We start from the raw sequence: 227,774 nt of genomic DNA on the forward strand, positions 1-227,774 counted from the left end.
CGCGATGATCGCGTTCGCCTATCCGATCGTCACGGTGATCGCCGGGTACGGCTCCGGCAAGAACAACCTGACACTGATGTCGTACACGCTGATGACGCTGGCGCTAGGGATCGTGCCGTTCACCATCCAGTACTTCCAGCTGCGGACGTTCTACGCCTTCGAGGACACCCGGACGCCGTTCTTCATGCAGTGCGCGATCGCGGCGACGAACATCGCCGCGGCGGTGATCGGGGTCCGGGTGCTGCTGGATGCGGAGCACCTGCGGTTCAGCGGCGTGATCCTCGGAGCGGCGTACGCGCTGGCTTATCTGGTCGCCGTACTGATCTCCCGGCCGGTGCTGCGGCGCCGGGTCCCCCGGGTCCCGGGCGCCGGGATCGGGCTGCCGCTGCTCGCGATGGTGATCGCCGCCGTCCTCGGAGCGGCCGCCGGTCGCGTCGTCCTGTGGCTCCTCGACCTGGCCGTCGACTGGTCCGGACCGCTCGGCGCCATCGTCCAGCTGATCGTCGCGGCCGCCGCCATGCTGCCCGTGTACGCCGGGGTCGCAAGGGTGCTGCGGATCCACGAAGTCAACGACGTCGTGTCCATGGTCACATCCAAACTGCCCGGTCGCCGGTGATCCGGAGAGCTTGTGCACTTGTGGACCACTAGCTGAGTGATCAGGGCACTAGCATGGGGGCTGCTATCGGACTCCCGCCGACCGGGTCCGGAGCGCCAGACGCAGGCCGACCAGTGCATCGAGGAGGGCGAGAGACACCGTGTCGAACCAGACTGTCAGTCCTGGTGCCCTGCTTGCCGGCCGCTACCGGATCGCCGAGTTACTCGCGGAGATCGACGGTGCGCGGGTGTGGCGAGCAGTGGACGAGGTACTCAGCCGGGCCGTCGTCGTGGATGTCCTGCCGGTCGGCGATCCACGGACCAACCTGCTCTTCGACGCCGCGCGGCGAGCCGCCGCCGCGGCCGACCCGCGGTTCCTGCGGGTGCTCGACTGCGACATGCATGACGGCGTCACGTACTGCGTCCGTGAGTGGGCAGGCGGGCGGCCGCTCGAGCGGATGCTCGGGACCGGCCCGCTGACCGGGCAGCAGGCAGGCTGGCTGGCCCGCGAGGTGTCCGAAGCGCTGGAGAACCTGCACCGCACCGGTCTCGCGCATGGATCCATCAGCCCGTCGACCGTGGTGGTCACGGACGCGGGCGCGATCAAGGTCGTCGGCCTGGCCACCGAGGCTGCGCTGCGGTCGTTCGGCCCGGGTTCGCCCGAGGAGGACGTCCACGCGCTCGGTGAACTGCTCTACGCCTCACTCACCGGCCGCTGGCCCGGCCCGGCACCGGCCTGGAGCCTGCAGCCCGCGCCGGTCGAGCACGGCCGACTGCTGAGTCCCCGTCAGGTGCGCGCGGGTGTGCCGCGCTCGCTGGACGACATCTGCGACCGGCTGCTGAGCGACCCGCCGCGGCACCACGCGCCCCCGATCACCAGCGCCGCCGGCCTGTCCGCGGCCCTGTCCGGAGTCGTCGGCAGCTCACACGAGCCGCCGAACCAGATGGACGAGACGGTTCAGGTCGCCCGGCAGAACGGCAGCATCGACGACGCCACCCAGGTGGTCCCGCAGGCCGGACCGCCCGCACTCGACCCGACCCCGCCGCCACCGGCCTACCAGTCGGAGAACGGTCATCAGCAGCACTCGGCGTACCAGACCGCCGCTGAGACCCGGCCGGTCCGGCGGCAGACGCCGCCGCCCTCCAACGGGAACGGCCGGCGTCGCGCAGATGAGCCGAAGCCGAAGGGCTCCTGGGGTGGCCGGATCCTGATCCTGCTTGCCGTACTGGCGCTGCTCTCGGTGGTCGCGATGGCCCAGTTCCTGCTCAAGGGCGCGATGAACAACGACCAGGACAGCGGCGACGGCGGCACGAAGACCAGCAACGCGCCGCAGACCAGCAGCACCCCGTCGGCGACCGGTGGCAAGGCGACGATCAACGGTGCCAAGGACTTCGACCCGAAGGCCGACGGCGGGAACGGCGAAGAGCACAGCGACGACGTCCCGAACACGTACGACGGCAAGGTCAGCACCACCTGGGAGACGCAGACCTACCACAACAAGCCGAACCTGGGCGGCACGAAGCCCGGTGTGGGCATCGTCTACGACCTGGGCTCGAAGATCCCGATCTCGAGCGTCGCGGTCGCGGTGCAGGGTGACGACACGAGCATCCAGTTGATGGTGCCGAAGGGTGACACCACCAAGTCCCCGACCGCGGTGAGCGGCTGGACGGCGGTGGACACCAAGGCGGACCAGCCCGAAGGTACGGTGACTCTCAAACCGCAGTCGCCGACCGAGACGCAGTACGTCCTGGTGTACCTGACCAAGCTGCCGAAAGCGGACGGCGGTTTCCGGGGCATCATCTCGGAGGTCACAATCCAGAAATGACGGCTCACCTGGACTCCGGCCCGACGCCGGCACGGACGGACGTACCCCGGATCGGCACCGCCGACCCGGTCGGTCAGCCTGCCACACCGGGTACGCCGACCAGCTACGACCAGCTGGACGACCACGAACTGCTCCGGTTGCACGTGGCCGGCAACCCGGACTCGTTCGGGTTCCTGGTCAAGCGGCACCGGGACCGGATGTGGGCGGTCGCGATCCGTACCCTCGGCGAGCCCGAGGAGGCGGCCGACGCGCTGCAGGAGGCGTTCATCTCGGCGTTCCGCCGGGCCGACTCGTTCCGCGGCGACGCGAAGGTGACCACCTGGCTGCACCGGATCGTGGTGAACGCGTGCCTGGACCGGATCCGCCGCCGCCAGGTCCGCCAGGCCGACCCGCTGCCCGAGGACGAGGACCGCGCCGCCGAGCTGGCCGGACCGACCGAGCAGGACCCGGCCGAGGTCCGGGAGCGGCGGATCGACGTACTGAACGCGCTCAAGCAGATCAACGAGGACCAGCGCAGTGCGCTGGTCCTGGTCGACATGGAGGGGTACTCGATCGAGGAGGCGGCCGCGATCCTCGACTGCGCCCCCGGCACGGTCAAGTCCCGGTGTGCCCGCGGCCGGGCCCGGCTGCTGCCGCTGCTCAAGCACTGGCAGACCACCCGGGCCGGCGCCCCAGAGGCCGGTGCACCGGCCAAGCCCGCCGAATCGACGGGAACCGAATGACCGGGACTGCCGTCGAAGCGAAGTCGCCGACCTGTCCGGACGGCGACGTGACCTCCATGCCTCGACCCGGAGCACTTCGATGACCACAATGCGCGCCTCCGTGCGCACCTCCCGCGAGGGGGCGAGTTCCCGATGACCGATTCCGGTCTGCCGACCAGTGAGCACCTTGAGCACCTGGATACGGACACGATCGCCGACCTGATCGAGAACCTGCTGCCCGCGCCCGAGGCGCACCGCGCTCGTGAGCATGTGAAGGCCTGCCCCGACTGTCAGCAGACGTACGACGCCCTCGTGGAGCTGTCCGAGGACCTCGCCGACGAGGGCCGGATGGACATCCCGATGCCGACCGACGTCGCCGAGCACCTGGACGCGGTCATCGTCTCGGAGTCCGTGCTGCGTGCGTCGACCGTCGGCGTCCACTCGCTGGCCCAGATCCGTGAGGAGCCGCGCCGGCACCTGCCCAAGCTGCTGGGTGCCGCCGCGGCCGTCGTCGTGGTCGCCGCGATCGGGGTCGGCGTGGTCTTCGCGACCAAGGACCAGGCCGGCGAGGGCGCGGCCAACGCGAACCCGACCGAGGTGCCGACCGGTGCGGTCGTGACGATGACCACCAAGGACCTCGGCCCGGAGGCCCAGCGCTGGCTCGAGCACAGCCCCAGCCCGATCCTGAATGCCCCTGACGCCGAGATCGCCTGCGCCCGGACGTTCGCGTCCGGCCGGCCGAACCCGCAGCTCCAGCTGGTCCAGCCGGTGAAGCTCGACGGCAAGCGCGCGACTCTGATCGGGCTGCAGGGTGGTTCACCCCGCGATATCCAGCTCTTCGCAGTCACTGGATGTAGCGATCCTGGCGGCGTCGCCAGCCCGTTCTACGACACCACGGTGACGCTCCGCAACCGCTAGGACACCAGTTCGGCGCAGCCGCGTCCAGGTGGGTACCGTGGGAATGGTCGGCCTCTAGGATCCGTTGAGTACGACGTATCAAAGTTCTCGACGACAGAGGAACGCCTGCATGAGCGACTCGGTAGTTCGCAACGTCATCATCGTCGGCTCCGGCCCGGCCGGTTACACGGCCGCCGTGTACGCCGCGCGCGCCAACCTGGAACCGCTGGTCTTCGAGGGTTCGGTGACCGCCGGCGGCGCGCTGATGAACACCACCGAGGTGGAGAACTTCCCCGGTTTCTCGACCGGCATCATGGGCCCCGCGCTGATGGACGAGATGCGCACCCAGGCCGAGCGCTTCGGCGCCGAACTGGTGCCCGACGACATCATCGCGGTCGACTTGACCGGTGACATCAAGGTCGTCACCGACTCCGCGGGCACCGAGCACCGGGCCAAGGCCGTCATCCTCGCGATGGGTTCGAGCTACCGCAAGCTCGGCCTGTCCGACGAGGACCGGATGTCCGGCCACGGTGTGTCCTGGTGTGCGACCTGTGACGGCTTCTTCTTCCGCGACCACGAGATCGCGGTCGTCGGCGGCGGCGACTCGGCCGTCGAGGAGGCCACCTTCTTGACCAAGTTCGCGAAGAAGGTGCACCTGGTGCACCGCCGCGGCGAGCTGCGCGCGTCGAAGATCATGGCCGACCGGGCCAAGGCGAACGACAAGATCGAGTTCGCCTGGAACTCCGAGGTCGACAAGATCCACGGCGACGACAAGCTGACCGGCATCACGCTGAAGGACACCGTCACCGGTGAGACCCGGCACCTGCCGACCACCGGACTGTTCATCGCGATCGGGCACGACCCGCGCTCGGAACTGGTCAAGGGTCAGGTCGACCTGGACCCCGAGGGCTACGTGCTGGTCAAGGCCGACAGCACTGAGACCAACCTGAAGGGCGTCTTCGCTTCCGGCGACCTGGTCGACCACACCTACCGGCAGGCGATCACCGCGGCCGGCACCGGCTGTGCCGCCGCCCTGGACGCCGAGCGCTACCTGGCCGCGTTGGAAGACGCCGACGTGGCCGCGGCCGCCGAGCCTGTCTCTGTCTGAACCTCACAACCACTGAAGGAGTTACGCCCGTGGGCGAGAAGATGAACGCCGTCACCGACGCCGAGTTCGACCAGACCGTACTGAAGAGCGACAAGCCTGTGCTGGTCGACTTCTGGGCCGAGTGGTGCGGACCGTGCCGCCAGGTTTCCCCGATCCTCGAGGAGCTGGCGCAGGACCACAGCGAGAAGCTGACGTTCCTGAAGATGAACGTGGACGAGAACCCGGTCACCCCGAGCAACTACCGCGTCACCGGTATCCCTACCATCAACGTCTACGTGAACGGCGAACTGGCCAAGTCCATCGTCGGCGCCAAGCCGAAGGCAGCGCTGCTGAAGGAGCTTGCCGCCTTCACGGAGTGACGTAGTACGTGTAGACCGGTAGGACCCCCGCCACACGCAAGGAGCAGTTGCCTGATGGAAGCCCCCCACGGCGTGTACCGGATCGGCGACAGCGGTGAAGCCGTCGCCGAGATCGTCGGCAAACTTCAGCGGCTCGGGCTGCTGACCGGCGGCCACGACGTCTACGACGAAGTGACCGCACACGCTGTCCGGGGCTTCCAGCAGCAACGCGGGCTGATGGTCGACGGAGTCGTCGGCCCGCAGACCTACCGGGCGATCGACGACGCACGCTGGGCACTGGGCGACCGGCTGCTCACGTACGTCGTCTCGCATCCGCTGACGGGTGACGACGTACTGGCGTTGCAGGCGAAACTGCAGGAGCTCGGGTTCGCCGTGGCCCGGATCGACGGGATCTTCGGCGCGGACACCCAGCGGGCGGTGACCGAGTTCCAGCGGAACATGGGTCTGCCGGGCGACGGCACCTGTGGTCCGTCGACGTTCAAGGCGCTGCAGCGGATCCGGCCGATGGCGACCGGTGGACGTCCGGACGCGCTGCGCGCCTCGGAGGCTGTCCGTGCCGCCGGACCGCGACTGTCCGGCAAGACCGTGGTGATCGACGCCGGCCACGGTGGTTTCGACTACGGCTGGGAAGGCTTCGGCCTGCGCGAGTCCGATGTCGCCTACGACCTCGCCGCCCGGATCGAGGGTCGCCTGGGTGCGACCGGCGTACGGGCGTATTTGTCGCGTGGGCGTGATCAGGGGCCGGACGAGCTGGCCCGGGCCGCGTTCGCGAACGAGACGGACGCGAACCTGTGTGTCTCCCTGCACACCGACGGGTCGATGAACCCGGAGGCGCAGGGCGTCGCCACGTACTTCTACGGCAACGATCTGCACGGCGCCTCGTCGAGCGTCGGTGAGCAGTTCGCCGGTCTGGTGCAGCGCGAGATCGTCGCGCGGACCGATCTGCTGAACTGCCGGACGCACGCCAAGACCTGGGACCTGCTGCGGCGGACGAAGATGCCCGCGGTCCGGCTCGAGATCGGCTACGTCACCAACCCGCACGACTCCGCTCGGCTGGCCGACCCGGCCTTCCGTGACGTGATCGCCGAGGCGATCGTCGTCGCCATCCAGCGCGTCTACCTGCCGCCGGACCAGGACGCCGCCACCGGCATGCTCCGCTTCGGCCAGCTGACCGTCTAGGTCGTCGATTCCCGGGTGAGCCGTTCGTCAACTGAGTGAGAAGCATTCAGGCAGTTGACCAAGGAGGGGCTCATGGCACACCCAGTCGTCCATGCCGAGATTCGATAGGCGGACCCGACAAGACCCGGCAGTTCTTCGCGGACCTGTTCGGATGGAAGATCCAGTCCGAGGGTGCGTTCCCGGGCTACACGTTCATCGACACCGGGACACCGGACGGGACGTACGTCGCGATCAGTCCGCGGCAGAGCGCCGAGGACGAGGTCCTGTTCTTCGTGGCCGTCGAGGACGTAGCGGCGACGCTCGCGCACGCCGAGAAGCTCGGCGGAAGCATCGTCCAGCCGGCCCAGAAGGTCCCGGGCACGAGCTTCGGTGTCTTCGCCGATGCCCAGGGCCACAAGATCGGAGTCGCTAGTACCGAGGGAGCGTGATCGCTCGGGCGGCGTCGTGGATGGGCTGGGTGACCTTGGCGATCATCGCGTTCCTGCCCGGCATCTTCGGTAGGACCCGCAACATCATCGCGCCGAACCAGCTCTGCAGCGCACTCTTCGACACCATCCGCCCGAGGTTGTCGCGGCCGAGTTTCAGATTGCGTGCGACGTAGGGGCGCATCAGGCGTTCGTAGTGGGTGAATGCTGTCCGGTGGTTGGATCTGGACAGCTCACCGGCAAGTACATACGCACCGACCAGGGCGAGGCTGGTGCCCTGGCCGGACGTGAAGGCCGGGCAATACGCCGCATCGCCGACCAAGCTCACGCGATCGACCGAGTACCGCGTCAGTTGCACCTGGCTGACCGTGTCGAAGTAGAAGTCGTCCGAGCGCACGATCGCGTCCAGCAGGCGGTCACTCTCCCAGCCGGCACCGTGGAACGTGTCGTTCAGGATCTTCTGCTGCTGCTCGACATCGCGGCGGTCGTAGCTGAGGTTCGGCGCGGTGAAGAGGAACAGCACCTTGGCATCCTCGGACCGGCCGGTGCTGTAGAGGTTCATGGTCCGGCCCGGAACGGAGTAGACCAGCTCCCACCGATCGAGCGCGAGGTGATTCGGGACAGTCCCGATCGACACGATGTGGCCGAGATCGTGGACAACGTCGTCGGAGCCGAAGGCCAGCTCGCGTACGGCGGAGTGCAGCCCGTCGGCGCCGATCACGAGGTCGAAGGTCCGCGACTCCGCGTGCTGGAAGCTGACCGCACCGGTTGCCGGGTCGAGCTCGGTGATCGTGTCGCCGAAGAGGTACTCGACGTCTGCCCGGGTTTCGTCGTACAGGATCTGGCTGAGGTCGCCGCGCATCACCTCGAGGTCCGCTTCACCGCGACCCATGAAGAGGTCCGCGGGCACGCTGACCAGTCGTTTGCCGGCGCTGTTGACGAAGGACATGAACTGCATGTCCGTCCCGAGGCCTTCGAGTCGATCCTTCAGGCCCATCTGTTCCACCACGTCGATCGCGGCGCCCCGGATGTCGATCTTGTAGCCACCAGGGCGCACCGCCGGCGCCCGCTCGACCACGGTGACGGCGAAACCGTACCGATGCAGCCACCAGGCCAGCGCGGGGCCGGCGATACTCGCGCCGACGATCAATACCCGTCGAGTGCTCATACTCCGAGCACATCACAAGGCACCTTTCACCGATCTGACGCGCTACTCCTTCTCGAGCGCGATCTTCGGCAGGAGGCGATCGAGCCACCGCGGCAGCCACCAGGCCCGGTCACCGAACAACCGCAGTACGGCGGGAACGATCACACACCGGATCAGCAACGCGTCCAGCAGCACCGCCGTCGCCAGCCCGAGCCCGAACTGCTTCAGCATCCGGTCGGGACTGAGCAGGAAGGCCGCGAACACCACGACCATGATCGCGGCCGCCGCGGTGATCACACTTCCCGTGGTAGCGAGTCCTTCCCGCACGGCCTCCCCGGCATCCTTCGTACGACGCCACTCCTCATGCACCCGGGAGATCAGGAACACCTCGTAGTCCATCGACAGCCCGAACACGATCGCGAAGATCATCACCGGGACGAACGCCTCGATCGGACCCGGTTGCGCACCGAACCAGCCCTGCTGGAACACCAGCGTGATCACCCCGAGCGAAGCGCCGATGCTGAGCAGGTTGAGCACGGCCGCCTTCAGCGGGATCAGGATCGAGCGGAAGACCGCCATCAGCAGCAGCGCAGACAACCCGACCACCACGAGCACGAAGATCGGCAGACGCTTGCTTACCGCAGACGCGAAGTCATCGGCTGCCGCCGTCGCACCACCGACCAGGTACGTCGCTCTGGTCTGCGACTCGAGGGCCGGCAACGTCGTCTCCCGCAGTCGGTCCACGAGCTGACTCGTGCCTGCGTCTTGCGGTGCCGACTTGGGAAACGCCAGTACGGTCGAGATCTTGCCGTCCGGGCTCGGTTGTGGCGGTGTCACCGCGGCGATGCCTGGATCGGCGGCAAGCGTCTGGTTGAGGGCCTGTGCCGCCGCCTGGTCGCCTTCGGAGACGATCACCAGCGGACCGTTGAAGCCCGGTCCGAACCCGTCGGCCAGCAGGTCGTATGCCTTCCGGCTGGTCTTGGCCGGGTCGTCCGTGCCCGCGTCCGCGAACCCAAGCCGCATGTTCAGTGCCGGCAACGACAACGCGACCAGCGCGACCGTCCCGAGCAGCAACGGCACCCACGGTCCGCGCTGCACCCTCGCGGCCAGCTTCCGCCACCCTTCACCAGGCGTACGGCGCCTCTTGGCCGCGTGCTTGCGGACACTCCGCTCGATCCGCTTCCCGAACAGGGTCAACAGAGCCGGCAACAGACTGACTGCGGCGAGCATCGTCGTCAGCACGGTCAGCGTGACCCCGAGCGCGATGCCTTGCAGCGAACCGAGTCCCAACGCGAGCAGACCGAGCAGCGCTATCACCACGGTGCAGCCCGCGAACATTACCGACCGGCCGGCGGTGTCCAAGGCAATGGTCGACGCGGTGGCTCGATCGGTCCCGTCCTTCAGCAGCTCATGCCGGAACCGCGAGAAGATCAGCAACGCATAGTCGATCCCGACGCCCAGCCCGACCAGGATCATCACCGGTGCTGTGTACGACGGCAATGTGAAGAAGTGCGACGCGAGGACCAGCAGGCCGAGTGTGCTTCCGACCGCGAACACGGCGGTCAGCAGGGGAAGCGTTGCCGCGAGCAACGATCCGAACAGCAGCACCAGGATCACCAGTGCGGCCAGCAGGCCGGCGCCCTCGGACGCGCCCCCGGCGCTCTCCTGCGCGGACCGGGCCAGATCCCCGCCGACCTCGACCTGCAGGCCGGGCACCCGGAACTGCTGAGCCTTGTCGACGATCGCCCGCACGCCCTCGGCGGGCATGTCCGCCTGGGCGACATCCAGGTTCACCGTGGAGTACGCCGTACGACGGTCTGGTGCGAGTGAGCCGGGCGCGGTGAACGGATCGGCGACCGACGCGACATGTGGAAGGGTCCGGAGCGCGGCGAGCATCGATAGGACGCGTGGCTTCTCCGCCTCGAGTCCCCCGCCGGCCTGCAGGACGATCTGCACCGAAGCGGTGTCGCCCTGCGGCTGGTGCTGGCTGAAGAGGTCGGTCACCCGCTGGGAGTCGGTGCCCGGGAGCGAGTTGTCGTTCTTGTAGGCGCTGCCGACCACTGTCGAGGCCGCGGTCACGGCGACCAGCGCGACCACCCAGAGCAGCAAGGCCAGGCCGGCGTGCCGCATCGACCAGCCGGACACCCGGTGCAGCAGCCCGGATCGGCCGCCCTCCTTCCCGGGCGGTCGTCGTACGGGGGTCTCCACGGTCATCGCCGTGCCTCCTCACTGGGTCGATCCAGCGTCGATACTGTGTCGATATGTAGGTTGGCTACATGTCGTCTCTCGACACTAACAGATCTATGAGTAGACTGGCTACATGAAGGCGGATGCGCTGCGTGGACACCTGGACCCGATGATCCTGGCGGTCGTCGAGCACGAGCCGCTGCACGGCTACGCGATCATGGAGGCGTTGCTGGAGCGCAGCGGCGGCGAGCTCGATCTACCGACCGGGACGCTGTATCCGGCACTGCGGCGGCTCGAGCGGGCCGGCTACCTGGCCAGCGAGTGGAGCACGGTCAGCGGGCGGAAGCGCCGTACCTATCAGCTCACCAGCGCCGGGCAGAAGATGCTTGCCACCGGCAAAGAAGAGTGGGTGACCTTCCGGGCGGTGGTGGAAGGGGTGCTACGCCCGGGCCAGGCGTAGGCCGCGGGCGGCCTGCAGGCTGACGAAGACCAGCGGCAGGACGACGAAGCTCCCGACGATGCTGAAGGCGGGCAGACCCATCGGGTGCGGGGTCGTCGCCGCCATCAGGACGCCGATCGCGGCAATGACGATCGCGCTGACCAGCGCGAAGATCGCGGTGACCCGGCTGACGTGGTCACGGACGAGCGGATGGCGCAGGCCGACACCGGCCGCGAGCACGGCCAGCACGGATCCGGCGATGGCGACCCCACCGATGCCACGGACGATCACCTGGAGGTAGTCGTTCAGCGCGCCCGATTCCGGCTCCTGGGTCCAGCTCCACGCGCCCGCCTGCCACACGATCGGCTGGATGATCAGCGCGAGGAACAGGTACATCGCCGTACGTCGGCTCTGGCTGACCGCGAGCTCTGCCCGGTAGCCGGGCACGACCTCGGCAAGCTCCCCGAAGTCAGCGACAGCCTCGCGCTCGGCGTCCTCGTGATCGAGACCGTCCGCCTCGAAAGCCTCGGTCGCGTCGGTGAGGTGATCCCGCGCTTCGGTCAGCAGGTCAGCCCTGCGGCGACGCGGACCACCGAGCGACTTGCTCAGTGCCGTCAGGTACTCGTCGACCGGCGTACGGGTGCTGGACACGCCTACCAGTATGCGACGGCCCTGGTGGGATCACGTCCGGGGTCCCACTGACTCTTCCCTGACCTTGGACCGGCGACGTCGCCGTACGACGAAGAACCCGACGTACGACGCGACCACGATGACGAAGCCGATCCTCTCCACCGTCGGGGTCGAGCCCTCCGGCCAGAGCCGGCCGTCGAGGTAGTGCTCGATGTACCCGGCCGCGTACGGCGTCTCTCCGCCCCGGCGCCGGAAGTACTTCTCGGTCGCGGTGACCGGGCAACCGAAGTCGACCAGGACGATGACGAGGTTCCACGCGACGATGCCGAGGTGGACCCAGATCAGCTTGGCCCAGCGCCAGGCGAGGTAGCCGCCGATCAGGAAGAACAGCAACAGGGCGCCGTGCACCACCATCACGACGTCCGCTAGGAACCGCCAGATCATGGCTGCGGCGAGGATTCGCGGGTCAGTCCGTCCCGGACCGTCACCGGTGCGGGCGGCGAGTGCTCGGGCCGGATCGCGCCCATCAGGCGCTCCACCGCGGCCTCCATCTCACTGCGCCACGTGATCGTCGAACGCAGGTCGAGCCGGAGCCGGGGATTACGCGGGTGCTCACGGACCACGCCGAAGCCGACGGCCTGGAGGAACTCCGTCGGCCAGACACACCCCGGCCCGTACCAGCGCGAGTCACCGAACGCCTCCACGGCCCGGAACCCACGCTTCAGTACGTCCTTCGCGACCGCCTGGACCAGGATCTTCCCCAGCCCGAGCCCCAGGTAGCGCGGCAGGATCCGTCCGGTCGCCAGTACGACGGCATCCGGACTGACCGGCGCGGTCGGGAACGCCTGGATCCTCGGCAGGTACGCCGCGGGCGCATAGACCGCGAACCCGGCCGGCTCCTCGTCGACGGAAAGCACGACACCCGCCGTACCCCAGTCGAGCAGGAGCTGGGAGAGCCAGGCCTCCTTCTCCAGGCCGGTCCCGCCGTTGCGCTCGGCCTGCCGGGCGGCGACAGGGTCGAGCTCCCAGAACACGCAGTCACGGCACGACACCGGGAGCTCGTCGAGGTTGTCGAGCGTCAGTGGTTCGAGCCGCCGGGCCATCAGCGCATCCGGTCCGGTGGCGGTGTACTCGCTGTGTCCTTGGTCACGGTGGCTGTCACTCCACGGTCATCGACGAGCCGGTTCCGGCGCGGGCGCCGGGGTCCTTGCGTCGGGCGTCACCGTCGCCTCGGGAGCGACGTACCGCTGTTGCACCTTCGCGGCCGGTTGCCGCCGTAGCAGCTCACCGGCGAAACCGGCCAGCACGCCCAGCAGCAGTCCGCCGAACGTCCAGCCGGCTGCCTTGCTCACGCTCATCCGATCATGCCCTTCGGTTGCACCTCCAGGTCGCACCACACCCGCCGGCCGTCTCAGCAGCCAGATCACGGCATGGTCGAACCTGCCCCTATAAGGCATGGTAGTGAGAGGTCGCGCCGATCCACAGCCCGGACACAATTCGAGTCTGTCGACGTAACCTGGTGTCTTCCCCCTCGAGCGCCGTTGGAGTGGCCCCGTGAGTTCTGACGTACCTGATGTCCGGCAGACCCGCCTCGACAACTACGTCGACCGGTACGCAGCCCGGACCAAGGGTATGACCGCATCGGAGATCCGGGCTCTCTTCTCGGTCGCCAGCAGGCCCGAGGTGGTCTCCCTCGCCGGCGGGATGCCGAACATCGCCGGCCTGCCGCTGGACGTGGTCGGCGGCGCGGTCCGGGACCTGGTGATCGACAACGGCGCGGTCGCGATGCAGTACGGCTCCGGCCAGGGCGATCCGACGTTGCGCGACCAGATCTGCGACGTGATGCGGCTGGAGGGGATCGACGCCCACCCGGACGACGTCGTGGTCACGGTGGGCAGCCAGCAGGCGGTCGACCTGGTGACCCGGGTGTTCTGCGACCCCGGGGACGTGGTGATCTGTGAGGCTCCGTCGTACGTCGGTGCTCTCGGGGTGTTCCGTGCGTACCAATGTGAGGTCGTCCATGTCGCGATGGATGACAACGGCGTCGTACCGGAGGCGCTGGAGCAGGCGATCGCCTCGGTGCGGGCAGCCGGTAAGCGGATCAAGTTCTTCTACACGATCCCGAACTTCCACAATCCGGCCGGGGTTTCGCTGTCGGACGAGCGGCGGGCCCGGGTGCTGGAGATCTGTCAGCGCGCGGACCTGCTGATCCTCGAGGACAACCCGTACGGGCTGCTCGGCTTCGACGGTGAGCCGCAGAAGGCGTTGCGGGCGGCCGATCGGGAAGGGGTCATCTACCTCGGCTCGTTCTCGAAGACGTTCGCGCCGGGGTTCCGGGTCGGCTGGGCGGTCGCGCCGCACGCGGTCCGGGAAAAGCTTGTGCTGGCACAGGAATCGGCGACCCTCTGTCCCCCGGTGTTCAGCCAGCTCGCGATCTCGTCGTACCTGATCCGGCACGACTGGCTCGGGCAGGTGAAGCAGTTCCGGGAGATGTACCGGGAACGCCGCGACGCGATGTTGGCGGCCTTGACGGAAAAGATGCCCGCGGCAACGACCTGGACCAGGCCGGGCGGCGGGTTCTACGTGTGGCTCACCTTGCCGGACGGCCTGGACGCGAAGGCGATGCTGCCGCGGGCGGTCACCGCGAGGGTGGCGTACGTACCCGGGACCGCCTTCTTCTCCGACGGTTTCGGCTCGCAATGCATGCGGCTGTCGTACTGCCATCCGACGCCCGAGCGGATCACCGAAGGAGTCGGCCGGCTGGCCGGGGTGATCAACGAGGAGCTCGAGCTGCGGCAGACGTTCGGTCCGCTGACGCCGGGTCCGGGACGCGACTACGACGCTCCGGGACCGGAGCTCAGCTAGGCGACTTTCAGTAATTGCTGGGTCGACAACCGGGGTAACCACGGCGCCGCTGCGGGGCTGCTGCGCAAAGGTTGCGCAATGGATTCGCTGGGTACTCGGGGGTCCTTGACGCGGTAGCGGTACCGTTCCAGTGGGCCTCGGGACCGGCGCCCGTGCCGGAGTCGCCCACGAGTGATCGGGATATTAGTGATGAGTGATCTGGGTCGAGTGCTGGTACTGGCAGGCGGACTGTCACACGAGCGGGACGTCTCGCTCCGGTCCGGGCGGCGGGTCGCTGACGCCCTGCGCAGCGTCGGTGTGGAGGTCGAGCAGCGGGACGTCGACACCGATCTGGTCGAGCGTCTCCGCAACGATCCGCCGGACGCGGTCTTCCCCGTCCTGCACGGCGTCACCGGTGAGGACGGCGCCCTGCGCCAGGTCCTGGACCTTTACGGCGTTCCGTACGTCGGAGCCGACGCGGCTGCCTGCCGGACTGCGTTCGACAAGCCGGTCGCGGCGACCATGGTCGGATCGGCCGGACTCCACACGCCCGCCTCAGTCGTGCTCGGACACGACACGTTCCGCGAACTCGGGGCCGCGGCGCTGATGGAGGCCGTCATCGGCCAGGTTGGCCTGCCGCTGGTGGTCAAGCCTGCTCGCGGCGGTTCCGCGCTGGGTGCGTCGATCGTGCGGTCGGCCGAGGAACTGCCGACGGCGATGGTGAACTGCTACGCGTACGGGCCGGTTGCGTTGATCGAGCAGTACATCGACGGGACCGAGGTCGCGGTCACCGTGGTCGATGTCGGGGACGGGCCGCGCGCCCTGCCTGCGGTGGAGATCCGGCCGGACTCGGGCTTCTACGACTACGAGGCGCGGTACACGGCGGGGGCGACGCAGTTCATCGTTCCCGCGCGGCTTGAACCTGAGGTGGCTGGTGCGTGTGCGGCCGCGGCTGTGTGCGCGCATCAGGCGCTGGGGCTGCGGGATCTGTCCCGGTCGGACCTGGTCGTCGATGCGGCCGGCGTGCCGTGGTTCCTCGAGGTGAACGTGGCGCCTGGGATGACGGAGACGTCGCTGGTGCCGCTCGCCGCGGAGGCCGCGGGGATCGAGCTGGGTGTGCTCTGCCGCGACTTGCTGGCCGCAGCCGCAGCCCGTTGAGCCACTGATGCCAGAGCGGCCTTTGGGTTCGGAGGAGCCGCGGTCGGTGTGGCGGACTGTGCTGACGCCGCGGTGGTCCGGTTTGCTCCTGCTCGCGTTGGCGATCGCCGGCGTGATGACGGCGATGGGCGTCTGGCAACTGGACGTCTACCAATCGAAGACCGCCGCCGCGACCGCCAAACGCGCAGAGGGCTCGCCGGTGGCGCTGCAGTCGCTGTTCTCCATCGACGAGGGCCTGCCGTCAAAGGCTGTCGGTCGCCGCGTGACAGTCGCGGGTACGTGGGGACCGGCCGCGGACCAGGTCCTCATCACCGATCGCCGGCAGGGCTCGGCCGACGGCCTCTGGGTGGTGAGTCCGGTGATGCTTCCCGGCGGTGGCGCCATCATGGTCATTCGTGGATGGGTGCCCTCGGCAACTGATCCTGCAGTCGCAGCGCCCAAAGGCCCTGTACAGCTGAGTGGTTCGATCGTTGCCTCCGAGGCAGAGGACTCCTCCGACGACGCAGCCAAGGGCCGGACGCTGTCGTCACTCCGCATCCCCACGATCGTCCACCTGGTCAACTACCGCGTGTACGACGCCTTCGTCATCCAGTCGTCGCTCGACTCCGGCGTCGTACCGTCACCCGTCCCGGCCGTCGTACCGCCACCGTCTCCACCCACCGATCACGCCGGCCTGCGGAACATCGCCTACGCCTTCCAGTGGTGGGTCTTCGCCGCCTTCACGCTCTGGATGTGGGCCAAGATGGTCCTCGACGCCCGCCGCACCCCCGACGACCCGGAAGACTCCAGTGACGAGCCAGGAACGAGTCCTGGCACCGGACCTGCTGCCGAGCAGGTTGGGTCGGGAGTTGCCGGCGGGCGTGGTGCTGGGGAGGACCAGGCCGGGGAGTCGGTGGAGTCGAGCGGTACCGTTTCAGCGTGACCTCCTCAGCCGATCCCGCCACCTCCGCCACCCCGCAGCCCCTCACTCCCGCCATCCGCGGCGCCCTCACCCGCTACCGCGTGATCGCCTACGTGGTCGGCGTGATGCTCCTGCTGCTGGTGTTCCTGGCGATGCCGCTCAAGTACTTCGCCGACAACCCCGGCGCCATGGACGTGATCGGCCCCCTCCACGGCTTCCTCTACATGGTCTACCTGTTGGCGACCTTCGACCTCTTCCGTCGGGTCCGCTGGTCCCTCCCCCGCCTGGTCCTGATGGCGCTGGCCGGCACCATCCCCTTCTTGTCGTTCTACGCAGAGCGCAAAACCACCCACGAACTCCAGGGCTGACCCCACCCGATGTTTCACATGAAACATCGGCCATGAGTCACTTAATGGTTTTGTCGACAAATCATACGTTTGACAAGTCAGCCACCTCTCACCCCACTAGCTGACCGTCACGCGCCTCCACAGCCCGCGGCACACCAACCGCCCCCGGCACCCGCGACCCCATCCACCGGAGAATCGCGCTCTCAGAGGAATTCCGGCCTTCGCCGATCCCAGAATTCCTCTGTGTACGCGATCCTCAGCCAGCGCGGGCGATGGGGCGGCTTGGGGAGGATCCTCCTCCCGATTCGCGCCAGGATCCTCCCGACATTGGCGCGGCCGCCAGACGTCGAGATTCCTCCCTGAGAACGATTCTCCGGGCCAAGTGACCCGATCGACGGTCACCTTTATGATCACGCCGACGCCCAGGATGCTGCACGAGCGCAGAAGATCCACACCCAACCCGTGCGACCCGGCGAACTACGATTCGCGGGACGACGGTGTAGTTGAGGAAGCGCGACGGCGCGCACCTCAAGGATGGCCGGAGCAGGCGCGACAGAGGAGTGGTCGCGTAGACGTGTGGGCGCGAGCCCGGCCTTCTACTGCTCGTTCTGCTTGTTGGGGTCCATCAGGGTGACGATTCGTTCGAGGTCGTCCAGCGAGGCGAACTCGACGGTGATCTTGCCCTTGGATTTGCCGAGGTCGACCTTTACCCGCGTCTCGAAGCGGTCTGACAGGCGGTCGGCCAGGTCGACCAAGCGCGGCGCGACCGGCTTGTTGCGCCGGCGGGCCGGGGTGGGGTCGTCGCCGTTCATGTCGCCCAGGGCAACGATCTCTTCAACTGTCCGCACCGACAGGCCTTCAGCGACGATCCGCTGCGCCAGCCGCTCGATCGCATCCCCACTGGGAAGACCCAGGAGCGCGCGAGCGTGCCCAGCTGACAACACTCCAGCGGCAACTCGACGCTGCACGGACGCAGGCAGCTTCAGGAGGCGGAGCGTGTTGGAGATCTGCGGCCGCGACCGACCGATCCGGTTCGCGAGCACTTCCTGCGTGCAGCCGAAGTCGTCAAGCATCTGTTGGTACGCCGCCGCCTCTTCCAGCGGGTTCAGCTGGCTGCGGTGCAGGTTCTCCAGGAGCGCGTCCCGGAGCATCACGTCGTCCTGCGTGTCCCGAACGATCGCGGGGATCGTACTCAGGCCGGCCTGCTGGGTCGCACGCCAGCGGCGCTCCCCCATCACCAGCTCGTACTTGTCCTCGGCCAACCGGCGTACGACGATCGGCTGCAGCAGCCCGATCTCCTTCACCGAGTGAACGAGCTCCTCCATCGCCTCCTCATCGAAGACGGTGCGCGGCTGCTTCGGGTTCGGGGAGATCTTGTCGACGTCGATCTCCGCGAACTGAGCCCCAGGTACGGCGGCCAGCTCCGGACCATCGGTCCTCGGCGGTGCACCCGGGATCGAGTGCGACTTGCTGCCGAGCGTCGTCGTACCGGGAGCGGGTGTGCTGGGAATCAACGCACCAAGTCCGCGTCCGAGTCGGGTGTTCATCGCGCTCCCTCGTGTTCGACAGCCTGCTGACCTACTACTGACCGGCCACTCCAACGAGCGGCCACCACTGCTCGCCGTTTCACGTGAAACACCGTGCGACGGCGGATCCGCCGATCAGGCGTTGTTCCGCATCGCGATCTCGCGGGAGGCCTCGAGATATGACAACGCGCCGGCCGAAGCGGGGTCGTACGCGAGCACGGTCTGCCCGTGGCTCGGAGCCTCGGAGATCCGCACCGATCGCGGTACGGCGGTCCGCAGTACGGCGTCCCGGAAGTGACCCCGTACTTCGGCCGCGACCTCGCCGGCCAGCTTGGTCCGGGCGTCGTACATGGTCAGCAGGATGGTGGAGACGTCGAGCCCGGGGTTCAGGTGCGACTTCACCATGTCGATGTGGCGGAGGAGCTGGGACAGACCCTCGAGCGCGTAGTACTCGCTCTGGATCGGGACCAGGACCTCGCGGGCCGCTGTCAGTGCGTTCACCGTCAGCAGGCCCAGCGACGGCGGGCAGTCGATGAAGACGTAGTCGTACTTCTCGCCGGCGGCCTCGGTCTCGGCGAGGTGCGCGTCGAGCGCACGCTTCAGCCGGCTCTCCCGGGCCACGATGCTGACGAGCTCGATCTCGGCACCGGCCAGGTCGATGGTCGCCGGGATGACGACAATGCCCGGGTGCTCGGCGCACGGCTGGATCAGCTTGCCCAGCGACTCGCCCTCGATGATCGCCTCGTAGACACCCGGGGTCCCCTCGGAGTGATCGATGCCGAGTGCCGTCGATGCGTTGCCCTGCGGGTCGAGGTCGATCACCAGGATCCGCGCGCCGTACAGCGCGAGACCGGCGGCGACGTTCACCGTCGTCGTGGTCTTGCCGACGCCACCCTTCTGATTGGCGACGACGAAGACTCGGGTCTCAGCAGGCAGCGGGAACTCGCGGCCCATAGTGCGTCCTTCATTCACCAGCAGGGTCCGTTCGGTGGCGGCGGCGATCGGTGTCTCGAGAAGTCGTCGCTGAAGCTCGTCCGACGTGGCCCGCGCGGCGATCTGTGCGGCAGTCATGGCGCCCATTCCAATAGGTGCGGGACTTGGCCCGAAGAGGATGTCGGTAGGGGTCGGGGCAGCTCTGCCCCCAGCTTCATCCACAGGCCTCTGTGGATGAATCCCCGCGTGGGAAGGCTGTTTCGTACGGTCGTCATCCACAGGCGGTGGAGACTCGGAGAAGTCTGGTTCGGCGTCCACCAGTGACGCCGATTCGGCTGCGGCACCATCATCTCGCAACTCCTCCGTTTCACGTGAAACGGGAGTTCGGTCGAGTACCGGTGATGCGTCGAGACCGCTCGCGGCCACTGCCCGGAGCCCCGAGGTGTCCAGCGGCGGGGCCTCGTCAACTCGCGCCGGGGGTGCCGTCTGAACCGGCGATGGAGTGGCGGCGCGGGCCGGCTTGGGAGAGTCCTGGGTGATCAACAGGACCGCGGAGTCCGGGTCGGTGGGCCAGCCAATGCCTTGGGACGATCTCGGCTCACCCGTGCTCTTCTCGGGCCACCCGAGGGCACGACTCACCAACCCGCTCACCTCCCGCGTCTTCCGTGCCGGGATCCCCCTGCAGCACGTCCGGCCACAATACTCACGACGGTCGTCGGCTGGGCCAGTTCATCCGTGCCGAGTTCATGAATGTGCCACAACTCTGCTCCGAGCGACGTCAGTTCACGTTCTGAGGCGTCCAATTCCTCCTCAGCGGAGGATCCCTTCATCGCGAGCATCAGCCCCCCTTCGACACACAGTGGCAAGCACCACCCGGCAAGTTTGCCCAATGGAGCCACCGCCCGCGAAGTCACCACGTCGTACGACGCCCGCGGAAGTTCTTCGGCCCTGGCCCGGACAACGGTCGCGTTGTCCAGACCGAGGGACTCGACCGCCTCTTCGAGGAAAGTCGTGCGTCGGAGCAGTGGCTCGACGAGCGCGATCTCGAGGTCGGGGCGAACGAGCGCGAGCACGATCCCGGGCAGGCCGGCCCCGGTGCCGATGTCGGCGACCGAAGCCTCCGCCGGGATCAGGCGCTCGAGGACGGCACAGTTCAAGAGGTGGCGATCCCAGAGTCGCGGAACCTCGCGTGGACCGATCAGTCCGCGCAGAGTCCCCTCGGTCGCCAGTAGATCGGCGTACGCCGAAAGCCGGACCGCCGCCCGTGGATACAGCTTCTCCACGAGCGGCGGTGTTTCACGTGAAACGGATCCGGTCACGGGGCCCCCGGCCTGGACTGAGGAACGTAGGGAGCGAAGCGACCGGAGAGACGAGGGAAGGCCGGGGACCAAGGCCCCGTGACCCGCCGCGCCGGAGGCGTGGCATTCAGCGTCGTCACAAGCCACCGGTCATGCTGGTTGCACCACGACGCGGCGGCGGGGCTCCTCGCCCTCGGACTCGCTGGTCAGGCCGGCGGCCGCGACGACGTCGTGCACGACCTTGCGCTCGAACGGCGTCATCGGGTCCAGCTTGACCGGAGCTCCGGACGCGGTGGCCTCCTCGACCGCCTTGCGTCCGACCTCTTCCAGTTCGGCCTTTCGGTTCGCCCGGTAGTTCGACACGTCCAGCATCAGCCGGGACCGCTCACCGGTCTCCCGGTAGACCGCCAGCCGGGTCAGCTCCTGGAGCGCCTCCAGCACCTTCCCGTTCTCACCGACGAGGTTGTTCAGCTCCGCGCCGACGATCGAGACCGCGGCCCGATCGCCGTCGATGTCCATGTCGATGTCGCCGTCGAGGTCGGCGATGTCCAGCAACTCCTCGAGGTAGTCGGCGGCGATGTCGCTCTCCGCCTCCAGCGCCTTCAGCCGATCTCCGGCGGTGCTGGTCGTACCGGCGGACTGCTCCGCCGCCTCTGTGTTCTGCATGCCGTCGCTCACGGCCACTCCTTCACAATGTCGAGATCCGCCCCACGGGGACCCAGGTCGTACGCAAGCAGGGAGAGCAACCGGTGCACGCCAATCAGCGCGAGCCGCCGGGCTTCTTCTGCGCCGCCTTCTTCTGCGCGGCTGACTTCGCCGCGGGCTGGCGCTTCGGTGTCCCCTTCTTGCCGGCCGGCTGCTTCTTGGCAGCACCGGCCTGAGTCTTCTTGGCCGCACTCGGCTGGGCGTTCGAGTTCGTCTGCCCATTGCTCGCCGCGGTCGGGGTGTCCTCCGCAGCAGGCGTCGTCGCGGGTCCGGTCTTGCGGTCGCTGCGCGACTGGCGCTTCGGCTGCTGACGCTGCGCCGGGCGACGGTCCTGCACGGTCTCCGTCGCGGTCTCGGCGCCCTTCAGACCCTCGTCCTCCGGGCGGCCGGCGCGACGGTTGTGCTCGCGCTTGCGGGCCTCCATCGCGTCGTACGCCGGGGTGCCCGGGGCCGGGTTGCGGCGGATCACATAGAACTGCTGACCCATCGTCCACACGTTGGAGACGAACCAGTAGATCAGCACACCGATCGGGAAGTTGAAGCCACCGATCAGGAAGAACACCGGGAAGACGTACAGCATGATCTTCTGCATCTGAGCGGCCTGGCCGGTCAGCGCTTCCTTCGGCATGTTCTTGCGCATCAGCTGCAGCTGCGTGGTGAACATCGTCGCGGTCATCAGGATGATCAGCACGATCGCGACGACCTTGACGTTGCCGGCGCCGTCGCCGTTCGCCTTCAGGAAGGTCTGCGAGATCTCCGCACCGAAGATCTTCGCGTGCTGCAGCGAGCCGACGTGCGGCTTCATGATCTCGCTGTGCCACTGCCCCTTGGCGGCATAGTCGAGCACGCGGAACAGGGCCAGGAAGATCGGGGACTGCAGCAGCAGCGGCAGGCACGAGGAGAGCGGGTTGGTCCCGGTCTCCTTGTACAGCTTCATCATTTCCTGACCGAGCTTCTCCCGGTCATGGCCGTACTTCTTCTGCAGCTCCTTCATCTTCGGCTGAAGCAGCTGCATGTTCCGGCTGGAACGGATCTGCCGGACGAAGAGCGGGATCAGCAGGGTCCGGATCACGATCGTCAGGCCGGCGATCGACAACGCCCAGGCCCAGCCGCCGTTCGGATCCAGGACCTGGCCGAGCAGCCAGTGCCAGCCGACGAGCAGCGCCGAAACGGCCCAGTACAGCGGCGTCATGACAGTGTTGAACAGGTCTACGATCCCGTCCCACACCGCGAGCCCGGGGATGGCCAGAAGAGTCACTCATGCACCTCGCTGCGCAGGCCCGGCGTCGGCTGACGGTTCGGGCTGGTTGGCGGAGATCGAGTCTCCGCGCTGGTCGACATCTTTGGGTGGAACGGGGTCGTAGCCGCCGGGGTTCCACGGGTGGCAGCGAAGGAGTCTCCTCATCGCCAGCCAGCAACCGCGCACCGCACCGTGGCGCTCGACCGCCTCCAGGGCGTACGCCGAACAACTCGGGTAGAACCGGCACACCTGGCCATACATCGGGCTGATGATGAGCCGGTACGCCTTCAGGAAAAGGATGATCCCGCTCTTCACGGGATTGAACTTCATGACTGCCCCAGCAGCCGGCGCAGTGCGCCGTCCACGTCCGCCGCGAGTTCGTCGTACGACGCGGTCGACGACGACGGCAGCGCCCGGACGACGGTCAGGCTGCCGGCCGGGAGATCGGGGAGTCGCGCTGCCAGGACAGCACGCAGACGGCGGTGGACCCGGTTCCGCAGAACCGCGTTGCCCACCGCCTTGTTCACCACGAATCCGACGCGAGCGGGCTCGGCCTCGACGTGGTTCGCGGCGTCGTCTCCCTGACTGCCCCGAACGAGCAGGTGCAGCACCACCGCGCGCCGGCCCGCGCGCCGTCCAGACCGAACGGCGCGGCGGAAGTCGTCGGACCGACGGAGCCGGTTCGACGCGGGCAACACGAGGTGGTCACCGTCGAAGAGGTCGCTCAGGCCGCGAGGCGCTGGCGACCCTTGCCACGGCGGGCGGCGATGATGGCGCGACCCGCACGGGTGCGCATACGAAGACGGAAGCCGTGCTTCTTGTGCCGACGACGGTTGTTCGGCTGGAACGTCCGCTTGCTCACTGGAATGACTCCGGTTACTCGAGAACACAGAATTGTCGACAAATCCACTGGTAGATCTGCCGATGGTGCAAAGTCCCGCACACCGTCGGTGAACCAGGAGTGGTCCCGCAGGGAGCGCAGCACGAAACGGCCGGCTCAACACCGACTGATCCACGGTACGTGGCCGCCTGTGGACAGGTCAAACCAGTCGTCCCCAGAGTTGTCCACAGGCCTGTGGAAAGAATAGTGGACAGCCGATCGGTGGACTGTTCGTCACTGTCTGGAGGCGGCCGCCACCGAAAGCGATCGCAAACCACGACTACGCTCCGCCGTCTACCCGACACGCCGGAGGTTGCCCCCAATTTGGACTTCATAGCCTGTGGATGACGGCTTGAAGCAGGCTGGGGAGACTTGTTAGCGTCAGCCCCTCACACCAGAGGTCCCATACCCCGCGATCGGTAACCAACCTGCTCCACCCGTCGTTCACAACTGTGGACAACCGTGTGGACAGTGCGGCGATCGGCAGCGGAACCAGCTACCGCGCTGAGCCGAACAGCACCACGACTCACCGGCCGCACGGTGTTTGGGTCGAACGGTCGCGCATCCCGGGTCCGCCTGGAACGCGCCGGCCACCGCAGCGATGGATTCGGGGAGCAACGCGTGGTCGAGGACCATTCCGCCAGTGCGGAATACACACCGGCGGAATACACACCGGCGCGGTACGGACCGGTCTACACCGGCCCGCAGTACACCGGCGACGGCGGACAGGACCTCCGGCCCGACCCGGTCGCCGACTTCCGCACCGAGGTCGCCCCACCAGAATTCCCCACCGAGCCCCGAGCAGAGTTCCCGGCCGATCCCGAGCCTGAGCCACCAACTGAGCCGCGGGCCGAGGTTCCGCCGGCCCCGGAACCTGAGCCGGAGCCCGAGCAGCTCGCGCAGCCGGAGCTGTTTCCCCATCCAGAACCCGAGCCACAGCCTGAGCTGTTCCCGCATCCGGAGCCGGAGCAGCCACAGCTGGATCTGTCCGGGCACCTCAGCCCGTCGCTCCCGATCCCGATGCCCCCGGAGTACGACGGCTACCGCCCACCCACCTACCCGGAGCCGGTCCAGCCGGCGCAGGGGTATCCGGAACCGGCCCGCCCCGCGCAGGGGTACCCGGACCCGGTTCGTCCCGAGCCGGTGCACCCTGCACAGGGGTATCCCGAGCCTGTGCAGACCCGTCCGGAGTACGACGGTTATCGCTACCGCTCCGACCTCGAGCGGGCCGCGACCGATCTTCCCGCCGGTACGGCGTACTTCGGTACGGCGCCGGCCGTGAGCAATCTCGGATACCCGAGCAGCAGCAATACCTGGAGTCGTGAGCAGTACCCCGCGGCCAGCACTGACAGTGGGGACGCAGTGGCACGGAACGAGGGTGATGCACGTGCGCACGGTGACCACGGAACTCCCGACGAACCACAACCAGTTGTCGAGACGCCGGTCGAACCACACCCGGCCGAACCCGCACCCCAGCAACAACCGCACGCCCAGACCGCACCCCAGCAACAGCCCCACGCCCAGACGGCACCCCAGCACCAGCCTCAGGTCCAGGCCCAGCCGGCGCCCCAGCCCCAGCAGCCCACGCAGCCGGAACCTCAGCCACAGCAGGCACCTCAGCCTCAGCCGGAACCGGTGGCGCCGGTGATGGACCTCGGCGATGCCTGGAGCCGCGTCCTGGCCGGCCTCCCGCCGAACCAGCGCGCCTGGCTGACGAACTCGCGCCCGGTCACGCTGCACGAGAGCACAGCAATCGTCGCCGTACCCGACGACTTCACCCGCGGTCAGTTGGAGACACGGCTGCGCCCGGACCTCGAGCGGATCCTGACCGAGAGCTTCGGCCGCGACATCCGGATAGCCGTCACCGTCGACCCGACGCTCGACCCCGAGGTGCGCGAACAGCCCGCGCCGCCGGCTCCCGTCGTACGCGAGCCGCTGAGGACCGAAGGCGCGTACCAGCCGACGATCCAGTCCGCGCTGAGCGATCCGGACCAGGGGCCGCAGTTCAGTCCGCCACGTCCGGAGCCGACCCAACCGCAGCACTACGAGCAGCCGGCACCTCAGCAGTACGCCCCGCCGGTGCAGCAGCCGCAGCAGCAGTTCGGACAGCAACAGCCGATGCCGAACGGCGCGCCTCCGCCCCACCAGCCCACCGAGGGACAAGGTGAGGCGCGGCTGAATCCGAAGTACACCTTCGAGACCTTCGTCATCGGCAGCTCGAACCGGTTCGCGCACGCGGCCGCGGTCGCCGTCGCCGAGGCACCGGGCAAGGCGTACAACCCACAGCTGATCTACGGCGACTCCGGTCTGGGCAAGACCCACCTGCTGCACGCGATCGGCCACTACGTACGCAGCCTCTACACCGGGGCCCGGGTCCGGTACGTGTCGAGCGAAGAGTTCACCAACGACTTCATCAACGCGATCCGCGACGACAAGGCGTCCCAGTTCCAGCGCCGGTACCGCGATGTCGACGTACTACTGATCGACGACATCCAGTTCCTCGAGGGCAAGATCCAGACCCAGGAAGAGTTCTTCCACACCTTCAACACCCTCCACAACGCGAACAAGCAGATCGTGATCAGCTCCGACCGGGCGCCGAAACGCCTGGAAGCGTTGGAGGATCGGCTGCGCAACCGGTTCGAGTGGGGTCTGATCACCGACATCCAGCCGCCCGACCTCGAGACCCGGATCGCGATCCTGCGGAAGAAGGCAGCGACCGAGCGACTGACCGCGCCGCCGGAGGTGCTGGAGTTCATCGCGTCGAAGGTGCAGACGAACATCCGTGAGCTCGAGGGCGCACTGATCCGCGTCACCGCGTTCGCCAGCCTGAACCGTCAGCCGGTCGACCTGAGCCTGGCCGAGATCGTGCTGAAGGACCTGATTCCCGAAGGCAGCAAGCCCGAGGTGACGGCCAGCATGATCATGGGCCAGACCGCGTCGTACTTCGGACTGTCGATCGACGACCTGTGTGGCTCGAGCCGCAGCCGGGTCCTGGTCACCGCACGCCAGATCGCCATGTATCTGTGCCGCGAGCTCACCGACCTCTCACTGCCGAAGATCGGTCAGCAGTTCGGCGGCCGCGACCACACCACGGTGATGCACGCCGAACGGAAGATCCGGCAGCTGATGTCCGAGCGACGCAGCGTTTTCAACCAGGTCACCGAGCTCACGAACCGGATCAAGCACCAGGCGAAGCAGCAATGAGTGGCCGCGTCGAATCGCTTGTACGCCGAGCGCTACGACGCGGTCACCGAACCACACAGGGTGGGGATACAGCTGTGGATAACTGTGGGTATTGCCGTGGACACTTCGGCCTTTGTTGTGGATTGGCTGTGGGGACAGAATCCGTCGTACCCAGCCGTCCCCAACACAGCGAGAGCTCGTCCACACGCAGTGCACAGGCCGATTCGGGGTCTGACCTGCGAAGTCGCCGCTTTTCCACACTATCCACCGGTGCGAAGAACACTATGGAATCTGTAGAGGAATCCCAGTCCACAAAACGATGGAGCGGCCCAACCTGGGGAAAACCCCGGACTCGCTTCGAGTTGACGCACCTGTCAGGCTGTCCTCAACAGCACCGGAACGACGCCGACGCGACCCGCCCGAAGCGCCACGTCACGCCCAGTTGGCGCACAGCACACTTGTCCGTGGCAGGATCTGCCTGGCACACAGCCGAATCAGGAGGCACCCAGCGGTGAAGTTTCGCGTCGAGCGCGACGTACTGGCCGAGTCGGTGGCCTGGGCCGCGCGCAGCTTGCCCAGTCGTCCCAGCGTTCCGATCCTTGCCGGCCTTCTGGTCGAGGCCGAGGACGGGCAGATCACTCTGTCCGGTTTCGACTACGAGACCTCGGTCCGGGTCACCGTGCCCGCACAGGTCGCGGACGCCGGTAAGTGCCTGATCTCCGGCCGGCTCGTGGCCGACATCTCGAAGAGTCTTCCGAACCAGCCCGTGGACATCGCGGTGGACGGCGCCAAGGCTCAAGTGACCTGTGGCAGTTCGCGGTTCACGCTCCAAACGCTTCCTACAGAGGAATATCCGGCTTTGCCGGAGCTTCCGGCGGCCAGCGGGACGGTCAAGGCCGATGTCTTCGCCCAGGCGGTCTCCCAGGTCGTGACCGCGGCCGGGCGTGAGGACACGCTGCCGGTGCTGACCGGTGTCCGGGTCGAGATCGAGGGCTCCACGATCTCCCTGCTGGCCACCGACCGCTACCGGCTCGCGATCCGCGAGCTCGAGTGGAACCCGCAGTCCCCCGATGCGTCCGCAGCTGCTCTCGTGCCGGCCCGGGTGCTGTCCGAGACCGCGAAGGCGATGACCGGGTCGGACGTGATCGTCTCCCTGGCCGCGCCCGGTACCGGCGACGGCATCGTCGGCTTCGAGGGCGAGGTGTCCGGCGGCAACCGTCGCGCCACCACCCGGCTGCTCGACGGCGAGTTCCCGAAGGTCCGCGGCATCATCCCGACCGACGCAGCGATCGCGACCCGGGTCCGGATCGAGACGGCGACGCTGGTCGAGGCGGTCAAGCGCGTCGCGTTGGTCGCCGAGCGCAATGCACCGGTCCGGCTGACGTTCAGCGACGAGGGTGTGACGCTCGACGCCGGCAGCGGTGACGAGGCGCAGGCGTCCGAGTCGATCGAGGCGCGGGTCGTCGGTGACCCGGTGACCGTAGGCTTCAATCCGACGTACCTGCTCGACGGTCTGAACGCGATCGGTACGCCGGTCGCGCACCTGGCCTTCACGCAGGCGACGAAGCCGGCCGAACTGACCGGTGTGCGGGACTTCGACGGTGAACCGATCAGCGAGTTCAGGTACGTGCTGATGCCGGTCCGCCTGAACAGCTGAACGCCAACAGAACAAGGGGAAATCGCCATGGAGCTCGGCCTTGTCGGTCTCGGCAAGATGGGCGGCAATATGCGCCAGCGGATTCGCAACGCTGGTCACACCGTGGTCGGGTTCGACCACAACCAGGACATCTCCGATGCCAAGGACCTGGCCGACCTGGTCGGGAAGCTCACCGCCACCGACCAGCCGAAGGTGGTCTGGATCATGGTGCCGGTGCAGGCCATCGATCCGGTCGTCACCGAGCTGGCCGAGCTGCTCTCGCCCGGCGACATCGTCATCGACGGCGGCAACAGCCGTTGGACCGATGACACCCGGCGGGCCGCGCAGCTCGCCGAGAAGGGCATCAAGTTCGCCGACTGCGGTGTCTCCGGCGGCGTCTGGGGCCTGGAGAACGGCTACGCCCTGATGTGCGGCGGCGAGCAGGACACCATCGCGACCGCGATGCCGATCTTCGAAGCGCTCAAGCCCGAGGGCGAGTTCGGCTTCGTGCACGCCGGCAAGGTCGGCGCCGGCCACTTCACCAAGATGGTCCACAACGGCATCGAGTACGGCATCATGCAGGCGTACGCCGAGGGCTTCGAGCTGCTCGAGGCCGCGGACATCGTGGACAACGTGCCGGCCGCGTTCGACTCCTGGCGCGAGGGCACCGTGATCCGGTCCTGGCTGCTGGACCTGATGGTGATCGCGCTCAAGGAAGACACCCACCTGGACAAGATCCGCGGGTATGCCGACGACTCCGGTGAAGGCCGGTGGACCGTCGAGGCCGCGATCGACAACGCCGTACCGGTGCCGGCCATTGCGGCGGCGCTGTTCGCCCGGTTCGCGTCCCGGCAGGACGACTCGCCGGCGATGAAGGCGATCGCGGCGATGCGCAACCAGTTCGGCGGCCACGCGGTGAAGGGTGCCGAGTCCGCCGACCCGTCGTACGCGACGCCCCCGATCAAGCACTGAGGTGTTCGTCACCGCCCTGGGTCTGCTCGACTTCCGGTCCTACCAGCAGGCGGAGGTCCAGCTCGCCCCGGGCGTGACGGCCTTCGTCGGGCCGAACGGCCACGGCAAGACCAACCTGGTCGAGGCGATCCACTACACCGCGACACTCGGTTCGCACCGGGTGGCGAACGACGCACCGCTGGTGCGGGCCGGCGCCACCCGGGCGATCGTGCGGACCGAGGTCCGCAGTCAGTACGACCGCGATGTGGTGATCGAGCTTGAAATCAATCCTGGGAGGGCAAATCGGGCTCGCGTGAACCGTTCGCCGGTGCCGCGGCCACGGGAAGTCCTCGGTCTGCTCCGGACGGTACTGTTCGCGCCCGAGGATCTCGCCCTGGTGAAAGGCGATCCGTCCGAGCGGCGCCGGTTCATGGACGAGTTGCTCACGCTGCGGTCGCCACGGATGGCCGGAGTCCGGCAGGACTACGACCGGGTGCTCAAGCAACGGAACTCGTTGCTCCGCAGCGCCTCGATGGCCCGCCGGCAGAACCGGTCGAGCGCAGCCGAAGGACAGTTGCGCACGCTGGAAGTCTGGGATTCGAACCTGGCCCGGACCGGCTCGGAACTACTCGCCACCCGGTTGGAGTTGCTGGAATCCCTGCGCCCGTTGGTCTCCAGCTCGTACGACGCTGTTGCCCGAGGCAAGGGTGATGCCCGGCTCGAGTACAAGTCGTCGGTCCCGCTCGAGCCCGGAGTCACGTCACGGGAGCAGCTGGCCGAGGTATTGATGGAGGCGGTCCGGGACAAGCGGCAGGACGAGCTCGATCGGGGCGTGTCGCTGGTCGGTCCGCACCGCGATGACGTCGTACTCGGGCTCGGGGACTTGCCTGCGAAGGGGTATGCGAGTCACGGTGAGTCCTGGTCGTTCGCGCTGGCGTTGCGGCTGGCGTCGTACGAACTGCTGCGAGCGGACGGGGGTGAGCCGGTGCTGATCCTGGACGACGTGTTCGCCGAGCTCGACACCCAGCGCCGGGACCGGCTGGCCGAGCTGGTGGCGCCGGCGGAGCAGGTGCTGGTGACCGCCGCGGTCGGCGCGGACGTGCCCGCTGAGCTCAGTGGTGCGCGGTTCGACGTCGGTGACGGGGTCGTTCAACGTGCCTGAACCCCGGAATTCCTCTGAGAGCGGCCCTGAGAACGAGGCTGGGAACGACGCCGCTCCGGATCCGGCGGTAGAACCCGAGCACGACAAGCAAGGCCTGGACCTGGCGAAATCGCTCGCGGGCCGGTTGAAGGGCATGAGCCCGGTCAAACCGATGAAGCGGCGCCGGCGGCCGCGGATCGACGGCGCGCAGATCAGCAGCGCGCGCCCCGACGACCGCGATCCGCAGAAGCTGACCAACACCCTCGGCCGGCTGATGCGTGACCAGGGCTGGGAGGTCGACGTCGCTGTACACGGCGTGATGGCTCGCTGGCCGTCGATCGTCGGGCCTGAAATGGCGGAGCACTGCACGCCGGAGTCGTACCAGGACACCGAGCTCACCGTGCGTACGTCGTCCACCGCGTGGGCCACCCAGCTCAAGCTGCTCGCTCCCGACCTGGTCCGCCGCCTGAACGCCGAACTCGGCGACGGCACGGTCACCCGCGTCAACGTTCAGGGCCCCCACACGCCCAGCTGGCGCAAGGGCCCCCGCACCATCCGCGGCGGCCGCGGCCCCCGCGACACCTACGGCTAACCACCTGCCGAGAGCGAGTTGCCGCAGCGACCCGACGCTCCCTTAGGATCGGGCGCGATGCGCACGATCGTCGATGGTTTCCGCGAGATGGTCCACCTGATCGGAGATACGTTCCGGCTCTGGTGGCGCAACCTGCTGCCCATGACGACCTGGTGGATCGGCGGTTTCGTCGTCTTCAAGGTCTGCATCGACAGCGCGATCTGGCTGTCCGAGCACGCGCACTCCAGTCTCGGCACCGGGGTGTTCGCGATCGGCGTGCTGGCGCAGATCATCGCGGCCGTCGGCATGATCCGGACGTGTGCGAACTCGCTCTACCGCTGGCGGGACGCGGCCAGCAGTGAGAGTGAGGAGACCTCCGACCCGACCGAGCGCGGCCTGCTCGAACTGCTCGCGCTGACGCTGCTCCCCCTGGTGGCGGTGTGGTCGGCGTGGGGCTTCTTCGACGACCAGGTCAGCGATCTCACGTCGACCAACCTGGTTCGGCGCGGCGTCCAGGGTGGATCCGCGTTCTTCACGCTCGGCATCCACGAGTGGCACAAGTACCTGCCGGCGCTGGTCACGCTGCTGGTCCTCCGCCGGGTGCTCCAGGCGGTCGACGACCGCTGGCCGAGCCGCCCGGTCAAGTTCGCCCAGGTCTGGGCCGAGTCCTTCTTCATCCTCCTCACCGTCGTCGTCACGCCGTACGCGATCGACGAAGGCAAGGAGTGGTTCAAGGAGCGGAGCTTCTGGTACTGGTCGCTGGACTGGTGGGACGGCCTGAAGGACTTCTTCGCGAACATCAAGATCCCGCTGCCGGCCGGTATCGAGTTCCTCTGGGGCTTCTTCTGGGAGTCGCTCTGGCCGTTGTTCAAGCTCGGTGTCGCCGAGCCGCTGACCTGGCTGGCGATCACCACGGTCGTCTTCGGCCACCGGGTGCTGTCCAGCGGCGGTGTTCTCAAGGGCACCAGGCTGGAGCGCCGGCTCGGCGGCCAGGTCGACCCGGAGGCTCCGCAGCGGAACCGCATCGCCGCGCTGACCTACAAGGCTCCCGACCTGCTGCTCGGTGGTCTGCGGGAGAAGTTCTACCCGGCCCTGAACGCGTTCCGGCTGCTGGTCCGGGTCGGACCGGTCTTCCTCGGCGTCGTCTGCATGGTCTACACGTTCTGGCTGCTCGGTGACGAGTGGGCCTTCGTCGGGATCCAGCGGCTGCTCGGGATCCACGGCCAGCACTGGGGCCTGATGAACCACGAGATCGCGCGGCTGATCAAGGACATCATCTTCGAGCCGCTCCGGATCGCCTTGCTGGCAGCCGCATTCGACCTGTGCATCTCGGTCGGCACCGAGGTCCGCGCCGAGGCTGCCGAGGCGGCCCAGAAGAAGTCCGAGAAGAAGAAGGCGGCCGAGCAGCAGCCGGCCACCGCCTGATCACCTCGGGTACGGCGTACTACCGCGTGATCATCACGCGGCGGTACCCGTCCAGGTCCTCGACGATCACACCGCTCAAATGCGGGACCGCGGTCTCGGGTACGACGTACACCTGCGCGATCTGACCCGGCTTGTTCAGGGTGAACGGGTGATCGGCGTCCGAGCAGGACGTCGGCAACTTGTAGTCGTAGGCGCCTTGACCCTGCCAGGTGTTGCCCCGGTCGTCCCGCAGTACGGCCGAGCAGGTGAACCCACCGTCCTTGATGTACTCGCCCTCGTGTGCCGTCACCGTGAGCAGGGCCACGATGACCACGCTCCCGGCCGGCTGGCTCAGGCTGACCTTCTCGCCGTCCTTGTCGACCAGCGCCGTGTAGGCCTCGATCGAGTCCAGCTTCCACTCGAGGTTCGCGACCCGGACAGGTCCCTTGCTGATGACCTCGTTGACGCGGCCGTTCTGGTACAGCTCCTCGTCGTTGTCCAGGTAGGTGCGCAGCACCATGTAGGACGCCGACGCCAGCAGTGCGACCAGCAACGCGATCTGTACGGCCAACCGGGACGCCCGGCTCGCTGTCCTCACGACGCCACCCGGGTCACCGGCTTCGGCACCACGTACTGCGGCGCCGCGTCGTCGATGAGCTTCTGGGCGATCGCGTCGGTCGGGATGCCGAGGTCGACATGGATCTCGGAGCCCAGCACGTTGAAGAGCATGGTCGGCTCCAGTTTCAGAGTCAGGTTTTTCACGTCCGCGGGATTGACCTCGAACACGAGCGTGCCGGTCCGGGCAAAGCCGGCATCGGGCATGTCCAGGCTGCTGTTGCTCATCCCGCCGACCGGCTCGTACACGCTGCCGCCGTCGGCGAGCAGGGTCGGTTTGATGTTGTCCGGCTTCTTCACGCCGCGGACCACGTCCCACTCGAGCGCGACGTACACACCGTTGGTCTCGATCGCCTTGTCGTCGTCGTTCGCATCGTCGTCGACGATCGACTGGGCGAACCTCACCCGGGTGATCTTCACCGTCGAGCCGCTGCCGCCGTAGTCGAGTGCCTCGCCGATCGTGCCGCCCACGACCTCCATGTTCTGCTTGTCGTAGACATGGTCGGGGGTGGCGAGGCGGGTCAGGCCGCCGATCAGCACGAACAGGATGCCGACGACGATCGTCGCGGGGCGGTACAGCTTCACTTGTCCTCCCCCGTGTCGATGACGACGGTGGGCTTCAGCTGGACGACCGCGATCGGCTCGTCGTTGTGCCAGTACGGATCCTCACTCGCGCCGAGTACGCCGTTGTCGGACTCGTACCGCTCGCCGATGACACCGACCTCGATCTGGTCGGCGGCGAAGTCCGCGGGAATCTTGAACTCGGTGGTGCAGCTCTCGGGGGGAAGACCGTAGACGATCTGCCAGTTGAGGACGCCTCGGCAGGTGCCGCCGTTGGACTCGATGTTGTCCTGGCCACCGCCGGGGACGAGCCGGAGCAGGCCGCCCTCGACGCTATTCGTGGTGTGTTCCTCGGAGTCGATGTTCTTCGCCTCGAAGGAGACCTTCAGCACCGCCTTCGCCGCCGAGTACTCGTCCTTCGGCGTGCGGACGATCTGGGCCTTGGTGAAGGTGAACTCCCAGCGGCCGGCAGTCACGGTCACCGGAGCGGACACGGCCGACAGAGTCGGCACCGTGCGGCCCTGCTTCTCCTTCCAGCCACCGGTGAACAGGACGACCAGGATGGCGACGAGGACGACCGCGAGCGCGATCAGCCACTTGCGCCGGTGCCGGTGGATCACCCGCTCGGCGATCATGGCGTCGATGACGTCGTCCAGACTTTCCACGGCAGCGATCCTAAAGGGCCGCGGGTGCGTCGCGCCCTTCCCGTCCGCCCTGGAGCGACCCGGATTACCGGTCTGGACCGGCAGGTCGCGTCTCGTCACCCAGACCGTCAGTGGTGAAGACCCCGGAGGCCACTGAGTGCCCGTGAGCGCTTTCAGGCCCCCCGCCCGTGAGTGGGGACATGGCGAGGAGGGAGAAAAGACGCCCTGCCCTGAGTTTCGGGCGCCTGGTGGCCGGTTCTGCTTCGCTCGACAGGTAAGATGGACGGTGTAGAGCAGGCCGTACCCCTACCAACACTGTAGAGGGCGGTTTCCACTGTGCACGATGCCTCGCGTACGCGGGGTCCGAGGAGGACAACAGCCGGTGACCGACGAGCCGACCGAGATCGACGCCAACCAGTCCGCCGACCCCACCGGCACCACCGCACCCCCCGAGGAACTCCCCGCGATGCTCGACGCGATCCCGTCGAACGTCGTCGAGCGTGAGTACGACGCGAGTGCCATCCAGGTCCTGGAAGGTCTGGACGCGGTCCGGAAGCGACCGGGTATGTACATCGGGTCCACCGGTGAGCGTGGTCTGCACCACCTCGTCACGGAGGTGGTCGACAACGCAGTCGACGAGGCGATGGCTGGGTACGGCGACCGCATCGTCGTGACGATGCTGCCCGACGGCGCCATCCGCGTCGAGGACAACGGCCGTGGCATCCCGGTCGACATCGTCGAGTCCGAGGGCAAGCCGGCCGTGACCGTCGTGCTGACGGTCCTGCACGCCGGCGGCAAGTTCGGCGGCGGTGGATACAAGGTGTCCGGCGGTCTGCACGGCGTCGGTGTCTCCGTGGTGAACGCGCTGTCCAGCAAGCTCCGCGTCGACGTGAAGCTCAAGGGCAAGCTGTACACCCAGACCTTCACGCACGGCGTCCCGGACGAGGACCTCGCCGAGATCGGTACGTCGGAGGCGAACGGGACCACCGTGACCTTCTGGGCGGACCCGGACGTCTTCGAGACCACGACGTACTCCTACGAGACGCTGGCCACCCGGTTCCGCGAGATGGCCTTCCTGAACAAGGGCCTCGAGATCGTGATCCGGGACGAGCGTCCGGACCACACCGAGGACGGTCACCCGGTCGAGCAGGCGTTCAAGGCCGACAACGGCCTGGTCGACTACGTGAAGTACCTGACCGGCATCCGCGAGACCGTGCACCGCGACGTGATCTCGTTCGAGGCCGCGGCCAACGGCGAGAACAGCATGAGTCTCGAGGTGGCCCTGCAGTGGAGCGGCTCGTTCCAGGAGTCCGTGCACACCTTCGCGAACGCAATCAACACCCACGAGGGTGGCACCCACGAGGAAGGCTTCCGGGCCGCGCTCACCTCACTGGTCAACTCGTTCGGCGAGGACCAGGGCATGATCAAGAAGAAGGAGGACCGGCTCACCGGTGACGACATCCGGGAGGGCCTGACCGCGATCCTCTCGGTCAAGCTCGCCGAGCCGCAGTTCGAGGGCCAGACCAAGACCAAGCTCGGCAACACCGAGGTGAAGGGCTTCGTCCAGCGGGTCGTGAACGACCGGCTCGGCGCCTGGTTCGAGCAGAACCCGGCCGAGGGTCGCGAGATCATCCGCAAGGCGACCGCCGCGGCGAGCGCGCGGATCGCGGCCCGCAAGGCGCGCGACCTGGCCCGCAACCGCAAGGGTCTGCTCGGTGGTGGCGGTCTTCCGGGCAAGCTGGCCGACTGCCAGTCGACCAACCCGGAGGAGTGCGAGGTCTACATCGTCGAGGGTGACTCGGCCGGTGGCTCCGCGAAGGGCGGCCGGGACCCGAAGTTCCAGGCCATCCTGCCGATCCGCGGCAAGATCCTGAACGTCGAGAAGGCCCGGATCGACAAGGTCCTGCAGAACAACGAGGTCCAGGCGATCATCTCCGCGCTCGGCACCGGCATCCACGAGGACTTCGACGAGGACAAGCTCCGGTACCACAAGATCGTGATCATGGCCGACGCCGACGTCGACGGCCAGCACATCCGGACCCTGCTGCTGACGCTGCTGTTCCGGTTCATGCGCCCGCTGATCGAGCGTGGCCGCGTGTACGCCGCGCAGCCACCGCTGTACAAGATCCGCTGGAGCAACCACGCCGACGAGCTCGCGTACACCGACCGGGAGCGGGACGGCCTGCTCGAGGCCGGTGCCGAGGCCGGCCGCAAGCTGCCCAAGGAGAACCCGATCCAGCGCTACAAGGGTCTGGGCGAGATGAACGCGAACGAGCTGTGGGACACCACGATGGATCCGGCCAGCCGGGTGCTGCTGCAGATCACCCTGGACGACGCGATCCGCGCCGACGAGACGTTCCAGACGCTGATGGGCGACGACATCGAGGCGCGGCGCAACTTCATCCAGCGCAACGCCAAGGACGTTCGTTTCCTCGACATCTGACGGGTCGTGGTCCGTTGCCCCGGGCCACGATCCCTTGCGCCACTCACCGACGTACTGACTTGAACGGGACGAGTTTTTCATGACGGAGACCCCCACCTCCCCGGGCCACGACCGGGTCGAGCCCCTCGACCTGCAGACCGAGATGCAGCAGTCGTACCTCGACTACGCGATGGCCGTGATCGTCGGCCGCGCCCTCCCCGAGGTCCGCGACGGCCTCAAGCCGGTGCACCGCCGCATCCTCTACGCGATGTACGACGGCGGCTACCGGCCGGACCGTGGTTTCAACAAGTGTTCCCGCATCGTCGGTGACGTGATGGGTCAGTACCACCCGCACGGCGACTCGGCGATCTACGACACCCTGGTCCGGTTGGCGCAGCCGTGGGTGATGCGGGCGCCGCTGATCCAGGGCCAGGGCAACTTCGGTTCCCCGGGCAACGACCCGGCGGCCGCGATGCGGTACACCGAGTGCCGGATGGCGCCGCTGGCGATGGAGATGGTCCGCGACATCGACCAGGACACGGTCGACTTCCGGCCCAACTACGACGGCAAGTCGCAGGAGCCGGTGATCCTGCCGGCCCGCTTCCCGAACCTGTTGGTGAACGGCTCGTCCGGGATCGCGGTCGGGATGGCGACGAACATCCCGCCGCACAACCTGCGCGAGGTCGCCGCCGCGGTCAACTGGGCGCTGGAGCACCCGGACGCGACCCCCGAGGAGTTGCTCGACGCCTGCCTGCAGTCCATCAAGGGCCCGGACTTCCCGAACGGCGCCTTGATCGTCGGCTACAAGGGCATCGACGACGCCTACCGCACCGGCCGTGGTTCGGTCACGATGCGGGCGGTCGTCAACATCGAGGAAGACGCCAAGGGCCGGACCAGTCTGGTCGTCACCGAGCTGCCGTACATGGTCAACCCGGACAACCTGGCGCTGAAGATCGCCGAGCTGGTGAACACCGGCAAGATGAGCGGGATCGCCGACATCCGCGATGACAGCTCGTCCCGGACCGGCCAGCGGCTGGTCGTCGTACTGAAGCGGGACGCGCAGCCACGCGTCGTACTGAACAACCTCTACAAGCACACCCAGCTGCAGGACACCTTCGGGTGCAACATGCTGGCGCTGGTTGACGGCGTACCGCGCACTCTGAGCGTGAACCTGTTCATCAGCCACTGGATCGACCACCAGATCGAGGTCATCCAGCGGCGGACCCGCTTCCGGTTGCGCGAGGCAGAGAAGAACGCGCACATCTACCGCGGTTACGTGAAGGCGCTGGATGCCCTCGACGAGGTGATCGCGCTGATCCGGCGTAGCCCGGACGTGGACGAGGCGCGCACCGGCCTGATCCAGCTGCTCGACATCGACGAGATCCAGGCGCAGGCGATCCTGGACATGCAGCTGCGCCGGCTGGCCGCACTGGAGCGGCAGAAGATCATCGAGCGGTTGCAGGAGCTCGAGGCGATCATCGCCGACCTCGAGGACATCCTGGCCAGCCCCGAGCGGCAGCGGACCATCGTCAAGGACGAGCTCGCCGAGATCGTCGACAAGTACGGCGACGAGCGGCGGACCGAGATCATCGCGGCCGACGGCGACCTGTCCGTCCAGGACCTGGTGCCGGACGAGGACGTCGTCGTCACCATCACCCGCGGCGGCTACGCGAAGCGGACCAAGACCGACCTGTACCGGACGCAGAACCGTGGCGGGAAGGGCGTCCGGGGTGCGCAGTTGCGGGCCGAGGACGAGATCAGCCACTTCTTCGCGACCACGAACCACCACTGGATGCTGTTCTTCACCACCAAGGGCCGGGTCTACCGGGCCAAGGTGTGGCAGCTGCCCGAGTCCGCGCGGGACGCGAAGGGCTCGCACGTCGCCGGCCTGCTCTCGTTCCAGCCGGACGAGGACATCGCGCAGGTGCTGACGCTGCGCGACTACGAGCAGGCCGACTACCTGGTCCTCGCGACCAAGCGTGGTCTGGTCAAGAAGACGGCGCTGACCGACTACGACTCGGCCCGGCAGAGCGGCATCATCGCGGTCAACTTCCGCGAGGACGACGACGAGCTGATCGGCGCCGACCTGGCCACCGCCGAGGACGACCTGCTGCTGGTGTCCCGCAAGGGCCAGTCGATCCGCTTCACCGCGAACGACGACCAGCTCCGCCCGATGGGCCGGGCCACCTCCGGCGTCACCGGGATGAAGTTCCGTTCCGGCGACGAGTTGCTGTCGATGTCGGTGATCCGGGCCGGCGCGGACGAGGACACGCAGTTCGTCTTCACCGTGACCGATGCCGGGTACGCGAAGCGCTCGAAGGTCTCGGAGTACCGGCAGCAGGGCCGCGGCGGTCTCGGCATCAAGGCGGTCAAGCTGAACGACGAGCGTGGCTCGCTGGTCGGCGCGCTGATCGTGGTCGACGAGGACCAGGTTCTCGCGATCAAGACGAGCGGCCAGGTGGTCCGCAGCCGGGTCGACAGCGTGCCGGTCAAGGGCCGGGACACGATGGGGGTCCGGTTCGCCGGGGTCGGCGAGTCCGACGCGGTGGTCGCGATCGCCCGGAACACGGATCTGACCGTGGTCGGCGAGCTCGCCGGGGAGGAGTCCGAGGACCCGGAAGCGGGTACAGAGGCTGGTGCGGAGAGCGCTGGTGTTCAGGATGTGGACGGATCGACAACCGAAACCACCCCTGAGAGCGTCCAGAAAGATGACCAGCGTTCGACGGACGTCGACGGCGCGGCTACCGTCGAAGGCGACGAAGCCGGCCAGGAGGGGTAACTGATGACCAACCGCGCGAGGCCGACCTGGCCCGAAGGTGCGGCGGACAATTCCAAGGCCCAGCGAACAGCTCAGGGCGGGAAGCAGTCCACCGGACCGGCCACACCGGCCTCCAACGGTCGTTCCGGAGCCGCCACCAGCGGCAACGGCCAGCCCAGAACCGGTACACCGAACGGCCAACGGCCGGATGTCCGCCCGCAGCAGCGGCCCAGCTCAGCGGGTACGGCGGGTGCCGGTGCGGCTCCCGTGCGTCCGCAGCAGCCGGTTCGCCCCGGGACGACGCCGAGTACGCCTGGCCGACCGGAGCCCTGGTCCCCCACCCACACGCCGGCCCCGCCGGCGGGCGGTCCGTCCGCGGCTTCGTCGTACGGACAGACCGAGGCGAAGACGGAGTCGTTCGGCGACCGGGTGAGCGCGGCGCGTCAGGCGGTGCTCGACAAGGCCGCCTCGGTGAAGGCGGCGAAGCCGGACAAGGCCGACAGGACCGAGGCCCGGCTCGCGGCGAAGGCCGAGCGGGAGCCGAAGGCCTCGAGCCGGCCGCAGACCCGCAAGGCGCGGCTGCGGATGTCCCGGGTCGACCCGTGGTCGGTGATGAAGACGTCGTTCCTGCTCGCGATCGCCTTCGGCATCGTGACCTGGGTCGCGGTCTTCATCATCTGGTCCGCGATCGGTGCGGCCGGGGTGTTCGACAACATCAACAGCACCGTCCAGGAGGTGCTCGGCACACCGACGGCCGAGCCGTTCCGGATCGAGAACTACATCAACACCGGCAAGGTGATGGGCTTCACCACCCTGCTCGCGTGCGCGGATGTGCTCATCATCACCGCGCTGGCGACGCTCGGATCCTTCCTCTACAACATCGCCGCCACGCTGCTCGGCGGCCTCGAAGTCACGCTGGCGTCGGAGGACTGATCGGATCCGGCCGGGCTCCGTCGAGCCCGGCCGTAACCGGTTTGGGAGTAGAGCACTTGGTGCGGTAATCTCTCCCGGGTTCGAAACCCGCAGTGCGGGCCTATAGCTCAGACGGTTAGAGCGCTGCCCTGATAAGGCAGAGGTCACTGGTTCAAGTCCAGTTAGGCCCACCCCCACCACGATGTGAACCCGATTCCGAGGAGTCCCAGTGCTGAGAAAGCTCCTGCTGGTGCTACTGGCCGGCATCGGTGGATACTTCGTCTTCAAGAAGACCCAGCAGTCCCGCGCCGAGAAGGACCTCTGGGCCGAGGCCGTCGACCCGGTCACCCCGGGCCGCTGACCACCACCCCGTTCCCGGGGGCGTAGCTCAACTGGCAGAGCACTGCCTTTGCAAGGCAGGGGTTAGGGGTTCAAGTCCCCTCGTCTCCACCAAAGCGTTCATGCAGGTCAGAGCGCGATTCTCGGCTCACGCCACCGTCCTCCCTTGCCTCGTTCAGAGGCGGCGTGCCCTCCGCGTGCCCTAGCTCATCGTCCCCAGTCTTCGGACGAGCCTCCCGCAGCCGGGCGCTGAGCCTGTCGGCGATGTGCCGGGAGCGGCCCTTCGAGACGTGCAGGTAGATCATGGCCGCACGCGGGCTGGCGTGCCCCATCCGCTCCATCAGCTCCCGCAGGCTGGCACCGTCATCGGCGGCGAACTGGTTCCCGGTGTGCCGGAGATCGTGGAAGTGCACCGGCTGGACCTTCGAGTCCGCGAGCGCCTTGATCCAGATCTTCCGGAAGTTCTGACGCCGGAGCTTGCCACCCTTCGGGCCGATGAACACACGGCCGCCGTCTCCCGGTTCGGCGTACTCGGCCAGGTGCTGCTTCAGCTCGTCCAGCAGATCATCCGGGACGGGCACAGCTCGCCGACCGGCTGCCGATTTCGGGTCCTTCAAGAACAGCTCGCCGTTGCTCAGTTGGGCTTGGTTCTCCACGACTGTGACAAACCCTGTGGACACATCGACGTTGCGGCGGGCGAGTGCGGCCAGCTCGCCAAATCGCAGGCTCGTGAAGGTGGCCAGCAGCGCCATCATCCGCAGGCGTGGCGGCATGGCGTCGACCACCCGGAGGACCTCGCGGCCGTCTGACTCCAGAGTCGGTGACGATCCGGCTGATGCTGTCGGACATGTCCCAGCCGGTGGCGGTGCCGTCGCGCGCCGGTTCCGAGCCAGGTGATGACCCCGCAGTCCGCGAGCGGGTCGCGAGCATCGCTCGTCGGTCGGCCGGACAGATCGTGGAAGCAGTCCGTGAGCTCGGCGAGCTCGGCCTGGTCCAGAAGGTCGACGTGACAGCCCGCGTCATCCCTCTGCCGATGATGTTCAAGATGTACCTCCTGAACGACGAGGAGGTGTTCTTCGGCTTCTACCCGGTCGTCGAGCGAGAGGTCGAGATCGAGGGCGAGACGGTGCCCATCTTCGATGCCGTCGGCAAAGACACCGTCCTGTTCCATCACTCCGTCAGCGATGACGACCGCGCCACCGGTTCGCAGTACGTCGACCAGGCGCGCCGTTGGTTCGACAGTCTCTGGGGAACGCTCGGCAGGACCTACGAGCCGTGACCGTCGAGCGCTGACCGTCATCCTGCGCCGCAGTCCCGTCATCCTGCTCGACTTCGACGGCCCGGTCTGCTCGGTGTTCGCCGGATACCCCGCGCCACAGATCACCGATGAACTGCGCGCCCTCGCGCTCGACCAGGTCGACGAGCTCCCGCCGGCCATGTCCGCGATCACCAGTCCACACGAGTTCCTGACCGCATCCGAGGTCTCCGCGGAGCTGGCCCGCCAGGTCGAGGCCGCACTCCAAACCGCCGAGATCAAGGCCGTCGAGAGCGCCACACCTACGCCAGGCGTAGACGCCTTCCTGACAGCATGCCGCGACGTTGGTCGGCCGCTCGCGATCGTCAGCAACAACACCGGAGCATCGGTCCGCGCCTACCTCGACCGCGTCGGCCTGGCCGACCTCGTCCAGCACATCGAGGCTCGCGACCCGTTCGACCCCGGTCTCATGAAGCCCAGCCCGCACCTGATCGAGCGAGCCGCCCAGGCCCTAGATGTGGAGCCCGACGCCTGCACTCTGATCGGCGACCAGCCCACCGACGTACAGGCGGCCCGAGCGATCGGAGCCGCGAGCATCGGCTACGCCAACAAGCCCGGCAAGGCCGACGACCTCGCCGCCGCTGGAGCCGGTGCCGTGGTCGCCCACCTCGACGAACTCACCGAGGCGATCCGCGCCAACTAGCGGAGGTCGCAGCCACGAGCAGCACTTCCCGCAGCGCGCGAATTTGCCTCGAGGGAAGTATTGAATACCTCGAGGCGACTCGCTACGCTGCCTCGAGGTAGTCAACCGAGACGGCCCCGACGTCCTAGCCGGGAGAACGGGACCGCCTCGGCCGAACAGAAGGAGTTTATCCATGGCAATCCCCATGCAGTTGGGCGGAATCCGCCTCGACGACAACAAGTTCAACACCGTCCTCCCGATCTCGATGCTGGTGGATCTCACTATCCCCGGCATGGCGTTCGAGCCGAAGGAGGTCGCCGGTGAGAGCTTTGACCACCTGAACGATCGGGTGGCCGAGCTGATCAAGGCTCGGGGCGAGATCCAGCGTGAGTTCTTTCATCGTGCGATGAAGACGGTCAGGATCGTCGATCCTGAGACTGGCGAGAAAAGGTCCGAACGCCGGCCGGAAGCCTGGAGCCCCACGCGCAAGTACCAGAACGCGACCGGCGACCTCCAGCGCTACATCGAAGGCCCGTTCCTCAACACCCCGCCGCTCGAGGCAACACTGCCCGCGTTCACGATCTACTGGCCCGAACAACTTGAGGGCGCGCAGCAGAAGGACTTCAACGCCTACATGGGCGGCGAGTTCTACATCTACACCATCGACCGGGCCAAGAAGGCGATGGAGGCTGACGGTGAGTCTCGTCTTCTCGCGATTCGCCGTGCCTTGTCCACCAACTCGAAGCTGTCGGGCACCAAGCAGGAGAAGCTCCGTGCCACGCTCGTCTCTGTCGACGTCATCCACGGCATCCCCACAGACGCGATGGGACAGATTTACGCTGACCTCAACGGTAAAGGCGTGACCATGACACGGAACGAGACCGAGGCCCTCAATATCCGTGACCTGTGGACCCGAGCAGCGAAGGACATCTTCGGGGGCCTGAACGTTCCGTTGGTGACGACCGGCCGGACGGCGACGGCTGTGGCTCAGGCCGAGCACAAGCATTTGGTCATCGGCCAGGCCATCACAATGATCCGCGGACTCGGTCTCGGTAGCTTCAGCAAGGCAGTGTCGAGCGCATCGGTTGATGACGTGATCAAAGACCCTAAGGACTACGACCGACTGGTCGAGGCGGGCATCGCGTGGTTCGGTCACGTGCTCGACCACTTCGACGCGGACACGTTGTCCGACGGGACTCGCGACGCCAGCGTGTTCACCGACAAGGATCGCGTCGTGCGCGCCATGCCGGTCAAGGTCGCTCTCGGCGTGATGGGCAACCCGTGGTTCGAGGTCAACATGCCGAAGCAGGACCAGCACAAGCGCTTCCTCGGCGAGATCGACTGGCGCGTCGGGCCGGCTTGGCAGGGAATCGCGGGCAAAGTCCGGCGCACGAGCGACGACGAGTTCACCCTCGCAGCGTCGGGGGCGAAGGAACTTGGCTCCGCTGCCGTACGAGCGCTGACGAACCCGGACACTGTGGCCGGTCGCGCGGTGCGTGGCCAGAAGCCCGACTCGAGTGTCGATGACGGAGCGGATTCCGACGCTGAGCCCGCAGCCTGATCACGATACCCCCGCCGTCTGACGACGGATGACGCCAGCTCCGCGGACTCTCTGCCGGATATAGCTCTTATGGATCGAGGGCGCGCCTTCGGCGCGCGGCCCCGGCTGCGGGCGGCGCTGGGGCGCCGTCCTCGCCGGAGCCTAGCAGCAGGACGCTTCCCGACCCATGCGACCCGACCGCCACGAGCTGCCCATGCGGTGAGCATCTCAGATCGACCACCCGGAGATGCCGCGCGATGCAGGTCGTCGTACTGGTCAACAACGGTCACGAGTACGGCGATCTGCTGCGAGCTGTGGCGTAGTGTCCGGGCGTTATGACCGAGACCGAGGTTGTGCTGCGGGGAGCCGGCCGGTGTTGTCTCGTGGGATCAGCATCAGTGGTTCGGCAGGCCATGCTGGAGCCTGGGCTCCGCGGGACGGGGTGGATGCGTTCGGCGAAGTCAGCTAGCTGAGGGGCTTTACGAATTGGCGGCATGAGTAGACGCGGCTGAACTGGGTGCGCAGGGCGTTCTCGTGTTCTTCCCAGGCGTGGAAGAAGCCGGCGTACGGGGTCAGGTTTGGCTGTGCGGCGAAGGCTTGGGCGGCTTCCGTTGGGTTGGACGCGTAGACATGTAGGTAGCGCATCTTTTGCTCGAAGCCTTGGGATCGGTACCAGGCCAGCGTTCCCTGGTCGTCTCGGGTCCAGGCGTCGACCTGTGTAGCTCCGCGGGTTTGCAGCCGGTCGCAGATCTCTTTGAGGAGGCGTTGACCGACGCCGAGCCGGCGGTGGTCGGGGTGGATCGCGATCGTCTCGATCGTTGACTCGCTACCTGTCATGCTCGCATCCAGGAGCCCGATGACTTGATCGCCGATGGTTGCCACGAGCTCGAGACCTGCTTCGCGGCTGGGCTTTACTGTCGCGACATCGTCGTAGTAGTTCGTGTCAAGAAGGGCGAGAACGCGGCAACGCAACCAGCTTGTCTCGTCTGTCGAGGCGTAGTCGCGCGCGATCCATTCCGTCATGACGGTTCGCTCAGTCCTCGTTGGAGAAGCGTTCCCAGGCTGATTGGCGGGTGATGTTGAGGGCTTCGCCGATGCGGGTCCAGGTGACGGAGCGGGTGCGGAGGAGGAGGGCCCGGTCCTGTACGGCGCGCTCGACCTGGCCGCGGGACGCGTCGAGGCGGGTCATCTCGGCCAGGAGGTCCTCGTCGGTCTTGCCGTCCAGTGCGGGGAAGGACGACGTGGGCCGGCCGCGCAGGATCTCCTCGCACAGGCCGACGCACTCGTCGCAGATGAAGACGGAGGGACCGGCGATGAGCCGCTGCACCTCACTCTTGTCCTTGGCGCAGAACGAGCAACGCATCACGGTGTCCGGCATGACAACCCCCATCGTGTCAGGCACTCCCTGACGTCGTTGTCAGGCTATGCCTGACAGACGTGGGCGTCAATCAACCCGGTCGTGGGCTGGATAACTGGGTGGCACGAGGTCCGGCGCAGGAGTACGTTCCCGCTTCGTACATTGTTGACGTACTGGCGATAGTCAGTCGAAGAAAAGGAACGGTATGAAGATCAATGTTCGGCGGAGGGCGGTCTCCGTGGTGACGTCGGCGGCGGTGCTGGCCGGTGGGGTGTTGAGTCTCGGCGCGAGTAGCGCCGATGCGGCCACGGTGAGCCCGAAACTGACTGCCAGGCTCGTCGCGAGCACCACTGCGAGCGGCGTACAGACCTGGACTCTCTATTACGGCGACGTCGTGGGCAAGTTCCAGTGGAGCCAGGACCCCAATGGCAGCAACCCCGGTGACGCCTTCCGGGTGACTGACTCGAAGGCTGATGGCTGGGGCGTGGAGGCGAGCATGGGAGACGGTCGCTACGCGACCACCAGCGGGCACAATTCCCCGTACACCAGCCGCTGGAGCACCGGCGACCTGCCGGAAGGAAACACCTACAAGATCTGGGTGTATCTGGAGCGCGGCGGCGAGGCTCTCATCATCGACAACATCACCGTCACCTCGTAGCAGCAACCGCAAGCGGCACCACTGGAACGGCGTCAGGTCTAGCAGTCGCGGATGCTAGACCCGCCGACAGCAAGGCGGACCGGTCTCTCAGGAGGCCGGCTTTTCATGTGCTCGTCAGGAGCGGCAGAGGCAGAAGGGGTGGCCTTCGGGGTCGATCATTACCCGGTGCTCGTTGGGGCGGGGTTGGAGGTCGGCGACTGTCGCGCCGCATTCGGTGGCCCAGTTGATGGTCGCGTCCAGGTCGTCGACGCCCAGGTCGAGGTGGATGGTGGGGTTTTGTTCGCCGGGGGTGGTGGGCCAGACGGGGCGGCGGAAGCCGGGGTCGTAGTCGAAGTTGAGGGCGGGGCCGGTCACACCAGTCGGCGGGCAGACCAGGGCCCAGCCGGCGTTCGGTGGTTCGCCGGGTCTGGCTTGCTCGTCGCGGCGGTAGTTCCAGCCGAGGAGCTTGGCGTAGAAGCGGGCCAGTTCGCGCGGGTGCTCCGCCGTGATCGTCAAAGCACCGAGGCCGATCCGAGGATTCATCTCTCCAACCTCACGTGCAGGTGGGCTGGTTGTCGAGGACCGGACCGGTGCACGTCCTAGAGTGGCGAGGTGGAGCTGCACCTCAAGCTTGTGGGGCGTCAGAACCTGGGTGCGCAGATCTACAGTCAGATCCGCCGCCGGATCCTGGACGGCGAGCTTCCCGCCGGTGCCGCCGTACCGTCGACGCGCGAGTTGTCCAGTCTTCTCGAGGTATCTCGCAACACGGTCGCCGTGGCGTATGACCGACTGGTTGCCGAGGGGTTCCTGACCAGTCGACCCGGCGTCGGCACCAGGGTCGGCAGTGTGCCGGTCCAGGCGGATCGGGTCGCACGGAGTACGCCGCTACGGGCCAGACCAGTGTGGGATGAGATTCCCGAGTTCGACGATCTCTCGATCGCGTCGCCGGAGTACGACTTCCGGGCCGGTCTTCCAGATGCGAGCGAATTCCCGTACTCCACTTGGCGTCGCCTCGTCGCCGACGAGCTGCGTCCACGCGGTGTCGGGCGTGGAGCCCACATCGCGCCGGTCGGCCTCCTGGCGCTGCGGGAGGCGCTCGCCCGGCACATCGCGGTGTCGCGTGGCGTGCACGCGGCGGTGGATGACGTGATCGTCACCAGCGGCAGTCAGCAGGCAGTCGACCTGACGGCGAAGGTGTTGCTCGAACCGGGCGACATCGTGGCGGTCGAGGATCCGGGGTACGACCCGCCGCGCCTGCTGTTCAGCTCGGCCGGCGCCCGCGTGATCGGTGTTCCGGTTGATCGCGAAGGTCTTGTCGTCGACGCCCTGCCGAACGACGCGCGGCTCGTGTACGTGACGCCGTCACACCAATTTCCCCTGGGCATGCCGATGTCCCTCTCGCGTCGACTGGCTCTCCTGCAGTGGGCAGAACGCACCGGGGCGGTGATCTTCGAGGACGACTACGACAGCGAGTTCAGGTACGCCGGACGCCCGCTCGAGCCGCTGTACAGCCTCGACCCGCACGGCCGGGTGATCTACGCGGCATCGTTATCGAAGGTACTGCTACCGACGCTGCGGCTAGGTTTCCTGATCTCCCCACCCGCGCTGCGGACCGCGTTCACGAAGGCCAAGCAACTCACGGACTGGCACACGGCCGCTCCGATGCAGGCCGCGCTCGCCCGCTTCGTGGCCGACGGCTCATTGGCGCGCCACATCCGGCGGATGCGGGTCCGGTACGCCGAACGCCACCATGCAGTCGCCGAGATCCTGGGCCGCGACTTCACCGGCCTCCTCGAGCTGGTTCCGTCATCGGCCGGTCTCCATCTCTCCGCCGCGATCCCGCCCGGCGGTCCGGACGACAAGGCGGTGGTAGCCAGCGCCAGAAGCGCTGGAGTCGCGGTCGAATCTGTGTCGAGGTTCGCGATGACGCAACGACGGAACGGCCTGCTCGTCGGGTACGGCGGTATTCGGCCGGAGCTGATCGCCGAAGGACTGCAGCGGCTGCACAAAGTCCTGTCGCCGTGATCAATTCGCGACCTGCCCAGGTCAGCCTGTGCGGTCGTGGCCCGTGGCATCGGTTCCGGGCCTGCCTAACGTGCTGAGCGTCAGTTCATGACGACGATCAGCAGATGAGGCAACGATGCGATTCACGCTCAAGCACCTCGCCGGTGCCGTGGCGGTCGGCGCAACCGTCGTAGCACCGCTCGCGCCAAGTGCGGTCACAAGCCACAACGACCGGCGGTGTGCCGCGCAGTTCGACGCCGCTCAACGTCAGGACATGGAGTCGTTCCGCGACTTCAAGGCCGACCGGTGGCGCGCAGTACACGACAACGACGCGATCAGCGTCGATCCCAGCGGCGAAGTTGCCTACGGCATCGACCAGATCATGGCCGGCGCGAAGACCCATTTCGACCGCAAGTGGGCCATCTGGTCATGGACCGAACTGTCCCGGCAACTCGACGGATGCAGTACGGCGGTCATCGTGTACGACGCCGTCTACGACATCCCGTCGATCGAGTACCACCAGCGTGCACTGACCACCGTCACCTACACCTACAAGCGCGGCCACTGGCTCGCCGTCCTCGACCAGGGAACCTACCTCGAGGCGCCGAGTTGAGCACCAGCCGAACTGTCCAAACAAAGATCTGAGCAACGGGAGTATTCACGATGGTAGACATCCTGCACAGAGTGGGAATCGAGCGGTTTCGCCATGGAGGTGCAGGAGCTGCGGCCGTCCGAGCGGGTGCTCTGGAAGGTCGTCGACGGTCCGGACGAGTGGATCGGGACGACGGTCGAGTGGGACCTTCGCGCGGACGGGGAGTACACGATCGTCCTGTTCGCGCACCGCGGCTGGGAGAAGCCGGTGGAGTTCATGCATCACTGCAGCACGAAATGGGCGACCTACCTGATGAGCCTCAAGTCGATGATCGAGACCGGCAAAGGCACCCCGAGCCCGAACGACATCCACATCGCCTACCCGGACTGAGCCGACACCCTCCGCCGACCGTCACGTGAAGGCGTGGCGGTTGTCGCGGACCCATTGGTGGAAGGGGCGGGCGGGTACGCCGGTCAGGTCGGCGACTGTCGTTGTGATGGTGGGCGCCACCGAAGCCAGTTGTTGCTGGATCGCCACGGCGGTTTCGGCGTACGGCGGGGGCCAGCCGGCGGTGATGAACTGGGCAACGGCCTCGGCTGGGGATTGGTGGATCCAGTGGAGGTCGCGGTTGATGACGGTGGCGATGACTTCGAGTTGCTCGGCCATGGTCAGGATCTCGGGGCCGGTGAGCGTGTAGTGACGGCGGACGTGGTGAGGCTCGAGGAGAGCGCGGATGGCGACTGTGGCGAGGTCGGACTCGTGGACCCAGGCGCCGGCTGCATCGGGAGCCGCGCCACGGACCACTCCCTCGGTGCGGATCGAGGCGGCCCAGTCGAGAGCGTTCGCGGCGAATCCGCCGGGGCGCAGGATCGTCCATTCGTCGGTGGCGTCGACGACGGCGTTCTCGACCTCGCGGTGGAGGCGTGCGATGGGTTCGGCCGCGGGAATGCGCCCGTCGACCGCGCCGGATGAGAGGAGCACGATCCGCCGGCCGGCGAGGACCTTCACTACGTCGGCAGCCGCATCCGAACTGAAGAACGGCCACATCAGGTAGACCGCATCGACTCCTTCGGCTGCGGACTGCACCGAGGCCGGATCGGACAAGTCGCCACCGATCAACCGTGCGGACGTGGGGTTGCGCGACAACGCTCGTACGTCGATGCCGGCTGCGTGCAGGCCGTCGACCACGTGCCGTCCGACGGTGCCGGTCGCGCCGGTTACCAAGATCTTCATGACGCAAACAGTCGCCGCAGCATCGAGCGGCGGCCAGGAATCACGCAGATCGTGGGTTGATCCGGCGCCGACTAGGGTACGAGCGTGGCCGAATCCATCACGTTGGACCAGATCGATCGTGGTCTCGTGCACGCGTTGACGATCGACGGCCGGGTCCCGTTCAGCCTCGTCGGCGAGCTCCTGGGCGTCTCGGAGCACACAGTGGCTCGCCGATATCGACGGCTCCGGGCGTACGGCGTTCTTCGGGTCGTCGGCGTGGTCAATGGATTACGGCTGGGCCGGCGGTCCTGGACGATCCGGATCCGGTGTACCCCAGAGGCCGCGGGGCCCATCGCGACCGCCCTGGCTCGGCGGGCCGACACCTATTGGATCCATATCCTGTCCGGCGGCACCGAGATCTCGTGCAACTGTCAGCCGGCCAGCGATGAGCAACTGTTGATCGACAAGCTGCCCCGCAGTGTCGACGTCACCGCCCACGAACTCCTCCCTGGCTCGACCCGGCCGCCCCGCTGGGCCGCGATCGAGCAGCTGTCCGTGGCGCAGACCGCCCGCCTGCAACGCCCCGAGCCGACCGATGAAGAGATCGTCCTCGAGCCGCCGGACCATCAACTCCTCCAGCACCTGGCCGTGGACGGGAGGGCGACGTACGCCCAGCTGGCTCCGGTCACCGGATGGTCGACCTCGACGGTCGCGCGCCGGCTGGACCAACTCCGGCGTACCGGCGTACTCGGGTTCGAGGTTGAGCTCCCGCCGTCAGCGCTCGGCTACCGAGCTGAGGCGCGTCTGTGGATGTCGGTCCGTCCCACAGACCTGGTCGAGACGGTCGACGTACTCACGGAGCACCCGGAGATCTCGTTCACCGCCGTCACCACCGGGCCGACCAACCTCGTCGCCCACACCATCTGCCGCGACTCGGCCCACCTCTACCGCTACCTCACCGAACGCATCGGCGCCCTCCCAGGAATCAACACCCTCGAGACCGCACCCGTCCTCCGCACCATCAAGGCCTTCCAAACCCCACTCCCCTGATCACTCCTCGCCGCTGTCACCTGGGCGGCGAACGGAGAAGGCTCAGTTGAGTGCTGTGCGGAGTTCGGCTGCTTGCTCGTAGTCGTGGTGCCAGTTGCCGGTTGGTGGGAGGATCACGCGTTCGGTGCCGGCGGCGGCGTACTCGGCCAACTGTTCGGTCGCGCGGTTCACGTCGGCATCGAGGTGGGGCGCGACGACTGTTGCCTTCAAAGCAGTCCTGTGCAGATCGGAGGCGAGTTCGTTGATCCGGGCAAGGTTTGTCCGGATCTCGGAAGGTGTCATGGCGATCGTCGCCCAGCCGTCGCCGTACGCCGCGGCCCGTCGGTGTGTGCGCGTGCCGTTGCCCGCGACAACGATCGGGGGCACCTTCGATCCGGGTGCGAGAGCCACCTCGAGGCCGTCGGCCAGCCGCGTCGGCTTCCCCGCGATGAGATCCCGCAGTACCTCGAGGGCTTCGTCCGTACGGCGACCACGCTCGGAGAACTCCACTCCGGCAGCTCGCCAACCGATGTCCCCGTGCGCCGGATTCCCTGTGCCAACGCCCAGCACGAGCCGGTCGTTCGACAGCAGCTGCAGCGAGTTCACCTGTTTCGCCGCCCACGCCACCGGCCGCAACGCCAGCAGCATCACGTTGAATCCGACCGTGATCCGCTCGGTCACCGCCGCGGCCGTCGCCAGTACGACGGAACTGTCCAGCATCGGCCCACTTGCGATCAGATGATCCGTCGACCAGACCGAGTCCAGCCCGACCTCCTCGGCGAACCGTGCGCTCTCCCGCACATCCCCGAGAATCGGCTGGCTCGGGTCCGGCGTCGACGTCGGCAGGATCACTCCGATTTCAAGACTCATACCTGCGCCAACCGGGACCTCGGGTCCCCTATTCCTAAGCGTTCAATTCGAGCGCAGCATCCAGCAGGCTCTGGGTGTACTCATGCTGCGGCGACCCCAGCACCTCACCAGCCGGCCCCTCTTCCACCAGTACGCCGCGGCGCATCACGGCGATGCGGTCCGCGATCTGGTGGACGACGCCGAGGTCGTGGGAGATGAACAGCATCGACAGGTTGTGGCGTTGCCGCAGGTCGTCCAGCAACCGCAGGATCTGGGCCTGGACCGAGACGTCCAGCGCCGAGACAGCTTCGTCGCAGACCAGCAGCCGTGGCTTCACGGCCAAAGCGCGGGCCAGGCTGACGCGTTGGCACTGACCGCCGGAGAGCTGGCTCGCCCGCTGACCCGCAACGCCCGCATCCAGGCCGACGTCCGCGAGTAGCTGCTCGAGTGCCTCGGACCGATCGGTCGGAGCGGCCACGGGATGCGTACGCCACGCCTCGCCGATGATCGCCGCCACCGTCATCCGCGGGTTGAGCGACGAGCGCGGGTCCTGGAACACCATCTGGATCGCGCGCTGCAGCTCGCCGCCGCGCCGGGTGCCGTACGGCAGCTCGCGGCCGTCGTAGGACACCGATCCCGACAACGGGCGGACCAACCCGACGATCGAGCGGGCCACGGTGGTCTTGCCGGAGCCGGACTCCCCCACCAGGCCGAGGGTCTCATTCGCGCCGACGGTCAGGCTGACGCCGCCCACCGCGACGAACGGCCGCCGGCGCGGGCCGAAGGTGACTCGGAGGTCGCGGACATCAAGCAGTGCGGTCATCGAGCACCTTCTCCGCGAAGTGGCAGGCGGTCCAGCGATCAGGCGCGACGGCACGCAACACCGGCTGCTCGGTGCGGCAGCGGTCCTGAGCCAGCGGACAGCGAGGGTGAAAGGCACACCCGCCCGGCCGGTTGGCGGGAGTCGCCGGAGTCCCCGGCAGCGGATGTGCGAGCGCCGTCTTGGTCCGTACGGCGGGAACGCTGTCGACCAGCGCCCGTGTGTACGGATGGGCGGGCGTGTGCAGTACCGACGAAGTAGGTCCACGCTCAGCGACGCGACCGGCGTACATGACGACGACCTGGTGGGCGACGTGGGCCATCACCCGCAGGTCGTGGCTGACCAGGAGCATGGCCAGACCGCTGTCCTCCTGGATGGATCGGAGCAGGCGGAGGATGCGGGCCTGTACGGTCACGTCCAGAGCCGTCGTCGGCTCGTCGGCTAGCAGCAGCGACGGGCTGCCGGCCAACGCCATCGCAATCATCGCCCGCTGCCGCATCCCGCCGGAGAACTCGTGCGGGAAGCTCCCCAACTTCGCGGCCGGCTCCGGGATCCCGGCGCGGTCGAGAAGCTTGACCACGCGCTGGCGTACGGCGGAACGGGACGAACCGGACCGGCGCAGGATCTCGCCGACCTGGCGGCCGATCGTCTGGGTCGGGTTCAGCGCGGCCAGCGGGTCCTGGAAGATCATCGCGATCTCGTGGCCGCGGAGCTCCCGGCGCCGGGCCGGCTTTGCCTGCAGCAACTCTTCACCGCGCCAGCGCAACGACCCGTCCAGAGTTGCGTCGTCGGGCAAGAGGCCGATCAGCGCGTTCGCCGTCATCGTCTTGCCCGACCCGGACTCGCCGATCAGGCCGACCGTGGTCGCCGCCGGGATGTCGAAGGACACCCCGTCGACGACCCGGACCGCGCCGGAGCGCCCGGGCAGGTCGACGACCAGCCCGGACACCTCCAGCAAGGTCTCGGACGCTGCGCGCGGAGGCGCCACCACCGACGTCTCGGCCCGGATCAAGAGTTGACCTGCAGCTTGGAGAAGTCTGGCAGCCCGTTCGGGTCCGGGGTGAACCCGCTCAGCCGCTTGTTCCAGGCGTAGGCGTACTTGACCGCCATCGGGAACATCCCGACCGCGTCGCCCCAGATGATCTTCTGGGCCTCGCCGTACAGCTTGACCCGCTCCTGCTCGTCGGTGGCGGCCGCGGCCTGGCTGATCAGCTTGTCCAGCGCCGGGTTGCAGTAGCCGTTCCGCTTGGCCGCGCACGGGTAGAGGCGCCCGACCGTGTTGGCCGCATCGAGCATCGGGTTGGACAGCTGCTGGAAGTTGATGTCCCAGTTCAGCGCGAGCAGGTCCTTGGTGAAGACCGCCTGCTCCTTCTCCAGCAGGTCGACCTGTACGCCGATCTTCTGCAGGTCGGAGACGACCGCCTGGTTGAACTGCCGGAACTCGGCGTTCGCGAACTGCAGCCGCAGCTTCGTCGCGAAGTCGAACCCGGCCGCTGTCAGCGCCGCCTTCGCGGCAGCCGGGTCATAGGCGACCGGTTGCTGCGCGACGTACCCGAGGGTCTGCTTCGACACGACCGAGTCGGACACCGAGCCGGTCTGCGGGTAGAGCTTCTTGATGATGGTCGGGAAGTCGACCGCCTGCCAGATCGCCCGGCGTACGGCGGCCTCCTTGAGCGACGGCGTGGACGAGTTGAACCACATCGTGAAGACGGCCGAGCTCTGCACCACCTCGACGTTCAGCGTGGAGTCCTTCTGCACCTCGGGCAACTGGTCGTCCGGGATGCCCCAGACCACGTCCGCCTCGCCGGTACGCAACGCGGTCAGCCGGGCCGCGAGCTCCGGCATCTTCTTGATCGTCACCTTGGTGACCTTCGGTGCGCCGCCGTAGTAGTCCGGGTTCGGCACCAGGACGATCTCGTTCGGGCTGAACTTGTCCAGCTTGAACGGCCCGGTCCCGACCGGCTTGTCGAAGAACGCGGTGTCGTTCGCTCCGACCCCGGCCGGCAGGACGAAGAACACGGCCAGCTTGCGCGGGATCGCGGCGTCCGGTTTCGTCGCGGTCAGTACGACGGTGTTGTCCGCCGGCGCCGTCATCGTGTACCCGGGGAAGTTCGCCGCGTTCGTCCCCTTCAGGTCGGTGAACCGCTTGAAGGAGTCGACCACGTCGGCGGCCTTCAATTCCTTGCCGTCGCTGAACTTCACGCCGGGCCGCAGCGTGAACGTCCACGTCTTCGCGGTCGCGTCGGGCTTCCACGAGGTAGCCAGGTCGCCCTCGACCGAGCCGTCCGCCTTCGTCCGGATCAGCCGGCTGAACAGCTGCTGCTCGACCATCTGGGGCCCGGTGCCGCCACCCTGCGGCCCACCCGGGTCGATGCTGTCGACCGGATAGGTCCCGGCGATCACGACCTCACCGCCGCCGGACCCCGAGCCGCCCCCGCTGGTCGCGCTCGAGCACGCGGTCAGAGCCATCGAGGCGGCGAGGGCGACGGCTAGCGCCGCGCGCCGCGTCAGTACTGGCGCAAGTGTCATGTTTCTTCTGCCTTCCGCGGGAGCTGGGCGCGTCATCTGAGGTGTCCGCGTCCGTAACGGGCGGTGAGCTGGTCACCGAGGATTCCGATGTTGATGATCAGCAGCGACAGTGCGATCCCCGGCAGGGCCGAGATCCACCACGCGCTGGCGAGGTACTGCTTGCCGTTGGCAATGGTTTGGCCCCAGGACACGGCCGAGTTGGGCAACCCGATCCCGAGGAAGCTCAGGCCGGCCTCACCCAGTACGACGAGGGCGAACTCGACCGTGGCCAGCGCGACCACCGGACCGATCGTGAACGGTACGACGTGCCGCAGCAGGATCGACGTACGCCGGACGCCGAGAACGCGGGCCGCATCGACCCAGGCACGCTCCCGCAAGGACAACGCGACACTGCGAGTCACCCGCGCGAAGGAGATCCACGCCGTCGCGGCCAGTGCGACCACGACCACCGGAACACTGCGCTCGAACGCACCGGCGATCACGATCGCGAGCAGGATGGCCGGGAACGCGAGCAGGATGTCGATGCCGCGGGCAAGGAATGCGTCGAGCCAGCCGCGGAAGTACCCGGCCACCGTGCCGACGGTGACGCCGATCAGACAGGACACCACCACGGTCGCGAGCCCGATCAGGATCGACGTGCGGGCGCCGTACACGATCTGGGCGACCATGTCGCGGCCGAGCCCGTCGGTGCCGAGCCACGCCGTACCACCGGTGGACAGGTGCGATCCGGGCTTGAGGAGCCGGTCGTCGAGCGACGCGCGGACCGGGTTGTAGTCGATGACGAGCGGGCCGATCGCCGCGACCAGGGCGTAGATGGTGAGTACGACGTACGGGACACGGCTGAGCCAGGAGCCGACTCGGCGGACGGCCATCGGGCGGGTCAGAGCGATGGAGGCCATCTCAGCTTCCCTCCAGCCGGATGCGCGGATCGAGCTGGGAGTAGACGAGGTCGGCGGCGAGGTTGAAGAGCATCACGATGCCGGCGATCACGAAGGTCGCCGCCTGCACGACCTCGTAGTCGCGGTTCGTCACCGAGTCGACCACGAGCGAGCCGAGGCCGGGCCAGGCGAAGACGTTCTCGACGATCACCGCGCCGCCCATCAGGCCGCCCATGTGCAGACCGACGATCGTGACCACCGGGAGCAGCGAGTTGCGCAGCGCGTGGCCGAGGAGCACCTGCCGATCGGTGAGCCCTTTGGACTTGGCGGTCTGGATGTACGGCTCGCGCAGCGTCTCGGCCACGCTGGTCCGGGTCAGTCGCGCGACTATCGCCGTGAACGGCAGCGCCATCGTGATCGCGGGCAGGATCAGGTGCTGCGGCGTACCCGAGCCGGAGCTGGGCAGCATCCGCAGTGCGAGGGCGAAGAGCAGGATCAGCATGATGCCGATCCAGAACGTCGGGAACGACTGCAGCGCGATCGCCGCCGCCGAGACCACTCGGTCGACCACGCTGCCCGGACGGCCGCCCGCGATCAGTCCGAGGATCAGGCCGAGCGCCACCGCGATCAGGGTGGACGCGATCATCAGCTCAGCGGTGACCGGCAACCGCTCGAGCACTTCGGCCATCGCGGGCCGGCCGAGCCGGTACGAGTCGCCGAAGTCGAAGCGGGCGGCGTGACCGAGGTAGTCGAAGTACTGCGAGATGAGTGGCCGGTCGAGGCCGAGGGACGCGCTCAGCTCCTTGATCTGGTCCTGGGTCGCATCCGGACCGAGCAGGATCGAGACCGGGTCACCGGGCGCGACCCGGACGATGAGGAAGATCAGGGAGGCCGCACCCCACATCACGAACACGCCGATGAGCAGTCGCTTGACGACCACGCGGATCATGCGGACTCCTTCCGCGGACCGATTGTGGCGCCGGGGGCGATCGAGCACTCGACGCTCTCGCTCAGCGCGGTGGACTCCGGTGCCTCGAGCAACCGCACCAGCAGCCGCATCGCCTGCCGGCCCATCTCCTCACGCGGCACGACCAGCGCGGTCCAATCGGTCCCGTCGTGGCGCGCCCCGGTCGCATCCCCGAGGGCGACGACGCTCAGGTCGGCGGGAATGGACAGCCCACGCCGAGCGGCACACACCTGGAGTTCTTCGGCCAGCAGTTGCTGCTCCGCGAGTACGGCGGTCGCTCCGCTGCGCTGGAGCTCTTCGACCAGCCCATCGACCTCCGAGACGTCTCCGAGCGTCCAGACCGGTCCGGTCAGATGCCGGACCTGTTTCGACGGCGTTGCCCGCCGGAAGCCACTTTCGCGATCACGGCTGGGCTGTGCGTCGCCGTTGCCGATCCGGGCGTACGCCACGCGCTGGTGGCCGAGCTCGAACAGCCGCTCGGTGAGTTGCCGGGTGGCGCCGGTGTAGTCGGCAGCGACGTACGAGACCGGTGGGCCGGACACCTCGCGATGGCCGACGTACACGAACGGGTAGCCGGAGTCGCGGAGTTGCTCGATCTCCTCGACGTTCGGGTCGCGGCCGAGCAGGAGGGCGCCGTCGGCGTGCCAGAGCCGGGTCGAGCCGTCGCGGAAGATCTGGCGTTCGCCGCCGGCGCTGGTGAACAGGAGCAGGTCGTAGCCGAGGTCGGCCGCCTCCTGCTCCATCCCGAGCAGGAACGGGAAGTAGAAGTCGACGCCGCTGGTCGGGAAGACCGGCTCGAACGTGTAGACGCCGATGATCTTGTTCCGGCCGCCGGCCAGTGAGCGGGCGGACGCGTTCGCGACGTACCCCCACTCGCGCATCACGGTCAGCACGCGCTCCCGGGTCGCCGGACTGATCCGGACACCGGCATCGCGCTCGTTGAGCACCAGGGAGACGGTCGCCTGGCTGACGCCGGCCAGCCGGGCGATGTCTGCCTGGGTGGGTCTCTTGGCGGGTGTGCGATTCAAGCGCGTACCTTCCTGCTAATACGCCCTACCACAGCGATTGCGGAAAGCTTCGCCAGCGTTTCACCCACGTGTCAAGAGTTGAGTTTGATTACCACCGCATTACCAGCTAATCCCCATTAGCACTCGGCGCCCGGCCCGCAGGCCGGGCGCCGAGATAGATCCCTACTCGCTGACGATCTCGCCGCCCAGTGCGGTGGTGAGGACCATCGCGTCCCGGATGTCGTCGACCGGGCAGGTCAGGATGTCCCGATCCAGTACGACGAAGTCCGCCAGCTTCCCCGGCTCGATCGAACCGAGTTGGTCGGCGACACCGAGCACCGTCGCGGCGTCGGCGGTCCACCCACGGATGGCCTCCGCACGCGTGATGGTCTTCGGTGGCGTGAGCAGATCGCGTCCACTGCGACCGTCGATCCGGGTCAGCGCGGCCCACACGTGGAACAACGGCTCATGCATGCCGTCACTCGCCAGTGCGGTCGGAACGCCGGCGTCAATCCACCACCGCACGGGAGTCACGTGCTCCCACTGATCCCCCGGCAGCCGGTTCACGAACGTCGGTACGCCGCGGCCGTAGTCGACTCCCGCACACACCTGTGCCACCACACCCATCGCCGCCAGCCGCTCGATCTGTTCCCGGGTGACGTGGTGGAAGTGCTGGGCCACCCAGGCCCGGGAGGTCAACGGCGTCTCGCGGTGCACGGTTTCCAAGGCGTTGACGACGATCTCGCACGCCACGTCCCCAGATGCGATGACGTTGAACCGCAGGTCGTGCGCAGCCGCATGACGGGCGATGTCGGTCAGCTGCTCGACGGTGAGCGCCGACGAGCCGTTCCCGAGTACGTCGTGCGGATCGCCGTACGGCTGACTCATCAGCGCACCACCGAAGTGCGTCGGCCCGTCCAGTCCGACCGTCACGCCACGGACGCGTAGGTGATCGTCCCCGGTGCCCGCCCCGGCGGCGTCGGCGACGGAAGACATCCAGTCGTCGAGGTCCACTCCGACCGGAACGTCGTACGTCGTGACCACGCGGCATGCCAGCCGGTTGGCGGCGTACAGGGCCTGGAGATCGGGGACGAAGCGGCCGTTGCCGTGGCCCTCGTAGATGGTGGTCAGTCCGTGTGCCAGGTTCCCCTGCAATGCTCTGGCGATGGCGTCCTGCCGGGCGGTGGAACTCATTGCCGGCAGCAACGACATGAGCTTGCCGACGACGGGGTTTCGGGCGTTGTAGAAGACCAGGCCGTAGATCAGCCCGGTCGGTTCGCCGGCCTCGTCGCGTTCGACCTGGATGCCTGGCTGGTCCACCGATTCGCGGGTGACGCCGAGCAGGTCGAGCGCGGCGCTGTTGAGGATGGCCGGGTGCGGCCAGAACGGCGGAGTCGGGATGTGCACCGGGTTGTCCGGCGCGACCGCGTCGAGGTCCTGGCGGGTCGGCCAGCGTCCCTCGGTGAGTCCTTCCGGGAGGTTGAAGTAATCGGGCGCCTCACCGATCGACGACGTCACGATCCATTCGCCCGGCTCGGCCTCGGCCGCGGCTGCCTTGATCGTCTCGACGATCGACGCGACCGAGCTGAGGCCGAGCAGGGTTGGCTCGGCAGCGTGGTCCAGGCCGAGATGCACGGTGTGGGCGTGCGCATCGATGAAGCCGGGCACCACCGTGCGCCCGTCGAGATCGACAACGTCGTCGCCGAGCTGGGCGAGCTCGTCGTTGCTGCCAACAGCGGTGAAGCGGCCGTCCTCGACAGCGAAGGCTTGGGCGATCGAGAACTCACCGTCGACGGTGACGACGTTCCCGTTGAGGTAGACAGTCATGGCAGGTCCAATCGCTGTACGGCGGCCACCGGCCACCCGGGGTTTCCGTTGTGGATGAAGGAGATCCAGGCCGGCTGGACGACGTCGACCATCGCGGCGAGCGTCTGGTCGTCGGCGCCGGCGAGGATCGGTGCGTCCTGGCAGGCGGCCAGGTTGCCGAAGACGAACGGCAGTTCGATGCAGTGGCAGGCCCCGAACGTGCTGCCGGCCGGGCACCAGTCGAAGCGGTAGATCCAGGCCGCGTTGGACGCCGACCAGAGCAGGTCGGCGAGCCGGGTCAGCGGCGCTTCGAAGAGTTCCGTGGTGACGCGAGGATCGCCGCCGTGCGAGCCGGCCTCGTCGCGGGCCGTGCCCATCAGGATCGGTACGTCGTCCGCGCCGCGGGCGCCGACCGTACTGAGGATGTCGTCGGCCACCGTTCCGGGCTCGGCGACGAACTGGAACGGCGGGACCACCCCGGGATGCCGGCGGGCGAGCTCCAACTGGGCCGCGAGGATCTCGCTCACCGCGGCCGTCTGCGGATCGGTGCCGAGGATCTCGAGGAACTCGGCTGTCTTGGCGTCCGCCTCGGCGGTGGTCTGCGGTCGCATCCCACCTGGCGCGCTCTGCAGGATCGCGCTCCGGAACAGGCCGTCCGCGGCATGACCGGACAGCATCGCCAGGATCGAGATCGCGCCGGCGGACTGACCGGCCACGGTCACCGCGCCGGGATCGCCTCCGAAGGCCGCGACGTTCTCCTGGACCCAGCCGAGCGCCTCGATCTGATCCTTCAGGCCGAGATTGCTGTGCTCGAGCCGGAGGAATCCGAGCGCACCGAGCCGGTAGTTGATCGTCACCACGACCAGGTCGCCACGCTGAGCCAGCAGAGCCCCGTCGTACCAGTCGAAGCCGCCGGAGCCGGAGCTGAAGCCGCCGCCGTGCAGGAACACGAGCACCGGCCGGCCGGTGGCGTCAGCGGGAGCCCAGACGTTGAGGGTGAGGCAGTCCTCGGACTGCTCGGGTGTGCGGTCGCCGATCGCGTCGGCGAGGCGGGAGCGTGGCTGCGGCGCGGCCGGTCCGAGCCGGGACGCGTCGCGGATGCCTTCCCAGGGTGGTGGCGGTTCGGGTGGTTCGAACCGTTTCGGTGGAGCGGCGTACGGGATGCCGAGGTAGGTGTCTACGCCGGCCTCGCGTCGTCCGCGGAGTCGGCCCTGGCTGATCTTCGTCTCTGGCGGGTTCATGGTCCGACGGTCGCAACAGCGGAGCGACCGCGTCAGGAAGGTGGCCGATTCCTGCGGATTCCGACACGATGGATCGCATCATGGTGGATTTCGATGTGCTGGATGAGCAGCTCGTGCATGCGCTGCAGGTCGACGGACGGGCGTCGTTCAGCCGGATCGCCGCCGTACTGGACGCTTCCGACCGGACGATCGCACGCCGCTATCACCGGCTCCGCGAGACGGGCGCGGTGCGCGTGGTCGGGGTGCCGTCGAGTCGCCGGCTCGGCCGGGTCGACTGGCTCATCCGGATCCAGTGCGCGCCGGACACGGCCGTCGCGGTGGCAGCGGCCATGGCTCGCCGGGAGGACACATCGTGGGTCTGCCTCACCTCCGGCGGCCTGGAGGTCACCTGCATCACGCACACCCACGACCAGCGCACTCCGCTCCTGCAGCAGCTGCCCCGCGGCCCACGGATCACCGCGGTCACTGCGCAGTGCATGCTCCGCGCGGTCGCCGGCACTGCGGGCTGGCCAGGGCGTACGGCGGCTCTGACACCACAGCAGGTGGATGCGCTCAGCCCGGGAGCTTCAGACCCGCAGTACGGCGTACCCCTCGAGCTCACCGGGCCGGACGAGCGACTGCTGGCTGAGCTCGCGAAGGACGGCCGGGCCGCCTATCCGGCGCTGGCTGCGGCGAGTGGGATGCCTGAGTCGAGTGCGCGACGCCGTCTGGCTGAGCTGGTCCGGGCCGGGGTTCTGTACTTCGATGTGGAGGCGGATCCGCTGTTGTTCGGGTACACCACCCAGGCTGCCCTGTGGATGACCGTCGTACCGTCCGAGCTGTCGACGGTGGCGGACGCGTTGGCGCACCACCCGGAGATCGCGTTCGCGACGGCTGTGACCGGTCCGACCAACCTGTTCGCGTTCGTACTGTGCACCGACGCGGACGCGCTCTACGACTACCTCGCCACCCGGATCGGCACGCTGCCCGGCATCACGCATATCGAGACCGCCCCGCTCACGACCACCCTCAAGAGGTCCGGGACTGTCCTTCCCCGCCGCTGACTTGACCTTGACACTGGTGTCAGGCTTTACGGTCGTGGCGTGGCTGGATTCATAGTGATCGGAGTAGGGCCGGGGATCGGCGTGGCAGTGGCCAAGCGGTTCGCCCGGGAAGGGATGCCGGCCGGGCTGATTGCCCGCTCGGAACAGACGCTGAAGGGCGCGGTCGACGCGCTCGGCGGCGCTGAGGTCGTCGCAGTCAACGCGGACAGTACGGACGAGGTCGGGCTGCGGGCTGCACTCGACCGGATCATCGCGGCGCATGGCGCACCCGAGGTGGTCGTGTACAACGCAGCGCTGATCCAACCGGACACAGTTGGCGATCTGACCGCTCAGCAGCACCTGGACGCGTGGGCGGTGAACGTGGTCGGTGCGATCACCACTGCGGCTCACGTCGTACCGGCGATGGTCGACCGGGGCAGCGGCACGTTCCTGCTCACCGGCGGGATGCCGGAGCCGGTGTCCGCGTACACGAGCCTGTCGCTCGGCAAGGCCGGCGTACGGACGCTTGTCACGCTGCTCGACCAGCAGTACGGCGCGGCCGGCATCCACACCGCCTCCGTCACCGTGACCGGCGGGGTCGCGCCCGGCAGCGCCTGGGACCCGGACGAGATCGCGGAGCACTACTGGCGGCTCCACACCCAGCCGCAGGGTGAGTGGGAGCACGAAGTCCTGCACTGAGTGGACTGGTCAACATCCTCGGGATTGGATCTCCTCGGCCGGCGTGGAGCCGGTAAGACTGGTATCGACCCCAGACGAGGATGTGACCGATGTACGTGCCGAACCACTTCGCGCCCGACGACGAGTCGGTCCAGGAGTTGCTGGCCCAGCACGGCGCCGCTGACCTGGTGACGATGACGACGGACGGGCTGGTGGCGACGATGCTGCCGTTCGTCCACGACCGTTCGCGGAACGTGTTGCTCGGGCATTTCGCGCGGAACAACGATCATTGGCAGCGGACCGTGGTCGGGGACGCGCTGGTGATCATGCGCGGTCCCGACGCCTACGTGTCGCCGGCCTGGTACGCGTCCAAGCGCGAGCACGGCCGCGTGGTGCCGACGTGGAACTACATCACCGCTCACGTGTACGGGACGATGACCGTGCACGACGATCCGGCCTGGGTCGAGAACGTCGTACGCCGGTTGTCCGACCGGCACGAGGCGGGACGGGCGGAGCCGTGGTCGGTGGACGATGCGCCGCCGAAGTTCCTCGCCGGGCAGTTGCGGGCGATCGTCGGGGTGGAGATCGCGATCCAGCGGATCGAGGCGAAGTTCAAGCTCAGCCAGAACCGCCCGGAGGCCGACGTGGACGGCGTGATCGAGGGCCTGCACGCTTCCGGCGAGGACGACACCGCGGTCGCAGTCGCCCAGCACCGCCGCTGACGACCCCGATCGCAATCAAACTGTTGTTTGGAGCCCCGATCGGGGACTTCGGCGTGCTTATACGCTGCCGTGAGCCGGATCCGGTCGGAGAGTGAGGTCACCAGGTGGCGGACGCGCAACAGGTCATCGCGCAGGCGCAGCAAGCCCTGACGCGGGTGTTGCGAAAGCTGCTCGACTACATGGAACGGCGTTCGGAAACCGAGCGGGCCGCGTTAGGGCAGTTGATGGACAACCATTTGCCTGGTGTCCGGCAGGAGCTTCTCCGGGGGCGGGCGATGAGCGATGCGCAGGTCTCGTCCAACTTGGAGGCCACGGCGCAGGCCGGTTGGGAGGGGCGCAGTGCGGACTTCTTCCGCAGTCTGAACCGGAACCACTCGATGTTCAGCGATCCTGCTGTGCAGGAGGCGTTTGCGGCGTTCGCCGGTCAGCAGGAGCGGCTCCAGGAGGTAGCCCGCGCCGAGACTGCGCGGCAACAGCAGACCCCCGGTCAGATCCTCGGGCGCTCGGCCTCCGCGGGCTACGACCCTGGGCGAGCCGCCCAAGTCTTCCGGGACCAGACTCGGACAGCCCCGCCGGCCAGACCAACCCCACCCCCCGCCAACCGCACCCCCACCCAGCCGTCCCCACCCTCCCGCCCCACCCACCAGCCCGGCCAACAAACCCCACCCCAACCCGCACCCCCACAGCCCGGCCCACGGACCGGGCCGGCGACGGGACCTCAACCGGGCGCAGCCCGAGCCCCACAGCCCGGCCCGACGACCGGACCGCGAACCGGGCCTCAGACAGGCCCGCAACCGGGGCCGGCTCAGCCGACTCCGGGGCAGGCGGGGGGTCAGGCGACGGTTCGCCCCTTGAATGCTGGGGGGCCGGGGGCGGTTCGGCTTGATGCTCGGTTGCTGGGGGCGGCCGGCCGCGTGGTGGTGCGGGCCGACCCGAACTGCACCCAGGCCAGCATCACGATCAGCACGATGGACCAGACCGGTCCGGCCGCGGACGCCGTACGAGGCGCCACCCTGGAGTCGACGCCGGACGGTCGCATCACCGCCTCGGCCCAGGTGACCGCGAACACCTTCGGCTCGAACGGCGCCGTCTTCACATCAGGCGACGGCGCATCCGTCCAGTTCGGCGACGGGTCCCAGTTCGGCCACGCGTCGAACCTGAACATCAACAGCATGAACATCAACGGACGAACGCTCAGCATGCAGGGGATGTCGGGCGGCAGCCTGTCCATCGAGGACGGCCAGGTCTTCGTCAACGGTCAGCCCGTCGACCTCGGGCCGCCGACGGCGCCGATCGAGATCCACGCCGTGGTCCCGGAGGGAAGCTCGATCCAGTGCGCGACCGACAGCGCGAACCTCGAGACGCACGGCAAGGTTGATGTCGTCCAGGCCCGGTCCGGCAGCGGTGACGTGAACGTCGAGCAAGCCACCAGTCTCAGGGCGGAGACTGGCTCCGGTGAGATCGGCGTCGGCACCGCGGACAGAGTCCAGGCCCGGTCCGGCAGCGGGGATGTGAGCGTCGGCAAAGCCGTCGAGGTCGACGCGAACTCCGGCAGTGGGAATGTCGAGGTCGGCGAGGCGCAGAACGTGGTGGGCCGTACCGGTAGCGGAAACGTGAGCGTGGACAAGGCCGTGAACGTCGACGCCAGCTCGGGCAGCGGAAACGTGCAGGTCGCCGAAGGACAGAACGTCGTGGCAAGTTCCGGCAGCGGGAACGTGCAGGTCGCCGAAGGGCAGAAGGTCGTGGCGAGTTCCGGCAGCGGGAAGGTCAGTGTCACCCGGGCCGCTGACGTCCAGGCACAGACCGGCAGCGGCAGGATCAAGGTCGAGAACGCCGACAAGGTCGTCGCGACCTCGCGCAAGGGCAACATCGACATCGGAACCACCAAGAACGCCGCTGCGAGCTCGCGAGAAGGTCAGGTCAAGATCACCGACCTCCACGGGACCGCGGACGCGAGGTCTGCCACCGGTTCGGTCGATGTGCACGCAGCCGAGGGCGGACACGTGACCGCGAGCTCGACCCTCGGCCCGGTCACCGTGACCGCGAGCGACCAGGCCATTTCCGACGGGCTGACGGTGCGGCCGGAAGGACCTCCCGGTGGGGTCAGGATCCCGGCGGGTGCGCACACCGAAACCGCAGGCGCCCGCAGCGCCTCCAGCGGTGCCCGGGACTTCCAGAGCGCCGGCCGGTCGGGGCCGTCGCGGGCATCCGGTAACGAGGTCAGCTGAACTCAGAGCAGGCCGCGTTTGAAGGCTTCGGCGACGGCGGACGCCCGGTCCGGGACGTCGAGTTTGGCGTAGATGTTGAGTAGGTGGGTCTTCACCGTCGCCTCGCTGATGAACAGGTGGGTGGCGGCTCCGCGGTTCGTGTTGCCAGCGGCAACGAGTCGGAGGACCTCGAGTTCGCGTGGGCTGAGCAGCTCGGGCGGAGCCGGCGTACGGACGTGGTTCATCAGCGTGCTTGCTACGGATGGCGCGAGTACCGACTGACCGTCCGCTGCCGCTCGGACCGCGCGGAGGAGCTCATCCCGCGGTGCGTCCTTCAGCAGGTACCCGGTCGCGCCGGCCTCGATCGCCGGTACGACGTAGCCGTCGGTGTCGTAGGTGGTCAGCACGAGGACACGGGCGCGGCCGCCACGCTTCGCGAGCTCGGCGATCGCGGCGAGACCGTCGACGCCCGGCATGTTCAGATCCATCAGGATCACGTCCGGCCGAAGGGTCTCCGCCAGCCGGATCGCCTCCGCGCCGTCACTCGCCTCACCGACCACCTCGAACTCGGGCTCGGCCGCGAACATCCCGCTCAACCCGTCCCGGACCACAGGATGGTCGTCGGCGATCAGCAACCGGATCACGCCGGCACCCCCGCTCCGGGAATCGGCACCGCCGCGGAGATCGCCGTACCCGCTCCCGGCTCGGACTCGATCTCCAGTGTCCCGTTGAGTCCCTCGATCCGCTGTCGCATCGCCACCAAGCCGAATCCACCTGCGCCCGCGTCGGTCCCTGGGCCGGTACAGCGGGACGGGTCGAAGCCGACGCCGTCGTCGCGGACGTCCAAGGCGACCTCCTTCTCCAGATACGACAGGGTCACACCGACCCGGGTCGCCTGCGCGTACTTCCCCACATTCGCCAGCGCCTCCTGCGTCGCCCGCAGCAGCGCCGACTCGGCCTCGGGCGTCAGCACCCGCGGCGTCCCGGTGGTCGCGAGTTGTACGGCGATCCCGTGCAACGCGGACCAGCGTCGTACGACGTCGGCGATTGCGTCACTCAGCGATCCAGCCTGCAGAGGCTGTGGACGGAGGGCGTGCACCGAGCGCCGGGCCTCGGTCAGACTCTCGCGGGCCAGGCCGACCGCAGCGGTGACGTGCCGGCGCCAGTCCGCCGCCCGTTCGGCCGCCTGCAGCTGGGTCACGATCCCGGTCAGCCCTTGCGCCAGGGTGTCGTGGATCTCGCGGGCCATGCGCTGCCTCTCGTCGTGGACGCCGGCGTCGCGCGCCTGGGCGACGAGTTCGTCGTGCAGGGCCGCGTTCTCGGCCAGCGACGCCTCGAGCCGGCGGTTGGTCTCGGTCAGCTGGTCCATCGCGTCCTGGCGTTGCTGAGTCAGTACGTCGTTCTTCCGGCCGATCCAGGCGGCCAGGCACATCCCGAGCACGTTCACCGCGACGACCGCGACGTACGCGAGCCAGCCGATCACCTGGTCCTTCGGGATGTCGTACGCCTGCGCCGTCCCGGCGACGACCGCGACGGCGCCGATGGCGAACAGCTCCGACGGCCACTCCAGCAGGCTGAACGCGTAGAAGTAGCCGGCCGGAGTGAGGAAGCCGAACCACGAGTCGCGGATGACCAGCACGGCCATGATCAGCACGAAGCCGGTGACGAAGACCGCCATCGGGGCGGTCCGCTCCCGCGCGGCCGGCCGGAGCGTGAACATCCCGAGGATCCACAGCGCGGCGACCGCGCAGAGCACGAGGTCGACTACCAGCGACGCCGGCTCGTCCCTCTTGATCGACACCGTGACGGCCGCGAGGACAGCGAGCAGCACGTACGGCACCACCGTCAGCCGGACCGGCCACGCCTGCTCGCTCATCGACGCCTCCTCACTGACCAGTGAACACCGACCGCAGGTGCCGCCCGTTCACGAGCAGCGCGACACCGAGCAGCAGCAGACCACAGACCGCCTGCTCGCACTTCAGCCACACCGGGAACGTTCCCGGCAGCGCGATGATCACCACGATCGCGACCAGCATGATGCCGGAGACCAGCCGGAGCCGGAGGAAACCCCTCCGGGAACCGCGGGCGGCCCGGCGGGCGAACGCGAACGTGAGCAGCGAACTCGCGACCACGATCGTCCCGCGGACCCAGACCGCGTCGTTGACGATCGCCGCGTGGTTGCGCAGGGCAATGATGGCGATCAGCGTCAGCACGCTGAGGGTGAGGTAGGCGGCGGTCAGCAATTGCACATTGCGCAACGCGCCCGCACTCCGCGGGTGCCGCACATCGACCATGGACATCTCGGACTCCTTTCGACGGTCCCCACTCTGCTGCTGCGGAACCGGTCCGCACATCGCCCGCCTGGTCCCACCGACTCCACCGATCGGTTGATCCGGAGCAAAGGATCGTTGCCCTGAGCACCTTCCTTCCGTGACAGTTTGTACACGGATTGTCACGGACTGTTTGCGGCTGCGTGCAGATGTCCGGACAGGCCTGGCGGGAGCGGGAGTGGACGACAGATCGTCGTCAAGGAAGCGAAATTGACGAGGCAGAGATCGAGTCAGCGGTCGACCACGGGAGGCTCCGGACGCGTGCTCGAGACTTATCGCGGGATCCCACACCTACTGGACACCTGGCTCGTGCTCACCGGCATGGCCCTACCGATCGCCCTCTCGTCGCTGCGCAAACCGGGCGACCTGATCCCACGGCTGGCGGCGTTCTGTATGCCCGCCGCGTTCGCCCTGGTTCTCGCGGCGACGCTCAGCCCGACCGCACATCGACTGGGACAGATCGGCCAGTGCGGGACGCATCTGACCACCACCGGTGGGCTCACCTCACTCCAGGGCCTGCTCAACGTCCTCCTGTTCGTCCCGGCCGCCGGCATGCTCACGCTGGCCAGCGGCCGTCCGGTCGACGGGATCGCCGCCGGGGTCGGGATGTCCGCGGCGGTCGAGGCGGTCCAGGCGCTGATCCCGCAGCTCGGCCGGTCCTGCCAGCTGCACGACCTGATCGCGAACTCGCTCGGCGTCTTCTGCGGAGTCGGCGTCGCCGCCGGACTCCAGACGCTGACCCGCGGACGGCAGCTGGTGGCCGTGCCGTACGTCGTCGAGCACGCCGCGCTCCTCGTCGTACCCGCTCGGGTGCCAGGTCGGCACCGGCGGCACGAGTTGCCCGCAGCGAAGCTACGGCCAGTAGCCAGAACGCGGTGAGATATCACAGAACGAATACGAAGTTATCCGGATGGTTATCCACAGGTTGTGGATAGAACGGGGGATGACTGCGTGACTACACGGAGATATCCACAGGCTAGGGCCTGACGTCGAGCCCCAGACTCGCCGCGATCACCATCGCCTGGGTGACATCGATCCGCGCATCCTTCAGTACGACGGTGAGCGGGTCCAGCGTCGACAGGTCCGATCCCCGCAGATCGGCGCCGGTGAAATCGGCCCGCTGCAGCGACGCACCGGACAGATCGAGGTCGCGCAGCACCGCCTTCCCCGCCCGGATTCCGGTCAGATCCGACTCGCGCAGCTTCACGCCGGTGAATTCGGTCCCCTTCAGGTCCTCACCCGGCAGGCCTGCGAAGGACCAGTCTCCGCCGTTCACCTTCAGCAGGTTGTAGGTGCAGTCGTCGAAGTAGCTGCCGACCAGCTTGCACCGGGTGAATGTGGTGTCGAAGAGCGAGCAGCGGACGAACGTGCAGTTCACGAACGCCGCGTCGGTGTGGGTCGAGGCGTTGAACCGGACCCCGCGGAACGTGCACTCCTCGAAGATCCCGCCGCGGTTCTCCACCTCGGTCAGGTCGGAGTCGATGAACTGGACCCGTTGGTAGGTCTGCCCGGACGGGTCGGCGTCGTCCCAGTCCCGGATCGTCGACTCGGTCGGCACTCCCGGTCGTGCGGCCATGGCTCTCCCTCGGTCGGTGGCGACGACCCCACCCTGCCATCTCACGCCGACAGCCCGGGCACCGCGCCGTACGGCAGTTGTGATGGTGACGACGGAGAACGGAAGGCGGACCGACAACTACGGGCCGCACGATGGAGAGGTGACCGGAACTGAGCGGGTGATGGTGTTCGGCGCGGGAGGCTTCCTCGGCGCCAGGATCTGCGCGCTGCTCGACGACCGTGGGGTCGAGTACCGCGGGATGAGCCGGAGCCGGGGTGAGCCGTACCGGCTGTGCGACCTGGCCGAGATGCACTCGTACGCCCTGGACACCCAGATCGGGATGTACAAGCCAACCGTGATCGTCAACGCGGCCGGCGCCACCCTCGGCGCCCCGGCCGAGCTGGTCCGGGCGAACGTGATCGCGGTCGAGGCCCTACTCGCCTCGGCCCGTGACAACGCCGGCCACGCACGCTTCGTCCAGCTCGGCTCCGCGGCCGAGTACGGCGGTGGTCCGCACGGCAGCAGCCAGGACGAACGGACCGATCCCCAGCCGGCCGGTCCGTACGGGACCACCAAACTGGCCGGCTCCGAACTCGTCCTGCGGGCTCAACGGAACGGCGCGGACACCGTCGTACTCAGGATCTTCGACGTGATCGGGCCGGGTGCGCCCGAGACCACGCTGACCGGGCGGGTGATTCGGGATCTGCGGGCGCGGCAGCTGATCGAGGTCGGATCGCTGGACGTCTGGCGGGACTTCGTCGACGTCCGCGATGTCGCCGAGGCCGTGGTTGCGGTTGCGCTGGCGGATGCCAAGCTGCCCTCGGTCCTGAACGTCGGCACCGGACGGGCCACGCTCGCCCGGGACGTGGCCGGGCAGTTGTTCGAGCTGAGCGGGCAGCCGGCCCGGATCGTGGAGGAGGGGGCGCCCGGGGTGAGCTGGCAGCAGGCGGACATCTCGCTGATCGGTCAGGAGCTCGGCTGGTCACCGAAGATCTCGCTCGAGCAGTCCCTCGGTGACAGCTGGGGCTGCACGAAATAGGAGACTGGTCAGGTGGAGATCCGCTCGCTCAGCCTGCCCGCGCCGGACCGGCGACCGCCCGCGGTGAACGAGGATCTCGTCCTCACCGGCCCCGACTTCGTCGTCGTCCTCGACGGCGCCACCGCTCCGCCAGGCATCGAGTCCGGCTGCCGGCACACGGTCGCCTGGCTGGTCGCACAACTGGCCGGTCACCTCGCCACGCCCTTGCTCACCGGCTCGTCGGCGCCACTCACCGACCTGCTCGCCGACGCGATCACCGCGGTCCGGGCCGGCCACGCCGACACCTGCGACCTCACCAACCCGGACAGCCCGTCCTCCACCGTCGCGATGCTGCGGGTCCGACCGGATCACCTCGAACACCTGGTCCTGGCCGACTCACCCCTCGTCGTGCGCTCGCCGTCCGGCGTGACCACTCCGCACTGCGACAACCGCGTCGACTACCTGCCCGAGTACTCCTTCGCCGCAGTACGCCGACTCCGCAACCAGCCCGGCGGCTTCTGGGTCGCGAGCACCGAACCCAAGGCGGCGTACGAGGCGGTCACCGGTACGACGGATCGCGCCGACGTCGAGGTGGCCGCCGTACTGACCGACGGAGCATCGCGGTACGCCGAACGCTACGGCCACTCGTGGGACGACCTGCTCGACGTCCTCACCACCGCCGGGCCGCAGGAGCTGATCGCCCGCGTCCGCGCGTACGACGAGACCGCGCAAGGCTTCCGCGGCAAGCGGTACGACGATGCGAGCGTCGTCCTGTGCCGGTTCTAGGGGTGCGGCCCGTACGACGGGAAGGTCGGGCCCGAGCTGTTGAAGCGGGGAGCGTACTGCGGTGGTCCTGGTGGTGGGACCGCGTCGGTGGGCCGGGTAGCGGTGGCCAACTCGTGTTGCCGGCGGGTGATGTCCAGGAGCAGGAGTGAGGCGGTGATCGCGGCGACGATCAGCAGGATCGTGGCGACGGTGAAGCCGATGTTGACCGCGAGGGCGACGTGGACCATGAAGTCCTGCAGGTCGTAGATGTCGACGTAGTCACCGGTCGCGTCCGCGGCGTCGGCCGCGTCGACGAGACGGACGATCCACACGATGAAGCCGACGAACGCGACGCCACCGCCGCCGACCACGATCAGCCAGAATCCCGTCCAGGTCGCCCACCATCCGTACAGCAGAGTGCGCATCCGACCGCTCCGAACGGCGCCGGGCTGCTCCGGCGGCTCGCTCGCGGTGGCCACGTCCTGGACGAGCTGCAGCGGATACCAGAACTGCACGATCGGGCAGAACCACGCGCCGACGATCCAGCCCTGGGCCCGCCGGTGCAGGCTGTGCTGCGGTTCGGCCATCGGCCGTGGCGCGAGTGGTGAGTACAGGAAGTAGGTGTTGTCGCGGGCCTGCCACAGCCAGATCAGGAAGGCGATCCCGGTCCCCATCAGCAGGTAGCTGACCAGGTTGAGCAGCGGGCCGGTGCCGGCGATCGACGCGATGCCGCGGTCGATCTCCTCCTCGGACAGCAACCCGTACACGAACCGCTTCACGTCGTCGTACGAACGCCACAGCAAGGCGGACTGGATCACCGCGGCCAAGGAGGTCAGGCCCATCAGCACGATGCTCACGATCGCGACCTTCCGCAGCGGCCGGTACCGCGGCGGGATCGGCGGCGGTTGGTACGGCAACGGACCGTGGTACGACGGCGGCCCCGGATAGGGCCACGGCGGTTGGTGCGGCCCCGGTACTGGATACGGCTGTGTCACGTGTTCTCACCTCCCCGCAGCCAAGTTAACCCAAGGGGTGGAGCGATCAACCCGTGATCCACAGGTGAGAACGTGCAATCAGACCGCCGCGAACGCCTCCCGGACCGCGGGCAGCGCGAGCTTGCGATCTGCCTCCGACAGCCCGATCCGGGTCCGCCGGTCCAGTACGTCGTCCTCGGCGAGCGCACCCTCGTGCCGGACGGCGAACTGCAGCTCGGCGAAGGTCGTCCGTAACCCGGGCGCGATCGGGGCCAGCAACTCCGGCGGTCCCGCGATCACGTCCGGCGCTTCCACGCCGTACCGCTGGACGAACCGTGCGGGCGCTCGCACCGCCGCGAGCCGGACCCGATCGGCCGCACCGATCAGCGGGATCCGGTGCGTCCGGCAGGGCCGGCGTACGTCGATCGACGACTGCTCGAGCGCGGTGTCGAGGGCGTCCTGGGCCATCCGGCGGTAGGTGGTGAGCTTGCCACCGACGATCGTGACCAGCCCGTCCGGGCCGGTGATGACCGCGTGCCGCCGGGAGATGTCCGCGGTCTTGTGCTCACCCTTGTGGTGGCCGGTGTCGAGCAGCGGCCGGAGTCCGGCGTACGTGCCGAGCAGGTCGGCCCGGGTCACCGGCTCATGCACGGCCGCGTTGATCGTGTTGAGCAGGAAGTCGATCTCCGCGTCGGTCGCCTGCGGTACGTCGCTCACCGGTCCGGGCGCGTCCTCGTCGGTCAGACCGACGTACACCCGGTCGTCCGGCGCCGGGATCGCCATCACCACGCGGCGCAGCTCACCCGGCACGGGCACGGTCAGTACGGCGGACAGCCCGCCGAACACGGACTGCGGCAGGACCAGGTGGGTCCCGCGGCTCGGCCGGAGTTTGATGCCCTCGGCAACTTGTCCGGCCCAGATCCCGGCGGCGTTGATCACGACCTTCGCGTCGACCTGCACGCGGTGCCCGGTCAGCTGGTCCACGAGCACGGCGCCTCGCCCGGTGACCTCGGTGGCTGCGACCCGGGTGAGCACGCGAGCGCCGTACTGCGCCGCGGTCCGCGCGATCGCGATCACCAGCCGGGCGTCGTCGTACAACTGGCCGTCCCAGGTCAGGAAGCCGCCGCGCAGTCCCTCCGGCCGGATCGTCGGCGCGTAGCGGAGCACCTCGGCCGAGCTGACCCGGCGCGAGTGTGGCAGGTAGTCGTCGCTGGTCCGGGCGAACGTCCGCAGGACATCACCGCCGAGGAAGGCGGACCGCAGCAGCGCGGCCTGCGCGAACTTCGCCTGCGGGAACCACGGCGCGACCTGCGGGACCGGATGGACCAGGTGGGGTGCGGTCGTCTTCATCAGGATGCCGCGCTCGACCGCGCTCTCGTACGCGATGGCGACGTGGCCGGAGGCGAGGTAGCGCAGGCCGCCGTGCACGAGCTTGGAGCTCCACCGGCTGGTGCCGAACGCGAGGTCGTGCTTCTCCACCAGGGCAACGGACAGGCCGCGGGCGGCCGCGTCCAGGGCAACGCCGGCGCCGGTGACCCCGCCGCCGATGACCAGCACATCGACCGCGCCGGTCGTGTCCAGCCAGTCCAGCTCGCGGGCGCGGCGAGCCGCGTTCAGGCTGGCGTTGCCCAGGTAGGTCATGGCCGGAGGTACCGGTCAAGCATCGCGCGCAGCTCCTCGTCGAGCTTCGTGTACTCGTCCTTCTCGGCCATCACCGGCCCGGACACCGCGGAGGCCAGCGAGACCAGAATGATCTGCCGAGCGAGCCAGACCGGGTCGCCTTCTCGGATCGAGCCATCGGCCTGACCTGCCTTGATGCCTTCCTCGACCAGCGCGAGGTGCGCGACCGTGCTGCTGCCGCGGCGCTCCAGCAGGTACGGCGTGAGGAACTCGGGGTCGAGCTCGATGATCTTCCGCATCAACGGGTGGACGCGGGTCTTCGCGACGACCTCGACCACACCCTCCACGAGCAGGGTCTTGCCGTCGGCGGCGTCGGGCTGGAACGCGGACACCAGTGCGGTGGTCCACTCCCGGGTCATCAGTGCGGCGACGACCGCCTGCACGTTCGGCCAGCGCCGGTACAGCGTCGCGCGGGAGACCTCCGCATGCCGGGCGATGTCGGCCATCGTCATCCGGCGCATCCCGATCGCGAGCAGCAGCTCGTAGGACGCGTCCAGGATCCGCTCCTCGCCGATCGCGTTCGCGGGGGCCGGACGGGTGCTGGTCTCGGGTTCCGAGTCGCTGTTACGCTGAGACATCACGTGTCAGAGTGTATCAGCGACAGTACAACTGGCACAGTGGCATCCCCGAACTGTCCGTGGGAGGTGGAGACCAGGGGGTTTCACCTCTCACGGACGCTACTCCCCGATCCACCGAAAGGCAGCCCACGATGACCGAATCGGACCTTCCGGTGGCGCAACTCACGCCCGGCCGGTGGGGCGACCCGTCCCACTCCGTGAAGCTCCCCGCCGCAGCCCTCGACGCCCTCAAACACCTGGGCGTACGCCGACCCCCGCACGAGCCCACCGCTCCCGCTGACCGCCCCGGGATTACGTCTGAGCAAGTGGCTGTCCTGACTGACGTGGTCGGGGCCAAGCACGTCACGACCGACCTGGACTCCCGCTGGGCCCACACCCGCGGCTACTCCACTCCTGACCTGCTGCGCCACCGCGCCGGCGACACCTCCGACATGCCCGATGCCGTCGTTTACCCGGCCTCCCACGACGAGGTCCTCGCCCTCCTGACCGCCTGCGCCCGCCATCACCTGGCAGTCGTCCCGTACTCCGGTGGCACCTCGGTAGTCGGCGGCCTCGCACCCGACCGCCGCTTCATCACCCTCGACCTCCGACGCCTCGATCAACTGCTCGACCTGGACGAGGTGTCCCGCACGGCCACCCTCCAAGCCGGCGTCCGCGGTCCAGCCGCCGAGGCTCTCCTCGCCGCCCGCGGCTACACGCTCGGGCACTTCCCGCAGTCCTACGAAGGTGCCTCGATCGGCGGCTACGCGGCAGCCCGATCGAGCGGGCAGTCCTCCGCGGGCTACGGCCGCTTCGACCAGATGGTCGTCGGTCTCACCCTCGCCACCCCGCGCGGCACGATCGAGCTCGGCCGCGCACCGATGTCCGCGGCCGGCCCCGACCTGCGCCAACTCGTGCTTGGCTCAGAGGGCGCGTTCGGGATCATCACGTCGGTCGTCGTACGCATCCGGCCGCGGCCGACCGAGCGGCACTTCGAGGGCTGGCGGTTCGAGAACTTCGAGACCGGCCTGACCGCGATCCGCCGGCTCGCGCAGGACGGACCGCTGCCGACCGTGCTGCGGTTGTCCGACGAGGCGGAGACCGCGGTCAACCTGGCCGATCCGGATGTGCTCGGCGGCGGGTCGGGCGGCGTACTGGCGATCATCGGCTTCGACGGTCCGTACAACCAGGCGACTGCTGACGTGCTGACCAAGGCGGGCGGTCAGAACCTCGGCGAGGGCCCTGGTGAGCTGTGGCGCGTCGGCCGGTACCGAGCGCCGTACCTGCGGGATCCGTTGCTGGACGAGGGTGCGTTGGTCGAGACGTTGGAGACGGCCGCGTTCTGGTCGCGGATCCCCGCGCTGAAGGCCGCCGTCACCGAAGCGCTCGTTGGTGCATTGAGCGCGCAAGGTACGCCGCCTTTGGTTCTCTGCCATGTGTCACACGTGTACGAGACCGGGGCTTCGCTGTACTTCACGGTGATCTCGGCCCAGACCGATGACCCCATTGGCCAATGGCGGCAGGCGAAGATGGCCGCGAGCGAGGCGATCGCCTCAGCCGGCGGGACGATCTCCCATCACCACGGTGTCGGCACCGACCATCGGTCGGCGTACGCGGACGAGATCGGCCCGCTCGCGGTCGAGGCTCTGCAGGCCGTGAAGCACACGCTCGATCCGGACGGCGTGATGAATCCAGGGATCCTCTTGACCTCAAGATGACTTGAGGTACGACAGTCGAGGGCATGACACCTGAACCCTCTGACCGTCCTGTCGCTCTCATCACCGGCGCATCGGCCGGCCTCGGGCTCGCGCTGGCCCATGGACTCGCCGACCGCGGCTGGGCGCTCGTGATCGACGCCCGCGGCGCCGAAGCTCTGAAGGACGCGGCCGATGCGCTCGCTGCCCGTACCGATGTCGTCCCACTCGCTGGTGACATCACCGACGCCGACCACCGCGCCGACCTGATCGAGGCCGTGGCGGGACTCGGTCGGCTCGACCTGCTCGTCAACAACGCGAGCTACCTCGGCCCGAGTCCGCTGCAGACTCTCGAGACCGCCAACCTCGACGAACTACGTCGCGTCTACGAGGTCGACGTACTCGCGCCACTCGCTCTGACCCAAGCACTGTTGCCAAAACTCACCCGAGCTGCCGGTGTGCTGATCAACATCAGCTCCGACGCCGCGGTCGAGGCCTACGAGACGTGGGGTGGGTACGGCTCCGCCAAGGCAGCTCTCGACCACGCGACGCGGGTTCTCGCCGCCGAGCACCCCACCCTTGCTGTGTACGCCGTCGATCCGGGAGATCTGCGGACGGCGATGCACCAGGCCGCGTTCCCCGGTGAGGACATCTCGGACCGGCCCGAGCCGGCCACCGTCGTACCGGCGTTCCTGCGGTTGCTGGACAGCCGCCCGGAAAGTGGTCGGTACCGTGCGGCGGAGTTCGCCCAGGCGGTGACTCCGTGAAAGTCCATCCACACACGAGATTCGTCCTGCCCGACGCACTGAACGCCGGCGAACCACCGGAGGCCCGAGGGATCCAGCGGGATCAGGTGAAGCTGCTGGTCGCGGAGGGGTCGACCGTCACGCACACCCGCTTCGACCGGATCGGTGAGCACCTGCGACCCGGCGACCTGCTGCTGGTGAACACGTCCGGCACCCTGCCCGCAGCCGTCGACGGCTCCTGGATCACCGGCGCCGGTGTGGCTCCGGTCGTCGTGCACTTCTCCACCTCACTCGACGACGGCACGTGGGTGGTCGAGCTCCGCAACGGCGGCTCGCCGATGTTCGGCGGTACGGCGGGCGACCGGGTGGAGATGCCGGAGGGCGTGCTGACGCTGCTGTCGCCGTACCAATCGGATTCCAACCGCCTGTGGCGCGCGAAGCCGCCAGTGCCTGATGTGCTCAGTTATCTCGAGCGGAACGGGCGGCCGATCACCTATCAGTACGTCGACCAGCGGTGGCCACTCGCGTCGTACCAGACCGTCTTTGCGCGTGAGCCGGGTAGTGCGGAGATGCCCAGCGCGGCAAGGCCGTTCAGCTTCGAGCTGGTGAGTCACCTGGCGTCGCAGGGCGTACTGATCGCGCCGATCCTGTTGCACTGCGGCGTTTCCTCGCTCGAGAGCCACGAACCACCCTTGCCCGAGCGGTACGACGTACCCGCGCACACCGCTCGTTTGGTCAACTGGGTCAAGGCCAACGGCGGACGTGTCATCGCTGCGGGCACCACCGCGGTCCGAGCCATCGAGTCAGCCGTCACCCCGGATGGTTCAGTCGCGGCCGCCCACGGCTGGACCGACCTGGTCCTGGGTCCCGACCATCCCGCTCAGGTAGTGGACGGCCTCATCACCGGCATGCACGCTCCGGAGGCCTCACACCTACTTCTTCTGGAGTCGGTTGTCGGCGACGGCACGGTCCAACGCGCCTACGACGCCGCCCTGCAGCACCAGTACCTCTGGCACGAATTTGGCGACAGCTGCCTGCTGCTGCGCTGACCGTGCCGGCGAGGCCGGCAGATGTCTGTCGTTACCCGGCCGAGCGCGTTTCTCTACTGCACGTGGACTCATCGCTGATGCCCCTACCAAGAAGGTCCCCCGTCGGGACGTCACCTGATTAGACAGGTAACCAGGGCCACCTGTCATCGGGTTTGATCCAACCGAGCGCAAATTGTGGGCTAGGCCGTTTAGTTGCCTGGTGAACCTAATTGGCGTGCGAAGCGGTTAGGTGTGGGCCTTGTTGCGGCGGCGGTTCGTGGTCTGGAGGAACAGCCACGCCACGGCCGCGCCGACGACGAACCCGCCGAGGTGACCCTGCCAGGAGATGTTCGGGATCAGGAAGGAGAGTACGGCGGTCACCGCGACGTACCCGAGGATCCAGGTGACGTCGAGACCGCGGGCCCGGCTGATCACGAGCAGGGCGCCGACCAGACCGAGGACCGCACCGGACGCGCCGAGGGTTGCCGAACCGGGGGCGGCGAGCAGCCAGACCGCGGCGCTGCCGCCGAGGGCCGACAACAGGTACAGGACCAGGAACCGCAGCCGGCCGAGCATCTGCTCCAGGATCGGGCCGATCTGCCAGAGCATGAACAGGTTCGAGAAGATGTGGAAGATCTGCACGTGGGTGAAGGCCGACGTGAGCAACCGCCACGGCTCGGTGTCCACCAGCACCGGGACCAGCACCAGGTCGTTGACGACCCGGCTGCTGCCGGTGCGGACGGCGATGAAGACCAGCACGTTCAGCACCAGCAGGCCGATCGTGACGAACTGCGGGTTGCCGCGCTGGATGCCACCGAGGGAGGTCCGGGTCCGTGGGACCGACTTGACGCCCTCGTTGAAGCAGTTCGGGCACTGGAAGCCGACGGAGGCACTGTTCATACAGGCCGGGCAGATCGGCCGGTCACAGCGCTGGCAGCGCACCCCGGCGGGCCGATCCGGGTGCCGGTAGCAGACGGTCTCGGTCACGCGGGGTGCGTCCTCCCTGGGAGTGCGGGGCCGAGCCTCCTCGGCCCCGCGAGAAGCTCAGGCGTTCTTGCGCTCGATCACGACGTTGTTGATCAGGATCGGGTCGATCGGCCGGTCGCCCGGCGCGGTCTTCGCGGTCGCGATCGCGTCCACGACCTTGCGCGACTCGTCGTCGGCGACCTCGCCGAAGATCGTGTGCTTGCGGTTCAGGTGCGGCGTCGGCACGACCGTGACGAAGAACTGCGAGCCGTTGGTGCCGCGGCCGAACTGGATGCCGGCGTTCGCCATCGCGAGCAGGTACGGGCGGTCGAACTGCAGCTCCGGGTGGATCTCGTCGTCGAACGAGTACCCGGGCGAGCCGGTGCCGGTGCCGAGCGGGCAGCCGCCCTGGATCATGAACCCGTCGATCACCCGGTGGAAGGTGAGGCCGTCGTAGAACGGCTTGGTGCTGGGCTCACCGGTCTGCGGGTCGGTCCACTCCTTGCTGCCGTCGGCGAGGCCGACGAAGTTGCTCACCGTCTTCGGCGCGTGGTCGGGGAACAGCCGGATGACGACATCCCCCTTCGTCGTCTGCAGGGTTGCGTACAGCTCTTCGGCCACGGGAGTCACTCCTAGTCGGAATACGTCTTTACGTCCTCGATCCTGTCATGTGGACCCAAGAAAAGGCGCATTGACGGGTACGTGTGGGCATGGCGTGGTGGGGGCACAGGGTGATCGACTGCCGAAGTCGTACGATGCAGATGAAGCCGGATTTGTCCAGAGCCGTAAGAGAGTGCCCATGTCGCCGATGGGCGGAGCGCCGTCCGTCGGTACGGGCGGCACCGAGGAGGGAACCGTGGGTTTGAGGAAGTCCAAGGGCCGGGTCGAGGTCGCCAAGGACCGGGTCAGGCCACTCGCCGAATCGGCGTCGGAGAAGCTCGGACCGGCCGTCGGCCAGGTCCGGGACCACCTGGGGCCGGCCGTGGGAACCGCACGGGAAAGGGTGTCGCCGTACGCCGAGAAGGCGGTCGAGCGCGGCGCTCACTACGCGCATGTCGCGGTGGAGAAGGCCAGCCCGGTGATCGACGACGCGCTGGCCAAGGTCGGACCGGCCACCGAGCAGGCGGCCGAGAAGGCCCGTGAGCGGTTCAACGACGACGTACTGCCGAAGGTGACCGCCGCACTGGCGTCGCTGGCAGCCGCCGCCGAGCCGGTCGTCGAGGAGACCTCGCGCCGGGGCAGGGCCACCAAGGCCGCGCTCAAGGGTGAGATCGAAGTGCCGAAGAAGAGTCACCGGCTGCGCAAGATCGTGCTGTTCCTGGGCTTCGGTGCCCTGGCTGCGGCAGCGGTCAAGAAGCTGCTGACCCCGCCGGAGCCGGCCTGGCAGTCGACCCCGACCAGCGGTCGCGACTACAGCTCCGCCCCGGCCGGTACGACGTCGCGCCCAGAAACGAGCACGTCGACGAGCACTTCGACGAGCCCGTCGGCCAACGGCAAGACCGAAACCGCGAAGCCGGAGGCCCCCAAGGCCGAGGCGCCGAAGGCCGATACCGCCAAGGCGGATGCTCCCAAGGCTGACAGCACCGACGGCGAGGTCAAGTCGACGTCCAACGGCACCGCCGCGAAGAAGACCAGCACCACCAGGAAGTCGACCGACTCCAAGCCGACCGACTCCTGACCGGCACCACCACCGCAACGGCGAAGGCCGCGATCCCCACCTGGGGGTCGCGGCCTTCGTTTGCCTGCTGACGTCGTCTTGCGCGTACGGCGTCAGTTCGGTTGGGGCTCGGGGTCGGTCTCGCCGCGAGCGATGGTGTACCGACCGGCCGACAGCAACTGGGTCGCGTACCGGTGGGTGATGCAGGGGTAGCTGCCACCGCAGCTTTGGCAGACCGCGTCGTTGCGGTGCAGCCAGGGCAGAACCTTGAACCGTTTGACCCAGGTCAGCGGCTCACGGTCGGGTGCGTGCATCTGGAGCGCGGCACGCGCGGCGTCCTGGATCTCGGGCGCCGACCAGTCCTCGGCACTCTTGTCCATCAGGGCGCTCAGGTCGGGGTGGTGGTGGTCCGTGGGGTGAGCTTTGTTCATTTATGCACGTCTTCCGAGGCAGGGTGGAGGGCGCGAATGAATCGTCTGCTTCAAGCGTGACGACCCGATCGCTGTTAGCAACGGTAGTCCTCAGGTGGCCCATGCCGCGCGTTGATATGCACCATCGCGGTGTCAGATCTTCGTCAGGTTTCTGAGCGTGTCGGGTCAGGACCAGAGCGTCTCGAGGCTGACCCGGGCCTCGAGCTCGAGCAGATGCCGCTTGGTCGGGATGCCGCCGCCGAAGCCGACCATCTTCCCGCCGGCCCCGACGATGCGGTGACACGGCACCACGATCGGCAGTGGGTTCCGGTTGCAGGCGACGCCGACGGCCCGGGCCGCGCCCGCGTCCCCGACGATCTTCGCGACCTCGCCGTACGTCTGCATCTCGCCGTACGGGATCCGGCGCATCTGGTCCCAGACAGCGCGCTCGAAGGCAGAGCCGCTCGGGACCGAGAGTGGCAGGGTGAAGTCCTGGAGCTCGCCGGCGAAGTAGGCCTCGAGTTGCTCGGCGGTCTCCGTCAGCAGGGGGTCGGTGTCGACCGGGCGGTCCGAGCCGCCGAAGTGCACGCGGCACAACCCGACGTCGTCGACCGCCAGGGTCAGGTCGCCGATGGGCGAATCGATCACAGACCAGCGCATACCTACATCCTGCCGCTCACCACCGACATTTCACCGTCCCCACCCCACCGCCCCGGTCAGGCACATTCTGGCCGGATTGCGCCACGAACAAACCGCGACGTGATGTTCTCGCCCGGTCACGCGGTGTTGTGCTATTCCTGATCCATGCCGAGCCGGCCGCCGCAACCGCCGCTGGACCGCTGGTTCAGTTCCGAGCGGTCGATGGGTCTGGCTGCCTCGATCCTGGTCGGGCTCGTGACCGTCACCACCTGGGCGACAGCGTGGTCGGACTGGTACTCGTACCAAACCTTGAAGCGGTACGCCGATGATCCGGACCAGCTGGCCGAGGCCGACCTGATCTCCGGCTCGCTCGGCATCGTCAGTGCGCTGGTCCTGCTGGCGGCCGCGGCCGTGTTCATCATCTGGCTGTGGCGGGTCCGGTGGAACGCGGAGATGTTCTGCCGCGGCGAGCACCGGTTCACCCGCGGGTGGGTCCTCGGCAGCTGGATCTGCCCGGTGGTGAACCTCTGGTACCCCAAGCAGGTCGTCGACGACATCGTCGCGGCCAGCGACCCGCGCACGGATCCGCAGACACCGATCCTGCGGGAGATCCCGGGCACACGGCTGGTCTGGGGCTGGTGGCTCACGTGGGTCGCGGGCCTGGTCACCGGCAACATCGTGCAGCGCGGCGTACTGGCCGGCTCGACGCAGGTCGGTGACCTGCGGACGAACGTCGTACTGTCCACGATCTCGGCGTTCTGTACGACGGCGGCCGCCGTGCTGGCGGTGATCCTGATCGAGCGGATCGACGAGCTGCAGACCAACCGTGAATGGGTGCCGTGGTGGGCGCTCGATCAGTCCCACAGCAGATACCAACCTCCTGCGAGGTAAACCAAACCGTCACGCACCGTCTGCTGCGTCGTTACCAATGGTGATGGGCGTACGAAAAGAACACGTTAAGTCGACACCCTCGGTGCTGGGCTCGACTCCCTTCGCGTACCTACTTCGTGGTATCAATGTGGCTCGGTCATGCGGGGGCAGGAAAAGGCCGAAACGCCGAACAGACGGAGTTCCAGCAACGCGAGGGACGCGAGACGTGAGCCACCCGCAGCAAGCAGTTCTGTCTGCTGTAGAAGACCATGAAGAGTGGCAGCCGCACGCAGCTGAGGAGTTCCAGCAGGTCGGGACGGTCGGAAAGATCGCCATCGGTTTGCTGGGTGCGTCGACTATCACCCACCTGCTTTCCACCTGGTCCGATTGGAACACGTATTCCGTCGTCCACCGTTATCTCGGTGGGATGCCGAACGTCGATGACGCGGATCTGAATCGCGCCGACGCGATCGCCAAGGTCACCGCGGTTCCCAACGTCATCATCTCGGTCGCCGCCGCCGTGGTCTTCGTGATCTGGCTCTGGCGGGCCCGGGTCAACTCCGAGGTGTTCTGCCAGGCCGACCATCGCCGCGGTCATGGCTGGGTGCTGGCCAGTTGGTTCTGCCCCGGCCCGAATCTCTGGTATCCGAAACAGATCGTCGACGACGTCTGGCTCGCCAGCGATCCGAAGACCCCCGTCTACGCCGATGACCTGCGCCGATTCAGGACGCCGTCCCTCACGTCCGTGTGGTGGGTCGCCTGGGTCGGCGCGCTCGCGTTCGACGTGGTGGTCCGCCGGTTCCTGATGTGGATGGAGGCGACCGTCGGGTCGCTGCGCGGTATCGCCCTGGCCGGTACGGCGTCACTCGTCCTGACCGTGGTGTCCGCGATCGCCGCGACGATGGTGATCCGCAAGATCAACCACATGCAGACCACCCGCGAGTGGCTGCCGTGGTGGGACCAGCGCGAGCCGAAGCTCGCCGTGGTGCCGACCTACGCCAACGACGACACCGACGAGCAGCCCGCGATCTCCGAGCCGATCGCCGCGTCCGTCCCGGCCCCGACCCGGCGGCTGGAGCGTCAGCCCGAGTACCAGATGGCCGGTGGCGTCCAGGCCCCGCCGGCGAACCCGTTCGCACCCGCGGCGCCGCAGGGCTTCCCGGGTGACGGCGCAGCAGCCGGTGGCTTCCCGCCCGCACCTCCTGCGCCTCCCGTGCCCGCCGCTCCGGCTGCGTTCACCGGTGAGAGCCCGGTCGAGGAGCCGCCGAAGTGGAGCCCGTTCGCTCCGGTCGTGTCGAACTGGCAGGACGACAACGGCGGTCCGGCCACCGAGCAGTTCAGCCCGGTCGAGTCCTGGCAGAACGAGAAGCCGGCCGAAGAGACGGCGTACGAGGCTCCGAAGACGTCCTGGAACGAGTACCTCGGCGACAAGAACGACGACGTCCTGTCGACCAACACGTCGAGCCGGTGGCTGGACGAGGCCGCACCGCTGACCGTCGTCCCGCCGGACCCGTACTCGTACCAGCCGCAGCAGCCTGAGCCGGAGCCGACCTGGGCCGCGAGCTACTCCGAGCCCTACTCGTACGAGACGCCGGACTACCTGACCTCGACGTCCACTCCGGAGGTCGAGACCGCACCCGAGCCAGAGCCCGCCCCTGTTGCGCGCGCCGGCCGCCGGGCCGCTCGGGTCGCGGTGGACAGCCCGTCGGCGATCCAGTCGGCCATCCCGTCGAACTCTGGCGAGGAGTATGGCGCCTCTGAGTACTCCGCGCCCGCAGACCACTCGGTGTACTCGCCGTCCGAGCACACCGTCTACGGGCAGTCGGACCACACGCCGGCGTCCTCCGGCTACTACGAGCCCGCTCCGGCGCTCGGGCAGCAGGACGACTACCTGACCCCGTCCAAGCCGCTCCCGACAGTTCCGTCGTACGGACCGGAGCCGTCGTACCAGCCGGAGAGCTACAGCTCGGAATACAGCACCCCGTCGTACGACGAGTCCAGCTATCAGCCCACGTCGTACGAGGCGCCGTCGGACTACCAGACGTCGTACGGCTCGGAGTACACGAGCACCAGCTACGAGCCGACCGAGTACAGCGGCAGCAGTTACAGCTCGGACTACTCCAGCCCGAGCCCGAGTGGGTACGAGTCGACGTCGTACGACTCCTACAACAACTCGCAGTACGGCGGCGGCGAGTCCTACGAGACCTACAGCCCGAACTACGCGGCGGACTCCTACTACACGCCGGCCGACCAGCCGACGCAGCAGCCGACCGGGCAGCCTGAAGAGCAGCAGCCGGCTGAGTACCAGCAGGAGCAGTACTCCTACGAGGAGCCCGCACCGGAGCAGCCCACCACTCCGCGGACCCACCCGCGTCGGCGCTGGGTCTGATCAAATAGCCTTATGCAGCTAGCCTTCGCCACGCTCGGTTGCCCCGGAGCGCCCCTGGACCACGTCCTGGAGCTTGCCAAGGGCAACGATATTTCCGGACTCGAACTGCGGGCCGCACCGGACGAGTTCACCAGCACCGCACTGACCGCGGCGGAGCGGCGTGAGCTCCGCAGGCGGATCGAGGACGCGGGCCTGGAGATCCTCACCGTGAGCAGCTACGTCAAGCTCTGCGCGGTCGAGGAGCAGCCGCTCGAAGCCCACCTGGAGCTGGCCGCAGACCTCGGCGCCCGCGGTGTTCGCGTCTTCGCCGGTGACGACCCAACCACAACGGACGGTACGCCGGACTCCCCGAGCGCCGGCGAGATCCGGGCCCTCGACCGGGTCACCTCCGCTCCCAGGGATGTCCACATCCTGTTGGAAACCCACGACTCGCATTCAGCCGGTCGGCAGGTCGCCGCGTTCTGCGCGCTGCTCGACAGCAATGTCCCCGGCCACAACGTGAAGGTGATCTGGGACAGCTCCCACACCTGGTCGCACGGCGAGACGCTGGCCGAGTCGTTCAACCTCCTGCAGCCGTGGATGGAACTCGTGCAGGTCAAGGACGCCGACTCCCGGCAGGACTACCGCCCGGTCGCGATCGGGGCCGGTGACTTCCCGGTCAAGGAGTTCCTGGAGACCATCGACGGCACCGACTATCCGGTCTCGCTCGAGTGGGAGCTCAAGTGGCACCCGACCTTGCCGCCACTGGAAGAGGCACTCCCGGCGCTTCACGCTTGGTTGGGTAACGGCGCAGTCAAGTAGCGCGTGATCGTCGGGCCGAGCCAGGCGACCGCGTCGTCGGCCTGCAAGCCGACGATCGGGGGGAACTCGAGGATGTAGCGGCAGAGCGCGAACCCCAGCGCCTGGCTCGACACGAGACCGGCCCGGACCGCCGGCTGGTCGACGGACAGCTTCCGCAGCAGCGGCATCAGCTGTCCGGCGAACACCTCACGCATGCGCTCGGCCGCGACCTCGTTGGTGACCGCGGTCCGCAGCAGCACCTTGAGCGTGTCGTCGGCCTCCCACCGCTGGATCAGGTGCCGGGCCATCGCCTCGCCGACCTGTTCCCTCGGTACGTCGCCGAAGTCGGGCAGCCGTACGTCGATCTCGGCCGCCGCCGCGAACAGCTTCTCCTTGCTGCCGAAGTACCGCATCACCATCGCCGGATCGATCGCCGCGTCGGCCGCGATCGCCCGGATCGTGGCCCGCTCGTACCCGTCGGCGCCGAACCGCTCCCGCGCAGCCGTCAGGATCGCCGCCCGGGTCCGGTCCGACTTCTTCTCCGCCATGCTTCCAGCATATGCCAACGGTTGTTGACTTTTACCAGAAGCGGGCTACAGTAAAAGTCAACAAGCGTTGATAAATACGAAGGGGAAGAACATGATTCCGGAGAGTGCCGATGTTGTCGTCGTAGGGGCGGGTCCGGTCGGGCTCGCGGTGGCAGCCGGGCTCCGGCTGCACGGTCACTCGGTGGCCGTGATCGACAAGCAGGCCGAGGGTGCGAACACCTCGCGGGCCTGCGTGATCCACCCGCGCACGCTGGAGATGCTGGACGAGATCGGTGTCACCAAGCGCCTCGTCGACGAGGGGCTGGAGCTCGAGGAGTTCGCGGTCCGCGACGCCGACCGCCGGCTGATCCCGGTCGGTTTCGCCGACCTGCCGACGAAGTACCCGTTCATCACGATGATCCCGCAGTCGTCCACCGAGCGGATCCTGCTCAACCGGCTTGAGGAGCTCGGCGGCTCGATCCTGCGGCCGTACTCCGCGGCCGCCGTCACCCAGACCGCGGACGGCGCCGAGGTGACGCTCGACAGCGGTGACGTGATCAAGGCGCGGTACGTCGTCGCCGCGGACGGCATGAACAGCACGGTCCGCGAGCTGGCCGGACTGAAGATGCCCGGCAACACCTTGCAGCTGTCCTGCAGCCTGTTCGACATCCGCGTCGACGGAGGTCTGCCGCTGGACGAGGTCGCCCTGTACTTCTCCAACGCCGGGCTGCTCGTGGTCGCCCCGCTGCCGGACGGAACGTTCCGAATCGTCGCCGAGACGCCCGACGCACCGGAGCACCCGGACGCGGCGTACGCGCAGCAGATGCTGGTCAGCCGCGGTCCGCGCAAGACGCAGCCGAAGGTCACCGAGGTGGTCTGGGGTTCGCGGTTCCGGATCCACGAGCGGGTCGCCGACCAGTACCGGGCCGGCCGGGTCGTGCTCGCCGGCGACGCGGCGCACACCCACAGCCCGGCCGGCGGTCAGGGGATGAACCTGGGCCTGCGGGACGCGGTCACGTTGGCTGCTGCCCTCGCATCCGCGCTGACCCACGGCGACGAGGCGGACCTCGATGCCTACGCGACCAACAGCCGCGCCGAGGCGGTCCGGGTGATCGGGCTCGCGCACCGGCTGACCCGGCTGGCGAACCTCCCCCGCCCGCTCCGTCAGGTCCGCAACACGATCGTCGGCCTGGCCGGCCGACAGGAGAAGGTCCAGGTCAAGTTCGCCAAGCAGCTGGCCGGCTTCCCAGAGCGCTGACCTGCCTCTACCCTCCAGTTACGAATAGCAACAACTTGACTACTGGAGGTCATCGTGTTCCGCCCCACCCGATGGACTCGTCTCATCCCGCTCGCCCTGGCCGCGGTCCTCACCGCCGGTGCCGTCGGCCAGGTTCAAGCGACCGCACCACCGGATCGGCAGGCCGTCGGCGAGCTGATCCAGCTCCTCCGCGTCAACACCCCGACCCAGGCCGACCGCAAACGCCTGGCCGGTCTCGATCTCGACCTGGCCGAGTCGGCCGGACCGAAGTACGTCGATGTCGTTGCCTACAGCAATAGTGATCGCCGGCTGCTGCAGCTGGCCGGCTTCACGTGGTCGACGCTCGAGGACGATCTGGTCGGTGCCGATCGTCGACGGGAGAAGGCCGATGCCGCTTATGCACAGGCGGTCCGGAACAAGACTGTCGCAGCCACGTTGCCCAGTGGGCGTACGGCGTACCGGCAGTTGGCCGACTACGACAACGAGCTCGCCGGTCTTGCGCAGCAGTATCCGTCGAAGGCGAAGCTGTTCACGCTGAAGGAGAAATCGCTGGAGGGCCGGACGATTCGCGGCCTCGAGATCACCCACAACGTCGGTGTGAGCGACGGCAAGCCGGTGTTCCTGATGCTCGGTCTGCACCACGCGCGGGAGTGGCCGTCGGGTGAGCTCACGCTCGAGTTCGCGTACGACCTGTTGAAGAACGACGGCACCGACCCGCGGATCACGAACATCCTGGAGAGGTCGCGGGTGATCGTCGTACCGGTGGTGAACCCGGACGGCTTCAACCTCAGCCGCACGCTCGGGTACGAGCTGAAGCGGAAGAACTGCCGGGTCACGAACGGGCAGATCCCCACGGCCGGGCAGTGCTCGCAGTCGTCGTACCGGTCTCGTGGGGTCGACCTGAACCGGAACTACTCCGGCTTCTGGGGTGGTCCGGGTGCGTCGAGCAGCCTGACCTCGGAGACGTACCGGGGCGCGAGTGCGTTCAGTGAGCCCGAGTCGCGCAACATCCAGGCGCTCGTGTCGCAGCATCAGGTGACCACGCTGATCTCCAATCACACGTACTCGAACCTGGTCCTGCGCGAGCCCGGGTACGCCGGTGCGCCGATCACGCCGGACGAGGCGATCTACAAGTCCCTCGGTGACCAGATGGCCGCGATCAACGGGTACACGAGTCAGTACAGCTACCAGCTCTACGACACCACCGGCGTCGCCGAGGACTGGTCGTACTACGCGACCGGCGGACTCGGTTTCACCTTTGAACACGGGACAAGTACCTTCCACCCGGCCTTCTCGACCGTGGTGAACATGTACGCGAGCAATCGCGGTGCCTACCTGCTCGCAGCCGAGTCCACCATCAACCCGGCCCGGCACTCGATCATCACCGGGACCGCTCCGGCGGGCGCCGTACTGCGGTTGAAGAAGTCGTTCACGACGAAGACGTGGAACGGGACGCAGCTGCCCGACACCCTCGAGACCACGATGACCGTCCCGGCCGCGGGCGCGTACAGCTGGCACACCAACCCGTCGACCCGGCCGACCGTCGTACAGCAAGGCGGGACGGAGTCGTGGACGCTGACCTGTGAACGCCCAGCCGGTCAGGTGAAGGAGACCAAACCGATCACGGTCGCCCGCGGCGCCACCGCCACCGCGAACCTGACCTGTTAGCCGGCCGTCGACTCCCGGATCTCCAATGTGAACGGGACGGTGAGGTCGCGGCGTGCGGCCTCGCCGTTCCCGGCGATCCGCTCGAGCAGGAGGCCGACCGCGTTGTCGGCCAGCCATTCCTTGTCCGGCGAGATCGAGGTCAGCGACGGCGAGTGGTACCGGCCGTCCTCGATGTCGTCGAAGCCCACGACCGCTACGTCACCTGGCACCGAGAGCCCGGCGTCGGCCAGGGTCCGCAGTGCGCCGAGCGCGAGCAGGTCGTTGAAGCAGAACACCGCATCCGGCGGCTCGGGCAACGCGAGCAGCTCGCGCATCGAGGCCGCGCCGTCCGGGCGGTGATAGCCGGTGCCGGCCAACTCGAGCGCCGGGTCGTGCGGAATTCCGGCCGCTTTCAACGCCTTCCGGTAACCCTTCCGCCGGACCGCACCCGTGCTGGTGCCGCCGACACCGATGGCCGCGATCCGCCGGCGGCCGATCGCGATCAGATGACTCGTGGCGTCGTACGACGCCTGCACCGAGTCGACCGCGACCCGGTCGAAGTTGTCGCCGGGTGGGCGCTCACCGAGCAGGACCAAGGGCTTGCCGGTCGCGGCGGCGCTGATCTTGGCCGGCGTGGTGGTGATCGGGGAGAAGATGATGCCGTCGATCAGTTGTCCGCGCATCCCGTCCAGGACCAGCTTCTCGGCATCCGTCTCGCCCTCGGTCTGGTCGATCAGCACGGTGATACCGCGGCGCTTCGCGGCCCGGCTGATCGCGGCGCCGAGCTCGGCGAAGTACGGCGAGGCCATCTCCGGGATCGCGAGCGCGATGAAGTCGGAGCGGCCCTTGCGGAGCGAGCGGGCGCTGACGTTCGGGCGGTAGTCCAGCGCGGCGATCGCGGCCTCGACCTTGGCCCGGGTCCGGGCGGTGATGTGCGGGTAGTCGTTGATGACATTGGAGACGGTCTTCACCGAGACCCCGGCCCGCGCCGCCACGTCGCTCAGCCTGGTCGTCATCCGTTCCTCCTGCTCACCGGTCTGTGGCCTGAGTGTGCCATGAGGCCGAACCCTTTACAGCAGATGTCAATCGTTGTAGAACTCCACGTTAAACGTTGCAGACCCTTGATGGGAGACCCGATGGCACGGCTGATCGTGGATCCCGCGTTCGTGGTCGGTGCGCTCGACCGGCGGCTGTTCGGTTCGTTCGTCGAGCACATGGGGCGCTGCGTCTACACCGGCATCTACGAGCCCGGGCATGCGACCGCCGATCCGGACGGCTTCCGGCAGGACGTGCTCGACCTGGTCCGCGAGCTCGGTGTCACCACGATCCGCTACCCGGGCGGCAACTTCGTCTCGAACTACGACTGGGAGGACGGCGTCGGGCCGAAGGACCAGCGGCCGCGGCGACTCGACCTCGCCTGGCGGGCGATCGAGCCGAACCAGTTCGGCACCGACGAGTTCATGGCCTGGTCCCGCAAGGCCGAGGTCGCGCCGATCTGGGCGGTCAACCTCGGCACCCGCGGCATCAAGGAAGCCGTCGAACTCCTCGAGTACTGCAACCTCCCGGCCGGCACCGAGCTCCCGGACCGCCGCGTCACGAACGGCAACACCGAGCCGTACGGCATCAAAGTGTGGTGCCTGGGCAACGAAATGGACGGCCCTTGGCAGATCGGCCACAAGACCGCCGAGGAGTACGCGCGGCTGGCCGAAGAGACCGCGAACGCGATGCGCCGGGTCGAGCCGGAGCTCGAACTCGTCGCCTGCGGTTCGAGCAACGCGAGTATGCCGACCTTCGGCGAGTGGGAGCGCGTCGTACTGGAACGCACTTACGACCTGGTCGACCACATCAGCCTGCACGCGTACTACGAACCGCACGACGGTGACCAGACGAGCTTCCTGGCCGCGTCCGAGGAGATGGACCGGATGATCTCCGAGGTGGTCGCGACCGCCGACCACGTGAAGGCCTTGAAACGCAGCAACAAGGAGATCACGCTCTCCTTCGACGAGTGGAACGTCTGGCGCCAGGAGGAGTTCCCCGGTGAACTCGGACTCGGCATCCGCGAGGTCAGCCCACTGATCGAGGACACCTACACCGTCGACGATGCGGTCGTGGTCGGCAGTCTCCTGATCACCCTGCTCCGCCATGCGGATCGCGTGAAGATTGCTTGCCTAGCGCAACTGGTAAACGTGATCGCCCCGATCCGCACCGAGCCCGACGGTCGCGCCTGGCGACAGACGATCTTCCACCCGTTCGCGCTGACCGCCCGGTACGCCGGTCCGACCGTCCTGCAGACCGCGGTCACGGGTGGACCGTCGGTCGACACCGCCGCGTTCGGGCGGATCCCGGCGCTCTGGAGCACAGCGACGTACGACGAGAAGACCGGTGAGACCGCGATCTTCGTGGTGAACCGGAGTGAGACCGACAAGATCGACCTGGAGATCCCGGTCAGCGGCCGGCTGATCGAACACCTGGCTCTGTCCGACGACGACCGTAGGGCCGTCAACACCGCCGACGACCCGGATCGGGTGGTGCCGCGTCATGTCGACGGCACCGAGGTTGTCGACGGGATCTGCACCGCCACACTGCCGCCCGCTTCGTGGCATGTGATCCGCCTGAACTGAAGGGACCCGCCCTGTGCCCAAAGAATTCAGTACGGCCAAGCGTCTCTTAGCCGCAGCTCTTGCTGTCATTGTGGTGGTCGCCGGTACGTCGGCCGCCACCGCAGCGCCCGCGCCCGTGGTCACCACGACGAACGCAATCTCTTCCGGCTTCGCCGACACCTTCGCCGATCCGTCGATCATCCAGGGCCGCGACGGCTACTGGTACGCGTACGCCACCTCCGACCCGCTGGTCGCGAACGGCCCGTTCGGGCTGATGCACATGGCCCGGACCAAGGACTTCAGCTCCTGGGAGTACCTCGGGACGGTCTTCAGCGACCAGACCAAGCCGGCCTGGGCCGCACCCGGCTCCTTCTTCTGGGCGCCGGACATCCGGTACTTCGGCGGCCGCTACGTCATGTACTTCACCGTCACCGACACCGCGGCCAACCCCGGTGGCGATCCCGCCATCGGTGTGGCCACCGCCCCGACCCCGGCGGGACCATGGACCGCGTCCGACGGTCCGGTCGTCGCTCCGCGGCCGGACGGCGCCGGCGGGTACTTAGGCACCATCGACCCGGCACTCCTCACGGCCGCCGACGGCAAGCGGTACCTCTACTACGGCGGCTTCTACGGCGGCCTCTCCGTCACGGAACTCTCGCCCGACGGCATGCACGCGGTCGGTACGCCGACCCAGGTGACGATCGGCGACCGCTACGAGGGTTCGTACGTCGTCTACCGCGACGGCTGGTACTACCTGATGGGCTCGTCGATGAATTGCTGCGCCGGTCCCACCACCGGCTACTCCGTCTTCGCGGGGCGATCGAAGTCTCCCCGCGGACCCTTCGTCGACGCCGACGGCGCTGCCATGACCGACTCCCGCGTCGGCGGTACGACGGTCATCACGCAGAACGGCAACAAGTGGATCGGACCGGGCCACCACGCGTTCATCACCGACGCGGCCGGCCAGGACCACATCGTCTACCACGCGATCGACCGCGGTACGCCGTGGCTGACCGACCCGTTCGGGATCAACCGGCGGCCGATGCTGATCGACAAGATCGACTGGATCGACGGCTGGCCACGGACGCGGGCCGGACTCGGCCCGTCGGAGGGACCGGTACCGGCGCCGACTACTGGGTCAGGCCTCGGCATCGACTCCACCGACCCAGCTGGTGGTCTCGTCGGCGCTCGTCGGCAGCCGGGTGACACGCTCGGCGGTCCGACCGCGGCGATCGCGGGTGTGGCTCAGACCCGGCAGGCGGCTCCTGGCGGCTCGCTGCGGGTGGAGGCTGACGTCCGGCTCGGCTCGTCCTTCACGACTGTGGTGGGCAACAAGGTCGTCGCCAGTGTGACCAGCGGCCGGCTCACGCTTGTTGTCGGACGGCGGACCACCTCGGTCAAGCTGTCGGCGGACTTCGACCGGACGCAGTGGAACAAGCTGAGCGTCCAGGTGGTCGGTTCCACCGTGACCGCGCGAGTGAACGACGCCGGCCTGGGTGACGTGTACGCCGAGGCCCAACTCGCCGTACCGGGTCTGAAGCTCGGCTCCGCGCCGGTGCGATGGCTCGGGTCGGCCGAGGTCGACAACCTGACCGTGCGGCCGGTGGCGAAGCCGGTGACGCGGATGGCCGACGTACCGAGGGCCGGGAAGTTGCTGGCCGGGGACGAGTTCAACGGCGGGCTCGGTGCGGATTGGTCGTGGGTGCGGCCGGACGCCAACGCGGTTGTCGCCAGCGGCAAGCTGTCGTGGCCGTTGGAGAACGCTGACCTGTCCGGTCCGGCGAACAATGCCGGCTTGCTGTTCCACACCACGCCGAACCGGGACAGCTGGATCGCGGAGACCAAGCTGCACCTCGACACAGGTGTGGACGACGTCCGCAACTACCAGCAGGCCGGGATGGTCGCGTACCTGAACGACAGCGACTTCGCGCGGCTGGGGAACGTGGCGATCTGGAAGACCCGCCAGACCGAGTACGGGCGCGAGTTGGTCGCGCGACCGTCGGACGGTGCGACTTCGTACGGCGCTGCGGCGATCGGACGGTCGGCGCCGACGTTGTGGATGCGGTTGGCCTACCACGTGAACTCTGCCGGTGAGCATGTCTACCGCGCCGGCACCTCGGTCGACGGCAAGAACTGGACGTGGGGCGCCTCGTGGGTGCTCCCGGCCAAGGCCCGCATCGGCCTGTACGCGCATGGTGAGTTCACCGGCGCCAACCCGCCCCCGGTAGCGACGTTCGACTACCTCCGCTTCTACGAGAGCAAGTGATGGGTTTCACCAATCCGGTCTACGGCAACAACTTCGCGGATCCGCAAGTTGTTGCCGTAGACAACGTGTACTACGCGTTCGCGACGAACGGTGCGCTGGGCAACATCCAGACGCTGCGGTCGACCGACCTGGTCTCGTGGGCAGAGGTCGGAGACGCGTTGCCGGCGTTGCCCGGCTGGACGTCCCCGGGGCGCGTGTGGGCGCCGGAGGTCGCCGTACATGCTCCTGATCGGTACGTCATGTACTACACGAGCCGTGACGATGCCTCCGGCATGCAATGCATCGGGGTTGCGGTCGCGTCGACGCCGACAGGTCCATATGTCGACAAATCTCCTTTGCCGCTGATCGCACAGCTCGACGAGGGCGGGTCGATCGACGCGTCACCGTTCCTCGACTCGAGCGGAAATCGCTGGCTGTACTGGAAGAACGACGGCAACGCGATCGGCGTCGACACCTGGATCTACGTCTCCGCGTTGTCCCCCGACGGCCTCACTCTGGTCGGCCCGACGCATCGCCTGATCAAGCAGACCCTGCCGTGGGAGGGCAACCTGGTCGAAGCGCCGTACATGGTCGAACGCGACGGCAAGTTCCACCTCTTCTACTCCGGGAACGCCTTCGACCAGCCGGCGTACGCCGTCGGTCATGCGCTCTGCGACAGTCCGACCGGGCCGTGCGTGAAGTCAGGCGACCCGATCCTGACCAGCTCCACCGACGCTTCGGGTCCCGGCCACAACATGGTGCTCAGGGCAAACAATCGTGACTGGTTCGTGTACCACGCCTGGAGTCCGGGTCATCCCGGCCGCAGCATGTGGCTCTCGGAACTCACCTGGGTGGACGACTCCCCCGTCGTACAACCGCCGCTTCGCCTCAACCCCGGCCAACCTGAACCACACTAGACCGTAACCTTTGTCGCAGTTCGCGCATCAGGTTGGTTGATCGACTACGAACTGAGACTGGGGAGAGAGTGTGAAGCGACGCAAGATGGTCGGGCTGGTAGCTGGAGTCGTGGCGTTGGCCGGAGCCGCGTTGGCGCCGGCCGCGCAGGCTACCGGGACGACGACAGCCGGGGCGACTGCTGCTTGTACGACCCGGGTGGGTTCGGTGACCGCGGCCGGTGGGCATTCGGCCGCGGACGTGATCGCGGGGACCCCGCCGACGATGACCAAGCCGGGTGTCGAGCCGGGTGTCTATCCCCCGGGGAAGGTGCGGGTCAGCACCCAGTTCATCGCCGAGCCGAACGTGGCCGGGGTGGACCGGTACGGCTACGTGATCGAGGGCGACAGCCTCTACTACCACTTCTACAACCCGAGCGTGACCGATCCCGTCCTGAAGCGGGTCGGCGGTGGCTGGACGAACTTCACCGCGCTGGAGATCTCGAGTTACACCCAGGCGAAGCCGTACCACACCTTCGCGTACGGGCTGCGCAGCGACGGCACGCTGTTCCGCTGGAGCCTCGGCAGCGGCTGGAAGGCGGCCGGCTCGGCCACCGGGTTCGCGTCGGTCAAGTCGATCGCGCTGATCAGCAAGACCGGGACGTACGACACCTTCCTCGCGAACACCCGCGGCGGTGCGCTGTACACGATCCGGATCCCGGTCTCCGCGCCGATGAAGCCGATCGTGAAGCAGGTGCGCGCGAAGACCTGGCAGGGCTTCGAGAAGCTGATCGTGGAGAAGTGCGGTAAGTCCGGCGGCACCATGGTGGTCGGCATCGACGAGGACACCAACAGCGGCTACGCGTACGCCTTCGGTCACGCGAACGGCACCGCCACCGTGATCAACGGGCTCGGCAAGGTGAACGGCACCTTCGCGGACGACGTCTACTTCCGCTGGGGTGTGGTTTCCGACCTCGACCCGATCAACGGCGAGTGACGTAACTTTTCTGGCCGGTCGCGCATCTAGGTCTGTGAACCATCTGCAGACCTGGGAGCGCGACCGTGATTCGAAGGATGCTGCCGGCGCTTGCCGGCGCGGCTCTGGCCGCGGCGGTTGTCACACCCGCGCACGCCACCGACGCGGCCGTGGAGGGATCGGCCGCCGTCTGTGGCATGTACCCGGGCTCGGTATTGGCCAACGGTGCCCACTCCAGTAGTGGGATCACCGTTGGCTATCCACCGGTCTCGATCGGGTTCCCGGGCGTCACGCCGAACGTCTTCTCACCCGGAGCGGTGCGACTCAGTACGACGTTCACCAGCGACCCGCACAGCGCGGGCGCCGGCAACGAGGGCTGGGTGGTTCAGGGGGACTCGCTGTACTACCGCTCGTACTGGATCGACTCGATGAGTCAGATCGACTCCGGCCAGCCGAACGACACCCAACGGGTCGGCGGTGGCTGGGCGAACTTCACCGCGCTCGAGACGTCCCAGTACTACGCGAGTGGGGCGGCCCGGAACACGGCGTACGGGCTGCGTAGTGACGGGACGCTGTTCCGGTGGAGCGTCGACAAGTGGTTCTGGAAGGCGACCGGGTCCGCGCCGGGGTTCGCCTCGGTCAAGTCGATGGCGTTGATCAGCAAGACCGCGACGTACGACACCTTCCTCGCGAACACCCGCGGGGGCGCGCTGTACACGATCCAGCTCCCGGTGAAGGCGCCGATGAAGCCGATCGTGAAGCCGGTGCGCACCAAGACCTGGCAGGGCTTCGAGAAGCTGATCGCGAACAAGTGCGGCCAGTACGGCACGATCCTGCTTGCCATCGACAAGGAATCCAAGGCCGGCTACCTGTACGCCGTCGGTCACGCGAACGGCGCCGCCACCGTCATCAACGGCCTCGGCAAGGTCCAGACCAGCTTCAACGACCCGGTCTACTTCCGCTGGGGCGCGCTCCCCTACCTGGATCCCCTCAACGGCGGCTGACGTCGAGCACCTGGGTCAGGATGTTGAGGGCCTTGTGCAGATCCTTGGTGCTTGGCGTTGCGTAGCCGATCACCAGGCCTGGTGGGCCTGAGGTCGAGCGGCGGTATTCGGAGAGTGGCGCAATGACGACGCCGGCGGCGCGGGCGGCCGCGGCGACCTTCACGTCGTCGACGGTGTCCGGAAGCAGCAGGGTGATGTGCAGGCCTGCGTCCTGGCCGATGATCTGGCCGTACGGCGACAGCACCGTGCAGGTGTGGACCCGGCGGTCGGCGTACAGGCGGCGGCTGCGGCGGATCGACTGGTCGAGGTAGCCGTCGCGGAGCATGGCGAGCAGGGCGGCCTGCATCGGCCAGCCCGGCCAGTCGCCGGACTCGGCGCGGAAGGTGGCGAGGCGGTCGATCATCTGCTCGGAGGCGACCAGCCAGCCCAGCCGCAGGGCCGGGCTGATCGTCTTCGACAGTGTGCCGAGGTGGACCACCCGGTCCAGGTCCAGCTGGGCGAGCGCTGGCAGCGGCGCGACGTCGTACCGGAACTCGCTGTCGTAGTCGTCCTCGATCAGGAGCGCCCCGGTCCGGCGGGCCCACCGGATCAGTTCGTTGCGGCGGGCAACGGGTAGCCGGCCGCCGAGCGGATACTGATGCGAGGGCGTGACGTAGACGGCCGGTACGTCGGTCAGCGCGGAGACCCGGAGTCCGTCCTCGTCCACCGGTACGTCGACGATCTCGAGCCCGTAGTGGCGAGCGGCGACGACCGCGTTCAGGTAACCGGGATCCTCGATCGCGATCCGGTCCCCCGGCTTCCGGGTGACCGCGAGAAGCAGTCGCAGGCCGTGCACGGTGCCATTGGTGATGAGGACGTTCTCCGGTCCGCAGGCGATCCCACGGACCCGGCCGACGTGATCGGCCAGCGCCGCGCGGAGTGCCGGGAGTCCGGCGGCATCGTCGTACCCAGGGGCCGGTGACTGCGTCGAGACCTCCCGCCACGCCCGCCGCCAACCGGGGTCGGGGGTCGGTGCGATGTACGGGATGCCCGGTCGCAGCGTGAGCAGCTGAGGCTCCGTGGCCGGCTTGGTCGGGGCATGACGTCGTACGGCGGGTTGCAGCGGCACCACGTCCGTGACGAAGGTCCCGGCGCCGGTGCGGCCCTCGATCCACCCCTCCGCGTGCAGTTGGTCGTACGCCGCCTGCGTCACGGACCGGGACACGGACAGTTCCCGGGCGAGGTCACGGGTCGACGCGAGCCGGTGGCCGGCCTGGAGCCGTCCGTCCAGGATCGCGGCGCGGAACTGTTCGGCCAGTTGCAGGTGCAACGGCAGGTCGGCGCTGCGGTCGATCGTCAGCGGTAGCGAGCTCTCCACGAAATGGACTACCTGATTCGTACGGGAATGGACCGTGCCAGCATGCCACTCCCACCCGGAACCTGATTACATGACCACCACACCGCTCCAGCCGACTGACCGGACCGCGCTGCGCCGTTCGAAGGAACGGGCCGGGATCGACCGCCAGGAACTGTACGACGTGCTGTTCGACGGCATGTTCTGCCATCTGGGTGTCGTGGTCGACGGGGCTCCGCTCGTACTGCCGACGGCGTACGGCGTGGATCCGGACCGCGGGCTCGACGGGACGCTCTACCTGCACGGCTCGGTCGCGGCCCGCAGTGTGGTCGCGGCGCCGCAGCAGACGATCTGCGTCACCGTCACCCACGCCGACGGTCTCGTCCTCGCCCGCTCCGCCTTCCACCACTCGGTGAACTACCGGTCCGCCGTCATCTTCGGCGTACCCGAGCTCGTGACCGACCCGGACGAGAAGCTGCACGCTCTCAACTGCATCGTCGACCACCTCGTCCCCGGCCGCTCCAACGCCACCCGGCCGCCGAACCGCAAGGAGCTCGCGAAGACGTCCGTACTGGCGTTGTCCCTCACCGAAGCGTCCGTGAAGACGCGGTCTGGGCCCGCCAACGACGAGGAGCAGGACCTCGACCTGCCCTACTGGACAGGCGTGATCCCGCTCCACGTCGTGGCCGCCGAACCGGAGAACAACCCCGACTGCGACCTGCTCGTGCCCGCACACATCCGCGCCCGGGCGAACCGGTTGGGGGCACCGAGCTAGGCGACCGTGCCCTTGTTGTAGCTCTTCTGGGCCCAGAGGTAGCCGACCAGCCCGATGGCGACACACCAGGCGACGGCGAGCCAGCCGTTGCCGTTGTCCATCGGCGCACCCAGCAACAGGTGCCGCAGGGTGTCGATGATCGCGGTGAATGGCTGGTACTCGGCGAACCACCGGATGCCGCTCGGCATCGACTCCAGCGGGATGAACGTGTTGCTCAGGAAGGGCAGCAGCAGGCTGATCGGCAGGACGATGTTGCTCGCCCCCTCCGCGGTCTTGCTGGTCAGGCCCAGCGCGATCGCGAACCAGGTCAGGGCGACGGTCAGCGCGATCAGCAATCCGGCGGCCAGCACCCACTCGCCGAACGACGCGTTCGGGCGGAACCCGATCAGGATCGCGAAGCCGACCACGAGGGCCAGGCTGACGATCGTCACGAGCACGTTGCCCAGTACGTGCCCGGTGAGCACGGCCGGCCGGAAGATCGCCATCGTCCGGAACCGGGTCACGATGCCCTCGGTCATGTCCATCGCGGCACCGACCGCGGGCGACATCGTCCCGGACGCGATCGACATCAGCAGGATGCCGGGGGTGAGGAAGTCGATGTAGTCGAAGCCCTTGCCGCCGCCGAGCCCGGCCGAGAACGTGTCACCGAAGACGAGGCCGAACAGCAGCATCATGATGACCGGCATCCCGACGGCGCCGAGCGACAGGCCGGGGTAACGCTGGGCGTGCCGCAGGTTGCGGCGAAGCAGTGTGCCGGTGTCCTGGAGTGCGTAGCTCATTTCGTCGTCACCTTCTCGTTCTCGTTCGAAGTCTCGTGGGTGGGCTGACCGGTGACGGCGAAGAACACGTCGTCCAGGTCGGGGGTGTGGACAGTCAGTTCGTCGACCTCGAGGGACGCCTCTTCGATCCGGGCCAGCAGGGCCCGCAGCGAGTGCACACTGCCGTCGTTCGGCACCTGGAGCACCAGGGCCTCGGCGTCCTGCGCCGCGGTCGGCAGCACGCGACCGGCCAGGGCGAAGTCGTCCGGCGACGTGAACCGCAGCCGGATGTGCCCGCCGGGTGCGAGTCGCTTCAGCTCCTCCGGGGTGCCTTGGGCAACGATCCGGCCGTGGTCCAGTACGGCGATCCGGTCGGCGAGCTGGTCCGCCTCCTCCAGGTACTGCGTGGTGAGGAAGACCGTGACGCCGGTGGCGACCTGTTCCCGGATCAGCTGCCACATGCTGTGCCGGCTGCGCGGATCGAGACCGGTGGAAGGCTCGTCCAGGAAGATGATCCGCGGGCTGCCGACCAGCGTCATCGCCAGGTCGAGGCGCCGCTTCATGCCGCCGGAGTACGTCATGGCCAGCTTGGAACCGGCCTCGACCAGGTCGAACCGCTCGAGCAGTTCGTCGGCCCGGCGGCGTCCCTCCTGACGGCCGAGGTGGTGCAGGTCGGCCATCATGATCAGGTTCTCGCGGCCGGTGAGCAGACCGTCGACCGCGGAGAACTGACCGGTGACGCCGATCGCGGACCGGACCGCCTCCGGGTCCTGGTGCAGGTCGACCCCGGCTACCCGGAGCTCACCGGCGTCGGCGGTGATCAGGGTGGCCAGGATCTGCACCACGGTGGTCTTGCCGGCGCCGTTCGGGCCGAGCAGGGAAAAGATGGTGCCTTCGGCAACGTTCAGGTCGATGCCGTCGAGCACGAGTTTCTCGCCGTACGACTTCTGCAGTCCACGGACGTCGATCGCTGCTGACATGGTGGAGTCCTTGGGGTGAGTGATTTTGGGCAGGGTGAACCTGACCCAGGTGGCTAAGGGGGTCTGTAGGAGGAGGTTCAGGGCGTGCTGATCCAGCCGACCGGCCTACGGGTCGGGCCGCCGGATCGTTGGGATGGGACTAGATGTCGAGGTCCTCCACCGCGGGGTGGTTCGAGGCTTCCTCGACCAGTTCGTAGAGGTCCTCGGGGATCAGCTCGCGGAGCTCCTCGACGGTGTCGACCACGTCGAGGCTGGCCTCGCCCTGGGCCATGCTCCAGGACTGGTCGCTGCTCCAGTTGCCGATCCAGGAGCGCCAGCCGCTCAGGTACTGCTCGTCGTCGGCGCCGACGCTGAACATGTTGCTGCGGTCGGCGTGCAGGACGTACTTACCGGTCCGGCTCCGGTAGACCTTGAAGGCCTCGTAACCCTGCTTGCTGGACCGGCCGCCCTCGGCGAGCAGTACGCCGGAGAACCGCTGCTTGCGGCCGGCTCCCCGGCCCACCCGCACGGTGATCTCCTCGTACCCCTCGAGCCGCCCTTCCTCCAGCTCGACATACTTGCGCAGCGCCGTCGAGATCGCCGAGGACAGATTCCCGGCAAGCTCCTGCGCCTTCTTGTACAGCGGCAGGTCGTCGTCGGACACGTAGATCGTCTTGTTCGGCATGGTGTCTCCTCCTACGTAGAACTATACGCAGACGACTACGCACATGTCTACATACATCTCTACGTAGACGCAGAGACGAGGCCGGCCTGCCGCACCCGGGCGAGCATCAGCAGGCTCGCGATGACTCCGGTCGTGCCTAGGGTGATCAGCCGGCCGTCGCTTTTCCACAGGCCGAAGACGAACCAGCAGGACAGTTCACCGAACACGAGCACCCAGGTCCCCGGCGAGATCCCGGACGGGCGCACAGTCCGGTACGCCGTCCACAACGACGGCGTGACCTGGACGATGCTCGCCGCGGCGAGGAGTGTGCCGAGCCCGATCCGCCCACCGAGCACAGCGGCGGTCCCGAGCAGGCCGACCCACCCGCCGATCCAGCCGATCGCACGCCGGTTCACCGCGCCACGTCGTACCAGCAGCACCGAGAGCGAGCCGGCCAGCAAGGCCGCGGCGGTCGAGGGCAGGCTCGCGGTCCAGTAGCCGGAGGCCATGAAATAGCAGAACCAGGCGGCGTTGTTGATGCTCGTCAGCGTCGCCCACGACCACGAAACACCGGCCGTGTCACCGGTCCGGCGAAGCTTCAGAATCTGCGGGAGGTACTGCGGAATGCCGAACGCGGCCGCCGCGACGGGCAGGAAGTCGAGCATGACGCAAGATTACGGCTGAATCCGGGACGATATCTTGCTAATTCATGCTCATCCGACGAGATTCAGCATAGTATCTTCGCCATGGATGCGATCGATCGCAAGATCCTTGCCGTGCTTCAGGCGGAGGGTCGGCTGACGGTGACGGAGTTGGCCCAACGGATCGGGTTGAGTGCGGCGCCTTGTCACCGGCGGCTCCGGGAGTTGGAGCGGTCCGGGGTGATTGGCGGGTATCGGGCCGTCGTCGATCCGGCCGCGGTAGGGCACGGGTTCGAGGTGCTGCTCGCGGTGACGATGGACCGGGAGGAGTCGGTGGCCGGGTTCGAGGCCGGGCTCGCGGAGATCCCCGAGGTGGTGCACGCGGAGCGGCTGTTCGGGGAGCCCGACTACTTCGTTCGGGTGGCGACCGCGGACATCGCCGCGTTCCAGCGGCTCCGCGACGAACGACTTGCCCGGCTGCCCGGCGTCCAGCGACTCACGTCGACGATCGTGATGAAGAAGGTCGTGGACAACCGGCCGCTGCCGGCGTGAACGGTGTGGAAACTAGCTGGCTCAAACCCGACTTATCCACAGATTTGAACGACTTTTGGCCGGATTCGGTGGAGAAGTCGGGGATCAGCTGGGGATAAGTTCGCGAAAACGGTGTGCACAGCTGGGGAAACAGATGTGGATAACTCCGCCGCTGGGCCGGGTCAGACCCACTGGGTGGAGACGACGAAGCCGACCGCGATCAGGCCCATGCCGATCAGCAGGTTCCAGTTGCCCAGGTCGTCCATCACCGGGATGTTCTGACCGGCCACGTAGAAGACGACCAGCCAGGCGAGTCCGAGCAGCCAGCAGGCCAGCATCAGCGGCGCCACCCAGGCGCGGCTGGAGGTACGCGGCTTCTTCGGCGTCTTCTCCGCCTTGACCTTCTCGGTCTTCTTCTTGTTGCGACTGCTCGACTCGGGCACGACTGAACTCCTTGTAAGGACGCATAAGCTGACCGCCGAGGACCTGTGCGGGTCCGGTCCTGCGTTAGCGTAGTGCAGAGAGCACATGGAGATCACGGGTGCGTAGGTTCAGGCGGATTTCACTGTGGCGGGCAGGAGCGCCACTGGCTCTGCTGTGCGCCGGTTTGCTGTTCGCGACCAGCGCCACCAACGCCCGCGGGACGGACCTGCGGCCCAGTCGCAACACTACGCTCGCGGGACTCGTGGAGGAACAGAGCCGGCGCAGCGCCAGCCTGGTCCGCCAGCACGCGGCCCTGACCCAGGATATCGAGAAGCTGCAGGCACAGCAGGGTTCGATCGATCCGCAACTGGCCAAGCAGCTGAAGGACCTGTCCGACGAGGTCGGCACGACAGCCGTCACCGGACCCGGCCTGACCGTGACGCTGAAGGACGCGCCGTCCGAGGTGGTCAAGGAGAACCCGGACGTCGACGCGGACTGGCTGGTGATCCACCAGCAGGACATCCAGGCCGTGGTGAACGCACTCTGGGCCGGTGGCGCCGACGCGATCTCGATCCAGAACCACCGGGTCATCTCCACCACCGGGATCAAGTGCGTCGGCAACTCCGTCGTACTGCACGGCGTTCCGTACCTGCCGCCGTACAAGATCAGCGCGATCGGGGATCGGCGGAAGTTGCAGCAGGCGCTGGACGATTCGCAGTACATCGAGAACCTGCAGGACTACGTGGTGAAGTTCCAGCTCGGCTACGAGGTCAAGAACGAGTCGTCGATGGCGATGCCGGCGTACGAAGGCACTCTGGACCTGCAGAGCGCGACCGTCCCGGGCTTCCCGCGCACCCCGTCAGCCAGCCCGACGGTCACCGGGCGTTAGCTGTCGCGGTTGCTGTCACAATGGTCCGCATGCCGCGGATCCTTGTCGTCGACAACTACGACTCCTTCGTCTACAACCTGGTGCAGTACCTGCAGCAACTGCAGGCCGACACCACCGTGCTGCGCAACGACGAGGTCACCCCTGACGACGTCACGGCGTACGACGGTGTCCTGCTCTCACCCGGCCCCGGTACGCCGGAAGAGGCCGGCGCGTGTGTGGACATCGTCAAGGAGAAGGGCGGCGAGGTCCCGATCTTCGGCGTCTGCCTCGGCCTGCAGGCGATCGGCGTCGCGTACGGCGGTGTCGTCGGGCGCGCGGACGAGCTGCTGCACGGGAAGACCAGCCAGGTGTTCCACGAGGGCGCCGGCGTACTCTCCGGACTCCCGTCGCCGTTCACCGCGACCCGGTACCACTCGCTCGCGATCGCGCAGGACACCGTGCCCGACGAACTGCAGGTGACAGCCCGGACCGAGGCCGGCGTGATCATGGCGGCCCGGCACCGCGACCTCCCGGTCGAGGGCGTGCAGTTCCACCCCGAGTCCGTGCTGACCGAGGGCGGCCACCGGATGCTCGCCAACTGGCTGACCATCTGCGGCGACCAGGACGCGGTCTCCCGCTCGGTCGGTCTGGCTCCCGTCGTCAGCTAAGTCGTCGGCAGGCAACGAAAAACCCCCGGGCAACTGCCCGGGGGTTTTCACTGTCAGCCGCCGCCGCCGATCGTGATGCCTGGCGACGTCGGTGTCGTGGACGGCGTGTCCGAGTTGGTCGGCTGGCTCGGCGGCGGCGAGGTCTCCTGCACGTTGTTGATCGTCAGCGTGATCAAGGTGCCCTTCGCCGCCTTCGTGCCGGCCTTCACGCTCTGCTGGAGCACAGTCTGGTCGGCGGCGTTCGGCTGGCTGGCGGAGGCGTAGCCGACCCGGAAACCGAGCTGCTTCAGCGTGGCGGTCGCGTCGTCCTGCGTCTGGGTGACGACATCCGGCACGTCGACCTGCTGCACGCCCGACGAAACGGTCAGGGTGAATTCTGTGCCGGGTGCGTAGGTGCCGTTCGGGTCCGGGGCGACCGCGAGTACGGTGCCCTTCTTCTCCGAGCTGTCCTGCTCGACCGCCTTGTCCTTGACCTTGAACTGGCCGGCCGCGTCCTTGAGCGTGCTGCGGGCCTTCGACTCGGTCATCCCGATCACGTTCGGCACCGGGAACGCCGTACGGCCGGCCGAGACCACCACGTTCACGGTGGAGCCCTCGTCGGCCTGGGTGTCGGCTTCCGGCGTCTGCCGGATGATCAGGCCCCGGCCGATGCTGTCGCTCTTCTCCGAGGTGGAGGCGACCTTCAGGCCCTTGTCGGTCAGCAGGGTGGTCGCCTCGGCCAGCGACTTACGAGTCACATCCGGTACGGCGACCTTGGCCGGCGGCGTGTTGGTCGCGCCGGCACCGCCCTTGTTGTCGTCGCCCATGCTGGTGAACAGCGCGTAGGCACCGACCGCGACCGCGACGATCGCCAGGCCCAGCAGGAAGTACGCGAGCCCGCGGTTGCGCCGCGACCGGGAGTCCTGATCCAGGTCGTCGTCGTCACCACCGGGAGGCAGCAGGTCGTCGGCCGCGGACTGACGGTACGCCTGCGTTGACGGCGCGACCTGCGTCGGTGCCATCGCGCGGGTCTCCGACATCGCGGCGACCGGTGCCATCGGCGCGGTCACCTGCTGGCCGGCCAGCACCCGGTGGATGTCCTGCCGCATCTCGGACGCGCTCTGGTACCGCTCCTCGCGGCTCTTCGCCAGCGCCTTCAGTACGACGGCGTCGACCTCCGGCGGGATGTCCGGGTCGAACGACGACGGCGGCAGCGGCTGCTCCCGGACGTGCTGGTAGGCGACCGATACCGGCGACTCGCCGACGAACGGCGGCCGGCCGGTGAGCAGTTCGTACAGCAGGCAGCCGGTCGAGTACAGGTCGGAGCGGGCGTCCACGGTCTCGCCGCGGGCCTGCTCCGGCGACAGGTACTGCGCCGTACCGATGACGGCTGCGGTCTGGGTCATCGTGGAGGACGTGTCGGCGACCGCGCGGGCGATGCCGAAGTCCATCACCTTGACCTGGCCCTGCGGGGTCAGCATCACGTTCCCGGGCTTGATGTCGCGGTGCACGATGCCGGCCCGGTGGCTGTAGTCGAGCGCCTCGAGTACGCCGGAGGTGATCTCCAGCGCGCGCTCCGGCATGATCTTGCGGCCTTCGCGGATCAGGTCGCGCAGCGTCTTCCCGGTCACCAGCTCCATCACGATGTACGGGATGGTGACGCCGGATCCGTTCGGGTCGGGCTCCTCGCCGGTGTCGTAGACCGACACGATGGTCGGGTGGTTCAGCGAGGCGGCCGACTGGGCCTCCCGGCGGAACCGGGCCTGGAAGGTGGCGTCGCTGGCCAGGTCGACCCGCAGCCGTTTGATCGCGACGGACCGGCCGAGCCGGTTGTCAACGCCCCTGCGGACCTCGGCCATGCCGCCGCGGCCGAGCGGTTCGCCTTCTTCGTATCGGCCGCCGACGAGACGTGCCTGCGATGTCATGACTCAGCCTTCCAACCTGTCTGGAAACACACTCAATTTGCCCACGGTAGCTTCCGCCACACGTGGATCCCCGTCGGAAAGACACGCTGTGACGGCATCATTCCGTATTGTGCTCATTGGCCCAGCACCGCCTCCATCACCTTCTTGGCGATCGGAGCCGCCAAGGTGCCACCGGCGACATCGGTGCGGGGAACGTTCGCGTCCTCGATCAGCACGGCCACCGCGACCTTGGGGTCCTCGGCCGGTGCGAAGGCGGTGAACCAGGCGAACGGCGGGCGCTCCTTCGACGTCTGCGCCGTACCGGTCTTGCCGGCCACGGTGACGCCGTCGATCTGGCCCGGGCGGCCGGTGCCGTTCTTGACGACGTCGACCATCATTCCGGTCAGCTGGGCCGCGACCTGCTCGGTGACGGCCTGGTGCAGCGTCTCCGGCTTGGTCTCCGAGACCGTCTTCAGGTCCGCGGTCTTCACGTTCTGGACCAGGTAGGGCTTCATCACCTCGCCCTTGTTCGCGATCCCGGCCGCGACCATCGCCATCTGCAGCGGGGTGGCCCGGACGTCGAACTGGCCGATCGCGGACTGCGCGGTCTGCGGCTGGTTCGGGTCGCCGGGGAACTGGCTGGTGGCGACACCGGGCAGCTCGGTCAGCGGCTTCTCGCCGAAGCCGAACTTGGCTGCCTGTTCGCGGAGCGCGTCCGGCCCGAGCTCCAGGCCGACGCTGCCGAACGCGGTGTTGCAGGAGTACCGCAGCGCGATCGTCAGGGTCGCGTTGTTGCTGCCGCCACAGTTCTTCAGGTCCTCGTTCACCAGCGGGGTGGTGGTCTGCGGCAACGGCAGCTCGGCCGGCGAGTTCACCTTGGTCTCCGGCGTGTACTTCTTGCTCGACAGCGCCGCGGCCGCGGTCACCAGCTTGAACGTCGAACCCGGCGGGTAGAGCTCCTGGACGGCCCGGTTCGACAGCGGCTTGGCCGGGGATTCCATCAGGTTCTTCCAGCTGGCGCCGACCTTGTCCAGATCGTGCGAGGCCAGCAGGTTCGGGTCGTACGACGGCCTGGTCGCCATCGCCAGGATCCGCCCGGTCTTCGGCTCGATCGCCACCACCGCGCCGGTCTTCCCGGACAGACCGGAGTACGCCGCCTGCTGGGCGGCGGCGTTCAGCGTCAGGGTCACGCTGCCACCCTGCTGCGGCCGGTTGCTGATCACGTCGATGATCCGGCGGAACGCCATCGACGGGTCCGAGCCGTTCAGCTCGGAGTTCATCGTCAGCTCGATCCCGCCCCGGCCGAACACGTACGAGTAGAACCCGGACACCGGTGCGTACGTCGGCCCGGCGGTGTACGTGCGCTGGAACTTGAACCGGTCGTTGGTCGGCTTGCTCTGCGCGATCGGCGTACTCCCGATCAGGATCGGGCCGCGGTTGATCGAGAACTGCGAGTCGCGCACCCGGTTGTTGTCGTTGCGGCCGTTGATCTCGCCGGACCGGAACGCCTGCAGGTACGTCGAGTTCGCCATCAGCGCGAGCATCAGGATGATCGCGGCCACGGCCAGTCGTCGGATCGCCGAGTTCATGCCTTCTGCACCGCCATTGCGATCGTTTCGTCGGACACGGGAGCGGCCGGCGTCTGCGGTCGGCGGGCCTGGTCACTGATCCGCAGCAGCAGCGCGATGATCGCCCAGTTCGCGACCAGCGACGTACCACCGAGAGCCATGAACGGCGTGGCCAGACCGGTCAGCGGGATCAGCCCGGTGACACCACCGACGATCACGAAGACCTGCAGTGCGAACGACATGGCCAGACCGGTCGCGATCAGCTTGCCGAAGATGTCGCGGCAGCCCAGCGCCGTACGCAGGCCGCGCTCGACGATCAGTGTGTAGATCAGGATGATCGCGATCAGCCCGGTCAGGCCGAGCTCCTCGGCGAACGACGAGATGATCATGTCGCTGTTCGCGTACAGAGTGGCCTCGGGGTGGCCCTGGCCGAGACCGCGGCCGAGGACGCCGCCCCAGGCCTGACCCATCAGGCCGAGCTTCACCTGGCCGCCGTCGATCGCCCACGGGTCGAGCCAGTCGGCGACGCGACGGTGCACGTGGCCGAACGTCATGTACGCGAAGTACGCTCCGCCGGCGAACAGCAGGCCACCGATGATCAGCCAGCCGGCCCGCTCGGTGGACACGTACAGCAGGAACAGGAACAGGCCGAAGAACAGCAGGGACGAACCGAGGTCACTCTCGAACACCAGCACACCCAGGCTGACCACCCAGGCGATGCCGATCGGGCCGAGGTCGCGGGCCCGGGGCAGATCGAGGCCGAGGAAGCGGTGCCCGGCCAGCGTCAGTACGTCGCGCTTCACCACCAGGTAGCCGGCGAAGAACACGACCAGGCAGATCTTCGCGAACTCACCGGGCTGGAACGACATCCCGGCCAGCCGGATCCAGATCCGGGCGCCGTTCAGGTTCACGCCGAGGCCCGGGATCAGCGGCAGGACCAGCAGCACCAGACCGGCCAGGCCGGCGGTGTAGGTGAGCGCCTGCAGGCGGCGGTGATCTCTGATCACAAGGATCACAACGAGGAACAAGATGATGCCGACCGCGGTCCAGGTGATCTGCTGCGGCGCGGCCGCGGCCTTCGGGGTCCGGCCGTTCGCCTCGGCGACGATGGCCAGGCCGAGGTCGATCCGATGGATCATCGCGACGCCGAGGCCGTTCAGCAGCACGGCACACGGGAGCAGAACGGGATCGGCGTACGGCGCTCGGTAGCGCAGCGCGAGGTGGGCGATCAGGGCCAGCAATGCGATGCCGGCGGCGTAGTACCCCGTGCTGGCCGGCACCTTGTCCTGGACGGTGATGCCGATGTTCACGTACGCGCCGACGGAAACGCCGACCGCGATGATGAGCAGCAGCAACTCCACGCCGCGCCTGGTGCGCGGCATGATCTGGATGACGGAGGTCGAGGCGATGCTCATCGAACCCCGTCACAGTCGTCGGGGTCGACCGGCGTACTGGGAGTCGTTGACGGCGTGGTGCTGCTGGGGGCGGTCGCCGGTGGCTTCGGCGGCGTGGAGACCGGCGGCTTCGGCGGGGTCGACACCGGCGTGGTGCTCGGCTTCGGGGTCGGCGTCGGCTTGGCCTTGGCGGCGCACTCGTCCGCGGTCCGCTTCAGCTCGCTGACGATCGTCCGCGCGCCGGCCAGGTCGTCGGCCTGGATGTTGCCCTCGACCTGCTGGCGGCTGTACGTCGGCAGCTTGTTCACCTCGAGCGGCTGCTTCTCGTACACCTTCGACAGCGACAGACCCGGCAGGTCCGCCTCCACACCCTTGAAGATCGCCACGTAATCGCCGTCGGTGCCGACGTAGTACTGCTTCTGCGTCCAGCTGTACGTGAACCAGCCACCAGCACCGATCACCCCGAGAATCACCACCAGTACGGCGATCCGCCGCAACCAGGGGAACCGCTTCGGGGGCCGCGGCGCGTACCGCAACTCCTCCGGATCGAGCGCGGCCGCAGCCCGGCCACCGCCACCACTACCGCCACCACCCGGTACGCCGACAGTGGGCTCACCGCGGCCGGTCCCGCCCTGGGCGAGCTCCGCGGCGGCGCCGACGAGCTGCGCCGAGGTCCCACTCGTGGGTGAGGTCTCGACCACGTCCGCCACCACGCAGGTGACGTTGTCGTTGGACCCGGCCTCGAGGGCGTGCGTGATCAGCTCCACCACGACGGAGTCCGGCGTACCGGATGCCATCGAGGCGGCGATCACCTCGTCGCTGACGTAGTCGGGCAGGCCGTCGCTGCACAGCATCAACCGGTCGCCGGCCTGGACGTCGAGCATCTCCAGGTCCGGATCGGAGTCCGGCCGGCCGTCCAGCACGCGCAGGATCAGGTTGCGGTGCGGGTGGGTGAAGGCCTCCTCCTGGGAGATCCGGCCCTCGTCCACGAGCGACTGCACGAAAGTGTGGTCGTGGCTCAGCTGGTAGAGCAGCCCGTCCCGCATCCGGTACGCGCGGGAGTCGCCGAGATGAGCGAGTCCGAGCCGTTGCCCGTCGAACATCAGCGCGGTGACGGTCGAGCCCATCCCCTCGCGCTCGGGGTCCTCCTCGACGAGCTCCGACAGCCGCTCGTTCGCCCGGTGTACCGCTCCGGCCAGCGCTTCGATCATGTCGTCGCCGCTGATCTCGGCCGTGTCCAGCCGACGGATCACCTGGACGGCGGCCGCGCTGGCGACCTCACCGGCCGCGGCGCCGCCCATACCGTCGGCGAGCAGCAGCAGGTGCGGACCGGCGTACGCCGAATCCTCGTTGTTGCGGCGCACCCGTCCGACATCGGACAGTGCTGCGTAGTCGAGCGACAGGGTCATCGAGGCAGGCCTACTTCGCGATGTTCAGCGTCGTCCGGCCGATCCGGATCGAGCCGCCGATCTCAGCCGGCTCCGGGCGGGTCACCCGCTGGCCGTCCAGGTACGTGCCGTTGGTCGAGCCGAGGTCCTCGACCCACCAGGAGCCCTCGGACTGGAACAACCGCGCGTGCCGGGTGGAAGAGTAGTCGTCGTCGAGGCGGATCTGACAGTCCGAGCCGCGACCGATGATCACCGGCTCGTCCACGAGCGTCGCGCCGACACCGGCCTGCGGGCCGTCCGCGATCGTCACCGACCCGGGCAGCCCCTTGCGCTTCTTCGTCGGCTTGGTCGTTTTCGGCGTCCGGGACGCCTGCGGTACGGCGGCCACCGCGGCGCGGCTGTCCACCTTCGCACCGAACAGGTCGGACCTGATCACGGACAGCACCGCGAGGACGAACATCCACAACAGGGCCAGGAACCCCAGTTTGATCAGGGTCAGGGTCAGTTCCGACATGGAAGTTCAGTCACCACCCGCTGCTGGGCGGCTGGGCCATCGGCTCGTCCGCGAGACGCAGCGTCATGGTCGTGTTCCCGATCCGCACGGTCGAGCCGTCCACCAGCTCGGCCTCGGTGGAGCGACGCCCGTTCACCAGGGTTCCGTTGGTGGAACCCAGGTCGACGAGCACCACCCGGACGCCACCCGGACCCTCCGGCATCAGCCGGATCTCCGCGTGCCGCCGGGATACGCCGGGGTCGTTGATCTGGATGTCCGCGTCGGTTCCGCGGCCGAGCACCACGCCGGGCGGGTTGACCGGGCGGCGCCGGCCGTTCACCTCGAGCATCACCTGCGGGTGACCTCGGCGCGGTGGGGCCTGCTGCGGTGGCGGCGGACTGTTGTGCATGACCGTTGGGCCGTCGTTCGGCGGCACGTAGGGCTCCTGCGGGTAGACCGGCTGCTCGTACGCCGGGGGCTGCCGCCGTTGCGGCGTCCCGACTGTGGCACTGACCACCCGGAACTTACCGGTCGGCAGGTCGTCCTGCTGGGTCAGCTCGATCTCGATCGGTCCGGAGAACGTGTACCGCTGGATATCGGCGTGGTCGCGGAGCTCGTTCGCGAGCTCGGTGTTCAGGGTGCGGCCGTAGGCGTTCAGCCGCTCGAAGTCACCGGGCCCGAGCTCGATGGTGAAGTGATTCGGCACCAGTCGCCGGTCCCGGGACAGGATCCGCGCCGTGTTGTCGATCTCACGCTTGAGCGCCGCGGCCAGTTCGATCGGCTCGACGTCACCTTTGAACGCGCGCGCGAAGACGCCGCTCACCAGTCCTTCCAGGCGTCGCTCGAAGCGCTGCAGCGGTCGCACGCCTCCTCCTCCACGGTCGGTACGTCGGACGATCGTCCACCGGGTCGGGCGGACACACCGGGTACGACGATCGATCGTATCGGGAGGTTCGACCGAACCCGCAATGTGAAGCTCCGCGACATCCCGTGCTAATGTTCCTTCTCGGTCGCAGAGACACCGGTCAACGGTGCGGAAGCGGTCAGCGCGCGGGTGGCGGAATAGGCAGACGCGCACGGTTCAGGTCCGTGTGCCCGAAAGGGCGTGGGGGTTCAACTCCCCCCTCGCGCACAGAAAGTCCCGGTCATTGACCGGGACTTCTTGCGTTTCCAGGGGTGTGGTGACTCACAGCACTGTGCGGTTCGTGGAGCGCGGGTCGGTTACGGCTCTGGTGCGGTAGATGTCGCCTTTGAGGGCGGTGGTGCGCCAGGGGCGGGCGTGGGTGAGGGGGACGGTGAGGGTGGGGTCCTCGCGGTCGATGGTGATGACGGTGAGTTCGGCCTGGCCGGTGACCTGGGCGGCGTAGGTGCCGGCGGGGGTGATCAGGCCGGACGGGGCCAGGTCGAGGGTCTGGGCCGGCAGGGACATCGCGATCCAGTAGCAGTTGATCGCGGCGTACGCGCGGGCCTTCAGCTCGAAGATCGCGTCCACCGGGTACGCCGACAACAACAGGCACTCGACGCCGAGACGCTCGTACTGGCTGAACAGGTGCGGGAAGTTGATCTCGACGCAGATCATGCAGCCGAACCGGTAGCCGTCGATGTCGAACACGACCGGCTCGAAGCCGGGCGAGTAGAAGTTGTTGACCTCGGTGTGCGAGAGGAACCGCTTGTCGTAGCGGTCGACCAGCTCGCCGTCGTCGGAGATGACGTACAGGCTGTTGTGCGGCCGGTGCGGCGGCGTGAGCGGATGCGCCGATCCGAGCACCACCCACAGCTTCAGCTCGGCCGCGAGCGCCATGATCCGCTCGAGCTCCTTGCGGACCACGCCCCAGTCGACCTGGGACCAGTCCGCGATCTGCTCCTTCGCGTATCCGGTCAGCATCCCTTCGGGGAACTGCACCAGCCGCGCCCGCTTCGCCGCCGCATCCCGCATCAACGCCCGGACCGTCTTGCCGTTCGCCCGCGCATCAGCACTGATCGTCGGCTGAGCAATGCCGACCCGAATCCCCGTCATCGCCCTACCGTCGCATCCCCCACCGACAGATCCGTGGACCGGCACGGCGCTCCGGAGACGGCTGACGGGGCAGGTAGCCGGATGGGGGATCTTTCGGGTCGGCCGTCGGGATGACGACCGGGGGCCTTCGGCGATGAGACAGTTCTGGCCATGGAACAGGCGCTGGAGCTGGTTGGGCTCACCAAGGTGTTCGGGACCGAGCGGGCTGTCGACGATCTCAGCCTGAGCGTGCCGAAGGGGTCGTTCTTCGGAATGCTCGGGCCGAACGGCGCGGGGAAGACGACCTCGCTGTCGATGGCAGTCGGTCTGCTGCGGCCCGATGGCGGTACGGCGCGGATCTTCGGCGTCGATGTGTGGGCGGAACCGACCAAGGCCAAGGCCCTGGTCGGCGTACTGCCCGACGGTCTGGGGATGCCGGAGCGGCTGACCGGCCGTGAGGTGCTGACGTACCTGGGCCTGCTGCGCGGACTCCCCGAGGACGAGGTCAACGCCCGTACGACGGAACTCCTCGAGGTGCTCGAGCTCGATCAGGAGGACGACAAGCAGGTGATCGGGTACTCGACCGGAATGCGGAAGAAGCTCGGCCTCGCGGTCGCCCTGCTGCACGCACCCCGGTTGCTGGTGCTCGACGAGCCGTTCGAGGCCGTCGATCCGGTGTCGGCGGCAACCATCCGGACGATCCTGAACAGGTTCATCGCCGGTGGTGGTTCGGTGGTGATGTCGAGTCACGTGATGGCGCTCGTGGAGCAGCTCTGCGACCGGGTGGCGGTGGTCGCGGACGGCAAGGTCGTTGCTCAAGGCACCGTTTCCGAGGTGCAGGCCGGCGGCAGCCTGGAGGATGCGTTCGTCGCGCTCGTCGGCGCGTCGACCCGTGGTGCGGAGGGTCTGTCGTGGCTGTCGGTCTGACCGCGCGAACGCTGGTCCGGATGCGGTTGGCCGCGTTCCGGCACGGTCTGAAGGACCAGAACCGGCTGACCTGGATCGGCACCGGCGCGTTCGTCGGACTCGTCCTCGCGGCCGGCACGATCTGGGTTTCGGCGAGCGGTGACAACGACGTACTGGCCGTGGCACTCGCCGTATGGATGCTCGGCTGGGTGGTCGGACCGCTGTTCGCCGGTGGTGGTGACGAGACGCTCAAGCCCGAGTACTTCGCGATGCTGCCGATCCCGCCGCGCGAACTGGCCACTGGTCTGCTGACCGCCGCCTTGGCCGGTGTCGCGCCGATCATCAGCCTGGTCGCACTGCTCAGCCTCGTGATCGCCGGTGGACAGCTCAGTGTCGCGGCTGCGCTGATTGCTCTGCCTGCGCTCCTACTGCAGTTGTTCTGCTTCATCCTGGCGTCCCGGCTCGCGGTTGCCGTGTACGGCGTACTCCTGCAGGTCCGGGCGGGTGCGGTGATCGCTGCGGTGGTCAACGCGTTCATCCTGGCCTTCACCGCGCAGGGGTGGGCGCTGATCGTCGCGTTCGTATCCACTGACGTCCAGGGCACCATGGCCAAGGCTGCACGCATTGCGCCCTCCGGCTGGGGCCTGGTCGCCGTAGAGGCTGCGGGACGCAACGACTGGCTGAAGGTACTCGCAGCCCTGGCCGGTCTGATCGTGCTGGCCGCAGTGATGCTGGTCGCCTGGTCTGCCCTCCTGGTGCGCCGCACAACGGCCAGCCGCACCGGTGGAAAGGTGGGGCGGCAGCTAAGCGCACACAGCGTGCAGGGTGCCGCCGACGCCAAAGAACTGCGGTCCTGGACGCGGGACTTGCTCTACGGGCACCGGGCCGTGTTCGCGATCTGCTACGGACTCTTCTTCTGCCTGATGCCACTGGCGATCGGCTGGAAGGGCATGCTGCCATGGGCCGGTCCTGCGGCTCTCGTGATGGCCGGTGCGATGTCGGCCAACCTCTACGGCTCGGACGGTACGGCGCTCTGGACCACGCTGATGACCCCCGGCTCGGCCCGGCCCGATGTGCGCGCACGGCAGCGTGCGTTCTTGGTCGTCTTCGGTCCGCCCACCCTGGTGATCACTCTGCTCCTGACCTGGTGGGCGGGCGACGCCAACGCCTGGCCGCTCGTGCTGAGTGTTCTGCCCGCACTCCTCGGTGGTGCGGCCGGTCTGATCGTCGCGTGCTCGGTGTACTTCGCCGTGCCGACGACCGATGCGCACAAGCGGTCCGGGAATCCGCTCAACTCGGGTGAGAACGAGGGCGAGACGATGGGCATCGTCTACGTGATGCTCGTGCTGGTCTCGGTCAGCGCTGCCCCTGCCCTGATCGTCGGCCTCAACGCGTCGTGGTGGGGCGTTCCAGTCGGTGTCCTGACCGGCGTACTTGCTTGGTGGTATCTGGGCCGCACAGCGGCCGCGCGACTCGACAAGCGCGGTCCTGAGCTCCTCACGCTGCTCCGGCACGGCCGGTCGACCGCAGAGCAGGCCACCCGGACCGCAGCAATGGAGGCCCTGCCCAAGTGGCGCCGGACGCTGGCCGGGTTCTGCCTGGGCTTCGGTGCGATCCCCCTGTTCCCACAGGCCGTCGTACCCGCGATCTTCAAGCTGACCGGCAACGACGACACCAAGTCCTGGTTCCTGGCGCTCTACACCAACGGACCATGGCAGTGGATCGTGATCGTCGCGATGGCCGCGCTGGGGTTGGGCATGTACGCGTACGGCGGTCTGACCTACCTCAACGCGAAGAAGACCGCGGCCGCCACCGCAGCATCGGCGGCCCCGATCCCCGTCAAGTCGGCCACCGACCGCTGAGCCCGGTCCACACCGTCCCGCAGTACAGCGCCAACTGCGAGGTCGGCGTCGTCCGCCACGACGCCGGCCCGCACCGCGTTCCCGAAGTCACCGTGGTCGAGGCACTGATCATGATCGTCGGTCGCGATCACCGCACCCGCGAACACCTCCACCGGCAGCTCACCCTTGCCCGGCATGTCGGTTCCGATCCCGGTGATGTGCAGCGCGGATCGAAAGGCCTCTGCCGGGAGCGGATCGCGGGCGGCCGTGGTCGCGATCACGCAGGCCGAACCCTCGAGCCCATCGGGCCGAGCATCCAAACCGTCAGCAGCAAAGGCCTTGCAGAGCTCGGCAACTGCGTCCGGCCGCCGGCCCCACACCTTCACGCGTCGCAGTGGACGCAGGTGTCGCAACCACTCGACCTGCAGCCGCGCCTGCTCGCCGGTCCCGAGTACGGCGACCTCGTCCACGTCGGCCGGGGTCATCGCGTCGGTGATCAGCGCACCGGCTGCCGCGGTACGCCAGGCCGTCAGCTTGCCCTCATCGGCGAGAACCGCGGCAGGTGCACCCGTGGTTGCGTCGACGACGAGGATCAGTCCGTTGTTGACCGAGGCGAACGTGCTGGCGAGCTTCACCGCGAAGTACGGCGATCCGTCGACGTACCCGGCTTTCACGTGGCAGTCGCCGGCGTGCCGCGGGAACTCGAGCACCATCGGCGCGGGGACCGACGTACGCCCGTCGGCGTGCGCGATCAATGCATCCCGGACCGCGCTGAGGATGACGTCCGGGGTCGCGACCCGGGCGATCTCGTCCAGGCCGATGATCGGCAGCGTCATCGGCGCTTGTCCAGCCACTCGGCCCAGGCCGCCAAGGCCGGCTCGGGATCCAGGCGACCGAGGCCGACCCGGAAGCGGTCGGTCGGGGTCTCGGTCAGCTCGGAGCCGTAGATGCTGGATGGCAGCAGGAGTACGCCGGCCTGTTCGACCAGCTCGGCGCACATGCTCTCGACCCCGTCGGCGCCGAGGTAGCGCGGATAGCAGACGCAGCCACCATCGGGCGGAGCGAACTCGAAGAGCTCCGGGTAGCGTTTGAAGAACGCCGCGAAGACCGGCACGTTCGCCGCGATGATCCGTCGATTGCGGTCAAGCAGCCGATCACGAGCTCGGAGCGCGATCAGCGCGAGCACCTCGCTCGGCGCCGAGTTGCAGATCGTCGTGTAGTGCTTGGCCCGCTCGAGCCGATCCAGCACAGTGCGGTCCCGGCAGGCGATCCAGCCGATCCGCAGGCCGGGCAGACCGTACGCCTTCGACATCACGTTGAGGGAGATGGCCCGCTCCGACAGATCCGTTGCCTGAGGCAACGGTAGCTCTTCCAGCCCGCGGTACACCTCGTCACTGAACAGCGTGATCCCGCGTTCGTCGCACAACTGCACCAACCGATGCCAGCTGTCGAGCGACGGGACCGCGCCGGTCGGGTTGTTCGGGAAGTTGACCGACACCATCCGGGTGTTCGGCCGGAGCGCCCGCTCGACCGCGTCGACGTCGAGCGCCCAGTCCTCGGAGGGCTGCAGCGCAACCCCGGTCACCTCGCAGACCGACAGCGGGATCGTCTCGGCCGCCTGGTAGTTCGGCGTCAGTACGACGACATGGTCCGACGGCTCGAGGAGCGTCCGCATCGCCAGGTAGATCGCTTCCTCGGCGCCCGCGAAACAGAGGATGTCGTCGGGCTCGGCGCCGTCGTACGTCGTGGCGATCTCGGCTCGCAGCTCCGGCAGGCCACGCGTCTCGGTGTAGCCGAGTGCGAGCGACTCCCACCGCTCCCGGCCGTCGTCATCGGCCAGGGCGAGCAGCTCGGCCATCGGCAGTGTCTGCGCGTCCGAGGCGGTCAGGTGGTAGCGCGCGCTGAACTCCCAGCGCGCGAAGTACGTCTCCAGCCGGAAGTCAGGCAGGGTCGGCATGGGACTCCTTCCGGGTCTGGGCGAGCAGTTGGTACAGCGCGGACCGCGAGATCCGCAGCGCCCGGGCAACGGCCGGGACGGACCGCCGTTGACTGAGCACACCGGCAGAGTCCAACCGCGCCAGCACCTCCAGCCGGTCGTCCCGGCTCAACCGCTCGACGGTCAGCCCGCGCTCACGGACGTAGTCGGCCACGACTTCGTTCAGCGTCTCGGACCAGTCGTGCTCGAACAGCACTCGCGGCTGACCGGCGGTCGGTGCGGCGAACGCGGCCAGCAGGCGACTCGCCTCCTCGAACGCGGTCCGGTCCACGTTCACGCACAGCACGTACGCCGGTTTCCCGTCGTCGGCCCGGATCACCGCGCTCACGCTGGACAGCCGCCGGCCGTCCGGCAGTGTCTTCGGGTACGGGCCGTAGACGCCGGCCTCGGCTGCGGTCAGCTCGTCAAGCTCGCCGAGCAACGAAGGATCGCCCGGCTCCCGCCCGGACAGCGGGTTCCAGATCGCGGCGATCTCGTCGGCGGCCGGGTCGTGCAGGACGACCTCGGCATGCGGCGACAGCAGTCGCGCCAGCGCCGCACCGATCGGTGCCAACTGGTCAGGGGTCATCCGTGGACAGTAAGTCCAGCATGGACGGTTTGTCTAGGCAGGTACCAAGGCGGAGTCCGAGTGCTGGGCGCGCTTGAGGCCGTAGAGCAGCAGACCGATGGAGATCGCGCCGACGACGGCGTACGTGATCTTGCCGCCGATGCCGTCCCACGCGGTGTGCAGGGCGACGGCCAGTGCGTACATGCCGACGAAGCCGGCGAAGTGCTTGCCGGTGGGCGCGGTCACGAACCGCCAGAGGCCCCAGCAGCTGAGTCCGGTCCAGGCGGCATGACCGGCCGGCGACAGCAGACCGCGGATGAACAGCGTCTGCTCGGCCGCGCCCACGTTCCCGTTGGACTGCAGCAACGCGACGAACGCGTAGCCCATCGTCTCCAGTACGGCGAACCCGGTGCCGACCGCGACCCCGATGATGATCCCGCGGCCGATCGAGGTCCGGTACCGGTGCCCGAAGAACACCACCAGGACGGCCGGCACGATCAGCTTGGCGGCCTCCTCGATCAGCCCCACCCCGACCATCGGGAGCGTGCCGAGTCGCCGCATCGCGTCGTACTCGAGCAGGCCCGCGACGACGACGCCGACCACCCCACCGAACAGCAGGCAGCCGCCGAGGGTCGGGCCGTCGATCAGCCAGCGCCCGGACCGGCCGTCCGCGAACGTGACGAAGGTCAGCGGTACGACGAGCGCGCCGAGCAGGATCAAGGTCGGGAACAGGTTCGGGTTCCCGGTGGCGGTGAGGACGGCGAGCACCGCCAGGTAGAGGCCCCCGCCGACCAGGAACGTGCCGAGCCAGGCCCACCGGCGTACCAGTCTTGGCGTCATGAGCCGATGGTGGCGGTTCTGGCGTGCTTGCGCCATGTCGCAGGGACGGCAGTGATGGACAGGGCGCAGCTCCGTGACCTGATTGCAAACTCTGTCGGAAGAGGTTCGCCTGCCCCAGCCTCTCGAAGGAGAACTATGTCCCCCCAACGGATCACCGCCGCCACCCTCGCGGCGATGCTCGTCCTCGGCGCGGCGGCGGTAACCCCGGCCGCCGCCGCACCCCCTCCCCTTCCGGCCGGGACCACCGGACCGAAGACCACAGCCGTCACCCTGATCACCGGCGATGTCGTCGAGGTGACCGACGCCGGTGCCGGCAAGAAAGCGGCCGCCGTCCATCCCGCCGCGGGTCGCGAAGGCGTCTCGTTCCACACCATCGAGGCCGACGGCGGACTTCGCGTCCTCCCGAGCGACGCCGTCCCCTACATCTCCACCGGTGTCCTGGACGTCGACCTGTTCGACGTCGACGAGCTGATCGCCGACGGGTACGGCGACTCCGCCGCCCGGCAGCTGCCGCTCATCGTCAAGGACAGCGCGGGTCTGCGCGGAGCCCAGGCTCTCGCCGGTACGACGACCACCCGCGAGCTCCCGTCGATCGGCGGCCGTGCGGTGGACGCGGCCAAGGACGAGCTCCCGGAGCTGTGGAAATCGCTCAAGCCCGCCTCCGGACAGCGATCGCTGAACAGTGGCGTGACCAAGATCTGGCTCGACGGCAAGGTCCACCCGGTGCTCGACAAGAGCGTCCCGCAGATCGGCGCACCCGATGCGTGGAAGGCCGGCTACGAGGGCTCCGGCGTCGAGGTCGCCGTACTGGACACCGGCGTCGACCAGACGCACCCAGACCTGGCCGGGAAGGTGAAGGAAGCCCAGGACTTCTCCGGTAGCCCGACCGGTCCTGAGGACCACTTCGGCCACGGAACCCACGTCGCCGCGACCATCGCGGGCACGGGAGCCGGCGCCAACGGAACGCGCAAGGGCGTCGCCCCGAAGGCCGACCTGCTCGTCGGGAAGGTGCTCGGCGACGACGGGTACGGCTACGACTCCTGGATCATCGCCGGGATGGAGTGGGCCGCTGCCGAGGGCGCGAAGGTCGTGAACATGAGCCTCGGCGGCGAGGCCACCGACGGCACCGACCCGCTCAGCCAGGCGGTCAACGACATCACCGCCCGGACGGGCACGCTGTTCGTCGTCGCGGCCGGCAACGAGGGCCAGGACGAAACAGTCGGTACGCCGGGCGCTGCTGCGTCCGCGCTGACCGTGGGAGCCGTGGACCGGACCGACCAGCTCGCCGACTTCTCCAGCCGTGGACCACGACTCGGCGACGCGGGCCTCAAGCCCGAGATCACCGCGCCGGGCGTGGACATCATCGCGGCCCGCGCGGCGGGCACGATCATGGGCCAGCCGGTGGACGAGCTCTACACGGCCGCGTCGGGTACGTCGATGGCCACGCCACACGTGGCCGGAGCAGCTGCCCTGCTCGCGCAGCAGCACCCGGACTGGAAGGCCGACCAACTGAAGAACGCACTGGTCAGTACGGCGAAGACTCAGCCGAACCAGACCGTCTACCAGCAAGGCGCGGGTCGGGTGGACCTCACTCGAGCGGTTGCGCAGCAGGTCACCGCGACCGGCGTGGCGGACTTCGGTCTGCAGACCGGTGAGGCGGGCACCCGGACCATCACCTACCGGAACGACTCCGGCAGCCCGGTCACCCTCACGCTGTCGGTGCAGGTCACCAACCTCGACGACAAGCAGCCCGAGACCGACGGCTTCACCGTCCCGGCAACCATCACGGTCCCGGCCAACGGCACGGCCGACGTCCCGGTCGCGCTCGACCCGGTCAAGCTCGGACGCGGCCAGTACAGCGGCTGGATTGTTGCCACCGGCACCAATGGCGTCGTCACCCACACCGCGGTCGGCGCACTGCGATCCGGCCCGAAGCACAAGGTGACGTTGCGCGCGGTGGGTCTGGACGGACAGCCGACCGGCGTACCGGTCATCTCGCTGTTCGGCGACAACTCGCGATCCGACGTACTCGCGTGGATCCCCGAGGGTGAGTCGTTCACGGCCGAGGTCGAGGAGGGTACGTACCTGCTGCACTCGCTGGTGGAGAACTCGGATCCGCAGGACGAGCAGGTCAGCCTGTTCACCGACCCGAACATCGTGGTCAGCAAGGACACCGAGATCGTCATCGACGCCCGCAAGGCGGTGCCGATCACGATCCAGACGCCGAAACCGTCGGAGCAGCAGGCGGTGCTGAGTTACTACGTGCACCGCGTGTACGGCAACGGCCGGTCGATCAGCCACGGCGTGATGCACTTCAGCACGGTCAAGCAGGTGAACGTGACGCCGACCAAGCCGGTCAAGGACGGCACCTTCGAGTTCTCGTCCCGCTGGCAGTTGGTTGCGCCACTCGTCCAGGCGTCGGTGCCCGGGGTGGACGGGCCGCTGGATATCAACCTGCTGCACCAGTCACCGTCGTACGAAGGCAAGAAGCGGTTCCCGGTGGTGTCGTCGCTGGAGCACGCGAAGGGTGCTCTGGTGGTGCTGGACTCCGACGACGAGGGCGCGCAGATCGAGGCGGCCGCGAAGGCGGGTGCGGCGGCGATCATCCTGATCCGGCCGGCGGCCTGGTCGGCGTGGACGGTCTGGCGCCCGACCGGGGACCGGGAACCGATCCCGGCCATGGTCACCACGTTCAAGGACGGGCAGAAGTTGCTGGACCGGATCCGGAAGGGGCGCGCGTCGATCGACCTGACGCTGACCACCTCGAGCCCGTACCTGTACGACGTACAGCAGGTCTCGGCCGGGTCCATCCCGAGCAAGATCACCTACAAGGTGACCACGGCGAACAGTGCGCGGATCACCACCAGGTACGCCGACAACGGTGGCTTCAACTGGGCCAAGGAGCAGCGGTTCGGGTGGCGTCCGTGGCAGGAGTACTCGTGGAACGACGCGCAGCGGTTCGTGCAGACGCCGAAGGTCCGGGAAGAGTGGGTGACGTCCGGTGACTCGCTCTGGCAGCACCGGGTGCACCACCTCTACACGTGGGACGACATGAACACGCTGGCCGGTGGAATGACCGCGGTGCCGCAGAGCTACCGCACCGGCTCGTCCGACGAGACCTGGTTCGGTCCGGTGGTGCGACCGGCCGCGGCACCTGGTGTGGTGTCCACGCGGACCGGTGACCGGCTGTCGCTGCGGATCCCCTCGTTCGTGGACGCGGCCGGGCACTACACGATCGGCGAGACCAGCTCCGCCTCGGCGAAGCTGTCCCGCAACGGCACCGTGGTCGCCGAACTGCCGGATGCTTGGGCGGACGTGATCACGTCCAGCGCGGATGCGGCGTACAAGCTCGATCTCTCCACTGCACGCATCGACAGCGAAGGTGAATGGAACTGGGGCACTCGCACGGAGACCTCGTGGGAGTTCCGGTCGGCGAAGCAGGCGGACGACAAGGCCGTCCCGCTGTCCCTGCTGCAGGTCGGCTATACGGTCCCGACCGACCTGACCGGCCGGGTCGCCGCCCGCACCCACGTCGTCGGCTTCACGGCACCCAAGTCGACCAGCCTGCAGGCCTGGGCGTCGTTCGACGAGGGTAAGAGCTGACAACGGCTGCCCGTGCTCGGTGCCCTCGGCCACTACCTGGCCGTGGTCCCGAACGCGCACGACACCGTCTCGCTCAAGGTCCAAGCCGCTGGGTCCAACGGCGCGAAGATCACCCAGACAGTGATCCGCGCGTACGGCGTGAAGTAGGTGCAGTCCCGCTCCGGCCTGGTCAGAGCCAACCGCGTTTGGCGGCTTGGTAGGCCAGGCCGGTGCGGGTGTCCACACCGGCCAGCGCCATCATCCGGTCGAGCCGGCGCTGGACGGTACGGCGGCTGATCCCGAGCTGGGACGCGATCGACTTGTCGGGTACGCCGGCCACGAGCAGGGAGAGCAGGAACCGCTCGGAGTCGTCCAGGCCCTCGGCCACCAGCTTGTCGCCGGCCTGCAGCCGGACCGGGGTCGCCTGCTCCCAGTGACTCTCGAACAGCGCGAGCAGCGCGTCCAGCAACTGGCCGCGGCCGATCACGGCAGTCGTCGGTTCGCCGATGCCTAGTTCGTCGTCGCGGACGAGTGGGCAGACCGCGGTCGCGCGGTCCACGATCGCGAGCCGGACCGGGAGGGTCGGCAGACTGCGGGCTTCCTCACCCCAGCCGACACCTTCGGCGATGGTGTCGAGCTCGCCGGGGGTTTCGAGCAGCGCGCGCTCGTAGATCGCGCGATACCGGACGCCGCGGGACAGAGCGCCGTACTCCTCGGTGTTCTCGGCGCCTTGCATCGCCAGGGGGTTGGCCCGGCAGAACCAGAGGATCTCCTCGCGGGCCGACTCCTGCAGGTCGCGCAGGCGCTCGCGGAGTGCGGTCGCGCCGACGATCACCTCGACCAGGTGATGCGCGTCCCGGCGGTTCGCGTTGAGGCGGAACTCCTCGCTCAGCGCGGCCACTGTCTTCCGGGCCGCCTCGAGCGACTCCTGCCGGCGGAGCAACGTCGTACCGAGGGCGACGTCCGGTGGGAGCGGGCGGAACAACGGCTCGTCAGCCTCCTGGACGGCGACGAGGCCCTTGGCCTGAAGGCGCTGCAGCACCTCGTCGGCCTCGTGCTGGGTCAGCTCGGCGACTTCGGCCAGGTCCCCGGAGCGGGCCAGTGCCAGTCCGACCAGCAGCCGGTAGGCCTGCTCCTCACGGGCATCGAGCAACGAACCGTCCTGCATCCGCCCCACCTCCGGGGACCACCTAAGCAGGCATTCCAACGTTGAGACGAGCGATAACCCCATGGCACATCGGCGCCACGGCAGCTCTGTGCCATCACAGAGTCAGTGAGAGTCCGTCACTTCCGGTCAGCAGTCCGCGGAACTCGCCGCCGCAGAGTCGTCCGCCCTTGAGAAGAGACCGATCATGAGCTTGACCGATTACGCCGGCATCGCCGGTCTGTTCGCCGCGGCCGCAGTAGCCATCTGGATGCTCCTCAGCCCCCACACCCCGGCGCCGACCGGCCGCCACCGCGCCGCCCCGGCCCTGCGCCTGCCGCGCCCGCATCACTCGGATCGAGGCGCGCGCCACGGCAGTTAGCTGATTGGTCACGAATCCGTCAGCAGAGTGAGACGGGCTTGCTGAGCCATGGACATTGGGTGCCGGACTGAGTACGGTCCGTAAACGGCGTCCGCACCACGCCACCGCCGGAGGGCTGCTGGGCCCTCCCCTTGTCGGTGAGGTGCTGCCCGCCAGTAGCGCCTCACTGGTGGATGGGCAGAGCGGCCCGCGGCAGCACGTCGCGGCCTGATGGGGGCCCATACACCCAGGTGGGGCGGGCGAGCGACACTCACTCGCTCACCGCCCCACCGGTTCAATTCATCCACAATTTCCACGGCCGACGTTCCGTGGGCGGCCCAGCTGGGCAGACTGTCTCCCGTCCGGTCCCCAACCGCCCCTGGGAGTCGCCGTGAAGCGCTGGTTCCGTCCGGCCCTGATCGTCACCGCCGTCCTTGCCCTGCTCGGCTTCGGCATCACGCCGTCGACCGCGGCCACGCCCATCACCGTCGGTACGGCGATCGGCCGGCAGGACGGCTCGAGTGCCTCGGTCACGGGCTACGTGGTCGGTCAGCCGACCGCCACCAACACCGTTGTCCGCAGCAACTTCCCGAACGACTTCGCGCTCGCGCTGGCCGACTCGGCCACGCAGACCAGTACGTCGTCGATGCTCTATGTCCAGATCCCGTCCGCGTTCCGCGCGTCGTACGGGCTGCAGAGCAACCCCGGCCTGGTCGGTACGAAGATCACGGTCACCGGCACGCTGGCGGCGTACTTCACGCATCCCGGTCTGAAGGACGCGACCGCGTTCACCGGCGGCGGCTCGTCGGACCCCGGTGATCCGGGCGATCCAGGTGATTACTACGCCGGCGCGGAGGGCAAGTCCGGCGCCGCGCTGAAGGCCGCGCTGCACACGATCATCTCCAGCCAGACCAAGCTCACCTACGACCAGGTGTGGACCGCGCTCAAGGACACCGACCAGGATCCGGCCAACGCCAACAACGTGATCGAGATCTACTCCGGCCGCTCGATCGCGAAGAGCAGTCAGGGCGGTGGCGTCGACGACTGGAACCGTGAGCACGTCTGGGCCAAGTCCCACGGTGACTTCGGTACGGCGACCGGCCCGGGCACCGACGTACACCATCTGCGGCCCGAGGACGTGTCGGTGAACGCGGCCCGCGGCAACCTCGACTTCGACAACGGCGGCTCGACGGTCGCGCAGTGCACCGGCTGTACGGCGGACTCGGACTCGTTCGCGCCGCGGGCGGCGGTCCGTGGCGACATCGCCCGGATGATCTTCTACATGGCCGTTCGGTACGAAGGCGGCGACGGGTTCGCGAACCTCGAGGTGAACAACTCGGTCGACAACGGCAGCGCGCCGTACATCGGCAAGCTCACCGTGCTGAAGGCCTGGGCCGCCGCCGACCCGCCGGACGCGTTCGAGCAGCGCCGCAACGAGGTCATCTACACGACGTACCAGCACAACCGGAACCCGTTCATCGACCACCCCGAGTGGATCAACTCGATCTGGCCGTGACCCTGGATCGAACCGCTAGCGGTTGACCTGGGAGGGTCGGCCGCCGGCGCGTTCGTGGGTCTTCGCCGGGCGCTCGCCGGCCGACAGTTGCGGGTGCTGAGCTCTTCCGGTCGGCTGCGCGATCCCGGCGGTGGCGGCGGACTGGCCGAGCCGGGTCTGGATCCACTCCTGCATGCCGGGGTCGGCGATCGAGACAGTGCGGCCGTTCTGGCGGAGCAGGCCGCGCGAGATGAGGTCGTTGCTCGCGTTGTCGAGGGACCAGTTGCCGGGACCGCTCTCGTCCCGCAGCGACAGGCCGTGCGCACCGCGGCCGGCGGTCCTCGCGAGCAGGTCCTTCTCCGCGGCATCGCACCCGTACCAGGCGGCGTCGTAGAGCAGCCGGGAGCGCAGGTTCAGCTGGGCCGTCGTCGCCTTCGCGATGTCCGTGGTGATGCCGGGCCGGCGACCACCCAGTCCGAGCGCGGCACCGGCCAGCGTGCGGAGGCGGCTGGGGTTGCCGTTGGCCGCCTTGACCAGGGCATCCACGGCCTGCGGTTCATGCCGGATACCAGCCTCGTACAGCGGCACTGTCAGGGCGCGACGTAGTTGGTCGTCGCTCACGGGCGAGACCTTCCGGATGTCGAACCGGTGGGTGACCTTGGTCTCGATGCCGGACGCCCCGCCGGATGCAGCTGCCAGTCGCGTGGCCGCCAGCTCGCCACCGGCCCCGATCAGGAACATCGGCTGCGCGCGCTGCTGCAGGCGGGCGGACAGTTCGGTCATCCGGACCAGGTCGTCGTCCTTCGCGCAGTCGAGGTTGTCGACCGTCATCAGGATCGGCTCGTGGTGGGCCTCGGCCAGCGCGCCGAGGTAGTCGGCGAGTTCGTTCAGAGTGCTGCCGACGTTGTCCTTGGGTGCGTCGTCGGCCCGCCGGTTCACGCCGACCTCTGCCACGCCCGGAACCCCGACGCGGAGCTGCAGATCGGTCAGCGCGCTCCGGGTCCGTATCGCCAGCTCACCCGCGAGGTTCTTGAGCTTGGCTGCCTCGTCGTCGCCGAACCGGGCGCGGAACTTCTCCAGGTCCTGGTTGATCGCGCGAACGACGCGGAACCCGAGCTCCTCGCGCTGGGAGGCGTCCACCCGGAAGGCCATCCAGCCTTGCCGTTTGGCCAGCGCGTGCACGTTGTCCAGCTCGTAGCTCGTGCCCATCCCCGGCGGGCCGGTGAACATGATCGAGGTCCCCCGCGGGGGCAGCTCGTCGAGCGAGATCGGCTGGCCCTGGTCGTCGGTCCGATGGATCCGGTAGACCGGCTTGTCGGTCGGACCGAACACCTGGCTGGCGAGCTCGGCCTGCTCGCCGGTCGGGTGCACCGGAGCGACCGCCGAACCCACGCGAGCGTTCCTTGCCAATGCTCGGCTCGGCTGCCCCGGCGCGACCGGGGCCGGCGTCTGGCCGGTGATGTCGTTGATCCAGACCTGGAACTCGGGGTCGGCGATGGTGACGAGACCGTCGTCGTGCTCTCGGAGCAAGCCGCGGGCCACCAGGATCTGGCGGGCCTTGTCGGTCGCCTGCCAGCGGCCGGCACCCTTGGCCTGGTACGCCGCCGGCATCGACAGCCCGTTCGGGCCCTGGGCGGCGACCGCGGCCAGCAGATCCTTCTGCTCGTCGTTCCCCGCGTTCTCGGGATCCTCGGAGATGTTCCAGTAGTCCTGGTAGTACTGCCGGTACCTGCGATTGACCGAGTCGGTCGCAGCAGCGGCCGCGGCGATGGTGATCCCGGCGTCGGGATCGGCGTACGCGAGGGCCGCGTCGGCGAGGTCGCGGAGCCGGCTCGGGTCACCGTTCGCTGCCTTGACCAGCCGGTTGATCGCCTCGGCCTGGTAGGGAACCTCGCGGTCGCGCAGCGGTACGGTCAGGGCCACCCAGAGCTCGTGGTCGGACATCGGACCGACTTCGCGGATGTCGAACTGGTTGGTGACCGTGGTGGCGATCCCGGACATCCGGCGGGACGCCCGCATCAGCATGCTGGGGGCCATCGCCCCGCCGGCGGTGACCAGCCAGACCTGGCGGCCGCGCTTCTCCAGGTGGATGGCGAGCTCGTTCAGCCCGGCCAGGTCCCGCTCGTCCGCGACGTCGATGTTGTCGACCATCAGCAGCACCGGCCGGCCGTTGCTCTCGGCAAGCTCACCGAGCCGGTCGCCGAAGTCGTTCAGCGTGGTGCCGATCTTGTCGTGCGCGCTGGTGTCCCACTGCCGCTTGACGATCCACGTCGCCACCCCGAGGCTCAACCGCCCCTCGACGCCGTGCTGGGTGTTGCGGGTCCGGTTGGTCAGGTCGCGGACCGTCTTCCGCAGCGCCCGCATCGATCCGGCGCCGTACCGCTCGCGGAGCTTCTCGAGGTCTGCCTTGATCGCGCGGGTGATCAGGTTCTCGAGCTTGTCGCCCTTCGAGGCGCGCACGCTGATCGTCGTCCAGCCGCGGGCGTCGGCGAGCGCCTTGACCTTCTCCAGTTCCCGGGTCTTGCCCAGACCGGGTGGTCCGGTGAACAGGATCGCCTTGCTGTTCGGAAGCGGGGAGCCGATCGAGATCGGCTGCCCGAGCCGGTCGGAGCGCTCCACGGTATGCGCCGGGCGCCGCGGCGTACCGTAGACCTGGCTCATTGCTCCAGCCTGCGGACTGTAGCCGTACCCGACACAGGCTGTACATGGCCGGTCGGTTAACACTGTTCTGCCGCTGGTTGAATGGCGAACCGATCCGAACTGGTCTATTGCCGCGACCCGATCGCGCAATCCTGGCCGGAAAAGCTTGGACGTAGCGTGGGCCGCTGTCACTCTCAGTGCCATGAGGATCAAACGAGTCATGGCGGCGCTCCTCGCAGCGCCTCTGGTGGGGCTGGTGCTCGGCGCGATGCCGACCATGTCGATCACGGCCCAAGCGGATCCGAATCCGGCTCTGCACGTCACCTCGGTCGCGCTGAACAAGACCAGCGTCGCGGTCTCAGCGCTCAACACCGTGCCGGTCACCGTCACGGTCAAGGGCTCGTACGACGACGCCAGTGACCCGAAGATCACGGTCTACGTGATCCTCGAACGCACTGCGGGCACCGGACAGAACACTGCCCTGCTCTCGACGAACCTGCCGCTTACCGGCACCTTGCAGAACGCCACCTGGAGCGGACCGCTGCAGGTGCCGTCGACGGCCAACGGGACCTTCAAGGTGAAGAGCGTGTTCGCCGGGACCTACAACCCGGGCAGCGGTGACATGACCGAGCCCACGCCGTACGACGGTCCTTCGATCGTGGTGAAGGGGACGAACATCCCGCGGCTGAGCGCCTCGGTCACGCCGAAGCTGGTCCCGTTCGGCCAGGGGTACTCGATCAAGTGGGCGGTCACCAACTCGGCCACGGGCAAGCCCTACGGCTCCAAGATCCGCGTTGTCCTCGGCAACGACAACGGGTGCGTCGAGTTCACCGGAGCACGCGATCCGCGCCTGACCGACACCAACGGCATCGTGACCAAGTCCTATCTCGCGAGCGATGCCGGATACCTGAACTGCCTGCTGCTCCCCGGTGACCCGGAGACCATCGGCTGGCTGTCGTTGTTCGTGGCGCGGCCCGGGATCGTCTCCGCGGCACCGTCGAAGACCAGCGCCCCGGTCGGGTCGATCGTCCCGGTCAACGGCTCGGTCGCCGGCGCGCCGACGGCCTGCAAGGTCAACCTGCAGCGTCTGTACGGCGCCACCCAGTGGCGGAACGTCGGTACGGCGAACATCCGGTCGAGCGGCCGGTTCACGGCGAACGCGCAACCGGCGTACAGGGGCCAGATCCCTTACCGGGTGTCGTTCCCGGCCTGCTACAACTATGCGGCGGGGCTCAGCAAGGTCTTCTACATCCGGGGGTTGTGAATGCGGATCAAACGAGTGCTGGCGGCGCTGTTGACGGCGCCGCTGGTAGGACTGTCGCTCGGCGCGATGCCGACCACGTCGACGACGGCACAGGCAGCGCCGAACCCGGCGCTGCACGTCGACTCCGTCACGCTGAACAAGGCGAGCGTCGCGGTCTCCGGGTTGAACACCGTGCCGGTCACCGCCACGGTCAAGGGCGCTTACAACTCCACGAGTGACCCGGACATCACGCTGTACGTCGTCCTCGAACGAACCGCGGGGACCGGGACGAAGGTCCTGATGGTGTCGACGAACCTGCCGCTCACCGCCGGGACCCTGGCCGACGGCACCTGGAGCGGACCGCTGAACGTGCCGTCGACAGCCAACGGTGCGTTCAAGGTCACGGGTGTGTCCGCCGGCAAGTACGCCCCGGGCACCGGCGACCTGTTCGACCCGACGCCCGTGGCGAACGGTCCGTCGATCACCGTCACCGGGACCCACCTGCCGAAGATCACCGCCGAGGTCATCCCGGCGGTCGTGCCGTTCACGAAGGATCCCTTCCGGATCCGCTGGACGGTCACCGACTCGTCCACCGGCAAGCCGTACGGCACCCGCCTCAAGCTGATCCTCGAGACCGACGACTTCTGCATCAAGTACATCGGCCCCTACGAGACCGACCTCTCCGATGCGAACGGAGTGGTGACCAAGCTCTACGGTTCGTCGGTCGCCAACATGTCCCAGTGTCTGATGCTGCCCGGTGATCCGGGCGCGAACGGGGCGTTGACGATCTTCGCCCCACGCCCGGGCATCGTCGCCGCCACCCCGTCGAAGCCGAGTGCGCCGGTCGGTTCCCTGGTCCCGGTGAACGGTTCGGTCGCCGGAGCGCCCTGGTTGTGCCCGGTCAACCTGCAGCGGCTGTACGGCGCCACCCAGTGGCGGACCGTCGGTACGTCGACAGTCCGGACCAGTGGACGCTTCACGCTGACCGCGCAACCGGCGTACGTCGGCCAGATCCCCTACCGGGTGTCCTTGCCGGCTTGCAAGAACTACCGCGCGGGAGTGAGCAGCACCTTCTACGTCCGTGGACTGTGAATCGGTCTTCGTTGGGCGGGTAAGTTAACCTGAGTTAGGTAGCCCTAACTTACCCGCCCGAGAGGACTGTGGTCGCGTGACCAGCCCTGCACCCCGCCGTAACCGCGTCTGCAAGCGCGCCGTCGTACTCCGGACCGAGCGGGTCACCCCGCACATGCTCCGGGTCGTGCTCCGCTCCGACGACTTCACCGACAACGGTTTCAGCGACCACTACGTGAAGTTGCTGTTCGGCAAGCCCGGCGTCGAGTATCCGGAACCGCTGGACATGGGCGTGATCCGGGAGACCCTGCCGACCGAGCAGTGGCCGACCTCGCGGACCTACACGGTGCGCAACTGGGACGAGGACAGCAAGGAACTGACCATCGACTTCGTCTACCACGGCGACGAGGGAGTTGCGGGCCCATGGGCCGCGGCGGCCCAGCCGGGTGACGTGCTGTGGTTCAACGGTCCCGGTGGTGCGTACTCGCCGGACGAGGCCGCCGACTGGCACCTGCTGGTGGGTGACGAGAGCGCGCTGCCGGCGATCAGCGCCGCGATCGAGCAGTTGGCGCCGGGCGCGCGGGCAACCGTCCTGCTCGAGGTCGAGGACGAGACCGAGGAGCAGAAGCTCAGCGGTGCGGGCGATGTCGACATCACCTGGCTCTACCGTTCGGGCAGCACCGAGGCCCGCGGTGACCAGCTGGTCGCCGCCGTCGAGGCCCTCGACTTCCCGGCCGGCGACCCGCAGATCTTCGTCCACGGTGAGGCCGGTTTCGTCTTCCGGATCCGCAAGAACCTGTTCCAGGAGCGTGGTCTCGCGCGCGACCGGGTGTCCCTGTCCGGCTACTGGCGCGTCGGCAAGAACGAGGACGGCTGGCAGGCCGAGAAGGCCGACACCGCCCGCAAGGAACGCGAAGCCGCCGCGTCCTGATCAGTCCGGCTTGCGCCGGGTCAGTACGTCGATCAGGGTGTCGGACTGGTTCGTCGGCAGCACCCAGTCGTCGCCGGAGGCTTGCAGGATCACGGCTGATCCCGCGGTGGCTACTGCGGCGTTGACCGCGATCGGGAACTTCAGTCGCTCCGACCCGGACAGCGAGAACTCGAACGTGCCCGTGACCTCGGTCAGTGGATAGGTGCGGAACTGCTCCGCCGACCGCGGCATCGGGTGGGACTGGATCGTCACCGAGTCCGCCCCGACGAGGACGGCGGCCAGCGGCATCCCCCGCAGCCGGAACACCAGCTCGTACGGCGTCTCCGCCAGCTCAGGTACGACGGGCACGAGGAGGACGCGATCGGCGTACCGGGCCAGTGCCAGTCCGGCGATGACGCCCGCGATCAGACCCGGCAGCGCGAGGATCGCGGGCCACCAGACACCGGTCGCCAGCGGGAACAGCGTGATGACCAGACCGGCGATTCCACCGAACAGTCCGCCCACACCGGTCCACCAGCGCGGCTGATACCGATGCCGCCGCCGGAGCACCCAGCCGACCACCAGCATCGCCGCCGGTACGACGCACCCGATCCAGGCCGCGGCCGGTCCGGTCGAGCTGATCCACGCGACGACCGCGAGCAGCACCGATGGGATGCCCAGATAGATAACCGCCACCACGCGTTGTACGCGCTTGTGCCTGCGTTCCACGTCGCTCACGGGAAAACCCAAGCACATCCGGGCCGAACCACCTACTGTGCCGAGGGTGATCGAGATCCCCTCGAAGCTGATCCGGAACCACAGCAAGAGTTCGCCAGACTGGCTGGCCGGACTGTCGGACGACCTGGACGAGTACATCGATCGTTGGGAGTTGACCCGCGCGGGCGACCTCCTGAGTGGTGAGGCCTCGCTGATCGTTCCCGTCGTACGGCGGGACGGGACCGAAGCGATGCTCAAGCTCCAGCAGGTCAACGACGAGAGCGAGGACGAGGCGCTCGCATTGCGGACCTGGAACCACGACGACGTCGTGGAGGTGCTGGAGGACGACCCGTCGACGTCGACGATCCTGCTGGAGCGGCTCGAGCCGCGGACGCTGAACGACGTACCCGACGATATCGAGGCGACCCGGATCCTGGCCGAGCTGCTGTCCCGGTTGAGCGCCGTACCGGCTCCGATCGGGGTCCGGCGGTTGGCGGATATCGCCGCCGGCATGGTCGAGGACGCGCCGGGTCTGATCCCCAAGCTGGCCGATCCGGCCGAGCAACGGCTGGTCTGGCGGTTCGTCGCGCAGGTGAAGGAGCTCATTCCGGACTCCGGCAGCCGCCTGCTGCACTGGGACCTGCACTACGAGAACGTGATGGCGTCCCATCGGCAGCCGTGGCTGGCGATCGATCCGAAGCCGCTGGCCGGGGACCCGGCCTTCGAGCTCATGCCGGCGGTCTGGAACCGCTGGGACGACCTCGTCGCGACCGGGAATCTGTCCCAGGCCATCCGGAATCGGTTCGACCTGATGCTCGAGGTGACCGGGATCGATCGCGAGCGGGCGCTCGGGTGGACGGCCGGCCGGATCCTGCAGAACGTGCTCTGGTTCACCGAGGACGGCGACACCCGGATCGAGGACGAGCTGGCGGCTGTGTCGGATGCCCTCTTCTCGTGATTACATGATTACGTGACTACTCCGACGCTGTACGAATGGGCCGGCGGGCATGAGGCGCTGCGGCGGCTGACCGAGGTCTTCTACGACAAGGTGCTCGAGGACCCGATCCTCGCGCCGGTGTTCGCGCACATGAGTGATCAGCATCGCGAGCACGTCGCGCTGTGGCTCGGCGAGGTCTTCCGCGGCCACAGCCGGTACACCGACGAGCTCGGCGGCTACCCGGCGATGTTGTCCCACCACATCGGCCTGTCGCTCACCGAGGAGCAGCGCTCCCGCTGGGCCGCGCTGATCGCCGCGAGTGCGGACCCGGCCGGGCTGCCCGACGACCCGGAGTTCCGCTCGGCGTTCGTCGCGTACATCGAGTGGGGTACGCGCATCGCCCTGGCCAACTCCCAGCCCGGCGCAACCCCGCCGCCCAAGGCGCCAGTGCCGCACTGGGGTTGGGGCGAGGCTCCGCCGTACCAGCCCTAGTTCCGGTTCCAGGTCCGGCGGGCGTGACGGACGATCAGCAGTACGACGATCGCGAGGGCCGCGACGCCCGCAACGCTGCCGACAATGACGGCCACCGTGAGTCCGGCACCGAGCGCGTCCGCGATGAGGCCTGCCAGGGCACCGACGAGCACTGCCACGATCACGCTGACGAGCAGGGCGATGCTCGAGACGTACTGCGTGGCCGGGATCCGGGTCCTGGTGCTCCCGTAGGTCCGCATGATCCCGGCGATGTCTTCGCGGTGCCCGGTGATGAAGTACTCCTCGAGCTCGGGTGCGATGTCGAGGTAGCCGCGGCGCAGGCGGTTCATCCCGACCACCAGCTCGACGTCCTCGCCGTTGAGCTGGACCAGGCGGATCACCGTGGCCACGCCGATGATGACCAGCAACGGGATGATCAGGAGCGCGAAGACCTGGAACCCGACGCCGAAGTCGGTGTTCTGCGCCACCAGGGCGAGCGCGACCATCGTCGCGGACACCACCGTCACGAACCAACTGGCTCGGCTGAAGCTCTCGCTCCACGCCAGACTGCGGGTGGCCAGCAGGCTCCAGTGCTCGGTGGACAGGATCTGCGCCCGCACGCCGGCCGGGACGGACTCGGCGGGCTGGTCGTCTGACATTTCGGCCTCCTCGGCTGGGTCCGGTGCGGACAGTCTGGTCGATCGAGGGGGCTTTGCTGAGGCGGCAGACACCCGTGGGGGAGCTGGCGGACTGGGGGTTGGATACAGTCGCGGTTCACGACGAATCCGCCTGGCGGGGATGCGAGGGTGAACCTGTGACCGCTCAGCTCGAGTATCCCGAGGTTCAGGACAGCACTGCGTTGTTGTCGATCCAGGGCCTGTGGAAGGTCTTCGGTCCCAAGGCGCAGCGCGTTCCCCGTCGTCCCGAACTGGCGGCTCTCGACCGGGCATCGCTGTACTCCAGGACCGGATGTACGGCGGCAGTCCGCGACCTCAGCTTCGACGTCGCACCGGGTGAAGTGTTCGTGGTGATGGGACTGTCCGGGTCCGGCAAGTCCACGCTGGTCCGCTGCCTCACGCGCTTGATCGAACCGACCGCGGGCAGTCTGATCTTCGAGGGTGAGGACCTGCGTGCCGCGGACGAGAAGCGGCTGCGGACCTTGCGGCGGAGCAAGTTCTCGATGGTGTTCCAGCACTTCGGGCTGCTGCCGCATCGCAAGGTGATCGACAACGTTTCGTACGGGCTGGAGATCCGCGGCGAGAGCCGGCCGGACCGTCGCCGCCGGGCCCAGGAGGTCATCGACCTGGTCGGCCTGGCAGGCAACGAGCAGCTCTATCCCGAGCAGCTCTCCGGCGGTATGCAGCAGCGCGTCGGGCTGGCTCGCGCGCTCGCGAACGACCCCGACGTACTGCTCTTCGACGAGCCGTTCTCCGCGCTCGACCCGCTGATCCGCCGGGAGATGCAGACCGAGGTGGTTCGGCTGCACCGCGAGGTCGGCAAGACGATGGTGTTCGTCACCCACGACCTCTCCGAGGCGCTCAAGCTGGGCGACCGGATCCTGCTGATGCGCGACGGCGCCGCGGTCCAGCTCGGCACCGGCGACGAGCTGGTCGGTGCTCCGGCCGACGACTACGTTCGTGAGTTCGTCCGGGATGTGCAGCGGGCCGACGTATTGACGCTGCGCTGGATCGTCCGCGACCCGCGGCCCGATGAGCCGCTGGACGGGCCCGAGCTCGGTCCCGACGTACTGGTCCGGGAGGCGACCCGGCTGGTGCTCGAGGCGGACCGCCCGGTCAAGGTGGTCGCGAACGGCACGCTGCTCGGTGTGATCGGCGACGAGGAGATCCTCGCCGTGGTCGCGGACTCGAACTGATGGCCTCGATCACTGGTTCCGTCGAGATCGAGGTACGACGGCCGCGCCGGAGCGTGGTCGCCGGAGTGCTGCTGGTTGTCTGGGTGGCGGCGTACTTCGTCCTGCGCGGGATCGGCACGTTGCCCCTCGGCGGTCAGGAGACGACCGCGTTCCACCGCTGGCTGACCGATCATCGCGATGATGTCGGCCAGGGCAACCCGCTCTTCGACGCGATCCGGCTGGCCGTCGACCACTTCGTCGTACTGCTGCAGAACCTGATCTCGCAGCCGTCGTTCGACCGGCCGGTGCCGGTGGTCGGGTGGCTCGGGGTCGTCGCGGTGGCGGCGTACGTGGCCTGGGCGTTCGGCAACTGGAAGGTCGCGCTGCTGACCGCGCTCGGGCTCGGATTCGTCGGGCTGCAGGGGTTGTGGCAGGAGAGCATGGACACGCTCGCGCTCACGATCGCGGCCGTCCTGCTGTCGCTGCTGGTGGCGATCCCGCTCGGCATCTGGGCGGGGCTCTCGGATCGTGCGTTCAAGGTCGCGACGCTGATCCTCGACCTGATGCAGACGCTGCCGACGTTCGTGTACCTCGCGCCGCTGACCCTGTTCTTCGCGATCGGCCCGGCCGCGGCCACGATCGCGACGCTGATCTACGCCGCGCCCCCGGCCGTTCGGTTGACCGCGCACGCGATCCGCTCGGTCCCGCCGGAGAGCGTCGAAGCGGCCCGGTCGCTCGGCTCGACCCGCGGTCAGACGCTGACCAAGGTGCTGCTGCCGATGTCGCGATCGACCGTTGTCGTGGGCATCAACCAGACGATCATGGCCGCGCTCTCGATGGTGACCGTGGCCGCGCTGATCGATGCGCCCGGCCTCGGCCAGACCGTGCTGAAGGCGCTGCAGACGCTCGACGTCGGGGTCGCGTTCAACGCGGGTCTGGCGATCGTGGTGATCGCGATCGTGCTCGACCGGGTGACCACCGCGGCCGGTGACCGGCCCTGGCGTACGGCGAACGTCCGCCGCCGGATCCTGCTGGGCGCGGGAGCGGTCGGCGTGCTGGTCGCGATCTGGTTCTCGCGGACCTATGTCTGGGCGGCCGAGTTCCCGTCCGAGGTGAACATCGGCTCGCGGATCGCGGTGATCGCCTCTGATGTGACGAGCTGGGTCCAGGATGTCTTCGGCGGGTTCACGTACGGCGTGCGGGACGTGGTGACGCAGGGTCTGCTCAACCCGCTGGAGGGGTTGCTGACCGGGTCGCCGTGGTGGCTCGTGTCCACGGTCGTGATCGCGCTGGCCGCCGTACTCGGGGGCTGGCGGGGCGCCGTACCGGCCGCTGTTTGCCTGGGGCTGTTGGTGGCGACGGGCGTGTGGCACGACAGCATGATCACGCTGGCGTCGACCCTGCTCGCGACGGTTGTGGTTGTCGTGGTCGGACTTGCGCTCGGAGTATGGGCCGGGCGCAACCGACGGGTCGACATCTGGATCCGGCCGGTGCTCGACGCCGGGCAGACGATGCCGCCGTTCGTCTATCTGGTGCCGTTCCTCGCGTTGTTCGGCACCAGCCGGTTCACCGCGATCGCGGCCGCCGTGGTGTTCGCGGTCCCGGTCACCACCAAGATCGTTGCTGATGGCATCAAGGCGGTTCCGGTCGCAACCGTCGAGGCGGCGAACTCGGTCGGTTCGAGCGCGTGGCAGGTGATCAGCAAGGTGCAGCTGCCGGTGGCCCGGCGGGCGATTACCCTCGCGGTCAACCAGGGCCTCATCTACGTTCTGTCGATGGTCGTCGTCGGCGGTCTGGTCGGCGCGGGTGCACTCGGGTACGACGTGGCCGCGGGATTCGCGCAGAGTGAGTTGTACGGCAAGGGTCTGGCGGCCGGACTGGCGATCGTCCTGCTCGGGGTCATGCTCGACCGGGTCACGCAGGCGGCAGCACGCCGTACGCAGAATTTCCAAGGCTCTACCAACTTCAAAAGCATGGGAGACAAGCGGTGAAGAAGCTCCGGTACGCCGGCGTCCTGACGGCCGTCGCGCTCGCCCTGGCCGGGTGCGGTGGGGAGAAGGTCGGTGCGGACAAGCCGACCGCCGGCGGCAAGGAGTGCGGCAGCTTCAACCTGACCGTCAGCCCCTGGGTCGGCTACGAGGCCAACGCCGCGGTGGTCGCGTACGTGGCGACGAAGGACCTCGGCTGCAAGGTGGTGAAGAAGGACCTGAAGGAAGAGATCGCCTGGCAGGGCTTCTCCACCGGCGAGGTCGACGTGAACCTGGAGAACTGGGGGCACGAGGACCTGAAGAAGAAGTACATCACCACCGACAAGGTCGCGGTCGAGGCCGGCTCCACCGGCGTCAAAGGCGTGATCGGCTGGTACGTGCCGCCGTGGATGGCGGCGAAGTACCCGGACATCACGGACTCGAAGAACCTGAACAAGTACGCCGCGTTGTTCAAGACGTCGGAGTCCGGCGGCAAGGGACAGTTGCTCGACGGCGACCCGTCGTACGTCACGAACGACGAGGCGCTGGTGAAGAACCTGGCGCTGAACTACAAGGTCGTGCAGAGCGGGAGTGAGACCGCGCTGATCCAGGCGTTCCGGGACGCGGAGAAGAACAAGAAGCCGCTGCTCGCGTACTTCTACGAGCCGCAGTGGTTCTTCAACGAGGTCAAACTGGTGAAGATCAACCTGCCTGCGTACAAGGCGGGGTGCGATGCCGACCCGGCGAAGGTTGCGTGCGACTACCCGCCGTACGACCTCGACAAGATCGTCTCCAAGAAGTTCGCCGACTCCGGCAGCCCGGCCTACGACCTGGTCAAGAACTTCAAGTGGACCAACGAGGACCAGAACGCGGTAGCCCGCATGATCGCCGTGGACAAAATGACCCCCGACGCCGCCGCAGAGAAGTGGGTCAACGACAACAAGTCGAAGGTCGACGCCTGGCTCGGCAAGTAACTCAACCCGAAGCCCCCTTGACAGGCTCAAGGGGGCTTCAGCTTGTTCACGTGGGCCGGGGGCAACTATCACGATGTGACGGAGCAACGCCGACGACACGCCGGAAATCGGACGGGACCGGGTAAGTTCACTCTCATGATCATCGTGACAGCTGCACTGAAGGGCGGGGTCGGGAAGACAACCACGTCGGTGTACTTGGCCGCGCTGGCATCTTCCAACCGTCGCACCGCCACTCTGGTCGACGCGGATCCACAAGGCAGCGCTGCCGACTGGATCGAGGCCTCCGACGACCAGAACCTGGCCCGGATCGAGATCGCCGAGGCGCCGACCGAGCGTCTCCTGACCAAGGCACTGGACAAGGTGCCGCCGGAGGGTATCGGCATCGTCGACATGCCTCCGTCCCACGAGCGCCTGCTGAACAAGGCGCTCGAACGGGCCCGGATCGTGATTATCCCGACCCGGATCGGCGGCGTCGAGACGCCGCGGGTCAAGGCCGTCCTGGACCTGGTCCCGAAGGACGTGCCGGCGGGCCTGGTGATCTGCTCGGCCCGGACCTACACCCGCAGTTACCAGGACGCCATGCAGCAGTACGCCGACGAGGGCGTCCCGGTCTGGGGTTCGATCCCGGAGCGGGTCTCGATCACGGCCGGCCCGACCGGACCACTCGCCGCGGACGGCCTCGACTCGTACAAGAAGGTCTGGCGCAAGATCCTCGCCGCCGCCCGCACCTAGACCGCCCAGAGAGTCGGGTCCGCGAACTCGCTCGCGGACCCCACCCTCGGCACTTCGACGGGATATCCCCGCGACATGCCCCTTCTCCCCCCGTATGCGAGGGGGAGAAGGGACAACAGGCAGGGTTATCCCCTCGTGTGCACAGGCCATATGTGCAGGGGCAGGTTCGTGGGCGGGGGCAGGCATGTGGGCGGGAGCATGCGTGTGCCCACGAGCAGGGGCTTGGGTGGGAGGAGGGTCAGCGGTGGAGTGGGGGTTCGCCGCGGACGTAGGAGCGGATGACTGTGGCGGCGGCTCCGCGGGCCCAGTCGTCGAAGGTGTGGGAGCGCAGCATCAGCGTGCAGTCCCCCGCGGCGCCGAAGGCGTGCTCGGCGAAGGCCAACCGCATCCGTTCCTCGTACAGGTCGTACTCCGCCACGCCCTCGCCCGCGATCACCACCAGCTCCGGCCCGACCAGGTTCACCATCGCGGCCAGCGCCGCGCCGATCACCTCACCGGCCCGGTCGAACGCCTCCCGCGCGTGCTCGTCACCCTCGTGCGCCAGCTTGATCGCACCGGCCAGGTCCAGGTCCGCCCGCCCGGTGGTCTCCCGGGTTCGGGCCAGGATCGCGTCCGACGAGGCGACGGTCTCGACGCAGCCACGCCGGCCACACGTGCAGACGAGGTCGCCCGGGGCCAGCGGGAGATGGCCGAGTTCGCCGGAGACGCCGTACGCGCCGGAGACGACTTCGCCGTTGATGTAGAGGCCGCAACCGATGCCCGAGCCGATGGTCACGACTGCGAACGAGTCCGCGTTCACCCCGACCCCGAACCAGTGCTCGGCCACGGTCAACGCCCGTACGTCGTTCGTTACCACGATCGGCACCCGGACCCGCTCGCGAAGCAGCTCCGCGACCGGCACGCCGCGCCAGCCCATCAGCGGCGAGTCACGCACCACACCGTGCTCGGCGTCGACGTCACCGGAGACCGAGACACCGATCCCGATCAGCGGCCCAGCCATGGCCTCGCCGGCCTTCAGTGAACTGATCAGCGACTTCGCCAGCTCGGCGACCTGCTCGATCACCCGCTTCGGCGCGGTGTCGGCGAGCTGCTCGTGCCGCACGGACAGGATCCCCGCGGTGAAGTCCGTGGTCACCCCGATCAGACCGGTCGGGGTCACCTTCACCCCGATCACCGAGACACTGCTCGGTACGACGGTCAGTGGGCTGACCGGACGCCCGATGCCGAGCTGGTTGTCCACCTCGGCCGGTACGGCGGCCTGGTCCGTCACGAACCCGGTCTCGATCAGCGGCGCGACCGCCTTCGTCACGGCCGCCTGGGACAGCCCGGTCCGGCGCGCGATCTCCACCCGCGGAATCGGGCCCTGGGTCAGGATCCTGGTCAGCACCTCGACTCCCGCCGGCGTGGCCAGGGGGAGTGGGCGATGCGGACGCAGCGGCACGAGAACAACCTACCGGCGCTGAGCCTCAATACTCCCCAGGATCGGCGAGGTCAGAGCCCAGCGAATCGTCCGGGTGAGCCCCTCACCGGCCGCTCGGACCACAGTGCCTTCGGCCAGCGGCAGATACGGGACGCGCAGCGGCCACCGGGTCCACCGTGGCAGCAGCCCCACAGCGGCCGCCGTGAGTACGCCGTACGCCGGTCGAGCCGCCCACGGGACAGGCGGGTGCACCAGCATGAAGCGAGCCGCTTGGCGGGCCTCTGTGGTCCCGCGGAGCTCCGGCTGGTAGTCGGTCAGTGTCTGCCGCAGCTCGGCCACTGTGGTCGGTGGATCGATGACACCGAGCTTGCGGGCCACGAGTGCTGCGTCTTCGACGTACAGGTCCTGCTCTTCGGCGTTGAGCGGGTTGGCGCCGTACCGCTGATGCGCGGCCAGGAAGCTGTCCACCTCGGCGACGTGCACCCACTTGAGCAGGTGTGGGTCGGACGCGCGGTACTTCACCCCGTCCGGACTGGTCCCCCGGACCCGCTCGTGCACCGACTGGACGTGCGCGATGGCTTCCTCGGCCGCCGGGATCGCGCCGTACGTCGTGATCGCCAGGAAGTAGCTCGTACGACGTAACCGGCCCCACGGGTCACCGCGGTACCCGGAGTGCGCCGAGACCGCGGCCATGGCGAGTGGATGCAGTGACTGGAGCAGCAGAGCGCGGAGTCCACCGGCGAACATCGACGCGTCGCCGTGCACCCGGCGAATCGGGCGATCCGGATCGAACCAGCGCGGACCAGGGGTGTTGTGAACCCGGTCCCGCTCAGCGCTCGGGTCCGGCCCCGCCACCTTCGTCATGATCATCCGCGCCAACCCGTCCCGCAGCGGGTCCAGCGGTCCAGTAGTGGCGGTCATACGACCAGTCTCCCCACCACCCCAAGCCGGAGGCCCGGGCGACTGCCGTCAGCGCTCCAGATAGCGCCTGGAGTACTCCGGTTCGAGGATTGAGTACAACAGGGAGTCGCGCCAGTCGCCGTTGGTGTAGACGTGGTCGCGGAGGTGGCCCTCGTAGCTGAAGCCGAGGCGTTTGACGACCGCGATCGACGCTTCGTTCTCCGGGCCGATGGCGGCGGTGACCCGGTGCCGGCCCTGGGTGACGAAGGTGAAGCGTAGGAGCACGCGGGCGGCGTCGGTGGCGTAGCCGTGGCCCCAGTGGTCGGCGTGGATCGCGTACCCGAGCTTGGCCCCCCAAGCTCCACTCGGCGCGATCCGGGCGAACCCGATCAGATGATCGTCGTCCTGGCGGGTGACGGCGAGCATGTGATCGGGCCGGTCCTCCCGGGCTGACCGCTCGATGATGCCTGCCAGCGCATCGGTGGCCTTGGCCCGGTCGTAACTGTCGAAAGCCATCCAGGCGGTCACCCGGTCGTCACCGGCGATCGCAAGGTAGTCGTCGAGGTCAGAGGTCCGGAATTCGCGCAGTGTGGTCAGGTCACCGGGCAGAGGCTCCATTCGCGCAGACTATCGATCGTGTGGTCTAGCGCGGATAGGTCTGCATCGGCGTCCGGGTGAACGTCTCGATCTCTTCCTGCAGCTCCCGTGCGTCCTCCGCGCGCCCGGACTGCCGCAATGCCTGGTGGACCCGGCGGGCCGAGTGCACCACGCCGTTGATCCGGCGCTCGGTCGGCAGACCCAGCACGGGCGCGATCGCGTCCGCCGCACCGTCCAGCTCACCGCTGGCGATCCGGCTGATGGCCATCGCGGCCTGGCTGCCGGCGGCGTCGCCGAAGGCCCACTCCGGGTGGTTCTGGTCGGTGTAGGCGTCGACGGCCTGGCGGGAGTACCGCTCCGCCTGCTCGACTTCACCAGGCAACCAGGCGAGCGCGTCGGCGGCGTAGTACAGCTGCCGGTTGCGGCCGAACGTGCACAGGCCGCCCATGTCGTCCAGGTCGTCGTTGCGCACCGAGTTCCAGGCTTCTTCGGCCCGCTCGAGCGCGGCCCGGGTGGCCTCCGGGTTGCCCAGCGCGGCCCAGGCACGGGCCTCGCTGACCGGGAGCCAGACGCTGGTGGTGCTGTTGGCCTGCTCCGCGTACCCAGCGCCGAGCTGGGCGTAGCGGACGGAGTCGTGCGGGTTGCCGGCCCAGTACGAGACGAGGGACTGCAGGCCGCGCACCCAGGCGCGCAGGCCGTGGTGATCGGCGTTGTCGGCGCACAGGAAGGCGGTCCGCGCCTGGGTCAGCGCGGCATGTGGGTTGCCGAGGTCGTGGGAGGCCTTGGCGAGCAGACCACCGGTCACGCCGCCGAGGAAGTACAGCTGCCGCAGGTGCTCCGGGCGTTGCCGGCTCTCCAGCAGGGCGAAGACCAGGTCCTGTGTCTCGACCAGCTGGCCGAGAATCTCCGGCAGCGGCCGCTGCGGGTAGGCCTTCGCGACGTGGCGTACGTCGTCGTACACCTGTTCCATGGCCTCGCTTCCGAGACCGGACTGGGCCGCGAGGGCAAATGCCCTCGCTCGGCTGGCAGCCATGTCGAGAACCTCCATCTCATTACCTGTCGTGATCCGTCCACTCGCGGCAGGTGCCGGCACCACCTGGGCAGCCTGCTCGGGGACGTACGGGGCGAGGAGCTCCTCGACCGGCTTGCCGAACATGCGTTGCAGGGTGCGCCGGGTCTGTGGAGTGGTGCCCGCGCGCTCGCCCGATGCGAGGCGCCGCAGGTGCCGCTCGGTGATGGTTCCACCCAGCTCGACGAACTCGGCGACGATCTCGGAGTAGGTCTGGTTCCGGCGCTGGATCAGGTGCGCCAGCACCGTCTTTGGCGAATACCTCCCCGCCATCGTTCCTCCCGTTCACGTCAGGAAAGACGTTGTCTCGACTCATGCCCCACGACAAGGTGCTGTCCCCCAGATGTCCGCGAGAGGTCCGGAAGAGGTCCGGCAAAGGTCCGGTCCAGGTCCTAGAGCGGTCACGTTGGGCTCGTGCACCATTACTGCCATGACAACCAGTAAGTCCAACTGGTTGCAAGGGCTCAGAGTTACGGGGTGAGAAGTAGTGAGCATCGCGGAAGTGACGGCGAGGCAGCACCGGCGCAGAGTTCGGGTCTGGTTCGGCGAACACGTGATCGCACAGTACGTCGCGGAGGCGCCGCTCGCGGCCCGCTACGAGCAGGCCATGAGGCGCCGTTTCGCCGGCCTCCGGGTCACCAACGACCTGCTCGGGCCACTCGACAGCAACTGATTGCTTGACCGCAGATTTCCGGGTCCTCCTCAGATCCGGTCGCTGCTCCCTGGAGTCTCCTCACGTTCAGGGGCAGCACTTGGAAGGTCCGTGGCACTCCTCAGTCCCGGACGAAACCCAAGGTGCGGTCCGGAGCACTCCTCAGCTCCGGACCGCACCGCCCACAAGCCCGGCTGGGCTTGGCGGCTGAGTTCCCTGTATCGCCGCCGCCCAGCCGTTCCAACCACCTCCTGGCCGACACCTCGGGCCAGGCAGGGCCGAGTGTCCTGGGCGGTAGGACACCGGAGGCTCCCGACACCTCACCGGGAGCCTCCCCCTGAGGTGGCCGACTCCGCTGTGTGACCGCCGCGCCTGGGTGGTCACGCAGCGGAGTCTTAAGTTGTGCCCCGAGCTGTACGGTCATCCCGCGAGAGCGCCGTTATCCGCCGAGGTTGGCTGCCATCGTCCGCAGTACGCCGACAGTCGCGGCGTACTCCTGGTCCGAGACTCCGGCCGTGACCCGCTTGCGCTGAGCCTGGACCTTCGCGGTCAGCTCCCCGAGCGCCTCCGCGCCGGCCGCAGTCAAGTGATCCCCGCGCAGCCAGCCGCGCTCGACCAATGGGTCAGTGACAGCCGCGAGCTCGGCTGGATCCCCGGTCAGGAACGGCGCCAGCGCGGTCGCGATCGACTCCGGTCCGGCCGCCGCGTTCAGCGCCTGCCACTGCCGGCGGGTCAACCCGTCCGCCGCGAGGACCTGCTCGAACGACGCCTCGAGCCGCCGGTCCACCTCTTTCAGCCACCACCCGATAGGCTTGTTGTCATCTGACATATACATGTCTATAAACATATACCTTGGAGGGGCTGTGGACAAGCCCGATCCGGTCGCCGCGGTGGAGTCCGCGATGATCGCGGTCCGCCGGCGCCAGACCCGCCGTACGTTCGCGGTGGAATCCGGCGGGCCCGACCCGGTTCAGGAGGTTCTCGACGCGATCGAGGCCGCGCACCCCGACAACCTCGGCGTCAACGGAGTGGCCGCCGCCCTCGGCGTGGACCAGCCACGGGCGAGCAAGCTGGTCGCCGCGGCGGTTTCGGCAGGGTTGGTACGGCGTGAGGCCGACCAGCAGGACGGCCGTCGTACGAACCTGGTGCTGACCGGGCAGGGGCGAGAGCAGCTTGAAACGGTGCACGCGTATCGCCGGGATCGGTTCGCCAACGCGATGGAGGACTGGTCGGCCGCTGAGCGCGAGACCTTCGCGGACCTCCTGACCCGCTTCGTGACCGGCTTGGACCGCTAGATGTCCGCTTGAGGTCCGGCCCGGGGTCAGGCTTGGGGTCCGGCTCGGGGTCAGGCTTGAGGTCCGGTGATGTAGACGGCGAACGGCGCGTCCGGGCGGATCTCTTTCATGCCCTCGGCCCAGCCCTCGGCGGTGATTTCGCCGGCGTAGGTCATGCCGATGCGTTGCATGACGGCCTGGGAGGCAGTGTTGACCCGCTCGGTGAGGGCGATGACGGCCCGGGCTCCTAGGGTGTTGAAGGCGAAATCCAGGCCGGCGCGACCGATCTCGCCCGCGAGTCCGCGCCCACGGGCCGACTCGACCAGGGCCCACCCGAGTTCGAGCCGGTCCACCGCCCACTCGGCGCCGACCAGGTCGGTGATAGCGGCCGCAACCGGTGACTCGGCCGAAACCCGGGACAACCCGCCTCGGCCGGCGAGGGCTCCTCCTTCGTAGGCGATCCACTTGCTGACCGAGTCCCGCTCCCAACCTGCCTGGTAGCCAGCCGCCTGACGTGCGACGTCGTCGGGGGTCCAGGCGGCGGCGTCGTACCAGGTGGCCACCCAGGGGTCCGCGTACACGCTCACGAGGTCCGCCACTTGTCCGGGCAGGACCCCGTTGGGTCCGGTGATCGGCTCGAGCCGGAGGCGGTCGGTGAACCTGGTCCGGACCGCGTGCGCGACGAGGTCCCGCAGCCGGAGGTCGCCGTCGGTGCGGTTGACCATCAGCAGTTCCAGGTCGTCCGGACCGACCCAGGCCGACGCGTCGTGCTTGCCGGCCTCCAGGCGCGGCCGGCTGAGGTCTCCGTCGACGGTGATCAGGTAGTCGAGCTCACGCCGTACGCGGCCCTCGTACTCCCATTCCCAGTCGGCGACGGACCAGACGATGTCGCGGACCTTCCAGCCGGTCTCCTCCTCGACCTCGCGGACCAGCGCCTGCTCCGGTGTCTCCCCCGGCTCCAGATGCCCGCCGACGATGTCCCAGATCCCGGGGAACAACCGCCGCTCCGCCGTACGACGCTGCACATAAACACGGTGCTGTTCGTCCCGGATCAAGGCACCCACACAGTCGACCACGCGCATACCGTCAACCTAGACCGCCCCCGTGGCAGAGTGCTGCCTCATGTCCAGCCCCAAGCCTGATCCGGCAACGGTCGTGGCCCGAACGAGGCGATTCGTGTGGTCGATCGCTCTCGTCTTCATCGCGGTGGTGCTCGTCTGCGGTCTCAGCGGCGGTGTCGTCGGCGAGAGCGCCATCGGATCACTGGGTCGGACCGTGAACCACAGCGAGCTCGCCCTGCGGGTTCTGGGCTGGTGCTGGGGCGGACTGCCGTGGACGGTGCTCGCCGCGGCCATCGTCATCCGCGGACGCGCGCGACTGAGCCGGAGCGTGTGGACCGTCCTCGCCTACCTGTTGCCGGTCTGGATCGGGAGCGGCGCGTTCTTACTGCCCAGCCGGTCCAGCAGCTTCGAAAGCCGCTTCGGTACGGCGTACCCGGACGCTCACCCACTGGGTTTCGCTTGGGCGTGCGGTGTCCTCTCCCTGGTCGCGACGCTCTTCCTGCTGGTCATCACGCTCCTGGTCATCAGAAAGCTCCACGGAAAGCCCACAAAACAAGCCCTCCACCGCCTGACCATCGCCCTCGCAGTCACCTGGGCCACCCTCACAACAGCCGGCCTGGTCGCCGCCCTCGCAGCTCCACTCCCCTGAGGTCAGCGGTTTGCGAGGGGCTTTTCGGCGATTCTGTTCGGCATGAACAGAACAGCGGCGACGAGGAGTACGGCGGCTGCCGCGGCGCCGTAGTACACGTCGTGGATCGCGGGCGCGAGCACGTTTCCCGGGAGCTTCTCGAGGTCCGCGTGACTGTCGCCGAGGCGGGCCGCGACCACGCCGTTGGCCACGGCACCGAAGACGGCAACGCCGACCGCGCTACCGACCGAGCGGGCGAACATGTTGGCGCCCGTCACCACCCCACGCGTCGTCCAGTCCACTGACGACTGCGCGGCCACGACCGACGGCGACGCGGAGAACCCGAGCCCGATCCCGATCACGAAACACGCCGCGGCCAGGTGTACGACGGAACTGCCGGAGCCGACCGTGAGCAGCAGCGCGGCACCGAGTACGACGATGATCGAGCCCATCAACATCGTCGTACGGAAGCCGACCCGGAGGTAGATGCGGCCGGCAACCGATGCCGCGATCGGCCAGCCCAGCGTCATCGCGGCCAACGCGAACCCGGCGACCAGAGCCGACGTACCCAGCACGCCTTGGGCGTACAGCGGCACGTACGTCGACAACCCGATCATCAGCAGCCCGATCAGCAGCGCGGCCGAGTTGGCGGAGTTCAGGACCCGATGGCCCAGCACCCACAACGGCAGGATCGGCTCCGGTGCCCGCCGCTCGACGAAGGCGAACGCGGTCAGCAGGATCACCGCTCCGGCCAGGATCGCGATGCTTAGCCCGGAGTCCCAGTCCCACATCACGCCGCCCTCGAGCAGCCCGAGCAGCAGCAACGAACCGCCGACCGCCAGCAGGATCGCACCCGCGTAGTCGATCTGGTGGCTGGCCTTCCGGACCACGTTCTCCTCGAACCGGCGCAGCAGCACGTAGGCCGCGGCGAGACCGAGCGGGACGTTGACGAAGAAGATCCAGCGCCAGGAGATGTAGTCCGAGAACACCCCGCCCAGCGTCGGGCCGACGAACGACGCGATCCCCCACACGCTGGCGATGTAGCCCTGCACCTTGGCCCGCTCGGCGACCGTGTAGATGTCGCCGACGATGGTCATGCCCATCGGCTGGACCGCGCCCGCGCCGAGGCCCTGGACGAGCCGGAACGCGATCAGCGCCGGCATGCTCCAGGCGAACCCGCACAGCACCGAGCCGAGCACGAACAACCCGACGCCGAGCAGCATGATCGGCTTGCGGCCGCGCAGGTCGGCGAGCTTGCCGTAGATCGGTACCGACACCGCCTGGGCGAGCAGGTAGATCGAGAACAGCCAGGGGAACTGTGTGAACCCGCCGAGGTCGTCGACGATCGACGGTACAGCGGTGGCCAGGATGGTCGCGTCGATCGCGACCAGTCCGATGCTCAGCATCACCGCGAGCAGGATCGGCCCCCGCTCCGACCGAAGCCCCACGCTCGCCCGGTCGATCCGCTCAGTAGTCATATCAGTGGTCAATGTATGTGATCTGACAACAATTCCCCCACCTGCCAACCGCCAGGTGGGACGGCCCTACGTCGCCGCCGGTTCAGCGATCGAGTACCCGGCCAGGCTGCACCCAAGCGCCAGCACGATCAGTGTGCTGAGCGCGAGCCGGAGCGACGTGTGTTCGGCGATCGTGCCGAGGACCGGGGTTGCGACGCCGCCGATGCTGACGGCCAGGCCGAGCGTCATCCCGCCCGCGGTGCCGACCCGGCTGGGCAGGAAGTCCTGACCGAGCGTGACATGCAGGGAGAACGGGATCGACATCGCGACCGCGGTGACGGCGAGGAAGCCGAAGAACGTCGGCCCGGGCACGAACACCAGACCCGCGATCGCCGGCACCGCGACGGCGTACGACGTCCGCAGGGTCCGGACCCGCCCGTAGTGGGTGGCGAAGCGACCGCCGAGCAGGGTGCCGAGGGCGCCGCACGCGAAGAGTACGAACAGGGCGATCCCGCCGGTGGTGGTCCCGCCGCCGACCCGTTGACCGGCGTACAGGGCGATGAAGGTGCCGAGGCCGACGAAGACGATCGAGCGGCAGATCATGATCGCCGACAGCCGCAGGAACGAGGACCAGTCGTCGGCGCCGGGCTGCTCTGATTTGCCGGGGGCAACCAAGCGCGCGGATCGGAGCGCGAGTTGGGTGATCGCCGCGCCGACGAGCGCTGGGACTATCAGCAGCGGTGTCAGCGACAGGCCGCCGGCGGCGATCAGTGGCGTGACCAGGACCGGCGCCAGCGCGAACCCGACATTCCCCCCGACCGAGAACCAGCTCATCCCGACGTGGCTCCCGCCGCTCACCGCCCGCGCCATCCGCGCCGCCTCCGGGTGGTACGCCGCCACCCCGAGCCCGGACAACGCGGCCGCCAGCCAGCTCAGCCAGTACGTCTGCCCGACTCCGAGCAGCGCGATCCCGAGCCCCGCGGTCGTCATCGCGACCGGGATCAGCCAGGCCAGCGACCGCCGATCGGTCAGTACGCCGAACACGGGCTGGACCACCGAGGACAGCAAGGTCGCGGCGAGCGTGATGCCGGACACCGCGACGTACCCGAGTCCGCGCTCGGCGACCAGGAACGGCACCAGCGCCGGCACGCAGCCCTGGTACACATCCACGCACGCGTGGCCGACGGCCATCAGCGCGATCGGTCGAAGTTTCCGCACACCTTCGATCGTCGCGGCCCGAGGCCCTGTCGGGCTTCCGATAAAATGCCAACCTATGCCGGAAACCCGCCAACGACCCGCCACCACCGGCGTCCGCCCGATCGAGGCCGGTGGCGGTATCGAGGCGCACTGGCACGACCGCCACCAGATCGTGTACGCCGGTCGCGGTGTCCTCTCGGTCAGCACCGACGCGGGCAGCTGGATCGCCCCCGCCACCCGAGCCATCTGGGTCCCGGCCGGCACCGTCCACGAACACCGCGCGTACGGCGAAACCGCCCTCCACACCGTGGGCCTCACGGAGAACCCGCTCTCCCTGGACGCCCCGTCGGCCCTAGTCGTCAGCCCACTCCTGCGAGAGCTGATCCTCACCTACACATTTGGTGACGGTTCAAGCGGTGAACGGGACCGGCTGCACGCGGTGATGCTCGATCAGCTCAGGCGTTCACCGCAGCGGCCGACCTATCTCCCTACTCCCCGGGACCCGAGGCTCGCCGCAGCTTGCCAGGTCCTGCAGGACGATCCCGCCGACAACAGGACGCTGCCGGAGCTCGGCCTGCAGATCGGTGCCAGTGAACGCACTTTGAGCCGCCTGTGCAAGACAGACCTCGGCATGACGTTCCCGCAGTGGCGCACGCAGCTCCGGCTGCACCACGCGCTCAGACTGCTAGCTGAAGGACATCAGGTCACCCAGGTCGCCCACGCGTGTGGATGGGCGTCGACCAGTGCGTTCATCGACACGTTCCGCCGCGCCTTCGGTCACACGCCGGGCGCGCGCAGGGCCTGATCCAGGATGTGACTCCACTGCCGCACGATGCCGCGACGCCGCGCGCTGTCATCGGTCAGCAGGTCCGCAAGCCCTAACCCACGCGCCATATCCAGCACACCCTGCACCGTCTCCCGCACCCCGGGCGTCCGTTCGCTCACCTCAAGCACCTCGAGCAGAGCCCGGTGCGCCTGCCGCCCCACATGCGCCTCCAGCCGGACGATCTGCTTCCGCAACGCCTCCTCGGTCGACGCAGCGACCCACAGATGCAGGGCGGCCCGAAACAGCGGCCCGGTGTAAACGTCCGCCAGCATCCCCACGATCGCCTCGGTCCGACCAGGCCCACTCGGCAACGACCCGGCCTGAGCCCGTATCTCGGCCAACCGCACCTCGGTCATGTACTCGACCGCCGCCGCGAACAGATCCGCCCGCGTCGGGAAGTGGTGCTGAGCGGCACCCCGGGACACCCCGGCCCGGGTGGCCACGACGCTCACCGTCGTCGCGGCGTACCCGACCTCGGCCAGCGACTCCACCGCCGCGGCCAGCAACCGCTGCCGGGTGGCCCGGCTGCGGTCCTGCTGGGGTGCCTTCAGGGTCTCAGTCACCGGCGGCCTCGCGCGCTCTCAACTGCCGCCGAAGGATCTTGCCCGACGCGGCCTTCGGCACCGCCTCGATGAACTCCACCTGCCGGATCTTCTTGTACGGCGCCACCCGCGCGGCGACGTACTCCATCACGTCGTCCGCGGTCAGCTCGACGCCCGGCATCGGCACCACGAACGCCTTCGGGACCTCGTTGCCATCGGCATTGACACCGATCACCGCCGCGTCCGCGATCCGGTCGTCGGTGAGCAGCACCGCCTCGAGCTCGGCCGGCGGCACCTGGTAGCCGTGGTACTTGATCAGCTCCTTCACGCGGTCGATGACGTACAGGTACCCGCGGTCGTCGACCCGCCCGATGTCCCCGGTGTGCAGCCATCCCTCGGGGTCGATCGTCGCGTCCGTCTCGGCGGGCCGGCCCAGGTAGCCCTTCATCACCTGCGGTCCGCGGATCCAGATCTCGCCCTCGTCCGCATCGTTGCCATCAGCACCGACCAGCCGCATCTCGGTGGACGGGAAGAGCTTGCCCACGGCACCGGGCGGCGGCTCCTGGTCGTCCTGCGGTACGGCGTGGGTCCCCGGCGACAACTCGGTCATCCCATAGGCCTGCAGCACCGCGTGCAATCCCAGCCGCTTCGCACATGCCTCAGCCAGTTCACCGTCCAACGGCGCCGCGGCTGACGTCACGTACTTCAACCGCGACAGGTCGACGCCATCCACAGCCGGGTGCTTGGCCAACGCCAGTACGACGGGAGGCGCGACGAACGCCCGTGTGATCCGCTGCTCATCCAGGGTGGTCAGGAACTGCTGCAGCTCGAACTTCGGCAGTACGACCACCGTCGCGCCGAGCCGCAGTGGCAGGTTCATCAACACGGACAGCCCGTAGATGTGGAAGAACGGCAGGATCGCGATGATCCGTTCGTCCTCCGCGACCGTGATCATCACCTCGGCCTGCGAGATGTTGGTGGCGATGTTCCGGTGCGTCAGCATCACGCCCTTGGCCGCGCCGGTGGTCCCGCTCGAGTACGGCAGTACGGCGACATCCTCGGCCGGATCGATCGTCACCTCCGGCTCGGGCGCCGTGGACGCGACCAGCTCCATCACCGAGCGGTACCCCTCGGCCTGGTCGCAGACGAAGATCTCCGTGACGTCGGTGCCCTCGACCGCCACGGTCGCGACCGGCAGGAAGAGCGAAATCGTCACCAGCAACTTCGCCTTCGAGTCGACGAGTTGCTTGTGCAGCTCGTCGGCCGTGTACAGCGCGTTGACCGTGGTCACGGTCGCGCCGGCCCGGGTGGCGCCGTAGAAGACGACCGGATAGAGGATCGTGTTCGGGCTGTGCAACGCGATCACGTCGCCCTTGTGGATGCCGAGTTCGGCGAGCCCGGCCGCGACCCGTCGCGTCATCGCATCCAGTTGGGCGTAGCTGATCTCCTTGCCGGTGACCCCGTCGACCATCGCGGGCCGATCGCCGTACTCCTGGGCCCGGCCGAGGACGGCGTCGTGGATGGGCAGGTCGAGCGTCTCGACGGGCGGGAACTCGCTGGTGATGATCATCTGGCGACCTCTCTGCGCTGGTGGCAGGAACTGTGGCCTACTCGGCAGTATTTATGGAAGACCTCAGTACGACTTCGGCAGCCCGAGGCTGTGCTGGGCGACGAAGTTCAGGATCATCTCCCGGCTGACCGGCGCGATCCGGGTCGCTCGTGACGCCGCGACCAGCGAGGCGACGCCGTACTCCACGGTCATGCCATTGCCGCCCATCGATTGGACCGCCTGGTCGGTGGACCGGACCGCGACCTCGCCGGCCGCGTACTTCGCCATGTTCGCGGCCTCACCCGCGCCCAGGTCGTCGCCGGCGTCGTACAGGGCGGCGGCCTTCTGTGTCATCAGCCGGGCCAGTTCGAGCTCGATCTTGATCTGCGCGAGCGGATGCGCGATGCCTTGGTGCGCACCGATGGGCGCCTTCCAGACCTGGCGGTCCTTGACGTACGCCGTCGCCTTGCCGAGCGCGTGCCGGGCGATCCCGAGGGCGAACGCGGACGCCATGATCCGCTCCGGGTTGAGCCCGGCGAAGAGCTGCATCAGCGCCGCGTCCTCGGACCCGACGAGCGCTTCGCGCGGCAGTTGTACGTCGTCCAGGAACAGGCTGAACTGCTTGTCCGGGCTGATCAGATCCATCTCGATCTGCTGGAACTCCACGCCGGGCGCGTCCACCGGGACGATGAACAGAGCCGGCTTGAGCTTGCCGGTCCGCGCGTCCTCGGTCCGGCCGACCACGAGCACCGCCTGGGCCACATCCAGTCCGGAGATGAAGACCTTCCGTCCGGTCAGGGACCAGCCGTCGTCGGTACGCCGGGCCGTCGTGGTGATCTGGTGCGAGTTGGAGCCGGCGTCGGGCTCGGTGATCGCGAACGCCATGATCGTCGTACCGTCGGCCAGGCCGGGCAGCCAGCGTTGCTTCTGCTCGTCGGTGCCGTAGCGGGTGATCACGGTGCCGCAGATCGACGGTGAGACGACCAGCATCAGCAACGGGCAGCCGGCCGCGCCGAGCTCCTCGAGCACGATCGACAGGTCGGCCATGCCACCGCCCCCGCCGCCGTACTCCTCGGGCAGGTTCACGCCCAGGTAGCCGAGCTTGCCGGCCTCCAGCCACAGCTCGGTGGTGTGCCCGCCCGACCGCGCCTGCTGGTTGAACCACGCGTAGCCGTACTTCTTGCCGAGCTCACCCACGGCCTTACGCAGTGCCTGTCGCTCTTCGGACTCGATGAAGCTCATGCTTCCTCCCCAACAACCGCCAGTACCGCGCCGACCTCGACCTGTTGGCCCGCCTCGACCTTCAGTTCACTGAGCACCCCGTCGGCCGGCGCGGCGATGGTGTGCTCCATCTTCATCGCCTCCAACCAGAGCAGGGGCTGCCCTTGCTTGACCTCATCACCCACTTGTACGCCGACCCGGATCACAATCCCCGGCATCGGCGCCACCAACGACCCGGCGGCGACCTGCTGCGCCGGATCCACGAACCGCTCCACCGGCGTCAACGAGACGCTCCCGAGCGACGAGTCCACACACACCAACCCGTCGTACGCCGCCACCTCGAAGGCCCGTCGTACGCCGTCAACCTCCAGCACCACGAGGCGGTCCTGCTGGGAGATGAGCTGGATGTTGCCATCAGCAACCAATCCGTCCCGGGTGAGCCGGTAAGCAACCTCGTGCACAGCATCTCCGCAGCGATAGCTCTTCCGCTGCGGTTGCGACGCGAGATTCCGCCACCCGCTAGGCACCCGCACCGGCGGCACCCGCCCGGCCGCGTCCGCCAAGGCCGCGGCCAACGCCGAGACTTCCACCACCCCGCTGCCCACCGGCTCCCCGACCCCATGTTGGTCAAAGAACCCGGTGTCGGTGGCTCCACTCAGGAACGCCGGATGCCGCAACACCCACACCAGCAGCTCGCGGTTCGTCCCCACCCCATGAATGCGTGCCCGCGCCAATTCCCCCGCCAACCGTCGAGCCACCGTGGCTCGATCGGGACCAGAGGCGATCACCTTGGCCAGCATCGCGTCGTAGTACGGCGAGACGACCGACCCGTCCTCGACGCCGGAATCCACGCGCAGCCCGGCCGGTACCTCGAACTTCCGCAACACACCGGTCTGTGGTTGCCAGTCCTGCGCCGGGTCCTCGGCGTACAGCCGAACCTCGATCGCGTGACCGCTCGGGACCGGCGGATCGCTCGGCAGCCGGGAGCCGGCGGCGACCGCGAACTGGAGCTCGACCAGGTCCAGCCGTGAGGTCTCCTCGGTGACCGGGTGTTCGACCTGGAGGCGGGTGTTCATCTCGAGGAAGTAGAACGCTCCCGCCTCGTCCGCGAGGAACTCGACCGTTCCGGCGCCCACGTAGTTGATCGCGGCGGCGGCCTTCCGGGCGGCGTCGAAGAGCTCGGGTCGCATGGACGGGATCCGTTCGACCAGCGGTGACGGGGCTTCCTCGATCACCTTCTGGTGGCGGCGCTGGATCGAGCACTCGCGCTCGCCGACCGCCCAGATCGTCCCGTGCTGATCGGCCATGATCTGCACCTCGATGTGCCGACCGGCCGCGAGATATCGCTCGCAGAAGACCGTCCCGTCGCCGAACGCCGACAACGCCTCGGCCGACGCCGCCTCGATCTCGCCCGACAGATCCTCGAGCCGGGTGACCACGCGCATCCCGCGCCCGCCACCACCCGCCGAGGCTTTCACGAGCACCGGCAGGTCGTCCGCCGACACCTCCGCCGGCGTCAGCTCAGCGAGGACCGGTACGCCGGCGGCCGCCATCAGCTTCTTCGCCTCGATCTTCGAACCCATGGACGAGATCGCATCCACCGGCGGACCGATCCAGGTGAGGCCCGCGTCGATCACAGCCTGCGCGAACGAGGCGTTCTCGGACAGGAAACCGTAGCCGGGATGGATGGCGTCGGCGCCTGCCTTGAGAGCCGCCTCGACGATCAGCTCAGCGCGTAGGTAGGTCTCGCCCGGCGTGTTGCCGAGGAGGTGGACAGCTGCGTCGGCCTCGGCCACGTGGGGCGAGGCCGAGTCGGCGGTGGAGTAGACGGCGACAGTGGAGAGCCCCAGCGTGCGGGCGGTGCGGAAGATCCGGCGGGCGATCTCACCCCGGTTGGCAACAAGCACGGAAGTGAACATGTGCATCACATCCTGAAGACGCCGAAGGAGGACGTGCCCTCCACCGGTGCCGAGTGAATGGCCGACAGGCAGATGCCCAGGACTGTTCGGGTGTCGCGGGGGTCGATGACGCCGTCGTCGTACAAGCGTCCGGACAGGAACATCGGCAGCGACTCCGCCTCGATTTGGCCCTCGACGTACGCGCGCATCTGCGCATCGCCCTGCTCGTCGTACGGCAGCCCCTTCGCCTCCGCGGCTGCCCGCGCCACGATGGACAGCACGCCGGCGAGCTGCTGGGGTCCCATCACCGCCGACTTCGCCGACGGCCAGGCGAACAGGAACCGCGGATCGAAGGCCCGTCCACACATCCCGTAGTGGCCGGCGCCGTACGACGCTCCCATCAGGATCGAGAGGTGCGGGACCTTCGAATTCGAGACCGCGTTGATCATCTGCGCGCCGTGCTTGATGATCCCGCCCTGCTCGTACTCCTGCCCGACCATGTAGCCGGTCGTGTTGTGCAGGAAGATCAGCGGGGTGTTCGCGCGGTTGGCCAGCTGGATGAACTGCGCCGCCTTCTGCGATTCCTCGCTGAACAGCACGCCCCGCGCATTCGCGAGAATCCCGACCGGATACCCGTGCAGCGACGCCCACCCGGTCGCCAGCGACGACCCGTACAGCGGCTTGAACTCGTCGAACACCGACCCGTCCACCACCCGGGCGATCACGTCCCGCGGATCGAACGGGATCTTCAGGTCCCCCGGCACGATGTCCAGGAGCTCGTCCTCGTCGAACAGAGGATCGTCGTACGACGGCCTGGGCGCCGGACCCTGCTTCTGCCAGTTCAGCCGGGACACGATCTGCCGCCCGAGCCGGATCGCGTCCGGCTCGTCGACCGCGAAGTAGTCCGCGAGACCGGACTTGCGCGCGTGCATCGACGCGCCACCGAGCGACTCGTCGTCCGCGTCCTCACCGGTCGCCATCTTCACCAGCGGCGGCCCGGCCAGGAAGACCTTCGCGCCACCGTCGACCATCACCACGTAGTCGCTCATGCCGGGGATGTACGCGCCACCGGCGGTCGAGTTGCCGAACACGAGCGCGATCGTGGGGATCCCCTCGGCCGACAGCCGGGTCAGATCCCGGAACATCGCGCCGCCCGGGATGAAGATCTCCTTCTGTGTCGGCAGATCCGCCCCACCGGACTCGACCAGGCTGATCACCGGCAGCCGGTTCGCCCGCGCGATCTCGTCCGCCCGCAAGGCCTTGCGCAGGGTCCACGGGTTGCTCGAGCCGCCCTTCACGGTCGGATCGTTCGCCGTGATCAAGCACTCGACGCCCTCGACGACGCCGATCCCGGTCACCAGGCTCGCGCCGACGGTGAAGTCCGAGCCCCAACCGGCCAGCGGCGACAGCTCGAGGAACGGCGAGTCCGGGTCGAGCAGCAACTCGATCCGCTCCCGGGCCAGCAACTTCCCGCGCTTGTGATGCCGCTCGACGTACTTCTCCCCACCACCCGCCAAGGCCTTGGCGTGCTCGGCGTCCAACGCGGTGAGCTTCTCGAGCATTGCCTCGCGGTTGTTCATGCAGTGAACCCCAGTCGTTTCGCGGCGAGGCCGGTCAGGATCTCGGTAGTGCCGCCGCCGATGGCGAGGATCTTCTGGTCGCGGTACTGGCGTTCCACTTCGGCCTCTCGCATATAGCCGAGACCGCCGTGCAGCTGAAGTGCCTGGTCACACACCCATTGACCGGCCTCGACCGCAGTGTTCTTGGCGAAGCAGGTCTCGGCGATCACGTCCTCGCCGCGGCCGGCTCGCTCGGCGACGTGATGCACGTAGACGCGAGCGACGTCGATCCGCCGGGCCATCTCGGTGAGCGTGTGCTGCACGGTCTGCCGCGAGAGCAGCGGCCGGCCGAACGTCTCCCGGTTTCTGCACCACTCGACGGTGAGGTCGAGCGCCCGCTGTGCTCCGGCGTACGCCTGCACTGCCAGTGTCAGCCGCTCGGCGACGAAGTTCACCGCGAGCTGGACGAAACCGGAGCCTTGGGGGCCGACCAGGTTCTGCATCGGCACGCGTACGTCGGTGAACGAGAGCTCAGCCGTGTCCGAACACAGCCACCCCAGCTTCTCCAGCTTCCGGGACACTTCGAATCCCGGTGTGCCCTTCTCGATCACCAGCAGGCTGATCCCGTGCGCGCCTGGTCCGTCGGTGCGGACCGCTGTCGTGACGAAGTCGGCGCGGCAACCGGAGGTGATGTAGGTCTTCGCGCCGTTGACGACGAACTCGTCACCCTCACGCCGCGCGGTGGTCCTGATCGACGCCACATCGGAGCCACCATCCGGCTCGGTGATCGCCAGCGCGCCGATCAACTCGCCTTCCAGGGTCGGCCGAACCCACCGGTCGATGTGATCCTGGTTGCCTGAAGCAACGATATGTGGAAGCGCGATCCCGCAGGTCAGCAGTGAAGCGACCAGTCCACCGGATCCACCTGTGTAGTGCATCTCCTCAACCACGGCGATCGCGTCTTCGAGCGAACCACCACCGCCACCGACCGCCTCCGGAAACCCGACCCCGAGCAGCCCGAGCTGCCCGGCCTTCTTGTGCAGCTCCCGCGGCAGCTCGCCCGCCCGCTCCCACTCGTCGAGCGACGGCAACACCTCCGCCGCCATGAACCGCCGTACGGACTCCCGGAAGTCACTCACAACAACACCTCGGGTACGTCGATGTACCGCGACCGGAGCCACTCGCCGACTGCCTTCGCCTGCGGATCGAACCGGGCCTGCGACGCGACGCCTTCACCCAGCAGCCCTTCGACCACGAAGTTGACCGCCCACAGGTTCGGGAGGACGTAGCGCGTGACGGTCAGGTCTCGCGTTTCCGGCAGCAGCTCCTGAAAGAGGTCGACGGTGAGCGTGTGGGCGAGCCACCGCCAGGTCTTCTCCTGCCGCACCCACACGCCGACGTTCGCATCGCCGCCCTTGTCGCCGGACCGCGCGCCGGCGATCCGGCCGAGCGGCACCTCGCGCGTACGTGGCGGACCGCTGAACGCGAGCTGCGGCAACGGCACCGGCAACTCGATGTCGTCGACGTCTGTCAACGGTTGAGTCTCGGCGGCGGCCTCGATTGTCCGGCGGGTTCCGTCTGGCAGTACGACGACGTGTTCGACCTCGTGGATATCGACGTACCCAGCCCGGAAGACGCCGTACGGCGAACCGTCGCCAGGCGGCGCGGTGACGTGGAACCCGGGGTAGCTCGCCAGCGCCAGCTCGACCGCGGCACTGGAGAACGCGCGGCCGACGACCTTCGGATCCGGGTCCTTCGCCGCGCAGCGGAGGAACACGCTGGCCTCCTCCTCGGAGTCTGCATTCGGCTTCTCGGTCCAGGCGATGGTCCACTTCAGCTCGGCCGGTCGCTTCGGGAGCGCCTGCTCGAGCTGTCGCTGGACGAGCTCGGCCTTCTCCTCCAGTTGGAGTCCGGTGAGCACGAAGTCGACCTCGTTGCGGAACCCGCCGACCGAGTTCAGCGAGACCTTGTACGTCGGGGGCGGCGGCTCACCGCGGACACCGGAGATCCGGACCCGATCCGGGCCGTCGGGCTCGAGTTCGATCGTGTCGAGGCGGGTGGTGACGTCGGGACCGGCGTACCGCGCGCCGGTGATCTCGTAGAGCAGCTGCGCCTTGACCGTGTCGATGGTGACCGCGCCACCGGTGTTGTCGTGCTTGGTGATCACGCTGCTGCCGTCGGCGTGGATCTGCGCGATCGGGAAGCCGGGGCGACTGTTGTAGCGGTCGTGGAGTTCGGTGAAGAACGCGTAGTTGCCGCCGGTCGCCTGGCAGCCGCACTCGATCACGTGTCCCGCTGCGACCGCGCCGGCTAGTTCGTCGTACTGGGTCCGCTTCCAGCCGTGGTGGGCGGCGGCCGGCCCGACGATCACCGAGGCATCGGTGACGCGGCCGGTGACGACCACGTCCGCTCCGGCTTGGAGGGCTTCGGCGATGCCCCAGGCGCCTAGGTAGGCATTCGCGGTGAGGGGCGTTCCGAGGTCCAGCTCCTCGACTCGGGGCAGCAGGTCGTCGCCTTCGACGTACGCGATCTTCGGGTGCAGGCCGAGCTCGTCGGCGAGGGTCTGGATGGCGGCAGCGAGTCCGGCGGGGTTGAGTCCGCCGGCGTTGCTGACGATCTTCACGCCGCGGTCGAGCGCCTCGCCGAGACCGGTCTCGAGTTGCTTGAGGAAGGTCCGCGCGTAGCCCAGTGACGGGTCCTTCAGGCGATCCCGCCCGAGGATCAGCATGGTCAGCTCGGCCAGGTAGTCGCCGGTGAGGACGTCGAGCGGACCGCCGGTGAGCATCTCCTGGACCGCGCTGAAGCGGTCGCCGTAGAACCCGGACGCGTTGCCGATCCGGATCGGCTCGGTCATCCGAACTGCCCCGGTTCGCGACCCTTCCCCGGCAACCCGGCGAAGGCCTGGATGATCCCGAGCCACTCCTCCGCCTCGGCGCCTTCAGCGCGTACGTCGAGGTCGTCGCGGTGCCGGCGTTGGGTCGCCAGCAGGCAGAAGTCGAGCGCGGGGCCGCTGACCTTGGCGCCGGCGTCCTCCGGTCCCCAGGTCCAGGTATCGCCGTCGGGGCCGGTGAGCTCGACGCGGAACTGGTTGGCGGGAGGTTTGCGGTCGTTCAGCAGGTAGGCGAAGTCGCGGGTCCGTACGGCGAGGTGGGCGACGTGCCGCAGTCGGTTGCTGGGGGTGCGGTGGACGCCGAGCGCGTCGACCACGTCCTGGCCGTGTGCCCAGGTCTCCATCAGCCGGGCCGTTGCCATCGAGGTCGGGCTCATCGGCGGTCCGTACCATGCGACCTTCTCGCCCGGCGGCACCTTCTTGAGGGCGTCGGTGACGTCCGCTCGGGTCTCACGCCAGTACGTCATGAGCTGGTCGGGAGGTAGCGCGGCCGTCTCCGCTGCGCCTTCGTCGACGTAGCCGGTCGGGTTCGCGGCTGCCGTCTGTAGGGAGGCCTTGAAGGCGTCGGGGTCGGTGGCGGCGAGGTGGGTGGCCTCGTCGGTCCAGGCGAGGTGGGCGATCTGATGCGCGATCGTCCAGCCCTCAGCCGGCGTCGGCGTCGCCCACTCGTCGGCCGCCAGTCCACCCACCAGCCGGTCCAGCTCCGCACTCTCGGCCCACAGGTCAGCCAGCACTTCGTCCAGTTGCACGCTGCACTCCCTCACTGGGAATCGTGCAGCCGACACTGGCACGCCCCAGCAAAAGAATCAAGCGTGCTTGTTTTCCAACCGACACCGCTGCGCGGCGACAACCCATTACCCACCTCCGGCGGCGCGCGGATCGTGGTCAGCGGCGGCTGTGTTCGGCGCCAGGTCTGGTGGGGATCGGGTGAGAGATCTACGGCGGCGCTCTCCGGTGGCTGAGCGGTTGTTGGGTGGGCTGTCGCGTGAAGGACACCGCTGCGCGGCGGCTGCCTATTAGCCGCCTTCGGCGGGGCGCGGATTGTGGTCAGAGGTGGATGTGGTCGGCGCCAGGTCTTGTGAGGATGGGGTGTGGTGACGACTGTGACGGGATGGCGCAGGAGGGCATGCGGCTGTGCGTGTTGCTCAAGGGAGTTTGGGGGCGGTCCAGTTGGACCATTTGGCGGTTGCTTGGCGCCAGGAGGTTGCTGGGATGAAGCGGGCGGTGAGGGTTAGGGCTAGGTGGGTCAGGGGGCTGGTGTTGGAGGTTCGGGTTACGGAGGCGCGGGCTGCGGCTGTCATGGGGTGGACTCGGGCTCGGCGGTCTCGGTCGTAGCGGGGTAGGTCGTCGTCGGCTAGCGCGGCGGCCAGTACGACGGCGTCTTCGAGGGCCTGGCATGCGCCCTGGCCCAGGTCCGGCGGCATCGCGTGGGCCGCATCGCCGAGGAGTACGACGCGATCCTGCACGAACGTTTCCAGCGGATCGATGTCCACGATGTCGTTGTGCAGCACCTGGTCCTCGGGCGTGGCCGCGACCAGTTCCGGGATCGGGCGGTGCCAGTGCCGGAGCATCCGCAGTACCTCGGCGCGGTCATCGGCGTACAACTGGTTGGGCTTGTCGGCGTTGGCGGTGAGGAACCAGTAGACGCGTTCGTCAGGGAGCGGGAGTACGCCGACCTGCATCCCGCGGCCGAGTGTGAGGGACTCGCGGACCGGCCAGACCGACCCACTTGGCGTCACGCCCCGCCAGACCGTGCGGTGCTGGAACACCGCGTTCCCGGACCACAGCGTCCGCCGCGTGATGCTGTTGACTCCATCGGCCGCGATCACCAGGTCCGCGCTGAGCGTCTCACCCGCGCACGTCACGGTCCCGTCCGTCGACACCGCGGTCACCTCGGCGTCCGTGTGCAACGCCGACTCCGGCAACGCCTGCCGCAGTACGTCGTGCAGGTCCGGCCCGATGGATCGCCAGTACGCCGACATCCTCCGGGTGACTGTGCCGTATCCATCGGCCCTTCGGCGTGAGCAGGTTGCCGCGCGAGATCGTTGGCACGGTCCGGTCACTGACATCCAGACCCAGCGCGGCGAGTGCCTTCACCGCGTTCGGCCACAACGTCAGACCCGCACCCACCTCGGCGATGATCGGCGCCCGCTCCAGCACGCTCACGGACCACCCGATCCGCCGCAACCCCACCGCCGCGGCCAACCCACCGATCCCCGCTCCGACAATCAGCGCACTGCGCTCACCAGCACCCATGGCCCGGACGTTACTTCTTGCCGGTCGACCGAACGGCCGGGGGTCGGCGAGCCTCGGTGCCTGACCGCAGGGCGACGAGGGTGCCGGCCGCGAGAGCGACCAGCAGGATCGTCGTCCAGTACGTCAGCCCGTGCCCGAACGAGAGGTCGGCCCGTCCTTCGTACCGTCCACCGCCCGGGTCGCCCCAGGTGTGGATCGTGTACCGGTGGCCGTGCTCCATCACGGCGGAGGTGTTCAGGCGCGGCAGCCAGGGCCCGATCTCGTTCACGATGTAGCCGGTGCCGTAACCGGGCTCGCTGCCCGGATCCGCGATCACCAGGTACTCGTAGAACATCAGGAACGGCAGCAACAGACAGACGGCGAATCCGCCGCGCGGCAGCAGGACGCCGTTGGCCACGCCGAGCCAGACAGCGCCGACGACGAGGAGCGGGAACCAGGCGGCGAGCGGCGCCACCTCCGACCAGGTCAGGTCGTGGCTGTCCACAGCGGTGTCGCGCTGCCGGGCGAAATAGGTGAGGGTCGTCCCGGCGACAACGCTGATGAGAAGACCGGCGATCGCGCCGGCCGCGAGCTTGCCGAGCCAGGCGCCCACCGTCGACGACGGTGCCAGGAACCTGCGGTGCGTCCCGGCGCTAGCCAGGAGTGTCCCGGCGGTGAAGGCGGCGAGCGCGGCCAGGCAGCACACCGATGGAAGGACCTCGGCCAGGAACCTCTCCCGGTCCCCGGGTGCGTACGAGTCCCGCGCTGCGAGGCTGGTCAGTCCCACGGTGGCGATGACGCCACCGAGTAGCACGGGTGGTCTGCGCACGAGTCGGAGATCGGCGGAGAACTGCGCCATCGCGGCCTCCTCTGGAGTCGAACTCGGGCGAGTCTGACATGGAGAGTGGTCTAGGGCGGAAGGGTTCGATGGGGGTTGAAAGGCTTCCGGTGGGGTCAGTGGGGGTGTTACGCAAGACCAATGCATGCGTCGTTGCCGGGGAAGGCCGCCGAGATCCGGGCGTTGTTGTTGAGTCTGATCGACACGTTGCCGGAGGGTGCGGCGTTGCCCGCGGAGCGCGAATTGGCGGTGCGGTGGAACGTCGCGCGGATGACGTTGCGGCGGGCGGTCGACGAGCTGGTGATCGAGGAACTGCTGGTCCGGCGGCACGGGAGTGGTACTTATACGACCCGCCCGAAGGTGGCGCGGTGGCTGGGGATGATCGGGTTCTCCGAGGACATCCGCCGGCGTGGGATGCGGCCGGGGAGCACGATGCTCGAGTTCCGGCACCAGCGGGCCGAACGAGCCGCGGCCCGGCGGCTGCGGATCCCGGTCGGTGATCCGATCATCGCGTTCACCCGGCTCCGGCTCGCGGACGATCACCCGATGGTTGTCGAACGTACGACGATGCCGGCCGCGTACGTGCCCGGGCTCCAGGCCGAGGACCTCAACGGCTCCCTCTACGACCTCCTCACCACCCGCTACGGCATCGACCTGGTCAGCGGTACGTCGCGACTCGAACCGGTCATGCCCGACGCCAAGACGGCCGGCTGGCTCGACATCCCGACCAGCCAGCCCTGTCTCGCCCTGCACGGCATCAGCTTCGACAGCCGCGACCGCGTCTTCGAGTACACCTCCGCGATGTACCGCGGCGACCGCTACGCCTTCACCACCGAACTCCGCACCACCGCGACCCCGCGCGCGAACGCCAAAGGCTTGTAGCTGACGCGTCACGGTGATTACTTGCAGTGCGCTCAGCTAACTATCGTGGGCCGGACCATGGATCTCAGCAGCCCGATCAGCACAGTCGTGCCCTCGTTGGACGGACCTGTCCTGCACGTGCTGGTGCAGAGCGAGGAGGGTCTGTCCGGTCGGCAGATCCACAAGCTCGCGGGATCAGGAAGTGTCGCCGGGGTGCGGCTCGTGCTGCAGCGGCTCGCGGCGACCGGGCTCGTGCATGTCGACGACCTCGGCAACTCGTTGCTCTATCGCCTCAATCGTAAGCACCTGGCCTACCCGGCGGTCGAGTTCCTGGCGGACTTGCGCAGTACGTTGATCAGCCGCCTCGCGGACGAGCTCAGCGGCTGGAGAGTCCCGCCGGTGCACGCGAGTGTGTACGGCGCCCTCGCGCGCGGCGACGGTGATCTCGACAGTGATGTAGACCTCTTGCTGATCCGGCCGGACCACCTCGACACGGGTGACGTCCGCTGGGAACAGCAAGCCGGCGCCCTGATGCAGACCGTCGTCGACCTCACCGGCAACCCAGCCCACGTCTTCGAACTCAGCCGCACCGAACTGGCTGATCACCTCGCCACCGAGGACCCGATCCTCAACGACTGGATGCAGCCGAGCATCCCGCTGACCGGCCTCCCGCTCGAAGCGCTCCTGGCCGAAGCGGGTCAGCTGACGTCAGCCGCCAAGTAGCGGCGCCATCAACCGAGCGATCCGGCTCTCCCGCCGGGTCAGCCGCTCCTCCGCGTCCGCGAACGTCATCGCCCGCAACCCCGCATTGATCCCGAGCCACCGCAGCGGCTCCGGCTCCCACTGACGAGACTGATGTCCGACCCACGGCAACCGGACCAACCCGGTGTCCCGGTTGAGGATCAGATCCCGCAACGTCCGGCCGGCCAAGTTCGTCGTACTGACGCCGTCGCCGACGTACCCGCCCGCCCATGCAAGCCCCGACCCACGGTCCAGACCCACCGACGCGCACCAGTCCCGCGGCACCCCGAGCGGACCACCCCACGCATGCGTGAACCCGACGTCGGGCAGCTCGAACAGCTCCCGCAAAGTCGCCTGCAAGGCCTTGAAGACGCGCGGCATCTGGTCGTACGACGGCTTGATCCGGGACCGGAAGTGGTACGGCGCTCCGCGTCCGCCGAACGCGAGCCGCCCGTCCGCCGTCCGCTGCCCGTAGATGATCAGATGCCGGTGATCGCTGAACGTCGGCCGGTCCGCGAGCCCGATCCGTTCCCAGGTGGCAGCATCGAGCGGTTCGGTTGCCACCATCAACGAGTACACCGGCGCGACCGCGCGTGACTCCCCGGCGAGGCCCGGCGTGAATCCTTCGGTCGCCCGGACGATGACTTCCGCGCGGACCACGCCGTACGGCGTCATCGCGTGACCGGCGTGGATCGCCCGGACCGGTGTGTTCTCGTAGATCGTCACTCCGAGCCGCTCGACCACGTCGGCCAGTCCGCGGACCAGCTTGCCCGGATGGATCGCCGCGCAGTGCGGTGTGAAAGTTGCCCCCAGCACCTTTGTTGCCCGCACCTTGGTGGCGACCTCGTCGGGATCGAGGAAGTGGAGATCACCGGGCCCCCACTCGTGCGCGGCCGTCACCTCGGTCCGAGCGCGGGCGAGCTGGACCGGTGTGCGCGCGAGCACGACCGTGCCGCCCTTGTGGTAATCGCAGTCGATCCCCTCGGTGGCGGCCACCAGCCCGACCTCGTTCACCGACGCCTGCATCGCCCGGTGCAGCTCGATCGCTGCCTCTCGGCTCGACCCGGGCAGCGCGGCCAACCGTCGCGACGACACCGGGAACAGCGCGGAACACCAACCACCGTTGCGCCCGGACGCACCGAACCCGGCCGTCTCCGCCTCGAGTACGACGATGCGCAACGACGGATCGGCCTTCGCCAGGTAGTACGCGGTCCACAGGCCGGTGTACCCGGCGCCGACGATCGCTACGTCAGCGTCCCGGTCCCCGGCGAGCGTTGGGCGTGCCTCCGCACGCTCGGCGGACCAGAGGTTCAGCGCACACCCCACGAATAGGTCTGTTTCACCAGCTTGAGATAGACGAACGTCTCCGTCGCCTTCACGCCCTCGATCCGCCGGACGCGCTCCGACAGCACCTGCAGCAGATGCTCGTCGCTCTCACACAGCACCTCGGCGAGCAGGTCGAACGAGCCGGCCGTGATCACGACGTACTCGATCTCGTCCATCTTCGCGAGCTCATCAGCGATCGGCTCCAGCGAGCCCTCGGCCTTGATCCCGATCATCGCCTGCCGGTCGAAGCCGAGCTCGAGCGGATCGGTCACCGCGACCACCTGCATCACGCCGGCCTCGGTCAGCCGCTGCACCCGCTGCCGGACCGCCGCCTCGGACAGGCCGACCGCCTTGCCGATCGCGGCGTACGAGCGCCGTCCGTCCAGCTGGAGCTGCTCGATGATCGCCTTCGAGGTGTCATCGAGCAGCGTCTGGTTCTTGTCGGGGTTCCCCGTTCGTACTGCCACCCCGCGATCTTTTCAGTGGGATGGGGGCTAAGCAAGTCGGCAAAGCGGAATTCGTTGCGAAATGGGTGGAAAGCTACGGAATCCCTTGTGCAGATCCATTGGCTTTGACAGTATCGCCCGCGAAAGACGCTTTCTAGGGGGTCCGATGAGTCCTCGTCATCCACGCGTCGTCGGCCGCCGAGCGGTCCTGAAGGGAATGTCGCTGTCCGCTCTCGGGCTCGGTGGGGCACTCGCGGGCTGTGGGATCCCGGCCGCCCGGCAGGATGCGGGCAGCTGCGTCAGTACCGATCAGTCCGCTCAGCAGAAGACACTCAACTTCTCGAACTGGCCCAGTTACATGGACGAGTCCGAGGAGAAGGTCAACGGCAAGACCGTGCTGCCGACGCTCGAGGACTTCCAGAAGCAGAGCGGTATCCAGGTCACCTACACAGCCGACGTCAACGACAACGCCGAGTTCTACGCCAAGGTGCGCGACCAGCTCGGCAGTTGCCAGTCGTGCGGCCGGGACATCTTCGTGCTGACCGACTGGATGGCGGCCCGGATGATCGGGCTGGGTTGGATCCAGAAGCTCGACCGGACGAAGATTCCGAACGTCCACCAGCAGTTGCTCAAGCAGCTCAAGGCACCGAGCTGGGACCCGAACCGCGACTACAGCGTCCCCTGGCAGAGCGGCCTGACCGGCATCGCCTACAACGCGAAGGTGACCGGGGAGGTCAAGAGCTTCACCGACCTGCTCGGCCGGGACGACCTGAAGGGCAGGGTCACGCTGCTCTCGGAGATGCCGGACACGATGTCGTTCATGCTCAAGCTGGTCGGCGCCGATCCGGGCAAGTTCAACGACGCCGAGTGGAGCAAGGCGCTGGACAAACTGCAGGAGTACGTCGGGTCCGGTCAGGTTCGCCGCTTCACCGGCAACGACTACGTGCAGGACCTGAACGCCGGCAACATCGCCGCCTGCGAGGCCTGGTCCGGTGACGTGATCGCGATGCAGGCCGACAACCCCGACATCAAGTTCGTCGTGCCCGAAGAGGGCCTGATGCTGTGGTCGGACAACATGCTGGTGCCGAACAAGGCGACCCATAAGGGCAACGCCGAGGCGCTGATGAACTACTACTACGAGCCCGAAGTGGCCGCGACGCTGGCCGACTGGGTCAACTACATCTGCCCGGTCCAGGGCGCCAAGAAGGCGATGGAGACAGTCGATCCCGACGTGGTCGACGACCCGCTGATCTTCCCGGACGAGGCGACGCTGGCGAAGACAGCCTCGTTCATGGCGCTGGACACGGCCAAGGCAGCCCTCTACGAAACCGACTTCAATCTCGCGATCGGAGGGTGACCGCCATGACTGCGACCGATACCTCACCTACCGTCGGTGATCTCGTCCTCACCGGCATCAGCAAACAGTTCGCCGGGCATCGAGCCGTCGACAACCTCGACCTGACCGTGCCGACCGGGACGTTCTTCGCACTGCTCGGACCGTCCGGGTGCGGAAAGACCACCACGCTGCGGATGATCGCCGGACTGGAGCAGCCGACCGAGGGCAGCATCCGGCTGGGTGAGCAGGAGATCGGCGGACTGCGCCCGTACAAGCGGCCGGTCAACACGGTGTTCCAGAACTACGCGTTGTTCCCGCATCTCGACATCTTCGAGAACGTCGCGTTCGGCCTGAAACGGCGGGGGATCAAGGACTTCAAGCCGAAGGTCGACGAGATGCTCGACCTGGTCGAGCTGGGCGGGTACGGCAAGCGCAAGCCGGGGCAGTTGTCCGGTGGCCAGCAGCAACGAGTCGCGCTGGCCCGCGCGCTGATCAACCGCCCGCAGGTGCTGCTGCTGGACGAGCCGCTCGGCGCCCTCGACCTGAAGCTGCGCCGGCAGATGCAGCTGGAGCTGAAGCGGATCCAGACCGAGGTCGGGATCACGTTCGTCCACGTCACCCACGACCAGGAAGAGGCCATGACAATGGCCGACACCATCGCGGTGATGAACGCCGGCGTGATCGAGCAGATGGGTACGCCGACCGAGCTCTACGACCTGCCCGCCACCACGTTCGTGGCGAACTTCCTCGGCCAGTCGAACCTGATCCGGGCCACGATCATCGGCAAGGCCGACGAGAACCTGATCGTCGACGTGCACGGCCGCAAGGTGACCGTGCCACTGCCCCGCTGCCGGGTCACCGAGGGCGATGTCTGGATGGGGATCAGACCGGAGAAGGTGTTCCTGGCCCCGGCCGGCACCGAGCAGAGCAACGGCTCGAACCAGCTCCGCGGTGCCGTGGTCACGGATGTCAGTTACGTCGGCGTGAGTACGCAGTACCTGGTCAAGCTGCCCTGGGACCAGGAGCTGACCGTCTTCGAGCAGAACACCGGTGCTCGCGGCACCCTTTCCGTCGGGGACTCGGTCGACCTGCACTGGCAGCCGGCGCACACGTTCGTACTCGACGCCGAGCAGGACGCGCAGGCGGGGGTCGAGCAGATCGACGATGCCGGATGAGCGCGGTCGGCCAGCTGGGTGCGGCAACCGCGACACCGGCCCCGAAGCCAGAGCGGTCCGGCCGGCGGCTGACGGCGTACCTGCTGTTGCTTCCTGGCGGCGTGTGGTTGCTGCTGTTCTTCGTCATCCCGCTGGTGTCGTTGCTGGCGGCAAGTTTGTACGACCCGAACGGGTCGATCGAGTCCGGGTTCAAGATGACCTGGCACTTCCAGAACTTCGTCGACACGATGTCGGACTACGCCCGGCCGTTCGGGCGGTCGCTGTGGTACTCGCTGCTCACCACCGCGTTCTGCCTGCTGCTCGGGTATCCGCTCGCCTACGCGATCGCGATGAAGGCCGGCCGCTGGAAGAACTTCATGCTGGCGCTGGTAATCGCGCCGTTCTTCACCAGCTTCCTGATCCGGACACTGTCGTGGAAGCTGCTGCTCAGCGACAACGGGTTCGTCGTGGACGCGCTCAAGTGGCTGCACATCCTCGGTCCGGACGGGCGGCTGCTCGCGACCACGACCGCCGTCGTCACCGGGCTGACGTACAACTTCCTGCCGTTCATGGTGCTGCCGCTGTACGCGAGTCTCGAACGGATCGATCCCCGGCTGATCGAGGCGGGCGGCGACCTGTTCGCCAACCCGCTCACGACGTTCCGGACGGTGACGCTGCCGCTGTCGATGCCGGGCGTGGTCGCGGGCACGCTACTGACCTTCATCCCGGCGGCGGGTGACTACATCAACGCCCAGCTCCTCGGTACGCCGAAACAGCGAATGATCGGCAACGACATCCAGCGATTGTTTGCCGCGGGCGCCTATCCGACGGCGGCCGCGTTGTCGGTGACGTTGATGGCGGCAATCGTCGTACTGGTCCTCTTCTATGTACGGCGGGCGGGGACGGAGGACCTGGTATGACACTCGTTGGTCGCTGGATCGGGCGGCACCTGATCATGGTGCTCGCGTTCCTCGTGCTGATGTACCTGTTCGCGCCGATCGTCGTCGTGATGCTGATGTCGTTCAACGCGCCGAAGAGCAAACTGTCCTACACGTTCGACGGGTTCACCTGGCAGAACTGGCAGCATCCGTGCCGGCCGTTCGGTTTGTGCGACGCCGTGAGTACGTCGTTGCGCATCGGCTTGCTGGCGACCGTGATCGCCACGGCGCTGGGGACGTTGATGGCGTTCGCGATGGTCCGGCACCGCTTCCGCGGCCGGTCCGCGACGAACCTGTTCATCTTCCTGCCGATGGCGTCGCCGGAGATCGTGCTCGGCTCGTCGCTGCTGGCTCTCTTCGTCTCGAGTGGGTTCGGCGGGCGGCTCGGGTTCTGGACGGTGCTGATCGCGCACGTGATGTTCTGCCTGTCGTTCGTGGTCGTCACGGTGAAGGCCCGCCTGACCGGGATGGATTCCCGGCTCGAACAGGCGGCGATGGATCTGTACGCGAACGAGTGGCAGACGTTCTGGCGGATCACCTTCCCGCTGGTGTTTCCGGGCATCATGGCGGCCGCACTGCTGAGCTTCTCGTTGTCCTTCGACGACTTCATCATCACGAACCTGAACGCCGGGACCACGGTCACGTTCCCGATGTTCGTCTGGGGCTCGGCGCAGCGCGACATCCCGCCGCAGATCAACGTCGTCGGTACGGCGATGTTCCTGCTGGCGCTCGTCCTCGTACTCGGCGGCGAGTTGACCCGGCGCCGACGGGTTCGATGAAACTCGCAGCGCTCGCGGACGCCGAACCGCGGGTCTTCTGGCTCGACGACAAGTCCGCGCCAGTCCCCGAGTCCGCGTTGCTGGGACCTACTACCGCCGATCTGGCGATCGTCGGCGGCGGCTACACCGGCCTGTGGACAGCGTTGCGGGCGAAGGAGCGCTATCCCCACCTCGACGTCGTCATCCTCGAGGCCGACACCTGCGGGTCCGCGGCCAGCGGACGCAACGGCGGCTTCTGCGACGCCAGCCTCACGCACGGTTTCGCCAACGGTCAGGCGCGGTGGCCCTCCGAGATCGCCTCGTTGGAGCGTTTGGGCGCCGAGAACCTGTCCGGGATCGCCGACACCATCGCCCGCTACGGGATCGATTGCGACTGGCAACGACCTGGCGAGCTGACTGTTGCCACGGCACCGCATCACATGTCGGAGCTGGCTTCGGAGGCTGAGGAACGGCCTGGCGTCACGTTGCTGGACCAGGACGCAGCGCGGGCTGAGCTCAACTCCCCGACGTACCTCGGTGCGCTGCACGATCCGCAGGGGACGGCCTTGGTTGAGCCCGCTCGGCTCGCTTGGGGACTACGTGATGCTTGCCTGCAACTCGGCGTACGTATCCATGAGCACTCACGGGTGAACCGGCTGCATGGTCACCTGTTGTCGACAGCAACTGGGTCGGTGCGGGCTGAGCGGATTGCCCTTGCTACCAACGCTTTTCCGTCGCTGCTGCGGCGGTTGCGTTTGTACACCGTCCCCGTCTACGACCTGGTCCTGGTCACCGAGCCGCTGTCATCGGCGCAGCTCGCGTCGATCGGGTGGCGGCACCGCCAGGGCGTCGGCGACGCGTCGAACCTGTTCCACTACTACCGCCTCACCCGCGACGACCGGATCCTGTGGGGCGGCTACACCCCGCTGTACCACTTCGGCAGTCGCATCGACCCGGCCTTCGAGCAGCGCGACTCCATCCACGCCATGCTCGGCCGGCACTTCTTCACCACCTTCCCCCAGTTGGAGGGCCTCCGCTTCACCCACCGGTGGGGCGGCGTGATCGACACCAGCACCCGCTTCTGTGCCTTCTTCGGCACCGCTCACGGCGGCAATCTCGCCTACGCCCTCGGCTACACCGGCCTGGGTGTAGGCGCCACCCGCTTCGGCGCCGACGTCATCCTCGACCTCCTGTACGCCGAAGACACCGACCGAACCCGCCTCCGCATGGTCCGCGAGCGCCCCCTCCCCTTCCCACCGGAACCGATCCGAGCCGCCGCCATCCACCTGACCCGCTGGTCCATGCACCGAGCCGACACCCACGCCGGCAAACGAAACCTCTGGCTCCGAACCCTCGACAAACTAGGCCTAGGCTTCGATTTCTGAGTTTTGTCGCATTCAGGCCCGCGTGGATCGTCATAGAGGTGACAGCAGACAACTGGGTGCCAAGGAGGCCGAAGACCGTGCCGGACGACAAGCAGGCAGCGCAGCGGGCGCTGGTGGACAGCATCTTGAGCGGGGATGGCAGGGCGAGCGCGGATCAGCGTGCCCAGGCCTTCAATGGTGGCGGGCCGCTGCGGAACCTGGTGGAGAACGTCATCGCCACCCCGGTGCAGGTCACCGACGGGGACTTCGCCGCGGCGAAGGCAGCCGGTTTCACCGATGACCAGCTCTTCGAGCTCGTGGTCTGTGCCGCGGTCGGGCACTCCACTCGGCTGTACGAGGCTGGGCTAGCAGCGCTAGAGGAGGCCATCTGATGCGTCCGGACATCCTCAACCACGGCTACAGCGTCGGCTCCAAGGCGATCTTCAAGATGATCCGGCTGTTCTCGGGGCACCCCGTCCCCGACGCCGCCAAGCTGGTCTTCTACCGCCCCGACTTCTACGGCACTGCCGCAAAGAAGTTCACCCACGAGACCATGCGCGGCCCGTCCGACTGGTCGGTCGGCGATCGCGAACTGATGGCGGCGTACGTCTCCAAGCTGAACGAATCCGCCTTCTGCATCAACGCCCACACCGCCACCGCCACCCAGGCGTACGACGACGCCCCTCGGGTGAAGGCGGTCCTCGAAAACCTCGACTCAGCCCCCATCGAAGAGCCTCTCCGAGCAACCCTGGGGATGCTGGCCACCTTGCTCACCAAACAATCCCTGACCACCCAGGACATCCAAGTAGTCCTGTCCGCCGGCGCCTCACCCCAACAAATCAAGGACGCCTTGGCCGTCCTTGCCGCCTTCAACACCACCAGCCGCCTGGCCGACGCCTTCGCCTTCGACCTGATGACCCCCGAAGCCTTCGACGCCGGCGCCAAATACCTCCTGAAACGCGGCTACAACTAGCTCGGCGCTAGGAGCCTTTCGCCGCTCGAGCTCGATGGGCCGCGACCGTCGTACGGCTTGCGCAGGCGTTGGAGCAGAAGCGGCGCGTCCGGTTCCGTGACTGATCCACGAAGTAGTTGCCGCATCCGGCAGCGGCGCATCGGCCGAGCGTGACCGCGGGATCCCCGGCCGCGACCAGGGCGAGCTTGGCGGCGATCAACTGACCGACCCATCGCTTGGCCGGCGCGCCGTTCCGGCTGAAGTGGATGTGCCAGCCGCCGTCGTGGTCGGACAGGTGCATGTCCGGCGGGTAGTCGCGCAGCAGACTGTGTACTGCGTCAGGTCTGCCGCCATCCACGGACTGCGCCAGCGCCGTGCGTACGACGTCCGGTAGGTCGCCGTACTCGCCGTCCGATGGCGGCGTGATCTCGTGCTCCGCGAAGAACGCCGCCACCAGTTCGCCGTCCTGGTCGAGCGTTCCCGTGTTGGCCAGCTCGACGGCCAGCCGCGTCACGTTCCCAATGTAGTCGCCGTACTGCACTTGACCACCTACATCTCTCTTGCCTACGGTAGGCGTCATGGTAGCTGAGGACACCTACGTGGCCCGACGTCTGCACCTGCTCGGGGAGTGGGATGCTGCGCTCGCCGTCCTGGGCCCGGACGCGGATCCTGAACTGCGCGCGGAGATCGCCGTCGACCGTTGGTTCTTCCAGATCGAGAGGCATGAGGAGGCCGAGAAGGCGGTCGCGGCCCTCGATCCCGCATCGCCGACCGCACAGTTGCTGACGGCCCGGATGGCCTACAGCCGCTTGCTGTTCCGCCGCGATCCACGCGCCGACGACCGCGCCGTGGCCGAGGCAGGTTACCGCGCGGCGGCACAGAGCGGCGACGAGTTGCAGCGCGGCTGGGCCGAGTACCACTGGGGCGTCTTGCTCGACAACATCGACGACGACGCAGCCGGCGCCCTCGAACGCTACGAGACGGCTCTCGAGATCGCGACGAAGTACGACGACGGCTACTTCGAGTCGTACATCGTCCGGCACCTCGCCCACCTCAAGGAGCCCGCCGAACGGATCGCACTGCTACGCCGTTCGCTGAATCTCCGCGCCGCGCTCGGCGCCCGCCCGCAAACAGTCGCCGCCCAAGCAGCCCTGGCCAACGATCTCCCGACAGACGACCCCGAACGCGCCGAACTCACCCAGACTTACCGTCCGGCCGCCGAAGAACTACACATCGGCTGGCTCACCGCCGACCTCAACTGAGTTTCAGACCTGGGACTCGGCTTCGGTGAGGACTGTGCGGAGGATGGATTCTATTTCGTCGAAGTGGGCCTGGTCGCAGATCAGGGGTGGGGAGAGTTGGATGACGGGGTCGCCTCGGTCGTCGGCTCGGCAGTAGAGGCCTGCGTCGAAGAGGGCTTTGGAGAGGAAGCCGCGGAGGAGTCGTTCGGACTCCTCGTCGTCGAAGGTTTCCTTGGTGGTCTTGTCCTTGACCAGTTCGATTCCGTAGAAGTACCCGGCGCCGCGGACGTCGCCGACCAAGGGCAGATCGAGCAGCTTCTCGAGGGTCGCCCGGAAATCCCCCTCCCGGCTCCGGACGTGCTCGTTGATGCCTTCGCGCTCGAAGATGTCCAGATTGGTCAGCGCGACCGCGGCGGATACAGGGTGGCCACCGAAGGTGTAGCCATGGGCGAACGTGGTGTCGCCGTGCAGGAACGGCTCGATCAGCCGGTCGGTCGCGATCATCGCGCCGAGCGGTGAATAGCCGGAGGTGAGGCCCTTGGCGCAGGTGATCATGTCCGGCTGGTAGCCGTACCGCTCGGAGCCGAACATGTGGCCCAGCCGGCCGAACGCGCAGATCACCTCGTCACTGACCAGGAGTACGTCGTACTCGTCGCAGATCTCGCGGACCCGGTCGAAGTACCCAGGTGGTGGCGGGAAGCAACCACCTGCGTTCTGGACCGGCTCGAGGAAGACGGCGGCGACCGAGTTGGGGCCCTCGTTCTCGATCGCGACCGCGATCTGGTCGGCGGCCCAGCGGCCGAACGCCACCTCGTCGTCAGCGTGCTGCGGGGCTCGGTAGAAGTTCGTGTTCGGCACCCGGAACGTCGACGGCACCAACGGCTCGAACGGTTCCTTCAGCTCCGGCAGCCCGGTGATCGACAGGGCTCCGTGCGTGGTGCCGTGGTAGGCGATCGCGCGGCTGATCACCTTGTGCTTACCGGGTTTGCCGGTGAGCTTGAAGTACTGCTTGGCCAGCTTCCAGGCCGTCTCGACTGCTTCACCGCCACCGCTGGTGAAGAAGACCCGGTTCAGATCGCCCGGAGCGTAGCCGGCCACCCGCTCGGCCAACTCGATCGACTTGGGGTGCGCGTACGACCAGAGCGGGAAGAACGCCAACTCCGAAGCCTGCTTGGCGGCCGCCTCGGCGAGCTCGGTCCGGCCGTGGCCGAGCTGGTTGACGAACAGGCCGGCCAGACCGTCCAGGTACCGCTTGCCGCGAGCGTCGTAGATGTAGGCGCCGTCGCCGCGGACGATGACCGGAACCTCGCCGGTCTGGTAGCTCGAGAGTCGGGTGAAATGCATCCACAGGTGATCGCGGGCCGACTGCTGCAGGTGGGCGAAGTCGGCGTCGTCGAGCTGGTCGGACGGCATGGTGGATCCCTCGTCTCAGGCTGGCCGTTGCCCGCCATGGTGCCTGGAAAAATACGTTCGGGCAAGTGATTTCGTGCCAGCTGAGCCGCTACTCTGTCGATGTCATCGGCCTTGAGAGCGATCTACTGCGGAATCAGTAGTCCCCTAAAGGAGGCGGAGTGGACCTGCTGTTCGTCAACGGCTCCGTCTTCGACGGGTTGCGGTACCGCCCGGGCCTGGCGGTTGCGGTCCGCTCCGGCCGGATCGCCGCGGTCGGGACCGACCTGAGCGAACTGCGTGGTCCACAGACCGAGGTCGTCGACCTGGCCGGCGGCCTGCTCCTGCCCGGCTTCGTCGACGCCCACATCCACCCGGTCCAGGGCGGTCTCGAACGCGCCCGCTGCAACCTCGAGCCCGCTGCCGGACTTCCGGCGTACCAGCAGATCATCGCGACGTACGCCGGTCAGCACCCGGACGTCCCGTGGATCCTCGGCGGCGGCTGGCATCAGCCCGACTTCCCCAACGCCGCGCCGGCCGCGGCCGACCTCGACGCCGTCACCGGCAACAGACCGGCCTTCCTGGTCAACGCCGACCACCACGGCGCCTGGGTCAACTCACGGGCCCTCGCGCTCTCCGGGATCGACGCCCGTACGCCGGACCCCGCCGACGGACGGATCGAGCGCGGCCCCGACGGATCGCCGACTGGGACGCTGCACGAAGGTGCGATGGACCTGGTCGGCCGACTGGTCCCGCCGACCACTCACATCGAACTCGTTGCCGCGTTGATGGACGCGCAGGCGTACCTGCACTCGCTCGGCATCACCGGTTGGCAGGATGCGATCCTCGGTGCGTACGCGAACCTCGGCGACGCGACTCCGGCGTACGTCGAACTCGCCCGCGAGGGCCGCCTCACCGCCCGCGTCAACGGCGCGCTGTGGTGGGAGCGCGACCGGGGTGTCGAGCAGATCCCGGACCTCATCGCACGACAGGACGGCGGCACCCATCCGCGGTTCCGGGCCGGCAGCGTGAAGATCATGCAGGACGGCGTGGCGGAGAATTTCACCGCCGCGATGCTCGAGCCGTACTTCGACGCCAATGGCTACCTGACCGCGAACGCCGGGCTGTCGTTTGTGGACCCGGTCGAGTTGCGCCAGATCATCACCCGGCTCGACGCGGAAGGGTTCCAGGTCCATGTGCACGCGATCGGCGACCGTGCGGTCCGCGAGGCGCTGGACGCATTCGAGGCGGCGCTGACCGCGAACGGTGTCAGCGATCTGCGGCATCACATCGCGCATCTTCAGGTGGTTCATCCCGATGATGTCGGGCGGTTCGCGAAGCTGGGGATCACGGCGAACATCCAGGCGCTGTGGGCGGTGTACGAGCCGCAGATGACCGACCTGACGATCCCGTTCCTCGGGCCGGCGCGGACGGCGTGGCAGTACCCGTTCGGTGATCTGGCCCGGTCGGGTGCGCGGCTCGCGGCGGGGTCGGACTGGCCGGTGTCGAGTCCGGATCCGTTGGCCGCCGTACACGTCGCGGTGAATCGGCGGGACAGTCGTTCGGCGGAGGCGTTCTTCCCCGAGCAGGCGGTGGACCTGGCGACGGCGTTGGCGGCGTACACGTCGGGGAGCGCCTGGGTGAACCACGCCGATGACACCGGCCGGATCGAGGTCGGTGCGCTCGCGGATCTCGCGCTGCTCGACCGGGATCCGTTCGCGGGAGCGACTGACGAGATCGCCGCAACGCGGGTGCGGGCCACGTATGTCGAGGGCGAGTGCGTCTTCGGCGAGGAATCGACCAGAGAGGACGCGTCATGGAACCGACCCTGACCAACTTCATCGACGGCAAGCCGGTGGCCGCTGCGAGTGGAGCGGCGTACGACGTGATCGAGCCGGCGACCGGCCAGGTCTACACCCGGGCGCCGTTGTCGGGCCGGGAGGACGTGGACCAGGCGATGCGGGCGGGCGCGCGGGCGTTCGAGAGCTGGCGGGACTCGACGCCGGCGGAACGGCAGCTCGCGCTGCTGCGGATCGCGGACGGGATGGAGCGGCGGGCGGACGAGTTCATCGCGGTCGAGAGCCGGAACACGGGCAAGCCGCTGACGTTCACGAGGACGGACGAGATCCCGCCGTGTGTGGATCAGTTGCGGTTCTTCGCCGGGGCGGCGCGGGTGCTCGAGGGGCGGTCGGCCGGGGAGTACATGGCGGGTCATACATCGTGGGTACGGCGTGAGCCGATAGGTGTGGTCGGTCAGGTGACGCCGTGGAACTACCCGTTGATGATGGCGATCTGGAAGATCGCGCCAGCGCTTGCCGCGGGCAACACCGTCGTACTCAAGCCGAGTGACACGACGCCGGCCTCGACCGTGCTATTGGCCGAACTGTGCAACGAGTTCCTGCCGCCGGGCGTGATGAACGTGGTCTGCGGCGACCGCGACACCGGGCGTGCGCTCGTCGACCACGAGATCCCGCAGTTGGTCGCGATCACCGGTTCGGTGCGGGCCGGAATGGAGGTCGCGTCGACGGCCGCGCGGCGACTCAAGCGGACCCACCTCGAGCTGGGTGGCAAGGCGCCGGTGGTCGTATTCGACGACGCCGACCTGGAGAAGGCCGCGCGCGCGATCGCGGACGCGGGCTACTTCAACGCGGGCCAGGACTGTACGGCGGCAACCCGCGTGCTCGCCGGTCCACGTATCCATGACGACTTTGTCGACGTACTGACCGAGCGGGCGGCTGGGACGCATACGGGGATGCCTGACGATCCGGAGGCGGCGTACGGCGCTCTGAACAACGAGGCTCAGCTTCACCGGGTCAACGGGTTCATCCGCAATCTGCCCGATCACGCGACTGTTCGTACGGGTGGGGCGATGATCGGTGACCGCGGGTACTTCTACGAACCTACGGTGGTCTCCGGACTCCGGCAGAATGACGACGCGATCCAGCAAGAGATCTTCGGCCCGGTCATCACCGTGCAACGCTTCACCGACGAGGACGAAGCCCTCCGCTGGGCCAACGGAGTCGACTACGGCCTGGCCTCCTCCGTCTTCACCCGCGACCACGGCCGCGCCATGCGCATGTCCCGCCGCCTCGACTTCGGCTGCGTCTGGATCAACACCCACATCCCGATAGTCGCCGAAATGCCCCACGGCGGCTTCAAACACTCAGGCCACGGCAAAGACCTCTCCATGTACGGCCTGGAGGACTACACCCGCCTAAAACACATAATGTCCAACATCGAGAACTAACCCGACAGGTGGCGGGTGTGAGGGTGGTTTGTCCCACGCGTGCTCCCGCGGTCGCTCCTTCGTCGCGCCCGCTCCGCGCGCTCCCACCCGCCCGGGGGTGCGCGCTGTCGCGCTTCATCGACTACACCGTGGTTCGTGATGCCGCGGTTGGGTCACGCTGACCGGGTGAGGGTGTTTGCTGACGTGCTCTCGCGCGGACATCGAGTCGTGGTTCATGGGGTGGTGGTCGAGTTGATTGGGTGAGAGGGAAGCCCACGCGTGCTCCTGTGGTCGCTCCTTCGTCGCGCCTGCTCCTACCCGCCCGGGGGTGCGCGCTGTCGCGCTTCATCGACGACACCGTGGTGCCGGATGCCGTGGTTGGGCGAGCTCAGCTGGTTAAGGGGCTGGATCTGGCTCGGTTTGTTTACCTGGTAGGTCGGCTGGTGATTCGGCCGGAGTGTCGACTACGTGCGGGTTCTCGCGTCCGTCGTGGGGCTAGCGTTTGTGGACGGTGTAGGTGAGGTGGGTGACTCTTGGGGTGGGGTCGGTGTGGACCGGCTCCAGGGCGATGTGGTCTGCGTTTACGCCCTCGAAGAGGCGGACTCCGGTGCCGAAGAGGACGGGCGACAGGGTGATCGTGAACTCGTCGATCAGGCCGGCGTTCATGTACTCCAGGATCGTTTCGCCACCGCCCGCGATGCGTACGTCGCGTTCGCCGGCGGCCTCGCGGGCCCGGTCGAGCGCCGCCTCGATGCCGTCGTTGACGAAGTGGAAGGTGGTGCCGCCCGGCCGTTCCCACGGGTCGCGCTTCTCGTGCGTCACGACGAAGACCGGCGTGTGGAACGGCGCGTCCTCCGGCCAGGACAGTTCGCCGGCGTCGAACATCCGCTTGCCCATCACGCTCGCGCCGATGCGCTCGTGTGTCGCCCGCGCGATGTCGTTGTCGCGCCCCTCCTCGCCGCCCTTGCCAAGCTTCAGGTTCTCCCGGAAGAACCGCTGCGGGAAGGCCGCCTGATGCAGTTCCATCCACTGCGCCATCCAGCGCCGTACTTTCGGGTCGTCCTCCTTCTTCTCGGGCCCGAAGAGGTCCTCGACAGGCACGGCCTCGGGCGCGATGAACCCGTCCAGCGAAATGGATACGCCGAAGAACACCTTTCCAGCCATCAGCCCTCAGCTCCCTTCGGCGAGATCTCGGCGATGTAGGCAGCCAGGTTGCCCAGGGTCTGTTGGCCGCCCTCGATTGCGTGGTACTTCTCGACTGCCTCGTCGCGCAGTTCCTTGGTCGGGAACACCGTGTGCATCTCGATCCGGGTCGCCGTACCGTCGGGCTCGAACCGCAGAACCGACTCGAAGGCGTTCGGGTCGTCGGGGGACTCGCCGTGGAGCATCGCGATCCGCTCCGGCGGCGCGATCTCGGTCCACGAGATCCACTCGGAGTAGTCCGTCCCGTCTGGCCCGTGCATCACGAACTCCCACTCCCCGCCGACGCGGAACTCGAACGACTGCGTGGTCGTGGTGAACCCCTCCGGTCCCCACCACTGCGACAGGTGCCGCACCTCGGTGAACGCCTCGAACACCAGCTCTCGTGGGGCGTCGATGATCCGGGAGATGACGATCTCGCGGTCGGCCGTCGCGGACTGCGCCGGCGCTTCTCGTCCCGTCGTACCCATCAGCTTTCCTCCTGCTTTGCCTGCTTGAGGTCCTGCACGTATGTGTCGAGCCGGTCGAAGCTCTCGTTCCAGAACCGCTCGAACCCGCCGGCCCACTCGTGAACCGGCCGCAGCCCGCGGGCATCCAGCCCGTACAGCCGTTGCTTGCCCGCCTTGCGGTCCCGCACGAGCCCCACCTCCCGGAGCACCCGCAGATGCTTGGACGCCCCCGGCTGAGTCATCCCCAACTCCTGCGCCAACTCGGTCACCGGTCGCTCGCCTGCTCGCAACAACACCAAGATCTCCCGGCGCTTCGGCTCAGCAATCGCATTAAAAACATCCGAAGTAGTCGCAGCCCGAGCCATGAACCCATCATATGCCCATATCGGAATGCGTCAACCCAAGCAACGAGACGCAGGTCAACCCCACACGCGGCGGCTTGACCCAACCATCGCCCTCGGAACCACTGTGTGGTTGATGAAGCGACGGCACGCACCTGTGGGTGGGAGCACGCGGAGCGCGGCGCAGGAGCAACCGCGGGAGCACGCGTGGCTAGAACCCTCGTCCGGTCCACAGCCCCCGGGGACTACGGGGCGGGCGATGAAGCGCGACAGCGCGTACTGAAGCGCGGCAGCGCGTACTGAAGGGCGGGTGGGAGCGCGCGGAGCGGGCGCGACGGAGGAGCGACTGCGGGAGCACGCGTGGGCTAGAACCCTTGTCCGGTCACCTGGCACCAACCACGGCCGCCGGGACCACGGGGTGGTCGATGAAGCGCGGCAGCGCGTGCTGAAGGGTGGGTGGGAGCGCGCGGAGCGGGCGCGACGAAGGAGCGACTGCGGGAGCACGCGTGGGCTCTAACCCCTCACCCTGTCACCCGAACCCAATCACCTTCCCCGAAAGCACGGGTGGGGTCAGATGACCTCTAGGTGGTCCTTGTTCGGGAGCGTGGGGAAAGGAGCGTGCGGCTCGGATTGGTACCAGAAGGTGGTGGAGGCGAGGTCGTCTTGGAGTTGGAGGAAGCGGCCGTCGCGGCGCCAACCCAACGCCTGGACGGTCACCCGGAGGTCTTCGGTGAAGCGGATGGTGTCGGTGATGTGCCACCGATACAGCCCGAACCGCTGCTGGTTCCGCATGAATCCATCCGGCTGGATCGCCTGGGGCATCCCCAAGTACGGCGTCGTGAACGTCGCGTACACGCCTTCCGGGTGGATGAACCCCCACGCCCCGCCGAAGTAGTCCTCGGTCCCCGTCGTGCAGATCGTCGGATACTCGTCATCCCCGTCGAGGTAGAACTTGACCTCGCCCTCGCCCCACCACCCGGTGTTGTTGCAACCCCAAGCCAGATAAGTCCCGACGTACTGCCCCTGTCCCCGCACCCCGTCAAGCAGCGTATGCACTTCGCCGTAAGGAACCGGATTGCTCCGCCGGAACTGCGCATGCAAGTACGCCGAATCCTCCGGCACCGTCGTACGCACGAAGTCCACCTGATAAAAGAACTCCGGCACCTCGGTCTCGAGCAGGTTCTCGATAGTCAGCCGGGCACTCCCACGAAACGGCATCTGCCAGTAACTGTTGAACCCACCCGAAGGATTAACAGCAATCGGCACCGAACTGACCTGACAATGCTCACCCCAGCCGTTGCAGAAGAAGTCCCCCAACGGCACCTCGATCGACGGCGTCTCCTCCCCGTCCCAGTACGCGCGCAACACGAGCGACCGCCACAGCTTCGAGTCGACCGTCATCCAGATATGCGTAATCGCCCCCGGCCCCTCGATCTCCGCGAGCGTCGTCGTCGACCTTGCCGGGAGCGGGATGCACGGCGACATCTTCCACCCCGGACCGAGATCCCGGGCCTGCCGCGACATCGTCCCGGAGGTCGCCCGGGCCCCGCCGGCTTTCGCGCCGTCCGGATTCTCGGCGCTGATCGAGTACGTGCGCGCGGCCGACAGCCGCGCCACATTGCCGAGGTGTACGTCGAGCCCGTTGAAGTCACCCATACCGAGCGACCCTAGGTGCGAGGATCGCCCCGCGGGACGTGCACCGGCAGGCCGGTGAGACCTGAACCCCGCCCTACCCACCGAGTGGTCTACTCAAGCTGCTTTACCGGCCGCGTTTCGTCGGCAACAGTGAACCGGTGACTGCATCACCCATCGCCGTCATCGGATCGCCTGGTCCGGCGGGCGCGTTCACCGCCGCCCTCGACCAGGCCGGTCTCCCGTACGTCCGGTACGACGACCAGCCGCCCGAGCTCACCGGTCACCAAGCGGTCATCGTCCTGGCCGACCGCTACCCGGAGCCGACCAGTCTCGACACCGGCCGGCTCGCGGAGTACCTCCGCGCCGGCGGATCGGCGTACGTCGAATTCGCGGTCGACGAGACCGGATTCCTCCCGACCGGCGCCATCCGCGACGCGCACATCGAGCGGATCTTCACCACCGCCGCGCTGCCCGGGATCGAGCCGCTGAGCATCCTCGACGAGCACCTGTCCCGCGCCCAGGAAGTGGTTGCCCCTAGCAATGCGACAGAACTGCTCACCTACGGCACCGTCGCCGGCACCCACCGAGCCGTCTTCGGTCCCCCGCAGCACACCTTCCCCGCCCTGCTCGACATCCCGGTAGGCGACGGCCGCCTCCTCTACGCGACGACCGCGCTCAGCCACCACCTCACCGGCAACTACAAGCCGGTACGCCGTTGGCGCCGCCTGCTCAAGGTGATCACGGCCGAACTCACCGGCACCGCACCCCCTCCCGACATCGAGGTCTTCACCGAGCCCCGCGTCTGGGCCGTATCAGGCGAGCCGGTGAAGCTCATCGTCCGCGCTACGACCAAACCCTCAGCGACGGACGTCGAACTCGTCGAGACAGCACCCGGCCGCTTCGAGTCCGAGCCCCTCCACCTCGAAGACGGCGACCACGACTTCACGGTCGGCGACCACACGGCAACAGTCACGGTCGGACCACGGGCCGACCGCTACCGCCGGATGGTCGACCGCGGTATCGCCTGGTTCGACCGGGCCGGCATGTTCTACGACCGGCCGGACGGTTCGAAGGGCGTCGCGGAGGGGTTCTCCAACGAGATCGATGTCGACGGCAAGCTTCCGTTCCGCCCGGTCCCGCGCGGCGACTGCTACACGCAGACCGCGCACGCCTTCCGGATGTACGCCGACCTCGCCGACTTCCCGCGTGGACACACGATCGCAGCCAACCTGATGCGGCTCGTGGTCGACGAAGAACAGCTCACCGACCGGAACGCGCTGTACGGAGCCTGGGAACCGCGCGGCGGCCGGACCGACCTGACCGCGACGAACAACCTCTTTGCCGACGACAACGGCTGGATCTCGTTGTTCGCGCTGATCTCCGGTGAGACCGAGGCCGGTCTCCGCGGGGTCGAGTCGCTGATCCGGACCGCGAACGACGAACTCGGTCTCCAGGTCGACCCCTGGCGGACCCCGTCGACGATGCTCGTGAAGGGCTGGGAGGAGATCGGCCGCACGCCGATCACCGACGGTCTCGATCTGACCTCGCATTGGCAGAGCTCCGCGCTCACCGCGTATCTGTACGCGTACGGGCTGACAGGTGAGGCGTCGTACCTGGAGATCGCCGAACGCGGCCTGGACCACATGGCGTCACACTTCCCGCGCGTCCGGTTGGAGACCAGCCGCACGTGCGAGGCCGGGCGCTTCCTCCTGCCATTGGCCGGAGGTTACTTCTACACGCGGAAGCCCCCTTATCTGAAGACGTTGCTGGCCCTCGCCGAATATCTGAAGAGCCGCCAGGGTCCGGACGGTGGGTTCGCCGAGTGGGACGGCAAATGCCCGCCGAGCAACGAGGCGTACGGCGTGGACGAGGCGTCGATCTTCCAGGCCAACGGCGATCCGGTCACCGATCAGCTCTACGGCACCCCGTTCGCGGCCTGGGCGCTGCCGATTGTCTACAAGGTGACCGGCGAGAAGGTGTTCGAGGAGCTCGCGCACGGCGTACTCGACTATCTGAGCCGGATCCAGATCGACGATCCGGCCGATCAGCAGCTCGACGGCACCTGGCAGCGTGCGTTCGATTTCGACGCCTGGGAGTACTTCGGCTCGAACGCCGACCTCGGCTGGGGTCCGTACTGCGTCGAAACCGGCTGGTCGGTCGCCCCCAGCCTGATCGCCGCCATGCAGTATCTCAACGCCGACACCTTCTTCCCAGAACCACCAGCGGACCAGTCCGCACTGGTCGCCTCCGTCCGCGCCGAGTTCGACTCGATCCTCACCGGCCAGCCCGAGCCACCAACGTTCCACCGCCGAGAGGACAAACGCATCATCCGTCGCCAAGGTGGCGCCAATGCCGTACTAGGCGACCTCCGAGCCGACGGCGAACCGGTCTGGACCCGCAACGAACCGGCTCGCTCCACCGAGATCTACGTCCGCGGCGAAGACGGTCATCTCCACCACACCTACCTCGACGACCGCGTCGGCCAGGGCACCTGGCAACGACTCGGCGACCTCGAACTCGCCGACGACCCGGTGGTCGCCTTTAACCCGGGAGCCGACGCGATCGAGGTGTACGCGCTCGGCGTCGACCGCCGGATCCACCATTGCTCGATGATCGACGTCCGTGGCGGGCATACCCCATGGGAACCTGTGGGTACGCTCCACTTCACCGGGTCACCTGCGGTGATGTACGACGAGACCCTCGGCACGGTCCGCTTGGTCGCGAACGACATCGCCGGCCAGGACCGCCGTACCCGCAAGGTGAACCGGTGGCACCTTCCGTGGCAGGACTATTCACACTGGATCACCGCATGATGCGTATTGCCATTGACGGCGGACAATCCGCCCTCAGACTGCGAGTTCTCCCGTCCGGTCAGACCGGTCAAGGGCCTGGGTACACGCACGGTCCGGACGCCGTTCAGCGCATGCTGGACGCCGTCCGAGCCGCCGCGGCCGAGGCGGAGGTCAGCGGGCCGGTCGAGGTGGTCGCGCTCGGCCTGACCGGCTATCCGCAGGCGTCGGGCGCGGCTGAGGCGTTCGCCGCGGCCGTCGGCGACCTGCTCGACGCCGATGAGGTGCGGCTGACACAGGACATGGTGACGGCGCACGCCGGCGCGCTGCCCGACGGGTACGGCGTAGTGGTTGCCGCAGGCACCGGACTGGTCTGCCTTGCGGTGGACCGGGACGGCACGTGGCGCAAGCTCGACGGGCACGGGTACCTGTTCGGCGACGCGGGCAGTGCCTTCGCGATCGGCCGCGCCGGTCTGGTCGCGGTCCAGCGCGCGCGAGACGGCCGCGGCCCGGTGACCAAGCTCGCCGACACCGCGCTCGATCCGGTCAGCCTGTACCGCTCCTCCACGCTCGTCGACGACGTGGCTCGCTTCGCGCCCGAGGTACTGCGTTGTGCCGCTGAAGGAGACCCGGTCGCCAACGACGTCCTCGGCTGGGCGGCCGGCGACATCGCCGAGACGATCGACGCAGCGGTGGCGCAGCTGGCCGGCGAGGGCCCCGTCCCTGTCGCCTGTGTCGGCGGACTGTTCGACGGCGCCGGCGAGCAACTGCTGGCGCCGGTCCGCGCGGCACTCACCGCCCGAGCGCAGCTGATCGCCGCCGCCGGGAACTCACTCGACGGCGCGGAGCGACTCGCGACCGGGCCGGCCGGAACGTACGCCGACCTGATTGTGACTCACCATCGATGACTTCTCTTGCCCCCGGCACCCTGGTGGTGTCCTGCCAGGCAGGTCCTGGGAACCCCTTCCACTCGCCCACCTCGATGGCGCTGATGGCCCAGGCCGCGGAGGCCGGCGGGGCCGGCGCGATCCGGGCGAACGGCCCGGACGACATCGCCGCGATCCGGGCCGTGACCGGCCTGCCGATCATCGGCCTGCACAAACTCGGTGATCCGGCCGGCGTCTTCATCACCCCGACGTACGAGTCGGCGGTCGGCATCGTCGCGGCCGGCGCCGACCTGATCGCCCTCGACGGCACCCTGCGGCCGCGACCGGACGGGCAGCGGCTGGACCAGCAGATCCGCCGGATCCACGACGAACTCGGCGTACCGGTATTGGCCGATGTGGACTCCCTCGACGCCGGTCTGGCCGCCCGTGAGGCAGGTGCCGACCTGGTCGCGTCGACCCTGTCCGGCTATACCAATGGCCGTACGCCGACCGGACCTGACGTCGAACTGGTTCGCCGGCTGGCGGAGAAGCTGGACTGCCCGATCGTTGCCGAAGGCAGGATCCGTACGCCGGAAGACGTCCGTACTGTCTGCGAAGCAGGCGCGCACGCCGTCGTGGTGGGCCACGCCATCACCAACCCGATGGACATCACCGCCCGGCTCGTGGGCGCGATTCCGTCCTCCATAAACCCGGAGTAGTGGTCTAGTCGATCTTGTCGACGGGGATCGAATCCTCTTCCGCACCGGTGCCGGGCGGCGTATCCATGAACGGATTCATCGCCTGAGAGGACGCCCCCATCATGATCCAGGTCGACCGCCGTACGCTCCTCCGCGCCGCACTGGCCGGATCCGCCGTCGCCACCCTCGCCTCCTGCGCCAAGCCGGTGGTGGACAAATCGGCCGCCTCGGCCGGATCCGGCACCAGCGTCGACGGCAGCAAGGCGCTCGAGTTCTTCAACTTCGACGGCGGGTACGGCAAGGAATGGACCACCATGCCGCTGGACCTGTACCGCAAGGAGTTCCCGGACGCGGACGTGAAGCTGACCAGCGGCCAGCAACTCCAGCAGCAACTGCAGCCCCGGTTCATCCAGGGCAACCCGCCCGACCTGATCGAGAACGTCGGCCTCGACGGCGCCACCCTCGCCGCGCAGAAGCAGGTACGCGACATCGGTGAACTGCTCGAGATGGACGCGTACGGCGAATCCGGCAAGAAGGTCAAGGACACCCTCCTTCCGGGCGTCGCCGAGGCCGGCCGGTACGACGGGGTGAAGTACGAGATGCCGTACGTCTTCGGCGTCGCCGGGATCTGGTACAGCAAGCCGCTGATGGACCAGCACGGCTGGACCTACCCGAAGCACTGGGACGAGATGCTCGACCTCTGCGCCGAGATCAAGAAGACCGGCCTCGCGCCGTGGACGTACCAGGGCAAGTTCCCCGGCTACCTGACGAGCCCGATGCTGATGACGGCGTACAAGGCGGTCGGGCCGGACCTGAAGAAGAAGATCGACAACCTGGAGCCGAACGCCTGGCGCGATCCCGCCCTGATCGCGGCGGCGGAGGGGTACCAGGAGCTGGCCGCGAAGGGCTACCTGCTGGAGGGTTCGCAGGCGCTCTCGCACACCCAGTCGCAGACCTACTGGGCGCAGCGCAAGGCCGTGTTCATCCCTTGCGGCGGCTGGCTGGAGAACGAGCTCGGTGCCATCGCGCCGAAGGACCTGGGCATGACGATGGTCCCGGTGCCGGGACTCTCGAAGGACGACAAGGCGCCGTACGAGACCGTCACGGGTGGACCCGGCGGCGCGCTGATCGTGCCGGCCAAGGCGAGGAACCCGCAGGGCGGCCTCGAGCTGCTGCGGATCATCGTCTCCAAGCAGTGCATGAAGAACTTCACCCAGGTGACCAAGTCGCTGACCGTCGTCAAGGGCGCCAGCGACGGCGTCGAGCTGTCGTCGGCGAACAAGTCGATGCAGGACGTGATCACCGCGGCCGGCACGAACATGTTCCAGGACTGGTCGTTCCGGCTCTGGTACAAGAAGCTGCTGGACAACTCGGACAAGGCGATGGCCGCGCTGATGAACCGCGAGGTCACCCCGGACGGGTGGAGCAAGCAGATGCAGAAGTACGCCGACGAGACGGCGAAGGACCCGTCGATCAAGAAGTTCCACGCCTGACATGCACCACGGCAAGTACCGGTTCGTCATCAGCCTGCTGATCGTCCCACTCGCGCTGTACGCGGTCTTCGTGATTTCGCCGTACGTGCAGGCGTTCCCGATCGCGTTCACGAACTGGGAGGGCCTGTCGGCGTCGTACAACTACATCGGCTTCGACAACTTCGTCGCGCTGTTCCACGACTCGGTGTTCTGGGTGGCGCTGCGGCACAACCTGTTCCTGCTGGTGTCGCTGCCGATCATCATCGTCACGCTGTCACTGTTCTTCTCGGCCGCGCTGAACTACCGCGACGGCGTACCGGGCGCGCGCTTCTACAAGGTCATCTACTTCTTCCCCGGTGTGCTGTCGATCGCGATCGTCGGCGTGCTGTGGCAGTTCGTCTTCGAGCCGAGGACCGGCTTGCTGAACGGGTTCCTGCGGGCGATCGGGTTGGACGGGCTGGCGCGGTTGTGGCTGGGTGACGGCAGTACGGCGCTGGGCTCGATCATGGCCGTGGTGGTGTGGGGCGGCGTCGGGTTCTACGTCGTACTGTTCACGGCCGCGATGGCGGCGATCCCGCGGGAGCTGTACGAGGCGGCGCTCCTCGACGGCGCCGGTGCGTTCCAGTCGTTCTGGCGGCTGACGTTGCCGCTGATCTGGAACACGGTGCAGACCGCGCTCGCGTTCCTGGTGATCGGTGCGCTGGACATGTTCGCGCTGGTGAAGATCCTGTCGGTCGGTCCTGGCGGTCCGGACGACGCGACGCAGGTGATCTCGCTGTACATGTACTCGAACGCCTTTACCTACGGGAAGTTCGGCTACGCCTCCGCGATCGGCGTGACGCTGTTCCTGATCAACATGATCCTGACCCTGCTGACGTTCCGGCTGACCCGCCGCGAGCGGGTCGAGTACTGAGGGGGCACAGTGACGACTCTTTTGGATCGGACCTCCGCACCGGCTCCCGCCGTACGCTCTGAACCGCCGCGGCGGGAGATCGGGTCGCGGGTGCTCGGCGGGGTCTCGCAGGGGTTTCTGCTGATCTGGGGCGCGATGGTGCTGTTCCCGCTGCTGTGGGCGGTGCTCAGCTCGTTCAAGTCGGACCAGGACATCTTCACCAGCCCGTGGGGCCTGCCGTCGACCTGGCGGTGGGACAACTTCTCCCGGGCCTGGAACGAGTCCCACATCGGCACGTACTTCTTCAACAGCGTGATCGTGGTGTGCTGCGGCGTCGTACTGACGCTGCTGCTGTCCTCCGCGGTCGCGTACGTGCTCGCGCGATTCGAGTTCCCCGGTAGCAGAGCGCTGTTCTACGTCTTCGTCGCGGGGATGGTGTTCCCGGGGTTCCTCGCGCTGGTGCCGTTGTTCTTCGTGGTCCAGAACCTCGGGCTGATGAACTCGTACCTCGGTCTGATCCTGGTGTACGCGACGCACGGCATGTCGTTCTCGGTGTTCTTCCTGACCGCGTTCTTCAAGACCCAGTCGAAGGAGCTGGCCGAGGCGGGGCTCGTCGACGGGTGCTCGCACTGGGGTGTCTTGTTCCGGATCATGCTTCCACTGGCTCGTCCCGGACTAGTTAGTATCGGAATCTTCCAGTTCCTGGGCATGTGGAACGAATACCTGCTTCCCTTGGTACTGAACACCGACGAGCGGCGCTATCTGGTGACCCAAGGCTTGGCCAACATCGCGGTCACGCAGGGGTACCACAGTGACTTCTCGGGGCTGTTCGCCGGACTGACCATCTCCATCCTTCCGGTGCTGGCGGTCTACCTTGCCTTTCACCGCCAGATCAGTGCCGGCATGACCGCGGGAGCCCTGAAGTGACCGACCTCCTCCTGGCCGCGACGTCTCTGGACGTCACCCCACCGCCCGGCCACCGGCTGGACGGGTACGCCGCCCGCGCCGGTGTCGCCACCGGTACGGCGGACCCGCTGCGGGCCACCATCATCTGGCTCAGTACAGCGGACGACTCCGGCGTACTGTGGCTGACCCTGGACGCGATTGCTGTCGGCAAGGAGCTCGTGGCTGAGTTGTCGTCGGCGGCCGGTTCGGCGGCTGGTATCCCGGCGTCGCAGGTGGTCGTGTCCGCGTCGCACACACACTCCGGCCCGTCCGGGTGGACCGGTGAGATTCACCCGGTCATCCCAGCACTGCGTGAGCGGGACTTGGTGGACGCTCTGGTGTCCGCCGTACGCACGGCTCCCTTGGAGCGCCGGCCCGTGACGGCGTCGTGGCGGTCGACCGAGGTGATCGGCGTGGGTACTAACCGGCACCATCGCAACGGTCCGCACGACAACACGGCCGGCATCCTCGCGCTGCACTCGTTGGAGGGCTCGCTCGAGGCGGTCCTGCTGGACTTCGCATGCCACCCGACGACCTATGGTCCGGAGAACCTGCAGTACTCCGCCGACTGGCCGGGCGCTGCCCGGGCCGCGCTGGCTCCTGCGGTCGTCGGCTACCTCCAGGGCGCCGCTGGCGACGTCAGCCCCCGCTTCACCCGCCAGGGCCGCGGCGCCGCCGAAGTCACCCGGCTCGGCGGATTACTGGCTTCCCGTGTCCGGTCCGCGCTGGCCGGCCCGGGCCTGGAATTGGGCGCGTCCGCACCGGTTATCCGCCGTACGACGCTAGACCTGCCCGTCCGCGCGGTCCCATCCGCCGCTGAAGCCGCACAGCTCGTCACTGCCGCCGAGGACCTCCTGGCCGGCGGCCCAGACGACCCCTCCGGCCGCATCTCCCAAACCCGCCTGGACGGAGCCCGCGGCCAGGCCCTGATGGCCGCCGCGTCCCTCCCCGCCTCCCTGCAACTCCCCATCAGCGCCGTCACGATGGGCGACGTCTGCTGGATCAACCTCCCAGTAGAACTCTTCGCCGCCCACGGCGCCTGCCTCCAAGCCGAAAGCACCCACCCCATCACCCGCGTAATCGGCTACACCGACGCCTACTACGGCTACGTAGTAGACCCCCCAGCCGCAACCTCCGGCACCTACGAAGCCCTAATAACCTACTTCGACCAACCCACCACAACCCGCCTACTAAAAGAAACCACGCAGTTCGTGAATAGCTAGAGGGCTAGCTCTGGTTGGAGTCTATTGGCGGGCCATATGCGTTGGTTGCGGGCGGCGAGGGTGGAGGCGGCTAGGGCTGCGGTGAACCAGGCGGCCAGGGCTAGGAGGTCTTGGGTCAGGGAGGTGGTGGGGCCGCCGTACATGAGGTGGCGGACTCCGTCGATGGCGTAGCTCATGGGGAGGGCGTGGTGGAAGAAGTAGAGGGGCTGGGGGATGGTTTGCCAGGGGAAGGTGCCGCCCGCGCTGACCAGTTGGATGACCATCAGGACCAGGCCGAGGAACTTGCCGACGGCGCCGAACCACGCGGACAGGGCGTGCAGGATCGCGACGAAGGTGAAGGACGTCAGGATCAGGAAGCCGACGGTCAGCCACGGGTGGACGGCGTTGATGCCGAGTCCGAGCGTGACCGCGGTGAAGACGAGCGTGGCCTGGATGGCGCCGAAGAGGGCCGGGGGCAACCATCCGCCCAAGGCGACCCGGAACGGCGACTGCAGGGCGGCCAGAGCGCGCGGTGACAGCGGGCGGACGAGCAGGAAGAGGACGTACGCACCGATCCAGCAGGCCAGGCTGAGGAAGAACGGGGCCAGACCGGCGCCGTAGCTGTCCGCCGTGGCCTGTGAGACGTTCTGCAGCGTCACGGGTGCACCGAGCGTCTCGGCGACCGCCTTGCGCTGGCTAGCAGTGGGGTTAGGGATCTGCTTGACCCCATTGGCCAGTCCAGTGTTCAGCTGGGTCGCACCGGTCTTCAGCTGGGTGACTCCGGTCGCCAGGCTGTTCACCCCGGTCAGCAGCTGCCCTTGGCCGACCACCGCCTGCTTCTCACCCGCAGCGAGCTGCTGGGCGCCGGTATTCAGGCTCCCAAGGCCGGTCTTGAGCTGACTCGCGCCAGTGTTCAGCTGATGCGCGCCATTGGCCGCCGTACTGATCCCTGACGTCAAAGCCGGCGTGGCCTTCGCCAACGCAGCAGCCCCGTTGGACACCTTGCGGGCGCCGGTGGCGAGCTGGTTGAGCTGCTTGGAGGTGGACTGGATCTTCGTGTTCGCGCGTACGACGGGAGTCCGCAGCTTGGCCGTCTCCGTCAGCACCTGCCGGATCTGGTGCTGACTGAATCCCTGCGCCTTGAGCCGGGCCGCGAGACCGGAGTCGAACGTACTGAGGTCCTTGACCAGAGTGCTCGACGCCGAAGCGACCTGCCGACCGGCACCCGCGACCTTCTCGTTGCCATCAGCAACTTGATCGGCGCCGGTGGCGAGGGCCTTGGTCTGCTTCGGCAGCGTCGACGTCTTCCGCTTCAACGTGCCCAGACCGTTGTCCAGCTTCGAAGCGCCATTGGCAAGCGACGTCGCGCCTTGCGAGGCCTGACCCACGCCGCCGGCCAGCGTCGTCGCACCGGCGGACAGCTGCTTCTGGGCCGTGTTCAGCTGCGTCGCACCGGTCTGCAGCTTGCCCACACCGGTCGCTGCCGACCCAAGGCCGGTCTGAAGCTGAGCAGCGCCGGCCGCCGCCTGGCTGATCTGCGTGTGGATCGTGTTGTACCCGGCCAACAGCTGCGAAGCCGCCGTCTCGCTCACCTGCGACGCAACCGTCTTCGTCACCTGCGCGACGACCTGGTTCGCGATCGTGTGGGCGATGTAGTTGTTCGCGTCGTTCGTGAGCAGTTCGAGCTGCGCCTGCCGCGGTGTGAAGTCGGCACTCGACGCCAGGTCGGCGGAGAACGACTTCGGCAGCACCAGGGCGAACTCGTACTTCCCGTCCGACACCCCAGCGGTCGCATCTGCCCGGTCGACCTGATGCCAGTCGAAGCTCTTCGACTTCACGAGTTCGTCCGCGACCTGCGGGCCGACGTCGAGCTTCGAGCCGGTGGCGAGCGTCGTACCGGCGTCTTCTACCACTACTGCGGTGGGGACCTTGTCGAGGCGCCCGTACGGGTCGTGGTTGGCGTAGAGGTACAGGCCGCCGTACAGCACCGGCACGAGCAGCAGTGCGACCACTGCCAGCTTCGGGAGTCGCCCAGCCGTCAGCCGCCGCAACTCACTCAGTGCCATCCGCAGCGCGGTCATGCCTGCTCCTCCAAGACTTCTTCTTCGATAGCTGCAACAGGTTCAACCGGAGCAATAGGCGCGACCTGCACCGGATCAGGCTGGTCCACCGCGCCGAGCTGAGCCGCCTTGACATCCAGCAGCTGCGCGGACGCGTCAGCGCACGTGATGATCACGCCGTATCCACGCGCCGCCAGCGAACGCCCAAGCGCGTACCACTCGTGCGGATCGCCACCGTGCCGGTCCGGCATGGTCAGAATGACCACCTTCACGTCCGGCCGCGCCACGGTCAGTTCTGCGAGCAGTCTGGTCCGCGCTGCGACCGGTAGGTGCTCAAACCGCTTGTCCGCATGCTCTGCCGCGTCATGCTCGTCCAGCCACTCCAGTACGGCCTTCCGGCCGGCCTTCTGACCGGCAATCGCCAGCTCCTCGCCGACGACCGTCTGAACGGGCAGTGCGTCGTCCGGCTCGGTGATACCGGGCGCATCGACCACAGCGACGCGGCGACGCAGTAAACCAGCGTCAGCGGACCCGTCGAGCCGCACCGACCCGGTGTCGGGCTTGAGGCGCCCGGACAGTGCCAGGGCCGCCGCGACGTGACCCGGACCGGGGTAGCCGGTCAGGAGCACCACCTGATGGTCGGCGACCTGCACCGACGTGGCGTTCAGCATCGGCGCATGTGGACCGCGCACGCTGATCCCGGTGGCCTCGAGCTGCATCCCAGTTCCCCGTTCGGTATTTCCCAAGTTCAATACGGTTGTGTATCCAATACAGAACTGTATCCTATTCGTATGGAACCGCCCAAGCGCCGCCGCTCCGCCACCCGGGCCCGCCTGCTCGACGGTGCCCTCGAGGTCTTCGCCGAGCGCGGCTTCCATGGCGCCTCGGTGGAGGACATCTGCGACCGGGCCGGCTTCACCCGCGGCGCCTTCTACTCGAACTTCGGGTCCAAGGACGAGTTGGTACTAGCGCTCTTCCAGGCCACCACCGATCGACTCCTCGAGCAGATCGCCGCACTGCTCCCGGATCTCGCCAACCAGCCGGGCACGTTGCTGGACGCCGTACTCGGACTGCTCGGCGAGACAGCGCCGGATCAGCGGCAGTGGCACCTGATCTCCACCGAGTTCACCCTGCACGCGCTCAGGCATCCGGAGGCAGCGCGGGCGTTGAACGAGCAGCGGGCGATGTTCCGGGCCAGCCTGACGCAGCTGGTCGAGGAGATCGCCGAGACCAGTGGGATGACGATGAGCGTGCCGCCGGAGCAGTTCGTCCGGATGATCATCGCGTTGCACGAAGGCGCTCGTTCGCAAAGTCTGCTGGAGCCTCGGAAGGTTCCGGCGGGCTCACTCGAGCACACGTTCCTGCCGATGGTGCTGGAAGCGGTCAGCCGACCTTCACGCTGATCGTGTGCAGGCCGGTCGAGCCGTCCGGCGCAGGTGGCGCCGAGTCCTCGATCTGCGGCTTTCCCTGCTCATCGAATGCCCTTACCTGCAAGAGATGCTGGCCCCGCGACGCGTCCCAGGTCCAGTGCCACTGCCGCCAGGTGTCGATCGACGGGTCCGTCGCCAGCGTCGCTTGTTGCCAAGGGCCCCCATCGACGCGGACCTCGACCTTGGACACCCCGACGTGCTGGTCCCACGCCACTCCGGCCACCGTCACCGGCCCCGGCTCCACCTTCTTGCCCAGCGGTGTGTCGATCCGCGACGACAACTTGATCGGACCACGCTCCGACCACCCGCGCGGCGTCCAGTACGCCTCGAACTGGTCGAATCGCGTCACCTCGATATCCACCAGCCACTTCGTCGCGGACACGTAGCCATACAGCCCGGGTACGACGATCCGCACCGGGAACCCGTGCTCCACCGGCAACGGCTGCCCGTTCATCGCGTACGCGAGCATCGACTGCCGATCGTCGAGCAGCGTGCTGAGCGGCGTACCGGCGGTGAACCCGTCCTTCGACTTCGACTGGATCGCATCGGCGTCCTTCGACGGACCCGCTTCCTCCAGTAGGTCCTTGAGCAGTACGCCGGACCAGAGCGCGTTGCCGATCAGGTCACCGCCGACCTCGTTGCTCACACACGTGAGCGTGACCCACTTGTGGATCGCCTGGCGCTTCAGCAGGTCGTTGAAGTTCAGTTCGAGCTCGCGGTCGACCATGCCGTGGATGCGCAACTTCCAGTCCGACGGCATGATCTGCGGCACCGCGAGGGCCGTGTCGATCCGATAGAAGTCGTCGTTCGGCGTCACCCATGGCACCGCGCCATCGGCCTGTACGCCGGCCGGCGGGTCAAGCGTCGGCGGCTTCGGGAGGTTGAGTCGCTTCCGGGCGTCGGAGACAGCGGCGCGGTTCCCGCTGACAACCCGCCCGAGCAGTGCGAGGGCCGCCGCGCCGAGCGCGACGCCGCCGGACAACTGCAGGAACCCCCGGCGGCTGGTGCCGTCGTCGGGGAAGTCGATCAGCGGCTCGAGCCGTCTGGTGAAGAGCCGAAGAATCCCCAGCGCCACGAGCCCGGCGATCATCGAGGGCAGGAACCCGGTCTGTCCCGTGTCCGCCCGGGTCAACGCCGCCGCAACGGCCAGCCCGGCCAGGACCAGGACGACCAGGGCGCCGGCCCAATAACGGCGTACGGCGAGAATCCCGCCGACGGCGGCCAGCGCGAGCAGGACGATCAGGATGCCGGTCCGCAGCGCGTCCTTGTCGTGCGTGCCGAACCAGGAGATGGCCAAGTCTTTCAGCCACGGCGGCACCCGATCGATGAAGGCTGACCCGATCGCGACCACCGGAGTCTGCGACGTACCGAGAATGCCGGCGACCACGCTTCCGGCCGCGAGTCCGGCCAGGGCCGCGAGTACGCCGCCGATCGCGCCACGCCAGCGCGTGACGTTCGGGCCGCTGCTGGTCTTCGACCCGTCCGACCGGTTTTGCTTCACCTCTCAACCATTACACGCGGCGGGGCGCTCGACACCAGCCGAGCGCCCCATCCGTTAGTAGCGGGTAATGCTTATCGAGTTGTGAGGTGCCGGCTGCTCAGATCCGGTCGGTTGGGATGGGCCCCAGTCCCGGCCGGCCGTTCGGCCAGCGGCGGGCGTTGTCCCGGACCCGGCGGAGCTTGCCGAGTACGACGTCCCGGTCGTCAGCCAGCTGGGACATCCAGAGGCTGTCGATCTCGAGGAGGTGGTCCGGCAGTGCTTCCCGCAGCCGCCGCTTCCCCTCCTCGGTCAGGACCGCGAACGAACCGCGGGCGTCGTCAGGGCACGGCTCCCGGCGAACCAGGCCGAGGTTCTCGGCGCGGTCCACCAGCCGGGTGATGCCGCCGGTCGTGACGGTCAGCTCCCGGGCAAGAGACGTGAGTCGCTGTTTGTCCCCGTGGCTGCGGGCAAGCCGCAGCAACAGTTCGAACATTGCCATTTGCAGACCACTGCGCTTGAGGGAATGACGCATCAGATGATCGAGTTCGGCCGCTGCTTCACGCAGCAGGCCGTACGCGCTGATCACGTCGCTTTCCCAGGGTTCGGCGGCGCGAGTTGGTTCTGCATCGGCGAGCGCTAGGGGCGAGCAAAGCGAAGGCGCGATGGTCATGCGGGGACTCTATTAGCTGACTAGGTCACTTCGCTACACGGGGTGACCTTTCGGCTACAGATCGGCCGGCAACCGCAAGCATCTTGAGCGTAACTGCTCCGATCCGCAGCGGTAACAGCGGATCTGGTCTAGGACAGCTGACCGGGCCTGTGGATAACTTCCGCGGCGGTCGGCCGATTTTTGTCAGCCTTGGTCTGTGCGGTTCTCAGCCAACAGATCGGGGAGCACGATGAGCGACACCGAAGACAACCAGACACCGTTCGGCCCGAGCTTCATCGCCGCGTGTGTCGTGGTCGGAGCCATCCTGGTGTGCGGTGTGGTCCTCCTCATCAGCGGCGTGGGATCAGACGCGCCGGCGAGTACGTCGATCGCCGACCAGCCGGCCGCCCGCCACACCACCGCGGCAACCGCTGATCCGGTGGCAACACCCATTGCCGGTTCGACGGCTCCGAGCTCATCGGCCTGTGGCCCCCACGATGGTGATCAAGCGATCCCGCACAAGGCGCCGGCCGCGGATGGCTGGGAGGTCAGCCGTCGCGTCGTCGTCCCCCGATCAACTGCCTATGGCCCGGCCAAGACGGACCCGGACGGCTTCCGGCACTGTTTCGCGCAATCCCCGACCGGCGCCGTCTTCGCCGCTTACAACGCGATTGCCGCCTTGAGTGATCAGAGTCAGGGCATCTCCACGGTCCGGAAGTTGATGGTCCCCGGGCCGGCGACCGACGCGCTGATCAAGGAGCTGGCGAAGGAGTCGCCGTCCGCGGATTCCGGCAGCACCCAGATCATCGGCTACCGGGTCGCCGACGCCGGCGGGGACCGAGCCACCGTGATGCTCGCGTTCTCCGTGGAGTCGGCGTACATGAGCATCACCCTGGCCCTGAGTTGGGTCGACGGCGACTGGCATCTGCAGCCACCTCCGGCCGGCGAGGCGGTCGGTGCACCCTTCGCCCAGCTCCGTGACCTGAGCGACTTCGTGAAGTGGAGTGGTGTCTGATGTGCGGAAAGCTCGAATTCGACTGTCAGTTCCATCAGGCCGTCATGACCGTCACGGCGAGCGGGCTCGACCAGTTGCGCACCCAGGCGAACCGGGCCGCGCTCGACAGTCTGCACTCGCTAGCGACGTTCTGGCTCAAGATCGACAGCCCGACGCTCGCGACCGGCGACGGTCAGAACTGGCGAGACAGCCTGCCGGTCGACTTCCTGCACGACAAGGTGCTGGCGGTGTCCGGCGCGGTCTTCACACTGGCGATCCTGATCGCCGGCATCCGGATGGCCTGGGAGCAACGCGCCCGACCGCTCCAGGAGTTGCTCAAGGCGACGATGCTGTTCGTGATGGTCTGTGGGGCGGGGACGGCGACGCTGCAGTTGCTCGCCAGCTGGTCGGACGACTTCGCGATCAAGGTGATGAGTGATGTGTCCGGTGGCGACGTACAGGGCGCACTCAGTGGTCTGATCACGCAGGGCAGTACAGCCGATGACCTCACCAAGGACTGGCCGATCTTCCTGGCGTTGGGGATCTCCCTGGCCGTGCTGACGGCGTCGTTGATCCAGGTCGTGCTGCTGCTCATCCGCTCGGCGATGCTCGTGCTGCTCGCGGGGACGTTCCCGGTGGCCGCGGCCGCGACGAACACCGAGCCCGGGCGGGCGTGGTTCAAGAAGTACTGCGCCTGGTCGTTGGCGTTCATTGCGTACAAGCCGGCGGCGGCGCTCGTGTACGCGGCGGCGATCAAGATGACCGAGCAAGGCATGCTCTCGTCGGACAACGTGCTGGTGCAGGCGCTGACCGGGATCATGATGCTGATGCTCGCCATCTTCGCGCTTCCGGCGCTGCTGCGGTTCGCCGTACCGGTCACTTCGGCTGTTGCCGGTGGGAGTGCCGGGATGGGCAGCTCGGTGGCCGACCCCGGTGGTCTTGCTACCGGCGCGGTCAACGTCGGCCGCTCGGCCTTCGGTGGGTCTGGCGGCTCCGGTGGTGGGTCGGGTGGTGGGTCGTCGTCCGGTGGTGGCGGTGGTGCGTCCGGCGCGAGGTCGGTCGGTGCCGCGGCCGGAGGGGCCGCGGGTGGTGCCGCCGGCATCGGTCTCGCCGCGGCTCGCAAGGCGGCCGGCAGCCTCGCGGGAGCTGCCTCGCACTCAGCCGGCGAGTCCGGCGGTGGCTCCATCACGCCATCGACCGCGAGTGGCCCGATGGCGCGCGGTGGACGGTCGCGCCCGGCCAGGTCGAGCTCCTCTGCTGCGCAGGAACGAATTCCTGAACCGGCGGGTCCGAGTGGGAGCCGGTAAACGGTTGTCGGCGGCATGCGACAGGGTGGCAGGATGACGGCTATGTCGCTCGAGCGGATCGCACTGATCTCGGATGTTCACGGGAACCTGACCGCCCTGGAGGCGGTGCTGGCCGATATCGAGCGGCGGGGGATCACGCGGATCTTCAACCTCGGCGACTACGTCGGCAAGGGACCACGCGGGCAGGCCGTGGTGGATCGATGCCGTGAGGTCTGCGAGGTGAACATCCTCGGCAACTGGGACGATTTCTTGCCCGACCCGGATCGCGAGCACGAAAGCGACGGCATGCGCTGGTGGAAGAAGGAGTTGCGTGAGGACCAGTGGACGTGGCTCCGCGGCCTCCCGTTCTGCCACGACTTCCTCCTGAGCGGCCGGCAGATCCGCCTGTTCCACGCCTCCTCGACGAGCGTCCATCGGCGGGTCCGCTTCGACCACGACGAGGCGGAGTACGTCGGAATGTTCGAGAACACCGAGGCCACCGGTCCCGGCCCGATCCCGACTGTGGTCGGGTACGCGGACACCCACGACCCGTTCTACGAGGTCGACCTCGGCCGCACCCTCTTCAACATCGGCTCCGTCGGCAACAGCCTCGACGACCCGACCCCCTCCTACACGATCCTCGAAGGCGTCTCGGACTCCCCGGACCCGGCCACGTTCTCGATCCAGTTCGTCCGCGTCCCGTACGACGCACACGCCGAACTACAGATCGCCCGCAACCTCGGCATGCCCGAACTCGACGGCTACGAAGCCGAAATCATCCACGGCATCTACCGCCGCAACCACTACGCCGGCGAGGCCCCGACTTACCACCGCCGCCCCCGCTGAGGCCGCCGGTCATCCGGCTCAAACCCGCCCTACGCAAGTTTTCCCCAACTTTGTCCACACCTGTGAATTAGATGCTGCCAGCAACAGTCTTTACCCCGTTCACCTCTTGGCCACCAGCAGGGCTTCGGAGCCAACGGGCTTGTAGGCGGCTGCGAGGAAGGTTCGGAGGGAGGCTGCGTTGCCGGGGGTGATTTGGGCCCAGATGTGGGTGTTGGGTGGGATGAGGGCTCGGGCCGCGGTGGCCAGGTGGCGGCCGTGGCCTTGGTTCTGGACGGTGTCGGGGACTTCGATCGCGCATTCGAGGCGGCCGGCTACGCCTCGGCCGGTGAGGACGAGGCCGCCGTGGTTGTCGGCGTACACATGGACGTCGTCGCGGTAGCGCAGGGCGCGGTGGACGCGCGGGTGGTCGTGGTCGGTGAGCTCGGTCAGGTTGGCGGTCGCTGCGGCGCGCTCGGTCGGGGTGGCGAGGGCAGGCGCCAGGAGCATCGCGTCGAGGCTGCTGACGCGGCGGCCGGTGGCTTGCTCGAGGGCGGCGAGGAACGGTGGGTTCGTCGGGGCGGAGAGGTCGCCGGGTGGAACGCGGTCGGCGACCCACGCGGCGTCGACGTCCGCGGCGATCACGATGTGGCCGGTGAACGCCATCACGCAGGACTCGCGGTCCGAGGGCGGCGGTACGACGGTGATGCCGAGATCCGGGGCCGGGAAGTCGCCGGTTTCGATGCCGCGCACAATGTCAGCCAGGGTTGTTGTCATCACGAGTCATTGTCCCGGAGATCCCGGGGCAGGCTCAGACGCTGGGAGGCAACGGGATGCGGAAGCCGCAACTGATGAAGGCCGACGGACTGCCCGAGCAGGTGACGATCTACGAGGTCGGGCCGCGCGACGGGCTGCAGAACGAGTCGGCGATCGTCGATGTCGCGGTGAAGGCCGAGTTCATCCGGCGGCTGGTGGATGCGGGTCTGACGACGATCGAGACGACGAGTTTCGTGCATCCGAAGTGGGTTCCGCAGTTGGCTGATGCCGCTGAGCTGCTCGCGCAGTTGGAGCTGCCGGACGGGCTCCGCGCGCCGGTGCTGGTGCCGAATGAGCGCGGGCTGGATCGTGCGCTGGCTGCTGGTGTGCGGGAGATCGCGATCTTCGCGAGCGCGACCGAGACGTTCGCGGCGAAGAACCTGAACTCGACGCTCGATGATCAGTTCGCGATGTTCACGCCGACGGTCCAGCGGGCGTTGGGCGAAGGGTTGGCGGTCCGCGGGTACGTGTCGATGTGTTACGGCGATCCGTGGGAGGGCGACGTACCGATCGATCAGGTGGTGAAGGTCGGCGCGCGTCTGGTCGAGCTCGGGTGTCATGAGCTGTCGCTGGGCGACACGATCGGTGTTGCGACGCCGGGTCAGGTGAGCGGGTTGATCGAGGCTTTCGTTGCGGCCGGCGTCGGTGTCGACAAGCTGGCCGTGCATTTCCACGACACCTACGGCCAGGCGCTCGCCAACACCCTCACCGCCCTGCGTGCCGGCGTCACCACGGTCGACAGCTCGGCGGGCGGCCTGGGCGGTTGCCCGTACGCCGAAAGCGCCACCGGCAACCTCGCCACCGAGGACCTCCTCTGGCAACTCGACGGCCTAGGCATCAAAACCGGCGTCAACCTGCAGAAACTAGTAACCACCAGCACCTGGATGGCCGACCAGCTAGGCAAACCCTCCCCCAGCCGAGTAGTCCAAGCCCTCGCCGGGTGATGACTGCACCTCGCCCCCTGTCTTTCCGCTTCAAGTCTATCGACGGACCTCGAGCCGGGCTGGAGTTATCCACAGGCGGCTGGAAACTGTCGGTGGGGGTGGGGAGGATGGATGGGTGAGTACTCACCGGGGTGAGCTTGGGGAGTTTTTGAAGGCTCGGCGGGCTCGGGTTTCGCCTGAGGACGTCGGGTTGCCTGCGGGTGGGCGGCGGCGTACGCCGGGGTTGCGGCGGGAGGAGTTGGCCCAGCTCGCCGGCGTCGGCGTGACTTGGTACACGTGGTTGGAGCAAGGGCGGCCCATCAACGCGAGCGTGCAGGTGCTCGACGCGGTCGCCGCGACGCTGCGGCTCAGCTCGGTCGAGCGTGAGCACCTCTACCGCCTGGCCGAAGCCACTCCGGTCCGGCCGCCGAGAGCGTCCGAGTGTGCGAGCGAGGCCGTCTTCGCCGAGATCCTGGACGCCCTCGACCCACTGCCCGCGCTGATCACGAACACCCGGCTCGACATCGTCCGGACGAATGCAGCGTTCGCGGATCTCTTCCACGACTGGCATCAACTGTCCTGCATCCACAAGAACCTGCTCTGGTGCATCATCACCGAGCCGACCGCACGCCAGCAGCTGCTCAACTACGACACCGAGGTCCCATATCTCGTCGGCAGACTGCGATCGGCGTACGGCGAACACGTCGGCGACCCCGACTGGGAGACGGACCTGGAGCGACTGCTGGCGGTCAGCCCCGAGTTCGCCCAGCTGTGGTCACGGCACGAGGTCGCCGCCTGCACCCCGCGACCGCGAAACCTCGTTCACCCGGTCGCCGGCGAGCTGCACTTCACCGTCACCGAGTTCGCCGTCCCGGCCCATCCGGACCTGGTCATGTTCGTCGAGACCCCCGCCGACGAGGAGACGCGCAATCGCCTCCCGCTGACCCGCCGCCAGCCGGCCGAAGTGTCAGCGTGACTCGGCCGGACCGCTCGCCGTACGCCACGTAGTCAGACAGAACGGATGCCCGGCCGGGTCCAGAAACACCCGGAACACGGAAGGCTCAGGCTGTACGGCGGTCAGCGTCGCGCCGGCCGCGAGTACGCGAGCCTCCTCGGCGTCCAGATCCGCCGCCATGAAGTCCAGATGGCACTGCTGCGGTACGCGCGGATCCGGCCACGTCGGCGCCCGATAGTTCAGATCCCGCTGGAACCCGAGGCTGAACGTCTCGAACCGCAACTCCACGAACATCTCGTGGACAACCGCCAACTCGCCACCCGCGACCCGTTGATAGAACTCGGCCAGCTCCAACGGCTCCGGACAGTCCAGCGTCGGTCCCCAGAACGGCGCTACCACGCCGGCGTCAGGGCTCGATCGGACGCCGGATCCGGCGTACCAAGCTCTTGTCGGCGAACTGACCCACCCGGTACGTCGACCATCCGTCAACAGTCGCCCCGACCGCGCCCCCGAGCAACGGGATCCGCCGAGTCACCGTGAGAGCCATCTTCTTCCCGCTGATCCGGGCCAGCAGTTCGCCGACCACCTCACCGGACACCTGGCGATCCAGCTCCGGGTCGAACACCGGCGCGGTCGCGATCGCGAGCGGCGACGACACCAGACTCGACTTCTTCAGCCGGTCAGCGACGCCTTCCTCGCCGAGAAGGCAAGTGATCACCGCGGTACGGACGCGTGGGTCATCGAGGTCGTAACCGCGCAGATGCGCGATCGCCGCGACCATCCGGGCCTGGACGATCGCGATACCGGTCAGATTCGCGGGTAGCGAGACGGGAAGGGTGACGAGGCCGCCGAGCCCGGTGGCGAACCCCTGAACGCCGGCCAGCCGGATGTGCTGGTCGATCACAGCCTCGATCGCGAGGTCCACGTCGCCGCCGACCTTGCTCAGCTTGCTTTCCGCGATCCGCTCCGCCCCGGGGAATCGCTGGTATCCGTCGATCGCGACTTCGAGAATCTGCCGCAGCACACCCGCCGCGGCCTGCGGTGCGAACCGCTGGGCCGCAGGCGCGAGACTGCTGGCGACGAACCTGGCTACTCCGGCCACGGTGCTCCTTCCCGCCCGTCCCCACGCGTTGAGCCCGGGCGTGCTTCAACTCTACGTGGCTCCCGGTACCCCGCCACTCGGGAGAAACCCCGGGTGTCCCCTAGGTACCGGGCGGGCGTGGGCCAGGATGGGGGTGTGCCTGTCGAGCCTGCTGCTTCTGTGTGGGAGTTTCCGCCGGTCGGAGTCGCCGGTGCCAGCGACGTCGTCGCGGGTGGTGCGGATCTGGCGCCTGGGACCGTGCTGGCGGCGTACCGGCGGGGTCTTTTCCCGATGCCGGACCACCGGGGCTCCGTGCTGTGGTGGTCGCCGGTGGACCGCGGGGTGATCGAGGTGGCCGGCTACCGGCCGACGCGGACGATGCGGCGGGCCCGGAGCAAGTTCGAGATCCGGGTGAACACGGCGTTCGACCAAGTCATCCGGGCATGTGCCGACCCTCGCCGGCCCGGATCGTGGATCGACCCGGGCATCATCGCGTCGTACTCCGAACTCCATCGGCTCGGTTGGGTCCACTCGGTCGAGGCCTGGGACGGCGACGAACTCGCTGGTGGCCTGTACGGCGTCGCGATCGGCGGGCTGTTCGCCGGTGAGTCGATGTTCCACCACAAGACCGACGGCTCGAAGGCGGCCGTGGCAGGGCTGATCGAGCTGCTGGACGACGAGTACGCCGCCGACCGCGTCCTTGACATCCAGTGGGTCACCGATCACCTGGCCACCCTCGGCGCGATCGCGATCCCGCGCGAAACCTACGTACGGCGAGTCACCCGGGCGGTCGACGTACCGCTGCCGAAGGCCTTCAGCTGAGCCCGACGAAGGCCGCCATCTGTCGGGTCGCGGAGTCGAAGAACTCGTCCGCCGGATCCATCGATCCGACCAGCTGACCGAACAACTCGAAGCTGATCATCCCGAACAACTGCGTCCACACGATCATCATCCGCAGCAGCAGTCGCGGCGGCAGGCCGGGCGCGAGCGCGACCAGTACGGCGACCTGCTCAGCCAGTACGCCGGTCGGCTCGGGAGCGTCCTCGAGTGCCGCCAACCGGCCCTCGGTGTGGGCCTGCTGGAGCAGCGCGACCATCAGCAACGGCACCCGGATGGCCGGCTGGACCGTGGTCTGTGGCGCCTGGTAGCCCAGCACGGGCGACCCGTAGATCAGGGCGTACTCCTGTGGATTCGCCCGCGCCCAGGCCCGTACGGCGCTGAATACGGCAACCCAGGTCTGCAGCGGATCCCATGCTCCTGCCGCCTCGCCCTTACCGACCGCGAACGACGCCCCCGACTTCTCGGCGGCTGATTCGGCCGCTTCGCCGAGAGCGTCGTACGCGTCGATGATGAGCACCGTCAGCAGATCGTCGCGGCTCGGGAAGTAGCGGTAGAGCGCCGACGACACCATGCCGAGCTCGCGGGACACCGCGCGCAGTGACAACCCCTCGGCGCCGACGGTCGCGAGTTGCCGCCGGGCGACCGACTTGATCTCGTCGCTCAGCTCGGCCCGGGCTCTCTCTCGTGCGGTGCGTCCAGCGTTCATGACCTCAGTGTGCCACAAAACCGAGAGCAGTGCTCTTGACAAGGATTGGTGCTCTCGTGTTCACTGATCACAACAGAGAGCACCGCTCTCGCAAAGCAGAAGGGCACGACGATGCCGGAGTACAAGCAGACCTACGACAGCAAGCGCGTGGTCACCGCCGCCGAGGGAAGCATGCGGGTCTTCAACCGGATCGTCGCAGCGCTGACCAAGGCCGGTCTGAGCCTGATGGGCAGCCGGGTGCTGTCGGTCCGCGGCCGCAAGAGTGGTGAGTGGCGGAGCACGCCGGTCAACCTCCTGATCCTCGACGGCCAGCGCTACCTGGTCGCCCCGCGCGGCCACACCCAGTGGGTCAAGAACCTGCGCGCCACCAACGAGGCCCGCCTCCAGATCGGCCGCAAGGTCGAGACCTTCCGCGCCGAGGAACTCCCCGACGCCGAGAAGACCCCCGTCCTCCGCCTCTACCTGAAGAAGTGGGCCTGGGAAGTCGGCACCTTCTTCAGCGGCGACGTCACCAAGAACTCCCCCGACGAAACCCTCCACCACATAGCCCCCGGCGTCCCCGTCTTCAAAATCCACACCGCCTGAGTGCGCGGCAGATTTGGGGGGCGGCTGCGATTATGGCGGGATGATTAGTCCCGAGCAGCTCAAGGCGGCGCCGAAGGTTCTTTTGCATGACCACTTGGATGGTGGGTTGCGGCCGGGGACTGTGGTGGAGTTGGCGCGGGAGATCGGGCATGCGTTGCCTCGGGCGGATGCGGTGGAGCTGGGGGCGTGGTTCGTCGAGTCGGCGGATTCGGGGTCGCTGGAGCGGTATCTGGAGACGTTCGATCACACCGTCGCGGTGATGCAGAACGCCGAGGCGATCAAGCGGGTGGCCAGTGAGTGCGTGCAGGATCTGGCGGCGGACGGAGTCGTGTACGCCGAGGTCCGGTACGCACCCGAGCAGCACCTGACCGCCGGGCTCTCGCTCGAGCAGGTGGTGGATGCGGTCCGCGAGGGGTTCGAGCACGGGATGGCGGTCGCGGAGCGGCCGATCGTCGCGCGGCAACTGCTGACCGCGATGCGGCACAAGGCGCGGTCGATGGAGATCGCGGAGCTGGCGGTCGCGTACCGGGACGCGGGCGTGGTCGGGTTCGACATCGCCGGCGCGGAGGCGGGTTACCCGCCCACCCGGCACCTGGACGCGTTCGAGTACCTGCAGCGCGAGAACGCGCACTTCACCATCCACGCAGGTGAGGCGTTCGGCCTGCCGTCGATCTGGCAGGCAATCCAGTGGTGCGGCGCCGACCGGCTGGGTCACGGCGTACGCATCATCGACGACATCACGTACGACGACGCCGGTGAGAAGGCCGAGCTCGGACGGCTGGCGGCGTACGTGCGCGACCGGCGGATCCCATTGGAGATGTGCCCGAGCTCCAACCTGCAGACCGGCGCGGCCGACTCGATCGCGAACCACCCGATCGGTCTGCTGACCAGGCTGCGCTTCCGGGTCACGGTCAACACCGACAACCGGTTGATGAGCGGTACGTCGATGAGCCGCGAACTGGCCCTCCTCGCCGAGGCCTTCGACTACGGGCTGGCCGACTTCCGCTGGTTCGCCATCAACGCGATGAAGTCCGCCTTCATCCCCTTCGACGAACGTCTGGCGTTGATCGACGGAGTAATTAAGCCCTGGTACACCGAAGCCCTCGCCAAGTAGGTGCGGACCTGCACCACTCACCAACCGTGCTCCATCGCGGCCGTCCACGCTCGGCCGAGGCATGGGAACTGCCGGAGTCGGAGGTTGGTGAGTGGCGCAGGTCCGGTCCCACATCAAACCGAGCGTTGGTAGGTGCGGAAGGCCCGGGTGGAGAGCCAGCCGACGATCAGGGTGAAGGCCAGTAGGTAACCGCTGTGGCGGAGGACCGATGACCAGTCTGGATCGGCGGCCAGGGCCTGGCGGGCGGCAATCGCGGCCCAGTCGACCGGGTTGAAGCGGGCCGCGACGTTCACCCAATGCGGCGCGACGGCAGGGTCGATCATGATCGACGACATGAACGTCAGCGGCAGCGAGACGAACTGCGAGATCCCGATCAGCGCCTCCTGCTGCCGGGTCAGCAGCGCGACCGCGTTGGACAGCGACCCGAACGCGATCCCGACCAGTATCGACGCCCCGATCGTCACCAGGTAGCCACCCGCACCACCGTGGTACCGCGCGCCGGCCGCCAGACCGATCGCGAACACCAGGATGGTCTGGATCAGCGTGGTCGTCGCGTTGCTCACCAGCTGCCCCGCCATCAGCCCGCCCCGGCTGACCGGCGACGCCAGCAGCCGGTCCATCACGCCCCGCTCCATGTCGGCGATGAACGTCGTACCGTTCCAGCCGCTCGTCATCAACGCGGTCATCATCACGATGCCCGGCGTCAGGAACGCGATGTACGACGAGTTGCTGAACCCGGGGATGTTCACCACCCCCTTGAAGAGCTGGCCGAACAGCAGCAACCAGATCGCCGGCTGGATCAACGTGAACGCGATCAACGCCGGCTGCCGGTACGACGCCCGCAGCCAACGACCCGTGATGAAGCGAGTGTGTTCCACAAAGGCAACAGACATCAGGCCGCCTCCTCCGCCACTCGGAACGACCGACCGGTGTGCTGAAGATAGACGTCGTCCAGCGAAGGCCGCGACACCGTCACCGCAACCACCGGAATCGCCTTGTCCTCAAGGGCTCCCAGTACAGCGGGAACCGCCGTCGCGCCCTGGTCGACGCGCGCTCGAAGAACATTGCCCTCGACAACAATCTCGCCAACCCCGGACAGCCCGCGCAGCAGCGCGCGAACACTGCCGTCCAGATCCGGATCGACCAGCTCGACCTGCACCGAGTCCCCGCGCAGCTCCGCTTTCAAGGCCTCCGGAGTGCCCTCGGCAACGATCTTGCCGTGGTCGACGATCGCGAGCTGGTCGGCCAGCCGGTCCGCCTCTTCCAGGTAGTGCGTGGTGAGCAACACGGTCAGGCCTTCGTCTCCCGACAGCCGGCCGACCTCGTTCCACAGGTCGGCGCGCGCCTCCGGATCGAGGCCGGTAGTCGGCTCGTCGAGGAACAGAACCCGCGGCCGGTGGACCAGTCCGAGCGCGACGTCGAGCTTGCGCTGCATGCCGCCGGAGTACGTCTTGACCGCGCGACCACCGGCCTCGGTCAAGTCGAATCGCTCCAGCAGCTCGGCCGCGCGCCGAAGGGCCGCTGACCGGGACAGGCCGTAGATCCGGCCGCTGAGTACGAGGTTCTCGACCCCGGTCGCCATCGGGTCCGAGCTGGACTTCTGCGGGACGTAGCCGATCGAGCGCCGGACCAGGTCCTGCGAACGAATCACGTCGTACCCGGCGACTCGCGCCGTACCGGAGTCCGCTCGGGACAGGGTGGTGAGGATCTTGACGGTGGTGGACTTGCCGGCGCCGTTCGGCCCGAGCAGGCCGAGTACGACGCCCTCCGGGACGGTGAACGTGAGTTCGTCGAGTGCGCGCAGGGGTGGTTTCTTGCGGCCGGCCGGGTACGTCTTGACCAGGTCGACCGCCTCGAGGGCAGGCGTAGTCATGAGTGGTGACTCCCTTGTGTGGTGGGGAGCCGGTCCGGGCTGGCTATCCTGATGAATGCGCCTTGGGTGCCAGGTCTTCGGACCGACTCGAGGAACCGCGGCCCTTGACCCTGGTGTTGCCGCACCGTGGGTCGAGGGCCGTATCTCTTACTGGGCTTCCGGTGGGACCGCCTTCATCCAGGCGAAGTCCGTCCCGAAGTACTTGACCGGGTCCTTGAGCTGCTCGGCCGGGGTGATGCCCTGCTCCTGGAAGAGCTTCCAGGCCTGCCGCCAGAACGTGGACCCGCTGAGGGTGTCGTTGCGGATCTCCTCGATCAGTTGATGGACGTAGGCCGATTCGGCCTGGAGCAGTGCGAGCCGGAACTCCGACTCGACCCAGAAGAGTCGCGGGAACTCCATCGACGCCATGTGTTCGTGTGCCGCGGTGATCTGCTCGATCTCCGTGTCGACCGCCTCGAGGCGGTGCTCCAGCAGCTCGACGACGCGGTCGGGCGGCAGTCCGGGGAGGTACGCGAGGCCCGCCTCGAGCGGGTGGAATTCGCGTGACGGCGTACCGAGCAGCTCGGACAGCCAGTCGGCGTACTCCTCCTGGCCGGCCGGGGTGATCTGGTAGACGGTCCGCTCCGGGCGGTTGCCCTCCCGGATCGTCTCCAGCTCCTCGACGAACCCGTGCTTCTGCAGCGCGGCGACGACCGAGTAGAGCGAGCCGTAGTTCAGCTTGATGCTCTGGTCCTTGCCGCGGGCCCGGAGCACCGTGGAGATCTCGTACGGGTGCATCGGCCGCTCGCCCAGGCTCCCGAGCACCGCGAACGCGAGCGGGTTCGCGACCTTCCGCTTCGCCATGGCGGTCTCTTCGATCTCAAGTATTCGAGATCGAGTATTAGCAGGTGGGTATCCGGTGTCAAGTATTCGAGAGCGGCTTGACCCAGCGCGACCATTCGGGCTGAGGCGCGTACCCGGCAGTGGACCAGACGGCGTGCGCCTGGGAGTTGTCGTCGAGGACCATCGCGTCCGCGCGGGTCCCGCCGTACGACGCGAATCGGTCCTCGGCGAGCTCGACGAGTCGCCGGCCGATGCCCTGGCGGCGGTGGGTCGGCGCGACCGCGAGCCGGTAGAGATGGCAGCGCCAGCCGTCCCAGCCGACGATGATCGAGCCGACCACCACGTCATTGTCGACGGCAAGGATCAGCGCCTCGGGATCACGTTCGATCAGCCGCAGTACGGCGTCGGACGAGTCCGGCGGACGGTGCGAATCCTCAGCTGCGGTTGACCAGAACGACATCACGTCGTCGGCATCGGCAGCGACGGCGTTGCGGTAGGCAACCATTAGCTGGCGGTCTGGAACGTACGGCGATAGTCCTGTGGTGGCACGCCCACCACCCTACGGAAGTGATGCCGCAGCAACGCCGCCGTCCCGAATCCTGACTCGGAGGCGATCTGTTCGATCCCCATCCGGGTCTGCTCCAGCAGGGTGCGGGCGCGCAGGACGCGTTGCGTGGTGACCCACTTCAGCGGGGTCGTGCCGGTCTCGGCGACGAACCGCCGGGCGAAGGTGCGCTCGGACATCTGCGCGCGCCGGGCCAGTGCGGGCACGGTGTGCTCGATGACCAGGTTGTCGACCATCCAGTCCAGCACCGGCTGCAGGCTCTCGCTGGACGACTCCGGCACGGGGACTTCGACGTACTGGCGTTGTCCGCCGTCGCGCTGCGGTGGGACGACCATCCGGCGGGCGATCCGGGTCGCGACCGCGCTGCCGAGCTCGCGGCGGACCAGGTGGAGGGCGGCGTCGATCCCGGCCGCGGTGCCGGCGCTGGTGATGATGTTGCCGTCGTCGACGAACAGCACGTCCGCATCCAGCCGCGCCGTCGGGAACTGCTCGTTGAACTGCTTCACGTAGCGCCAGTGCGTCGTGCAGCACCGCCCGTCGAGCAGTCCGGCGGCGCCGAGGACGAACGCCCCGGAACACACCGTGAGCAGGATCGCGCCGCGGGCCTCGGCCCGGCGGAGCGCGTCCAGGATGCGTTCGTCGTACTCGTCCCGCCAGGTGGTCGCCGGGATGCCGATCAGGTCGGCGTCCTCGAGCTCCTCCAGCCCGTACGGCGCGACGACGAAGGAGTGACTGCTCGTCCGCAGGGGTTCGCCCGGGCGGGTCGAGCACACTTTGAAGTCGAACGAGGGCACACCGTCGTCGGTCCGGTCGATTCCGAACACCTCCGACAGGACCCCGAACTCGAATACAGCGACGTCCTCCATCAGGACAACCGCGATCTTCTGCAGCATCCAGCCAGTATGGCAGTAATTTGTGCAAGGATGTCAATAGTGCCAATGGTGGCGGGATCTGGTTGGTAGCATGATTACTGCCATGACCGGATACATCATTCTCGTAGTACTCGCGCTGGCCGTGATCGCGGCTCTGGAGATCAGCAACCGTCGCCACTCCACCGGTCTCACCGCCGGTCCGGAGGGCGCTTGGGTCGCTGACGACCGTGACCTGGCCCGGACCAAGCTCGACCTGCTCGCCCTCGGGGCAGCAGCCGAGCCCTTCAACCACAAGCCCGTCGCCACCACCGCGACCGTTCACACGATCCGGCAGGCACGCCTCCACGGCCGCCACGCGGCCTGAGCACCACATAGCCGAAGGCCTCCGGGATTCCGGAGGCCTTTGCTGTTGAAGAGGTGCTGTTGAAAAAGGGCAGGCGCCCGGCGGGATCGGTATGCGACAGTTCGGCGTGACCGACTACCGGGATGTGAATCGGGCCAACTGGGACGAACGGGTGCCGGCTCATGTGGCCTCGCCGAGCTACCACGTGGCGTCCTTCGAACAGGACCCGTCGTACCTGAGTGAAGTGGTCCGGTTCGATGTGCCGCGACTGGGCGACATCGCCGGGCTACGGGGAGTGCACCTGCAGTGCCACATCGGCACCGACACGGTGTCACTCGCACGGCTCGGGGCCCGGATGAGTGCGCTGGACTTCTCGCAGCCGGCGGTCGAGCAGGCGCAGGCGTTCGCGGACCGGCTCGGGCTGGAGATCGACTTCCACGTGGCGGATGTGTACGACGCGGTCGAGGTGCTGGGCGCTTCGTCGTACGACCTGGTCTACACGGGGATCGGCGCGATCGGGTGGCTGCCGGACATCCGGCGGTGGGCGCAGACCGTCGCGGGATTGCTCAAGCCGGGTGGGCGGCTCTTCATCCGGGAGGGCCATCCGATGCTGTGGGCGCTCGAGCCCGGACCGGAGTACCCGGAGGTGCGGTACTCGTACTTCGAGACCGAGGAAGCGACCGTGTGGGACGAGGGCGGGACGTACGTCGAGACCGACGTCGAGTTCACCACCACCGTCACCCACGAGTGGAACCACGGCCTGGCCGAGATCATCACCGCCGTACAGAACGCGGGTCTGACGTTCGACTCACTCGCCGAACACGACAGCGCGCCCTGGAACGCCCTCCCCGGTCTGATGACCGCGGATGCTGTCGGTGAGTGGCGTCTCACCGACAACCCGCAACGCCTGCCGGCCACCTACACCCTGCAGGCCCACAAGAACGGTTAGTGCGCGCGCTTCTGCTGCACCTTCTGGAACGCCTGCTTGATCTTCTGCTGGTTCTCCGGCTTGCTCAGCTCACGCTGCGCGACCTGCACCAACTTGGCGACGACGGCACCCTTCACCAACGTCTTAACGAATCCCATGGGGACCTCCTCTGTCCCCACCGACGGTAGCCGCCTCCCCCAACCCACTCCATAGGTGATCCACCCGAGAACCCCGGGAAAGTGTCCCTGGTTTCGGGCACACTAGGGGGGTGCCTGAGTTGCCGGAGGTGGAGTCGCTGGCGGGGTTCCTGCGGGAGCGTGCCGTTGGGCGGGCGTTCGTGCGCGCGGATATTACGGCGATCAGTGCGTTGAAGACGTACGATCCGCCGATCTCGGCGCTGGTGGGGCTGCTGATCGACGATGTGCAGCGGCACGGGAAGTTCATCGACATCTCGGCCCAGGGCGTGCACCTGGTGATTCACCTGGCCCGCGCGGGCTGGCTGCGGTGGAAAGAGGAGCAGTCGACGGCGCTGGTGCGGCCCGGGAAGGGGCCGATCGCGTTGCGGACCGTGCTGGACGACGGCTCCGGGTTCGACCTGACCGAGGCAGGCACGCAGAAGAAGCTCGCGGTGTACGTCGTTCGCGACCCGGCCGAGGTGCCGGGCATCGCCCGGCTCGGGCCTGACCCGTTCAGCCTGTCGCTCGAGGACTTCACCGACATCCTCAAACGCGAGGGCCGCGTCCAACTCAAGGGTGTTCTCCGCAGCCAATCGGTGATCGCCGGGATCGGCAACGCCTACTCCGACGAGATCCTGCACGTCGCGAAGATGAGCCCGTTCAAGCCGGCCTCGAATCTGTCCGAGGACGAGCTGAAGATCTTGTACGACGCGATGCGCGAAACCCTCCAGGACGCGGTCAATCGCTCCGCGGGTCTCGCCGTACAGGACCTGAAGTCGGAGAAGAAGTCCGGCTTGCGAGTCCATGGGCGCAAGGGCCAGAAGTGCCCGGTCTGCGGTGACATCGTCCGTGAGGTCAGCTTCCACGACTCATCCCTGCAGTACTGCGCGACCTGCCAGACCGGCGGCAAGCCCCTCGCGGACCGCCGCCTGTCCAAGCTGCTCAAGTAGTCAGAGCTGGATCGAGTACGGCGAGGACGCCGAGCGCCGGCCCGCGTCGAGCCGGACCTGCAACTCGTGCGAACCTGACCGGCCGGTGATCCGGGTCGTCCAACCGATCGACCGGCCCGGCGCCAGTTCGTCGAAGGTCCACTGCTGATCGGTCGCGGACCATCCAGCAGGCAACGGCAGTACGACGTCGCCCCGCGCTCGCGCCCGCCCGAAGTTCGTCACCAACACCGTGAGCTCGGCCCCACGAGGATGCAGCGACGCCAGTACGGTCCCGACCGGCGCGACGAGCATCCGCCGTACGCCGGTCGGCACGAGCAGCGGAAGCACCCGCCGGGCCGGCATCCGGTACGGGCCGATCGTCGACCGCAGGAGTTGATGGCCGGTGACGCCGTACGTCCGGCCCGCGAGCCGGATGTGCTGCTGGGCTTCAGGATCCATCGGGCCGAAGAACCGGATGGCGACCTCGGCGGTACGACGGGCTGCCAGATGGGCCGTCGTACCGGCAGGCGTCAGGTCGCACACCCCGTCGGCGTTGGCGGTGACGGTGTCCGGCGGGACGATCCGGAGTTTGCCTTGCAGGGCGACGCGGACGACCGGTGGTTCGGCGGAATCGGGCAGCCGGACGACGAGATCGTCGCCGTCGTGCCGCCAGGTCAGTGCTTTGCCGGTGTGGTCCTCGACGACATGCAGCGGGTTCGTGGCCAGACCCGGAAGGCGGATCTCGCGATCGGGTGGCCGACGGGCGATCCGGAGCAGGAGGAGCTCGCGGCTGCGCAGGATCGCCTCACCCCACGGCTGTGGCTCGAACTCCCCCGGGATCCCCTGTATCAAAGCCACCGTGGCGCCTCCTTCGAGCCACGGTCCGCAATCCGGCGCCCGGTGTCAATGCGTTGTCCCACTCATCGGGCAATCGCATTCCCACAGTGGCTGCCGCCGCCGCGGGTGGCCTGCGTCTGACATGCTTGGCACATGTTCCAGAACCAGGAGATTCCCTCGGTCGTCGTGGCCGATCTCGACGACGCGTTGCTGGCGGAGGCGTTCGTGCTCGACGTACGTGAGCCGGACGAGTGGGACCGCGGGCACATCGAGGGTGCCACCCACATCCCGCTCGGCCAGTTGCAGGAGCGGGTCGGTGAGGTGCCGCTGGACCAGAAGGTGCTCTGCGTCTGCGCGGTCGGCGGCCGGTCCGGGATGGCGACCCAGTTCCTGAACACGGTCGGCCGCGAGGCGGTCAACCTGGACGGCGGCATGCACGCCTGGCAGACCATGGGCCGCCCGGTCAGCACCAACTGACCTCAACTGCGCCGGCCAGGCCAGCCTCGGCGGACCCGGCCGTCCGGCAACGTCGCCTCGACCCGCCAGCCACCACTGGCGACCGGTCCGGCGACCAGCTGACCACCCAACTCCTGAACGCGTTCCCGCAACCCAACCAGTCCACGACCCGAGCCGGACAGACTCGGGTGCTCCCGCACGGCGTCGTCGTTCTCGACACTCACCGTCAGCCCTCGACCGGACCCGTTGACCAGGATCCGTACGGCGGCACCCGGTGCGTACCGCAGCGCGTTCGTCAGACTCTCCTGCACCACCCGAAACGCAACGTGCGCCGTCGGCGCAGCCAGCCCATCACGCTCTCCCTCGAAGCGGCAGGAAACATTCAGCCCACCCCGAGCCGCCCGAGTCACCACCTCATCGATCAGTGACAGATCCGGTCCACTGACCTCGGTCCCACCGAGCAGTTCGACAAGCCGCTGCAGGTCGTCGTGCCCCTGCCGCGCCGACTCCGCAATGCCTGCGAAGACCTGCTCGGCCTGGACCGGGTCGCGATCGATCAGCCGTTGTCCCGCCGCGGCTTGGATGACCATGACGCTGATCGCGTGCCCGACGATGTCGTGCAGCTCCGCCGCGATCCGGGCCCGCTCATGCCGTACGGCGAGTTCGGCGAACAGCTCGCGCTCCTCCTCCAGCTCCAGCCCTCGCCGGGCAAGCTGCTCGGCCGCCTCACGCTGGAGCCGCAGGACCGTGCCGGCGAGGAAGCTGGGGACGCTGAACATCACCAACGCGACCTCGCTGGTATCCACGACAAGCAGCCAGAGCACAGCCAGGTACGCCAGCAGTCCAGCGGCGACCACCCAGGCAGCCCGCCCCGACCAGCCCAGCGCCGCGACCAAGGTGAGGAGGGCCATGACTGCGAAGGTCGTGTCCGGGAACCAGCCTTCTTCGCCAAGGAGTGCCGCCGTGAGGAAGAGCCCACCGCCCAGGACGGTGACCACCCGCGGTTGGGTCCGCCACCAGACCAGCATGAGACCGCTGCCCAGCAACAGCGCGGTGAAGCAGTTGCCCGCGAGCGTGGTCGGCCAGCCGTGGATTGCGGTCGGCAGGGCGATCAGGGCGATCACCAGGATCGCGATCCCGACCTGCTCGACCCGGCGCATGGTTCAGCCCACGACCGGCAGTTGAGCGACCGCGCCGGCCCGGCCTTTGACGACCTTGACGTCGACCGAACCACCGAGCAACTTGGCCCGCTCCTTGGCCCGGGCAACGGCCGCCTTCAGCTCGGCGGCCTCTCCGACCTGCCCGTTCACGCGGATCTCCAACGCGTCGGCCTCGAACCGCACGGTCACCTCGATCGGTGCATCGGCCTGGTCGGCCAGCGCCGCGATCAGATGCTCGACAATCCGGTACGCCGAAAGCTCGACCGTCGCCGGCAGCGATCGGGCATCGCCCGTCACGATCAGCCGGGAGTGCGTGGTCCGGAGGCGTGCAAGCAACGTGTCCAGGTGGGCGACAGTCGGCGTCGGTGCCAACGCCACATCGTCTCCGCGCAGCAGCCCGACGATCTCGCGCATGTCGTCCAGAGTTCGGCGGCTGCCGGACTCGATCGACTCCAGCACGGCCTTCGCCTCGGCCGGCGGAAGGCCGTTCGCCGACTCGGCTGCCGTGGTCAGCTCGCCGAGCCGTTCCTGCAACAGGCCATCGAGCTGCTGGGACAGCCGAGCCCGGTCATCCGCCACCTCGAGCGCTGCTCGGTCGTCGCGGAGTTGCCGCAACTCGGCCTCCCGGATCGCCAGCTCCTGATTCATCGCAGTCCGATGCCGGGCGGCCAGGCCGACACCGAAGACGATCACGATGACCGGCAGAGCCAGAACGATGGCGCCCGTACCGGTGGTCGCGTCGACCACCAGGACGAGCGCGGTCAGCACCAGGCTGAGTCCGCAGACGATCCAGGCCGTCGCCCGCTCGGCGGCCAGCGCTCCAAGGAACGCCAGTACGAACGCGAGCGGGAGGCCGGCGCCGCAGCGGGTGACCCAGCCGAAGAGAACGTCGTGCAGCGCCATGAACGCCACCGAGACACTGGTGACGGCGAGGATGCTGCGCCGCCACCAGAGCACCGGAATCGTGGCCCCTGCGAAGACCGGGATCATCCAGGCCGAGTACGGGCTCATCGCGTGCGCCATCGACCCCTCCTCGATGGCTGCGCGAACCTGATCCTCGGTCATCTGCCCGTTGCCCCACATCAGCAGGACGCCGAGCGCGGTGAGACCGCCCGCCAGGATCCAGTCGCGGAGCTTGATACCGCGGAAGATCTCACTCATCGCCGGCTCCTACTCAGCAATCCGTCAGGCGGCCAGGCGCTCGTCGACCGGGGCCAGGTCCGCGGACTGCTTGGTGACTCGATTCTGCACGAGCAGGCCGATCCCGTAGAAGAGCGCGGTCACCGGCGCCGCGACGGCCAGGCCACCCGCGATCGTGTCGATCGACGCGTCCCGGGCGAGCATGACCAGCAGGATGACTGCGATGCCGGCGAGGCCGAGCAGGTGGTTCGTGCGGGCGCCGGCGTACCGGGCGACGGCATACGCGAGGGCGCAGGCGAGGGGGATCACGACGCCGCAGCGGGTGATCCAGCCGAAGGCGAGTACGTGCGCCAGCGTCGTGACGGCCGTGATCCCGACCACGGTGACGATGTTGCGCCGGCGCCAGAGAATCGGCAGCGTGACGAGCAGGAACGCCGGCACGATCGCCCAACTCGTCGTGGACAGCGCATGCGGCAGGTCGTCGCTCGAGGTCGTGTTCCCGATCATCAGGAATACACCCGCGGCGGTGAGAAGGCCGGCCAGTACGTAGTCGAGCGGCCGGATCCCCCTGAAGATTCCGTTCATCGAACTGTCCTTTCGTCCGGGGCCCTTGCTGACCCATGCCGAAAAAGTAGGTTCCGGCGTACGTCGTCCACGTCTGGCGCAAGGACGATCCTTCGGGCTCGCTGTCGTCCGCAGGGATGACGCGGTCGCCGCGGGGATGAGGGCACAATCACGGTGTGCCCGACAAGATCCGCGTACTCGTCGCCGACGACCAGACCCTGGTGCGCACCGGTTTCCGGGTGATCCTGGAGGCCGAGGGCGACATCGAGGTGGTCGCCGAGGCCGACACCGGTACGGCGGCCATCCGGCAGGCGCAGCTGGTCGAGCCGGACGTGATCCTGATGGACATCCGGATGCCCGAGCTCGACGGGCTGTCGGCCACCGAAGAGATCCGGCGGCACCCGAACCCGCCGACGATCATCGTCCTGACCACGTTCGACCAGAACGAGTACGTCTACCGGGCACTGCGGGCCGGTGCGGCCGGGTTCCTGCTGAAGGACTCGCCGTCGAGCCGGCTGATCGCGGCCGTCCGCGCGGCGGCCACCGGCGACTCGCTGATCGAGCCCGCGATCACCCGGCGGCTGGTCGAGCGGTTCGCGGAGCCGGTGCAACAGCGTGAGCTGCCGCCCGAGCTGACCGCGTTGACCGAGCGGGAGTGCGACGTACTGCGGTTGATCGCCCGGGGACTCTCCAACGCGGAGATCGCGGCGGAGTTGGTCGTGGCCGAGACCACGGTGAAGACGCACGTGGCCCGGGTCCTGACGAAGCTCGGCGTACGGGATCGGGTGCAGGCGGTCGTGGTCGCCTATGAGACCGGGTTCGTCAACCCGGGCTGAACAACAGGTGAAAGACCTTCCGGTTATCGCTTGAAGCGGTTATTTTGTCACAGGTTCTGTTCCTGCTGGGAGGCTCCTGTGTCGCTCTTCCGTCCCTTCATCGCGACCATCGGTGTAGGCGGTCTGCTCGCCGGTGCCGTCGTTGGTCCGGCTGTCGCCCAGCCGTCCACGCACCCGTCCACCGGGGCCATCCCGGACGCGGGGATCGCCGGCAACGGCGTACTCACGACGCGCGAGGACAGCCCGGTCGCGCCCGGCGTCAACTACACCTCGTTCGAGCGGCTCGATCCGAAGGGCTGGCAGCGCGGCGACATCCTCACCACCGATCTGGACAAGCACGGGGTGACGGTCGACTACGTCAACACCGGCAAGGTCTCCGGCGGTACGCCGCTCAGCCAGCAGCTGGCCCGCAAGGGCGCGATCGCCGGTGTCAACGGCGACTTCTTCGACATCAACGACACCACCGCGCCGCTCGGCGTCGGGATCGAGCGGAGCGGCCGGCTGATCAACGCCCCGGCCGCCGGCCACAACGACACCGCGGTGATCGGTAAGAACGGCCTGGGCTCGATCGCCCAGCTGTTCCTGCAAGGTACGGCGACCGACGACGACGCGACCAAGCTCGAGCTGACCAACCTCAACTCGCCGACCGTCAACACCGGCGGTATCGGCCTCTACACCCCGGAGTGGGGCGACGCGGCCCGGACCAGGACCGTGGACGGCCTACCGACCGTCCGCGAGGTGATCCTTCGCGACGGTGTGGTCGTCTCGTCCGCCACCACTCCGGCCACCACCCCGCTGGCCGCGAACGAGCAGGCGCTGATCGGCCGTGAGGCCGGCGCCGACGCGCTGACCGAGTTCGAGGTCGGCGACAAGGTCGAGGTGAAGTACGGCCTGCGCCCGGACGCGGCGAACGTCGCGGTCGGGATCAGCGGCAACTACCAGCTGGCGAAGGACGGCAAGGTCCCGGACGACGTACCGGACGCCGACCTCGCGCCGCGGACCGCGGTCGGGTTCGACGCCGACGGCAGCCGGATGATCCTGCTCACCGTCGACGGCCGGGCCACCGGTTCGCGTGGCCTGTCGCTGAAGGAGATGGGTCAGCTGATGATCGGCCTCGGGGCCGACGACGCACTGAACCTGGACGGCGGCGGCTCGTCGACGATGCTCGCCCGCTCCCCGGGTGAGGCGGCGCCGCAGGTCGTGAACGATCCCTCCGACGGCGGCGAACGACTGATCCCGAACGGTGTCGGTCTGCTCCCGGTGAAGGGATCCGGCAAGCTGAAGGGCTTCCGCGTCGAGGCCCTGGGTACGGCGGCCGACGATCCGGACACCGACCTCTCCCGCAGCTCCCGCGTCCTCACCGGTCTGAGCCGCGTCCTCACCGCCACCGGCCACGACGAGACCTACGCTCCGGCGACGGGTACGCCGTACTGGTACGGCGGAAGCAACGTCCGCGTCGACCAGCACGGTGTCGTGATCGGACGGAAGGCCGGCGACGCGGTGGTCACGGCAGCACGCGGTACGGCGAACGGAAGGTTCCCGATGACAGTCCTGGGTACGCCGACCCGATTGGCACCGTCGGCCCGGCAGGTGTCGCTCGCGGACTCGACCACCAAGGGCTTCTTCGAGATCGACGGGTACGACGCCGACGGGTTCTCAACCTGGATCGAGCCGCGGGACGTCAAGCTCACTTACGATCCCGCCGTCGTGAAGGTGGTTGCGCGCGGCAACGGCTTTGACGTCAACGTGCTGAGCAACGACGCGGTCTCGACCGTGATCACCGCCAAGGTCGGTGCCTTGAGCACCCAACTCAGCGTGACGGCCGGGCTGACCAGCACGGTCGTGGACGAGGTCGACGACCTGACCAAGTGGGCGGCGAACGCCGTACCGGTGGGAGCCGCGACGGCAACGCGGTCCGCGGCCGAAGGGCATGACGGCGGTCAGGCGATCGCGCTCGACTACTCGCTCACGGGCAGTACGGCGACGCGGGCGGCGTACCTGTCCCAGACTCCGCAGCAGACGCTGCCCGGCCAGCCGCAGAAGCTCGGCGCGTGGGTCTATGGCGACGGCAAGGGCGCGTGGTTGCGGGCGAACGCGTACGACGCGGCCGGCGGTACGGCGCAGACGCTGAACCTCGCGGCGACGGTCGACTGGACCGGCTGGAAGTACGTCGAGGCGGACATCCCACCCGGATTGACGATGCCGCTGCGGTTCTGGCGGATCTACGTCGTGGAGACCGTGCCGACCCGGCAGTACTCCGGCCGGATCATCATCGACGACCTGACCGTGCGCAGTGCGCCGCCGGTGACCGTGCAGCCGCCGGCCAAGGTGATCGACCCGATGGTGGTGACCGACGGGACGGTGACGGGCAGCGGCCGGTGGCGGTTCGCGGTGATGTCGGACGCGCAGTTCACCTCCGACGACCCGAACTCCGACTACGTCAAGCAGGCCCGGCGGACGATCCGCGAGGCGCTCGCGCAGAACCCGGACTTCCTGGTGATCAACGGCGACTTCGTCGACCGGGCGTTCGGTCCGGACATCGCGCTGGCCAAGCAGATCATCGACGAGGAGGTCGCGGGCAAGGTGCCGGTGCACTACGTACCGGGCAACCACGAGAGCTACGGGCCGGGCGACCTGTCCGAGTGGTCCAAGGTGTTCGGCTCGCCGACCAGCACGTTCGACCACAAGGGCACTCGGTTCATCCTGCGCGACTCGTCGCTCGGATCGCTGCGGGCCGGTGGATTCGACCAGATCCTCGACCTGCGCAAGCAGCTCGACGACGCGGCCACGAACAAGACGATCCGCAATGTCGTGGTGATGGCGCACCACCCGATCGACGACCCGTCGCCGACGCAGAACTCGCAGCTGGGTGACCGCAAGGAAGCGGCGATGATCGTCCAGTGGCTGGCCGATTTCCGGGCCTCGACCGGGAAGGGTGCGGCGTACATGGCGGCGCATGCCGGGACGTTCGCGGCGACCCGGACGGACGGCGTACTGCTGCCGCTGACCGGCAACTCGGGCAAGAGCCCGGCCGCTGCTCCGGACGCGGGTGGCTTCACGGGCTGGGCGCTGGTCGGGATCGACCCGAAGGCAACGGCGGCTCCGGCCGGCGAGCGTTCGTGGTCGGCGCCCGAGCGCTCCTGGTTCCAGGTCGAGCTGCGGCCGCACGTCGATTCCCTCGAGCTCACCGCACCGGCCACGCTCCACCGCGGTCAGACCGGTCCGGCGGCAGCCACCGTCGTCCAGGAGGACCGCCGGGTCCCGGTGACGTTCCCGGTCTCGTCCGACTGGTTCGGCTCGACCTCCCTCCACATCGGCCCGGCCCGAACCGCGCCGTTCTGGGCAGTCGCGTCGTACGACCCCGCCACCGGCCAGGTCACCGGCCTCCGCCCCGGCACCGCCCAACTGGGCGTCACGGTCAACGGAGTCTCCAAGACCACCACGATCAAGGTCGATTGGTAGCGTCCCGTCCGTGGATGAGCTGATGGTGCCGCGGCGGTTGGTGGCTGGGGATCGGGTTGCTGTGGTTGCGCCGTCGGGGCGGGTGGATGCGGAGCGGCTGGCGATCGGGGTCGAGCACCTGAAGGGCTGGGGCCTCGAGGTCTTCGTCATGCCGTCCGTTCTGGCTGGGCATGAGCGGTTGGCCTACCTGGCGGCGGAGGACAAGGCCCGGGCCGAGGACCTGCGGACGGCCTGGCTCGATCCGAGCGTCGCTGCGGTGTTCTGTGCGCGTGGTGGGTACGGCGTGCAGCGGATGCTCGAGTACGTCGACTTCGACGAGCTGACCGCCGTACCGAAGTGGTTCGTCGGATTCAGCGACATCACCGCACTGCACGAGCCGTTGAATGCACGCGGTCTGGTCACGATCCACGGGCCGATGGCGGCCGCGGTGGAGCAGCTGGGACAGCCCGACGGACGGGAGCGGCTGCGGGCCCTGCTGTTCGAGCCGGAGAGCGTCACCGACCTGCTTGCGGGCGGCCGGACCGTTGTCGACGGTGTCGCCGAGGGACGGCTGCGGGGTGGCAACCTGGCGTTGCTGGCGTCGAGCATCGGTACGCCGACGTACGCGCCGCCGGCGGGTGTCGTCGTACTGGAGGACGTGAACGAGGAGGGCTACCGGGTGGACCGGTTGCTCACCCACCTGCTGCGGTCCGGCTGGTTCGACCAGGTGACCGGAGTCGTGATCGGCGACTTCAGCTCGGAGGACGACCAGATCGACGACGTGATCCGGGAGCGGCTCGAACCACTCGGCGTACCGATGGTGGAGGGAGCGGCGATCGGGCATGAGGCGTTGAACCTCGCCGTACCGCTCGGACTGCCGGTCCGGCTGGACGCGACTGCGGCCACGCTCACCCCAAGTGGTTTCGCAGGAAGCTGAGCGCCTGGGGGTAGGCGTCGAGCTTGTTCTTCAGCTTGACCAGGCCGTGGCCCTCGTCCGGGTAGACCAGGAGCTGACAAGGTACGTCGCGCTTAGTGAGGGCCTCGGTGATCTGCTCGGCCTCTGACAACGGCACGCGCGGGTCGTTGGCGCCGTGGATGGCGAACAGCGGTGCCCGGATGTCGTCGACCCGGCTGAGTGGGCTCGCGGACTCGAGGAAGTCCCGGTCGGTGGCCAGATAGCCGTACTCACGTTCCCGCATGGCTCGCCGGTAGTCCGACGTGTTCTCCAGGAACGTGACCAGCGAGGCGATCCCGACGATGTCCACACCCGCGGCCCACAGGTCCGGCTGGAACGCGACTCCGGCCAGCACCATGTAGCCGCCGTACGAACCACCCCACAGCGCCGCGCGCCGTTGGTCGGCGCCGATCGACGGCAGCCAGGCGTGGATCGCCGCCAGGTCCCGCACCGAGTCGAGTCGCAGTTCGCGGTCGTCCAGGGAGTACCAACGCTTCCCGTAGCCCGCGGAGCCGCGGACGTTCGGTACGACGACGGTGTGGCCGTCGCTCGCGAGTGCCGAGATGACCGGGCTCCAGATCCGCATCGCGGCACCCTCCGGACCGCCGTGGACGTGCAGCACGGTCGAGCCCAGGCCCGGGCCGGTCGGACGGAACACGAACACCGGCACCTGCTCACCGTCGAACGACGGCACCCGCAGACTCTCCGGATGCGTGAGCTCCGCCGGCGGCTCTGGCTGGTCCGGTGCCCGCAGCTCCGCCACCTCGCCGGTCGCGGGGACGTACCGGTACAGCGTCGGCGGTGTGATCGGAGAGTTGTACGTGATCGCCGCGAACGACCCGTCGGGCGACCAGAGCGGGTTCGGCGTCATCATCGTCAGCGCGGCACAGCCACCCGCGGGCAGCTCCAGCGCTCCGATTACGGACGCGTCTGCCAGCCGGTGCAGCACCAGCGACACCTCGCCGTCCTCGAGCACACCGACCAACAGATGCTCGCCGTTCGGCGACGCCCATCCAGCCAGGTCCCGGTCGTCATCCACGAGTACGTCGCTCCACGCGGCGTCGGCGACGTCGTACTGACGCAGGGCCATCCGGTCGCGGCCCGCATTGGTCGACACCAGGAAGGCGGTGGAGTCGGGCAGCCAGGACACTGCGGTCTGGTCGTTGTGAGCGTCCGCCGGGGTGAGTTCGGTGATGGCCTGGGTGGCGGTGTCGACCAGCAGCAGCTGGATCGAGTTCGCCGGTGCGCTGGCCAGGGACAGCACGACCCAGCGGTCGTCCGGCGACGCGCTGACCCCCATCACCCAGCCGCCGGCGTCGTACAGCGCGGTCTCGTCGCCACTGGTCAGGTCACGGGCGACCAGGTCGAAGTCGACGCCGTTGCGCCGGTTCGTTGTGTAGAGGACCCGGTCGGGCTTCGTGTCGACCAGGTGGTGGACGTAGTCGAGGTCGTGGACGAGCGGTGTGAGCTTCGGCAGCCCGGGCTCGCCAAGGTCCAGCACCGACAGCTGACCGCGTTCGTTCCCGCCGCTGTCGTGCTCGACGACCACCTGGCGGCTGCCCGGGACGAACCGCGCACCGCGGCAGGTGTCACCCAGGTCGGTGAGCGGTCGCCAGGTCCCGTCCGGTGCGATCTCGTTGACCTGGCGCACGCCGGTGCCGTCGTACAGGACGAGCAGCCGACCCTCCTCGTTCACGTCGAGAGCCATCGTGGAGGGCAGCGAGAACAGTGTCGTCAGCACCGCTCAATCCTTCCACGGGACCTGTCGCCGGGGGCGGACTCGCGATCCGCCCCCGGTGACAGCTAGCGATCTCCGTGCCAGGAGTGCCACAGGGCCGCGTAGGGGCCCTCAGCACCGACCAGTTCGTCGTGGCCGCCGAGTTCGACGATCTTGCCGTCCTCGACCACCGCGATCACGTCTGCGTCGTGGGCGGTGTGCAACCGGTGCGCGATCGCCACAACCGTCCGGCCCGCCAGTACGCCGGCCAACGACCGCTCCAGGTGCCGGGCGGCGCGCGGGTCCATCAACGAGGTCGCCTCGTCCAGGACCAGCGTGTGCGGGTCCGCCAGCACCAGTCGCGCCAGGGCGACCTGCTGGGCCTGGGCCGGGGTCAGTGAGATCCCACCGGATCCCACCTCGGTGTCGAGCCCGTTGTCGAAACCAGCGACCCACCCGTCCGCGTCGACCGAGCGCAGTGCTGCCCACAGGTCCGCATCGGTAGCTTCCGACCGGGCCAGCCGCAGGTTGTCCCGGACACTGCCCACGAACACGTGGTGCTCCTGGTTGACCAGGGCAACGTGACTGCGGACCTGCTCGGCTGACATCCGGTCGAGGGCCGCACCACCCAGGGTGATGTCACCGACCCGCGGCGAGTAGATGCCGGCCAGCAACCGGCCCAGGGTCGATTTCCCTGCTCCAGAAGGGCCAACGAGTGCAACCCGGGCACCTGGCTGCACAGTCAGCGTGACCCCGTGCAGCACGTCCCGTCCTTCCAGGTAGCCGAACCGTACGTCGTCAGCCAGCACGGTCCGGCCGTCCGGCTCGTCCTCGCTGGCGGTAGCGGCCTCCTCGACCTCACGGACACCGACGAGCCGCGCCAGTGACACCTGCGCCACCTGCAACTCGTCGTACCAGCGGATCATCATGTTGACCGGCTCGACCAGCATCTGGATGTACAGCGCACCCGTGGTGAGCGCGCCGACCGTGATCCAGCCCTGGATGGCGAAACCGCCACCGAGGACCAGCACGGCCGCCAGAGCGACCGTGTGGGTCATGTTGATCACCGGGAACAGGATCATCCGCAGGTACAGCGTGTACCGCTCCCACGCGACCCACTGGCCGATCCGGGTGTCACCCAGCTTGATCCGGCGGTCGCCGAGCCGGTGCGACTCAACGGTCCGGCCCGCGTCGACGGTCTCGGCCAGTCCAGAGGCCACCGCGGCGTACCCGGCGGCTTCCGACCGGTACGCCGATGGCGCGCGGCGGAAGTACCAGCGGCCACCGATGATCAGGATCGGCGTTGCGATCACCACGGCGATCGCGAGCTCGGGCGCGGTCACGATCAACGCACCGATCAGCAGCCCGGCCCAGATCACCGCGATGGTCAGCTGGGGTACGGCGTCCCGCATGGCGTGCGAGAGCCGGTCGACGTCGGTGGTGATCCGGGACAGCAGGTCACCGGTCCCGGCGCGCTCCAGCACACCCGGCGGCAGTCCGACCGCGCGGACCAGGAAGTCCTCCCGCAGGTCGGCGAGCATCTCCTCGCCGAGCACCGCACCGCGCAGTCGCGTCATCCGGACGAACACCGTCTGCACCGCGAGCGCACAGACGAAGCCGATCACGACGGACGGCAGCTGCACGTCGGTGCGGCCCTGGGACAGCTTCTCCACCACGTTGCCGAGCAGCCAGGGCCCGACCATGCCGCTCAGCGCCGCCACCGCGTTCACCAGGGTCAACCAAGCGAACGCGCGGCGGTGCCGGCGGAACAGCGTCTTCAGGTAGGCGCGCACGGTCGTGCTGCCTGCCACCGGCAAGCGGGCCGCTTCCTGCGGCGCTGCCGGGTCGTACTCAGGGCGCTTCACAGCGACTCCTCGAGAGTTGGCTCTTCTTCACGGGTCACGACCGCGCGGTAGTGCGGGTTGTTGTGCACCAGGTCGTGATGGGTGCCAACGGCAACGACTCGGCCGTCCGGCACGAACACGACCCGCTCCGCGCGGTCCAGCATCAGCGGGCTGGAGGTGAACACCACAGTGGTCCGGCCGGCCCGCAGCAACCGCAGACCGTCGGCGATCCGGGCCTCGGTGTGCGCGTCGACCGCACTGGTCGGCTCGTCCAGGACCAGCACCGGCGGGTCGACGTACAGCGAACGGGCCAAGGCCACCCGCTGCCGCTGCCCACCGGACAGGGACCGTCCCCGCTCGGTCAGCACGGCCTGCATCGCGTCCGTCCCACCCGCGGGCAGCGTCTGCCGCAGCACGTCGAGGATGTCCGCACACTGCGCTGCGTCGAGTGCCGTCTCCGGAGAGACGTCACCACTGGCCGGTACGTCGAACAGCTCGCGCACCGTCCCCGACAACAGCACCGGGTCCTTGTCCTGCACCAGTACGACGGTCCGCGCGGAGTCCAACGGGAGATCGTCCAGCGCGACCCCGTCGAGCAGCACGGACGCCTCGTCGCCCTCGGCACTCGGACTGTGACCACCCAGCCGGTCGGCCAGCCGGCCACCCGCATCCGGGTCACCGGTGACGACCGCGGTGAAGCTGCCGGTCGGAACGTGCAGACCGGACAGCGGGTCCAGCAGGTTACCGTTGGGCAGCTGCGCCGCACCGGTGCCCTTGGTCTCGTCGGTCCGCTGCAACGACAGCACGCGCGCGGCCCGGCGAGCAGACACCTTCGAGAAGATGAACGCGCTCGCCGTCTCCTCGAACGTCTGCAGCGGCACCAGCATGAACGTGATGAACCCGTACGTCGTGACGAGCTCGCCGACCGAGATCCGGCCGGACAGCACCAGCCGGACGCCCAGCCAGACAACGACCACCAGGAACACACCGAACATCAGCACCTGGAGCGCCGCGATCAGCGACCACATCCGGGCGCTACGGACCGCACTCGCGCGGTACTCCTGCGAGGCCGCGCGGTAGCGGTCCAGGAACAGCTGCTCACCACCGATGCCACGCAGCACGCGCAGACCGGCGACGGTGTCGGCCGCCAGCTCGGTGGCCCGGCCGCCCTTGGCCCGCTGCGCGTCGGCGCGACGCTCGGCCGGACCCATCAGCGGCACGATCGAGAACGCGAGCACCGGTACGGCGATGGCGACGACCAGACCGAGCT

221 protein-coding genes, 3 tRNA genes and 2 pseudogenes (2 of these 226 cut by a window edge) are annotated in these 227,774 nt (G+C 68.1%); 113 read left to right on the forward strand and 113 right to left on the reverse strand.

Going from position 1 to position 227,774, the window contains the following annotated elements; all coding sequences use genetic code 11:
- The 8 genes from murJ to AB0L70_RS02780 form a co-directional block, all read left to right on the forward strand.
- Positions 1-616 carry the final stretch of a murein biosynthesis integral membrane protein MurJ gene (gene murJ, locus AB0L70_RS02745; protein WP_363679208.1) on the forward strand. The gene continues 1,031 nt to the left of window position 1, outside the view, so 616 of the gene's 1,647 nt are visible here — the last part of the coding sequence; its start codon lies off the left edge, out of view; its stop codon occupies positions 614-616.
- Between the two features lie 139 nt (positions 617-755).
- Positions 756-2,420: a protein kinase family protein gene (locus AB0L70_RS02750; protein WP_363679210.1), complete on the forward strand. Its 1,665-nt coding sequence runs from the start codon at positions 756-758 to the stop codon at positions 2,418-2,420.
- A complete protein-coding gene (sigM, locus tag AB0L70_RS02755) occupies positions 2,417-3,142 on the forward strand; it encodes an RNA polymerase sigma factor SigM (protein ID WP_363679212.1) in 726 nt (241 codons plus the stop codon). Before AB0L70_RS02750 ends, sigM begins: the two co-directional genes overlap by 4 nt.
- A 132-nt stretch (positions 3,143-3,274) precedes the next feature.
- Positions 3,275-4,039, forward strand: coding sequence for a hypothetical protein (locus tag AB0L70_RS02760; protein ID WP_363679214.1), 765 nt, complete (start codon positions 3,275-3,277; stop codon positions 4,037-4,039).
- 109 nt (positions 4,040-4,148) lie between these two features.
- Positions 4,149-5,126 carry a thioredoxin-disulfide reductase gene (gene trxB / locus AB0L70_RS02765; protein WP_363679216.1) on the forward strand — a complete coding sequence of 326 codons (978 nt, stop codon included), beginning with the start codon at positions 4,149-4,151 and terminating at the stop codon, positions 5,124-5,126.
- Positions 5,127-5,167: 41 nt separating this feature from the next.
- On the forward strand, positions 5,168-5,485 hold the full coding sequence (gene trxA / locus AB0L70_RS02770; protein ID WP_363679957.1) for a thioredoxin: 318 nt from the start codon (positions 5,168-5,170) through the stop codon (positions 5,483-5,485).
- Positions 5,486-5,539: 54 nt separating this feature from the next.
- Positions 5,540-6,664: an N-acetylmuramoyl-L-alanine amidase gene (locus AB0L70_RS02775; RefSeq protein ID WP_363679218.1), complete on the forward strand. Its 1,125-nt coding sequence runs from the start codon at positions 5,540-5,542 to the stop codon at positions 6,662-6,664.
- Positions 6,665-6,699: 35 nt separating this feature from the next.
- On the forward strand, positions 6,700-7,092 hold the full coding sequence (locus AB0L70_RS02780; RefSeq protein WP_363679220.1) for a VOC family protein: 393 nt from the start codon (positions 6,700-6,702) through the stop codon (positions 7,090-7,092).
- Here the strand turns inward: AB0L70_RS02780 and AB0L70_RS02785 are convergent.
- The gene (locus AB0L70_RS02785; protein ID WP_363679222.1) at positions 7,073-8,257 is read right to left on the reverse strand and encodes an FAD-dependent monooxygenase; all 1,185 of its coding nucleotides are present in this window, start codon (positions 8,255-8,257) and stop codon (positions 7,073-7,075) included. The two genes, AB0L70_RS02780 and AB0L70_RS02785, sit on opposite strands and share 20 nt — an antisense overlap.
- Positions 8,258-8,299: 42 nt before the next feature.
- On the reverse strand, positions 8,300-10,450 hold the full coding sequence (locus AB0L70_RS02790) for an MMPL family transporter (RefSeq protein WP_363679224.1): 2,151 nt from the start codon (positions 10,448-10,450) through the stop codon (positions 8,300-8,302).
- Positions 10,451-10,556: 106 nt separating this feature from the next.
- On the opposite strand from AB0L70_RS02790, the gene AB0L70_RS02795 reads away from it, so the two are divergent.
- A complete protein-coding gene (locus tag AB0L70_RS02795; RefSeq protein ID WP_363679226.1) occupies positions 10,557-10,883 on the forward strand; it encodes a helix-turn-helix transcriptional regulator in 327 nt (108 codons plus the stop codon).
- On the opposite strand, the gene AB0L70_RS02800 is transcribed toward AB0L70_RS02795, so the two are convergent.
- From AB0L70_RS02800 to AB0L70_RS02815, 4 genes are all read right to left on the reverse strand, one after another.
- Positions 10,863-11,513 (reverse strand): permease prefix domain 1-containing protein, encoded by a 651-nt coding sequence (locus AB0L70_RS02800; protein WP_363679228.1) that lies wholly within the window; start codon positions 11,511-11,513, stop codon positions 10,863-10,865. The two genes, AB0L70_RS02795 and AB0L70_RS02800, sit on opposite strands and share 21 nt — an antisense overlap.
- 30 nt (positions 11,514-11,543) lie before the next feature.
- Complete coding sequence (locus tag AB0L70_RS02805) at positions 11,544-11,936, reverse strand: DUF2784 domain-containing protein (RefSeq protein WP_363679230.1); 393 nt, start codon at positions 11,934-11,936, stop codon at positions 11,544-11,546.
- Complete coding sequence (locus AB0L70_RS02810; RefSeq protein ID WP_363679232.1) at positions 11,933-12,595, reverse strand: GNAT family N-acetyltransferase; 663 nt, start codon at positions 12,593-12,595, stop codon at positions 11,933-11,935. The genes AB0L70_RS02805 and AB0L70_RS02810 overlap by 4 nt, the downstream gene beginning before the upstream one ends.
- A 66-nt stretch (positions 12,596-12,661) precedes the next feature.
- Entirely contained in the window at positions 12,662-12,850 is a 189-nt protein-coding gene (locus AB0L70_RS02815; RefSeq protein WP_363679234.1) for a hypothetical protein, read from the reverse strand.
- A gap of 196 nt (positions 12,851-13,046) precedes the next feature.
- On the opposite strand from AB0L70_RS02815, the gene AB0L70_RS02820 reads away from it, so the two are divergent.
- From AB0L70_RS02820 to AB0L70_RS02835, 4 genes are all read left to right on the forward strand, one after another.
- Entirely contained in the window at positions 13,047-14,357 is a 1,311-nt protein-coding gene (locus AB0L70_RS02820; protein ID WP_363679236.1) for a PLP-dependent aminotransferase family protein, read from the forward strand.
- Positions 14,358-14,546: 189 nt separating this feature from the next.
- Positions 14,547-15,494, forward strand: coding sequence for a D-alanine--D-alanine ligase (locus AB0L70_RS02825; RefSeq protein WP_363679238.1), 948 nt, complete (start codon positions 14,547-14,549; stop codon positions 15,492-15,494).
- 7 nt (positions 15,495-15,501) lie between these two features.
- Positions 15,502-16,416, forward strand: coding sequence for an SURF1 family protein (locus AB0L70_RS02830; RefSeq protein WP_363679240.1), 915 nt, complete (start codon positions 15,502-15,504; stop codon positions 16,414-16,416).
- Entirely contained in the window at positions 16,413-16,763 is a 351-nt protein-coding gene (locus tag AB0L70_RS02835; RefSeq protein WP_363679242.1) for a DUF3817 domain-containing protein, read from the forward strand. Before AB0L70_RS02830 ends, AB0L70_RS02835 begins: the two co-directional genes overlap by 4 nt.
- 575 nt (positions 16,764-17,338) lie before the next feature.
- On the opposite strand, the gene AB0L70_RS02840 is transcribed toward AB0L70_RS02835, so the two are convergent.
- From AB0L70_RS02840 to rpmH, 8 genes and pseudogenes are all read right to left on the reverse strand, one after another.
- Positions 17,339-18,289: a ParB/RepB/Spo0J family partition protein gene (locus AB0L70_RS02840; protein WP_363679244.1), complete on the reverse strand. Its 951-nt coding sequence runs from the start codon at positions 18,287-18,289 to the stop codon at positions 17,339-17,341.
- 114 nt (positions 18,290-18,403) lie between these two features.
- A complete protein-coding gene (locus AB0L70_RS02845; RefSeq protein WP_363679246.1) occupies positions 18,404-19,339 on the reverse strand; it encodes an AAA family ATPase in 936 nt (311 codons plus the stop codon).
- A gap of 509 nt (positions 19,340-19,848) precedes the next feature.
- A complete protein-coding gene (rsmG, locus tag AB0L70_RS02850; RefSeq protein ID WP_363679248.1) occupies positions 19,849-20,484 on the reverse strand; it encodes a 16S rRNA (guanine(527)-N(7))-methyltransferase RsmG in 636 nt (211 codons plus the stop codon).
- Between the two features lie 165 nt (positions 20,485-20,649).
- Positions 20,650-21,165 (reverse strand): R3H domain-containing nucleic acid-binding protein, encoded by a 516-nt coding sequence (locus AB0L70_RS02855; protein ID WP_363679959.1) that lies wholly within the window; start codon positions 21,163-21,165, stop codon positions 20,650-20,652.
- A gap of 310 nt (positions 21,166-21,475) precedes the next feature.
- A pseudogene (gene yidC, locus AB0L70_RS02860) lies at positions 21,476-22,453 on the reverse strand (membrane protein insertase YidC); the annotation flags it as partial.
- 9 nt (positions 22,454-22,462) lie between these two features.
- The gene (gene yidD, locus AB0L70_RS02865) at positions 22,463-22,774 is read right to left on the reverse strand and encodes a membrane protein insertion efficiency factor YidD (RefSeq protein ID WP_363679250.1); all 312 of its coding nucleotides are present in this window, start codon (positions 22,772-22,774) and stop codon (positions 22,463-22,465) included.
- Positions 22,771-23,142, reverse strand: coding sequence for a ribonuclease P protein component (gene rnpA, locus AB0L70_RS02870; RefSeq protein WP_363679252.1), 372 nt, complete (start codon positions 23,140-23,142; stop codon positions 22,771-22,773). The genes yidD and rnpA overlap by 4 nt, the downstream gene beginning before the upstream one ends.
- Positions 23,143-23,168: 26 nt before the next feature.
- Complete coding sequence (rpmH, locus tag AB0L70_RS02875; RefSeq protein ID WP_130386492.1) at positions 23,169-23,306, reverse strand: 50S ribosomal protein L34; 138 nt, start codon at positions 23,304-23,306, stop codon at positions 23,169-23,171.
- A 639-nt stretch (positions 23,307-23,945) separates the two neighbouring features.
- Here rpmH and dnaA point away from each other — a divergent pair.
- From dnaA to AB0L70_RS02905, 6 genes are all read left to right on the forward strand, one after another.
- Entirely contained in the window at positions 23,946-26,528 is a 2,583-nt protein-coding gene (gene dnaA / locus AB0L70_RS02880) for a chromosomal replication initiator protein DnaA (protein ID WP_363679255.1), read from the forward strand.
- Between the two features lie 490 nt (positions 26,529-27,018).
- Complete coding sequence (dnaN, locus tag AB0L70_RS02885) at positions 27,019-28,164, forward strand: DNA polymerase III subunit beta (RefSeq protein ID WP_363679257.1); 1,146 nt, start codon at positions 27,019-27,021, stop codon at positions 28,162-28,164.
- A 27-nt stretch (positions 28,165-28,191) separates the two neighbouring features.
- Entirely contained in the window at positions 28,192-29,115 is a 924-nt protein-coding gene (gene gnd, locus AB0L70_RS02890) for a phosphogluconate dehydrogenase (NAD(+)-dependent, decarboxylating) (RefSeq protein ID WP_363679259.1), read from the forward strand.
- A 1-nt stretch (position 29,116) separates the two neighbouring features.
- Complete coding sequence (gene recF, locus AB0L70_RS02895) at positions 29,117-30,256, forward strand: DNA replication/repair protein RecF (protein WP_363679261.1); 1,140 nt, start codon at positions 29,117-29,119, stop codon at positions 30,254-30,256.
- The gene (locus tag AB0L70_RS02900; protein ID WP_363679263.1) at positions 30,249-30,827 is read left to right on the forward strand and encodes a DciA family protein; all 579 of its coding nucleotides are present in this window, start codon (positions 30,249-30,251) and stop codon (positions 30,825-30,827) included. Before recF ends, AB0L70_RS02900 begins: the two co-directional genes overlap by 8 nt.
- Before the next feature lie 57 nt (positions 30,828-30,884).
- On the forward strand, positions 30,885-32,231 hold the full coding sequence (locus AB0L70_RS02905) for a hypothetical protein (RefSeq protein WP_363679265.1): 1,347 nt from the start codon (positions 30,885-30,887) through the stop codon (positions 32,229-32,231).
- Positions 32,232-32,250: 19 nt separating this feature from the next.
- Here the strand turns inward: AB0L70_RS02905 and AB0L70_RS02910 are convergent, their stop codons facing one another.
- From AB0L70_RS02910 to AB0L70_RS02920, 3 genes are read right to left on the reverse strand one after another with little or no spacing between them, the layout of a single operon-like run.
- The gene (locus AB0L70_RS02910) at positions 32,251-32,808 is read right to left on the reverse strand and encodes a hypothetical protein (protein ID WP_363679267.1); all 558 of its coding nucleotides are present in this window, start codon (positions 32,806-32,808) and stop codon (positions 32,251-32,253) included.
- Positions 32,805-33,410, reverse strand: a complete 606-nt coding sequence (locus AB0L70_RS02915; protein ID WP_363679269.1) for a hypothetical protein — start codon at positions 33,408-33,410, stop codon at positions 32,805-32,807. Before AB0L70_RS02915 ends, AB0L70_RS02910 begins: the two co-directional genes overlap by 4 nt.
- Positions 33,407-34,051, reverse strand: a complete 645-nt coding sequence (locus AB0L70_RS02920) for a hypothetical protein (protein ID WP_363679271.1) — start codon at positions 34,049-34,051, stop codon at positions 33,407-33,409. The genes AB0L70_RS02915 and AB0L70_RS02920 overlap by 4 nt, the downstream gene beginning before the upstream one ends.
- 445 nt (positions 34,052-34,496) lie before the next feature.
- On the opposite strand from AB0L70_RS02920, the gene gyrB reads away from it, so the two are divergent.
- The 6 genes from gyrB to AB0L70_RS02950 all read left to right on the forward strand — a co-directional run bounded on the left by gyrB (position 34,497) and on the right by AB0L70_RS02950 (position 40,575).
- Entirely contained in the window at positions 34,497-36,473 is a 1,977-nt protein-coding gene (gene gyrB, locus AB0L70_RS02925; RefSeq protein ID WP_363679961.1) for a DNA topoisomerase (ATP-hydrolyzing) subunit B, read from the forward strand.
- Between the two features lie 79 nt (positions 36,474-36,552).
- A complete protein-coding gene (gene gyrA / locus AB0L70_RS02930) occupies positions 36,553-39,231 on the forward strand; it encodes a DNA gyrase subunit A (protein WP_363679273.1) in 2,679 nt (892 codons plus the stop codon).
- A gap of 3 nt (positions 39,232-39,234) precedes the next feature.
- Positions 39,235-40,143 (forward strand): DUF3566 domain-containing protein, encoded by a 909-nt coding sequence (locus AB0L70_RS02935; RefSeq protein ID WP_363679276.1) that lies wholly within the window; start codon positions 39,235-39,237, stop codon positions 40,141-40,143.
- A 96-nt stretch (positions 40,144-40,239) separates the two neighbouring features.
- Positions 40,240-40,313 (forward strand) — tRNA-Ile (locus tag AB0L70_RS02940).
- Positions 40,314-40,354: 41 nt separating this feature from the next.
- Positions 40,355-40,483 carry a DLW-39 family protein gene (locus tag AB0L70_RS02945; RefSeq protein WP_363679963.1) on the forward strand — a complete coding sequence of 43 codons (129 nt, stop codon included), beginning with the start codon at positions 40,355-40,357 and terminating at the stop codon, positions 40,481-40,483.
- A 16-nt stretch (positions 40,484-40,499) separates the two neighbouring features.
- Positions 40,500-40,575: transfer RNA gene (locus tag AB0L70_RS02950), tRNA-Ala, on the forward strand.
- Here AB0L70_RS02950 and AB0L70_RS02955 read toward each other — a convergent pair.
- Positions 40,554-41,246 carry a site-specific integrase gene (locus AB0L70_RS02955; RefSeq protein ID WP_363679278.1) on the reverse strand — a complete coding sequence of 231 codons (693 nt, stop codon included), beginning with the start codon at positions 41,244-41,246 and terminating at the stop codon, positions 40,554-40,556. The two genes, AB0L70_RS02950 and AB0L70_RS02955, sit on opposite strands and share 22 nt — an antisense overlap.
- 35 nt (positions 41,247-41,281) lie before the next feature.
- Between AB0L70_RS02955 and AB0L70_RS02960 the strand changes: the two genes are divergently transcribed.
- The 3 genes from AB0L70_RS02960 (at position 41,282) to AB0L70_RS02970 (ending at position 43,959) form a co-directional block, all read left to right on the forward strand.
- On the forward strand, positions 41,282-41,740 hold the full coding sequence (locus AB0L70_RS02960) for a hypothetical protein (RefSeq protein ID WP_363679280.1): 459 nt from the start codon (positions 41,282-41,284) through the stop codon (positions 41,738-41,740).
- The gene (locus AB0L70_RS02965; RefSeq protein ID WP_363679282.1) at positions 41,646-42,419 is read left to right on the forward strand and encodes an HAD family phosphatase; all 774 of its coding nucleotides are present in this window, start codon (positions 41,646-41,648) and stop codon (positions 42,417-42,419) included. Before AB0L70_RS02960 ends, AB0L70_RS02965 begins: the two co-directional genes overlap by 95 nt.
- 172 nt (positions 42,420-42,591) lie before the next feature.
- Positions 42,592-43,959 (forward strand): hypothetical protein, encoded by a 1,368-nt coding sequence (locus tag AB0L70_RS02970; RefSeq protein ID WP_363679284.1) that lies wholly within the window; start codon positions 42,592-42,594, stop codon positions 43,957-43,959.
- 444 nt (positions 43,960-44,403) lie between these two features.
- On the opposite strand, the gene AB0L70_RS02975 is transcribed toward AB0L70_RS02970, so the two are convergent.
- Both AB0L70_RS02975 and AB0L70_RS02980 read right to left on the reverse strand, forming a co-directional pair.
- Entirely contained in the window at positions 44,404-44,961 is a 558-nt protein-coding gene (locus tag AB0L70_RS02975; RefSeq protein ID WP_363679286.1) for a GNAT family N-acetyltransferase, read from the reverse strand.
- A 229-nt stretch (positions 44,962-45,190) separates the two neighbouring features.
- A pseudogene (locus tag AB0L70_RS02980) lies at positions 45,191-45,328 on the reverse strand (ClpX C4-type zinc finger protein); the annotation flags it as partial.
- A 172-nt stretch (positions 45,329-45,500) separates the two neighbouring features.
- Between AB0L70_RS02980 and AB0L70_RS02985 the strand changes: the two are divergent.
- The gene (locus AB0L70_RS02985; RefSeq protein ID WP_363679288.1) at positions 45,501-45,953 is read left to right on the forward strand and encodes a hypothetical protein; all 453 of its coding nucleotides are present in this window, start codon (positions 45,501-45,503) and stop codon (positions 45,951-45,953) included.
- Positions 45,954-46,067: 114 nt separating this feature from the next.
- On the opposite strand, the gene AB0L70_RS02990 is transcribed toward AB0L70_RS02985, so the two are convergent.
- Positions 46,068-46,475 (reverse strand): VOC family protein, encoded by a 408-nt coding sequence (locus tag AB0L70_RS02990; protein ID WP_363679290.1) that lies wholly within the window; start codon positions 46,473-46,475, stop codon positions 46,068-46,070.
- Positions 46,476-46,544: 69 nt separating this feature from the next.
- Here AB0L70_RS02990 and AB0L70_RS02995 point away from each other — a divergent pair, with 69 nt between their 5' ends.
- The 3 genes from AB0L70_RS02995 to AB0L70_RS03005 all read left to right on the forward strand — a co-directional run bounded on the left by AB0L70_RS02995 (position 46,545) and on the right by AB0L70_RS03005 (position 48,918).
- Positions 46,545-47,957: a PLP-dependent aminotransferase family protein gene (locus AB0L70_RS02995; RefSeq protein ID WP_363679292.1), complete on the forward strand. Its 1,413-nt coding sequence runs from the start codon at positions 46,545-46,547 to the stop codon at positions 47,955-47,957.
- Between the two features lie 115 nt (positions 47,958-48,072).
- Entirely contained in the window at positions 48,073-48,549 is a 477-nt protein-coding gene (locus tag AB0L70_RS03000) for a hypothetical protein (RefSeq protein ID WP_363679294.1), read from the forward strand.
- A gap of 93 nt (positions 48,550-48,642) precedes the next feature.
- Positions 48,643-48,918, forward strand: coding sequence for an SRPBCC domain-containing protein (locus AB0L70_RS03005; RefSeq protein WP_363679296.1), 276 nt, complete (start codon positions 48,643-48,645; stop codon positions 48,916-48,918).
- Positions 48,919-48,939: 21 nt separating this feature from the next.
- Here the strand turns inward: AB0L70_RS03005 and AB0L70_RS03010 are convergent, their stop codons facing one another.
- Positions 48,940-49,761, reverse strand: a complete 822-nt coding sequence (locus AB0L70_RS03010) for an NAD(P)H-binding protein (RefSeq protein WP_363679298.1) — start codon at positions 49,759-49,761, stop codon at positions 48,940-48,942.
- Positions 49,762-49,845: 84 nt separating this feature from the next.
- On the opposite strand from AB0L70_RS03010, the gene AB0L70_RS03015 reads away from it, so the two are divergent.
- Positions 49,846-50,790 carry an AsnC family transcriptional regulator gene (locus tag AB0L70_RS03015; RefSeq protein WP_363679300.1) on the forward strand — a complete coding sequence of 315 codons (945 nt, stop codon included), beginning with the start codon at positions 49,846-49,848 and terminating at the stop codon, positions 50,788-50,790.
- Positions 50,791-50,832: 42 nt separating this feature from the next.
- Here AB0L70_RS03015 and AB0L70_RS03020 read toward each other — a convergent pair whose 3' ends face one another.
- From AB0L70_RS03020 to AB0L70_RS03060, 9 genes are all read right to left on the reverse strand, one after another.
- On the reverse strand, positions 50,833-51,639 hold the full coding sequence (locus tag AB0L70_RS03020; protein ID WP_363679302.1) for an LLM class flavin-dependent oxidoreductase: 807 nt from the start codon (positions 51,637-51,639) through the stop codon (positions 50,833-50,835).
- Between the two features lie 34 nt (positions 51,640-51,673).
- Entirely contained in the window at positions 51,674-52,441 is a 768-nt protein-coding gene (locus AB0L70_RS03025) for an ABC transporter ATP-binding protein (RefSeq protein WP_363679304.1), read from the reverse strand.
- Positions 52,425-53,450, reverse strand: coding sequence for an ABC transporter ATP-binding protein (locus AB0L70_RS03030; protein ID WP_363679306.1), 1,026 nt, complete (start codon positions 53,448-53,450; stop codon positions 52,425-52,427). The genes AB0L70_RS03025 and AB0L70_RS03030 overlap by 17 nt, the downstream gene beginning before the upstream one ends.
- Entirely contained in the window at positions 53,447-54,967 is a 1,521-nt protein-coding gene (locus tag AB0L70_RS03035) for an ABC transporter substrate-binding protein (RefSeq protein WP_363679308.1), read from the reverse strand. Before AB0L70_RS03035 ends, AB0L70_RS03030 begins: the two co-directional genes overlap by 4 nt.
- A 32-nt stretch (positions 54,968-54,999) precedes the next feature.
- Positions 55,000-55,866, reverse strand: a complete 867-nt coding sequence (locus tag AB0L70_RS03040) for an ABC transporter permease (RefSeq protein WP_363679310.1) — start codon at positions 55,864-55,866, stop codon at positions 55,000-55,002.
- A 1-nt stretch (position 55,867) separates the two neighbouring features.
- Entirely contained in the window at positions 55,868-56,794 is a 927-nt protein-coding gene (locus AB0L70_RS03045) for an ABC transporter permease (protein ID WP_363679312.1), read from the reverse strand.
- Entirely contained in the window at positions 56,791-57,840 is a 1,050-nt protein-coding gene (locus AB0L70_RS03050; RefSeq protein ID WP_363679314.1) for a LacI family DNA-binding transcriptional regulator, read from the reverse strand. The genes AB0L70_RS03045 and AB0L70_RS03050 overlap by 4 nt, the downstream gene beginning before the upstream one ends.
- Positions 57,841-58,002: 162 nt before the next feature.
- Positions 58,003-59,646: an amidohydrolase gene (locus AB0L70_RS03055; protein ID WP_363679316.1), complete on the reverse strand. Its 1,644-nt coding sequence runs from the start codon at positions 59,644-59,646 to the stop codon at positions 58,003-58,005.
- On the reverse strand, positions 59,643-60,866 hold the full coding sequence (locus AB0L70_RS03060; protein ID WP_363679318.1) for a carboxylesterase family protein: 1,224 nt from the start codon (positions 60,864-60,866) through the stop codon (positions 59,643-59,645). Before AB0L70_RS03060 ends, AB0L70_RS03055 begins: the two co-directional genes overlap by 4 nt.
- A gap of 80 nt (positions 60,867-60,946) precedes the next feature.
- On the opposite strand from AB0L70_RS03060, the gene AB0L70_RS03065 reads away from it, so the two are divergent.
- The 4 genes from AB0L70_RS03065 to AB0L70_RS03080 all read left to right on the forward strand — a co-directional run bounded on the left by AB0L70_RS03065 (position 60,947) and on the right by AB0L70_RS03080 (position 65,516).
- Positions 60,947-61,909, forward strand: coding sequence for an AsnC family transcriptional regulator (locus AB0L70_RS03065; RefSeq protein WP_363679320.1), 963 nt, complete (start codon positions 60,947-60,949; stop codon positions 61,907-61,909).
- 39 nt (positions 61,910-61,948) lie between these two features.
- Entirely contained in the window at positions 61,949-62,587 is a 639-nt protein-coding gene (locus tag AB0L70_RS03070) for an SDR family NAD(P)-dependent oxidoreductase (protein WP_363679322.1), read from the forward strand.
- Positions 62,588-62,676: 89 nt separating this feature from the next.
- Positions 62,677-63,288, forward strand: a complete 612-nt coding sequence (locus AB0L70_RS03075) for an FMN-binding negative transcriptional regulator (RefSeq protein ID WP_363679324.1) — start codon at positions 62,677-62,679, stop codon at positions 63,286-63,288.
- Positions 63,289-63,392: 104 nt separating this feature from the next.
- Positions 63,393-65,516: a hypothetical protein gene (locus AB0L70_RS03080; RefSeq protein WP_363679326.1), complete on the forward strand. Its 2,124-nt coding sequence runs from the start codon at positions 63,393-63,395 to the stop codon at positions 65,514-65,516.
- 2 nt (positions 65,517-65,518) lie between these two features.
- Here the strand turns inward: AB0L70_RS03080 and AB0L70_RS03085 are convergent, their stop codons facing one another.
- The 3 genes from AB0L70_RS03085 to AB0L70_RS03095 are packed head-to-tail and all read right to left on the reverse strand — an operon-like array spanning position 65,519 to position 67,795.
- Entirely contained in the window at positions 65,519-66,139 is a 621-nt protein-coding gene (locus AB0L70_RS03085) for a response regulator transcription factor (RefSeq protein WP_363679328.1), read from the reverse strand.
- Complete coding sequence (locus AB0L70_RS03090; protein ID WP_363679330.1) at positions 66,136-67,371, reverse strand: sensor histidine kinase; 1,236 nt, start codon at positions 67,369-67,371, stop codon at positions 66,136-66,138. The genes AB0L70_RS03085 and AB0L70_RS03090 overlap by 4 nt, the downstream gene beginning before the upstream one ends.
- A 10-nt stretch (positions 67,372-67,381) precedes the next feature.
- A complete protein-coding gene (locus AB0L70_RS03095; RefSeq protein WP_363679332.1) occupies positions 67,382-67,795 on the reverse strand; it encodes a hypothetical protein in 414 nt (137 codons plus the stop codon).
- A gap of 291 nt (positions 67,796-68,086) precedes the next feature.
- On the opposite strand from AB0L70_RS03095, the gene AB0L70_RS03100 reads away from it, so the two are divergent.
- On the forward strand, positions 68,087-68,704 hold the full coding sequence (locus AB0L70_RS03100) for a VanZ family protein (protein WP_363679334.1): 618 nt from the start codon (positions 68,087-68,089) through the stop codon (positions 68,702-68,704).
- Between the two features lie 97 nt (positions 68,705-68,801).
- Here AB0L70_RS03100 and AB0L70_RS03105 read toward each other — a convergent pair whose 3' ends face one another.
- Positions 68,802-69,401: a pentapeptide repeat-containing protein gene (locus AB0L70_RS03105; protein ID WP_363679336.1), complete on the reverse strand. Its 600-nt coding sequence runs from the start codon at positions 69,399-69,401 to the stop codon at positions 68,802-68,804.
- A gap of 139 nt (positions 69,402-69,540) precedes the next feature.
- Here AB0L70_RS03105 and AB0L70_RS03110 point away from each other — a divergent pair, with 139 nt between their 5' ends.
- Together AB0L70_RS03110 and AB0L70_RS03115 are read left to right on the forward strand one after the other, a co-directional pair.
- A complete protein-coding gene (locus AB0L70_RS03110; RefSeq protein WP_363679338.1) occupies positions 69,541-70,419 on the forward strand; it encodes an NAD-dependent epimerase/dehydratase family protein in 879 nt (292 codons plus the stop codon).
- A 12-nt stretch (positions 70,420-70,431) separates the two neighbouring features.
- The gene (locus tag AB0L70_RS03115; protein ID WP_363679340.1) at positions 70,432-71,184 is read left to right on the forward strand and encodes a protein phosphatase 2C domain-containing protein; all 753 of its coding nucleotides are present in this window, start codon (positions 70,432-70,434) and stop codon (positions 71,182-71,184) included.
- On the opposite strand, the gene AB0L70_RS03120 is transcribed toward AB0L70_RS03115, so the two are convergent.
- From AB0L70_RS03120 to AB0L70_RS03130, 3 genes are all read right to left on the reverse strand, one after another.
- Complete coding sequence (locus AB0L70_RS03120) at positions 71,181-72,158, reverse strand: DUF4328 domain-containing protein (RefSeq protein WP_363679342.1); 978 nt, start codon at positions 72,156-72,158, stop codon at positions 71,181-71,183. The two genes, AB0L70_RS03115 and AB0L70_RS03120, sit on opposite strands and share 4 nt — an antisense overlap.
- A 78-nt stretch (positions 72,159-72,236) precedes the next feature.
- Positions 72,237-73,778, reverse strand: coding sequence for a glycerol-3-phosphate dehydrogenase/oxidase (locus tag AB0L70_RS03125; RefSeq protein ID WP_363679344.1), 1,542 nt, complete (start codon positions 73,776-73,778; stop codon positions 72,237-72,239).
- A complete protein-coding gene (locus AB0L70_RS03130) occupies positions 73,775-74,395 on the reverse strand; it encodes a TetR/AcrR family transcriptional regulator (protein WP_363679965.1) in 621 nt (206 codons plus the stop codon). The genes AB0L70_RS03125 and AB0L70_RS03130 overlap by 4 nt, the downstream gene beginning before the upstream one ends.
- Positions 74,396-74,526: 131 nt before the next feature.
- On the opposite strand from AB0L70_RS03130, the gene AB0L70_RS03135 reads away from it, so the two are divergent.
- The 3 genes from AB0L70_RS03135 to AB0L70_RS03145 are packed head-to-tail and all read left to right on the forward strand — an operon-like array spanning position 74,527 to position 77,863.
- Positions 74,527-76,092 (forward strand): FAD-binding oxidoreductase, encoded by a 1,566-nt coding sequence (locus tag AB0L70_RS03135; RefSeq protein ID WP_363679345.1) that lies wholly within the window; start codon positions 74,527-74,529, stop codon positions 76,090-76,092.
- A gap of 23 nt (positions 76,093-76,115) precedes the next feature.
- Positions 76,116-76,835, forward strand: coding sequence for an SDR family oxidoreductase (locus AB0L70_RS03140; protein ID WP_363679347.1), 720 nt, complete (start codon positions 76,116-76,118; stop codon positions 76,833-76,835).
- On the forward strand, positions 76,832-77,863 hold the full coding sequence (locus AB0L70_RS03145; RefSeq protein WP_363679349.1) for an S-adenosylmethionine:tRNA ribosyltransferase-isomerase: 1,032 nt from the start codon (positions 76,832-76,834) through the stop codon (positions 77,861-77,863). Before AB0L70_RS03140 ends, AB0L70_RS03145 begins: the two co-directional genes overlap by 4 nt.
- A gap of 225 nt (positions 77,864-78,088) precedes the next feature.
- Here AB0L70_RS03145 and AB0L70_RS03150 read toward each other — a convergent pair whose 3' ends face one another.
- The gene (locus tag AB0L70_RS03150; protein WP_363679351.1) at positions 78,089-78,829 is read right to left on the reverse strand and encodes a rhomboid family intramembrane serine protease; all 741 of its coding nucleotides are present in this window, start codon (positions 78,827-78,829) and stop codon (positions 78,089-78,091) included.
- A gap of 57 nt (positions 78,830-78,886) precedes the next feature.
- Complete coding sequence (locus AB0L70_RS03155; RefSeq protein ID WP_363679967.1) at positions 78,887-79,417, reverse strand: peptidylprolyl isomerase; 531 nt, start codon at positions 79,415-79,417, stop codon at positions 78,887-78,889.
- A gap of 247 nt (positions 79,418-79,664) precedes the next feature.
- Here AB0L70_RS03155 and AB0L70_RS03160 point away from each other — a divergent pair, with 247 nt between their 5' ends.
- Positions 79,665-80,486, forward strand: a complete 822-nt coding sequence (locus AB0L70_RS03160; protein WP_363679353.1) for a hypothetical protein — start codon at positions 79,665-79,667, stop codon at positions 80,484-80,486.
- Positions 80,487-80,578: 92 nt separating this feature from the next.
- Here AB0L70_RS03160 and AB0L70_RS03165 read toward each other — a convergent pair whose 3' ends face one another.
- Together AB0L70_RS03165 and AB0L70_RS03170 are read right to left on the reverse strand one after the other, a co-directional pair.
- Positions 80,579-80,896 (reverse strand): hypothetical protein, encoded by a 318-nt coding sequence (locus AB0L70_RS03165; protein WP_363679355.1) that lies wholly within the window; start codon positions 80,894-80,896, stop codon positions 80,579-80,581.
- Between the two features lie 165 nt (positions 80,897-81,061).
- On the reverse strand, positions 81,062-81,535 hold the full coding sequence (locus tag AB0L70_RS03170; protein ID WP_363679357.1) for a methylated-DNA--[protein]-cysteine S-methyltransferase: 474 nt from the start codon (positions 81,533-81,535) through the stop codon (positions 81,062-81,064).
- Between the two features lie 144 nt (positions 81,536-81,679).
- Here AB0L70_RS03170 and AB0L70_RS03175 point away from each other — a divergent pair, with 144 nt between their 5' ends.
- The 3 genes from AB0L70_RS03175 (at position 81,680) to AB0L70_RS03185 (ending at position 85,574) form a co-directional block, all read left to right on the forward strand.
- Positions 81,680-82,405 (forward strand): DUF4328 domain-containing protein, encoded by a 726-nt coding sequence (locus tag AB0L70_RS03175; RefSeq protein WP_363679359.1) that lies wholly within the window; start codon positions 81,680-81,682, stop codon positions 82,403-82,405.
- Between the two features lie 205 nt (positions 82,406-82,610).
- Positions 82,611-84,773 carry a DUF4328 domain-containing protein gene (locus AB0L70_RS03180; RefSeq protein WP_363679361.1) on the forward strand — a complete coding sequence of 721 codons (2,163 nt, stop codon included), beginning with the start codon at positions 82,611-82,613 and terminating at the stop codon, positions 84,771-84,773.
- A 12-nt stretch (positions 84,774-84,785) separates the two neighbouring features.
- Positions 84,786-85,574: a sugar phosphate isomerase/epimerase gene (locus AB0L70_RS03185; RefSeq protein WP_363679363.1), complete on the forward strand. Its 789-nt coding sequence runs from the start codon at positions 84,786-84,788 to the stop codon at positions 85,572-85,574.
- On the opposite strand, the gene AB0L70_RS03190 is transcribed toward AB0L70_RS03185, so the two are convergent.
- Entirely contained in the window at positions 85,541-86,101 is a 561-nt protein-coding gene (locus tag AB0L70_RS03190) for a TetR family transcriptional regulator (protein ID WP_363679365.1), read from the reverse strand. The two genes, AB0L70_RS03185 and AB0L70_RS03190, sit on opposite strands and share 34 nt — an antisense overlap.
- 91 nt (positions 86,102-86,192) lie before the next feature.
- Here AB0L70_RS03190 and AB0L70_RS03195 point away from each other — a divergent pair, with 91 nt between their 5' ends.
- Together AB0L70_RS03195 and AB0L70_RS03200 are read left to right on the forward strand one after the other, a co-directional pair.
- Positions 86,193-87,338: an NAD(P)/FAD-dependent oxidoreductase gene (locus tag AB0L70_RS03195; RefSeq protein ID WP_363679367.1), complete on the forward strand. Its 1,146-nt coding sequence runs from the start codon at positions 86,193-86,195 to the stop codon at positions 87,336-87,338.
- Between the two features lie 54 nt (positions 87,339-87,392).
- Positions 87,393-89,006 carry a M14 family zinc carboxypeptidase gene (locus AB0L70_RS03200; protein ID WP_363679369.1) on the forward strand — a complete coding sequence of 538 codons (1,614 nt, stop codon included), beginning with the start codon at positions 87,393-87,395 and terminating at the stop codon, positions 89,004-89,006.
- Here the strand turns inward: AB0L70_RS03200 and AB0L70_RS03205 are convergent.
- Positions 89,003-90,001: a LacI family DNA-binding transcriptional regulator gene (locus AB0L70_RS03205; RefSeq protein WP_363679371.1), complete on the reverse strand. Its 999-nt coding sequence runs from the start codon at positions 89,999-90,001 to the stop codon at positions 89,003-89,005. The two genes, AB0L70_RS03200 and AB0L70_RS03205, sit on opposite strands and share 4 nt — an antisense overlap.
- 120 nt (positions 90,002-90,121) lie before the next feature.
- Between AB0L70_RS03205 and AB0L70_RS03210 the strand changes: the two genes are divergently transcribed.
- From AB0L70_RS03210 to AB0L70_RS03230, 5 genes are all read left to right on the forward strand, one after another.
- Positions 90,122-91,606, forward strand: a complete 1,485-nt coding sequence (locus AB0L70_RS03210; RefSeq protein ID WP_363679373.1) for an alpha-N-arabinofuranosidase — start codon at positions 90,122-90,124, stop codon at positions 91,604-91,606.
- Between the two features lie 13 nt (positions 91,607-91,619).
- Complete coding sequence (locus AB0L70_RS03215; RefSeq protein ID WP_363679375.1) at positions 91,620-93,851, forward strand: family 43 glycosylhydrolase; 2,232 nt, start codon at positions 91,620-91,622, stop codon at positions 93,849-93,851.
- Positions 93,851-94,747 (forward strand): glycoside hydrolase family 43 protein, encoded by an 897-nt coding sequence (locus AB0L70_RS03220; RefSeq protein ID WP_363679377.1) that lies wholly within the window; start codon positions 93,851-93,853, stop codon positions 94,745-94,747. The genes AB0L70_RS03215 and AB0L70_RS03220 overlap by 1 nt, the downstream gene beginning before the upstream one ends.
- 70 nt (positions 94,748-94,817) lie before the next feature.
- The gene (locus AB0L70_RS03225) at positions 94,818-95,720 is read left to right on the forward strand and encodes a hypothetical protein (RefSeq protein WP_363679379.1); all 903 of its coding nucleotides are present in this window, start codon (positions 94,818-94,820) and stop codon (positions 95,718-95,720) included.
- A gap of 65 nt (positions 95,721-95,785) precedes the next feature.
- Positions 95,786-96,703 (forward strand): hypothetical protein, encoded by a 918-nt coding sequence (locus AB0L70_RS03230; protein ID WP_363679381.1) that lies wholly within the window; start codon positions 95,786-95,788, stop codon positions 96,701-96,703.
- On the opposite strand, the gene AB0L70_RS03235 is transcribed toward AB0L70_RS03230, so the two are convergent.
- Positions 96,690-98,060 carry a PLP-dependent aminotransferase family protein gene (locus AB0L70_RS03235; protein WP_363679383.1) on the reverse strand — a complete coding sequence of 457 codons (1,371 nt, stop codon included), beginning with the start codon at positions 98,058-98,060 and terminating at the stop codon, positions 96,690-96,692. The two genes, AB0L70_RS03230 and AB0L70_RS03235, sit on opposite strands and share 14 nt — an antisense overlap.
- A gap of 70 nt (positions 98,061-98,130) precedes the next feature.
- On the opposite strand from AB0L70_RS03235, the gene AB0L70_RS03240 reads away from it, so the two are divergent.
- Complete coding sequence (locus AB0L70_RS03240; RefSeq protein ID WP_363679385.1) at positions 98,131-98,811, forward strand: pyridoxamine 5'-phosphate oxidase family protein; 681 nt, start codon at positions 98,131-98,133, stop codon at positions 98,809-98,811.
- On the opposite strand, the gene AB0L70_RS03245 is transcribed toward AB0L70_RS03240, so the two are convergent.
- The 4 genes from AB0L70_RS03245 to AB0L70_RS03260 all read right to left on the reverse strand — a co-directional run bounded on the left by AB0L70_RS03245 (position 98,808) and on the right by AB0L70_RS03260 (position 101,857).
- Complete coding sequence (locus AB0L70_RS03245; RefSeq protein ID WP_363679387.1) at positions 98,808-99,590, reverse strand: ABC transporter permease; 783 nt, start codon at positions 99,588-99,590, stop codon at positions 98,808-98,810. The genes AB0L70_RS03240 and AB0L70_RS03245 overlap by 4 nt on opposite strands.
- The gene (locus AB0L70_RS03250) at positions 99,587-100,549 is read right to left on the reverse strand and encodes an ATP-binding cassette domain-containing protein (RefSeq protein ID WP_363679389.1); all 963 of its coding nucleotides are present in this window, start codon (positions 100,547-100,549) and stop codon (positions 99,587-99,589) included. Before AB0L70_RS03250 ends, AB0L70_RS03245 begins: the two co-directional genes overlap by 4 nt.
- A 139-nt stretch (positions 100,550-100,688) precedes the next feature.
- The gene (locus AB0L70_RS03255; RefSeq protein WP_363679391.1) at positions 100,689-101,213 is read right to left on the reverse strand and encodes an EXLDI protein; all 525 of its coding nucleotides are present in this window, start codon (positions 101,211-101,213) and stop codon (positions 100,689-100,691) included.
- Between the two features lie 59 nt (positions 101,214-101,272).
- Positions 101,273-101,857, reverse strand: coding sequence for a PQ-loop domain-containing transporter (locus AB0L70_RS03260; protein WP_363679393.1), 585 nt, complete (start codon positions 101,855-101,857; stop codon positions 101,273-101,275).
- Between the two features lie 81 nt (positions 101,858-101,938).
- Here AB0L70_RS03260 and AB0L70_RS03265 point away from each other — a divergent pair, with 81 nt between their 5' ends.
- Positions 101,939-102,385: an Lrp/AsnC family transcriptional regulator gene (locus tag AB0L70_RS03265; RefSeq protein WP_363679395.1), complete on the forward strand. Its 447-nt coding sequence runs from the start codon at positions 101,939-101,941 to the stop codon at positions 102,383-102,385.
- Between the two features lie 161 nt (positions 102,386-102,546).
- On the opposite strand, the gene AB0L70_RS03270 is transcribed toward AB0L70_RS03265, so the two are convergent.
- Positions 102,547-102,807 carry a cell division protein CrgA gene (locus AB0L70_RS03270; protein ID WP_363679397.1) on the reverse strand — a complete coding sequence of 87 codons (261 nt, stop codon included), beginning with the start codon at positions 102,805-102,807 and terminating at the stop codon, positions 102,547-102,549.
- Positions 102,808-102,905: 98 nt separating this feature from the next.
- On the opposite strand from AB0L70_RS03270, the gene AB0L70_RS03275 reads away from it, so the two are divergent.
- Both AB0L70_RS03275 and AB0L70_RS03280 read left to right on the forward strand, forming a co-directional pair.
- Positions 102,906-103,676 (forward strand): DUF881 domain-containing protein, encoded by a 771-nt coding sequence (locus tag AB0L70_RS03275; RefSeq protein ID WP_363679399.1) that lies wholly within the window; start codon positions 102,906-102,908, stop codon positions 103,674-103,676.
- A 29-nt stretch (positions 103,677-103,705) separates the two neighbouring features.
- A complete protein-coding gene (locus AB0L70_RS03280) occupies positions 103,706-104,323 on the forward strand; it encodes an aminodeoxychorismate/anthranilate synthase component II (protein WP_363679401.1) in 618 nt (205 codons plus the stop codon).
- 53 nt (positions 104,324-104,376) lie between these two features.
- Here AB0L70_RS03280 and pknB read toward each other — a convergent pair whose 3' ends face one another.
- The 6 genes from pknB to AB0L70_RS03310 all read right to left on the reverse strand — a co-directional run bounded on the left by pknB (position 104,377) and on the right by AB0L70_RS03310 (position 111,914).
- Entirely contained in the window at positions 104,377-106,227 is a 1,851-nt protein-coding gene (gene pknB / locus AB0L70_RS03285) for a Stk1 family PASTA domain-containing Ser/Thr kinase (RefSeq protein WP_363679403.1), read from the reverse strand.
- Between the two features lie 113 nt (positions 106,228-106,340).
- Positions 106,341-107,795: a penicillin-binding transpeptidase domain-containing protein gene (locus tag AB0L70_RS03290; protein WP_363679405.1), complete on the reverse strand. Its 1,455-nt coding sequence runs from the start codon at positions 107,793-107,795 to the stop codon at positions 106,341-106,343.
- Positions 107,792-109,189 carry an FtsW/RodA/SpoVE family cell cycle protein gene (locus tag AB0L70_RS03295; RefSeq protein ID WP_363679407.1) on the reverse strand — a complete coding sequence of 466 codons (1,398 nt, stop codon included), beginning with the start codon at positions 109,187-109,189 and terminating at the stop codon, positions 107,792-107,794. Before AB0L70_RS03295 ends, AB0L70_RS03290 begins: the two co-directional genes overlap by 4 nt.
- Positions 109,186-110,577: a protein phosphatase 2C domain-containing protein gene (locus AB0L70_RS03300; protein WP_363679409.1), complete on the reverse strand. Its 1,392-nt coding sequence runs from the start codon at positions 110,575-110,577 to the stop codon at positions 109,186-109,188. The genes AB0L70_RS03295 and AB0L70_RS03300 overlap by 4 nt, the downstream gene beginning before the upstream one ends.
- 10 nt (positions 110,578-110,587) lie before the next feature.
- Complete coding sequence (locus AB0L70_RS03305) at positions 110,588-111,070, reverse strand: FHA domain-containing protein (RefSeq protein ID WP_363679411.1); 483 nt, start codon at positions 111,068-111,070, stop codon at positions 110,588-110,590.
- Positions 111,071-111,080: 10 nt separating this feature from the next.
- Positions 111,081-111,914 (reverse strand): DUF3662 and FHA domain-containing protein, encoded by an 834-nt coding sequence (locus AB0L70_RS03310; protein WP_363679413.1) that lies wholly within the window; start codon positions 111,912-111,914, stop codon positions 111,081-111,083.
- Positions 111,915-112,097: 183 nt separating this feature from the next.
- Between AB0L70_RS03310 and AB0L70_RS03315 the strand changes: the two genes are divergently transcribed.
- Positions 112,098-112,181: transfer RNA gene (locus AB0L70_RS03315), tRNA-Leu, on the forward strand.
- 54 nt (positions 112,182-112,235) lie between these two features.
- On the opposite strand, the gene AB0L70_RS03320 is transcribed toward AB0L70_RS03315, so the two are convergent.
- Positions 112,236-113,066, reverse strand: coding sequence for a carbon-nitrogen hydrolase family protein (locus tag AB0L70_RS03320; protein ID WP_363679415.1), 831 nt, complete (start codon positions 113,064-113,066; stop codon positions 112,236-112,238).
- Between the two features lie 150 nt (positions 113,067-113,216).
- On the opposite strand from AB0L70_RS03320, the gene AB0L70_RS03325 reads away from it, so the two are divergent.
- Positions 113,217-113,972 carry an ABC transporter ATP-binding protein gene (locus tag AB0L70_RS03325; protein WP_363679417.1) on the forward strand — a complete coding sequence of 252 codons (756 nt, stop codon included), beginning with the start codon at positions 113,217-113,219 and terminating at the stop codon, positions 113,970-113,972.
- Positions 113,957-115,813, forward strand: coding sequence for a hypothetical protein (locus AB0L70_RS03330; RefSeq protein WP_363679419.1), 1,857 nt, complete (start codon positions 113,957-113,959; stop codon positions 115,811-115,813). The genes AB0L70_RS03325 and AB0L70_RS03330 overlap by 16 nt, the downstream gene beginning before the upstream one ends.
- On the opposite strand, the gene AB0L70_RS03335 is transcribed toward AB0L70_RS03330, so the two are convergent.
- Genes AB0L70_RS03335 through AB0L70_RS03350 form a run of 4 tightly spaced genes read right to left on the reverse strand, consistent with a single transcriptional unit; the run spans position 115,732 to position 119,175 of the window.
- Positions 115,732-116,628 (reverse strand): hypothetical protein, encoded by an 897-nt coding sequence (locus AB0L70_RS03335; RefSeq protein WP_363679421.1) that lies wholly within the window; start codon positions 116,626-116,628, stop codon positions 115,732-115,734. The genes AB0L70_RS03330 and AB0L70_RS03335 overlap by 82 nt on opposite strands.
- Positions 116,625-117,749, reverse strand: a complete 1,125-nt coding sequence (locus AB0L70_RS03340; protein ID WP_363679423.1) for a pyridoxal phosphate-dependent aminotransferase — start codon at positions 117,747-117,749, stop codon at positions 116,625-116,627. The genes AB0L70_RS03335 and AB0L70_RS03340 overlap by 4 nt, the downstream gene beginning before the upstream one ends.
- Positions 117,733-118,356, reverse strand: a complete 624-nt coding sequence (locus tag AB0L70_RS03345) for a PAS domain-containing protein (RefSeq protein ID WP_363679425.1) — start codon at positions 118,354-118,356, stop codon at positions 117,733-117,735. The genes AB0L70_RS03340 and AB0L70_RS03345 overlap by 17 nt, the downstream gene beginning before the upstream one ends.
- A 33-nt stretch (positions 118,357-118,389) precedes the next feature.
- Entirely contained in the window at positions 118,390-119,175 is a 786-nt protein-coding gene (locus AB0L70_RS03350) for a PrsW family intramembrane metalloprotease (protein ID WP_363679427.1), read from the reverse strand.
- 135 nt (positions 119,176-119,310) lie between these two features.
- Between AB0L70_RS03350 and AB0L70_RS03355 the strand changes: the two genes are divergently transcribed.
- Entirely contained in the window at positions 119,311-122,778 is a 3,468-nt protein-coding gene (locus AB0L70_RS03355; protein ID WP_363679429.1) for a S8 family serine peptidase, read from the forward strand.
- Between the two features lie 12 nt (positions 122,779-122,790).
- A complete protein-coding gene (locus tag AB0L70_RS03360; protein WP_363679431.1) occupies positions 122,791-122,925 on the forward strand; it encodes a hypothetical protein in 135 nt (44 codons plus the stop codon).
- A gap of 22 nt (positions 122,926-122,947) precedes the next feature.
- Here AB0L70_RS03360 and AB0L70_RS03365 read toward each other — a convergent pair whose 3' ends face one another.
- Positions 122,948-123,925 carry a helix-turn-helix domain-containing protein gene (locus tag AB0L70_RS03365; protein WP_363679433.1) on the reverse strand — a complete coding sequence of 326 codons (978 nt, stop codon included), beginning with the start codon at positions 123,923-123,925 and terminating at the stop codon, positions 122,948-122,950.
- 184 nt (positions 123,926-124,109) lie between these two features.
- On the opposite strand from AB0L70_RS03365, the gene AB0L70_RS03370 reads away from it, so the two are divergent.
- Together AB0L70_RS03370 and AB0L70_RS03375 are read left to right on the forward strand one after the other, a co-directional pair.
- Positions 124,110-124,283 carry a hypothetical protein gene (locus AB0L70_RS03370; RefSeq protein ID WP_363679435.1) on the forward strand — a complete coding sequence of 58 codons (174 nt, stop codon included), beginning with the start codon at positions 124,110-124,112 and terminating at the stop codon, positions 124,281-124,283.
- Positions 124,284-124,653: 370 nt separating this feature from the next.
- Positions 124,654-125,778, forward strand: a complete 1,125-nt coding sequence (locus AB0L70_RS03375; protein WP_363679437.1) for an endonuclease — start codon at positions 124,654-124,656, stop codon at positions 125,776-125,778.
- Positions 125,779-125,793: 15 nt separating this feature from the next.
- On the opposite strand, the gene AB0L70_RS03380 is transcribed toward AB0L70_RS03375, so the two are convergent.
- A complete protein-coding gene (locus AB0L70_RS03380) occupies positions 125,794-128,418 on the reverse strand; it encodes a hypothetical protein (RefSeq protein ID WP_363679439.1) in 2,625 nt (874 codons plus the stop codon).
- Between the two features lie 181 nt (positions 128,419-128,599).
- On the opposite strand from AB0L70_RS03380, the gene AB0L70_RS03385 reads away from it, so the two are divergent.
- The 3 genes from AB0L70_RS03385 (at position 128,600) to AB0L70_RS03395 (ending at position 131,642) form a co-directional block, all read left to right on the forward strand.
- The gene (locus AB0L70_RS03385; protein WP_363679441.1) at positions 128,600-129,661 is read left to right on the forward strand and encodes a hypothetical protein; all 1,062 of its coding nucleotides are present in this window, start codon (positions 128,600-128,602) and stop codon (positions 129,659-129,661) included.
- Positions 129,662-130,732, forward strand: coding sequence for a hypothetical protein (locus AB0L70_RS03390; protein ID WP_363679443.1), 1,071 nt, complete (start codon positions 129,662-129,664; stop codon positions 130,730-130,732).
- 76 nt (positions 130,733-130,808) lie between these two features.
- Positions 130,809-131,642 carry a siderophore-interacting protein gene (locus AB0L70_RS03395; RefSeq protein ID WP_363679445.1) on the forward strand — a complete coding sequence of 278 codons (834 nt, stop codon included), beginning with the start codon at positions 130,809-130,811 and terminating at the stop codon, positions 131,640-131,642.
- Here the strand turns inward: AB0L70_RS03395 and AB0L70_RS03400 are convergent, their stop codons facing one another.
- Entirely contained in the window at positions 131,643-132,359 is a 717-nt protein-coding gene (locus AB0L70_RS03400; protein ID WP_363679446.1) for a hypothetical protein, read from the reverse strand.
- Positions 132,360-132,405: 46 nt separating this feature from the next.
- Here AB0L70_RS03400 and AB0L70_RS03405 point away from each other — a divergent pair, with 46 nt between their 5' ends.
- Together AB0L70_RS03405 and AB0L70_RS03410 are read left to right on the forward strand one after the other, a co-directional pair.
- Positions 132,406-133,296: an aminoglycoside phosphotransferase family protein gene (locus AB0L70_RS03405; protein WP_363679448.1), complete on the forward strand. Its 891-nt coding sequence runs from the start codon at positions 132,406-132,408 to the stop codon at positions 133,294-133,296.
- Positions 133,297-133,308: 12 nt separating this feature from the next.
- Positions 133,309-133,767 carry a group II truncated hemoglobin gene (locus AB0L70_RS03410; RefSeq protein WP_363679450.1) on the forward strand — a complete coding sequence of 153 codons (459 nt, stop codon included), beginning with the start codon at positions 133,309-133,311 and terminating at the stop codon, positions 133,765-133,767.
- Here the strand turns inward: AB0L70_RS03410 and AB0L70_RS03415 are convergent.
- Entirely contained in the window at positions 133,764-134,405 is a 642-nt protein-coding gene (locus tag AB0L70_RS03415) for a hypothetical protein (protein ID WP_363679452.1), read from the reverse strand. The genes AB0L70_RS03410 and AB0L70_RS03415 overlap by 4 nt on opposite strands.
- A 155-nt stretch (positions 134,406-134,560) precedes the next feature.
- Between AB0L70_RS03415 and AB0L70_RS03420 the strand changes: the two genes are divergently transcribed.
- The 4 genes from AB0L70_RS03420 to AB0L70_RS03435 all read left to right on the forward strand — a co-directional run bounded on the left by AB0L70_RS03420 (position 134,561) and on the right by AB0L70_RS03435 (position 139,271).
- Positions 134,561-135,619, forward strand: a complete 1,059-nt coding sequence (locus AB0L70_RS03420) for a glycine betaine/L-proline ABC transporter ATP-binding protein (RefSeq protein WP_363679454.1) — start codon at positions 134,561-134,563, stop codon at positions 135,617-135,619.
- The gene (locus AB0L70_RS03425) at positions 135,619-137,589 is read left to right on the forward strand and encodes an ABC transporter permease subunit (protein WP_363679456.1); all 1,971 of its coding nucleotides are present in this window, start codon (positions 135,619-135,621) and stop codon (positions 137,587-137,589) included. Before AB0L70_RS03420 ends, AB0L70_RS03425 begins: the two co-directional genes overlap by 1 nt.
- Complete coding sequence (locus AB0L70_RS03430) at positions 137,586-138,539, forward strand: ABC transporter substrate-binding protein (RefSeq protein WP_363679458.1); 954 nt, start codon at positions 137,586-137,588, stop codon at positions 138,537-138,539. The genes AB0L70_RS03425 and AB0L70_RS03430 overlap by 4 nt, the downstream gene beginning before the upstream one ends.
- A 135-nt stretch (positions 138,540-138,674) precedes the next feature.
- The gene (locus AB0L70_RS03435) at positions 138,675-139,271 is read left to right on the forward strand and encodes a ParA family protein (RefSeq protein WP_363679460.1); all 597 of its coding nucleotides are present in this window, start codon (positions 138,675-138,677) and stop codon (positions 139,269-139,271) included.
- 238 nt (positions 139,272-139,509) lie between these two features.
- Here the strand turns inward: AB0L70_RS03435 and AB0L70_RS03440 are convergent, their stop codons facing one another.
- From AB0L70_RS03440 to AB0L70_RS03455, 4 genes are read right to left on the reverse strand one after another with little or no spacing between them, the layout of a single operon-like run.
- Positions 139,510-140,712 carry an ROK family transcriptional regulator gene (locus tag AB0L70_RS03440; protein ID WP_363679462.1) on the reverse strand — a complete coding sequence of 401 codons (1,203 nt, stop codon included), beginning with the start codon at positions 140,710-140,712 and terminating at the stop codon, positions 139,510-139,512.
- Between the two features lie 9 nt (positions 140,713-140,721).
- Positions 140,722-141,612, reverse strand: coding sequence for an oxygenase MpaB family protein (locus AB0L70_RS03445; protein WP_363679464.1), 891 nt, complete (start codon positions 141,610-141,612; stop codon positions 140,722-140,724).
- A 48-nt stretch (positions 141,613-141,660) separates the two neighbouring features.
- Complete coding sequence (locus tag AB0L70_RS03450; RefSeq protein WP_363679466.1) at positions 141,661-142,209, reverse strand: GNAT family N-acetyltransferase; 549 nt, start codon at positions 142,207-142,209, stop codon at positions 141,661-141,663.
- Positions 142,210-142,234: 25 nt separating this feature from the next.
- Positions 142,235-143,530, reverse strand: coding sequence for an XRE family transcriptional regulator (locus AB0L70_RS03455; protein WP_363679468.1), 1,296 nt, complete (start codon positions 143,528-143,530; stop codon positions 142,235-142,237).
- Between the two features lie 214 nt (positions 143,531-143,744).
- Here AB0L70_RS03455 and AB0L70_RS03460 point away from each other — a divergent pair, with 214 nt between their 5' ends.
- Entirely contained in the window at positions 143,745-143,930 is a 186-nt protein-coding gene (locus AB0L70_RS03460) for a hypothetical protein (protein ID WP_363679975.1), read from the forward strand.
- 418 nt (positions 143,931-144,348) lie between these two features.
- On the opposite strand, the gene AB0L70_RS03465 is transcribed toward AB0L70_RS03460, so the two are convergent.
- A complete protein-coding gene (locus tag AB0L70_RS03465; protein WP_363679470.1) occupies positions 144,349-144,744 on the reverse strand; it encodes a MarR family transcriptional regulator in 396 nt (131 codons plus the stop codon).
- A 28-nt stretch (positions 144,745-144,772) separates the two neighbouring features.
- Here AB0L70_RS03465 and AB0L70_RS03470 point away from each other — a divergent pair, with 28 nt between their 5' ends.
- A complete protein-coding gene (locus AB0L70_RS03470; protein WP_363679472.1) occupies positions 144,773-145,204 on the forward strand; it encodes a MarR family winged helix-turn-helix transcriptional regulator in 432 nt (143 codons plus the stop codon).
- A 50-nt stretch (positions 145,205-145,254) separates the two neighbouring features.
- Here AB0L70_RS03470 and AB0L70_RS03475 read toward each other — a convergent pair whose 3' ends face one another.
- Positions 145,255-146,265 carry a GNAT family N-acetyltransferase gene (locus tag AB0L70_RS03475; RefSeq protein ID WP_363679474.1) on the reverse strand — a complete coding sequence of 337 codons (1,011 nt, stop codon included), beginning with the start codon at positions 146,263-146,265 and terminating at the stop codon, positions 145,255-145,257.
- A 94-nt stretch (positions 146,266-146,359) separates the two neighbouring features.
- On the opposite strand from AB0L70_RS03475, the gene AB0L70_RS03480 reads away from it, so the two are divergent.
- Positions 146,360-146,893 (forward strand): hypothetical protein, encoded by a 534-nt coding sequence (locus AB0L70_RS03480; protein WP_363679476.1) that lies wholly within the window; start codon positions 146,360-146,362, stop codon positions 146,891-146,893.
- Between the two features lie 2 nt (positions 146,894-146,895).
- Here the strand turns inward: AB0L70_RS03480 and AB0L70_RS03485 are convergent, their stop codons facing one another.
- The gene (locus AB0L70_RS03485; protein ID WP_363679477.1) at positions 146,896-148,350 is read right to left on the reverse strand and encodes an MDR family MFS transporter; all 1,455 of its coding nucleotides are present in this window, start codon (positions 148,348-148,350) and stop codon (positions 146,896-146,898) included.
- 66 nt (positions 148,351-148,416) lie between these two features.
- Positions 148,417-149,547: an MFS transporter gene (locus AB0L70_RS03490; protein ID WP_363679479.1), complete on the reverse strand. Its 1,131-nt coding sequence runs from the start codon at positions 149,545-149,547 to the stop codon at positions 148,417-148,419.
- A 55-nt stretch (positions 149,548-149,602) separates the two neighbouring features.
- On the opposite strand from AB0L70_RS03490, the gene AB0L70_RS03495 reads away from it, so the two are divergent.
- Positions 149,603-150,331: a helix-turn-helix transcriptional regulator gene (locus AB0L70_RS03495; RefSeq protein ID WP_363679481.1), complete on the forward strand. Its 729-nt coding sequence runs from the start codon at positions 149,603-149,605 to the stop codon at positions 150,329-150,331.
- Here the strand turns inward: AB0L70_RS03495 and AB0L70_RS03500 are convergent.
- From AB0L70_RS03500 to AB0L70_RS03550, 11 genes are all read right to left on the reverse strand, one after another.
- On the reverse strand, positions 150,304-150,915 hold the full coding sequence (locus tag AB0L70_RS03500) for a TetR/AcrR family transcriptional regulator (RefSeq protein ID WP_363679483.1): 612 nt from the start codon (positions 150,913-150,915) through the stop codon (positions 150,304-150,306). The genes AB0L70_RS03495 and AB0L70_RS03500 overlap by 28 nt on opposite strands.
- Positions 150,908-152,464: an AMP-binding protein gene (locus AB0L70_RS03505; protein WP_363679485.1), complete on the reverse strand. Its 1,557-nt coding sequence runs from the start codon at positions 152,462-152,464 to the stop codon at positions 150,908-150,910. Before AB0L70_RS03505 ends, AB0L70_RS03500 begins: the two co-directional genes overlap by 8 nt.
- A gap of 63 nt (positions 152,465-152,527) precedes the next feature.
- Positions 152,528-153,685: an acyl-CoA dehydrogenase family protein gene (locus AB0L70_RS03510; RefSeq protein ID WP_363679487.1), complete on the reverse strand. Its 1,158-nt coding sequence runs from the start codon at positions 153,683-153,685 to the stop codon at positions 152,528-152,530.
- Entirely contained in the window at positions 153,682-155,583 is a 1,902-nt protein-coding gene (locus tag AB0L70_RS03515) for a biotin carboxylase N-terminal domain-containing protein (RefSeq protein ID WP_363679489.1), read from the reverse strand. The genes AB0L70_RS03510 and AB0L70_RS03515 overlap by 4 nt, the downstream gene beginning before the upstream one ends.
- Before the next feature lie 5 nt (positions 155,584-155,588).
- Entirely contained in the window at positions 155,589-157,142 is a 1,554-nt protein-coding gene (locus tag AB0L70_RS03520; RefSeq protein WP_363679491.1) for a carboxyl transferase domain-containing protein, read from the reverse strand.
- Entirely contained in the window at positions 157,139-158,260 is a 1,122-nt protein-coding gene (locus AB0L70_RS03525) for an acyl-CoA dehydrogenase family protein (protein ID WP_363679493.1), read from the reverse strand. Before AB0L70_RS03525 ends, AB0L70_RS03520 begins: the two co-directional genes overlap by 4 nt.
- The gene (locus AB0L70_RS03530; RefSeq protein WP_363679495.1) at positions 158,257-159,975 is read right to left on the reverse strand and encodes an acyclic terpene utilization AtuA family protein; all 1,719 of its coding nucleotides are present in this window, start codon (positions 159,973-159,975) and stop codon (positions 158,257-158,259) included. The genes AB0L70_RS03525 and AB0L70_RS03530 overlap by 4 nt, the downstream gene beginning before the upstream one ends.
- On the reverse strand, positions 159,972-160,760 hold the full coding sequence (locus AB0L70_RS03535; RefSeq protein ID WP_363679497.1) for a TIGR03084 family metal-binding protein: 789 nt from the start codon (positions 160,758-160,760) through the stop codon (positions 159,972-159,974). The genes AB0L70_RS03530 and AB0L70_RS03535 overlap by 4 nt, the downstream gene beginning before the upstream one ends.
- 396 nt (positions 160,761-161,156) lie before the next feature.
- Positions 161,157-161,903: an FAD-dependent monooxygenase gene (locus AB0L70_RS03540; RefSeq protein WP_363679969.1), complete on the reverse strand. Its 747-nt coding sequence runs from the start codon at positions 161,901-161,903 to the stop codon at positions 161,157-161,159.
- Positions 161,860-162,267 (reverse strand): NAD(P)-binding protein, encoded by a 408-nt coding sequence (locus AB0L70_RS03545; protein WP_363679499.1) that lies wholly within the window; start codon positions 162,265-162,267, stop codon positions 161,860-161,862. The genes AB0L70_RS03540 and AB0L70_RS03545 overlap by 44 nt, the downstream gene beginning before the upstream one ends.
- 10 nt (positions 162,268-162,277) lie before the next feature.
- Entirely contained in the window at positions 162,278-163,105 is an 828-nt protein-coding gene (locus AB0L70_RS03550; RefSeq protein WP_363679501.1) for a hypothetical protein, read from the reverse strand.
- A 120-nt stretch (positions 163,106-163,225) separates the two neighbouring features.
- Here AB0L70_RS03550 and AB0L70_RS03555 point away from each other — a divergent pair, with 120 nt between their 5' ends.
- Entirely contained in the window at positions 163,226-163,966 is a 741-nt protein-coding gene (locus AB0L70_RS03555; RefSeq protein WP_363679503.1) for a GntR family transcriptional regulator, read from the forward strand.
- A 57-nt stretch (positions 163,967-164,023) separates the two neighbouring features.
- Entirely contained in the window at positions 164,024-164,668 is a 645-nt protein-coding gene (locus tag AB0L70_RS03560; protein WP_363679505.1) for a hypothetical protein, read from the forward strand.
- Here AB0L70_RS03560 and AB0L70_RS03565 read toward each other — a convergent pair.
- Positions 164,654-166,012 carry an FAD-binding oxidoreductase gene (locus tag AB0L70_RS03565; RefSeq protein ID WP_363679507.1) on the reverse strand — a complete coding sequence of 453 codons (1,359 nt, stop codon included), beginning with the start codon at positions 166,010-166,012 and terminating at the stop codon, positions 164,654-164,656. The two genes, AB0L70_RS03560 and AB0L70_RS03565, sit on opposite strands and share 15 nt — an antisense overlap.
- Positions 165,997-166,479: an Lrp/AsnC family transcriptional regulator gene (locus AB0L70_RS03570; protein ID WP_363679509.1), complete on the reverse strand. Its 483-nt coding sequence runs from the start codon at positions 166,477-166,479 to the stop codon at positions 165,997-165,999. Before AB0L70_RS03570 ends, AB0L70_RS03565 begins: the two co-directional genes overlap by 16 nt.
- A 145-nt stretch (positions 166,480-166,624) precedes the next feature.
- On the opposite strand from AB0L70_RS03570, the gene AB0L70_RS03575 reads away from it, so the two are divergent.
- The 7 genes from AB0L70_RS03575 to AB0L70_RS03605 are packed head-to-tail and all read left to right on the forward strand — an operon-like array spanning position 166,625 to position 172,981.
- Positions 166,625-167,815 (forward strand): spermidine/putrescine ABC transporter substrate-binding protein, encoded by a 1,191-nt coding sequence (locus AB0L70_RS03575; RefSeq protein WP_363679511.1) that lies wholly within the window; start codon positions 166,625-166,627, stop codon positions 167,813-167,815.
- 5 nt (positions 167,816-167,820) lie between these two features.
- Positions 167,821-168,969 (forward strand): ABC transporter ATP-binding protein, encoded by a 1,149-nt coding sequence (locus tag AB0L70_RS03580; protein WP_363679513.1) that lies wholly within the window; start codon positions 167,821-167,823, stop codon positions 168,967-168,969.
- On the forward strand, positions 168,966-169,868 hold the full coding sequence (locus AB0L70_RS03585; RefSeq protein ID WP_363679515.1) for an ABC transporter permease: 903 nt from the start codon (positions 168,966-168,968) through the stop codon (positions 169,866-169,868). Before AB0L70_RS03580 ends, AB0L70_RS03585 begins: the two co-directional genes overlap by 4 nt.
- A complete protein-coding gene (locus AB0L70_RS03590; protein ID WP_363679517.1) occupies positions 169,865-170,665 on the forward strand; it encodes an ABC transporter permease in 801 nt (266 codons plus the stop codon). The genes AB0L70_RS03585 and AB0L70_RS03590 overlap by 4 nt, the downstream gene beginning before the upstream one ends.
- Positions 170,662-172,029, forward strand: a complete 1,368-nt coding sequence (locus AB0L70_RS03595; RefSeq protein ID WP_363679519.1) for an FAD-dependent oxidoreductase — start codon at positions 170,662-170,664, stop codon at positions 172,027-172,029. The genes AB0L70_RS03590 and AB0L70_RS03595 overlap by 4 nt, the downstream gene beginning before the upstream one ends.
- 38 nt (positions 172,030-172,067) lie before the next feature.
- A complete protein-coding gene (locus AB0L70_RS03600) occupies positions 172,068-172,400 on the forward strand; it encodes a hypothetical protein (protein WP_363679521.1) in 333 nt (110 codons plus the stop codon).
- The gene (locus AB0L70_RS03605; protein ID WP_363679523.1) at positions 172,400-172,981 is read left to right on the forward strand and encodes a hypothetical protein; all 582 of its coding nucleotides are present in this window, start codon (positions 172,400-172,402) and stop codon (positions 172,979-172,981) included. Before AB0L70_RS03600 ends, AB0L70_RS03605 begins: the two co-directional genes overlap by 1 nt.
- A 7-nt stretch (positions 172,982-172,988) precedes the next feature.
- On the opposite strand, the gene AB0L70_RS03610 is transcribed toward AB0L70_RS03605, so the two are convergent.
- Entirely contained in the window at positions 172,989-173,474 is a 486-nt protein-coding gene (locus AB0L70_RS03610) for a CGNR zinc finger domain-containing protein (protein WP_363679525.1), read from the reverse strand.
- Positions 173,475-173,538: 64 nt separating this feature from the next.
- Here AB0L70_RS03610 and AB0L70_RS03615 point away from each other — a divergent pair, with 64 nt between their 5' ends.
- On the forward strand, positions 173,539-174,222 hold the full coding sequence (locus AB0L70_RS03615) for a hypothetical protein (RefSeq protein WP_363679527.1): 684 nt from the start codon (positions 173,539-173,541) through the stop codon (positions 174,220-174,222).
- A 3-nt stretch (positions 174,223-174,225) separates the two neighbouring features.
- Here the strand turns inward: AB0L70_RS03615 and AB0L70_RS03620 are convergent, their stop codons facing one another.
- Positions 174,226-175,614: an aspartate aminotransferase family protein gene (locus tag AB0L70_RS03620; protein ID WP_363679529.1), complete on the reverse strand. Its 1,389-nt coding sequence runs from the start codon at positions 175,612-175,614 to the stop codon at positions 174,226-174,228.
- Between the two features lie 158 nt (positions 175,615-175,772).
- Here AB0L70_RS03620 and AB0L70_RS03625 point away from each other — a divergent pair, with 158 nt between their 5' ends.
- Both AB0L70_RS03625 and AB0L70_RS03630 read left to right on the forward strand, forming a co-directional pair.
- The gene (locus AB0L70_RS03625; RefSeq protein ID WP_363679531.1) at positions 175,773-177,422 is read left to right on the forward strand and encodes an amidohydrolase; all 1,650 of its coding nucleotides are present in this window, start codon (positions 175,773-175,775) and stop codon (positions 177,420-177,422) included.
- Complete coding sequence (locus AB0L70_RS03630; RefSeq protein ID WP_363679533.1) at positions 177,407-178,837, forward strand: gamma-aminobutyraldehyde dehydrogenase; 1,431 nt, start codon at positions 177,407-177,409, stop codon at positions 178,835-178,837. The genes AB0L70_RS03625 and AB0L70_RS03630 overlap by 16 nt, the downstream gene beginning before the upstream one ends.
- Positions 178,838-179,311: 474 nt before the next feature.
- Here the strand turns inward: AB0L70_RS03630 and AB0L70_RS03635 are convergent, their stop codons facing one another.
- From AB0L70_RS03635 to AB0L70_RS03650, 4 genes are all read right to left on the reverse strand, one after another.
- Entirely contained in the window at positions 179,312-179,980 is a 669-nt protein-coding gene (locus AB0L70_RS03635; protein WP_363679535.1) for a dihydrofolate reductase family protein, read from the reverse strand.
- Positions 179,980-180,486: an SRPBCC family protein gene (locus AB0L70_RS03640; protein ID WP_363679537.1), complete on the reverse strand. Its 507-nt coding sequence runs from the start codon at positions 180,484-180,486 to the stop codon at positions 179,980-179,982. Before AB0L70_RS03640 ends, AB0L70_RS03635 begins: the two co-directional genes overlap by 1 nt.
- Positions 180,486-180,830 carry a metalloregulator ArsR/SmtB family transcription factor gene (locus AB0L70_RS03645; protein ID WP_363679539.1) on the reverse strand — a complete coding sequence of 115 codons (345 nt, stop codon included), beginning with the start codon at positions 180,828-180,830 and terminating at the stop codon, positions 180,486-180,488. The genes AB0L70_RS03640 and AB0L70_RS03645 overlap by 1 nt, the downstream gene beginning before the upstream one ends.
- Positions 180,831-181,376: 546 nt before the next feature.
- Entirely contained in the window at positions 181,377-182,462 is a 1,086-nt protein-coding gene (locus tag AB0L70_RS03650; protein ID WP_363679541.1) for a glycoside hydrolase family 172 protein, read from the reverse strand.
- Between the two features lie 137 nt (positions 182,463-182,599).
- Here AB0L70_RS03650 and AB0L70_RS03655 point away from each other — a divergent pair, with 137 nt between their 5' ends.
- The 7 genes from AB0L70_RS03655 (at position 182,600) to AB0L70_RS03685 (ending at position 191,326) form a co-directional block, all read left to right on the forward strand.
- Positions 182,600-185,254, forward strand: a complete 2,655-nt coding sequence (locus tag AB0L70_RS03655) for a hypothetical protein (protein ID WP_363679543.1) — start codon at positions 182,600-182,602, stop codon at positions 185,252-185,254.
- Complete coding sequence (locus AB0L70_RS03660) at positions 185,254-186,138, forward strand: BadF/BadG/BcrA/BcrD ATPase family protein (protein ID WP_363679545.1); 885 nt, start codon at positions 185,254-185,256, stop codon at positions 186,136-186,138. The genes AB0L70_RS03655 and AB0L70_RS03660 overlap by 1 nt, the downstream gene beginning before the upstream one ends.
- On the forward strand, positions 186,135-186,815 hold the full coding sequence (locus tag AB0L70_RS03665) for an N-acetylmannosamine-6-phosphate 2-epimerase (protein WP_363679547.1): 681 nt from the start codon (positions 186,135-186,137) through the stop codon (positions 186,813-186,815). The genes AB0L70_RS03660 and AB0L70_RS03665 overlap by 4 nt, the downstream gene beginning before the upstream one ends.
- A 101-nt stretch (positions 186,816-186,916) precedes the next feature.
- Entirely contained in the window at positions 186,917-188,287 is a 1,371-nt protein-coding gene (gene ngcE / locus AB0L70_RS03670) for an N-acetylglucosamine/diacetylchitobiose ABC transporter substrate-binding protein (protein WP_363679549.1), read from the forward strand.
- A gap of 1 nt (position 188,288) precedes the next feature.
- Complete coding sequence (locus AB0L70_RS03675; RefSeq protein WP_363679551.1) at positions 188,289-189,179, forward strand: sugar ABC transporter permease; 891 nt, start codon at positions 188,289-188,291, stop codon at positions 189,177-189,179.
- Between the two features lie 9 nt (positions 189,180-189,188).
- Positions 189,189-190,085 carry a carbohydrate ABC transporter permease gene (locus AB0L70_RS03680; protein ID WP_363679553.1) on the forward strand — a complete coding sequence of 299 codons (897 nt, stop codon included), beginning with the start codon at positions 189,189-189,191 and terminating at the stop codon, positions 190,083-190,085.
- Positions 190,082-191,326: a hypothetical protein gene (locus tag AB0L70_RS03685; RefSeq protein ID WP_363679555.1), complete on the forward strand. Its 1,245-nt coding sequence runs from the start codon at positions 190,082-190,084 to the stop codon at positions 191,324-191,326. Before AB0L70_RS03680 ends, AB0L70_RS03685 begins: the two co-directional genes overlap by 4 nt.
- Here AB0L70_RS03685 and AB0L70_RS03690 read toward each other — a convergent pair.
- Both AB0L70_RS03690 and AB0L70_RS03695 read right to left on the reverse strand, forming a co-directional pair.
- Entirely contained in the window at positions 191,323-193,386 is a 2,064-nt protein-coding gene (locus AB0L70_RS03690; protein WP_363679557.1) for a YhgE/Pip domain-containing protein, read from the reverse strand. The two genes, AB0L70_RS03685 and AB0L70_RS03690, sit on opposite strands and share 4 nt — an antisense overlap.
- On the reverse strand, positions 193,383-194,084 hold the full coding sequence (locus AB0L70_RS03695; protein ID WP_363679559.1) for a hypothetical protein: 702 nt from the start codon (positions 194,082-194,084) through the stop codon (positions 193,383-193,385). The genes AB0L70_RS03690 and AB0L70_RS03695 overlap by 4 nt, the downstream gene beginning before the upstream one ends.
- Positions 194,085-194,156: 72 nt before the next feature.
- Here AB0L70_RS03695 and AB0L70_RS03700 point away from each other — a divergent pair, with 72 nt between their 5' ends.
- Positions 194,157-194,768 carry a TetR/AcrR family transcriptional regulator gene (locus tag AB0L70_RS03700; protein WP_363679561.1) on the forward strand — a complete coding sequence of 204 codons (612 nt, stop codon included), beginning with the start codon at positions 194,157-194,159 and terminating at the stop codon, positions 194,766-194,768.
- Here AB0L70_RS03700 and AB0L70_RS03705 read toward each other — a convergent pair.
- Complete coding sequence (locus tag AB0L70_RS03705) at positions 194,749-196,296, reverse strand: molybdopterin-dependent oxidoreductase (RefSeq protein ID WP_363679563.1); 1,548 nt, start codon at positions 196,294-196,296, stop codon at positions 194,749-194,751. The two genes, AB0L70_RS03700 and AB0L70_RS03705, sit on opposite strands and share 20 nt — an antisense overlap.
- A gap of 97 nt (positions 196,297-196,393) precedes the next feature.
- Positions 196,394-196,945 (reverse strand): MarR family transcriptional regulator, encoded by a 552-nt coding sequence (locus AB0L70_RS03710; RefSeq protein WP_363679565.1) that lies wholly within the window; start codon positions 196,943-196,945, stop codon positions 196,394-196,396.
- Positions 196,946-197,174: 229 nt separating this feature from the next.
- On the opposite strand from AB0L70_RS03710, the gene AB0L70_RS03715 reads away from it, so the two are divergent.
- The 3 genes from AB0L70_RS03715 to AB0L70_RS03725 are packed head-to-tail and all read left to right on the forward strand — an operon-like array spanning position 197,175 to position 200,050.
- Positions 197,175-197,939, forward strand: coding sequence for a hypothetical protein (locus AB0L70_RS03715; protein ID WP_363679567.1), 765 nt, complete (start codon positions 197,175-197,177; stop codon positions 197,937-197,939).
- Between the two features lie 44 nt (positions 197,940-197,983).
- Entirely contained in the window at positions 197,984-199,225 is a 1,242-nt protein-coding gene (locus tag AB0L70_RS03720) for a type IV secretion system protein (protein ID WP_363679569.1), read from the forward strand.
- A gap of 33 nt (positions 199,226-199,258) precedes the next feature.
- Positions 199,259-200,050: a metallophosphoesterase family protein gene (locus tag AB0L70_RS03725; RefSeq protein WP_363679571.1), complete on the forward strand. Its 792-nt coding sequence runs from the start codon at positions 199,259-199,261 to the stop codon at positions 200,048-200,050.
- A gap of 99 nt (positions 200,051-200,149) precedes the next feature.
- Here AB0L70_RS03725 and AB0L70_RS03730 read toward each other — a convergent pair whose 3' ends face one another.
- Complete coding sequence (locus AB0L70_RS03730; protein WP_363679573.1) at positions 200,150-200,803, reverse strand: GNAT family N-acetyltransferase; 654 nt, start codon at positions 200,801-200,803, stop codon at positions 200,150-200,152.
- Positions 200,804-200,859: 56 nt separating this feature from the next.
- Here AB0L70_RS03730 and AB0L70_RS03735 point away from each other — a divergent pair, with 56 nt between their 5' ends.
- A complete protein-coding gene (locus tag AB0L70_RS03735; RefSeq protein ID WP_363679575.1) occupies positions 200,860-201,786 on the forward strand; it encodes a hydroxymethylglutaryl-CoA lyase in 927 nt (308 codons plus the stop codon).
- A 115-nt stretch (positions 201,787-201,901) separates the two neighbouring features.
- The gene (locus AB0L70_RS03740) at positions 201,902-202,741 is read left to right on the forward strand and encodes a helix-turn-helix transcriptional regulator (protein WP_363679576.1); all 840 of its coding nucleotides are present in this window, start codon (positions 201,902-201,904) and stop codon (positions 202,739-202,741) included.
- On the opposite strand, the gene AB0L70_RS03745 is transcribed toward AB0L70_RS03740, so the two are convergent.
- Both AB0L70_RS03745 and AB0L70_RS03750 read right to left on the reverse strand, forming a co-directional pair.
- Complete coding sequence (locus AB0L70_RS03745; RefSeq protein ID WP_363679577.1) at positions 202,733-203,119, reverse strand: VOC family protein; 387 nt, start codon at positions 203,117-203,119, stop codon at positions 202,733-202,735. The genes AB0L70_RS03740 and AB0L70_RS03745 overlap by 9 nt on opposite strands.
- A 7-nt stretch (positions 203,120-203,126) precedes the next feature.
- The gene (locus AB0L70_RS03750; protein WP_363679578.1) at positions 203,127-203,822 is read right to left on the reverse strand and encodes an EcsC family protein; all 696 of its coding nucleotides are present in this window, start codon (positions 203,820-203,822) and stop codon (positions 203,127-203,129) included.
- Between the two features lie 135 nt (positions 203,823-203,957).
- On the opposite strand from AB0L70_RS03750, the gene aat reads away from it, so the two are divergent.
- On the forward strand, positions 203,958-204,623 hold the full coding sequence (aat, locus tag AB0L70_RS03755; protein ID WP_363679579.1) for a leucyl/phenylalanyl-tRNA--protein transferase: 666 nt from the start codon (positions 203,958-203,960) through the stop codon (positions 204,621-204,623).
- Here aat and AB0L70_RS03760 read toward each other — a convergent pair.
- Positions 204,616-205,347, reverse strand: coding sequence for a TetR/AcrR family transcriptional regulator (locus AB0L70_RS03760; RefSeq protein WP_363679580.1), 732 nt, complete (start codon positions 205,345-205,347; stop codon positions 204,616-204,618). The genes aat and AB0L70_RS03760 overlap by 8 nt on opposite strands.
- A gap of 111 nt (positions 205,348-205,458) precedes the next feature.
- Here AB0L70_RS03760 and AB0L70_RS03765 point away from each other — a divergent pair, with 111 nt between their 5' ends.
- The gene (locus tag AB0L70_RS03765; RefSeq protein ID WP_363679581.1) at positions 205,459-205,932 is read left to right on the forward strand and encodes a nitroreductase family deazaflavin-dependent oxidoreductase; all 474 of its coding nucleotides are present in this window, start codon (positions 205,459-205,461) and stop codon (positions 205,930-205,932) included.
- Between the two features lie 40 nt (positions 205,933-205,972).
- Positions 205,973-207,046, forward strand: coding sequence for an adenosine deaminase (locus AB0L70_RS03770; RefSeq protein WP_363679582.1), 1,074 nt, complete (start codon positions 205,973-205,975; stop codon positions 207,044-207,046).
- A gap of 113 nt (positions 207,047-207,159) precedes the next feature.
- Here the strand turns inward: AB0L70_RS03770 and AB0L70_RS03775 are convergent, their stop codons facing one another.
- The 5 genes from AB0L70_RS03775 to AB0L70_RS03795 form a co-directional block, all read right to left on the reverse strand.
- On the reverse strand, positions 207,160-207,939 hold the full coding sequence (locus AB0L70_RS03775; RefSeq protein ID WP_363679583.1) for an ABC transporter permease: 780 nt from the start codon (positions 207,937-207,939) through the stop codon (positions 207,160-207,162).
- Positions 207,939-208,919, reverse strand: coding sequence for an ATP-binding cassette domain-containing protein (locus tag AB0L70_RS03780; RefSeq protein WP_363679584.1), 981 nt, complete (start codon positions 208,917-208,919; stop codon positions 207,939-207,941). Before AB0L70_RS03780 ends, AB0L70_RS03775 begins: the two co-directional genes overlap by 1 nt.
- Before the next feature lie 147 nt (positions 208,920-209,066).
- The gene (locus tag AB0L70_RS03785; protein ID WP_363679585.1) at positions 209,067-209,762 is read right to left on the reverse strand and encodes a PadR family transcriptional regulator; all 696 of its coding nucleotides are present in this window, start codon (positions 209,760-209,762) and stop codon (positions 209,067-209,069) included.
- Positions 209,763-209,820: 58 nt separating this feature from the next.
- Positions 209,821-210,246, reverse strand: a complete 426-nt coding sequence (locus tag AB0L70_RS03790; protein ID WP_363679587.1) for a GNAT family N-acetyltransferase — start codon at positions 210,244-210,246, stop codon at positions 209,821-209,823.
- The gene (locus AB0L70_RS03795; protein ID WP_363679589.1) at positions 210,246-211,199 is read right to left on the reverse strand and encodes a helix-turn-helix domain-containing protein; all 954 of its coding nucleotides are present in this window, start codon (positions 211,197-211,199) and stop codon (positions 210,246-210,248) included. Before AB0L70_RS03795 ends, AB0L70_RS03790 begins: the two co-directional genes overlap by 1 nt.
- Before the next feature lie 82 nt (positions 211,200-211,281).
- On the opposite strand from AB0L70_RS03795, the gene AB0L70_RS03800 reads away from it, so the two are divergent.
- A complete protein-coding gene (locus AB0L70_RS03800; protein ID WP_363679591.1) occupies positions 211,282-211,542 on the forward strand; it encodes a hypothetical protein in 261 nt (86 codons plus the stop codon).
- Between the two features lie 91 nt (positions 211,543-211,633).
- Positions 211,634-212,470: a class I SAM-dependent methyltransferase gene (locus tag AB0L70_RS03805; RefSeq protein WP_363679593.1), complete on the forward strand. Its 837-nt coding sequence runs from the start codon at positions 211,634-211,636 to the stop codon at positions 212,468-212,470.
- Here the strand turns inward: AB0L70_RS03805 and AB0L70_RS03810 are convergent.
- Positions 212,467-212,607, reverse strand: coding sequence for a hypothetical protein (locus AB0L70_RS03810; RefSeq protein WP_363679595.1), 141 nt, complete (start codon positions 212,605-212,607; stop codon positions 212,467-212,469). The two genes, AB0L70_RS03805 and AB0L70_RS03810, sit on opposite strands and share 4 nt — an antisense overlap.
- Before the next feature lie 110 nt (positions 212,608-212,717).
- On the opposite strand from AB0L70_RS03810, the gene AB0L70_RS03815 reads away from it, so the two are divergent.
- The gene (locus AB0L70_RS03815; RefSeq protein WP_363679597.1) at positions 212,718-213,575 is read left to right on the forward strand and encodes a DNA-formamidopyrimidine glycosylase family protein; all 858 of its coding nucleotides are present in this window, start codon (positions 212,718-212,720) and stop codon (positions 213,573-213,575) included.
- Here the strand turns inward: AB0L70_RS03815 and AB0L70_RS03820 are convergent, their stop codons facing one another.
- Positions 213,576-214,412, reverse strand: a complete 837-nt coding sequence (locus AB0L70_RS03820; RefSeq protein WP_363679599.1) for a hypothetical protein — start codon at positions 214,410-214,412, stop codon at positions 213,576-213,578.
- 132 nt (positions 214,413-214,544) lie between these two features.
- Between AB0L70_RS03820 and AB0L70_RS03825 the strand changes: the two genes are divergently transcribed.
- A complete protein-coding gene (locus tag AB0L70_RS03825) occupies positions 214,545-214,868 on the forward strand; it encodes a rhodanese-like domain-containing protein (RefSeq protein ID WP_363679601.1) in 324 nt (107 codons plus the stop codon).
- A gap of 2 nt (positions 214,869-214,870) precedes the next feature.
- Here AB0L70_RS03825 and AB0L70_RS03830 read toward each other — a convergent pair whose 3' ends face one another.
- The 3 genes from AB0L70_RS03830 to AB0L70_RS03840 are packed head-to-tail and all read right to left on the reverse strand — an operon-like array spanning position 214,871 to position 217,732.
- Entirely contained in the window at positions 214,871-216,007 is a 1,137-nt protein-coding gene (locus AB0L70_RS03830) for a histidine kinase (protein WP_363679603.1), read from the reverse strand.
- A 3-nt stretch (positions 216,008-216,010) separates the two neighbouring features.
- Positions 216,011-217,168, reverse strand: coding sequence for a hypothetical protein (locus AB0L70_RS03835; RefSeq protein WP_363679605.1), 1,158 nt, complete (start codon positions 217,166-217,168; stop codon positions 216,011-216,013).
- A 24-nt stretch (positions 217,169-217,192) separates the two neighbouring features.
- A complete protein-coding gene (locus AB0L70_RS03840; RefSeq protein WP_363679607.1) occupies positions 217,193-217,732 on the reverse strand; it encodes a hypothetical protein in 540 nt (179 codons plus the stop codon).
- A gap of 155 nt (positions 217,733-217,887) precedes the next feature.
- Between AB0L70_RS03840 and AB0L70_RS03845 the strand changes: the two genes are divergently transcribed.
- The 3 genes from AB0L70_RS03845 (at position 217,888) to AB0L70_RS03855 (ending at position 222,925) form a co-directional block, all read left to right on the forward strand.
- Positions 217,888-218,547 (forward strand): response regulator transcription factor, encoded by a 660-nt coding sequence (locus AB0L70_RS03845; protein WP_363679609.1) that lies wholly within the window; start codon positions 217,888-217,890, stop codon positions 218,545-218,547.
- Between the two features lie 78 nt (positions 218,548-218,625).
- Entirely contained in the window at positions 218,626-222,009 is a 3,384-nt protein-coding gene (locus AB0L70_RS03850) for a phosphodiester glycosidase family protein (RefSeq protein WP_363679611.1), read from the forward strand.
- 10 nt (positions 222,010-222,019) lie between these two features.
- Positions 222,020-222,925: an LD-carboxypeptidase gene (locus AB0L70_RS03855; protein WP_363679613.1), complete on the forward strand. Its 906-nt coding sequence runs from the start codon at positions 222,020-222,022 to the stop codon at positions 222,923-222,925.
- On the opposite strand, the gene AB0L70_RS03860 is transcribed toward AB0L70_RS03855, so the two are convergent.
- The 3 genes from AB0L70_RS03860 to AB0L70_RS03870 form a co-directional block, all read right to left on the reverse strand.
- Positions 222,897-224,684 carry an alpha/beta fold hydrolase gene (locus AB0L70_RS03860; protein WP_363679615.1) on the reverse strand — a complete coding sequence of 596 codons (1,788 nt, stop codon included), beginning with the start codon at positions 224,682-224,684 and terminating at the stop codon, positions 222,897-222,899. The genes AB0L70_RS03855 and AB0L70_RS03860 overlap by 29 nt on opposite strands.
- Positions 224,685-224,746: 62 nt before the next feature.
- Entirely contained in the window at positions 224,747-226,525 is a 1,779-nt protein-coding gene (locus tag AB0L70_RS03865) for an ABC transporter ATP-binding protein (protein WP_363679617.1), read from the reverse strand.
- On the reverse strand, positions 226,522-227,774 hold the 3' portion of the coding sequence (locus AB0L70_RS03870; RefSeq protein ID WP_363679619.1) for an ABC transporter ATP-binding protein. It continues 511 nt past the right edge of the window; the window shows 1,253 of its 1,764 coding nt (coding positions 512-1,764); its start codon lies off the right edge, out of view; it ends in the stop codon at positions 226,522-226,524. The genes AB0L70_RS03865 and AB0L70_RS03870 overlap by 4 nt, the downstream gene beginning before the upstream one ends.

It is taken from the genome of Kribbella sp. NPDC051952 (assembly GCF_040680855.1).
Taxonomy (GTDB): domain Bacteria; phylum Actinomycetota; class Actinomycetes; order Propionibacteriales; family Kribbellaceae; genus Kribbella.

Bases quoted from the DNA above. Each gene is read 5' to 3' on its own strand.
- AB0L70_RS03560 (WP_363679505.1), top strand. From the start codon at position 164,024: ATGGATCTCAGCAGCCCGATCAGCACAGTCGTGCCCTCGTTGGACGGA.
- AB0L70_RS03170 (WP_363679357.1), bottom strand. From the start codon at position 81,535: ATGCGCTGGTCTGTGATCGATTCGCCCATCGGCGACCTGACCCTGGCG.
- AB0L70_RS02855 (WP_363679959.1), bottom strand. From the start codon at position 21,165: ATGCAGAACACAGAGGCGGCGGAGCAGTCCGCCGGTACGACCAGCACC.
- AB0L70_RS03205 (WP_363679371.1), bottom strand. From the start codon at position 90,001: ATGACGACCAGGCTGAGCGACGTGGCGGCGCGGGCCGGGGTCTCGGTG.
- AB0L70_RS03445 (WP_363679464.1), bottom strand. From the start codon at position 141,612: ATGACCGCCACTACTGGACCGCTGGACCCGCTGCGGGACGGGTTGGCG.
- AB0L70_RS03710 (WP_363679565.1), bottom strand. From the start codon at position 196,945: ATGACCATCGCGCCTTCGCTTTGCTCGCCCCTAGCGCTCGCCGATGCA.
- AB0L70_RS03675 (WP_363679551.1), top strand. From the start codon at position 188,289: ATGCACCACGGCAAGTACCGGTTCGTCATCAGCCTGCTGATCGTCCCA.
- AB0L70_RS03140 (WP_363679347.1), top strand. From the start codon at position 76,116: ATGACACCTGAACCCTCTGACCGTCCTGTCGCTCTCATCACCGGCGCA.
- AB0L70_RS02825 (WP_363679238.1), top strand. From the start codon at position 14,547: ATGAGTGATCTGGGTCGAGTGCTGGTACTGGCAGGCGGACTGTCACAC.
- AB0L70_RS02840 (WP_363679244.1), bottom strand. From the start codon at position 18,289: ATGAACACCCGACTCGGACGCGGACTTGGTGCGTTGATTCCCAGCACA.
- AB0L70_RS03185 (WP_363679363.1), top strand. From the start codon at position 84,786: ATGCAGCTAGCCTTCGCCACGCTCGGTTGCCCCGGAGCGCCCCTGGAC.
- AB0L70_RS03020 (WP_363679302.1), bottom strand. From the start codon at position 51,639: ATGAGTCTTGAAATCGGAGTGATCCTGCCGACGTCGACGCCGGACCCG.
- AB0L70_RS03340 (WP_363679423.1), bottom strand. From the start codon at position 117,749: ATGCCGACCCTGCCTGACTTCCGGCTGGAGACGTACTTCGCGCGCTGG.
- gyrB (WP_363679961.1), top strand. From the start codon at position 34,497: ATGCTCGACGCGATCCCGTCGAACGTCGTCGAGCGTGAGTACGACGCG.
- AB0L70_RS03245 (WP_363679387.1), bottom strand. From the start codon at position 99,590: ATGAGCTACGCACTCCAGGACACCGGCACACTGCTTCGCCGCAACCTG.
- AB0L70_RS03060 (WP_363679318.1), bottom strand. From the start codon at position 60,866: ATGAACCCGCCAGAGACGAAGATCAGCCAGGGCCGACTCCGCGGACGA.
- AB0L70_RS03725 (WP_363679571.1), top strand. From the start codon at position 199,259: ATGACGGCTATGTCGCTCGAGCGGATCGCACTGATCTCGGATGTTCAC.
- AB0L70_RS02790 (WP_363679224.1), bottom strand. From the start codon at position 10,450: ATGACCGTGGAGACCCCCGTACGACGACCGCCCGGGAAGGAGGGCGGC.
- AB0L70_RS03255 (WP_363679391.1), bottom strand. From the start codon at position 101,213: ATGCCGAACAAGACGATCTACGTGTCCGACGACGACCTGCCGCTGTAC.
- AB0L70_RS03335 (WP_363679421.1), bottom strand. From the start codon at position 116,628: ATGACGCTGCCGATCATCGGCCTGGACGAGATCGCCCGGGTCGCGACC.
- AB0L70_RS03695 (WP_363679559.1), bottom strand. From the start codon at position 194,084: ATGCAGCTCGAGGCCACCGGGATCAGCGTGCGCGGTCCACATGCGCCG.
- AB0L70_RS03165 (WP_363679355.1), bottom strand. From the start codon at position 80,896: ATGAACAAAGCTCACCCCACGGACCACCACCACCCCGACCTGAGCGCC.
- AB0L70_RS02775 (WP_363679218.1), top strand. From the start codon at position 5,540: ATGGAAGCCCCCCACGGCGTGTACCGGATCGGCGACAGCGGTGAAGCC.
- gyrA (WP_363679273.1), top strand. From the start codon at position 36,553: ATGACGGAGACCCCCACCTCCCCGGGCCACGACCGGGTCGAGCCCCTC.
- AB0L70_RS03130 (WP_363679965.1), bottom strand. From the start codon at position 74,395: ATGTCTCAGCGTAACAGCGACTCGGAACCCGAGACCAGCACCCGTCCG.
- AB0L70_RS03000 (WP_363679294.1), top strand. From the start codon at position 48,073: ATGCGATTCACGCTCAAGCACCTCGCCGGTGCCGTGGCGGTCGGCGCA.
- AB0L70_RS03765 (WP_363679581.1), top strand. From the start codon at position 205,459: ATGCCGGAGTACAAGCAGACCTACGACAGCAAGCGCGTGGTCACCGCC.
- AB0L70_RS02830 (WP_363679240.1), top strand. From the start codon at position 15,502: ATGCCAGAGCGGCCTTTGGGTTCGGAGGAGCCGCGGTCGGTGTGGCGG.
- AB0L70_RS03650 (WP_363679541.1), bottom strand. From the start codon at position 182,462: ATGGGTGACTTCAACGGGCTCGACGTACACCTCGGCAATGTGGCGCGG.
- AB0L70_RS03365 (WP_363679433.1), bottom strand. From the start codon at position 123,925: ATGCAGGACGGTTCGTTGCTCGATGCCCGTGAGGAGCAGGCCTACCGG.
- AB0L70_RS03785 (WP_363679585.1), bottom strand. From the start codon at position 209,762: ATGGCGAAGCGGAAGGTCGCGAACCCGCTCGCGTTCGCGGTGCTCGGG.
- AB0L70_RS03830 (WP_363679603.1), bottom strand. From the start codon at position 216,007: ATGCGCCGGGTCGAGCAGGTCGGGATCGCGATCCTGGTGATCGCCCTG.
- AB0L70_RS03615 (WP_363679527.1), top strand. From the start codon at position 173,539: ATGGTAGCTGAGGACACCTACGTGGCCCGACGTCTGCACCTGCTCGGG.
- AB0L70_RS03075 (WP_363679324.1), top strand. From the start codon at position 62,677: ATGTACGTGCCGAACCACTTCGCGCCCGACGACGAGTCGGTCCAGGAG.
- AB0L70_RS03240 (WP_363679385.1), top strand. From the start codon at position 98,131: ATGACCACCACACCGCTCCAGCCGACTGACCGGACCGCGCTGCGCCGT.
- AB0L70_RS03690 (WP_363679557.1), bottom strand. From the start codon at position 193,386: ATGACCGCGCTGCGGATGGCACTGAGTGAGTTGCGGCGGCTGACGGCT.
- AB0L70_RS03065 (WP_363679320.1), top strand. From the start codon at position 60,947: ATGGTGGATTTCGATGTGCTGGATGAGCAGCTCGTGCATGCGCTGCAG.
- AB0L70_RS03300 (WP_363679409.1), bottom strand. From the start codon at position 110,577: ATGACCCTGTCGCTCGACTACGCAGCACTGTCCGATGTCGGACGGGTG.
- AB0L70_RS03385 (WP_363679441.1), top strand. From the start codon at position 128,600: ATGAGGATCAAACGAGTCATGGCGGCGCTCCTCGCAGCGCCTCTGGTG.
- AB0L70_RS03760 (WP_363679580.1), bottom strand. From the start codon at position 205,347: ATGAACGCTGGACGCACCGCACGAGAGAGAGCCCGGGCCGAGCTGAGC.
- AB0L70_RS03195 (WP_363679367.1), top strand. From the start codon at position 86,193: ATGATTCCGGAGAGTGCCGATGTTGTCGTCGTAGGGGCGGGTCCGGTC.
- AB0L70_RS03630 (WP_363679533.1), top strand. From the start codon at position 177,407: ATGGAACCGACCCTGACCAACTTCATCGACGGCAAGCCGGTGGCCGCT.
- AB0L70_RS03835 (WP_363679605.1), bottom strand. From the start codon at position 217,168: ATGAGTGAGATCTTCCGCGGTATCAAGCTCCGCGACTGGATCCTGGCG.
- AB0L70_RS03700 (WP_363679561.1), top strand. From the start codon at position 194,157: ATGGAACCGCCCAAGCGCCGCCGCTCCGCCACCCGGGCCCGCCTGCTC.
- AB0L70_RS03095 (WP_363679332.1), bottom strand. From the start codon at position 67,795: ATGTCCATGGTCGATGTGCGGCACCCGCGGAGTGCGGGCGCGTTGCGC.
- AB0L70_RS03415 (WP_363679452.1), bottom strand. From the start codon at position 134,405: ATGTCAGACGACCAGCCCGCCGAGTCCGTCCCGGCCGGCGTGCGGGCG.
- AB0L70_RS03190 (WP_363679365.1), bottom strand. From the start codon at position 86,101: ATGGCGGAGAAGAAGTCGGACCGGACCCGGGCGGCGATCCTGACGGCT.
- ngcE (WP_363679549.1), top strand. From the start codon at position 186,917: ATGATCCAGGTCGACCGCCGTACGCTCCTCCGCGCCGCACTGGCCGGA.
- AB0L70_RS03265 (WP_363679395.1), top strand. From the start codon at position 101,939: ATGGATGCGATCGATCGCAAGATCCTTGCCGTGCTTCAGGCGGAGGGT.
- pknB (WP_363679403.1), bottom strand. From the start codon at position 106,227: ATGACATCGCAGGCACGTCTCGTCGGCGGCCGATACGAAGAAGGCGAA.
- AB0L70_RS03450 (WP_363679466.1), bottom strand. From the start codon at position 142,209: ATGGAGCCTCTGCCCGGTGACCTGACCACACTGCGCGAATTCCGGACC.
- AB0L70_RS03045 (WP_363679312.1), bottom strand. From the start codon at position 56,794: ATGATCCGCGTGGTCGTCAAGCGACTGCTCATCGGCGTGTTCGTGATG.
- AB0L70_RS03425 (WP_363679456.1), top strand. From the start codon at position 135,619: ATGGCCTCGATCACTGGTTCCGTCGAGATCGAGGTACGACGGCCGCGC.
- AB0L70_RS03805 (WP_363679593.1), top strand. From the start codon at position 211,634: ATGCGACAGTTCGGCGTGACCGACTACCGGGATGTGAATCGGGCCAAC.
- AB0L70_RS03325 (WP_363679417.1), top strand. From the start codon at position 113,217: ATGGAACAGGCGCTGGAGCTGGTTGGGCTCACCAAGGTGTTCGGGACC.
- AB0L70_RS03605 (WP_363679523.1), top strand. From the start codon at position 172,400: ATGCGTCCGGACATCCTCAACCACGGCTACAGCGTCGGCTCCAAGGCG.
- AB0L70_RS02785 (WP_363679222.1), bottom strand. From the start codon at position 8,257: ATGAGCACTCGACGGGTATTGATCGTCGGCGCGAGTATCGCCGGCCCC.
- AB0L70_RS03455 (WP_363679468.1), bottom strand. From the start codon at position 143,530: ATGGCGGGGAGGTATTCGCCAAAGACGGTGCTGGCGCACCTGATCCAG.
- AB0L70_RS03345 (WP_363679425.1), bottom strand. From the start codon at position 118,356: ATGACCCCTGACCAGTTGGCACCGATCGGTGCGGCGCTGGCGCGACTG.
- AB0L70_RS03550 (WP_363679501.1), bottom strand. From the start codon at position 163,105: ATGGCGCAGTTCTCCGCCGATCTCCGACTCGTGCGCAGACCACCCGTG.
- AB0L70_RS03580 (WP_363679513.1), top strand. From the start codon at position 167,821: ATGACTGCGACCGATACCTCACCTACCGTCGGTGATCTCGTCCTCACC.
- AB0L70_RS03210 (WP_363679373.1), top strand. From the start codon at position 90,122: ATGGCACGGCTGATCGTGGATCCCGCGTTCGTGGTCGGTGCGCTCGAC.
- AB0L70_RS03780 (WP_363679584.1), bottom strand. From the start codon at position 208,919: ATGACTACGCCTGCCCTCGAGGCGGTCGACCTGGTCAAGACGTACCCG.
- AB0L70_RS03595 (WP_363679519.1), top strand. From the start codon at position 170,662: ATGAAACTCGCAGCGCTCGCGGACGCCGAACCGCGGGTCTTCTGGCTC.
- AB0L70_RS02905 (WP_363679265.1), top strand. From the start codon at position 30,885: ATGCGCACGATCGTCGATGGTTTCCGCGAGATGGTCCACCTGATCGGA.
- AB0L70_RS03545 (WP_363679499.1), bottom strand. From the start codon at position 162,267: ATGGGTGCTGGTGAGCGCAGTGCGCTGATTGTCGGAGCGGGGATCGGT.
- AB0L70_RS02805 (WP_363679230.1), bottom strand. From the start codon at position 11,936: ATGATCTGGCGGTTCCTAGCGGACGTCGTGATGGTGGTGCACGGCGCC.
- AB0L70_RS03280 (WP_363679401.1), top strand. From the start codon at position 103,706: ATGCCGCGGATCCTTGTCGTCGACAACTACGACTCCTTCGTCTACAAC.
- AB0L70_RS03435 (WP_363679460.1), top strand. From the start codon at position 138,675: ATGATCATCGTGACAGCTGCACTGAAGGGCGGGGTCGGGAAGACAACC.
- AB0L70_RS03735 (WP_363679575.1), top strand. From the start codon at position 200,860: ATGCGGAAGCCGCAACTGATGAAGGCCGACGGACTGCCCGAGCAGGTG.
- AB0L70_RS03290 (WP_363679405.1), bottom strand. From the start codon at position 107,795: ATGAACTCGGCGATCCGACGACTGGCCGTGGCCGCGATCATCCTGATG.
- AB0L70_RS03620 (WP_363679529.1), bottom strand. From the start codon at position 175,614: ATGCCGTCCGACCAGCTCGACGACGCCGACTTCGCCCACCTGCAGCAG.
- AB0L70_RS03665 (WP_363679547.1), top strand. From the start codon at position 186,135: ATGACTTCTCTTGCCCCCGGCACCCTGGTGGTGTCCTGCCAGGCAGGT.
- AB0L70_RS03350 (WP_363679427.1), bottom strand. From the start codon at position 119,175: ATGACGCCAAGACTGGTACGCCGGTGGGCCTGGCTCGGCACGTTCCTG.
- AB0L70_RS03515 (WP_363679489.1), bottom strand. From the start codon at position 155,583: ATGTTCACTTCCGTGCTTGTTGCCAACCGGGGTGAGATCGCCCGCCGG.
- AB0L70_RS03025 (WP_363679304.1), bottom strand. From the start codon at position 52,441: ATGACCGCACTGCTTGATGTCCGCGACCTCCGAGTCACCTTCGGCCCG.
- AB0L70_RS03105 (WP_363679336.1), bottom strand. From the start codon at position 69,401: ATGGCCGCACGACCGGGAGTGCCGACCGAGTCGACGATCCGGGACTGG.
- AB0L70_RS03575 (WP_363679511.1), top strand. From the start codon at position 166,625: ATGAGTCCTCGTCATCCACGCGTCGTCGGCCGCCGAGCGGTCCTGAAG.
- AB0L70_RS03800 (WP_363679591.1), top strand. From the start codon at position 211,282: ATGACCGGATACATCATTCTCGTAGTACTCGCGCTGGCCGTGATCGCG.
- AB0L70_RS03010 (WP_363679298.1), bottom strand. From the start codon at position 49,761: ATGAAGATCTTGGTAACCGGCGCGACCGGCACCGTCGGACGGCACGTG.
- AB0L70_RS02985 (WP_363679288.1), top strand. From the start codon at position 45,501: ATGAAGATCAATGTTCGGCGGAGGGCGGTCTCCGTGGTGACGTCGGCG.
- AB0L70_RS02975 (WP_363679286.1), bottom strand. From the start codon at position 44,961: ATGACGGAATGGATCGCGCGCGACTACGCCTCGACAGACGAGACAAGC.
- AB0L70_RS03125 (WP_363679344.1), bottom strand. From the start codon at position 73,778: ATGACCTACCTGGGCAACGCCAGCCTGAACGCGGCTCGCCGCGCCCGC.
- AB0L70_RS03295 (WP_363679407.1), bottom strand. From the start codon at position 109,189: ATGAGCATCGCCTCGACCTCCGTCATCCAGATCATGCCGCGCACCAGG.
- trxA (WP_363679957.1), top strand. From the start codon at position 5,168: ATGAACGCCGTCACCGACGCCGAGTTCGACCAGACCGTACTGAAGAGC.
- AB0L70_RS03495 (WP_363679481.1), top strand. From the start codon at position 149,603: ATGCCGGAAACCCGCCAACGACCCGCCACCACCGGCGTCCGCCCGATC.
- AB0L70_RS03530 (WP_363679495.1), bottom strand. From the start codon at position 159,975: ATGACCGAGCCGATCCGGATCGGCAACGCGTCCGGGTTCTACGGCGAC.
- sigM (WP_363679212.1), top strand. From the start codon at position 2,417: ATGACGGCTCACCTGGACTCCGGCCCGACGCCGGCACGGACGGACGTA.
- AB0L70_RS03175 (WP_363679359.1), top strand. From the start codon at position 81,680: ATGCCGAGCCGGCCGCCGCAACCGCCGCTGGACCGCTGGTTCAGTTCC.
- AB0L70_RS03250 (WP_363679389.1), bottom strand. From the start codon at position 100,549: ATGTCAGCAGCGATCGACGTCCGTGGACTGCAGAAGTCGTACGGCGAG.
- AB0L70_RS03730 (WP_363679573.1), bottom strand. From the start codon at position 200,803: ATGACAACAACCCTGGCTGACATTGTGCGCGGCATCGAAACCGGCGAC.
- AB0L70_RS03260 (WP_363679393.1), bottom strand. From the start codon at position 101,857: ATGCTCGACTTCCTGCCCGTCGCGGCGGCCGCGTTCGGCATTCCGCAG.
- AB0L70_RS03055 (WP_363679316.1), bottom strand. From the start codon at position 59,646: ATGACTGTCTACCTCAACGGGAACGTCGTCACCGTCGACGGTGAGTTC.
- AB0L70_RS03775 (WP_363679583.1), bottom strand. From the start codon at position 207,939: ATGTCTGTTGCCTTTGTGGAACACACTCGCTTCATCACGGGTCGTTGG.
- AB0L70_RS03380 (WP_363679439.1), bottom strand. From the start codon at position 128,418: ATGAGCCAGGTCTACGGTACGCCGCGGCGCCCGGCGCATACCGTGGAG.
- AB0L70_RS03520 (WP_363679491.1), bottom strand. From the start codon at position 157,142: ATGAACAACCGCGAGGCAATGCTCGAGAAGCTCACCGCGTTGGACGCC.
- AB0L70_RS03370 (WP_363679435.1), top strand. From the start codon at position 124,110: ATGAGCTTGACCGATTACGCCGGCATCGCCGGTCTGTTCGCCGCGGCC.
- AB0L70_RS03555 (WP_363679503.1), top strand. From the start codon at position 163,226: ATGCATGCGTCGTTGCCGGGGAAGGCCGCCGAGATCCGGGCGTTGTTG.
- AB0L70_RS03585 (WP_363679515.1), top strand. From the start codon at position 168,966: ATGAGCGCGGTCGGCCAGCTGGGTGCGGCAACCGCGACACCGGCCCCG.
- AB0L70_RS03810 (WP_363679595.1), bottom strand. From the start codon at position 212,607: ATGGGATTCGTTAAGACGTTGGTGAAGGGTGCCGTCGTCGCCAAGTTG.
- AB0L70_RS03770 (WP_363679582.1), top strand. From the start codon at position 205,973: ATGATTAGTCCCGAGCAGCTCAAGGCGGCGCCGAAGGTTCTTTTGCAT.
- AB0L70_RS02760 (WP_363679214.1), top strand. From the start codon at position 3,275: ATGACCGATTCCGGTCTGCCGACCAGTGAGCACCTTGAGCACCTGGAT.
- AB0L70_RS03090 (WP_363679330.1), bottom strand. From the start codon at position 67,371: ATGAGCGAGCAGGCGTGGCCGGTCCGGCTGACGGTGGTGCCGTACGTG.
- AB0L70_RS03640 (WP_363679537.1), bottom strand. From the start codon at position 180,486: ATGGGTACGACGGGACGAGAAGCGCCGGCGCAGTCCGCGACGGCCGAC.
- AB0L70_RS03485 (WP_363679477.1), bottom strand. From the start codon at position 148,350: ATGACTACTGAGCGGATCGACCGGGCGAGCGTGGGGCTTCGGTCGGAG.
- AB0L70_RS03465 (WP_363679470.1), bottom strand. From the start codon at position 144,744: ATGTATATGTCAGATGACAACAAGCCTATCGGGTGGTGGCTGAAAGAG.
- AB0L70_RS03720 (WP_363679569.1), top strand. From the start codon at position 197,984: ATGACCGTCACGGCGAGCGGGCTCGACCAGTTGCGCACCCAGGCGAAC.
- AB0L70_RS03790 (WP_363679587.1), bottom strand. From the start codon at position 210,246: ATGGTTGCCTACCGCAACGCCGTCGCTGCCGATGCCGACGACGTGATG.
- AB0L70_RS03590 (WP_363679517.1), top strand. From the start codon at position 169,865: ATGACACTCGTTGGTCGCTGGATCGGGCGGCACCTGATCATGGTGCTC.
- AB0L70_RS03510 (WP_363679487.1), bottom strand. From the start codon at position 153,685: ATGAGCTTCATCGAGTCCGAAGAGCGACAGGCACTGCGTAAGGCCGTG.
- AB0L70_RS03040 (WP_363679310.1), bottom strand. From the start codon at position 55,866: ATGGCCTCCATCGCTCTGACCCGCCCGATGGCCGTCCGCCGAGTCGGC.
- AB0L70_RS03715 (WP_363679567.1), top strand. From the start codon at position 197,175: ATGAGCGACACCGAAGACAACCAGACACCGTTCGGCCCGAGCTTCATC.
- AB0L70_RS03660 (WP_363679545.1), top strand. From the start codon at position 185,254: ATGCGTATTGCCATTGACGGCGGACAATCCGCCCTCAGACTGCGAGTT.
- AB0L70_RS03005 (WP_363679296.1), top strand. From the start codon at position 48,643: ATGGAGGTGCAGGAGCTGCGGCCGTCCGAGCGGGTGCTCTGGAAGGTC.
- AB0L70_RS02815 (WP_363679234.1), bottom strand. From the start codon at position 12,850: ATGAGCGTGAGCAAGGCAGCCGGCTGGACGTTCGGCGGACTGCTGCTG.
- AB0L70_RS03355 (WP_363679429.1), top strand. From the start codon at position 119,311: ATGTCCCCCCAACGGATCACCGCCGCCACCCTCGCGGCGATGCTCGTC.
- AB0L70_RS02795 (WP_363679226.1), top strand. From the start codon at position 10,557: ATGAAGGCGGATGCGCTGCGTGGACACCTGGACCCGATGATCCTGGCG.
- AB0L70_RS03305 (WP_363679411.1), bottom strand. From the start codon at position 111,070: ATGTCGGAACTGACCCTGACCCTGATCAAACTGGGGTTCCTGGCCCTG.
- AB0L70_RS03475 (WP_363679474.1), bottom strand. From the start codon at position 146,265: ATGCGCGTGGTCGACTGTGTGGGTGCCTTGATCCGGGACGAACAGCAC.
- AB0L70_RS02970 (WP_363679284.1), top strand. From the start codon at position 42,592: ATGGCAATCCCCATGCAGTTGGGCGGAATCCGCCTCGACGACAACAAG.
- yidD (WP_363679250.1), bottom strand. From the start codon at position 22,774: ATGAAGTTCAATCCCGTGAAGAGCGGGATCATCCTTTTCCTGAAGGCG.
- AB0L70_RS02935 (WP_363679276.1), top strand. From the start codon at position 39,235: ATGACCAACCGCGCGAGGCCGACCTGGCCCGAAGGTGCGGCGGACAAT.
- AB0L70_RS03505 (WP_363679485.1), bottom strand. From the start codon at position 152,464: ATGATCATCACCAGCGAGTTCCCGCCCGTCGAGACGCTCGACCTGCCC.
- AB0L70_RS03825 (WP_363679601.1), top strand. From the start codon at position 214,545: ATGTTCCAGAACCAGGAGATTCCCTCGGTCGTCGTGGCCGATCTCGAC.
- AB0L70_RS03795 (WP_363679589.1), bottom strand. From the start codon at position 211,199: ATGCTGCAGAAGATCGCGGTTGTCCTGATGGAGGACGTCGCTGTATTC.
- AB0L70_RS03035 (WP_363679308.1), bottom strand. From the start codon at position 54,967: ATGACACTTGCGCCAGTACTGACGCGGCGCGCGGCGCTAGCCGTCGCC.
- AB0L70_RS03635 (WP_363679535.1), bottom strand. From the start codon at position 179,980: ATGGCTGGAAAGGTGTTCTTCGGCGTATCCATTTCGCTGGACGGGTTC.
- trxB (WP_363679216.1), top strand. From the start codon at position 4,149: ATGAGCGACTCGGTAGTTCGCAACGTCATCATCGTCGGCTCCGGCCCG.
- AB0L70_RS02990 (WP_363679290.1), bottom strand. From the start codon at position 46,475: ATGAATCCTCGGATCGGCCTCGGTGCTTTGACGATCACGGCGGAGCAC.
- AB0L70_RS03135 (WP_363679345.1), top strand. From the start codon at position 74,527: ATGACCGAATCGGACCTTCCGGTGGCGCAACTCACGCCCGGCCGGTGG.
- AB0L70_RS03645 (WP_363679539.1), bottom strand. From the start codon at position 180,830: ATGGCTCGGGCTGCGACTACTTCGGATGTTTTTAATGCGATTGCTGAG.
- AB0L70_RS02845 (WP_363679246.1), bottom strand. From the start codon at position 19,339: ATGACTGCCGCACAGATCGCCGCGCGGGCCACGTCGGACGAGCTTCAG.
- AB0L70_RS03320 (WP_363679415.1), bottom strand. From the start codon at position 113,066: ATGACGGGGATTCGGGTCGGCATTGCTCAGCCGACGATCAGTGCTGAT.
- AB0L70_RS03220 (WP_363679377.1), top strand. From the start codon at position 93,851: ATGGGTTTCACCAATCCGGTCTACGGCAACAACTTCGCGGATCCGCAA.
- AB0L70_RS02810 (WP_363679232.1), bottom strand. From the start codon at position 12,595: ATGGCCCGGCGGCTCGAACCACTGACGCTCGACAACCTCGACGAGCTC.
- AB0L70_RS03840 (WP_363679607.1), bottom strand. From the start codon at position 217,732: ATGAACGGAATCTTCAGGGGGATCCGGCCGCTCGACTACGTACTGGCC.
- gnd (WP_363679259.1), top strand. From the start codon at position 28,192: ATGGAGCTCGGCCTTGTCGGTCTCGGCAAGATGGGCGGCAATATGCGC.
- AB0L70_RS03390 (WP_363679443.1), top strand. From the start codon at position 129,662: ATGCGGATCAAACGAGTGCTGGCGGCGCTGTTGACGGCGCCGCTGGTA.
- AB0L70_RS02965 (WP_363679282.1), top strand. From the start codon at position 41,646: ATGACGACCGCGCCACCGGTTCGCAGTACGTCGACCAGGCGCGCCGTT.